Here is a 230,686-nt window from a genome sequence, read left to right on the forward strand (position 1 = left end):
CCAGCAAGCGCTGGTGCAGTACAAGGTGATCTTCTTTCGCGAGCAAACGCACCTCGATGACCAGAGCCAGGAAGCCTTCGCCCATCTGCTCGGCGAGCCGATTGCGCACCCGACTGTGCCGGTACGCGACGGCACGCGCTTTTTGATGGAGCTGGACGGCACCCGCGGCCAGCGCGCCAATTCCTGGCACACCGACGTGACCTTCGTCGACGCCTACCCGAAAGCCTCGATCCTGCGTTCAGTGCTGGCGCCAGCCTCCGGCGGTGACACCGTCTGGGCCAACACGGCGGCCGCCTACAACGACCTCAGCGTCGAACTGCGGGCCCTGGCCGATAACCTGTGGGCCATTCACAGCAACGAATACGACTACGCCGCGCGCAAGCCGGATGTGGCGGTGGAGAAGCTTGAGGAATACCGCAAGGTGTTCACCTCGACGGTGTATGAAACCGAGCACCCGGTGGTGCGCGTGCATCCGGTCAGCGGTGAGAAAACCCTGCTGCTGGGGCATTTCGTCAAACGCCTGAAAGGCTACTCCCAGGCCGACTCGACGCAACTGTTCAACCTGCTGCAAAGCCACGTCACCCGCCTGGAGAACACCGTGCGCTGGCGCTGGAACAGCGGCGACGTGGCCATCTGGGACAACCGCGCCACCCAGCATTACGCGGTGGATGACTACGGCACCCAGGAACGTATCGTGCGCCGGGTGACACTCAAGGGCGATGTGCCGGTGGGTGTGCAGGGCCAACGCAGCCAGACCACCAAAGGCCTTTAAATTCACAGAGATTCAAATGTGGGAGGGGGCTTGCTCCCGATTGCGTAGTGTCAGCCACTGCACCTGTGACTGACCCACCGCTATCGGGAGCAAGCCCCCTCCCACATTTAGACCTGTGTCGTTCTACCAGACGCCAATCTGCACGACCTTCTCCGCCTCCGGCTCCCCGTAGCGAAACCATTGGCCACGCACTTCAATCTCCGTGTGGCTGATGGTCGTGCGCCGCTTCAACCCACGCAGCCACTCGAACAGATAACCCACGTGTGTCTCGCGCACATCCGCATAGGCCGGATCGGCGCCCAGGTCGTGCACTTCCTGCGGGTCGTTTTCCAGGTCGAACAGCTGCGCGCGAAAGCCGTCGTACGCCAGGTATTTCCAGCGCTCGCTGCGCACCATGGTCATGCGGCAACGGTCGATCGGCTGGCCCAGGCGCTCGCGGGCCGGAGCCTGGAAGGCGTAGTCGTATTCGGCAATCGCATACTGGCGCCAAGGAGTCGGCTGACCATGCAGCAGCGGGATCAGCGAGCGGCCTTCCAGGCGGTGATCGGCGGCGGGCAGGCCCAGGGCGTCGAGGAAGGTCGGCAGCGCATCGATGGTCTCTACCAGGCGCGCGTCCACCGAGCCGCGGCTGCTATCGGCACTCGCGCGCGGGTCGCGCACAATCAAGGGAATGCCCACCGCAGGCTCCAGTAGAAATTCCTTTTCACCGAGGAAGTGATCGCCGAGGAAGTCGCCGTGGTCGCTGGTGAACACGATCAGCGTGTCATCCCAGCGCCCATTGCTTTGCAGGAAATCGAACAGCCGCCCGAGCTGGTCGTCGATCTGTTTGATCAACCCCATGTAGGTCGGAACCACCGTGAGCCGCACCTCGTCGCGAGAGAAATTCACGCTCTCCTGGTGCTGGCGGAACGCCTGGTACACCGGGTGATCGCTGGTCTGCTCCGGTTGAATCGGCGCCTGCACATGCTCGGCAGCGTACAACGCGTGGTACGGCGCCGGTGCGATATAGGGCCAGTGCGGCTTGATGTAGGACAGGTGCAGGCACCAGGGTTGCTCGGCCTGCTCCTGGATGAAGTCGATGGCGCGGTCGGTGGTGTAGACGGTTTCCGAATGCTGCTCGGCGACCCGTGCCGGCAAACCGGCGTTGCGCATATGCCAGCCGCTGAGCACTTCGCCGTTTTCACCTTGTGCGGCATTGGCCCATTCATGCCACGGGTTGCTGCCGCTGTAGCCCTGTTCGCGCAGGTAATGCGTGTAGGGCGCGGACTCGCGTTTATCCTCGAACAACGGGCTGTCGGGGTAGATGCCGTCGTGACGAAAGTAGGTGTCGAAGCCCACTTCATTCAGCGGCTCGGCCTGGGCGCTTTCAGGGTCAATGTTCACGCGTTGCAGCGCATCCAGATTCGGCGTGGCGTGGGTCTTGCCCACCAGCGCAGTACGAATGCCGTGGGGGCGCAGATAGTCGCCAATGGTCAACTCGTCCAGCGGCAGCGGCACGGCATTCCACGCCACCTGGTGGCTGCTGACATAACGCCCGGTGTACGCCGACATCCGCGACGGCCCACAAATGGTGCCTTGGGTATAGGCACGGCTGAAACGCACGCCGGCAGCGGCGAGGCGGTCGATATTGGGGGTGTGCAAATGCGCGTGGCCATAGCACGACAGGTAATCGCGGCGCAGTTGATCGCACATGATGTACAGCACATTGCGCACGGGTTGGGGCTGGGACATGAAGGCTCACCGAATGGAGGACAGGTGAGGTTTTTTCGCTGTTTGGGTAGGGCGCTGGCAAGTGCATTTGGGGTCTGGTTTTGATGCAGGCAATGCATGGGTGTTGCTACCGGCGCCATCGGGGGCAAGTCGAATCGTCGCACCGCCCCTCCCACACTTGATCTGTGAATACATTCAAAATGTGGGAGGGGGCTTGCCCCCGATGGCGTCGGTTCACACAGCGACATTTTCCAGCGTACAAATATCTTCATCCAACTCATCTATTTGCTTGATCTGTTCAATCATCGCCTCCGCCAGCGGCGACAACCGATACCCCGCGCGGCTGACGATGCCGTAGCGGGTGTAACGCTCCTCCAGGTTTTCATCCAGGCCGTCGATCGTCAGGCACACCAATTCGCCGCGAGCCATCTGCAGCACGTCGCTGTTGGCGCTGACGATGCCGATGGCGTCCGAGCGCAGCACCACGCCCAGCAGGCTGTAGCCGTTTTCGCATTCGACATTGGGCAGGTAATCCGGTCGGCCGCTCAGGTCGACGATGACTTTGCGCAGGTTCGGTGGGCGGATGGTCACGGCCAGCGGATAGCTCATCAGTTCGGCGGCGCTGACGCTGTCGCGGGCGGCGAGGGGGTGGCCGACGCGGCAGCAGAAATACCAGCGGCGCGCGCGCAGGCGATGGGTGTGATAGTCGGGGTTGGCCTCGAAATGACGGGTGTCGGCGACGAAGAATTCGAACTCTTCGCTGAGCAGGCGTTTGCTCAAGCTTTCCCAGTCGTCCACCTGGAACTGCACGCGGGCCTTGGGATAGCGCCCGATAAAACTGCCGATGGCGCGGGGGATCAAGCCGCCCGCCGGCGCCGGGCCGCAACCGAAGCGCAGTTCGCCCGCCTCGAGGCCGTTGAATTGGCTGATTTCGTTAGCCAGTTGCTGCGCGCCGCTGACCAGGCGCCGGGCGTGTTCGAGCAGCACCTGGCCTTGTTTGGTCGGCGCCAGGTCTTTGCGCCCGCGGTCCACCAACTGGCAGCCGGCGCTGTGTTCCAGGGCCTGGATGCTGCGGCTGAAGGCCGATTGCGACAGGTTCACCGTCAACGCCGCCGCGACAAAACTGCGTTGTTCGGCGAGGGCGATGAAGTGGCGAAGCTGGCGCAGGTCGATATGCATTTTTCACATCAAAAATATCCGGGAAATGCATTGGCTATGCATTAGGTCGACTCCTTATAAAGGCTATCTCTTATGCAGTAAATGTTCGCAAAAACATAAATAAATAACCTAAAGGAATATCAGAGATTGAATATTCCTGGGTTCCGGAGCCGCTCATGAGTCTGTTCACGCCCGCTTTACCTTGCTCTCCCTGGCCGCTCAAGCGCCTGCCCCTGGCCCTGTTGCTCGCGGGCAGTGCCGGTTGGACGCCCAGCCACGCGGCTGAGCCTGCGCCTGCGGGCGAAAGCGCCAGTGGTCAGCTGGAGACCGTCACGGTCACGGCCCGGCGGCGCACCGAAAGCGCCCAGGCGGTACCGACGCCCATGAGCGTGGTCGGCGGCCAGGCGCTGGAGAGCCAGCGGGTGTACCGGATTCAGGATTTGCAGCAACTGGTGCCCAGCGTCAACGTCGCCTACATGCATGCGCGCCAGTCCAGCGTGTCGATTCGCGGCCTGGGCAACAACCCGGCCAGTGACGGCCTGGAAGGCAGCGTGGGGTTGTATATCGATAACGTGTATCTCGGGCGCCCCGGTATGGCGGTGTTCGACCTGATGGACATCGAGCAGCTCGAGGTGCTGCGCGGCCCGCAAGGCACGTTGTTCGGCAAGAACACCACGGCGGGGGTGATCAATATCAGCACCCGCGCGCCGAGTTTCACCCCGGAGCGCAGCATTGAAACCTCGTTGGGCGAGGACGGCTATTTCCAGACCAAGGGCACTATTTCCGGGCCGCTGACCGATGACTTGGCCGGGCGTTTTTCGGCCTATCGCACGCGCAGCGACGGCGACATCAAGAACGAACATGACGGGCACGACCTCAATGGCGGCTCGCGCCAGGGCTTTCGCGGGCAATTGCTGTACAAGCCCAATGAGGCGTTCAACCTGCGCTGGATCGGTGACTACAACGAGGAGGATTCCAGCGCCGGTACGCGCGTGCTTTACAGCACCGGGCCGACCATCAACGGTACCAACCTCTACCAGTCCAGGGCCAACGCAGCGGGCGCGACGCTGGTCGACGGCACCCACCGCAAGGTCAATCTGGACAATGACCAGCACGTCACGGTGTTCCAGGGCGGAACGTCGCTGGAGGCCAACTGGACCTTGCCGAGCGATTTCACCCTGACGTCGGTCAGTGCCTATCGCTGGTGGAATTTCACCCCGCGCAACGATGACGGGCTTAACGTGCCGGCCTCGTATAACGCCGGCGTATCGGTGGAAGACAAACAGTGGTCCCAGGAATTTCGCCTGGCTTCACCCCAGGGCGGGTTCTTCGACTACGTGCTCGGCGCCTATTACTTCGGCTCAGACCTGGATAACCAAGCCTTCGCCTACTACGGTCCCAAGGCGGACATCTGGAACGGCACGCCGACCGGCGCGTTGAATAATGTGAGCAGCGTCGGCAACGGGCACATCCGCACCGACAGCTTTGCGCTGTTCGCCCAAGGCACCTGGCACCTGACTGAACGCCTGGATTTCACCGCCGGCCTGCGCGGCACCTACGAAGAAAAAAGTGCCTGGGTGACGCGCAATGCCCCGCTCGGCGGCGCAGCGGTCAGCGGCGCGGCTGCCACGGCGCGGCGCGGGCGTGCCGGGGCGTATGACTCGGGTGACCTGACGCAATACAGCGCCACGCCGTCGGGGCTGCTTAACCTCAGTTATCACTTCAACGACAACCTGCTGGGCTACGCGACGCTGTCCCACGGCGAGAAGTCCGGTGGCGTCAACCTGGCGGTGGGCTCGGCGCCGACGGCCGGGGCCGACTCGCTGCTGATCGGCACCGAGCGCGCCAACAATGCCGAGTTGGGTTTCAAGAGCACGTTGTGGGATCGACGCCTGCAGCTCAATGCCAACCTGTTCTGGACCCAGGTCAACGGCTACCAGACCAACGCCTACGACCAGGACAACCGTGTGCAATACCTCACCAACGCCGGCTCCGTGCGCTCGCGGGGGGTTGAAGTGGAAAGCACCCTGGTGCCGATCAAGGGCCTGACGCTGAACATCAACGGGTCGTTCAACGACGTGAGTTACCTGTCTTACAAGGACGCGCCATGCCCGCCGGAAGTCAGCCTGCGCCCCGGTGCGCCGGCGTCCTGCGACTTGACCGGGCACCAGGTGGTGGGCGCGTCGAAATGGATTGCCAATGCCAACGGCGAGTACAAGTGGAACCTGGATAACGGCTTTGAACCCTACGTCACCGCCAGCTACGCATTTCGCTCCAAGGCGGTGGGCACGGTGGAAGACTCCGACTACGGGCAGATCCCCGCCTATGCGCTGGTCAACCTCTCCACTGGCCTGCGCGGCAACTACGAGCAAGGCCAGTGGGATGTGTCTTTGTGGCTGAAAAACGCCTTCGACAAAACCTACTACACCACCCTGTGGACCGGCGGCAACGGCGGTTACGAAGGTCTGCTGGGCACGCCGCGTACCCTAGGCGTGACCGGGCGCTACGACTTCTAGCCCGGTGCGGTAGGTGGCCGGGCTGAACACCCGCGTCACCAGCAGCATCGCCACCGCCGTTACCGTGAGCACGACCCAGGCACTGACGAAGTGGCCGGTGAGTTCGCGCAGCCAGCCGGTCAACCACGGCGAAATAGCGTTGATCAAAAAGCCCACGCCTTGTACGAAGGCCGCCAGTTGCCCGGCCTGGCGTGGGTCGCGGTGATGGTCGAGGGCCAGCAGCAGGCTCAGGGCGAAGCACGCACCCAGCCCAAACCCGCACAAGGCCACCCACAGGTGGGGGAATGCGGTGGGCGCGATGATCAGGCCGAGGTAGCCGAGGGTTTGCGCCAACAGGCTGATGCCGAGCAGCGGGCGACGGTCGATCCCGCGTTGCGCCAGTACTGGCATCAACAGCGCGGCGATGACTTGAAAAATGGTCATGAACGCCAGCAACGAGCCGCTGGGCAGCACGCCCCAACCCAGTTGCTGATAGTAGGCGGGCAGCCAGGCCACCATGCTCATGTAGCCGCAATTGACCAGGCCGAAATACAGCGCCAGCAGCCAGGCGCGGCGGTTGCGCAGGCCTTTGAAGGCCGGGGCGACCTGTGTATTTCGGGCGGCGCCCAGCGGCAACCCTGCCCATAGCAACAACGCCCCCAACGCTGGCAACAGCCACACGCCCAGGCCCGCCTGCCATTGCTGGAAATACGTGGCTACCAGCGGGCTGAGCAGCGCCGCCAGCCCTCCACCGGCCATCAGCGACGCCGAATACACACCCATCGCCACCGGCACGCGGTGCTGAAATTCGCGCTTGATCATCGCCGGCACCAACGCCTGGATCAGCGCCACACCCGCGCCGCCGAGCAATGCCGTGACCAACAGCGCCGAGGCCTGGCCCATCAGCCAGCGCGCCAGGCACGCCAGCAAAATCATCACTAGTCCCAGCGCAATACCGCGCCGTTCACCCAGCCGTGCTTCTACCCTCACGCCCACCAGCGCCACCAACCCCATGCACACCACCGGCAAGCTGGTGAGCAAGGCACTGCTCTGAAAGCTCAGGCCGGTGGCTTGGCGAATTTCACCGAGCAGCGGGCTGATGGAACTGAGGATGGGCCGCAGGTTCAGTCCCAGGACCACCAGGAGGCCCCAGCTTGCGAGCTTGCTGGCGATCGAATGGTTAAACGTCATGCAGGACCTGCCGGAGTGCAAAAAGAGGCAGGGAGTATGCCAGTCGTTGTGCTGGGTCGACAGCCTGAGCATGCCCGTGGTGAGTTGCTTGCCTGGTGCGATGCAAATCCCGTTTGAACCATGCCTTCGCTGAATATTTTGTATGCCGTAAATGCATGCAAAAACAAGCGCTTCGCGCAAAGCCACGGAAGACGCGGGCTTGACGCAGCGGGTCTATTTTTATATTCGCTTTAGATATATCCATAACTTTAAAGATTACTTTAAGAGATAAGCGCTCAACCCCGATGATTCAGCCCTCGACGGCCTTTCAAGCAGGCCTGTCGGTTTTTTGGTCTTAAAGCCGTAGGGAGTGAATCAATGGGCAATGTCCAGACCGCCGCCAGTGCACAAGAGGCGCAATGGCGCCTGGCACCGGGTGGTGAGTTGGTCGACCTTGGCCGGCCGCACCGTGCGCCGTTGGGGCAGTTACGCCTGCAACAGACCCCCAAGCGGTTTTCCAGCCGACGCGAAGGCATTCTGTTGGGCTTGTTGGTGTTGGCCTTGCACGGCGCCGTGATCTATTGGGTGAGCCAGAAGCCCACTCCGGTGCTGCCATTGGTGCCACCGGAAATTCCGCCGATGACCATCGAATTTTCCCGGCCGGCGCCACCCGTGGTCGAGCCGCCACCGCCCGTGCCGCCACCACCTGCGGTGGTCGAGCCGCCACCGCCGGTGGTGGATGAGTTGGCCGCCAAGCCGGCGCCGCCCAAACCGATTCCTAAACCCAAACCCAAGCCCGTGCCCAAACCTGAGCCCAAGCCGGTACCCAAGGCTATCGAACAGCCGCCAGCGCCGCCTGTACCCGCGCCGCCGGCACCTGTTGCACCGCCCGCGCCGGCCCCGGTAACGCCCGCTTCGGCCAACGCCGCGTACTTGAAGAACCCGGCGCCGGAATACCCGTCGCTGGCCCAGCGTCGCGGATGGGAGGGCAGCGTGTTGTTGCGGGTGCACGTACTGGCCAGCGGCAAACCGGGTGAGATCCAGCTGCAAAAAAGCAGCGGTCGCCAGCAACTCGATGACGCCGCATTGGCCGCCGTGAAGCGTTGGAGTTTCGTGCCGGCCAAGCAGGGTGACGTGGCCCAGGACGGCTGGGTCAGCGTGCCGATCGATTTCAAGATCCATTAATTATTCAGCTGCACAGAGGGAACACATCATGGCTTTGGCATCTCCACTTGAATCCATTGAAAGCGCGGTGATCTGGCTGTTGGTGGTCTTTTCGGTCGCCACCTGGGGCTTGGCGTTATTGAAGGGCGTGCAATTCGGGCGCCTCAAGGCCCAGGATCGCCGGTTTCATAAAAAATTCTGGGCTGCCTCAAGCCTGGACGCCGCCGCCGAATTGACCGAAACCCAACCGGGCGCGGCGGCCCGAGTAGCCCATGCCGGTTACGCCGCGATCCAGGTCGGCGATACCCAGCACGCGGCTGACCTGAGCCAGGCCATCAATCATCAAGATCGCCTCGAACGTGCCTTGCGCCAGCAGATCGTGCGTGAACGCCGCTCCCTGGAAACCGGTCTGGCCGTGGTCGCCAGCATCGGCAGCACCTCGCCGTTTATCGGCCTGTTCGGCACGGTGTGGGGCATCATGGAAGCGCTCAAGGGGATCAGCGCCGCCGGCTCGGCCAGCCTGGAAACCGTGGCGGGGCCCATCGGTGCGGCGCTGGTCGCCACGGGCGTGGGGATTGCCGTCGCGGTGCCGGCGGTGCTGGTCTACAACTATTTCCTGCGTCGCCTGAAGCTGACGGCTGCCGACCTGGACGACTTTGCCCACGACTTCTACAGCCTTGCGCAGAAAAACGCCTTCCGCGTGCTGTTGCACCCCGCGCTGACCAAAGCCAGCGCCGGCACCCCGCAAAAAGTGAAGGAGGCCTCCTGACATGGCCTTCTCCACCCAGGACAGCGATGAGGTGCTGAGCGAGATCAACGTCACGCCGCTGGTGGACGTGATGCTGGTGCTGCTGGTGGTGTTTATCGTCACCGCGCCGCTGCTCACCAATGCGATTCCGATCAATTTGCCCAAGACCGAGGCCGTGGCCCCGGTCGAGCAGAAAGACCCGCTGGTGGTGAGCATCGACGGTGCCGGCAAACTGTTTATCAACAAGGACGAAATCCAGCCGGACCTGCTGGAGTTCAAGCTGCAGGCGGCCAAGGCCAAGGACCCCGATGTACGGGTGCAACTGCAGGCTGACGATGGTGTGAACTACGGCGAAGTGGCGCGAGCCATGGCGTCTATCGAGCGCGCGGGGATAACCAAACTGTCGGTGATTACCGCACGTTGAGTCGCAACAAAGCCTCGACGATTTTTGGGCCGTTTCCTTGGCAGGGTGCGGCCTTTTTTTTGGATGTGGGAGGGGGCTTGCCCTAATGCCAGTCAGTTAAGAAGTAGCAGGAGCGAGAACTAACTTGTGGCGAGGGAGCTTGCTCCCGCTGGGGCGCGAAGCGGCCCCAAACAATGGGACTGCTGCGCAGTCCAGCGGGAGCAAGCTCCCTCGCCACAGGTTCGGTGCCGCCTTAACTGACTGGCATTAGGGCTTGCCCCCGATGGCGGTGTGTCAGTGCCAGATGTGCTGGCTGACACACTGCTATCGGGGCATAGGTATCTACACAATTTTGTAGCAGCCTACTGTAACCACGATGCGAAGCGAGCCGCTCTTGATCTTGCTTTTGATCTAGGCGCCCCGTTAAACCACGCTGGCCGGAATTCGATAGTGATTTGGGGGGTAAACCGGCAGGGATGCCGGTTTAGCCGCCCCGCGCCATGGATGGCGCGTGGCGGCGGCCCCCCAAATCACTGTCGGATTACGGGCACACCGAGCCTGGGCGAGGTGCCGAGTGGTGGGGCAAGAGCGTTTTGCTTACTTTTGCGCTTTTCAAAAGTGAGACGCCGTAAGGGCGGAACCCTAAGCCGCCGTTACCGCAGCAACGGATATGTACTCGCCTTGATCCAACATCCTGGTCGGCTGTCAGACCGCCATCGGGGGCAAGTCGAATCGTCGCACCGCCCCTCCCACATTTGGATCGCGCGGCATCAGTCAGAAAGCTATAGGCCGCCAGGTCGCCACGGGAGCAAGCTCCCTCGCCACAGGTTCAGGGCTACGCCAAGTTGTGTAGATACCTATGGCCATCGGGAGCAAGCCCCCTCCCACATTTGATCATCATTGGTTATGGAATTTGGTTATTAATAAATAGCTTCTTATTCCTTAAAGAATATAAACCGCGTCCCTATACTGGTCTGCAACGTTAAACGCTGCAGGAGGGCACACCCATGCACAGCGAATCGATTCGTTACCTGATCGTGCCGGGCTGGCAAGGATCGCCAGAAGATCATTGGCAAAGTCACTGGCAGAACAGCCTGCCCAACAGTGCGCGCGTGGAGCAGGATGACTGGCTGACCCCGCGCCGCGAAGACTGGGTGGCGGCGTTGGCCGAGGCCATCGCCGCCGACAGCACGCCGGTGATCCTGATCGCCCATAGCCTGGGTTGCATCACCGTGGCGCATTGGGCGGCCACCGCGCCGGTGAATTTCCTGCGCCAGGTGCGCGGTGCCTTGCTGGTGGCCCCGGCGGACGTCGAACGTCCGGCCTGCGCCCCCGCCCTGCGCAACTTTGCGCCGATTCCTACCGACCTGTTGCCGTTTCCCAGCCAAGTGGTCAGTTCCGACAACGACAGTGCCGTCAGCGCGCCACGGGCGTTGGAGCTGGCGCGTCACTGGGGCGCCGAAGCCGGCATCCTGTCGGGGGCCGGGCATATCAATGTGAAGTCCGGCCACCAACGTTGGGAGCAGGGTTTCGCGTACCTCTATCGCCTGCAAAATCGCCTCGAGCATCACGCTCGGCGCCGTGCATAACCTATTTCAACGCCCTGTCCCTGAGTGGATGGGGGCGGGAGCCTGCCATGAGTCTGCATGAAACCTACGGCCAGCCATTGCTGACCTTCCCCGATGCCGAAAAAAGCCCGCTGAGCATCCGCGCCAAGGCGCTGGTGTTCGTCGACCCACGTTCGCGGCAGCTGCGCGAAGAGCTGGAAAGTCTCGCACCGCGTGCATTGCCCGTGTTGATTCGCGGCGAGACCGGTAGCGGCAAAGAGCTGCTGGCGCGGCATATTCACCGTGGCAGTGATCGCTCGGGCTTGTTTGTGTCGGTCAATTGCGGCGCGATCAGCCCGACTTATGCCGACGCGGAGCTGTTCGGCTATGCCGCCGGCAGTCACAGCGGCGCGGCGAGCAGCCGGGCCGGGTGGTTCGGTTCGGCCAATGGCGGCACGCTGTACCTGGACGAAATCGGCGACTTGCCTTTACCGATCCAGGTCAAATTGCTCGCCGCTCTGGAAAACCACGAAGTCACCCGCGTCGGCGCCCACCAACCCAGCCCGGTGGACGTGCGCCTGGTGGCCGCCACCAGCATCGACCTGGCCCAGGCGGTGGCAGCGGGCAAGTTCCATGAGCGCCTGTTCCATTATCTGAGCGAAGGTCAATTGGACCTGCCGGCATTGCGCGAGCGGGTCGGCGACATCCTGTCCCTGGCCGAATACTTCCTGGGCATCTACAGCCAACGCCTGGAACTGCCGGTGCCGCTGATCAGCGACGCCGCCCAGCGCGTGCTGGAACGTCATAGCTGGCCGGGCAATACCCGCGAGTTGGAAAACGTTATCCACTTTGCCCTGTTGGTGAGCAGCGGCGATGAGATTCTGCCTGAGCATCTGAACCTTCCCGCCGCCGGGTCGCCGTTGGAGCAGGTGCAGCGGATTTTCGCGAGCGCCAGTCCCACCGAACGGGAGACGCTGCGTACCTTCCTGTATGAGCAAAATGGAATATCAACGTGAATAAAAGATATTGTTCGGGAATAAAAAACTTAGGTATTGTCCACTCCACGCCGCGATAGCACTTCGCTGGCACTCCACATAAAAACGGTCGTTAGAAGGACATTGCATGAAAAAGGTTCTGTTGTTTACCGCACTGGCGGCTGCCCTGACTGCCAGCTTCGCCCAGGCCAACGAGAAACTGGTGGTGGCCGCCACCCCGATCCCGCACGCCGAAATCCTTGAGCTGGTCAAGCCAGCCCTGGCCAAGGAAGGCGTAGACCTGCAGATCAAAGTCTTTACCGACTACGTACAACCGAACGTGCAAGTGGCCGAGAAGCGTCTGGACGCCAACTACTTCCAGACCCTGCCGTACCTGGAAAACTTCAACAAGGGCAAGGGCACCAACCTGGTGACCGTAGTCGGTGTGCACGTTGAACCGTTCGGCGGTTACTCGAAAAAGATCAAAAATATTTCCGAGCTCAAGGATGGCGCCACCGTGGCTATCCCGAACGAAGGCTCCAACAGCGGCCGCGCCCTGTTGCTGCTGCAGAAAGCGGGTGTAATCACCCTCAGAGACCCGACCAATGCCCTGGCCACGCCGAAAGATATCGCCAGCAACCCGAAAAACCTGAAATTCAAGGAGCTGGAATCAGCCCTGCTGCCACGCGTGCTGGACCAGGTTGACCTGGATCTGATCAACACCAACTACGCGCTGGAAGCCGGCCTGAACCCAGCCAAAGACGCGCTGATCATCGAAGACGCCAAGTCGCCCTACGTGAACTTCCTGGTCGCTCGCCCGGACAACAAGGACAGTGACGCGATCCAGAAACTGGCCAAGGCCCTGACCAGCCCCGAAGTCAAAGCCTTCATCGAGAAGAAGTACAACGGCGCGGTCGTGCCAGCGTTCTGATGTAAGTCAAAACCCCCTTCAAGGTTTCAACGCCGGTGGCTAATAAAGCGCCGGCGTTTTTTTTTGTGACAGATACAGGGCGCCGAAGTGAGGCGTTAAGTTGTGGAACGCAACTTTATACCCGTTACATTAAGGGAGTTTATTGGTTTTGTTTGTGGATTAGTTCCATTGGATGTTTTCTTGAATTGCCGGCTTATGTTTCTTAAATAATCTTACATTTGTATCTTTGTTTTTTTGTTTTTTTACCCGCAGGCTTGGAGTCGATGAAGGAATTAACGCATGGAGGCGCCGGCAAGTGTTGTCAGCTTTTTGGAGCCAATAGTTATGACTCAGCATGTCTCTTCGCATCAACTGCTCACCACCTCCCCAAGCATGAGTCCGGTAGCGGCCCAGCCCCAGAGCCCTAAGAGCTTTGAATCCACCTACCCTCTAAGCGAATTCAAGCCCGTCCCGAACAATATCCATATGGTGTGGGTGGGCTCGGAACCAAGCGTCAAGCAGGATGAATACTTGCGTCAGTGGGCAGCCAAGAACCCTAACCATGAAGTCACGCTTTGGGTGGATTCCACTCAATTTGATGCTTACGCCACGAATAAGTCCGCGCAGGCAAAGGCGGAAGCTATTTATCCAGGCTATCAATCAGAGCGTCCCATTCGCGGTTTATTCAGTCAGCTCAAAGTGACTACGGAATCTCCCAGGCAGCGTAAACCTGCAGAACAGTCACAAGTCATCAGCGAGTTGAACAAAGAGCTGTCTGCCTCAAGTAACAAACAGTTGAAAGCGCTACTGCTGCCCGAAGGTGGAAACGTGACCGCTGCTAACGCTCGGCAGGTACTTGACGGATTTGAGCGTTACGCGCAGCGCACCGACGATAAGTTTTATCAAGCAGAAGCCGTGATTCTGGACCAGACGACAAAATCCTGGGACCGTTACGCGAGTAACCCTCCCCGTGATATCAGTACGCTGACGAGTTTAAAAGAGCGGTTTGCCGATCAAAAGAACATTCAGATTCGTGACCTGAGCAATCCCTCGGACATTCGATTACAGAACAAAGACGTGTATCAACACGAAATTATCGGACGCAACGGTGGCTATGCTGCAGCCTCGGACGTGGCCCGTTATGAAATCGTCAATCGTTATGCGGGCACTTATACGGATATTGATCTGGAGAGCGTACGACCCCTCGATGGCGCACTGCATGCCCATCCCGATTTAATGCTGGTCGGCATGGCTGAAGGCAAAAATGACGCAAAGGGCAGCGCCACCCCTTATTTCGCCAACGCCTTATTTTCCAGCCATGCCCAGAGTGCGATGCTGTCCAGCCTGATTGATGACATCGGCAACAACTACCGTTCCATGAAGGGCAATGAGTACGGCGGTGACCGTTACTTCAGTCGCCCGAATAAAAGCACTATTGAAACCACCGGCCCCAATGCATTACGCGGGCACGTCGACAAAGTGATACAGCAAGCGAAGGGGCAGCCGGATCTGGTGCGCAGCGACGCCCGCTCTCTGGCTGATCGAATATGGGACAAAGCAAAGCCGCAAAACGAAGAGTACTGGAAACTCGTGGATTCCCATTTCAAATTCCCCGACAACTACGTCAATTTTGAGACCGAAGAGCAGCAAAACAGCGCTACCAAAGCAATGGCCGGTGGCGGCCAGCCCGACACGCTGAAGAGGGGCTAAATAGTGTTGAGAGCCTCGCCTGTCGGCGGGGCTTTTTTATCGACGCGTTCACGTCTTGCGCTCGGTTAGGCACTCCCCCAATAGGTTAGCTATTTGGGTGATATCAATATGCTATTTCGGTATTTAAACTTTGCTTTTTATACCTTTAAAGTTCGCGCTACCCGACGTTATCCACGCCGGAACGGACTGCGCTCGCGGCATTACCCATGCGGCGATTTGGACTGCACATGACCTTCGATTTCGCATTTATCCTCAGCACCCTGCCGGCATTTCTGAAAGCGGTCGGGGTGACGCTGCAAGTGGGTCTGATCGCCATTGCCACCTCCTTGCTGGTGGCGCTGATCAACGCAGCGCTGCTGGTGTTTCGCACGCCCTATCTGTCGCGGCTGGTGGCGCTGTATGTAGAGCTGGCGCGTAACACGCCGCTGCTGATTCAACTGTTCTTCGTGTATTTCGCGCTGCCGGCCCTGGGCTTGAATATTTCCGGATTCTGGGCGGCGATCATCACCATGACCTTCCTCGGCGGCGCCTACCTCACCGAAGTGCTGCGCGCCGGTGTGGAAGCGGTGCCAACGGCGCAGATCGAGTCAGGCAAGTCCATCGGCCTGTCCGACTGGCAGCTGCTGCGCCATGTGATTCTGCCCCAGGCCGGCATCCTCAGCCTGCCGGCGCTGTTCGCCAATTTCATCTTTCTGCTCAAGGAGACCACGGTGGTTTCCGCTGTGGCGGTGCCGGAGATTCTCTACACCACCAAGAGCTACATCGCGCTCTACTACAAGACCTACGAAATGCTCGCCGTATTGACGCTGATCTGCGTGCTGCTGTTCTTGCCGTTGTCGCTGTTGCTCAGCCGCTTGGAAAGGAGGCTCCAGCATGGCCAGTTCGGGTCTTGAATTGTTATGGGTGTCGTTGCCGCAACTGGGCAAAGGCGCTGCGCAAACCCTGTCGATTTCGTTCTTGAGCATTGCCTTCAGCACGGTCGGCGGCGTGTTGTATGGCGTATTGCGCACCTTGGACAACCGCGTGATCAATGCGCTGCTGCGGGTTTACCTGGAGCTGTTTCGCGCCATTCCGGTGCTGGTCTGGCTGTACCTGTTGTTTTTCGGCCTGCCGATCTTCTTCGGCCTGAGCATCCCCAGTTTCTGGTGTGCGGTGCTGGTGTTGTCGTTGTGGGGCGCCAGTGAAGTTGGCGAAGTGGTGCGCGGCGCCTTGCATTCGCTGCCCCGTGGCCAGCGCGAAGCCGGCTTGTCGATCGGGCTGTCCGACCCGCAGCTGTACGGCTACGTGCTGCTGCCCCAGGCCCTGAAACGCATGACGCCGCCGACCATCAATGTCTACACGCGGATCATCAAGACCAGCTCCCTGGCGGTGCTGATCGGCGTGGTGGATGTGATCAAGGTCGGCCAGCAAATCATCGAGCGCACCTATGAGTCGGTGTTGATCTACGGCGCGCTGTTCCTGTTTTTCTTCTTTATCTGCTACCCGTTGTCGGCCGCCTCCAAGGTGCTGGAACGGCGCTGGGCCCAAGCATGAGCGCATTGATCGAGTTTCAGGGTTTCAACAAATTCTTCGGCGAACAGCAGGTGCTCAAGGGCATCGACCTGAGCGTGCACAGCGGCGAAGTGGTGGTGATCCTCGGCCCCAGCGGTTGCGGCAAAAGCACCTTGCTGCGCTGCCTCAATGGCTTGGAAGTGGCTCACAGCGGGCACTTGCGGTTCGCCGGTAACGAGCTGTTGGCAAAACATTCCGACTGGCGCCAGGTGCGCCAGGACATCGGCATGGTGTTCCAGAGCTACCACCTGTTCCCGCACATGAGCGTGCTCGACAACATTCTGCTCGGCCCCTTGAAGGTGCAAAAGCGCGACCCGCGTGAAGCGCGCGAGCAAGCGGAAAAACTGCTGGCGCGCGTGGGTCTGGCCGACAAGCGCGACGCCTATCCACGCCAGCTTTCCGGCGGCCAGCAGCAACGCATCGCCATCGTCCGTTCGCTGTGCATGAACCCCCAGGTCATGCTGTTCGACGAAGTCACCGCTGCGCTCGACCCGGAAATGGTCAAGGAAGTGCTGGAAGTCATCCAGGGCCTGGCCCGCGATGGCATGACCCTACTGATCGTCACCCACGAAATGGCCTTCGCCCGCGCCGTCGCCGACCGCGTGGTGTTTATGGAGGCCGGTCGCATCCTCGAACACAACACCCCCGAGGCATTCTTTACGAACCCGCAAACCGCACGCGCGCAGCAGTTCCTGGAGAAGTTCTCCTTTGTTTCAACACTGCCCAGAAAGATCAAGGAACCGGAGCTGCTATGAAAAAGTTACTGCTGCCACTGTTTGCCGTCGCGTTACTGGCCGGCTGCGACAAGAAGGCCGAAGAACCTGCCAAACCTGCCGCCAGCGCGGTGAGTGCGATCGACAAGATCAAGGCCCGCGACAAGCTGATCGTCGGCGTCTTCACCGACAAACCGCCGTTCGGCTTCGTTAACGAAGCCGGCCGCTACGTCGGCTTCGATACCGACATCGGCCGCCAATTCGCCAAGGACCTGTTGGGCGATGAAAACAAAGTCGAGTTCGTCGCCGTGGAGCCCGCCAGCCGTATCCCGTTCCTGCAAAGCGATAAGGTCGACCTGATCCTCGCCAATATGACCGTGACCCCTGAGCGCAAGGAAGCGGTGGACTTCACCAACCCCAACCTGAAAGTGGCGGTACAGGCCCTGGTACCGAACAACAGCCCGGTCAAGAACCTGGATGACCTGGCCACCCGCACCACCATCGTCACCACCGGCACCACCGCCGACATCTGGCTGACCAAGCACCACCCGGACTGGAAACTGCTCAAGTTCGAGAAAAACTCCGAGTCGCTGCAAGCGCTGTCGGCCGGCCGTGGCGATGCCTACGCCCAGGACAACCTGGTGCTGTTCAGCTGGGCCAAGCAGAACCCCGGCTACCGCGTGCTGGAGCAGAAGCTCGGTGACGAAGCACCGATTGCCCCGGCGGTGAAGAAGGGCAATATCGAACTGCGCGACTGGGTGAATGCGGAGTTGGCGAAGTTGGGCGAAGAGAAGTTCTTGCTCAAGCTCTATGACCAATATGTGCGTAAAGAGCTGAGCGATGACACCAAGCCTGAGAGTGTGATTGTTGAAGGCGGGAAGTGGCAGGGCTGAGGCCTGGCTTTTGTGTTGGCTGTTCTGCCGCCATCGGGGGCAAGCCCCCTCCCACACTGGATTGGGTTCACAGGTTCTGATTTGTGCATATATCCAAATGTGGGAGGGGGCTTGCCCCCGATGAGGCCGGTACCCTCACCCTTCACTCCGGCCATTGCCACGCCGGCGCATCCAGCATCCCTTGCCCCACAATCCGCGTCTCCCCCAGCACCTTCTCCAGCACAATCGAATTGCATTCCTCATCCTGCTGCAACGCCGCAATCAAGCGGCTGGCATGGGACACCACCCACACCTGGCACTGCGCCGACGCCTGGATGATCAAGCGCGCCAACGCCGGCAACAGGTCCGGATGCAAGCTGGTTTCAGGCTCGTTCAGCACCATCATGGTCGGCGGCCGTGGCGTCAGCAGCGCGGCGATCAGCAGCAGGTAGCGCAAGGTGCCGTCCGACAACTCCGCCGCCGACAACGGGCGCAGCAGGCCTTCCTGGTAAAACTCGATGGCAAAGCGCCCGCCCTGTAACGGTTGGATATTTAAGCGCGCGCCTGGAAACGCATCGCTGACTGCGCGCTGTAACGCCTCGGGGTCGCCAATTTCACGAATGGTTTGCAACGCTGCGGCCAAATCGCGCCCGTCGTGATGCAGCACCGGCGTGCGGGTGCCTAACTGCGGTTGGCGCACTGGCGCGTCCACGTCGCTGCGAAAGTGATCATAAAAGCGCCAGCCACGGATGCTTTCGCGCAGCAGCAATACTTCCGGCGAGCCACGCAAACTGCCGACTTGGTCGAACAGGCTGTGATAGTTCGGCGTGTGCTGGGCCAGTACATCCCAGGCACGGCCTTCGCGAGCGCGCACCAACGGCCCGGAACGCTGTACCAACAGGCTGGCCGGGCGGTAGACGTGCCCGGCCCAGATGCACTCCCTCTTCACTTCCGGGTCGAGGCTGAAAAACGACTGGGTGAGTTCCGGCAAGCCCAGGGAGATCGCGTAGCTGAAATCTTCGGCGGCGAACCCCAGGCGCAGACGCTTGACGCCCTTGCGCACGACAGCCTCCACCGGCACTTCACCGCTGTGCATGCGCCGGCTGATGGTTTCCGGCCCTGCCCAGAACGTCGAGTCCAGCCCGCCTTCCCGGGCCAGTGCATTGATCACTCCGCCCTGAGCGGTTTCAGCCAGCAGGCGCAGGGCGCGATATAGATTGGACTTGCCGCTGCCGTTGGGGCCTGTGACCAGGTTCAAGCGGCCCAGGGGCACCACCAATTTATTGATCGAGCGGTAATTGGCCACCGCGAGGGTCTTGAGCATGGCAATTGAGTCGGTAGGGGAACCATTGAAGTATGGGATCCTCCATGCAGATAAGGAACCCTGATCTAAGCTCACAGTCGCATACACACTGGCACGTCGGCATCACGCAAAAGGAGCCTGCATGGGCGGTCGCATTTCCACATTTTTATTCGGGCTTGGCTTACTGACGCTGCTGAGCGGTTGTGGCCAGGAAAAGACCGAGCCCAAGGCCCATTCGCGGGTGTTCGTGCAAACCGTGCAGCCGGCGGATTTTGCCGCAGCGGTCACGCTGACCGGAGATGTCCAGGCGCGGGTGCAAACCGATCTGTCCTTTCGGGTGGGTGGCAAGATCATCCAGCGTCTGGTCGACGTCGGTGATCGGGTGACGGCCAAGCAAGTGCTGGCCAGGCTCGACCCCAAGGACCTGCAGACCAACGTCGATTCCGCCCAGGCCCAGGTCGTGGCCGAGCAGGCGCGGGTCAAGCAAACCGCCGCCGCCTTCGTGCGTCAGGAAAAACTCTTGCCCAAGGGCTACACCAGCCGCAGCGAATACGACGCCGCCCAGGCCGCGTTGCGCAGCAGCCAAAGCGCCCTGGCCGCCGCCCAGGCGCAGTTGGCCAACGCCCGTGAACAACTGGGCTACACCGCGCTGATCGCCGATGCGCCGGGCATTATCACGGCGCGCCAGGCTGAAGTCGGCCAGGTCGTACAAGCCACCGTGCCGATCTTTAGCCTGGCCCGCGATGGCGAACGCGACGCGGTGTTCAACGTTTACGAATCGCTGCTGGTGGAGCCGCCGCCGGACGCGCCGATCACCGTCAGCCTGCTGGATAACCCGAGCATCAAGACAGTGGGCAGAGTCCGCGAAGTTACCCCTGCCGTGGCTGCCAATACCGGCACCGTGCAAGTGAAGATCGCCCTGCAAAGCCTGCCCAAAGGCATGGAACTGGGCTCGGTGGTGAGCGCCACCGCCAATGGCCCGGCCAAGGCCAGCATCGAGTTGCCGTGGTCGGCCTTGACCAAGGACCTCAGCGAACCCGCCGTGTGGCTGGTAGACGGCGACGGCAAGGCGCAACTGCACAAGGTTACGGTGGCGCGTTACCTCACCGGCAAGGTGATCATCGGTGACGGCCTTAAAGGCGGCGAAAAAGTCGTGGTGGCCGGTGGGCAATTGCTGCACCCCGGCATGCTCGTCGAAATCGCCCAGCAAGGAGCCCAGCCATGAAGCACCTGACGGTGATCCTCGCCGCCAGCCTGTTGCTGGTGGCCTGCTCCAAGGAAGACGCGCCGCCCGAACCGGTGCGCCCGGTGTTGTCCATGGAGGTGAAGGCCGAAGACCAGGCACACCTCGGTCGTTTTGCCGGCACCATTCAGGCCCGCTACGAAAGTAACCTGGGCTTCCGTGTGCCGGGCCGTATCGCCCGCCGCGCGGTGGACGTGGGCGCCGAGGTGGAGAAGGGCGCCTTGCTCGCCGTCCTCGACCCCACCGACCAGCAGAACCAACTGCGCGCCGCCCAGGGTGACCTGGCTCGGGTGCAGGCACAGTTCATCAATGCCCAGGCCAATGCCCGCCGCCAGCAAGAGCTGTTCGACCGTGGCGTCGGCGCCCGGGCGCAGTTGGACGTGGCCCAGACTGACCTGAAAACCACCCAGGCCACCCTCGACCAGGCCCGCGCCTCGGTCAATCAAGCCAAGGACCAGCTCAACTACGCCGAGCTGCGCACCGACCACGCCGGCATCGTCACCGCCTGGAACGCCGAGGCCGGCCAGGTGGTCAGCGCCGGCCAGCAAGTGGTGACCCTGGCACGCCCAGACATCAAGGAAGCGGTGATCGACCTGCCCGCCGGCCTGGCCGAGCGCCTGCCGGCGGATGTGGTGTTTCTGGTGGCCGGGCAACTGGACCCCAGTGTGCACACCACCGCCATCGTGCGCGAGATCGAGCCCCAGGCCCAGAGCGCCACGCGCACCCGTCGCGCGCGCTTGAGCCTGACCGAAACGCCTGCCGCGTTTCGCCTGGGCACCGCCATCAGCGTGACCTTGAGCAGCGCCATCGCGCCGCGTATCGAGCTGCCGTTGAGCGCCTTGCAGGAAGTCGATGGCAAGACCCGCATCTGGTTGCTCGACACCCAGAGCCAGACGGTGCAACCGCGTGATGTCACGGTTGTCAGCCGTGACGCCGACAGCGCAGTGCTCAATGGTGGCATCAAGCCCGGCGAGCGCGTCGTCACCGCCGGTGTGAACAGCCTGAAACCCGGGCAGAAAGTCAAAATCGACGAGGACAGCCCGCGATGAAAGGCAGCTTCAACTTATCCGACTGGGCCATCAAGCATCAGTCCTTCGTCTGGTACCTGATGTTCGTCGCGCTGTTGATGGGCGTGTTTTCGTACATGAACCTGGGCCGCGAGGAAGACCCCTCGTTCACCATCAAGACCATGGTCATCCAGACCCGCTGGCCGGGCGCGACCCAGGAAGAAACCCTCAAGCAGGTCACCGACCGCATCGAGAAAAAACTCGAGGAACTCGACTCCCTCGATTATGTGAAGAGCTACACCCGGCCGGGCGAATCCACGGTGTTCGTGTTCCTCAAGGACACCACCAGCGCCAAGGCCATTCCGGAGATCTGGTACCAGGTTCGCAAGAAGATCGACGATATTCGCGGCACCTTCCCCCAAGGCTTGCAGGGGCCGTCGTTCAACGACGAATTCGGTGATGTGTTCGGCTCGGTGTATGCCTTTACCGGCGATGGCCTGTCGATGCGCCAGTTGCGCGACTACGTGGAGCAGGTGCGCGCTGAAATCCGCTCGGTGCCGGGGCTGGGCAAGGTCGAAATGATCGGCCAGCAGGACGAAGTGATTTACCTGAATTTTTCCACACGCAAACTGGCGGCCCTGGGCATCGATCAGCGCCAGGTCGTGCAAAGCCTGCAATCGCAAAATGCCGTGACCCCCGCTGGGGTGATCGAGGCCGGGCCGGAGCGGATCTCGGTGCGCACCTCGGGGCAGTTCGCCTCGGAGAAGGATCTGGCCAACGTCAACCTGCGCTTGAATGACCGCTTCTATCGCCTGGCCGACATTGCCGACATCAGCCGAGGTTACGTCGACCCGGCGCGGCCGATGTTCCGTTTCAACGGCAAGCCGGCGATCGGCCTGGCGATTGCGATGCAAAAGGGCGGCAATATCCAGTCGTTCGGCAAGGCGCTGCACGGGCGCATGGATGAGCTGACCGCCGACCTGCCGGTGGGCGTCGGGGTGCACAAGGTTTCGGACCAGGCTGAAGTGGTGGAAGAAGCGGTCGGTGGCTTTACCAGCGCGTTGTTCGAAGCGGTGATCATCGTGCTGGTGGTGAGCTTTATCAGCCTGGGCATGCGTGCCGGGCTGGTGGTGGCGTGCTCGATTCCGCTGGTGCTGGCCCTGGTGTTTGTGTTCATGGAATACAGCGGCATCACCATGCAGCGGGTGTCATTGGGCGCCTTGATCATCGCCCTCGGCCTGTTGGTGGACGATGCGATGATCACCGTGGAGATGATGATCACACGCCTGGAAAAAGGCGAAACCAAGGAGCAGGCCGCGACCTACGCTTACACCTCCACAGCGTTCCCGATGCTCACCGGCACGCTGGTGACCGTCGCCGGTTTCGTGCCGATTGGCCTCAACGCCAGTTCGGCAGGTGAGTACACCTTCACCTTGTTCGCGGTCATCGCCGTGGCGATGCTGGTGTCGTGGGTGGTGGCGGTGCTGTTCGCGCCGGTGATCGGCGTGCATATCCTCAGCGCCAACGTGAAGCCCCATAGCGCCGAGCCGGGGCGCATCGGCCGCGCGTTCAATGGCGGCATGCTGTGGGCCATGCGCAACCGCTGGTGGGCCATCGGCATCACCGTGGGCCTGTTTGTGGCGTCGGTGTTCTCCATGCAATTTGTGCAGAACCAGTTCTTCCCGTCGTCGGATCGCCCGGAAATCCTGGTGGACCTGAACCTGCCGCAGAACGCCTCGATCAATGAAACGCGCAAAGCCGTCGACCGTCTCGAAGCCATCATCAAGGACGACCCGGACATCACACGCTGGAGTACCTACATCGGCCAGGGCGCGATCCGTTTCTACCTGCCGCTGGACCAGCAACTGGAGAACCCCTACTACGCGCAGTTGGTGATCGTCAGCAAGGGCCTGGAAGAGCGTGGCGCTTTGATTGCGCGCCTGCAGAAGCGCCTGCGCGATGATTTCGTCGGCATCGGCAGTTTCGTGCAGCCGCTGGAAATGGGCCCGCCGGTGGGACGACCGATCCAGTATCGCGTGTCCGGCAAAGACACCGACCAGGTGCGCAAGCACGCCATCGAACTGGCGACCTTGCTCGACCAGAACACCCACCTGGGCGAGATCATCTACGACTGGAACGAGCCGGGCAAAGTTCTGCGCGTCGACATCGCCCAGGACAAGGCACGGCAACTGGGGCTGTCGTCGGAAGACGTGGCGCAGTTGATGAACAGCGTGGTCAGCGGCGCCTCGGTGACCCAGGTGCATGACGATATTTACCTGATCAATGTGGTCGGCCGCGCCGAAGACGCCGAACGCGGTACGCCGGAAACCTTGCAGAACCTGCAGATCGTCACGCCCAACGGCACCTCGATCCCGCTGCTGGCCTTCGCCACCGTGCGTTACGAGCTGGAGCAGCCGCTGGTGTGGCGTCGCGACCGCAAGCCGACCATCACCATCAAGGCCGCAGTGCGCGACGAGATGCAGCCGACCGACCTGGTCAAGCAGCTGGCGCCGACTATCCAGAAGTTCAGCGACGGCCTGCCGGTGGGTTACAAAGTCGCCACCGGCGGCACCGTGGAAGAAAGCGGCAAGGCCCAGGGCCCGATTGCCAGCGTGGTGCCGCTGATGCTGTTCCTCATGGCGACGTTCCTGATGATCCAACTGCACAGCGTGCAGAAGATGTTCCTGGTGGCGAGTGTCGCGCCGCTGGGCCTGATTGGCGTGGTGCTGGCGCTGATTCCCACGGGCACGCCCATGGGCTTCGTGGCGATCCTCGGTATCCTCGCGTTGATCGGCATCATCATCCGCAACTCGGTGATCCTGGTGACGCAGATCCACGAATATGAAGTAGCCGGCTACACGCCGTGGGACGCCGTGGTGGAAGCCACCGAGCATCGGCGCCGGCCGATCCTGCTCACCGCGGCGGCGGCGAGCCTGGGCATGATCCCGATTGCGCGGGAAGTGTTCTGGGGGCCGATGGCCTACGCGATGATTGGCGGTATCATCATCGCCACCTTGCTGACGCTGTTGTTCCTGCCGGCGCTGTATGTGGCCTGGTACAAGATCCGCGAGCCAAAGCGGGAACAACAGGAAAACCGCGGTTAAAAATGTGGGAGGGGGCTTGCTCCCGATGAGGGAGTGTCAGTGGATGTATCTTTGGCTGACCCACTGCCATCGGGGGCAAGCCCCCTCCCACATTTTGATCTCCATTGGGATATTTGAGACGTGGGAAACTTCCGGAAGCGACGGGTGTTGCCCTGGTCACCCGTTGAGTGTTTTACCCTCCGGCCTCCACCTCTCAACGGTCGCCTGCACATGAACCGTCTGCGTCATACCTTGCTGATCTGCTGCTTCCTGTCGCCCCTGGCCTTTGCCAGCACCGTATTGGAAAACCCGTTGTGGCGAGTCGAACTCGACCCGGCCACCCTCGCCATCCGTGTGACACCCAGCGGCCAACCCGAGGTTCAAGCCTCCAAAGGGGTATCGGCCCGCGCCGTCAGTCAACTCGCACAAAACGATCAACAGGTCAGTTGGCAATGGGACGACGGTGCCTATCGCGTGACTGCCAGCCTCGAGCAGCGCGACCTGCTGCTGTCGATCAGGGCGCGGGAAGACGGTGAACTGCCGATCCTTGTGCAGCCGGCGAGCGCCCTGGGCAAGGGGTTGATGTGGCCTTTGGCCGAAGGGCATTACGTGCCGGCCGGCAATGCCCTGTGGAGCGATTTCCTGGTAGAGCAGGGCGATATCAACACCACCCAGGACCTCAGCCTGCCGTTGTGGGGTGTCGATCACGGCGCCTTCACCCTGAACTGGCTGCTGACCAATCCCTACAACAACCGCCTGCGCTGGCAAGGCCAGGCGTTGTCGTTGGCCCATGAGTTCACGTCGCTCGCACCTGCCGCGCCCATGACCCTGTTGTTGCACCTGGGCGAAAGCGACCCGCTGGCCGGCGCCAAGCGCTATCGCCAATGGCTGGTCGAACAGGACCGTTACGAACCCTTGGAGGCCAAGCTGCGGCAAACGCCGGGCGCGCAAAAACTGCTGGGCGCCAGCCATGCCTACCTGTGGGGCAATGACCTGCTGGCGCTGGAGGATGTGCGTGATTGGCCGCTGTTGCTCAAGCGCTTGCGCGATCATGCGCTCAAGGGCCTGTTGGACAAGGACTCCGCAGCGCTGCTGGCGCAGCCGGGCAGGTTGAATCGCTACGAGCAAACCGTGCTGTTGCGCGGCCTCAACGCGGCGATCAACCAGAAGGCCCGGCAGAGCTGGCAGGTGGACGAGCCCGATATGACCCGTCTTGCCGCCCGCTACGGTGAGTTGCGTCGCGAACTGGCGGTGGATTTTGCCGGTGCCCTCGATGGTAGCCCCGACACCTGGGGCAGCAAGGTAGTACAGACACTGCGCGACGCCGGGCTGCCACGCTTGATGCTGACCCTGGGCGAAGGCTGGGAAGGCGGCCTGTGGCACCCCGAAACCATCCGCGCCGGTGTCGACGCGGGCTACCTGATGGCGCCCTACGACTCCTATCAAACCGCATTGTCCGCCACCGAAAATCCCGACTGGACCACCGCCCACCTGGGCAGCAAGGCCTACCGCGACTGCGCCATTGTATTGAAGGACGGCCAGCTCAAGACTGGCTTCCAGCGGTCCGGCCACTACACCGATCCGCGCTGTGTGCGGCCGTTATTGGAAGCGCGGGTGAAAGCCGTACAGGCCAGGGCCGGCTTCAACGCCTGGTTTCTCGATGCGTACGCTACCAGCATGCTGCTCGACAGCTACCGCGACAGCGCACCGATGACCCAGGCGCAAAACGCTGAAGGCAATATCGATGCGTCCCGTTGGCTGAACACCACGCTGCAATTGCCGACAGGCTCCGAAGACGGCAACGCCGTCACCGCCCAGGGGATCCTGTTCGCCCATGGCATGCAAACCCCGGTGCTGGGCTGGGGGGATCGCGACATGACTCAGGACAAACAGTCGCCCTACTACGTGGGCAACTGGTATCCGCCGGAGCAACCGGCGGTGTTCTTCAAGTCGGTGCCGCTGAACGAGCCATTTCGCACCCTCTACTTCGATCCGACGCTGCGCTTGCCGCTGTACCAGGCGGTGTTCCATGGCTCGGTGATCACCACCCATCACTGGCTGTTCGATAGCCTCAAACTGAGCAATGTGCGGGCTGAAAATGAGCTGACGCAGTTGCTCTACAACGTACCGCCGCTGTATCACCTGAGTGCTGCGACGCTCAAGGAACGGCTGCCGTTGATCCAGCGCCAGGACCGATTTTTCCGTCCCCTGCATGAGCGCCTGGCGACTCAGGCGATGACTGATTTTCGCTGGCTGACCGCAGATAAACAGGTGCAGCAAACCACGTTTGCCGATGGCACGCGGCTGGTGGCGAATTTTTCGACGGGAGAAAAACAAGGCTATGCCGGGCGCAGTGTGACGGCGCTGGTGGAGGGTGAAAGCCCGGTGGTGTATCAGGTGGATCAGCGGGGTCATTGAGACCATCGGGGGCAAGCCCCCTCCCACAGGGGAATGCATCCAAATGTGGGAGTGGGCTTGCCCGCGATGGCATCAGCCCGGGCAACCCCAGACTTAAGCCTTGCGCCAAACGCTGGCCAACCAAGGCTGCTGTTCCCGAGGCAATCCCGCCGGCCGGTAATAGTGCTCCAACTCCACAAACCCCGCCGTTGTCAGCAATGCCCGCCAGGCCGCCAGATCGTGATAAGACCCATACCGTGGCCCATTCCAGCCTTCCTGGTTGTCACCGCGAGGGTTGGAGCTGAACAGCACGCCCCCAGGCTTCAACGTGCCATGCAGTTGCTTGAGGACCCGGGGCAATTCCTGCTTGGGAATATGAAACAGCACCGCATTGGCAAACACCCCATCGAAGCGCCCGTCGGGCAGGTCCAGTTTGAGGAAGTCCTGCTGCAACACCTCGCAGCCACTGTCGTCCCGCGCCATCTGCGCAAACCGCTCGGAACCATCGAGCCCCACGGCGATATGCCCCAGGCGTGTAAAGGTCTGCAGATCCCGCCCCGGCCCGCAGCCAAAATCCAGCACGGTAAACGGCGGCGTGCCCTGGATATGCCGCAGCAACGCGTCGATGTTCTGGCTCACATCGTGATCGCGGGTGCCCTCGCGGAAGTCTTCGGCCACTTTGTTGTAATGGCCGAGGGTGATGGCGGTGATCTGGTTAAGGTCGTCGGGCTTGAGGGTCATGACAGGCAATACCGGGCGCTGGGATGCGCCGACTATACCTCACCTCTTGTTGAGCACCCGCGCCAGTCGATCGCCGCCGAGTTGGATCACCGCCACCAACACCACCAACAGCACAATCACCGTGAGCATGATCTGCGTATCGAAGCGCTGGTAGCCATAGCGGTACGCAATGTCGCCCAGCCCGCCCGCGCCAATCGCGCCGGCCATGGCCGACGAGTTGATCATGGTCACCAGGGTAATGGTGAACCCGCCGACGATTCCCGGCAGCGCTTCGGGCAACAGCACATGCCAGATGATGTGCCAGCGGCGGCACCCCATGGCCTGTGCGGCTTCGATCAAGCCATGGTCGACCTCGCGCAGGCTGACTTCGGCGATGCGCGCAAAGAACGGCGTGGCCGCGATGGTCAGCGGCACGACTGCCGCCCACACACCGTAGGTGGTGCCGACGATCAGGCGGGTGAAAGGGATCAGCGCCACCATCAGGATCAGAAACGGAATGGAGCGGAACAGATTGACGAAGGCCCCGAGCACCCGGTTCAGCGCCGGTGCCTGGTAAATGCCGCCCTTGTCGCTGGTGACCAGAAACACCGCCAGTGGAATCCCTACCAGCAAGGCGATCAGTGATGACACGCCGACCATCAACAAGGTGTCGATGGCGCCCTGTACTAAACGATCAAACCACATAGCCCAGCACCTCCACCTGTTGTGCCCAGTTTGCGGCGCGGTTGCGCAGTTCTTCGGTGCTATGGGGCGAGCCATTCACCGCCAGCAGCAGTTGCCCCAAGGCATGCCCCTGAATCCGTTCGACGCCGCCCTGCAGCAGACGCACGCGGCCGCCGAGGGCACTGAACAGCGCGGCCAGGTCGGGTTCATCGCTGGCACTGCCGGTGAACTGCAAGCGCAGCACCACTGCGGCTTCCGGCGATTCAGGCTGGGTATGCAAACGGTTTTGCAGTTCTTCCGGCAGCCCATGTTGCAGCGGCGCCAGCAGGGTCTTGCTGACCTCGTGTTGCGGGTTGCCGAACACTTGCCACACCGGGCCTTGCTCGACGATGCGCCCATGCTCCAGCACCACCACGCGGTCGCAGATGTCGCGGATCACCGCCATTTCATGGGTAATCAACACAATGGTCAGGCCCAGGCGCCGGTTGATCTCGCGCAGCAGGCCGAGAATCGATTGGGTGGTTTCCGGGTCGAGGGCCGAGGTGGCTTCGTCGCACAGCAGGATCTCGGGGTCGTGCACCAGCGAACGGGCGATGCCCACGCGCTGTTTCTGCCCGCCCGAGAGCTGCGCCGGATAGGCCTGGTGCTTGTCTTGCAAACCCACCAGTTCCAGCAGCTCACGCACCTTTTGCTCACGCTGCGGCTTGGGCACCCCGGCGACCTTGAGCGGCAGTTCGACGTTCTGCCAGACGGTCTTGGCCGACATCAGGTTGAAGTGCTGGAAGATCATGCCGATGCGCCGGCGCAGCGCGACCAGGCGGTCTTCATCGAAGCAGCCGATATCCACCTGATCGATCAGCACGCGCCCGCTGCTGGGTTGTTCCAGGCGATTGATGGTGCGGATCAGCGACGACTTGCCGGCGCCGCTGCGGCCGATGATGCCGAACACTTCGCCGCGCGCAATCGCCAGGTCAATGCCTTTCAGGGCATGCACCGTGCCGTCATAGGTTTTGCCCAGGTTGATGAAACGCACATGGGCGCTGTTGAAGTCCGGATGCAGTTCGGTCTGCTCGGCGTCCCTGGGCAATGTGCCCAGGTCGCGCAGTTGGGCATTGGCAGCGGTCATTTTTTATCGTCCCAGCCGACCTGGTAGAGCTTGCCGAGGGATTTATCCAGGGCGGCGCGCACCGTCGGCGAGTGCTGGTAGATGTCGACGAACTTGATCACCCTCGGGTCGGTTTTGCTCTTGGGCTGGATCACGAACTGGATCACGTATTCCGGGTGGTCGAGGCCATCGAACAGCAGCGCCGATTCGGCATCGAAGGTCTTGGACAGGCGGATGTACGCCGGGTAGCCCTGCACCAGATCGGCGTCGTCATAGGCGCGCACCAGTTGCACGGCTTCCACCTGCAGGATCTTGATCTTTTTCGGGTTGCTGACGATGTCGTCTTCGGTGGCCTTGTAGCCCACCCCCGGCTTGAGCGTGATCAGCCCGGCCTTGGCCAGCAGTTGCAGGCCGCGCCCGCTGTTGATCGGGTCGTTGGCGATGGCCACGCTGGCGCCTTCGGGCAGGTCATTGAAGCTTTTGTACTTCTTCGAATACAAACCGACGTTGTTGATGATGCCCGGCGCATAGGGCACCAGGTCAAAGCCGGCGGCGGCCTTGGCATTTTCCAGGAAGGGGATGTGCTGGAAGTAGTTCACGTCGATATCGCCGGCGGCGAGGCTGACGTTCGGCGCGATCCAGTCGGTGAATTCCACCAGTTCGACCTTCAGGCCCTGTTTGCCGGCTTCTTCTACAGCGGCTTCCAGGGGAATCGCGAAGGCGGCGGTGGTGCCGACTTTCAACGGCGCATCGGCGGCGAATACGGCCGAGCTGAACAAGCCGAAGGCCAGGGAGAGCACTATTTTTTTCATATGAATTTCCAATTGTAGGAGCGAGCTTGCTCGCGAAAAACTTGAGGGCGCCTCGGTAAACCAGATGCACCGCGTTATCGTTAACGATCTTCGCGAGCAAGCTCGCTCCTACAGGGGTTAGTGTCGATAGGTAGATCCGGTGTGTTGTTCGGGTAGGCGAGCGGCGCCGTGGAAGACTTTTTCGCGCAACGTTCCCTGCTCATATTCAGTCTTGTACGAGCCACGCTTTTGCAGCTCCGGCACCACCAGATCAATGAAATCCACATAGCTCTCCGGCGTCACAATGCGCGTGAGGTTGAAGCCATCCAGGCCGGTTTCGCTGATCCACGATTCCAGTTCGTCGGCGACCTGCTCGGGCGACCCCACCAGCGTGATATAGCGCCCACCGAGGGCGTGCTGCTCGAGCAATTTGCGCCGGGTCCAGTCGTTGTTCTGCAGGTTCTTGGTCGCCGACTGGATGGCGTTGCTCTTCACGTACTGGATCGGTTCATCCAGTTCGTACTCGGAAAAGTCGATCGCCGTGGAAGCGGAAAAGTGCGCCACGCCGGCCTCCGCGCTGGCATAGCTGAGATACTCGGCGTGCTTGGCCCAGGCCAGTTCCTCGGTCGCGCCGACGATCACGTTCAGGCCCATGAACACCTTGATGTCATCCGGATTGCGCCCGGCCTCCACCGCGCTGGCGCGCACTTTGTCCACCTGGATTCGGGTTGCGGCCTTGTTCTGCCCGCTGATGAACACGCACTCGGCATGGCGCCCGGCGAACTGCAGGCCACGGTCCGAACTGCCGGCCTGGAACAGCACCGGCGTACGCTGCGGCGATGGCTCGCACAGGTGATAGCCCTCCACCTGGTAGAACTCGCCGTGGTGTTCGACCTTGTGCACCTTGCCCGGCTGCGCATACACCCGCGCCTGGGGATCGTTGACCACCGCGTCATCCTCCCAGCTGCCTTCCCAGAGTTTGTACAGCACCTCCAGGTATTCATCGGCCTGGTCATAGCGACGGTCATGCTCGACCTGCTCGGTCAGCCCCATGGCCTTGGCGGCGCTGTCGAGGTAGCCGGTGACGATGTTCCAGCCCACCCGGCCCCGGCTCAGGTGGTCGAGGGTGGACATGCGCCGGGCGAACAGATACGGCGGCTCGTAGGTCAGGTTGGCAGTGAGGCCGAAGCCGAGGTTCCGGGTGACGGCCGCCATGGCCGAGACCAGCAGGAGCGGGTCGTTGACCGGCAACTGGATCGATTCCTTGAGCGGCACGTCGATGGACTTTTGGTACACGTCATACACGCCGACGATATCGGCGATAAACAAACCGTCGAACAGCCCGCGCTCGAGGATTTTTGCCAGGTCAGTCCAGTACTCGAGGGTCTTGTACTGGGTGGACGTGTCCCGTGGATGGGTCCACAAACCGTGGTTGATATGCCCGATGCAGTTCATGTTGAAGGCATTGAGCAGGATTTTTTTCTTGCTCATCAGATGGTCCCCCGCAGCGGCGGGTTTTCATCGTTGAGGTAGTAATTGCCCACCGCGTGGTATTTCCAGCGCACCGGGTCATGCAGGGTGTGCACGCGGGCGTTACGCCAGTGGCGATCCAGGCCATGCTCGGCCAGGGTCGCCTGGCTGCCGGCCAGTTCGAACAGCGTGCTGCCGGCGGCCAGGGAGATTTCGCTGCTCAAGGCGCGTACTTCGGCGACGGCGATGGAGGCGGCCGCGACGGTCTGGGCATTGCTGTCGGCCTGGGCGCGGTCGAGAAATTCGCCCGAGCGCTCGAGCAGCGCTTCGGCGGCGTGCAGGCGAATGCTCAAGTGGCCGAAGCTCTTCAAGGTCAGCGGGTCATCAGTGGCCCTGTCGCTGCCCGAGTCGATCCAGGGACGGGTCTTGGTGCGCACAAAATGCAACGCGTCTTCGAAGGCGGCGCGGGCGATACCGGTGTCGATGGCGGCATGAAGAATCTGCGCCAAGGGGCCGACGGTGGTCGGGCGTTCGAAAGCGCTCTGGAACGGGATCACGTCCTGCGCCGCCACCCACACGTTGTCGAACACCACTGAGCCGCTGCCGGTGGTGCGCTGGCCGAAGCCGCTCCAGTCGTCAATCACGCTCAGGCCCGCGCTGTCGCGGGGCACGAAGGCCAGTTGCTGAACCCCATGTTCATCCACCACCGAGGTGGGGATGCGCTGGGCGTAGATCGCGCCGGTGGAATAGAACTTGCGGCCGCTGATACGGAAGCCATCACCGTCGCGGGTAATTTTGGTGACGCGGTCATGAGCGGTTTTCGTGCCCAATTCCGCCAAGGCGTTGCCGAAACGCTGGCCGGCCAATACTTCTGCATACAGGCTGCGTTGCTGGGCCGGGCTGCCATTCACGCGCAGCACTTCCAAGGCATAGAAATGGTTTTGCGGAATCTGTCCCAGGGACGCATCCGCCTGGGCGATCAAGGCGATGACCTTGGCCAGGGTGACGTTGGACACACCAGCGCCGCCGTAGGCCTTGGGCACGCTGATGCCCCACAGGCCGGAGCGCGAAAAGGCGTCCAGCTCGGCCAGCGGCAGGCGGCGCTCGCGGTCGCGCTGGGCGCTGTCGCGGCGCAAGTCTTCAGCCAGGTCGCTGGCGACAACAAGGGCTTGTTCGTCGCTGGTGATGACCGCGACGGGGTGAGAGAAAGTCATGATGTTCTCCAGATGTCTGGTCGGTCAGATCCAGGAATGGCGAGCCGGCAGAGTGCCGTTCAGGCGATAGGCGCCGATGGCGTGATACTTCCAGCGCACCGGGTCATGCAGCGTGTGGACCCGCGCATTGCGCCAGTGCCGGTCAAGGTTGAATTCGGCGAGGGTGGCGCGGCTGCCGGCCAGCTCGAAGAGTTTTTCACTGACCAGCAACGCCACCTCAGTGGTGAGTACCTTGGCTTCGGCGACGGCGATCGACGCGCGTGCAGCGGACTGCGCGGTGATCGGCGCAGCGCTGACCTGGTCCAGCACCTGGCCAGCCTTGCGCAACAGCGCCTCGGCGGCGTGCAGTTCGATTTTCAGCTTGCCGATGTCCGCGATCACATACAGGTCGTCGCTGGCCCGTTCGACCTTGGCGTCGATCCACGGGCGCGAGCGTTCACGTACAAAGGCGATGGTGTCGTCCAGGGCGCCACGGGCAATACCGGCGTCGATGGCCGCCTGGATCAATTGCGAGACGGCACCCTGGATATTCGGGCTTTCGCCCAGGCGCCAGTTGTCCACCACCAGCTCTGCGTCCACCGGCACCCGGTCAAGCAGCACGGTGCCGCTGGCGGTGGTGCGTTGGCCAAAGCCCGACCAGTCATCCACGATGCGCAGCCCTTCGCTGCCACGGCGCACGAACGCCATGACTTGCTTGCCGTCGTCGTTGAGCGCTTTGATGGCCACCCAGTGGGCAAACAGAGCGCCGGTGGAGTAGAACTTCTGGCCGCTGACCACGTAGCCGTCACCCTCGGCAGTGATACGCGCCTTGAGCTCCAGGGTATCTTTGGTGCCGCGTTCCGGACCGCCATTGCCGATGCGCCAACCGTCGATCACGCTCTGGAACAGCTGCTTTTTCTGGCGCTCGCTGGCGGTGTTTTGCAACAGGTGCAGGATGCCGAAATGGTTCTGCGGGATCTGCCCCAGGGCCGGGTCGGCCGCGCTGATGATCGCGAAAACCTCGGCCAGGGTGACGAATGAAACCTGCGGACCGCCGTATTCACGGGGAATGGAAATGCTGCCCAAGCCGCTGCGGGTGAACTGTTCGACCTGCGCCCAGGGCAATTGGCGTTGCTGGTCGCGCTTGGCGGCTTGCAGGCGCGCGGCGTCGGCCAGCTCATGGGCGGCGCTCAGCGCCTGGGCGTCGTTGCGCAGCACCGTGGCCGGCAACAACAGTGGGGCTACGTCCAGATCACTCTGGAGGGGTGTTAGAGCCAAGTTAGACATCAGCGCCGCTCCTTGGCTGCACGTAATGCCCTGGCGTTATGCACCGGGGTAATTCTGACCATACCGACCTCGCATTCAATGAAATAAAAACAAAACAATCAGGAATGTCCGGTGGTCCGGTGCATATACCCTAAGCGTGTTTATTTTTTAAATAAACTAACTTTTAGGAATATGCATAGAAGGCGCGTCACCCCGGTTCGCAGGGAGAGCCGAAAGGCCGGGGTTGATACACGTCCTTGGCTGCACCAGGGGGCGTGGGAACCCAGGCGGCGATGCGCAAGGTGCGGGCTGGCGCCCAGCGCGAATTGTTGCCGACGCGGTCCAGGATGCAGTACGTCACCTCCAGGCGGCAGTCGTCACCGCCTTCGATAATGACTGTCGAAGGCACCCAGACCTGCACCGCCAGGCCGACGTCGCTGGCCTGGATGTTCGGCAGGTCCATGCGCACGTCACCCCAGCGCAGCGTGATGGCATCGCCACTGGCCATGTTCGCGTAAGGCTCGATGCTCAGCGGAATTCCGCGTTGCACCTGGCGACTGTTGACGCCCTGGCGGCGGATGGTCTCGGGCAGGCTGACCGGCGCGAGATTCTGGTTTTCGTCGCTGTACAGGGCCGACGGCGCGCCGCCCGGGTAGTTGGTTTTGACCCGGACCTGGGTGGTGGCCGAGCGCGCCGGGCCGTGGCCAATCTGCATGATCTGGTAATGCACCCGCGCCGGGCCATCCTGTACAAAACTTTCCGGCACTCGCAGGTGGGTAGGCGTGCCGATTTTGCCGGCGGTCACCCGGCGTGAGGCGGCAAAGCAGTTGTTCCAGAACAGCTCGATCAGGTCGCCTTCTTCCATGCCGGGGTAAGGTGCGATGTCGACCTGCAATTGGGCGGCCGCGTGGGCACTGATGCCGTTTCGAACGGCTTGGGGCAGGGTGGGTGCGGTCAGCATGGCCGGGGTTGTAGTGTGCGTCATAAGTGATCTCCTTGATGCAGCCAGCAGCAATCGTTCCGGGCCTGGGCGCGGGTGCGCAAAGGGGCCGAAAGAACGATTCAGTGAGTAGCCGGGATAGGATCCAATCCTCTGGACGCTAGATAAGAGGGTTGGGCCGGGGGCGTCAATGGCGGCAAAAGGCTAAACGGCGGGTTGGAGGATATTCAGAAGGGTCTGACTGGAAGGGGTATTTCAAGAGGGGCGCAGCGTGGTGTTTTACCGGCAGCAATGGCGATTCAGTGTAGGAGCGGCTTTTTGTGGCGAGCAAGCCCGCTCGCCGCAAAAAGCTGGGTCAATGGGCGAGAAACTTGCTCAGGAACTGCTGGGTGCGTTCTTCCCTGGGGTTGGCGAACAGCGCCTTGGCTTCACCCTGTTCGACGATCACGCCCTTGTCGAAAAAGATCACACGGTTGGCCACATCCCGGGCAAAGCTCATCTCGTGGGTGACGATCACCATGGTGCGGTTTTCTTCGGCCAGGCTGCGGATGGTCGCCAGCACTTCACCCACCAGTTCGGGGTCGAGGGCCGAGGTGGGTTCGTCGAACAGGATGACCTCCGGCTCCATGGCCAGCGCCCGAGCGATCGCCACACGCTGTTGCTGCCCACCGGACAAGCGCCGAGGATAAGCCGCCTCCTTGCCCGCCAGGCCCACTTTGGCCAGTAGCTTGCGGCCCAGTTCGGTCGCCGCCTCGCGTGGCATTTTCTTGACCACGATCGGGCCTTCGATGACGTTTTCCAGCGCGGTGCGGTGGGGGAACAGGTTGAAGTTCTGGAAGACAAAACCGACGTGCTGGCGCAGGCGTCGCACCAGGCCCTGTTGCTGGTTGAGTGGCTTGCTGCTGTCGATCTCGATGTCGCCCACCTTGATGCGGCCGCTGGTGGGTTCTTCGAGAAAATTCAGGCAGCGCAGGAAGGTGGTCTTGCCGGAACCGCTGGGGCCGATGATGGCCACGACTTCGCCGGCCTTGACCTCCAGGTCGATACCGTTGAGCACCACCTGGCCGTTGAATTGTTTGGTCAGCTTTTCAACCACGATCATGCTTCAAGACTCCAGGTCGTGCCGGTTGACCCGGTCTTCCAGACGATTTTGCAGATGCGCCAGGATGCTCGCCAGGATCCAATAGATCAGGGCTGCGGACAGATACATGGTGAAAATTTCGAAGGTGCGCGCCGAGACCAGTTGCGCCTGGCGGAACAGCTCGGGCACCTGGATAGTGGCGGCCAGCGCCGTGTCCTTGACCAGCGAAATGAAACTGTTGCCCAGCGGCGGCAAGGCCGTGCGCATGGCCTGCGGCAGGATGGCCCGGCGCAATGTCTGCGCACGGGTCATGCCGATACTCGCGGCGGCTTCCCACTGGCCACGCTCGATGGACGCGATGGCGGCCCGCAGGATTTCACAGGCGTAGGCGGCCATGTTCAGCGAAAAGCCGATCATGGCGGCCGGGATCGGGTCCAGCTCGATGCCCACTTGCGGCAAGCCGTAGTAGATCAGGAACAGTTGCACCAGCAACGGCGTGCCGCGAAAGAACGACACGTAGACCCGCGCCGTCCAACTCAGCAGCTTGAAGCGCGACAGGCGCATCAACGCCAGGCCGAAGCCCAGCAGCAGGCCGAAAAACATCCCGCCCAGGCTAAGGATCACCGTGTAATACGCGCCCTTGAGCAGAAAGGGCGCGGAGTCCAGCGCGAGTTGGAAACCTGCTTCCATTATTGAGTGACGTCAGCGTTGAAGTACTTCTCGGACAACTTCTTCAAGGTGCCGTCGGCGCGCAGCTTGTCGAGGGCCTTGTTTACCGCGTCGAGCAGTTCAGGCTCGCCCTTGCGCAGGGCAATACCGGCTTCCTGGCGGGAGAAGGCGTCGCCGGCAGCGGCGGTGTCCTTGGCTTTCTTGGCGTATTCCAGAGCGGCCAGGCGGTCGATCAGGATCGCGTCGATGCGGCCGATGCGCAGGTCCTGGAATTTGGTCGGGTCGTCGTTGTAGGTCCTGATTTCCGCTTTGGGTTGGTTGGCCTTGAGCCATTGTTCGTAGTTGGTGCCCAGGCCTACCCCGACTTTCTTGCCGGCCAGGTCGGCGGCGGTCTTGATGCTGTCGACATTCTTCGCCAGGGTCAGCGCCTGGATACCGGAAATGGTGTAGGGCTTGGAGAAGTCATACTTCTTCTTGCGCTCTTCGGAAATCGTCACCTGGTTGACCACGGCGTCCAGGCGTTTGGATTCCAGGGCGGCGAGGATGCCGTCCCATGGCGTGGCTTGCAGCTTGACCTTGACGCCCAGCTCCTTGGCCAGCGCCTCGGACAGCTCCACCTCGAAGCCACTGAGCTTGCCGCTTTCATCGACAAAGCTGAACGGTGGGTAGGTGCCTTCCAGGCCGATCTTGATCTCGCCGGCTTTCTTGATGGTGTTCAGTTGCTCGCCGGCGACCGCCTGGCCAAGCATGCCTGCGCCGAGCGCCAAGCCCAATGTGCCGACCAGCAATGTGCGACGCAGTACAGAAATAGTCATGAAGAGCCCCTGTGGTTTTTTATGGTGAGCGAAGCCGGTGACGCAGTAGCCGTATCCTGCCTTAAAGCGCGGTGCGCGTCTTCGCCTTCGGCGCGATGATAAAGCCGGTTTTTAAGACTTGAAAATAATATAAATCAAACTTCATATTCATATTTCGAATATCAATGAGGTCAAGTGTGGGAGGGGGCTTGCTCCCGATGGCGGTGTAACAGTCCCTTTATCTGTATCTGACCCACCGCTATCGGGAGCAAGCCCCCTCCCACATTTCGGTCCGTGTTCAGTCAGTTGAACACCGAATCGTACGCAAACAACGCCGGCGCTCCGCCGGTATGCAGGAAAATGATCGGCCCGTCTGCGAACCGCTGGCGCCCGATACCGTCCAGCAGGCCGGCCATGGCCTTGCCCGTGTAGACCGGATCAAGCAACAGACCTTCCTGGCTGGCCAGAAGTTTGATCGCCGACAACGTACCCGCATTCGGCTCGCCATAACGCGGGCCGAAGTATTCGTCCCACAGGATCACCTTGAAGGCTTCCGGCACCTCCATGCCGAGCAGTTCGGCCGTACGCTCGGCCAGGCCTTGCACTTTTGGACGTTGGGCTTCGTCGGTGCGCGACACGGTGACGCCGATCACCGGCAGGTTCGGCAGTGCTTCGCTCAACGCCAGTGCCAGGCCGCTGTGGGTGCCTGCGCTGCCGGAGGCCAGTACCACCGCCGCAAAGTCGAGGCCGCTGTCTTCGATCTGCGCCGCCAGCTCCAGGCCCGCGCGCACATACCCCAACGCGCCGAGGGCGTTCGAGCCGCCGATAGGCACCAGGTAGGGCTTCTTGCCGTTGCTGCGCAGGCGGTCGGCGAGGGCGTTGAGTTGGTCGTCGGCATTGTCGAGGTTTTCTACCCGCTCCACCTTGGCGTCGAACAGCTCCAGCAACAGGCGGTTGCCGTTGCCCAGGTAGTTGGGGTCTTCGGTGCCGGTGGGGTTTTCCAGCAAGGCGACGCAGCCCAGGCCGAGCCTGGCGGCCAGCGCGGCGGTCTGGCGCACATGGTTGGACTGGATAGCGCCGGCGGTGACCAGGGTATCGGCGCCTTGGGCGATGGCGTCAGCGGCGAGGTATTCAAGTTTGCGCAATTTATTGCCACCCATGGCCAGTGGGGTGGTGTCGTCGCGCTTGACGTAGATATCCCTGCCCAGCCAGGCCGACAGCCGCTCGAGTTTTTCCAGGGCGGTGGCGCCGCCCAACAGTTCCAGACGGTTAAAGCGGTCGAGCTGTTGTTTGATCATGGCTATGCACGGTGGCTGAGTGATGGGGCGACTATAGGCAGGCACTTTTCATCGGGCAACCGCCAATCGCTTATGTCAGATGGTTCTTAGCCTCGCACCATTGGTTCTTAAGCGCTGCCAGGGCCATACCGTAAAGTGAGGGCCATTTCGTCAGGAGTGAATACCGTGAGTGAGCGTTCCAGCCATTGGCAACTACAGACCATCGTCAGCCAACTGCGCAGCGCCCGGGACCAGTGGCGAACGCGCAATGGCCGCTTGAGTGGCGAACATGGAGGCCGCGAATTACCGTCTCGCCAAGCGGTGGCGCAGATTCTCGAAGCCTTGTGCGGCGCACTGTTCCCGATGCGCCTGGGCCCGGTGGACCTGCGCGAAGAAAGTGAAGACTTCTACGTCGGGCATACCCTCGACGTCGCCCTTAACGCCTTGCTCGCCCAGGCCCGCCTGGAGTTGCGCTACGCCGCGCGCCAGGGCGGCCAGGATGACCGTGAGGTCGACGCCCAGGCCATTCGCCTGATCCAGGATTTCGCCCTGGCCTTGCCGGCGTTGCGCAGCCTGCTGGACACCGACGTACTGGCCGCCTACCACGGAGACCCGGCCGCGCGGAGCGTGGATGAGGTGCTGCTGTGCTACCCCGGCATCCTGGCGGTGATCCACCATCGCCTGGCCCATCATCTGTACCGCGCCGGTTTGCCCCTGCTGGCGCGGATCAGCGCGGAAATCGCTCATTCGGCCACCGGTATCGATATCCATCCCGGCGCGCAGATCGGCCCGAGTTTCTTCATCGACCACGGGACCGGCGTGGTGATTGGCGAGACGGCGATCATCGGCGAGCGGGTGCGCATCTACCAGGCGGTGACATTGGGCGCCAAGCGCTTCCCCGCGGATGAAGATGGGCAATTGCAGAAAGGCCATCCGCGCCACCCTATTGTGGAGGACGATGTGGTGATCTACGCCGGCGCTACGATTCTGGGGCGGATTACCATCGGCCAGGGTTCGACCATCGGCGGTAATGTGTGGCTGACCCGCAGCGTGCCGGCCGGGGCGAATATTACCCAGGCGAATTTGCAGCATGATGATGGCGCGCAAAAGTAACGAACCTGCGCAAATCCCCTGTGGGAGGGGGCTTGCTCCCGATAGCGGTGGACCAGCCATACATGTGCTGGCTGACCCACTGCTATCGGGAGCAAGCCCCCTCCCACATGTTTGACTGCATTCCAAAATCATCCCGTCATTGCTGAACGAATTCCGCACCTCACGCGTCATACCAATCCCTAAGCTAGTGTAGGAATCACCTACCACTCGGCCCCGAAATTAGTCCCAAACCGCCTATCCATGTTTAACTTGAACGTTCGTTCAAGTTAAACCGGTGGTTCGCTGCCCGCTCACAACAGGAGGCTTACCTTTGCTGAGTCCGTTATTGACAGCCACATTTCACACCTCGGGGGTGCATGGTTCATGAGTGCATCATCTACCCCGTCCAGCGGTCAGGTGCGCATGAATGCGCCCGTCTTCTACTTTGCCGCCACGGCTATTCTGCTGTTCGGCATCACTGTCATCGCTATCCCGCAACAGGCCGGTGCCTGGCTGCTGGCGGCGCAAAACTGGGCGGCCAATACGGTCGGCTGGTACTACATGCTGGCGATGACCCTGTATCTGGTCTTCGTGGTGGTCACCGCGTTATCGGGCTACGGCAAGATAAAACTCGGTGCCGACCACGACGAGCCCGAATTCAGTTACCTGTCCTGGGCCGGCATGCTGTTCGCCGCCGGGATCAGCATCACGCTGTTCTTCTTTTGCGTGTCCGAGCCGTTGACCCACCTGGTGCAACCGCCCCAGGGCGAGGCGCTGAATGCCGACGCGGCGCGCCAGGCCATGCAGATCCTGTTCCTGCACTGGGGCCTGCACGGCTGGGGCGTGTTCGCGTTTGTCGGTATGGCTCTGGCGTACTTCGCCTACCGGCATAACCTGCCGCTTGCGCTGCGTTCGGCGCTGTACCCGTTGATTGGCAAGCGCATCAATGGCCCGATCGGTTATGCGGTGGATGGCTTCGGCATCATCGCCACGGTGTTCGGCCTGGGTGCCGACATGGGCTTTGGCGTGCTGCACCTCAATTCCGGCCTGGATTACCTGTTCGGTATTGCCCATACGCAGTGGATCCAGGTGGGCTTGATCACCTTGATGATGGGCGCGGCGATCATCGTCGCCGTGGCCGGCGTCGACAAGGGTGTGCGGGTGATGTCCGATATCAACATGCTGCTGGCCTGCGCGCTGCTGCTGTTTGTGTTGTTTGCCGGGCCCACCCAGCATTTGCTCAACACCTTGATCCAGAACATCGGGGACTACCTGGGGGCCTTGCCGACCAAGAGTTTCGATGTGTACGCGTACGACAAACCCAGCGACTGGCTGGGTGGCTGGACGGTGTTCTACTGGGCGTGGTGGATCGCATGGTCGCCGTTCGTGGGCCTGTTCATCGCACGCATATCCCGTGGCCGCACCATCCGTGAATTCGTGTTCGGCGTGCTGCTGATCCCGCTGGGTTTCACCCTGGCGTGGATGTCGATCTTCGGCAACAGCGCCATCGACCAGGTGCTCAACCATGGCATGACCGCGTTGGGCCAGTCCGCCATCGATGAACCGTCGATGAGCCTGTACCTGCTGCTGGAAACCTACCCGTGGAGTAAAACCGTGATTGCGGTCACGGTGTTCATCAGCTTTGTGTTCTTCGTGACCTCGGCGGATTCCGGCACCGTGGTGCTGTCGACCCTGTCGTCCAAGGGCGGCAACGCCGATGAAGACGGACCGAAATGGCTGCGCGTGTTCTGGGGCGCGATGACCGCCCTGGTCACCAGCGCCTTGCTGTTTGCCGGCAGTATCGATTCGTTGAAGTCAGCGGTGGTGCTGACTTCGCTGCCGTTCTCGCTGATCCTGTTGCTGATGATGTGGGGGCTGCACAAGGCGTTCTACCTCGAATCGCAAAAGCAGATCGCGCAGTTGCATTCGCTGGCGCCGGTGTCGGGCTCACGCAAGGGCACGGGCGGTTGGCGCCAGCGTTTGAGCCAGGCCGTGCATTTCCCGTCGCGGGATGAGGTGTACCGCTTCCTTGAGACCACGGTACGTCCGGCGATTGAAGAAGTGACGGCGGTGTTTGTCGAAAAAGGCCTCAACGTCGTCACCCAGCCTGACCCGTCCAACGACAGCGTCAGCCTGGAAATCGGCCACGGCGAAGAGCATCCGTTTGTTTACCAGGTGCAGATGCGCGGCTATTTCACGCCCTCGTTTGCGCGCGGCGGCATGGGGTCCAAACAGCTCAACAATCGCCGCTATTATCGGGCGGAAGTGCACTTGCGTGAGGGCAGCCAGGACTACGACCTGGTGGGCTACACCAAGGAGCAGATCATCAACGACATCCTCGACCAGTACGAGCGGCACCTGCAGTTCCTGCACCTGGTGCGCTAGCAGAAGCGAACTGGCTGGCGAGGGACGTTAACGGTAATGCGGGCATGCTGGATGCCCGCGTTGTCCTGGCGTTTTTCTCGCGAACCAGCTCGCTCCTGCAGAGATCGACCCGCCAGCCATTTTTCAATGTGCAGCCGGTTTCAGCAGGTCCTGCAGGCCGATACGACGAAACATCTCTGCGCGCACTCGGTCTGCCACGCCGTTGACCACTTCACAGCCGTCTTCGGAAGGGTCGATATGCCGACGAAACGGGCGCGTGCCAAAGGGCAGGCCGACAACCTCGACAATCGCCCGTGCCACCTCGCGCACATCGGCATCCGCCGGTTCCAGCGCCGCCAGGCCTTGCAGGGCGGTATCCGCCACGCCGGCGTAGGGGCCGTCTTCGTACTCGCTCGCACGGGCTTGGTCAGCGGGTTTGCCGGAGTGCACAAAGTGGTTGGTGCCCTTGGTGAAAGCACCCGGCACGATGATCGACGTTTCAACCCCCCACCGACTCAGTTCACTGGCATAGGAAACCGCCAGGGAATCCATCGCCGCCTTGGCCGCGAAGTACGGCGCAAGAAACGGCGGGGTGCCGCCACGTGCGCTGCTGGACGACACCCACAGCACCAGGCCTTTGCCTTGTTTGCGCAGGTACGGCAGTGCGGCGCGGTTGACCCGCTGGGTGCTCAACACGTTAATGTCGTACAGCTGGGCGAACTGTTCAGGACTGAAAGCTTCTGCCGGGCCGAATGACATATGCCCGGCGTTGTGGATGATCACATCCAGGCGGCCACAGTCCGCGACGATCCTGGCGACGCCTGCCTCTACGGAGTCACTGGATGCCACGTCCAGCTCGACACTGCGCAAGTCCACGCTGTGTTCGGCGGCGTAACGCTCTACCTCAGCCACCTGCGGCGCGTTGCGCCCCAGGGTTTCACGCATGCTGGCGTAAACGGTGTGGCCGGCATCGGCCAGGGCGCGAGCGGTAAGGGCGCCGAAACCGCTGGACGCACCGGTAATCAGGATGATGGATTTCATGGCATTGACCTTTAAAAATGGAGATTCAGGCGTGGCGTGCAAGGCGTTGCTGCACGGCGTGTGAGAGCCAGCCGGCGAAGGCACCGAGGCTGCTGGCGCCGCCCAACTCAGCGACGCTTTCCAGCGATGGCTCCAGATGCGAGGCGAAGTACGCGATCAGGCCGAGGAAATAGCTCAGGATGTTGTTCATCACCGGCACGGCGCGCAGCGATACCACGACCATTGCCACGATAAACACCACCGTCGGCAGTGCCCACGCACCGAGTGCGGGGTTCAAGGCCCCGATGCCCAGGGCCGCCAACAGACCGAAGGCAATGCCCATCCATACACATCCGAGGTTGGCCAAGCCGTGGCGCAGGGTCAGCCCGCGGCTGAAAAATGCCACCCATCCGACGAACATCGCCCAGACCGGCAAGGTCAACATTCCGCTGGTACCCGCAGCCACGGCCGCCATGACGGCCGCGATAGCAGTGGCCAGGGTAAACGCCCATTTCGATTGACTGCGAGGTTGGGCAGCGCTGTTTGCGTGGTTCATGAATGCAACTCCTCCGATAGGATCAGCGAATTAAACAAGGCCGCCATTGGCGCGCAGGATTTGCCCGTTGACCCAGCTGGCGGCCGGGCTAACCAGGAAAGCCACCGTGCGGGCGATATCTTCCGGTTGGCCGAGGCGCTCCAACGGCGCCATCTTGGCCAGGCCCTGGATCTGTTCTTCGCTCTTGCCGTGCAGGAACAACTCGGTGGCGACCGGGCCAGGGGCGACGGCGTTGACGGTGATGCCACGCCCGCGCATTTCCTTGGCAAATACCTGGGTCAAGGATTCCACCGCCGCCTTGCTGGCGATGTACACCGCGTAACCGGGGAAGTTAAGGCCGACGGTGCTGCTGGAAAAATTGACGATTCGCCCGCCGTCATTCAGGCGTGTGGCGGCTTCACGCAGGGCGTTGAAGGTGCCCCGGGTGTGGATATCGAAATTCTGGTTGTAGAGCTCATCGCTGTGCTGGGCCAGGGGCATTGCCTTGAGAATGCCGGCGTTGTTGACCAATACATCCACCTTGCCCAGTTGCGCCTCGGTTTCATCGAACAGCCGCTTGATGTCGGCAGGCTTGGCCACGTCGCCTTGAATCGCTATGGCTTGGTACCCTGCCTGGCGCAGTTCCACGACCAGCCTGGATGCCTCGGTCGCGCTGCTGGCGTAGTTGATGGCCACGGCGTAACCCTCGGCGGCCAGTTGCCTGGCGACTACCGCGCCGATACCGCGGGAAGCGCCGGTGATGATTGCGACTTGAGTTTTCATGATTCGGTTTCCTTGAAGTTGGGGGTGTGGAAGCAGATTCACATGTTTACCCAAGCGGATAAATGCGCCAAAGTTGCCTTGACTGTTCAATTATCGCCAACAATGGAGACGCAAAATGGATCAGGTCAAAGCGATGAAGGTGTTCGTACGCATCTACGAACGCTCAAGCTTCACGCTGGCGGCCGACGACCTGAATCTGCCGCGTGCGACGTTGACCCACACCCTCAATCAATTCGAAGCCTGGCTGGGCACGCGCCTGCTGGAGCGCAGCACTCGACGCGTGCGTCCGACCCTGGATGGCGAGGCCTATTACCAGCGGTGCGTGCACCTGCTCGCCGAACTCGAAGAGGCTGAACTGGCTTTTCGCAGCGTGGCGCCCAAGGGCCGTTTGCGAGTGGATCTGCACGGCACCCTGGCCAAGTACTTTGTGATACCGGCGTTGCCGCAATTCATGGCGCGTTACCCGCAGATCGAGCTGTCCATCAGCGAGGCGGATCGCTTTGTCGACCTGATCAGCGAAGGGGTGGATTGCGTGCTGCGCGCAGGCAGCTTGGGCGACTCCGCGCTGATCGGCCGGCGGGTGGCGACCTTGCGCCAAGTCACCTGCGCCAGCCCCGCCTACCTGCGCACCTACGGCGAGCCTGAGAGCCTGGCTGACCTGAGTCGGCATCGCGCGGTGAACTACGTTTCGCGCACCACGGCCAAGTTGTTTCCGTTCGAATTCATGGTCGAAGGCGCGCTGCGGGAAGTCGCTATCGAGAGTGCGCTGTCGGTGTTTGGCGCGGAAATTTACTCTGCCAGTGCGGTGGCTGGGTTGGGCATTATCCAGTGCCCGCATTACCGCATGGCCGAGCTGATCGAGCAGGGGGTAATGCGTGAAATTCTAAAAGAAACGCCGCCGCCGTCGATGCCGGTTTCCGTGCTTTACCCGCACAATCGACATCTCTCGCCGAGGGTGCGCGTATTCGTCGACTGGCTCGCTGAAATTTTCGAAAATGCCCGCTGACTTCATCCGCTCAAGGCGATGACATGCGTACCGCGCAGGGCATGACCGGCGAGTGGAGCGTGACAGTGTCGTGGAGTATCCAATTCCACCCTGGCGGAAAATTGCTGTAAAAGACAGAGGCAGACTTAAGCGATTCAGCAGGCAGATAAGGCCTGGGAATAACCTTATTCCCAGGCCTTATCTGCCCCAAGCCCAGAGAGGATTCGATGACGTACATTGCTGCCGAAAACCGCTATGAATCTATCCCTTATCGCCGCGTAGGCCGCAGTGGGTTGGTGCTGCCGGCACTGTCCCTGGGGTTGTGGCACAACTTTGGCGACAGCACCCCGATCGCCACCCAGCGCGCCCTGCTGCGCACCGCGTTCGACTTAGGCATCAACCACTTCGACCTGGCCAATAACTACGGCCCGCCCTACGGCAGCGCCGAGATCAACTTCGGCCGGTTGCTGCGCGAAGACTTCAAGCACTACCGCGACGAGCTGATCATCTCCAGCAAGGCCGGTTGGGACATGTGGCCCGGCCCCTATGGCCAGGGCGGCGGTTCGCGTAAATACGTGCTGGCGAGCCTGGACCAGAGCCTGCAACGCCTGGGCGTCGACTATGTGGATATTTTCTATTCGCACCGTTTCGACGCCGACACGCCGCTGGAAGAAACCGCTAGTGCGCTGGCCACCGCCGTGCAGCAGGGCAAGGCGTTGTACATCGGTATCTCGTCCTACTCCGGCGTAAAAACCCGTGAGATGGCAGCGCTGCTCAACGAGTGGAAAGTGCCGCTGTTGATTCACCAGCCGGCCTACAACCTGCTCAACCGCTGGGTGGAAAAAGACCTGCTCGACACCACCGAAGAGCTCGGCGCCGGGGTGATTGCGTTCACACCGTTGGCCCAGGGTTTGCTCACCGATAAATACCTCAATGGCGTGCCGGCCGATGCCCGGGTGAATCGACCGGGGGGTGGCTCGCTGCAGGCCAAGCACCTGTCCGACGCCAATATCGCCCATGTCCGCGCCCTCAACGAAATCGCCCAGCGTCGCGGCCAGAGCCTGGCGCAAATGGCGCTGGCCTGGACCCTGCGTGATCCACGGGTGACCAGCGCGCTGATCGGTGCCAGCCGGCCGGAGCAGATCATCGAGAACGTTGGGGCGTTGAAGAACCTGAGCTTCAGTGCGGAGGAACTGGCGGAGATTGATCGGTTTGCCCTGGAAGGCGGGATCAACTTGTGGGAAAAACCATCGACAGCTGAATAACCTGACACAGCTGGGTTAAAAATGTGGGAGGGGGCTTGCTCCCGATGGCAGTGGACCAGTCAATAGATACAGTGACTGACCCACCGCTATCGGGAGCAAGCCCCCTCCCACATTTAGAACGGCACATCGCCCAGGATGGTTGCCCGATGCATCACCCGCCGCTGCGGCCGGTAGTCATCCACCGCGTAATGCTGGGTCACGCGGTTGTCCCAGAACGCCACGTCATTTTCCTGCCAGCGCCAGCGGATGGTGAATTCCGGGCGTGTGGCATGGGCGAACAATAGTTTGAGAACCGCCGCGCTTTCGGCCGATTCCAGTTCATTGATCCGGGTGGTGAAGCCTTCGCTGACGAACAGCGATTTACGCCCGCTCACCGGGTGCGTGCGGATCACCGGGTGCGACAGGGGCGGGTTTTTTCGGCGGGCTTCTTCCCAACGGGCTCGGTCGTCGGCGGTGTTGCCAAAGCGCTCCAGTGGGAAAGACTGGGTGAAGTCGTGGGTGGCAGTCAGCCCATCGAGCAATGCTTTGAATGGCTCGGACAGCGCTTCATAAGCCGCAATCCCACTGGCCCACAAGGTATCGCCACCGAACGCCGGCAGCAGTTTGGCGCTGAGCACCGCGCCCAGGGCTGGCGTGGGCAGGAAGGTCACGTCGGTGTGCCATACGGCGTTGTCGCGCACATCGGTGACGGCCGTGTCGAGGATCAACACTTCGGGCTGTTCCGGCACGTTGGGGTAGATCGGGTGGATGTGCAGGTCGCCGAAATTCGCCGCGAACCGTGCCTGTTGCTGTGGGGTGATCGGCTGGTCCCGGAAGAACAGCACCGAATGCTTAAGCAGGGCGTGCTCGATGGCGTCGCGCTGTTCGGTGCTCAGTGTCTGGGTGATATCGACGCCACTGATCTGGGCGCCGAGCGCGATGCTTAGTGGGGTAACGGTCAGGCTGCTCATTTATTCATCATCACTCGTGTGCCTGGCCATGCCACGGCACCAATTTACGCTGCAGGGCGCGCAGGCCCATTTCCATGGCGAAGGCGATCAGCGCGATCACCAGGATGCCCAGGACCACGACGTCAGTGACCAGAAACTGTGCCGCCGACTGCACCATGAAGCCCAGGCCGCTGGTGGCGGCGATCAGCTCGGCGGCGACCAGGGTCGACCACCCCACACCCAGGCCGATGCGCACGCCGGTGAGGATGTCGGGCAGGGCGCTGGGCAGGATCACATGCCGAATCAACTGGGCCCGGGTCGCGCCCAGCGACTGTGCGGCGCGCAACTTGGCCGGGTCGACCGTGCGTACGCCGGTCGCGGTGGCGATGGCAATCGGCGCAAAGATCGCCAGGTAAATCAGCAGCACCTTGGACAGCTCGCCGATGCCGCACCAGATCACGATCAACGGCAGATAGGCCAGCGGCGGGATCGGCCGGTAAAACTCGATCAGCGGATCGAGAATGCCGCGGGCAATACGGTTGGCGCCGATGGCAATGCCCACCGGCACGGCCGTCAGCACCGCAAAGCCCAAACCCAGGCCGATACGGCTGAGGCTCGCGCCCAGGTGCTGCCACAAGGTGGAATCCATATACCCCGTGGTCGCCAGAAGCCAGCCTTTTTGCAACACCGCAGACGGCGGCGGCAGGAACAGCGGCTCGATCAAACCGGTGGCGGTCACGGCCCACCAGATAGCCAGCAAGGCCAACAGGGTCAACAGGCTGATCCAGCGCGTGCTCAGGCGGCGGCGTACGGGAATGACGGCGTGTGTCACCGGCTTGGCCGCCGTGGCAGCGAGTTCGTAGCTGCTCATGCGCACACCTGCCGTTGCGAGAACACTTTGCCCAGCACGTGTTCGCGGGTTTCGATAAAGCGCGGGTCGGACTTGATCGCCCGTGCCGATTCGCCCGCCGCGTAGCGTTGGCCGAAGTCCAGGTGCAGGCGCTCGACGATCTGGCCGGGGTTGGGGGCCAGCAGAATCAAGTCGGTGGCGAGGAACACCGCTTCTTCGATGTCATGGGTGATCAGGAATACCGGCTTGGCCGTGCGTCGCCAGACTTGCAGCAGCAGTTCCTGCATCTGTTCGCGGGTAAAGGCATCGAGGGCGCCGAAGGGCTCGTCCATCAGCAATACACGAGGGTCGGCCGCCAAGGCGCGGGCAAGGCCGACGCGTTGCTTCTGGCCGCCAGAGAGTTGCCAGATGCGGCGGCTGTCGAAACCGCCCAGGTCAACCAGCGCGAGCATTTCCCGGGCGCGCACTTCACGTTGCGCCTTGGGCACGCCGGCCAGTTCCAGGCCGAAGGCGACGTTGGCCAGTACGTCCTGCCAGGGCAGCAGGGCATCGTCCTGGAACACCACGCCGCGCTCGGCGCTGGGCCCCTTGACCGGCACGCCATCGAGGGTGATGCGCCCGGCCGAGGGCTCGACAAAGCCGGCAATCAGGTTCAACAGCGAAGTCTTGCCACTGCCGGACGGGCCGAGGGCAACCAGCAATTGCTGGGGCCCAAGCTCGAGTGAAATATCCGCCAGTACCGGTTCCGGGGCGCCTGGGTACTGTGCGCTGATGCGCTCCAGCTGTAGCAAGGCCATCGCGATGAACTCCTCAGTTAGTGATGAATTTGGCGCTGATGTAAGGGGCGTAGTCTGGGAGCACGGCATCGACCTTGCCCTGTTCCTTGAGGAACGCCGCAGTGTCGGTGACGGCCTTGGTGGTCGGCGCGCCCAGCAGGGTGACCTGGTCAGCGGCCAGCGGGTAGACGTTGCCTTGCAGCAGCAACGGAATGTCGCTGGCCTTGGCACCGGAGAGCTTCACCAGTTTGTCGACGTTGCCTTTGTCGGCGAGCCAGGCTTGTGGGTCTTTGCGGTACGCCGCGTAGGCATCCAGGGTGACTTTGGCGAAGGCGGTGACGATTTCCGGATGCTTCTCGGCAAAATCCTTACGCACGATCCAGGCATCGAAGGTCGGTGCACCGAACTTGGCCAGCTCGCCGGAGGTGATCAACACCTTGCCGTTTTCCTTGGCTACGCCCAGGGCCGGGTCCCACACATAGGTGGCGTCGATATCACCGCGCTTCCAGGCGGCGATGATGGCCGGTGGTGCGAGATTGAGGATGGTTACTTTCGAGGGGTCGATGTTCCAGTGCTTCAGCGCGGCCAACAGGCTGTAGTGACCGGTGGACACGAACGGCACGGCGATCTTTTTACCGATCAGGTCCTGCGGGCTGTTGATCCCCGAACCATCGCGCGCCACCAGGGCTTCGGCGCCGCCGATCTGGGTGGCGACGAGAAAGGTCTGCACCGGTACGTTGCGCGTGATTGCGGCGGTCAACGGGCTGGAACCGAGGTAACCGATCTGCACGTCGCCCGAGGCGATGGCGGCGATGATATCGGCGCCATTGTCGAATTTGCGCCAGTCGATTTTGGCATTGGTGGCTTTTTCATAGGCGCCATCGGCCTGGGCAACTTTCGCCGGGTCGACGGTGGTCTGGTACGCGACGGTCACATCCGCCGCCTGGGCAAACAGACTGGCACCGGCCAGGGACAACGCCGCCAGCAAGCGCAGGGGGGTCAACAGTTTCAAAGGGAAGCTCCTCGATCAGGCGGCCGGGGGTCGGCGTGTGAGGAGACTAAATGATCTAAGAATCCGAAAATAAATAACATTTTCGAATTAGCTTAGTCGGAGAAGAATTGAAGCAAATCTTTGAGCATATGAGAGACAAATGTGGGAGGGGGCTTGCTCCCGATAGCGGTGGATCAGTCACTGATGGAGCGACTGACACGCTGCTATCGGGAGCAAGCCCCCTCCCACAATGGACCGAGCTGGACCTTAGTTACTGATCGCCAGAATACTCGCCTGGTACGACCCGACAAACACATCGAAATCGCCCACCTCGTTCTGCTCGAGCTCCGCCTGCTGGGCCAGCGACGTCCGCGCCAGTTCCTCAAAGCGCGCCTGTTCCTCAGCCGGAAGCGGCTCCTTGCGGAAATACTCAGCATGCACCTCGCTCTGATGCAGGGAGAACTGCGCAAAGCTTTCCTTGCGCTCGGCCATCGCTGCCAGCACCTGAGCCGACGGCGTCAGTGACGGGTCATTGACCTTCGCCAACTGCGCGTCCAGTGCCTGGCTGTGCTCAGTGATGCCGTGGCTTTCATCGAGCAGGGCGGCCAGGGGGGCGATGTGCTCCAGCAGCTCGGTGGCCCACTCTTTCATATCCACCGCTTGGCCCTCACGCTGCAATTGCAGGCCCGGACGGCGACCTTCCTTGACCACGCTGAGGAAGTTGGAGGTGGCGTTCCCGCATTCATTATTGGCGAACAGTGGGCTGTCATTCAGCGCGCAATACAGCAGGAACGCGTCGAGAAAGCGCGACTCTGGAAGATCGATGCCCATCGGCAGGAAGGGGTTGATGTCCAGGCAGCGCACTTCGATGTACTGAATGCCTCGCGCCATCAGCGCCTGGATCGGCCGCTCGCCGGTATAGGTCACGCGCTTGGGGCGGATGTTGGAGTAGTACTCGTTTTCGATCTGCAGGATGTTGGTGTTGAGCTGCACCCACTCACCGTCCTTGTGCGTGCCGACTTCGACATAGGGCGCGTAGGGCGTTGCCACCGCTTCGCGCAGGCTGTCGGTGTAGCTGACCAGGTCGTTGTAGCACGGCGTCAGACCGGCCTGGGCGTTGCTCTGGTAACCCAGGTCGCTCATGCGCAGGCTGGTGGCGTACGGCAGGTACAGGGTGTCGGCGTCGAGCACTTCAAGCTGGTGCGAGCGACCGCGCAGGAAGCCGGCGTCCAGGGCCGGCGACGCACCGAACAGGTACATCAACAGCCAGCTGTAGCGCCGGAAGTTACGGATCAGCGCGATATAGGCGGTGGACTGATAGTCGCGGTCAGTGCCGACAAACCCTTCGGCTTCCTTGAGCAGCGGCCACAGCTGTTCCGGCAGCGAGAAGTTGTAGTGGATACCGGCAATGCACTGCATGGTCTTGCCGTAGCGCAGGGCCAGGCCCTTGCGATAAACGTACTTGAGCTGCCCGATATTGGAGGTGCCGTAGTAGGCAATCGGAATATCTTCCTCGGCCGGCAACGGGCACGGCATCGAGGGGCTCCACAGGTACTCGCTGCCCAGCTTGGTGTAGGCAAAGCGGTGGATCTTGTCCAGGCTGCTCAGGGTATCGGCCGGGTTGGGCAGCGCGGGGGTGATGAACTCCAGCAGCGATTCCGAGTAGTCGGTCGTGATCTGTTCGTGAGTCAACGCGGCGCCCAGGGCTTCCGGATGCGGCGTCTGGGCCAGGCGGCCCTCGCTGGTGACGCGCAGGCATTCACGCTCGATGCCATGCAGGCAGTGCTCTAGCAGGGAGAGGTGTTCGCGCTTGCCGAGCAGAGCCAGGCGGCGGTTGAGAAGTTCGCTCAAGTTGGATTCCTTCACGCGTCAGTCGCCCCAATATGGGGGTGGGCAAGACGGTCTACAAGGGTGAAGTTGAAACTGGCGTGATCGCCTGGTTCTGAGTCGATTTGACCCGCTCTGAATATGCCGACTTCACTCCATGAATTGGGCTACAGCGCAGCGAGAAAATTCCGACGCTGTTGTCACAGCGCCGAAATTAACTCAAATCATGGGCGGGGAGCTATAGGACAGCGAACGTGCCCTGTGCTTTTGCGACAAGTCTGTCGCCCTGGTACACGTCGGCTTCGACTACTAATGTGCGCCTGCCGGCGTGGATCACCCGGCTGGTGCACAGTACGTCACCGTCTTCCACGGCGCGGATATAGTTGATTTTGCACTCGATGGTCGCGCTCTGCTGGTCGAACCCATGGGCGCTGGAGCAAGCCAGGCCCATGGTGATGTCCACCAGGCTGAAAATCGCGCCACCATGCAGCTTGCCGCCGCGATTGCGCAAATGCGGCGCCAGGCTCAGGGCCACCTCGGCAACGCCCTCATCCAGGCGCTGCAGGCGGCAGCCGATCAGTTCGCTGAACGCGCTCTGGGTCAAACCGGCCGGGATATTCATCAGCGCTTCTTCAACTGCTTGGCGTTGGCGAACAGCGAGGCCATGGCGTTGTTGCTCGGTGCGGCTGTCGCGGGTTCCTTGCGCGGCGCGGTGTTCTGCGACGAGCGCGGGGCCGAGCCAGGACGAGCACCACGGGCGCCGTCGATTTTCTCGCCGGGGGTGTCGCTCATGCGCATCGACAGACCAACGCGTTTACGTGGGATGTCGACTTCCATCACCTTGACCTTGACCACATCACCGGCTTTCACCGCTTCGCGGGGATCCTTGATGAACTTCTCTGAAAGCGCGGAGATATGCACCAAACCGTCCTGATGCACGCCGATATCCACGAACGCGCCAAAGTTGGTCACGTTGGTCACCACACCTTCGAGGATCATGCCCAGTTGCAGGTCCTTGAGGTCTTCGACACCGTCCTGGAACTCGGCGGTCTTGAATTCGGGGCGGGGGTCGCGGCCGGGTTTTTCCAGCTCTTGCAGGATGTCGGTGATGGTCGGCACGCCGAAGGTTTCGTCGGTGTACTTCTTCGGGTCCAGACGCTTGAGGAACGCGGCGTCGCCGATCAGCGAGCGGATGTCACGGTCGGTTTCGGCGGCGATTCGCTGCACCAGCGGATAGGCTTCCGGGTGGACCGCAGAGGCATCCAGCGGGTTATCGCCGTTCATTACGCGTAGGAAACCGGCGGCTTGCTCGAAGGTTTTCTCACCCAGGCGCGCGACTTTTTTCAGCGCGGCGCGGGTTTTGAAGGCGCCATTCTCGTCGCGGTGGGTGACGATATTCTGCGCCAGGGTAGCGTTGAGGCCAGAAATACGGGCGAGCAGCGCCACGGAAGCGGTGTTCACGTCCACACCCACGGCGTTTACGCAGTCTTCCACTACCGCATCCAGGCCACGCGCCAGCTTGAGCTGCGACACGTCATGTTGGTATTGGCCGACACCGATGGATTTAGGGTCGATCTTCACCAGCTCGGCCAACGGGTCCTGCAGGCGACGGGCAATCGACACGGCGCCGCGGATCGACACATCGAGGTCCGGGAATTCCTTGGACGCCAGTTCCGAGGCCGAGTACACCGAAGCGCCTGCCTCGGAGACCATGACCTTGGTCATCTTCATGGCCGGGTATTTTTTGATCAGTTCGGCGGCCAACTTATCGGTTTCGCGGCTGGCGGTGCCGTTGCCGATGGCGATCAGGTCCACGGCGTGCTTGGCGCACAGGGCGGCCAGGATGGCGAGGGTCTGGTCCCACTTGTTGTGCGGTACGTGCGGGTAGACGGTGGCGTGGTCGAGCAGCTTGCCGGTGGCGTCGACCACCGCGACCTTGCAGCCGGTGCGCAGGCCCGGGTCCAGGCCCAGGGTGGCGCGTGGGCCCGCCGGAGCGGCCAGCAGCAGGTCATGCAGGTTGTGGGCGAATACGTTGATCGCCTCGGTTTCGGCGCCGTCGCGCAGCTCGCCGAGCAGGTCGGTTTCCAGGTGGGTATAGAGCTTGACCTTCCAGGTCCAGCGCACGACCTCACTGAGCCACTTGTCCGCAGGACGATTCTGATTCTGAATGCCGAATTGTTGACCGATCATGCCCTCGCACGGGTGCATGGTGCCCGGCAGCTCGTCGCCGACTTTCAGCGCGGAGCTGAGAATGCCCTCGTTACGTCCACGGAAAATCGCCAGGGCGCGGTGGGACGGCATGCTCTTGAGGGGCTCGTCGTGTTCGAAGTAATCGCGGAACTTGGCGCCTTCTTCCTCTTTGCCGGCGATGACGCGGGCGCTGAGGATGGCTTCCTGTTTCAGGTAGGTACGCAGTTTTTCCAGCAGGCTGGCGTTTTCCGCGAAGCGCTCCATCAGGATGTACTTGGCGCCTTCCAGGGCAGCCTTGATATCGGCGACGCCTTTCTGCGCGTCGACAAAGCGCGCGGCTTCGGTTTCCGGGGTCAGCGACGGGTCGTTGAACAGGCCGTCGGCCAGGTCGCCCAGGCCCGCTTCCAAGGCGATCTGGCCCTTTGTGCGACGTTTCTGTTTATACGGCAGGTAAAGGTCTTCGAGGCGGGTCTTGGTGTCGGCGAGCTTGATGTCGCGTTCCAATTGCGGGGTCAACTTGCCCTGTTCCTCGATGCTGGCAAGGATGCTGATACGCCGCTCGTCGAGTTCTCGCAGGTAACGCAGGCGTTCTTCCAGGTGCCGCAGCTGGATGTCGTCAAGGCTGCCGGTCACTTCTTTTCGGTAACGGGCGATGAAAGGCACCGTGGAGCCTTCATCCAGTAGCGCGACGGCCGCTTCGACCTGTTGTGGGCGTACACCGAGTTCCTCGGCGATGCGGCTGTTGATGCTGTCCATAAAACCACCTGAAATTCTGAAAAGCAGCTCGCAGGCCCGGAAAACAAGGCTTTGCGAGGCTGGTTGAGCGGCCCGACTGGCGCCGCTGCCTGGGTCAAGAGGCAGTCTGTTGACCCTCGAAATCGAAAAAACACGACAAGCGGGTAAAAAAAGCCTGGCAGTAAACGGTAACGATCTGACGTTGCCCTGCACGAAGGCGCCGCATTATAACCAGCGTTCTGCCCTTGGGGGCTACTGCGCCAGTGGTCGTAGAGCGCGGCTTGGCTGGCAGTAGAGGAAAAATCTGCTAACAATGCACACGGTGCGTATAACGGCAGCTAGGCCATAATGCGCGCCGAGATAAGAGGAGCATCTAATGAGCAGCACTGCACAAACTGCTGAAGGCGAAAAAATTCTCATCGTTGACGACGATCCGGGGCTGAGCAGCCTGCTGGAGCGTTTTTTCAACTCCAAAGGCTACCGGGCGCGCGCGGTGCCGAACACCGAGCAGATGGACCGCCTGTTGGGGCGCGAAGTGTTCAATTTGGTCGTGCTCGACCTGATGCTGCCCGGCGAAGACGGCCTGACCGCCTGCAAGCGTCTGCGCGGTGCGAACAACCAGATCCCGATCATCATGCTCACTGCCAAGGGTGATGAGCTGAGCCGCATCAAGGGTCTTGAACTGGGCGCTGATGACTACCTGGCCAAGCCGTTCAACCCGGACGAGCTGATGGCGCGGGTCAAGGCCGTATTGCGCCGCCAGGCCCCGTCGGTACCGGGTGCGCCGGGCAGCGAAGACGAAAGCGTGACCTTTGGCGACTACGAGTTGTCCCTGGCGACCCGCGAGCTTAAGCGTGGCGACGAAGTGCACATGCTCACTACCGGCGAATTCGCGGTGCTCAAGGCCCTGGTGATGAACGCTCGCCAGCCGCTGACCCGCGACAAGCTGATGAACCTGGCCCGTGGCCGAGAATGGGACGCCCTGGAGCGGTCCATCGACGTGCAGATCTCCCGACTGCGCCGGATGATCGAGCCGGACCCTTCCAAGCCGCGGTATATCCAGACGGTGTGGGGTGTGGGTTATGTGTTTGTGCCGGATGGCACCGCAACCAAGTGACCGATGATTTGCAGGGGCGGGCATCCGGCGTTTGATTCCATGAGGATCGACGGGGTGTCCGGCGTCTGCAATTCTGCGAGCGCCGCTCGTTCCTGCAAGGTGTCTAGCTGTCTCCTATGAAAACCCCGCTGTGGTTCCCGCAAAGTTTCTTCTCCCGCACCCTTTGGCTGGTGCTGATCGTCGTTCTGTTTTCGAAGGCACTCACACTGGTTTATCTCTTGATGAACGAGGACGTGCTGGTGGATCGACAGTACAGCCACGGCGTCGCCTTGACGTTGCGCGCCTACTGGGCTGTAGATCCCGAGAACCGTGAAAAGGTAGCCAAGGCCTCAACCCTGATCCGGGTTGATGGGGCCGGCGTGCCTGAGGGCGAACAGCATTGGCCCTACAGTGAGATCTACCAGCGCCAGATGCAGGCGGAGCTGGGCGACGACACCGAGGTGCGGCTGCGCATGCATGTGTCGCCTGCGCTGTGGGTGAGGGCGCCCAGCCTGGGAGATGCCTGGATCAAGGTACCGCTGTATCCGCACCCGTTGCGCGGGCAGAAAATCTGGAACGTATTGGGCTGGTTCCTCGCCATTGGCTTGCTTTCAACCGCGTCCGCGTGGATTTTCGTGCGCCAGCTCAATCAACCGCTCAAACGCCTGGTGTTCGCGGCCCGCCAATTGGGCCAGGGGCGCAGCGTGCGGCTGCCAGTCAGCGATACGCCCAGTGAGATGACCGAGGTGTACGGCGCGTTCAACCAGATGGCGGAGGATGTCGAGCAGGCCGGGCGCGAGCGCGAGCTGATGCTGGCGGGCGTGTCCCATGACCTGCGCACGCCGTTGACGCGACTGCGCTTGTCTCTGGAGTTGATGGGCAACCATACCGACCTCACCGATGACATGGTGCGCGACATCGAGGACATGGATGCGATTCTGGACCAGTTCCTGGCATTCATCCGTGATGGGCGCGACGAGGTAGTGGAGGAGGTTGACCTGACCGATCTGGTACGTGAAGTGGTCGCACCCTACAACCAGAGCGGTGAGCAGGTGCGCCTGCGCCTGGAACCGATTCAGCCGTTTGCGTTGCGCAGGGTGTCGATGAAGCGCCTGCTGAACAACCTGATCGGCAATGCCTTGCATCACGCCGGTTCGGATGTGGAAGTGGCGGCGTACGTGTCTGGCGACAGCGCTGCGCCCTATGTGGTGCTGAGCGTGATGGACCGCGGCACCGGTATCGACCCGGCGGAACTGGAGGCTATCTTCAACCCGTTCACCCGTGGCGACCGCGCTCGTGGCGGTAAAGGTACCGGCTTGGGCTTGGCGATTGTGCGGCGGATTGCGTCGATGCATGGCGGCAATGTCGAATTGCGCAACCGCGAAGAAGGCGGGCTGGAGGCACGGGTGCGCCTGCCGCTTGGGTTGATGTTGCCCCGGGATGCGGTCTAACAGACAACATGAATCAAATGTGGGAGGGGACTTGCTCCCGATAGCAGAATGTCAGTCAATGCAGATGTAACTGACCCACCGCTATCGGGAGCAAGCCCCCTCCCACATTTGAGCTGATGTTGTGTCAGGAGCAGAGCTTTTCAGCCCTTTCCCTTGGTCCGGGTCATGTTCGGCCCGCCATTTTTTTCCAGATGCTCAATGATGATCCCCGCCACATTTTTGCCCGTGGTGGTCTCGATCCCTTCCAGGCCCGGCGATGAGTTCACCTCCATGACCAACGGGCCATGATTGGAGCGCAGGATATCCACGCCCGCCACGGCCAACCCCATGACCTTGGCCGCACGCAGCGCAGTCATGCGCTCCTCCGGGGTGATCTTGATCAGGCTCGCGCTGCCGCCACGGTGCAGGTTGGAGCGGAACTCACCCGGCTTGGCCTGGCGCTTCATGGCGGCAATCACCTTGTCGCCCACCACGAAGCAGCGGATGTCCGCACCGCCCGCTTCCTTGATGTACTCCTGCACCATGATGTTCTGCTTGAGGCCCATGAACGCCTCGATCACCGATTCCGCCGCCGTTGCGGTTTCGCACAGCACCACGCCGATGCCCTGGGTGCCTTCCAGCACCTTGATCACGAGCGGCGCGCCATTGACCATTTCGATCAGGTCGGGGATGTCATCCGGGGAGTGGGCAAAGCCGGTGACCGGCAGACCGATCCCCCGGCGCGACAGCAGCTGCAGCGAGCGCAACTTGTCCCGCGAGCGCGCGATGGCCACGGATTCATTCAGCGGGAAGACCCCCATCATTTCAAACTGGCGCAGCACCGCGCAGCCATAGAACGTCACCGAGGCGCCGATGCGCGGGATCACCGCGTCAAAGCCTTCCAGCGGCTTGCCACGGTAATGGATCTGCGGCTTGTGGCTGGCAATGTTCATATAGGCGCGCAACGTGTCGATCACCACCATTTCATGGCCGCGTTCAGTGCCGGCCTCGACCAAGCGGCGGGTGGAATACAGACGCGGATTTCGCGACAGCACAGCAATCTTCATGCAGCACCTGGGGCTGAAATAGTAGAGACCGGGAACACCGGCTTGTCTTGAACGTACTTGACGCCCGGGCTGACCACCAACTGGCCGTCAATCAGCGCCTTGGAGCCCAGCAACAGGCGATAACGCATGGCTTTGCGGCAAGCCAGGGTGAATTCCACCCGCCACACCCGATCGCCCAACGCCAGGGTGGTGCTGATCACGTAGCGCACCTGCGCATGGCCGTTGGAGCTCTTGATGGTTTTCATCGTTACCAGGGGCGCTTCGCAGCGGCGGTGACGCAGTTGCACCACGCTGCCCAGGTGGGCGGTAAAACGCACCCATTTCTCGCCATCACGCTCGAACGGCTCGATTTCAGTGGCGTGCAGGCTCGAGGTACTGGCGCCGGTGTCGATCTTGGCGCGCAGGCCAGCCACTCCCAGGTCGGGAAGCGCCACCCACTCTCGCAGACCCACAACGGTCAAATGGTCAAATGTCTTCAATATGGGTACCGGTCAATGTGCCCAGGCGTCAGGCGAAACCTTGGCCAGGGCATTGAATGCGGGCTTGGCGAACCAGTAGCCCTGCATTAGAAATATTCCACAGTCGGAGAGGAAGTCCCGCTCGCCGGCACTTTCGATGCCTTCGGCGATGACAGTAACCCCCAACTGCTCACAGATTGTGACAATCCCCCGGACGATCACCTGACGGACACGGTCTTGGTCGACATCGCGAATCAGCGCCATGTCGAGTTTGATCAGGTCCGGCTGGAAATCGGCCAGCAGATTCAGCCCCGAATAGCCCGCGCCGAAATCATCGATGGCGGTCTTGAAGCCGAATTCGCGGTATTCACGCAGAATATTCGTCAAATGGCGATTGTTATCTACATGCTCGCTTTCCAGTGTCTCGAAAATCAGGCGGTCCAGCGGAAAATTGTGCGCGCGGGCGGCCTCCAGGGTGCTGCGGATACACAGTTCCGGACGGTATACGGCATTGGGCATGAAATTGATGGAAAGGTGAGTCTGCATGCCCAGGGCGGCAGCGCCGGCAATTGCCTGGGTGCGGCAGCGCTGGTCAAAGCGGTAGCGATTGGTTTCGTTGATATGCGCCAGCACCGATAACGCGCCCTCACCCTGGATGCCGCGCACCAAGGCTTCATTGGCAAATATCGAATGGTCGCGCAGGTCTACGATAGGCTGGTAGGCGAAAGCAAAATCGAACCCCAGAGGCTCGCTTTGCTGGCAACCCACGCACCGCTGGTTGGGCGAGGTGAGTGAAACGGGAAAATCGGTCACAGCGTGTCCTCGCGAAAACAGAGTGCTACCTGGCGTATCTTAGGTGAGCCTCAGGGTTAATGCGTCGAAGCGTTTCAACGGTAAGGTTGCGACATTTTTCAGAGCGAGGAATTCAAGTGGCTCAAAAACAGGAAGAGGAAGAAAAGGTCCGCCTGGACAAGTGGCTGTGGGCCGCGCGTTTCTACAAAACCCGTGCCCTGGCCAAGGCCGCTATCGAGAGCGGCAAGGTGCACCATCGCGGCGAGCGCTGCAAGCCGGGGAAGGAGCCGCGTATCGGTGACGAGTTTCAGATTCGTACAGGGTTCGATGAAAAGACTGTCGTGGTTCAGGCGCTTTCCGCCGTGCGCCGGGGTGCGCCAGAAGCGCAGACGCTGTATGTGGAGACCGAAGCCAGCATTGCCAAGCGCGAGAACGCTGCGGCCATGCGCAAGGCGGGAGCTTCGGGTTTGACCACCGATGGCAAGCCGAGCAAAAAGCAACGCCGTGACTTGTTCAAGTTTCGCGGCAGTGGCAATGATGATTGATTACACCAATCTCCAACCCAAAGGAGATCAAAATGTGGGAGGGGGCTTGCTCCCGATTGCGGTAAGTCAGCTACCTATAAGCTGACTGATCCACTGCTATCGGGAGCAAGCCCCCTCCCACATTTGGCCGGCGGTGTTAACGGGCTGCGCGTATCACACTCAATCGCCCGATCACCGGCAATTTGCCAAGCAACCCGAAAACCGGCGCTGTCATCCGCAACAGGAACCCCGACACCTTCGCTGCAAACGGCGTGTAGTAACCCCAACCCAATGCCAACAGCGCCAGCAAAACCCCGCCGATGTAATCGTCCTGGCCCCAGTGCGCGCCTGCTACCAGCCGCGGCATCATGAACAGCAGCGCCAGGCCCCAGATCGCCAGCACCTGGCCGCTGCGTTTTGCGAACACGGTCATGAACATCGCCCAGATCAACAACACCGAAGCATGATCGCCGGGAAAGCTCTGGCTCGATCGGTCTTTCAGTTCCCAGGTTTTCTCCAGCCCAGGGAAAAAATCACTCATCTGCACTGCGCCGCCGATCACCATCGACGGGCTGCTGTGCTGCCATCCCATCTGCGCCGCGAGTTTGGAAAACAGCATGCGGATAAACAGCAACAACAAAAGAATGCTGAGGAAGCCAAAGAACGCTTGGCGCACCTGCACGGCCTTGAACACCCAATCGCCGCGTATCAGCAGCGCCAACAGAATTACCCCGACGACCGCATCAAATGGCCGCAGGCTCGCCACGGCCCACACATGCAACCAAGTGGAGTTGCTCGCCAGCGGACCATTGAGCAGATGAAACAGCCACTCGTCGAAAACCACACACAGCATCTGCCCCGTGGGCCACAGCCAAAAACACAGCAGCGCGATAGCGAGTAGATTGCAAAGAGCCCATCGCCGGAGGTTCCAGTTCGCTTGGAACAAACCCGGATTGTTCATAAACTGTCCCTCATCGTCCTATTAAGCTCCTTGTTTTCAGGAGAATCCGCACCAATATGGTGCTAAAGCGTTTAATTTTATAAACGTTGTAATCATTTTGTCATCACTTCAGATACCCAGACCTATGACTGATCTACCGGATACCGACTTCACCCAACGCTTTATCTTTGACGAGAACGACGCCCGCGGCGAATTGGTTTCGTTGGAGCTCAGCTATGCCGAAGTCCTTGCCAAACACGCGTATCCGGAGCCGGTCGCGCAGTTGCTCGGTGAGTTGATGGCAGCGGCTTCGCTGCTGGTGGGCACGATGAAATTCGATGGCTTGCTGATCCTGCAGGCGCGTTCCGAAGGTCCGATCCCGATGCTGATGATCGAGTGTTCCAGCGAGCGCGAGATTCGTGGCCTGGCCCGTTATGACGTCGACCGGATTACACCGGATGCCACCTTTTCCGAGCTGATGGCCGATGGCGTGCTGGCGATCACCGTTGACCCCACCGAGGGCCAGCGCTACCAGGGCATCGTGGACCTCGACGGCGAGACCTTGGCGGACTGCTTTACCAACTATTTCGTAATGTCTCAGCAAGTCGGCACCAAGTTCTGGCTCAACGCCGACGGCAAGCGCGCTCGCGGCCTGTTGTTGCAGCAATTGCCGGCTGACCGGATCAAGGATGAGGATGATCGCGCTGAAAGCTGGCGGCATATCATCGCCCTAGCCGACACGTTGAAGGCCGAAGAGCTGCTGGGCCTGGACAACGAAACCATCCTGCACCGCCTTTACCACGAAGAGGCCGTGCGCCTGTTCGACGAACAGTCCCTGCGCTTCAATTGCAGCTGCTCCCGCGAGCGCTCGGCCAATGCCTTGGTCAGCCTGGGCCTGGAAGATGCGCAGAATCTGGTGGTGGAGCACGGTGGCCATATCGAGATCGACTGCCAGTTCTGCAACGAGCGTTATCTGTTCGATGCTGCCGATGTCGCCCAATTATTCGCCGGCGCAGGCATCGACACCCCTTCCGACACCCGCCACTAAAACGTTTAAGCACAGGTAAATCACCTGTCAAATGCCGGATTAGAGGCGTTCTGACGGGAGGGCCCTACTCTTTTTGGGCTTTTCTGGCATAATCCGGCCCACTTTTTTCGCGGTAGTAGTGCGCAACTTTCTACTACAAAACGTTTGGAGCACTCGGCCATAGGCCGACGGGGAACCTCATGACGCAAGCCAATAACGCCGTATACACCGATCTGAGTGTTGACGATCTGGTCAAAGAAGCCCTGAAGCGCGGTGAAGGCGTGCTTGCCGATACTGGCGCGCTGGTCGTAGAAACCGGTCACCGCACCGGTCGTTCGCCGGTCGATCGTTTCATCGTTGAAGAACCGACCACCCAGGCCGCAATCGCCTGGGGCCCGATCAACCGCAAGTTCCCGGCCGACAAGTTCGATGCCCTATGGGCTCGCGTCGAGGCCTTCAACAATGCGCAAGAGCATTTCGTTTCCCACGTTCACGTAGGGGCTGCCGAAGACCACTACCTGGCCGTGAAAATGACCACCCAGACAGCCTGGCAGAACCTGTTCGGTCGCTGCCTGTTCATCAACCCGGCGCAGTACAACCCGGCCGGTCGTGAAGAGTGGCAAGTGCTCAACGTCGCCAACTTCGAGTGCGTGCCAGAGCGTGACGGCACCAACTCCGACGGTTGCGTGATCCTCAACTTCGCCCAGAAAAAAGTGCTGATCGCCGGCATGCGTTACGCCGGTGAAATGAAAAAAGCCATGTTCTCGGTGCAAAACTTCCTGCTGCCGGCCGCCGACGTGCTGCCGATGCACTGCGCCGCCAACATCGGTGAAGCAGGCGATGTGACCCTGTTCTTCGGCCTGTCCGGCACCGGCAAGACTACCCTGTCCGCCGACGAAAGCCGTTACCTGATCGGTGACGACGAACACGGTTGGGGCGAAGGCGTGGTGTTCAACATCGAAGGCGGTTGCTATGCCAAGTGCATCGACCTGTCCGAGCAGAACGAGCCGGTTATCTGGAAGGCCATCAAGCACGGCGCCGTGCTGGAAAACGTCGTCATCGACGAAGCCGGACATGCCGACTACGCCGATGTCAGCCTGACCCAGAACAGCCGCGCCGCCTACCCGCTGGAACACGTTGCCAAGCGTTCCGAGAAGAACCTGGGCGGCGAGCCCAACGCGGTGATTTTCCTGACCTGCGACCTCACCGGCGTGCTGCCGCCCGTGTCGATCCTCAGCGAAGAACAAGCGGCCTACCACTTCCTGTCCGGCTACACCGCACTGGTGGGCTCGACCGAAATGGGTTCGGGCAGCGGCATCAAGTCGACTTTCTCCACTTGCTTCGGCGCACCGTTCTTCCCGCGCCCGGCCGGTGAATACGCTGAGCTGCTGATCAAGCGCATCCGCGGCTTCGGCTCCAAGGTCTACCTGGTCAACACCGGCTGGACCGGCGGCGGCTACGGCGTCGGCAAACGCTTCAACATCCCGACCACGCGCGGCGTGATCGCAGCAATCCAGAGCGGCGCGTTGATCGGTGCCGAAACCGAACACCTCGACACCATCAACCTCGACGTGCCATTGGCCGTACCGGGCGTCGAGACCGGCCTGCTGAACCCACGTAACACCTGGGCTGACAAGGCTGCCTACGATGAAGCGGCGAAGGCGTTGGCCGGGTTGTTCATCGAGAACTTCAAGAAGTTTGAAGTGAGCGATGCGATTAAGGCTGCTGGGCCTAAGTTGTAAGTAATTAATCGTAAATTACTAAACCGCCTCCAGGGGCGGTTTTTTATGTAGATAGAAGATTGGTTTTAGGCAGAATAGTTTTTTTGCTTTGGTCTTTAGCCGGTGGCGGAGTAACTAAATCATTTTTAGGGCTGGACTTTTCAATGTCAGATTTTGAGATACCAACTCCAATTGAAAATACCAGAAAAAATGACACAATGGTCAACACCCATAGCACTGTGTATTTTCTGATTCTTTCTCCTGTGTGAATATCTACACTAAAGATTACAGGATCAATGCTTGAATTTAATTCTTCCTCACTTAAAATGTTTTTGTAATTCGACAGAATTGAATTTTTCGTCTGTTTCGTTATATAAACGATCCTGTCTTGTGTATCTTTTCTGGAAAAATATAACCAGAAAGTAGACGCCACACAGATAAAAATAGAAATTAAAAAGTACTCTTTGGAAAATATTTTCTCAGAACCCGCATCTTTTAGTCCGTTAATTACTACGACTGAGACTATAAATGAGATAAAGGCAACTGTGCTATTTTGAAACGAGCTTATAAAGCCGTCGGTCGAGTCTAAGGCCCGCTTATTGAACTCAGATATAAATTCTAAAAGTTTTCCTTTTAATTCAAGATATTGAGTTACATTTTCCTTTAAGTATATTTCATAATTTGATTGGATTGTATGCCAGGTATTAATTGTTAAGTTGAGTTTTCCGTCTTGACTGTTAAGGGTGAAGATATTTCGCACCAACCCTAGTTTGTCAGTGGAGGGACCGTCTGAGAAGACCCACGAGTAAATCTTAAATACAATTTTATTGTTTTCTTTAAGGCCCTCCGGTTGCTGAGCTACTGTACTAAAAGAGCGGTAGCCATTGAATTTAAATTGAATTTCTCCGCGCGTATTAACTTCTGTACTGTTAGATAAATATGCAAGAGCATAAATAAGTTTTGAATTTTGGAAAAATTTTATTAGTTTAGATGATGTATTTTCTTGCATTGAGAAGTCGAAATCGGCCGCCGTAAAATTGTAGGGCAATCCTATTAATGTGGTTCCTTCTTTGAAGGATGCTATTTTTTTATTACGTTTTTGCTGCATTTGTGCTTCAATTTTGCTTATGTTTTCGCCATGCCTTATGAATTTTATTGTCTTGCTTCCAAAGTTATTTATTTCTTCAAAAACTTCGAATATAAGTTGCTCTCTCATATTCCTGCTGAGGAGCTCTATAGATTTTAGTATGCTTTGGGACGAAAGGAAGTCTGCAAAAAGTTTTAAGTTGTAAATCGAATAGGTTTGTTCGATGAAATTTTTATTGATTTTTAGTTCTAATGTTAAGGTTGTGTTGTCTCCGTTGTACTCGTTGTAGTGAATCTCTAGTTTATTTAGTTCACTTGGTGTGCAAGAAGTTATTGTTTTATCCGATCCATCCAATTCAATTGTAAATTCAAAATTATCCCTAACTGATATTTTCTCTAGCTGAGATACTAGGTTTTTAATGTCTAGCCAAGAATGTAGCTCAAAGCTGGCGTCAAGCGTGTATCTAGAAAGTACATCTTGGGCTTCGAATGTTTTGGATTTATTCTTGAGATCGGAGAAATTCAACATCTACAGTTCTCGTTCTTTTCTTTTGAATTGTTTGGCAAGTTTTGATTCAATGACCACGAGCTCTCGTCCATCGGACGTGATCTCGGACCAGACTTTTTCGGATAAATTACTGATTCCTTCTCGGATTGAAAGAGAAATCTCGGTGGTGAGTTTGTAATTTGTATTTCGGAAAGGTACGGCTGAGGGCACTAATTCAAAAACAGTATCGAAGCCTTTGTTTTTTGGTAGGTCTTTAAGCTTTATAATAAGTTTTTGTTTTGCTTCTTCGAATTCGTTGTTGTCTGACTTATAATTAGATATTGTTGCGTCAACAAATTTAAAGTAGTCCATTGAGCCTTCCTGCTTGAAGGCTGCAACCGTCGCGTTTCTAAGTATTGTGTAGTCTTGAGGGAACTCTTTCTTTAGCGTGGCGAGCTTAGTTATCGTTTCCGTGCATGCCGTAGTTGTGTTGAAAGTATCTGTATTTCTTTCCCTCAACTCAAGAAACTCTGCCCACCAATATTTAGTCAGGCCGGATTTTGAGTCATAGATGTTGATGCATGTAGGGGACTTTTTATCATCGAAGTCAACCTTGAATGCTTTGTATACTTTCTCCGTTAGGCTGAGCCCCTTTCTTTTCTTGAAGTCTATATCATCTAAAATTACTAAATGGTCGACTTTTACGCCAAGATAACGCAAATTACCATTTTCTTTGTAGATAAATTGTAGAAAGCTGCCAGTTTTCACGTGCGCGCCGTCATTTTTTCCGAGATGCTTATATTGCTCATTGGTTTTTATTTCTTGGTCTAGCAACTTCTGAGCTAAATGCTCACCAGCAAAGTTGACACTTAAGTCTGCGCTTTCCGATACTGTTCTTATTGAGAGTTTGAAGGCACTTTCCGGCTCGCTAAAATCAAAAATTCGTTTTTGCTCTTTATTGTTGATTTCTACTAAGAGCGTTTCGAGATAAACTTCGAGATCTTGGTTTTTAAGATCTCCAGCGATTTGCTCTTTTGTTTTGTTCAGAATGTCTACATGGAAAAAGCAAGTACTAATAACGCTGTTTCTATCAAGAATTGCCATAGGAACCTCTTTTGAATGATTTCTAGCTGAGTAATTTTTATTTTTTGAAAATTTTGTCGGCGCGTGTTTATCAACCGCTTATGGGCCTTGAGTACGGATACCCTCATATTTGTTTGAATTCAATATCGAACTTCCATTTTCTCAGACCCCATCCTTGAGTTTTACCGTTTTATTCGCTGCGCTGGCGATCGGATCTATTTCAGAGACTAAACTGGAATGGCATCATTTTGCTAGCATTAAGTGATGCGAGTGACGTCGCTTTGGATACTCTATAAACGCTATTGGCTTAGTGAAAATTGATTGTGTAGGCGCTCAACATCCCGACCACGCGTGGCGTGATCGCAGCGATCCAAAGCGGCGCGTTGATCGGTGCCGAAACCACCATCAACCCCGACGTGCCATTGGCCGTACCGGGCGTCGAGACCGGCCTGTTGAACCCACGTAACACCTGGACCGACAAGGCTGCCTACGATGAAGCGGCGAAGGCGTTGGCTGGGTTGTTCATCGAGAACTTCAAGAAGTTTGAAGTTCTCGATGCGATCAAGGCTGCAGGGCCTAAGTTGTAAGACTCGTTTGTTGTGAAAAAGCCGCCTCTTGTGGGCGGCTTTTTTGTGCGCGAAAGATCAGTCGGCGATGTGCAAAACCACTGCTCCGAGCAGTACCAGCACAACCCCCAGCACCTGCACCGCCGTCAGCCGCTCCTTGAAAAACACAAACCCCAGGATCGCTGCAATCCCACCTGACAGCGTACTGATCACCGTCACCACCGAAACCGACCCTGCCATCGCCCCCCACGAAAACGCCGAGAAGCCACCGAGGTTCATCACGCTCGCTCCGGTCAATGTCGCGCAGTTTTTCAGCGGCGGGATTTTCAAGCCGTCCTTGATCTTCAGCACCATCATCACCATTACGCACCCCCCAACCAGGTAACCCAGCCACAGCATGGTGATGGGTCCCAGCGCTGGCAGCGTATAGCGGCCTTGCAGCCAGAAACTGGTGCCGTACAGCAGCGCGGCGAGCATGGCGTAGGCGATGGACAGGCGCGGTTTGTTGTGAGGTACGCCGTTGTCCTTATGGAGGCTGGAAAGGATCACGCCGATGACGCACAGGCCGATACAGCCGAGTTGGATCAGGCTGATCTGCTCGCCGCTGGCCCAGGACAGCAAGGTGGTGACTACGCCGTATGAGGTCACGAGTGGCGCAACGATGGCGGCTTTGCCCAGGGCGAAGGCCTTGGACAGTGCGAGGGCGCCGGACACGGTGAGCAGCGCGGCCGCGATACCCAGGAGCCAGACGCTCAAGGGCGCATTGAGGGATTTGAAAAAGAAGGCAGGAAAACTGACCAGCAGCAGGGTCATGATCAAAAAACCGAGGGCTTGGCCGAAATACACCGCGCGTTTAACACCAACGGCCCGGGCGTTGAGGCCCACCAGAAAGTCCGTGCCGCCCCAGAGCAGGGCGGCCAGCAGGCCCATCGTTACGTCCATGTAAGGTCCTTGTTATGTATCGCTCGGCAGATTTGCGCAAAGCTAATGTGGGAGGGGGCTTGCCCTAATGCCAGTCAGTTAAGGACGAACACTGTACCTGTGGCGAGGGAGCTTGCTCCCGCTGGGCCGCGAAGCGGCCCCAAAGATGGGACTGCTGCGCAGTCCAGCGGGAGCAAGCTCCCTCGCCGCAGGTTACTTTTTACCCTTTCTACTTCTTAACTGACTGGCATTAGGGCTTGCCCCCGATTGCGGTTTAACAGTCAAAAATTTGCTGGCTGACACACTGCTATCGGGGGCAAGCCCCTCCCACATTTGAACCTCAGCGCTCTCAGTTCAGCTCAGGTTTTCCAGCGTTTGCGTGTCCCAGCTGTGGGTCTTGATCGCCAGGTAGAGCATACCAATGGTCAGCGGGACTTTGTCGCTATGCCCCTTGGCCCGGCGCTTGAGAAACACGTCAAACACCGGTGGGTTGAAGTAACGATAAGTGTCGTAGTCGCCCAAGTCGAGGGCGAACTCCTGCTCCAGTGCTTCCATCAGTTGCTTGGCCTCGCTGCCGTCACAGCCCAGGTCGAAATTGAGTGAGGTTTGCAGATGGATGGTCTTGTGTTTCGGCAGGCCGATTTCTTCGTGCAGCAGTTGCAGGAGTTGCTGCATGACGGGGTCTTTGGGGAAGTTGGGGGCGAGGTTCATGGTAGGGACACGCAGGAGTGGGTGAGGGGGACGGTTGCGTTGGTGGCGATACTTGTTTTGGCTTTTTAACAAAATGACGCCTGTTACAAAAGCGATGACCGGCAGGCTCTCTATTTGTGTCTCCCTTATCCAAGAGGTGACGCAGAATAAGATTGTCGGACCGCTCACCACGAGTATGAGCCCAAAACCCTTTCTGAATACGGGCCGCTTGATTGTTTTGTCGGCTAAAGCGGCAAGTGCCAAGAGTAGGATCAGATTTATCCATTGGATGTACATGGTTATCGTATTAGCCACCCTGAAACTGTCGGACCATTGACGAGAGGGATCGCTGAGGGCCGATGCCTCCGTTGACCTGAGCGTCGATCCCTATAACGACGTCACCGGCGTAATAGCTACGAATGAGGCCTTTGATAGTCAAACCTACGGCCGCTCCTGCGGCGAGTCCTACTGCTGGCGATGCCAGGCTTATTGGCGCTGATACCGCGCCGCTGATTAATCCTGCGACGATTTCCCCGCGAATGTTGAGCAAGTCGGCATGTTGCCGGGTAATTGGCTTCGAGATGGCAATGGTGATTTTGCAAGGCAAATCACGGGCGAGCATTTTGTCGTATAAATATACGAGCCGCTGGCGCAGCTCATTTGCGGATGTGCCTGCTTCCAGTAGGCAGAGGTTTGCTAGTGCGTGCCGGTTGGCTGGTAAGGCTATAAGGCGAAGCACCGTGAAGGTGACGCCATAATGGCCGATGTATTGAGTCCTTTCGATGTTCACGGGTGTCCGCCGAGAAAGTTGAGACCGGGCTATTTTCATTCAGCTACGGGTAACTTCTGTAGAGGTTAGGCGGGTGTTTGGAGCAGTTTGGGAAGGGGATGTCACGGTGTTTGGAGGTTTCTTACAGCGGTTTCCGGCATTTGTAGCTTGGCAGCGACGCCATAGGTGAAACTGGTCAAATGTGGGAGTCGGACTTGCCCGCGTTGACGTTGGGTCAGGTGTGGAAATGTCGCCTGATGCTCCGCTATCGCAGGCAAGCCAGCTCCCACAGGGTTAGCTGTGTGGCTGGCCAGTTTGTGTTGGACTGTCGGCCGCCGGCTGTAGCTGCACGTGTTGCGCCGCTTCCAGCAAATCACATCCGTCCTGGACGAGCAGGTACAAGGCGTTGGTGATGTGGGAGATGTCTTTGAGGTCGGCGTGTTCGAAGGTCAGGCAGGAGAAGGTTTCCAGTAAGTCGGTGGCAGCGCGGATGCGTTGGTGGGCGGCGGACTGGATGTCTTCGGCTTTGGCTTGGGTGTCGATGAGAAGCGGATGGGTATCAGTGAAATTGGTGCGTAACTGACGATAGCGGATCATCGTTTCAGGTATTTGCATTTGAAGTTACTCAGTTTGCTGTTAGGTAACCGACATCACCGTGACCAAGCGGTGGGAGGCGGACTGTGCGCAGGTTGGTCAACCGGAAACAGCAATCCGGCACACCCGAAGGCGTCCTACACACAGCCGCCATAGCATTGCGTTACGAGACGATAGACGTCTGTAGAGCAAGTAATGGCACTTATGTGTGCTGTTTTTCGGGTGACCAAACCCGGCCGCTGATTTAGCAGCGACGGAACGAACCTTAGAAGTGAGTGTGTTCTTGGGCAATAAACGGATGGTTTAATCGTTCGTAGTTTTATCAGGTGCTGGCAGGTTTACTGATACACCGCTCAAAAATCGCCTCCAACCCCCGATAGTCACACGCCACCGCGTCAATATTTGCCGGTATCCACGCCGCATGTTTGACCAGCCACCAGTTCACCGAAAATCCCGCGTTCACGATGATCTGTTCAAACAAAATTCGCTGCGCCCGGCCATTGCCTTCGCGGAAAGGGTGGATAACGTTGAGATCGCCATAAGCCTCGGCGACTTTACTCGCCAACTCGGGTTGGTTCGCGCCGACAAACCAGTTTGCCTGCTCCATCTGCCGGATGATTTTCGCGGCTTCTGGCGGGATACGTTCCGGAGTGCAGAACAGCGTGTCGCCTTTCTGGAGGTTGACGCTGCGTAGCTCACCGGCCCAGTCGTAGATGTCGCCGAACAGGATGCGGTGGATATGTTGCAGGCGTTCGAGGTCGTAGGGCGGCGGAAAGAGTGGGAGGTTGCCTACGGCGATTTCGGATAGTTCACGCTCGGCTTGGTGCAAGCGGAGCTCGTCGAGCAAGTCGAGTCGGTTGCGCAGGACACTGCTACCGGGGTAGCAGTACGGGTCCTGGCCCACCCCGTACTTGTCGAGCATTAGCGTGGGGTGTTGCGGTACTTGGCAAGGACGGCTTCGCGTGTCGGCAGCGGCTTGTCGACGTCGGTCGGTTGGGTGTCGAACCCTTCCAGGCGCAGGCTGGCCAGGTAATTGGAACGGCGGATCTTATGATAGTGATCCTGTTTTTGCTCAAACGTCAGTTCGCTCATTGCAGCGTACTCCTAGTTAGCAAGGCTTTGATTGTAGCGCAATGCATCAGGGGGCAGGCAGGATAAAAACCACGTCACACTCTATACAAAAAACCCGCCAAAAATCTGAATTCAGCGTATGTTTCACCGCAAAATCTTGTAGGGCAATTCCGCCCACTACTTAAAGGGAATTAGCATGGGTTTGCTTCGTGTCGCTTCGGCGATGTCATTGTTTGCGGTGGCTTTCTCGATCCAGGCCGAGCAGTTGCCGATCGAGGTGCTGAGTGCGGTGGTCAAGGACCAGAAAATCGCCGACGCCGAGGTGCTGCTGCAACGCAACGGTGCGCAGAACGTGGTGGGCCGCACCAACGCTCAAGGGCAGGTGACGCTGACCAGCGAGGCGGCTGACGACGCCAGCAACCTATTGATCATCAAAAAACCGGGCTATTCCAACCTGGTGGTGAAATGCCCGTGCAAGGGCATGACCTACGCTATCAGCCCTGTGATGGAAAACCTCGATGGCTTGCGCGTGGTGCTGAGCTGGGGCCAGACGCCGGACGATCTCGACTCCCATATGATCTTCCCCGGCAACAATATCTACTTCGAGAACAAGACCGGCACCGACGCCGAGCTGGACGTGGATGACACCGACAGCTACGGCCCGGAGACCATCACCCTGCAGAAAAAACACTACGGTGAAAGCTACGTTTACGCTGTGCATGACTACAGCAACGGCGGCAATCCAGGCTCGCGTCAGTTGTCCAACAGTGAAGCCAAAGTATTCGTGTACATGGGCCAATCGCTGGTGCGCACCTACTACGTGCCGAAAAACCGCAGCGGTAACCTGTGGACCGTGTTCCGCATGACCGGCAGTGGCGATTTCCAGGACATCAACACCTTCAGCGGCGTGACCGTGAATGCCGCCAATGTACTCAACGAAGTCAAACCATTGCTGGACGACAGCGTTGCCGTTACCGCAGTAGCCGTCAGCTCTTCCGCACAGACTGATGCGAAGCGTCTGAATGTGCAGGGTGAAGCAGCCTACCAGGCGGGTAATCTGGACCAGGCGATTGACCTGTTCCGCCAGGCCATTGATCTGGATAACGGCTTCGGTAAAGCCTATGGCAACCTCGGTCTGGCGTATCAGAAGGCTGGCAACACCGCCGAGTCGATCTGGGCCAACCGCAAGGCTATCGCCCTGGCGACGGGGGCCAATGCGGCAACCGTACGCGCGGGTGCCTACTACAACATTGCGCGAATCTACGAAGCGGCGGGCCAGTTTCCGGATGCGCTGCGTCACTACCAGTTGGCCAAGGAGCAGAAGGCCAATCCGGTGTACGACACGGCGATTGAGCGGGTGCGGAACCGCTGATTAAGCCTGCGCGCGGTTCTGAAAAATGTGGGAGGGGGCTTGCTCCCGATTGCGGTGGGTCAGTCAGTACATCTGTCACTGATACATCGCATCGGGGGCAAGCCCCCTCCCACATTTGTTTTTGGTGTTCCTACCGTCGTATTTGGCCCAAGGCCATTGCTGCACCCTGTGTATCATCCTGTCTCTTTTTTCCATGCGACCTTTCTCGATCCGCTGAACTTAATGGGCTACGTTTTTAAGCCACGTTCAACGGTCAATGGAGTGACAGCCTATGCACGACACCCTCCAGCAGGTCTTTGGTTATCCACAGTTTCGTTTGGGCCAGCAAGAGACGGTCAGCGCCGTGCTGGCCGGTCGTTCGGCGGCCGCTATTTTCCCCACCGGGTCGGGCAAGTCCCTGTGTTATCAACTGTCAGCCGTATTGCTGCCACACCTGACGCTGGTGGTGTCGCCGTTGTTGGCATTGATGCAGGACCAGTTGGGTTTCCTGCGGCGTCACGGCATTTCAGCGGGCAGCATCGACTCGGCGCAAAGCCGCGAGGACGCCAATGACGTGATGGCTCGCGCACGTTCAGGCGAATTGAAGATCCTGATGATTTCCGTGGAACGCTTGAAAAATGAGCGTTTCCGCAACTTCCTGCAAAGTGTGCAGCTCTCGCTGCTGGTGGTGGATGAGGCGCATTGCATTTCCGAATGGGGCCACAACTTCCGTCCGGACTATCTGAAGCTTCCCGACTACCAGCGCCAGTTCAAGATCCCACAAGCGCTGCTGCTGACGGCTACGGCCACGCCCAAGGTGATTGCCGATATGCAGGCCAAGTTCGCCATTGCGCCGCAGGATGTGATTACCACGGGCTTTTACCGGCCCAACCTCAACTTGTTGGTAGAACCGGTGAGCGGCGCGGACAAACGCCGGCGTCTCGTGCAATGGATGAGCGAGCGGGCCAATCAGCCGAGCATCGTCTACGTCACCCTGCAAAAAACCGCCGAGCAGATCGCCGAGCACCTGAACCGTAACGGCATCCAGGCCGAGGCGTATCACGCCGGTTTGCCCCACGACAAACGCGAGGGCATCCAGCAGCGTTTCATGGGCGGGCGCTCCAATTGCATCGTCGCCACCATCGCGTTTGGCATGGGCATCGACAAGAGTGATATCCGCAATGTGGTGCACTTCGACCTGCCCAAATCCATCGAAAACTACAGCCAGGAAATCGGCCGCGCCGGGCGCGATGGCCAGCCTTCGGACTGCCTGGTGCTGGCCAATCGCGACAGCCTCAATGTGCTGGAAAACTTCGTGTACGGTGATACGCCGGAGCAGGAAGGTATCCGCCGGGTGCTGGAAGAGGTGCAGGCCGCGCGAGACGAGGGCCAATGGGAGTTTTTACTCAGGTCTTTATCGGACCACAGTAACATTCGCGAGCTGCCGTTGAAGACGCTGCTGGTGCAGTTGGAGCTCAAGGGCGTGATCGCACCGCGCTACGCGTTTTATGCCGAGTACCGTTTCAAGTACCTGATCGAACCCGATGCCTTGCTGGCGCGATTTTCCGGGGAGCGGCAACAGTTTGTCGCGGCGATCATCCAGGTGTGCAAGCGCGCGAAAACCTGGGCGACCGTGGATTTCGACGCGCTCTACCAGCAGCACAACGCCGAGCGCAGTCGTGTGGTGAAAGCGTTGGATTACTTCCAGGAACAGGGCCTGATCGAATTGGAAAGCAAGCAGATGACCGAGGTCTACAGCTTGCTGAACACCGATTTCGACCCACAGGTCCTGAGCGCCGAGTTATACACAGGCTTCAAGCAGCACGAGGTGACAGAAGTGGCGCGGATTCACGCCATGCTTGATCTGTTCGCCACCGAGCAGTGCCTGGGGCAACGCCTGGCGCGCTATTTTGGCGACGAAAATGTACCTGAGCGTTGCGGGCATTGCTCGGTGTGCCACGGGCACGTCGCCCATCTACCGCCGCCGCCGCGCCTGCCGCCGCTTGTGGATAAAAACTTTATGGGGCTGTGCGGTGATTTTATCCACAGGCATCATGAGCACACCGGCCAATTGCCGGGTGCGGAACGGTTGACGCGCTTTCTGGGTGGGATCAGCGTGCCGTTGTTCACCAAGTTGAAGGCGCGGGGTATTCCCGGGTTCGCTGCGCTGGAGGACTACCCCTACGCCGAGGTTCGTGAGTGGGCCGAAGCCCATTTGAATGACCTGTAAACTCCTTCTAACCAGAGGTGCCCATGCCTGACTCAGTGCCCCAACGTGCCGATTACGCACACTTCCAGCCGATCATTACGCGCTGGCACGATAATGACGTGTATGGCCATGTGAATAACGTCACCTACTACAGCTTTTTCGACACTGCGGTGAATACCTACCTGATCGAACAGGGCGAGTTGGATATTCATGACGGGGAAGTGGTCGGGTTTGTAGTCAGTTCGGCGTGCGATTACTTTGCGTCGATCGCTTTCCCAGAGCGCATTGATATCGGCCTGCGAGTGGGCAAGTTGGGCAATAGCTCAGTGCAATACGAGTTGGCGGTATTCAAGGCAGGCGAGCAGGAAGCCTGTGCGGCGGGGCGTTTTGTGCATGTGTTTGTCGATCGGGGCACGAACCAGCCGGTGACGATTCCGGGGAGGTTGCGCGAGGCGTTACAGCGGTTGGTAGCCTGACTCGGTCCCGCAAACACCGCTGAACCAAATGTGGGAGGGGCTTGCCCCCTCCCACATTGATTTGCAGTGTTCTTTAAAGCCTAGCGGTGACGGTAGTGATGTTTGTTCTTGCGATGCCCATAGGCATGTCCGCGGCCAGGGTGGCCATCGCGGTAGTAGCGACGGTCGTCGCGGCCACGGTAACGACGGTCATCGTCATCGCTCTTGTTGCCCATGTAGTTGCCCAGCGCGCCACCTGCGCCACCACCGGCGGCTGAACCGATCAGTGCGCCGGTGCTGCCGCCGACACTGCGGCCTACCACGTTGCCGCCGGCGGCGCCCAGTGCGCCGCCAATGGCTGCTTCGCCACGGCTGCGCTTGTCGGCGCCGACTGCGCTACCGCCCGCGCCACCCAGCGCTGCGCCGATGGTCGAACCGGTGTTGCCGCCCAACTGCTGGCCGACAACCGAGCCTAAAACCCCGCCCAATGCGCCGCCCACACCGGCTTCGGTGGTGCCACCGGCCATGGCTGCGCCACTGACCAGGCCAAGGGACAACAAGAGAATCGAGGAGAACTTCATTCAGGGAAACCTCAAGGGGATGACGGCGCGATCCTGAGGTTGTATCGAGTCGCTGACAATCGAAATCCGACCGGCGGCAGCAGTTGTATACAATTTGCTAAGTTACTGTTTTGTATAGGGAACTTAAGTTGTTTTTACGAGTCTTTAGCTACTTGGGAAAGGCCGCTTTTATATAAAAAGCGGCCTTTTTTTGTGCCTGCAGAATGTGTGGTGATCGTGCGGGCCTCTTCGCGGGCAAGCCCGCTCCCACATTTGAAATGCATCTCAAATATGGGAGCCAACAAAGACATAAATCAGGCCGAGCGCGCCATGATCAACCCATTATCGCTCGCCGCCTCCAAACGAATCGCCACAAACTTCGACGTCGGCGTATGGCTACCGTCGCCCGTGCTTTCCAATGGCACCAGAGGGTTAACTTCCGGATAGTAAGCAGCGGCCTGCCCGGCCGGAATATCGAACGCCAGTAGGGTGAAGCCCTTGACGCGCCGCTCTCGGCCGTCTTCCCACAGCGAAATGATGTCCGCCTTCTGCCCCGGCTTGAAGCCCAGGCGGATGATGTCGGCTTCATTGACGAACAGCACATCCCGTTGCCCTTTGACCCCGCGATAACGGTCGTCCAGGCCATAGATAGTGGTGTTGTACTGATCGTGGGAACGCATCGACTGCATGATCAGGTCCGGCACACGCCCTGTGGCGTGGGTGCGTTCGTGAATCAGGTCTTTGGGCAGGACGTTCGGTCGGAAGTTGGCGCGGCCCGATGGGGTGTTCCAGCGGCGTGCGCCGGCGGAGTTGCCCAAGTAGAAACCGCCCGGGTTTTTGAGCTTCTCGTTGAAGTCCTTGAAGCCTGGAATGGTGTCGGCGATCAGGTCGCGAATGCGTCCGTAGTCAGCCACCAGCCAATTCCAATCTACCGGTTTGCTGCCCAGGGTCGCGGCGGCAATGCCCGCCACAATCGCGGGCTCCGATTTCATCAGCTTCGACAGCGGCTGCAACTGGCCGTTGGAGTCGTGGACCATGCTGAACGAGTCTTCCACAGTCACCGCTTGCGGGCCCTCGGCCTGGATATCGATGTCGGTACGGCCCAGGCATGGCAGGATCAGCGCGTCTTTGCCGTGCATCAGATGGCTGCGGTTGAGCTTGGTGCTGATCTGTACAGTCAGGTCGCAGTTACGCAACGCTTCGAACGTGCGGGTGCTGTCCGGCGTGGCCTGGGCGAAGTTGCCGCCAAGGCCGATAAACACCTTGGCGCGGCCTTCAAGCATCGCGTGGATGGCTTCGACCACGTTGTGGCCATTGGTGCGCGGCACCTGGAACTGGAAGCGGCGCTCCAGTGAGTCGAGGAATGCCACCGGTGGGCGTTCGTTGATGCCCATGGTGCGGTCGCCCTGCACGTTGCTGTGACCGCGCACCGGGCACAGGCCGGCACCTGGGCGGCCGATATTGCCGCGCAGTAACATCAGGTTGGCGATTTCCTGGATGGTCGGTACCGAGTGACGGTGTTGGGTGATGCCCATCGCCCAGCACATGATCACGTTCTTGCCTTTGGCATACATGCGCGCGGCTTGCTCGATCTCCACCAGCGTCAGGCCGGACTGCTCGACGATTTCCTCCCACGAGGTGTCGTCGATCTGGCCCAGATAGTCCAGCACGTTGATGGTGTGTTCGTTGAGGAAGTCGTGATCGAACACTGCTTCCTTGCCTTCGGCCAAGGCTTGACGCTCCCACAGCAGCAGGAACTTGGCCATGCCGCGCAAGATGGCCATGTCGCCGCCCAGCGCCGGGCGGAAGTAGGCGGTGTTGGTTGGCTTGTCGCCGTTGGTGAGCATTTCCAGCGGATGTTGCGGGTGCTGGAAGCGTTCCAGGCCACGTTCTTTCAGGGGGTTGATACACACCACCTGAGCGCCGCGTTTCACCGCTTCGCGCAGCGGTTCGAGCATGCGCGGATGGTTGGTGCCGGGATTCTGGCCCCAGACGAAAATTGCGTCGGCATGTTCGAAGTCATCAAAGGTCACCGTGCCTTTGCCCACGCCCACACTCTGGGCCAGGGCGACGCCGCTGGCTTCGTGGCACATGTTCGAGCAATCCGGGAAATTGTTGGTGCCGTATGCGCGCACAAACAGCTGGTACAGGTAGGCGGCTTCGTTGCTGGCGCGGCCCGAGGTGTAGAACTCGGCCATGTCCGGGCAGGGCAGGGCATTGAGGTGCTTGCCGACCAGGTCGAACGCGGCGTCCCAGCTGATGGGCTGGTAGCGATCGGTCGCGGCGTCGTAGCGCATAGGCTCGGTGAGACGGCCTTGGTACTCCAGCCAGTAATCGCTTTGTTCCAGCAGCGCGGTCACGCTGTGTTTGGCGAAGAACGCGGCATCCACGCGGCGCTTGGTGGCTTCCCAATTGACTGCCTTGGCGCCGTTTTCGCAGAACTTGACCATGCCACTTTCCGGCGAGTCGCCCCAGGCACAGCCCGGGCAGTCGAAACCGCCGTTCTGGTTGGTCTTGAGCATCATGCGCAGGTTTTTCAGTGCGTTGTCGCTGGTCAGCCAGGCGTGCGCCACGCTGATCAATGCACCCCAGCCGCCTGCCGGGCCTTTGTAGGGCTTGTAGCGTGGGGTTGGGGTTTGGTCGGCTTGGTGGTGAAGGCTCATGGCTGTTACTCCATCGCTGGGCTGTAGACCCGCGGCGCGCTTTTCTGCGGCAGGTGGATGAGATTGAGGTTATGCCGACGCGCCCATTGCAGGGCAAGGCCGGTGGGCGACGACAGGCTGACCAGGGTCTGGATGCCCGCGCGCAGGACTTTCTGGATCAATTCGAGGCTGCAGCGGCTGGTGACAATTGCCAGGCCACCGTCGGTCGGAATCTGTTGGCGGATCAGTGCGCCAATCAATTTATCCAGGGCGTTATGCCGGCCGATGTCTTCGCGGCCCATCAGCAATTCGCCCTGGTTGTTCATAAATATGGCTGCGTGCACCGCGCCGCTGTGTTGGCCCAAGGGCTGGAAGGCACTGATGCGCTGGCGCAGGCCATCGAGCCAGGCGGCGGGTGGCAAGGGTGCACCGGGCAGCACCTGCAGGTCGGGCAAAGCCTGCTCCACGGCTTCGACGCCGCACAGCCCGCAGCCGCTGGTGCCCGCTAATTGGCGGCGCTGCTGCTTGAGGTTCCAGAACGCCCGGCTGGAAATCTGTACCTGAGCATACTGTGCAGAGCCCGAGCCGCTGAGCTTCAGGTCATAGATGTCGCTGACGTCGGTGATAATGCCGCTGCCAAGGCTGAAGCCGACAATGAAGTCTTCCAGGTCGGTCGGCGTCACCAGCATGACGGCCTGGCTGATGTCGTTATAGGCAATCGCCAACGCCACCTCTTCGGCCAGTGCAGTACTGCCGACGTCTGTGAGTTCGAGATTGCTGTACTCATAGCTCTGGCTGGCGGCGGGCGCGGGCGTTTCAAGGGCGGGCGCCGCGCAGGTTGGGCGCTTGGCGTTCATGAGGCAATTACCACCGACGGATTGGTCAGTGTTCAGACTAGGCGCGACAAAGGGTCGCGTCTAATTGCCAGTATTGATGTAGTGATAGACGGCGTCGATCAAGGCTCGGTTTTGCGCGGTCGTCTGCTCGCCGTCGAAGGCTCTGGAACCCAAAACCCTGGGACTGGTCTAGTCTTGGACATCAGGAACTTAAACCCAAGGAGAGCGCACTATGAGTATTTTCAGCTTTATCAAAGAAGCCGGCGAAAAGATCGTCGACCTGTTGACGCCGGGTAATGCTAATGCGAGTGAGCAGTTGAAGGAGCATGTGAGCAAGGTGGGCCTGGGTAATCCAAACGTGCAAACCACCGTGGATGGCGACAAGGTCACCGTGACCGGTGAAGTGGCTACCCAGGAAGAGAAAGAGAAAATCCTGCTGGCACTGGGCAACATCGCCGGCGTGGCGAGCGTGGATGATCAGATCACCGTCACGGGCCCTGCGGTTACCGCTGCGCGTTTCGTCGTGGTGAAAAAGGGCGATACCCTCAGCGCGATTTCGCTGGCTGTGTACGGTAATGCCAACCAGTACAACAAGATTTTCGAGGCCAACAAGCCGCTGTTGTCGCACCCGGACAAAATCTACCCAGGCCAGACCCTGCGTATTCCTGAGTAATACGCACAACAACCCTGTGGGAGGGGGCTTGCCCCCGATGGCAGTGTGTCAGTCACTGGATGTGTTTCTGATATACCGCTATCGGGAGCAAGCCCCCTCCCACATGGGTTCAGAGTCCGGCTATTAGGTCGCGGTAGTCCTCGACAGCCGCAAACTCTGCGGTGTCCTTCGGGCCCTTCTTGCTGTCGGGCTCTTTGACTGCCAGCAAATACCCCACACCGAACTCCCTGGCGCTGCGCAGGATCGGCAGGGTGTCGTCGATAAACAGGCTACGGGCCGGGTCGAACTGGATATCAGCGTGCAGCGCTTCCCAGAACTGCTGGTTTTCCTTGGGAAAACCGTAATCGTGGGAGCTGATCAGTTGCTCGAAGTACGGCGCCAGCTCAATGCGCTCCAACTTCAATGACAACGAATCGCGGTGAGCATTGGTGATCAGAATCACGCGTTTGCCGGCCTGTTTGATCGCCGCCAGAAATGTATCGGCGTCCGGGCGCAGGGCGATCAGGTGGGCGGTTTCAAGCTTGAGTTCGCGCACTGGGATCTTCAGTTCGGCGCTCCAGAAATCCAGGCAATACCATTGCAACTGTCCGGCGTTACGCTCGAACAGGGGCTGCAGTTCCATTTCGGCCATGGCCCGGCTTACACCGTGCAGTTCGGCATAACGCTGGGGCAGGTGCTCCATCCAGAAATGGTTGTCGTAGTGCAAGTCGAGCAAGGTGCCGTCCATGTCCAGCAGGACGGTGTCGATGGCGTGCCAGGGCAAAGAGGGCATGGGGCGTTCTCATGTAAGTAAAGATATCCGACACAGACAATCGGAAAAGCCACGGTATAGTAACCCGATCACGCCAAGGAGCCGTTCATGCGCCAGAAACCCACTGTCCTCGCCCGCGAAATAGTCGCCAGTAGCCGTTTGTTCCGCGTGGAGGAAGTGCAATTGCGCTTTTCCAATGGCGTTGAACGGACCTACGAACGCCTGGTGGGCCGTGGTGCCGGTTACGGCGCAGTGATGATCGTCGCGATGATCGACGAAGACCATGCCTTGCTGGTGGAAGAGTACTGCGGTGGCACCGACGAGTATGAGTTGTCCTTGCCTAAAGGCTTGATCGAGCCCGGCGAGGATGTGCTGGCGGCGGCTGACCGCGAACTCAAGGAAGAAGCCGGCTATGGCGCACGCCAGTTGGAACACATCACTGAGCTTTCGCTGTCACCTGGCTACATGAGCCAGAAAATCCAGGTGGTGCTGGCCACCGAGCTTTATGAAGAGCGCTTGGAAGGCGATGAGCCCGAGCCCATGCGCGTGGAGCGGGTCAACCTGCGTGAGCTGTCGGCACTGGCGCAAAACGAGCAGTTCAGTGAGGGCCGGGCACTTGCCGCGCTGTACCTGGTGCGAGACCTGCTGACCCAGCGTGGAGTGTTTACCTTATGAGCGAACTGTTTCTGGGCCACCCCTTTATCGCCCCCGTCATCGAACTGGCTCGCCAGGCAGGTGAAGCCATCCTGCCGTACTGGCGTGCCGACGTCGCGGTTACCTCCAAAGCGGATGATTCGCCGGTGACGGCCGCCGACCTGGCTGCGCACCATCTGATTCTCGCTGGCCTGACTGCGCTGGACCCAAGCATTCCGGTGCTGTCCGAAGAAGACGCCGATATCGACCAGAGCGTGCGCGCCGGTTGGCAGCGTTGGTGGCTGGTGGACCCGTTGGATGGGACCAAGGAATTCATTGGTGGCAGTGAAGAATTCACCGTCAATATCGCCTTGATCGAACAAGGCCGCGTGGTGTTCGGCGTGGTGTCTATGCCCACCAGTGGTCGTTGCTACTTCGGCGGCGCGGGCCTGGGGGCTTGGCGTTCGGATGTGAATGCCGCGCCCAGGCAGATCCAGGTGCGCCAGGCTCCGGCCGCGGGTGAAGCCTTTACCGTGGTTGCCAGCCGCCGTCATACCAGCCCGGAGCAGGAGCGTTTGCTGGAGGGGCTGAGCCAAGGCTTGGGGGAGCTGAAACTGGCGAATATCGGCAGTTCCTTGAAGTTCTGCCTGTTGGCCGAGGGCAGTGCCGACTGTTATCCGCGCCTGGCGCCGACCTCGCAGTGGGACACTGCGGCGGCGCAAGGCGTGCTGGAAGGGGCGGGGGGCGAGGTGCTGGAGCTGAATGGCAAACCGTTCAGCTACCCGGCGCGGGAATCGTTGTTGAACCCGTTCTTCCTGGCGTTGCCGGCCAAGGCGGCGTGGCGTGAGCGCCTGTTGACCCTGGCCAGATCCTGAAGCCGCAACAGATCAAACTGTGGGAGGGGGCTTGCTCCGGTACAAACCGGGGACATCGTTTACATTTCTAACCGGGGACATGGTTTACAGGTTAATACGCATGATCAGGAGGTAACTGATCATGCCCTGGAACCAAGAGTCTCCGATGAATCAACGAATCAGACTGGTCGCTGACTGGCTTTCTGGTAACTACACCAAAAGCCAGCTGGCGCGCCGCTTTAACGTAAGTCGGCCTACCGTCGACAAATGGATCGGCCGGCACAATGGCGATTTAAAGTCTTTAGCCGAACTGTCCCGACGCCCTCACAACAGCCCCAATAAAACCGACGATGAAATCCTGGCCCGTGTGGTGGCGATGAAGGAGGCGCACGATAAATGGGGTCCGAAGAAGCTTCTCGAGCTATTGCGACTTGAAGATCCCTCCATCGCCTGGCCTTCCCCAAGTACAGCAGGCCAATGGCTTGATCGACTTGGGCTCGTCCAAAAGCGGCGCTTCAAGCGCAGACACGGTACTTCCCCTGTAGCAATGCGCGAGGCCAACGAACCTAACCAGACATGGTGCGCCGACTACAAAGGGCAATTCAAAATGCATAACGCGCAGATGTGCTTCCCTTTGACCATCACAGACCACGCGTCCCGGATGATTTTGGCGTGCAGGGCTCATTCAAAGATCAAGACTGAACCTGTTAAACACGCCTTTGAGAGACTGTTTGAAGAGTACGGCATGCCCGAAGTTATTCGGTCGGACAACGGTGTTCCGTTTGCCTCTCCTGGCCTGGCAAGAATGTCCACGCTGGCAGTTTGGTGGATACGTCTGGGCATCTATCCGGAGCGCACCATGCCAGGAAGACCGGCCCAAAATGGTCGCCATGAGCGGATGCACCGTAGCTTGAAACTGGAGCTGCCCTTAGGAGAAAACTTAATCGAGCAGCAGCTTTTGCTGGAGCATTTCAGGCATGAGTTCAATTACGTGCGCCCTCATGAAGCGCTCGGCATGAAGCGTCCAGGGGACGTGTATGTGCCGTCTACCCGGATTTACCCAGGATGCTTGCCGGATGTGGAGTATCCGTCCGAAATGAAGGTTCGAAGCGTCAGACAGGACGGGTCGATCAAGTGGAACGGCAAGTTGGTATTTATCAGCGAGGCATTGTCTGGGGAACGGATAGGACTCAGAGAAGCTGAAGATGATGTTTGGGATCTGTACCTATGTGATTATCCCTTGGGGAGATTTGGACGCGGTATGACCCGCGTCCAGGCCTCAAATGTGTAAACGATGTCCCCGGTTTCAGTTGTAAACGATGTCTACGGTTCTACATCCCGATAATGGAGTGTCAGTCACTGAATGTGCTGCTGATACACCGCTATCGGGAGCAAGCCCCCTCCCACATTTTTAACGGTGCAGGACGTACTGGCCAGTAAACGACACGGCCTGCTCTGCGCTGCCCTCATTCACAATCCAAGTCTCCAGCGTCAACCGCGCTCGCCCATAGCGCTTGTACGTTGCGACAAAGCGCTTCCACACTTTCTCCTCCGGCGCTGCGCAAATCACCGTCGCATCCTGCGTCACCGGCAGCGGATAGCTGATCTGCCCTTCCTGAATCACGATGTGCCCGTCTTCGATGCCCTCTTCGCGCAGTCTCAGGTGCAACCAACCCCACCCCGCCAGCACGGCGCCGCAGTAGAGGCTGCCGCCAAACATGGTGCTCTTGTGGTTGATATTGGCCTGCAAGGGTAAATGCAGTTGCAGTTGGCCGTGTTGCCAGTCGAGCACCTTGAGGCCCATTTCCCGGGTGAGGGGGATGTCGTGATGGAGGATGGATTCCAGGTAACGGCTGTCGCGGCTCATGGCGGTCTCTTGGCGGGTGGGCAGGGTCATTCGTCGTCTGCGCTGTGGCTGGCGCTGTCGGCGAAGTTCAGGCCATGCTTGCGCAGTTTGTCGTGCAGGGTTTTACGGGGCACGCCGAGGGCTTCGGCGAGGCTGCGCATGGAGCTGTGGGGGCGGGTCAGTTCGGCGGCGATCAGGCTTTTTTCGAATTGTTCGACTTGCTCGCTCAAGCCGCCGGGCGTGGAGGTCAGTGTGCTGGCGGAGGGATTGTCCTGCGTACTGTCCAAGGCCAGTTCAAGGCCCAGGGCAAAGCGTTCGGCGGCGTTTTGCAGCTCGCGTACGTTACCTGGCCAACTGTGGCGCAACAGCAGCGCGCGCTGGCCCGGTTGCAGCTCATGCAAGGGCAGGCCGTGGCGGCTGCTGGCTTCGTCGGCGAAGTGCTGGAACAGCATCAGCGCATCTTCACCACGCTCGCGCAGTGGCGGAATGCGCAGCGGCGCGACATTCAGGCGGTAATACAAGTCGGCCCGGAAGCGGCCCTGGTCGGCCGCCTGGCGTAGGTCTTCCTTGGTGGCGGCGATGATGCGGATATCCAGTGCAATCAACTGGTTGCCGCCCAGCCGCTCCACGACGCGCTCCTGCAGCAGGCGCAACAGCTTGACCTGTACATCCAGGCTCATGCTTTCGATTTCATCGAGGAACAGCGTGCCGCCATTGGCGAATTCGAACTTGCCGATGCGGCGCTTCTGCGCGCCGGTAAACGCGCCCGGTTCATGGCCGAACAGCTCGCTTTCCACCACCGATTCGGCCAGGGCCCCGGCGTTGATCGCCACGAACGGACCGCTGCGGCGGCTCGACAGATCGTGCAAGGCGCGGGCGACTACTTCTTTGCCGGCGCCGGTTTCGCCAAGGATCAGCACATCGGCCTTGGTCGCCGCCAGTGCGCCGATTTGCTCGCGCAGGCGCAGCATCTGCGGCGAATGCCCCACCAGGCGCGTGCTCAGTTGCTGCCGATCGCTGAGGGCCAGGCGCAGACTGCGGTTGTCCAGCACCAGTCGGCGCAGGGCCAGTGCGCGGCGCACGCTGTCGAGCAAGGCGTCGCTGGCGAAGGGCTTTTCGAGGAAGTCATAGGCGCCGGCACGCATGGCCTGCACCGCCAGCGGCACGTCACCGTGGCCGGTGATCAGCAGCACGGGCAGGTCCGGGTCCTGGCCGTGCAGTTCGGCGAGCAGTTCCAGGCCGTCCATGCCGGGCATGCGGATATCGCTGACCACGACGCCCGACCAGTCCCGCGACAAGCGCGCGGTGAGGCCGCTGGCTTCGCCCAGGGGCAGCACTTTCAGCCCGGCCAGGTCCAGGGTCTGGCACAGCGCCTGACGCAAATGGGGATCGTCATCGATCAGCACCACCTGAATCTGGTTATCGATACTCATACACTGCGGTCCTCGGACGGTTGCAGACTGACGCCCGGCGAGCCGGCGCGCAATTTCAAGGTTAACAGCGCGCCGCCTTCCTTGTGGTTGGCGAACAGCAGCTCGCCGCCGAAGGCACGCATCAGGGTGTCACAGATGGCGAGGCCCAGGCCCAAGCCCTGGGTGCGCGTCTTGGTGGTGTAGAACGGCTCGCTGGCGCGGCCCAACGCCTCCATGCAAAAGCCCGGGCCGTTGTCGCGAATGTACAGGTTGACGCCCTGGTCAGTGGTTTGGGCGCTCAGCCACAGTTTGCGTGGCGGGCCTTTTTCGGTAAGGGCGTCCAGGGCATTGGCCAGCAGGTTGCCCAGCACCTGGCGCAGACGGGTTTCACCGGCTTGTACCCATAAGGTCGCTTCGGGTAAGTCGCGGATCAATTCCACTTCCATCGATCGCCGCCGTTTGGCCAGCAAGGCCAGGGCATCGTCCAGCGCGGGTTGCAATGCCACGCTTTCCGGCGCGTGACGGTCACGGCGGGCGAACGCGCGCAAGTGGGCGATGATCGAGGCCATGCGCCCGGTCAGTTCGCTGATCAACTTGAGGTTGCCGCGCGCATCGGCGGTGCGTTCATGGTCGAGCAGGATTTCCGCGTTTTCCGCGTAGCTGCGAATCGCTGCCAGGGGTTGATTCAGTTCATGGCTGATACTGGCCGACATGGTGCCCAGCGCCGAGAGTTTACCGGCCTGCACCAGGTCATCCTGGGCACGTACCAGTTCCTGCTGGGCGTGTTCGCGCTCCAGCACTTCCTGTTTCAGGCGCCGGTTCAGGCCTTCCAGGTCGCTGGTGCGCTCGGCCACGCGCATTTCCAGCTCGCGGCGCGCCTTGGCTTCGAAGGCGATACGCTCCAGGTAATGCCGGCGGCGCTGCATCATCAAGCCGAGCAGTAGCATCAGCACCAGCAAGGTCGCGCCGCCTACGGCCACCACGGTACGCACCGGGCGGTTGATCAAGGATTGGGGGGCGAGGATTTCCACGTTCCAGCCGGTCTCGGCGATGGCGGTGGATTGGCGCAGCCAGGCGCTGCTGCTGAGGTTCAGCGGCTGAGGATCACGGGTGGGATAAGGCTGAATGGCAATAATGGCCTGGCGCTCTGCGGCGGTCAGCGGCCGGGTGGCGCGGAACCGCCATTGCGGGCGCGAGGTGAGGATTACCACGCCGTTGTGGTCGGTCACCAGCAGTTGTTCCGGGGTGTTGCCCCACAAGCTTTCGGTGTGGTCCAGATCCACCTTGACCACCAGCACGCCGATGATCTTCTCATCATCGCGTACGGCGGCGGCGAAGAAGTAGCCGCGCTTGGCCGAGGTGGTGCCTAGCCCGAAAAAGCGCCCCAGGCGCCCGGCCATGGCTTCGCTGAAATAGGGGCGAAAGGAAAAGTTGCGCCCGACAAAGCTGTCTTGTTTGTCCCAGTTGGACGCGGCGAGAGTCTTGCCGGTGGTGTCCATCAGGTACATCACCTCCACCCCAGCCTGGGCGGCGACGTCCTTGAGCAGCGAGTTGGCGTTGACCAGGTTGGTGCTGACGTGGGGCGCATCCAGCGCGGTGCGCAGGGCCGGCAGATCACCGAGGATCTGCGGCAGCACTTCATAGCGGTGCAGGGTGCCCAACAGGTTGGCGACGTACAGGTCGAGGGTCTGACGGTTTTGCCCGGCCAGCTCGCTGCGGTAGTAGCGCTCGGCCAAGTGCTCCAGCGGCCAGAGCAGCGGCGCCAGGCACAACGCCAACAGGGCGAGGCTGCGCCAGCGGGGTCTTCGCGGAAGGGGTGGGGTCATGGGAATCGTGCGCCTGTGGGTACAGGCGCATTATGCCTAGTGCTGCTCGGCAAGACACTCGTGCAATGCGTCTTGCCACTGCGGCTGGCTGACCTGCCACTGCTGTTGCAGGCGGCTGCAATCCAGGCGCGAGTTCAGCGGGCGTTTAGCGGGTGTTGGATAGGCGCTGGACGGGATCGCTTCCAGTTCGGCGCAGGCTTTGCCCGCAGCGCGGAGGGCTTGGCCAATGGCCTCGGCAAAGCCGAACCACGACGTTTCGCCCTGGGCCGTGAGGTGGTAAACCCCCCAATCCCCGGCGTTACCGGCTTGCCAGCGCTCAATCAACGCACGCGTACTGTTGGCGATGGTCCCGGCCCAGGTTGGCGCGCCGATCTGGTCGGCGACGATGCGCATCTGCGGCTTCTCCTGCAGCAGACGCTGCATGGTCAGCAGGAAATTCTTGCCGTGGCTCGAATACACCCAACTGGTGCGCAGAATCAGGTACTTCCCGCCCACGGCCGCAATCGCCTGCTCGCCCGCCAGCTTGCTCTGACCGTAGACGCCCAGTGGGCTGGGTGAGTCGCTTTCGGTGTACGGGGCCGGTTTGCTGCCGTCGAACACGTAGTCGGTCGAGTAGTGAATCAGCGGGATGCCAAGGGCCTTGGCTTCTTCGGCAAGGATGCCGGGGGCGATGGCGTTGATGGCGAAGGCTGCTTCCGGCTCGCTTTCGGCCAGATCGACCGCCGTGTGGGCGGCGGCGTTGATGATCAGGTCGGGGCGGTGGGCGCGCACCTGCTCACGGATGAGCGGTGCGTTGGCCAAGTCCAGTTGGTCACGACCCAGCACGATGAGTTCGCCCAGGCCTTGGAGCCGCTGTTGCAGCTCCTGGGAGACTTGGCCGTGTTGGCCGGTGATCAGTATTTTCAGGGGGGCTATCATGGGAACAGGTCCGCATCTTTCAGGCTTTTACCGGTTTGATCCTTGGCGGACAGGGTCGGTGGGCCATTGAGTTGCCAATTGATATTGAGGTCCGGGTCGTCCCAGCGAATGCACCGCTCGGCAGACGGCGTGTAGTAATCTGTCGTCTTGTAGAGGAATTCGGCGTAATCGCTCAGCACAACGAACCCATGGGCGAAACCGGGTGGAATCCACAGTTGACGATTGTTCTCGGCAGACAGGCGCACGCTGGTCCATTGACCGAAATGAGGAGAGCTGCGGCGGATGTCCACCGCCACATCCAATACTTCCCCGGCCGTCACCCGCACCAGTTTCCCCTGGGCGTGTTCGACCTGGTAGTGCAAGCCGCGCAGCACGCCTTTCAACGAGCGTGAGTGGTTGTCCTGCACGAATTGAAGTTTCAATCCGCTGGCGTTTTCAAATTCGCGAGCGTTGAAACTCTCATAAAAAAAGCCGCGGTCATCGCCAAAAACCTTTGGTTCGATGACCAATACACCAGGCAGCTCAGTGGCGCTCACATTCATTTAGGGTTCCCGGCCAGAGTGTACAGATACTGACCATAGCCGGTTTTGCCGAAATATTTCGCACGTTCCAGCAGATAGTCACGATCAATCCAGCCGTTCTCGTAGGCAATCTCTTCCAGGCAGGCTACTTTCAGGCCCTGGCGGTGCTCGATGGTCTGCACATAGGTCGACGCTTCCAGCAAGCTGTCGTGGGTGCCGGTATCAAGCCAGGCGAAACCACGACCGAAACGCTCAACGTGCAGGTCGCCGCGCTTGAGGTAGGCGTTGTTGACGTCGGTGATCTCCAGCTCGCCGCGTGGCGAAGGCTGGACGGCCTTGGCGATCTTGATCACGTCGTTGTCATAGAAATACAGGCCGGTCACCGCATAGCTGGATTTAGGCTTCGCCGGTTTTTCCTCGATCGACAGGGCACGGCCTTCTTGGTCGAAATCGATCACGCCGAAACGCTCCGGGTCTTTCACCCAGTAGCCGAACACCGTGGCGCCCGACGGGCGTTGGGCAGCGTGGCGCAATTGGTCACCGAAATGCTGGCCATGGAAGATGTTGTCGCCCAGGATCAGGCACACCGGGTCATCCCCGATGAATTCCTCGCCAATGATGAACGCTTGTGCCAAGCCGTCGGGCGAAGGCTGCTCTGCATAGCTGAAACGCACGCCGAACTGGCTGCCATCGCCCAACAGGTTGCGGTATTGCGGCAGGTCCACGGGCGTGGAGATCACCAGGATGTCCTTGATACCCGCCAGCATCAGCACCGAGATCGGGTAATAGATCATCGGCTTGTCATACACCGGCAACAGCTGCTTTGACACGCCCAGGGTAATGGGGTGCAAACGGGTGCCGGAACCGCCGGCCAATACAATTCCCTTCATCATACGATCAGATCCTTTACGTCAGTATTGCCGAGTCGTTCACCTTGATAACTGCCATCCTGGACCCTGCGGCACCATTCCAGATTATCGAGGTACCACTGCACGGTCTTGCGCAGGCCGGTTTCAAAGGTTTCTTCCGGGACCCAGCCCAGTTCGCGCTCGATCTTGCTGGCATCGATCGCGTACCGCTGGTCGTGGCCCGGACGATCCTTGACGAAAGTGATCAGGTCGGTGAACTTTTCCACCCCGGCTGGACGCTGTGGCGCCAGCTCTTCCAACAGGGCGCAGATGCCACGAACTACGTCGATGTTCTTCTGTTCGTTGTGGCCACCGATGTTGTAGGTCTCGCCCACCACCCCAGTAGTCACCACCTTGAGCAGCGCACGGGCGTGGTCTTCGACGAACAGCCAGTCGCGCACTTGCAAGCCATCGCCATAGACCGGCAGCGGCTTGCCGGCCAGGGCGTTGAGGATAACCAGAGGGATCAACTTTTCGGGGAAGTGGAACGGCCCATAGTTGTTCGAGCAGTTGGTCAGCAGCACCGGCAGGCCGTAGGTACGCTGCCAGGCGCGGACCAGATGGTCGGAGGCTGCCTTGCTCGCAGAGTACGGCGAGCTGGGGGCGTAGGGCGTGGTTTCGGTGAAGAGATCGTCCACACCGTGCAGGTCGCCATACACCTCGTCAGTGGAGATGTGGTGGAAGCGGAATGCGCTTTTAGCCGGTTCTGCCAGCGTCTGCCAGTACGCCCGGGTGGCTTCCAGCAGGCTGTAGGTACCGACAATGTTGGTCTGGATAAAATCCGACGGGCCGTCGATGGACCGGTCCACATGGGACTCGGCCGCCAAATGCATGATCGCTTCGGGCTTGAAGCGTGCCAGCACGGCACTGACGGTGGCCTGGTCGATGATATCGGCCTGGACGAACTCATAGCGGCTGTTGGACGCAATGCTGGCCAGCGACTCAAGGTTGCCGGCGTAAGTGAGTTTGTCCAGGTTGAGCACTTCATGCTCGGTGTGCTGGATCAGATGCCGGATCAGGGCCGAGCCAATAAATCCGGCACCGCCGGTGATGAGAATACGCATGTCGAGGGCCTTTTCCTTAGACGGACATTAAGCGAAAGAAGCATAGCTTGAGTTGTGAATCGGGCGGGCGCAAGTGCGGCGAGCACGAGGGGTTGATTAACGCCCCGGAACAATGGCGATATAGACGCCTGATAAAACCGAGGTCGTCACAATGTTGCTCGCCGAATTGATTCATCGTGCCAGTTTGCCTTGCCCCCAATTGAGCTTCCAGCAGGCGGCCCAGTTGCTTGAGCAGCATTACGGCCTCAGGGGCACATTGCAGTCGTTGGGCAGCCAACAAGACCTTAACTACAGGATCGACAGCGCCTTGGGCCGCTTCGTTCTGAAAATCTGCCGGGGTGACTACGCCGCAATCGAGCTACTGGCCCAGCATGCAGCCCTCAACGAGCTGCAGGCACACGTACAAGTGCGCGTGCCCAAGGTCATCAAAGCCCTCAATGGCGACGAACTGCTGAGCGTCACCGTCGATGGGCAAACCCTGCACCTGCGGCTACTGGACTACATCGACGGCCAGCCGCTGACCCATTTGCCTCACCTCGGTCGCGATGTAATCGCAGGGTTCGGCGACCTGTGCGGGCGAATGAGCCTGGCACTGTCAACGTTCACCCATCCCGGCCTGGATCGCACCCTGCAATGGGACCCACGCCACGCGCAGGAGCTGATTACCCATCTGCTGGCGACCTTGCCCGAGCTTCCCCATCGCACTGCACTGGAGCAGCTCACCGGGCAGATCGAAGCGCATATCCGGCCTCTGGCTGCACACCTGCCCTGGCAGGCCGTGCACATGGACATCACCGATGACAACGTGGTCTGGCAGCGCGATGCGCAGCGGTATTGGCAGGTCCAGGGGGTGATCGATTTCGGCGACCTGGTGCACACCTGGCGCATCGCTGACCTGTCGGTGACGTGCGCTGCGCTGCTGCATCACGCTGAGGGCGACCCGTTTGCCATCCTGCCGGCGATCCAAGCCTGTCATGCGATCACGCCGTTGCAGCATGAAGAGTTGCGCGCGCTGTGGCCGTTGATCGTCGCCCGCGCGGCGGTGTTGGTGTTGAGCAGTGAGCAGCAGCGACGTCTGGACCCTGATAACGCCTACCTGTTGAAGAACGCCGAGCACGAGTGGGAAATTTTCCATGTCGCCACGTCGGTGCCGTTCGAACTGATGGAAGCGGCGATCCTGAACAGCGTCGGCGAGGCGTTGCCTGCCTTGGCCAGCCAGGACTTTGCCCCCTTGCTGCCGGGGCTGGTCGGGCGGGAGTTCGCGCTGATCGACCTGGGCGTGCTCAGCCCGCATTTCGAGGCGGGCAATTGGGAGACGCCGGGCATGGATCGGCGGCTGCTGAATGAAGCCGCTGCGGTGCATGGGCTGGCAGCCAGCCGTTATGGGCAATATCGCTTGTCGCGCACCCGCCCGGACAGTGCTGGGGAACCGGACACCTTCGCTCTTCATGTCGAATTAAGCCTGCCCCATGGCACAGTGCTTGAGGCACCTTTCGCCGGGACACTGCGCGAGGGCGCCGACGGCTTGCTGTGTGTGTACGAAGAGCGCCTGAATCTGCGCGTATGGGGCGTGACAACGCGGCTCAAAGCCGGTGCGCAGGTGGTGAAGGGGCAAATACTCGGTGAAGTCCACGGGCCGTTGATCGTGCAGCTGTGTCGTGCCGATCTTGCGCCCCCGCTGTTCTGTGCGCCTTCCCGGGCGTCGGCGTGGCAGACGTTGTGCCCGTCACCGGCGGCGTTGCTCGGGCTGGCCTGTGATGCCGAACCGGAGCTGGACGCCGAAGCCCTGCTGGCCCGGCGCGACGCCAGCTTCGCCCGTTCGCAGAAGCATTATTACGTCGACCCGCCCCGTATCGAGCGGGGCTGGCGCAATCACTTGATCGACATGCAGGGCCGCTCCTACCTGGACATGCTCAACAACGTGGCGGTGCTGGGCCACGGCCACCCGCGCATGGCAGCAGTGGCGGCGCGGCAATGGTCATTGCTCAACACTAATTCACGTTTTCACTACGCGGCGATCGCCGAGTTTTCCGAACGCCTGCTGGCGCTGGCGCCGGCGGGCATGGACCGGGTGTTCCTGGTCAACAGCGGCACCGAGGCCAATGACCTGGCGATCCGCCTGGCCTGGGCCTACAGCGGCGGGCGCGACATGCTCAGCGTGCTGGAGGCCTATCACGGCTGGTCGGTGGCGGCGGACGCGGTGTCTACCTCGATTGCCGATAATCCCCAGGCGTTGAGCAGCCGCCCGGACTGGGTGCACCCGGTGACGGCGCCGAATACCTACCGGGGTGAGTTTCGCGGGCCAGACAGCGCGCCTGACTATGTACGAAGCGTGGAACATAACCTGTCGAAAATCGCCGCTGGCCAACGCCAACTGGCGGGTTTCATCTGCGAACCGGTGTATGGCAACGCCGGTGGCATTTCGTTGCCGCCCGGCTATTTGCAGCAGGTTTATGGGCTGGTCCGCGCCCAGGGCGGTGTCTGCATTGCCGATGAGGTGCAGGTAGGTTATGGGCGCATGGGGCATTTTTTCTGGGGCTTTGAAGAGCAGGGCGTCGTGCCGGACATCATTACCATGGCCAAGGGGATGGGCAACGGGCAGCCGCTGGGCGCGGTGATCACCCGTCGAGAGATTGCCGAAGCCCTGGAAGCGGAGGGCTATTTCTTCTCGTCATCGGGCGGCAGCCCGGTGAGCTGCCGTATCGGCATGACGGTGCTGGATGTGATGGAAGAGGAAAAGCTGTGGGAAAACGCCCAAGTAGTGGGCGGGTATTTCAAGACACGCCTGCAAGCGTTGATCGAGCATCATCCGCTGGTCGGTGCGGTACACGGTTCCGGCTTCTATCTGGGCCTCGAGCTGGTACGTGACCGACAAACCCTGGAACCCGCGACGCAAGAGACTGCGCTGTTATGCGACCGTCTGCGCGAACTGGGAATCTTCATGCAGCCGACCGGCGACTACCTGAACATCCTCAAGATCAAGCCGCCGATGGTCACGACCCGGCGCAGTGTGGATTTCTTCGTCGACATGCTGTCGAAGGTGCTGGATGAGCTGTAGTCATTCGATTGTTATCGACTAAATTACGTGATCTAGCCTAATTATTATTTTTGTTCACTATTAAAGCCGATATTTATCCGTTATAAAGTCGGCTTTCACCCCATTCGGAGTCCTCATCGCCATGACCACCCTGCACAGCACACCACGCGCCGATGGCTTCCATATGCCCGCCGAATGGGCGCCACAGACTCAAACCTGGATGATCTGGCCCGAGCGCCCGGACAACTGGCGCCTGGGCGGTAAGCCGGCGCAAGCGGCCCACGTGGCCGTGGCCAAGGCCATCGCACGGTTCGAGCCGGTGACCGTTGCGGTTTCCGCCAGCCAATATGAAAACGCTCGTAGCCGCCTGGATGTGCCGAATATCCGAGTGGTGGAAATGTCCAGTGACGACGCCTGGGTAAGGGACACGGGGCCGACGTTCGTGATCAACGACAGCGGTGAAGTACGCGGGGTGAACTGGGATTTCAACGCCTGGGGCGGTTTCGATGGTGGCCTGTATGCGCCGTGGAACCGTGACGCACAGGTGGGCGGCAAGATTCTCGAGATCGAGCGCGCTTCGCGTTATCGCACCGAAGGCTTCGTGCTGGAGGGCGGTTCGATCCACGTCGACGGCGAAGGCACCCTGATCACCACCGAAGAATGCCTGTTGAACCGCAACCGCAACCCGCACTTGGATCGCGCAGCCATTGAAGCGGTGCTCAGCGCCAACCTGGCTGCGGATAAGATCATCTGGTTGCCGGATGGCCTGTTCAACGACGAAACCGACGGCCATGTGGATAACTTCTGCTGCTACGTGCGCCCAGGTGAGGTGCTGCTGGCCTGGACCGACGACCCGCAAGACCCGAACTACCCGCGCTGCCATGCCGCCATGGAGGTACTGCAAAGCAGCACCGACGCCCGCGGCCGCTCGTTCACGGTGCATAAGATGCCGATTCCGGGGCCGCTGTATGCCACCGAAGAAGAATGTGCCGGTGTCGATCCGGTAGACGGCAGCCAGGAACGTAATCCGAGCGTGCGGTTGGCCGGTTCCTACGTCAACTTCCTGATCGTCAACGGCGGCATCATCGTGCCGAGTTTCGATGACCCGCTGGACCATCAGGCCAAGCAGATCCTGCAGAACCTGTTTCCACAACACGAAGTGGTGATGGTGCCGGGCCGTGAACTGTTACTGGGGGGTGGCAATATTCACTGCCTGACCCAGCAGCAGCCAGCACCGCAGAGAAATTGAGTGCAGTTGTAACAGCGCCTTGAGGGCGAGCGAGCACCGCGCGAGCGCAGTGTTCCAGGCAAGCCCGCGACCCAGCACGGTCGCGGGCTTTTTTGTGCCTGAATACCTGTGAATGCGGGAGATTGGCATACCTCTTGTGTCGGCAAACACACCACAGAGCGCCAAGGTGATGACCGCATGGTTCTGTCACAAACCTTGAGTAAGTTAGCCGCTCACGCAGCAGGAGAGAGCGCTGAAATGAATGCCGAAATCAACCCGATGTACACGCGCACGTTCCACCCGGTGCGGGTCGACGGCGATGCGATCCACGCGCTGGCGCTCTGGCTGAAGGAAAACGGCGCGCGCCAGAACAGGCAACCGCCTGACTGGCGCAGCGTGATGAGTGAACGCTACCCGGCGGGCTTGTTAACGGAGGATGAGGTGCAGGTGTTGTGCGAGCTGGAGCGCAACTGAAAGCGCCGACGAATCAATATGGGAGGGGCCAAGGGCTTTTTTGTAGGAGCGCTATAGGTCTGTGCTTAGAATTATTTAGCCTAAATACAGGCGGTTCACGAAATTGACACATAGTTCAACGCGCGCATAGGATTGCGTCCAACGCCTGTGGCTAACAGCCATGACTCATCCAATAAGAAAAGGCCCGCGGCAGTTCAGTCGTCCGCGGGCCTTGTTTTTTTCGGAGAAAGTCGACATCAGAAAGCGATACGGGGCCTGGTGTCATAGCGCGTACTCAACCAGTAATAAGGAATATAAGAAAATGTTGAAGCAACGGATGAGTCTGATCGCTCTGGGGATTTTGAGCGCATCGACAGCCATGGCGAACGACCAGGAGCAATCCAAGGGTTTCGTTGAAGACAGCCACCTGAACATCGCAGCACGCAACGCCTACATCAGCCGGGACTACAAAAACGGCAAGCAGGACAAGGCCGAGTGGGGCCAGGGTTTTATCGGCAAGTTCGAGTCCGGCTTCACCCAGGGCACTGTGGGCGTGGGTGTGGACGTGATTGGCCAATACGCTATCCGTCTGGACGGCGGCAAAGGTCGCAGCGGTGCGGGCGGTATCGACTTCTTCAAACAAGGCGATAGCGGTGAAGCGGCCAACGATCTGGCCAAAGGTGGCGCTGCCGTCAAGGCGCGCATTTCCAACACCGTGATTAAATACGGTCAGCAGATGCCAGCCGTGCCTGTGTTGCAGTACGACAATTCGCGTTTGTTGTCGGAAACCTACGAGGGCACCTCGATCGTTTCCAAGGAAATCGCCGGTCTGCAACTGGACGCCGGCCACTTCACCAAGGAAGCACGCAAGAGCGCCGAAGGCAGCGACAGCGGTGGCCTGAAAAGCATCAACTACATCGGTGGCAGCTACAAATTCACCGAAAGCCTGTCGGCTGCCCTGTACGCGTCCGACATGCAGGACGTGCTGAAGAAGCAATACGTCAACGTTAACTATGTGCTGGCGCTGCCAGAGAAACAGTCGCTGACCTTTGACTTCAACGGCTACAAAACCAAGCTGGACCGCAGCTTCGCCCTGGAAAACCAGAAAGACGCCGACGCTCGCGACAACAAAATCTGGAGCCTGGGCGCTACCTGGGCCGTTGGCGCGCACAGCTTCACCATCGCGCACCAGCGCAGCACCGGTGACACCGGCTACCTCTACGGCGGCTACCGCAACGCTGGCGGCATCGGCGACGGCGGCAATACCATCCTGCTGGCCAACTCCTACTGGTCCGACTTCAACGGCAAGGACGAGCGCTCTTGGCAAGCAGGCTACGGCATCGACTTCACCACCTTCGGTGTACCGGGCCTGACCTACAACATTGCCTATGTACGCGGCACCAACATCGACGACGGCACTGGCCGTGGCGATGGCACCGAGCGTGAAATCTGGAACCAGTTCAAGTACGTGGTCCAGAGCGGCCCGGCCAAAGACCTGAGCCTGCGCGCTCGCGCCTCGTGGTTGCGCGTTTCCAACAACGCCAGCGAATACAACGTGGGCGGTAACGAAATCCGCCTGTTCGCCGACTACCCGATCAATGTTTTCTGATTGATTGCAGGTCGCGCCTGATGCCAGGCGAGAAAAACCCCGACTGGTTCGGGGTTTTTTTATTTCTGACGACGAGCATTTCCCGCTAGGCGGTGAGCGTCGAACGTCAGGCCTTGATCGGCGCGAGCTTCTTGCAGTTTTCCTTGCGTGTCGGGTATCGCTCACACTTGCGCAGCACGGTTTGCACCTGCTGCACATTCTGCAGTTGCTGGTTGGCCAACAGTTTTTCCGTGATGAACAGTTCTTCCGAGCCCAGATTGCGTTCGGCCTTGTCGATCATCTCCAGTGCCGATTGCCCGTCGCCCCGCTTGAGGTGGTAGCTGATCATCAAGTCATAGGTGGAAGGGCCGGCCAGGGACCAGTCCTTGATCGCTTGCAACTCTTTCACCGCCTCGCTGTTTTTACCCTGGGCCAGGCGCAAGGTATAGGCGGTGCGCCGAATGCTCGGCTGGTCCTTGACGGGCGAGGCCAGGGCCTTGCGAACAAACCTTTCGGCATCCGGTACCTTGTTTTTCTCCAGGGCGTCGATTGCGAAGTATGCGTCTTTGTAGCCCTGCAAGGCCTCCGCCACTTTGGGCGTAGCCTTCATCTTCGACCAGCTTTGCGGGTTGACCCGGGCGCGGCGTTCCTGGCGATATTCGCGCTGCAAGTATTGGCGCAGCTCGGTGTCGCGGTCCGTGGTCGACATATGCGAGCGGTTGAAGTACTGCGTGGTTGCGGTGATGCCGGTGGTCAAGCCGTCCTTGACCAACACGTCCAACTCCTTGGTGAACTGGTTGAGATTGAACTGTTGCAGCGAATCCTGCATGGCATTCTTGCGCGCCGTGAGGAACCCCGTGAGCAAGGGCTTCTGTTTGCCCTGGAAGTCGTTGAGACGCTCCAGACTATGGGTAGCGGCGCGCGGCGCGTAACCGGCGCGGATCATCAAGTCGGTGCCAAGCAGGTCGGCCTGGTCTTCCTGGCTACGGCCCCAGGCGGTGCTCCACACTTGGTCGGAAAACGTATTGGCCAGCGCGGTGTACAGCACCGTGTTGCCGATGGTCTTCTGGGTACCGGCCGGGTCTTTGCTGAACAGCTTCATCGTACCGGCGCTACGGTCGACGCCGGTATCGGCAGCCATGGTAGCCAAGGCGACCGTGGAGGCGACGGTGGTAAACATGTCTTTCTGCTGCTGGAAGGCTGCCATGCGGTCATGGTGATGCAGCAGCACATGGCTCATTTCGTGACCAAGCATCGCCGCGATTTCGTCTTCGCTGGCAACGTTGTCCAGCATGCCCAGCGGTACGAACAGGTTGCCGTAAGGGTCTGCCGACGGTCCGAACCCATAACTGTCGGTGATCTTTACCTGTAGCGGCGGCACTTCGCCCGGCCAGCCCTTGGACAAGCGCGTGACAATGCCCTGCAAGTAGCCTTGCAGCATCGGGATATCCACCAGGTTCTGCTGGCGTGCTTCGGCAGCCGGCACCGCCCGCCCGTCGTAGCTCAGGCGCTGTTGGCTCTGGCGTTGGGGGTCCAGCTTGTAGTACTGGCGCACGTCGATGTTGTCCACGTAGTGGCCTTGGACCCGCGACTGGGTCGACGGCCCTACCAGGTTCAGGAACGCCTGGTCCGCGCCCTTCAAGGTGGCGCAACCACTGAGCACCGAACTGGCCAATAGGCTGGCTGCTACTAGATATTCCCTCACCGCAACGCTCCCTTTATTGATTGCAACCGGCACCAAAGCCTATGGTGGAATTATTGCGGGCGTCCCTGGCCTGGCTTTTCGTCAGGCCAAGGCAGGGCAGGTCGACCACGTTCAGCGGCGGTTCGATGCGCAGGTCCATGGTGTCCAGCCAGACTTTCTGGCCTGCCAGTTCTACCTGCACCAGGTCCAGCGCCTGGTTGTACTGCAGCACCGGCATGGGTTGGGTAGGCGCATCTTTTTTCGCCAACTCGCGCTGTGGCTTGCCCTGCTCGTCGAGCACCGTCACCGGATCGGCGAGGAACGCCTGGATACTGTGGGTTTCCGCCCAGGCGCCCTGGGTAAAGACGGCTGCGAGCAAGACGATGAGGCTTCTGTTCATCCTTGAGTTCCTTAAGTCAAATGGCAAAGCGGTACGCTCAACGATCGCGGTCGAAGAAGGCTTCGATCCGCTCGCTGAACAACACCAACGACAGCAATACGATGCCCAGCACGTTGACCGGGGTGATGTCATTGAGGCTCAGCAGCACACTGACCAATCCCAACATTGACATCACCAACAGCCACGACGGGCACGGCGAGGTGAAAAACCAGATTTCCTGGCGCCGCCATCGGCCCCAGGTGCAATGGCCCGCCAAGCGTCGGGCGTGCAGCGCCTTGAGCACCGCGATCAACGCCAGCAGCCCGAGTTCCAGCAGGTCCAGCCAATTGAAAGGCAGGTGGGGGAAGTCGGCGGGTTCATGGTCATAATTCATACCTGCATTGATCAGGTTATCCAGGGCCATGGCGTGCAGGTAAACGCCGGGGAGCTGGCCGTGTACCGGCGACTCCACCAGGTCCCCCGTGGACGCGATATTGGCGCCGATCAGCACCAGGCGGTCGTTGAGTAACTCGGCGATCAAGGCTTGGTCGTCCGGGTCACTGACTTCCAGGTCACTGGCCGACAACGTCAGCGTATAAGGGCACCGCGCCTGGGCGGAGTCATCCAGCTTCCAGAACACGGCCTGGAAGAACTGAGCCACCCCGTCCAGCAAGAAATGTCGTGCCGCTGCGCAGTGGCGGATATCGGCAACACGCGCCTGGTCCGCTGCCAGCTTCAGCCCCCATTGCACCGCGATGGGCTGGCGCTGCGCAGCGGTTTGTACATCCACAGGCGGCGACGTGCAGTCTTGGGTGGCACAGAAGGCCCGGTATAGTGCCAAGGCGGGAGTTTCCATCAGCCCGGCCTGCGTATGCTTAGCCAGTGGGTACTTGTCGTCTACCCCTTCCCACGCCACCAGTGCTGGCCGGCTGACCTGCATAAAAGGCGCCAGCGTATTGGCCTGGCCCGCCTCTGCTCGCGTCAGCCCAGTATTGGCCAACCACAGCGGGATGCCCTGGCGTTGATAACGCTCAAATACATTTGCCAGCAACTGACTGCCCCGCGCCGGGTCGCCGAGCGAGTGGTCGTGGCTGTAAAGCAAATCCACAAACACAGCCCGTGGCTTGTATGCCAGCAAACGCTTGAACAATTTGCTCTGGTCGCTGTACGGCATTGGCCATGGGCTGTCATTGCGCATCAGGTAGGCATCATCAATCAACACCACTGCCACCTGCTGCTGTCCGAGGCTTGGGTAGTGGCTGGCGAACATACGATTGAGCCACTGCGCCGACGCCTTGTCGCTGGAACTGGCCAGGCCGAAAGGATCAAGAATCGCCAGCAACACGATGATGGCCGCCAGCCAATAGCGGCGGTATTTGAACAGCGGGGGGTTGGACGACATCCATGTCTCGATTAAATGCATAGCAAGGCGGGGTTTTTAACGGAGTAGAGAAGGGGTGTCAATCAAAGAGGTGGCTAAGTGCCATATTGCACTTGCGCGTGGACCACCTTTTTCGCAAAAAACCTATCGGAGCGTAATGGTGACCTTGCCTTTTGCTCTGCCCTGCTCGACGTACCGCAACGCCTCTGCGGTCGATGTAAACGGGAAGGAGCGATCAATGACCGGTCTGATGACGCCAGCCTCGATCAGCGAGCTGATTTTTTGCAGCTGTACCCCATCGGCATGCATGAACAAAAACCCATAGCTCACCCTCTGTTTGCGGGCCTTTCTGCGAATGCCGCTGCTGAGCAGGCGCATGACCTGCCCCAGCACCCAGGGCAGGCCTTGGGCTTGGGCAAATTGCGCAGTCGGCGGCCCTGACAGGGAAATTAGCTGGCCGCCAGGCTTGAGAACCTTGACCGATTTCTCCAGTACATCGGTGCCGAGGCTGTTCAACACCACGTCGAAATCGCGCAACTCGTTGGAAAAATCCTGGCGTTTGTAATCGATGACCACGTCCGCCCCAAGTGCTTTCACCCATTCGACATTCGCCGTGCTGGTGGTGGTGGCAACGAAGGCACCGAGGTGTTTGGCGAGCTGGATGGCAAGCGTGCCAACACCGCCGGAGCCGGCATGGATCAACACCTTCTGGCCTTTTTTCACCTGGGCGGTTTCAACCAGCGCTTGCCAGGCCGTCAAGGCGGCCAAGGGGATGGACGCCGCCTGGGCCATGTCGAGGTTCGAAGGTTTCAGCGCCAGCGCGTCTTCGTTCACAGCGATCAGTTCAGCGAAGGTCCCGATCTGCGCGTCGGGAGGCCGAGCGTACACTTCGTCTCCCGGCTTGAATCGCGTCACCGCCGCACCCGTGCGAACCACCACCCCGGCCAGGTCATTGCCCAATATCAATGGAAGTTTATAGGGCAGGATCAGCTTGAACGCCCCCGCCCTGATCTTCGAATCCAACGGGTTCACGCTCGTTGCATGCACTTGGACCAGCACGTCATGCACACCGACCGCAGGGTCGGGCACTTCGCCAATCATTCCGTTCTGCTTGCCGTAGCGGTCGATAAAAAATGCTTTCATGGTGCAACTGCTCTTGTCGTGGAATGAGCGAGGCGCGGCCCCGGCAACGTCAGAACGTTCAGGCTTGAGTCAAATAGCGTTGCGCCACCGTTGATTGCTTGATCTGCGCCAAAAGTCCTCCACGCGCGGCTTGCAGTGCATCCCAACGCTCGCCTTCCTGCAGCGCAGGAATAGTCACCAATTCGCGTCGGTCGAAACCAAGCAGTGCCGCATCGACCAACTCACCCACTTCCATGATTTCGCTCAGGGTGTTGATGTCGATACCGGCGCGGTCCCAAATCTCCGTGCGGGTGGCGGCGGGCAGTACGGCTTGTACGTAAACACCCTGGGGCGACAGTTCCAGGCTCAGGCCTTGGGAAAGGAACAGCACAAACGCCTTGGTCGCCCCATAGACCGACATGCCGAACTCAGGCGCCAGCCCCACCACCGAACCGATGTTGATGATAGCCCCGTCACCTGTTTTGGCCAGGCGTGGCGCGATGGCGCTTGCGAGCCGCACCAGCGCGGTGGTGTTGAGGGCCACCAGTTGCGCAACGCTCTCGGTGCTTTGCTCGATGAACGTGCCGGATTGTGCGGCGCCGGCATTGTTGACGAGGATGCCGATGCGCGCGTCATCGCGCAGGCGCGCTTCAACGCTGTGCAGGTCGCTGAGTTGGGTCAGGTCGGCCTGAAGTACGTCAATGGCGACGTTGTGTTCGTCCTGCAACTTCGCGGCGAGCGTTTCCAGGCGCGCGTGGTCGCGGGCGACCAGCACCAGATCATGCCCGCGTTGGGCGAAACGCTCGGCGTACACCGCGCCGATGCCGGTGGAAGCGCCAGTGATGAGAACAGTAGGGCGAGTCGTCATGATGTCAGCTCTTTATCAGGGATTGGGATTGAGGTGCGCGTAGAACCAGGCTCGATCAGCCGACGCCTAGTTCGCGACAGCGCTTGATTCGGCAAGCGTCGGGTAGTCGATGTAACCCGCCGCACCGCCGCCATAGAGCGTGGCGGGGTCGAAGGCGGACAGTGGCGCGCCGGTCTTGAGCCGCTCCACCAGATCGGGGTTGCCGATAAATGGGCGACCAAAGGCGACCAGGTCGGCCTTGTCGTGCGCCACGCGTGCCTCGGCCAAGTCCAGGTCGTAGCCGTTGTTGGCGATGTAGGTGTTCTTGAAGCGCTGGCGCAAGGCCTCGAAATCAAAGGGCGCGACGTCCCGTGGGCCGCCGGTCGCGCCTTCGACGACGTGCAGATACACGATGCTCAGCGCATTGAGTTGGTCGACGACGTAATCGAACTGAGCCTGTGGATCGCTGCTCGATACACCATTGGCTGGCGACACAGGCGAAAGGCGAATGCCGGTGCGATCAGCACCAATCTCGTCGACCACGGCCGCCGTCACTTCCAGCAGCAGACGCGCCCGGTTCGCGATCGAACCACCGTAGGCATCCGTACGCTGGTTGGCGCCGTCCTTGATGAACTGATCCAGCAGATAGCCGTTTGCACCGTGGATTTCCACGCCGTCGAAGCCCGCCGCAATCGCGTTCGCCGCTGCCTGGCGGAAGTCGTTAACGATGCCCGGCAGCTCGTCGGCCTCCAGCGCTCGCGGCTCGGAAGCATCCTCGAAGCGGTTATTGACGAACACCTTGGTCGCGGCACGAAGCGCGGAAGGGGCAACCGGCGCTGCGCCTTGCTGCTGCAGATCCACATGAGACACACGCCCCACATGCCACAGCTGCAGGAAAATTTTCCCACCCTTGGCGTGCACGGCATCGGTCACCGTGCGCCATCCTTCTATCTGCGGCTGCGTGTAAATGCCCGGGGTGTCTTGATAACCCTGGCCCTGCTGCGAAATCTGCGAGGCTTCGGAAATCAACAAGCCTGCGCTGGCCCGTTGGCTGTAATAGGCAGCAGCAAACTCACTCGGCACAAAACCTTTGCCCGCGCGATTGCGTGTCAGTGGCGCGAGAACCACACGGTTCGCCAGCGTCAGGTTGCCAAGTGTGTAGGGAGTAAACAGATTCAGATCGCTCATGGATGTTGGTTCCGTGCCCGTGGGTAGAGGTCATGTCGCTTGCGATTAGGATGATGATCGAAATCTAAACTGTCAATAGTTTTGATTATGAACGACATCTATGTATCATCAGCCCATGAATTCAGCGGTAGAGAGTAGCGAACATGCGCGTGTCCAAGGCCCAGGCCCAAGCAAACCGAGAGCACATCGTCGAAACGGCTTCAGTGGTATTTCGCGAGCGCGGTTTTGACGGCGTCGGCGTGGCCGACCTGATGGCCGCCGCCGGCTTCACCCACGGCGGCTTCTACAAACATTTCGGTTCCAAGGCAGACCTGATGGCCGAAGCCTCGGCTTGCAGCCTTGCGCAGTCCCTGGCCAGCGCCGCAACATTGAGCGTGCAGGAGTTCATCGACCTGTACGTGTCCAGAGCCCATCGCGACAGCCGCGCCACGGGCTGCACCATGGCGGCGTTGTGCGGCGACGCGGCGCGCCAGTCGGGCGATTTGAAATCGACCTTCGCCGAAGGCATCGAGCACATGTTGCAAACCCTCGGCGAAAAATACCCAACCGGACCGGATGCGGCGCCGGATGAGGCGCGGGTAAAAATGATTGATCTGCTGGCAAGGGCGGTGGGTGCGATTGTGTTGTCGCGCGCTTGTCCTGATGACTCGGCGTTGGCGGATGAGATTTTGGGGGTGTGTCGGGGGGAGATGGTTGAGGCGTTGTTGGTACAGGTGTAGAGGGGATAGAGGGTGGTGGTGATCGGGTTGCAGTACGTCTGAAACAAAAACGCTGAAGGGCGGGGTTTTTGCCGATCCAAGGCGCGGGGACAGGCTGCTCATGCAATTATCCCTTTTTATGGATAAGCCATAATTATTACCAGTCCATAATTGAGCATAAAGAATAAAAATTGGATTTTTGGCGCGAAAAGAGGTGATTCAAAAGGAAGCGAGGTGAGACGGGAAGGGGGGCGACTGAGGATGAATATCTCAAAAACAACAAAGCCCCTGCATTTCTGCAGGGGCTTCGTCTTATATGGTGCCGGCACCAGACGAACGGTAGCAGTCAGCGAGGCTAGGTTCTCTGCGGGTTTAGAGTTCGATGGAAAATTTGGCGTACCCAACTAGTTACTATAAATAAAATCAGCTGGTTATGGCGTTTAGTGGAATCGAATCGGGATTTATGCTGCATCATAGAATTGCTGATTTTGAGCTCCCGTAGCCTTCTCTGTGTCTACTCGGCATTGGCGAAATTCGCCATTTACGCATGCTTCTTGAGACGGTGGACTTCCGACTTGGCTGGGAGTCAATTGAAGTCTAAAGTGTGTGTGCTGGCGACTTGCCAGTCTCAATAGGTGAGAAACATGGAGCGTTACAAAAATCTCAGTGGTCAGTCAAATGTGGTGGCATATGAACTGGCCCACGGGTCGATATCTGTAGAGTTCGCCTCAGGAGCCTACAGAACCTATGTGTACGATTCCAATCGCCCCGGGCCAGTAATGGTCGCGGAGTTGCAGCGACTTGCGGTGGCAGGCCGCGGACTCAATGGCTATATCTCAAGAGTGGTTAAATCAAATTTTTCTCGTAAATATTGACTTGTATCACTTATGAGGCGGTAGCGGCTAACCGCTACCATCTCGAGTAGATTTTGGGCGGACCCATGCTGAAACCCAACGAAATGCAGGAAAAAAACGGGGTCAGACCCTGAGAAATCCCCACAAATCTACTCCAGCCTCTGAGCTTGCCGGTGCACTTCATCGCGCAGCAATAGCTCCATATCCGCCAATTTCGAGCAGGACAATCCGGTGGTGGAGCATCTCAAGTATTCGAGGCCAAGACGCCAGAGTGAGAGCACCGGTTTATGCCTGATGCTGTTGCTCTGGAAGTGACGTGACCGCCCTGTCGTTCGAGCCTGAAGACCGGCCAGATACAGTGCATAACAGGCCAACGCGGCGATCAGCAGCAGGATCTCGATACGCCGTGGGCAGCGCGTTCGATGCAGGTCAAAGGCAAAGCCGAAACGCAGACTCTTCATGTCCCGAAAACCTTCCTCAATCTGCATCCGCTTGCGGTAAATACCGACAGTTTTCCGAGCCATCCATTGCGGTTGCGGCAAATTGCTGGCGAGCAGCCAGGGTTCTTGTTCACGGCGAGCGTTCTGTCGGCTGAGTTTGCTGCGCGTGATGCTACCCGTCACTCGCCGATGTTTTCTCCCCTTGGGCGGTTGGTGAATGCCGTACAGCGCAACCCGGTACGGTGCGCTACGCGTCATCTCAATTTGGCCAAGCGAACGTGCGGTCGATGTTGTCTGCCGGTAGAGCTGCTTTATCGGTTGCCATTGACCTTGCTCGTTACGATAGAGATCACGATTGCGCACACGTCCCACGTAATACCAGCCTTTGGCTTCGACGGCCTGGAACCAGGGACGACGAAACCCGGCATCCGTCACCAGGATCGGTACGCACTGCTCGGGAAGCATAAGTTCAAGCGCATCGAGCAACCGCCGCTGCTGCCTGGGGCAACCTTCACGATCATGCACGCTCTCGTAAATAGGGAACGCTCGGCCAGCCAGCGGAATTGACGCCCGCAGCAGGTAAAGATCAGAAGCGGCATTGATCGGCGACCAATCCACCAAAATCAAGGGATGGCGCAAGGAGCCAATCAGTGCCGTGAGCATTTTCCAGTAGAACAGCGGACGTTCATGTTGCAACTGAACGTTGCCGAGCAGGCGATCCACACGTTTGATCGAATGCTTGAAGTAAGCTCTGCTGGGCATAGCTCTGCCCAGATCGGTCAGCGTCAGACGGCGCCCGTACAGCAAAGCGCTGACGCAGCTCATCAGGGCGCTCAGGCGCTTGCGGTGCAGAGTGGGGAGTGCTTGGGAAAATGCCTTGTGTAAGAATCGTACGGCCTGCATGAGTCTCGGGTGATTGGTTTGTTTGGCGGCTACCAAACTGCCCGACTCATGCAGGCCAGTTCAAGCTATCTGACTGACCTGCAAGGAAGTTTTGTGGGGATTTCTCAGGGTCAGACCACAATTTCCGTTATTGAATTGAAAACATAATCTGACCCAAAATCCGTCCCCTTTTTAGGGTTTGGAGATGTGGAGAAGATTGATCGGGTGTACACCAAAAATGAAATTTAGCCGATTAATCAACTGTTTCTGCAGGTTAATTATCACTTGCGCAGTGAGCGGCGGATTGAATGGCGAAAATTAAATGCTGAACGCTAGAAGGTTTCGGGCGAATAAAAACTATCGAGCTTATGCGAAATAAGTATTTGTACCTGTCAATTTTGACAGTTATGGAGAGGTTTGATTTACTTTATATTCTAATATCATACACATCAGAGAGTAACTGATCATGGCTTCTAAAGCACTTTTAAAGATTTATTTTGGCATTGCACGATATGAGCTTTTGTCTCCATACAATAGAGCAAATGAGAATCTCAAAAGCCTAGGTGTGATTGGTGAAATTATCGATGTGACGAGCGGCGCGGCGAGTGATTTGCAAGTTCTAGGGGATCCTGTTGATGAGTTTTTTCAGGTGTTGAACGATGACGGCGTCATATTTGATTGGCAGTCCTTTTCTAGTAGCAACGCTTCAGCAACCAACAGTAAATTTGTGGAGAAGGCTGAGTCACTAAAAGACGCAAAAATAAGTTCTCAAAAGTTAATGAGGACTGAATCTCAAAAAAATTCTATGCGATTATTATAACTTGTCCAGATAGCATCTCTAATAAAGCATACTTTGTAGATGGTACTTTTTATGAAGATCGCGATTCATTTGCAAAGTGGGCAAATGATTTTGTAGGGGTTTCGTAATTGTAGAAAACAATCATTTCTTGAACGTCCAATATAAAAGCTAATGCTGAATTGGTGGCTGGCCTTCGAGCAGGTGTTTGATAAATGTAGCAAACACCTGTTTCGCTTCCAAGTTTATCCCTCGATAACTTGCCTGCGGATGAGTCTTGCGCTGTCGGGGAGTATGCGGGAAAAGCGGCGTGGTCGACGTATAGAATGGAAGAAGTCGAAAAATCGTTTGCCTCTCCAGCGGCGCCGTTTTAGATGCCGCCCTTGGACGTTTCCGAGGTAAGGGCGTCGTACCGTCCACAAGGCGTACTGGCCGTCCCATCCAGCGCCACGACGAGGGTGCTTTTTCACTTATCGAAGCACCGGTGTGCCTGACCAGCGTGGAAACCATCTCAACAGGCAGCTGCTCTCTGGCTTTACAGTAGGCGCCCGTGCGAGTGCTATTGGGCTTCATGCCGCCACAAGACCGTTTGATGGACAAGTCATTGACGGCGTTCTGGCAGGAACGGTCGGCACTCATCGCTTGAGCCAGGAACATAGACAGCGTTGCAGTCGGCGAAAACAGATGCTCCCGATATTTTGGTAATACAGACTCGACGCGCTGTAACAGTTCGGGAGCGGTGAGAAGATTGAAAAACGCATAGGCATCACAGTTCGAAGCGTGTCGATGGAAACGTTGCTGTTGATGCTGGAGAATTTGACGTCTACGATTCATTGGGGCTGTGTCCTTGGTTCGTCGGTGTGTGTTCGCAACTATCACCGTAGACCAAGACCAGCCCTCTTCATTTTTGCTTTTAGCTCAAGTGGTTAGCTGCTAAGTAAGTGCCATTCTAATCTGACCCCTATTCCTCAAATAGATTTTACTCTGTGATGCTTACGAGTGAGTTGCGCAAGCCCGCGCCTTCTGTAAGCGCTCCATAAACCCCAGAAAAAGGGGAAGGACTTATTTTCTTGCAATTGCCACTATTCATTCAAACGCCAGATACCACAAAGCCCCGAGTTAAGGGGCTTTGTATTGTGGTGACGAGTCGGACCTACCGACTTGTAATCAGTTGGTCAGTTACCTGGGCGCTTCTGCGTATCAACGATCACCAATCCTCCCGACGCTCTGAATGCTGGTGAAGAATCCGGAAGACCATCAGGCGGTCACCCTGCAAGCTATAGGTCGCTCGATACGGGTATGTGGTGATAATCAGCTCTCGGCAATCGGGCACTGGAGACGCTTTCCCTGCATTAGGAAAACGCTCCAGCATTTCCAGGCAGTTGAGGATGTGGAAGACGGCTGCCTCCCCCAACTCCGCGCCGACTAAACCTTCGTAATGCTCGTAAATTCCATTCAGGTCACTTTCCGCTTTGCTGCTTAACGCGATCTTCGGCACGTTTTACCCACTTAGCCTTTACGGCATCCAAATCGGTGACGTTGCCGGCATCAGCATCTGCGATGCCTTCCTGCACGGCTTTGAAATGCCAGGATTCATCGGCCACATAGCGGCTCAAAGCCCGTTGCAGGTGGTATTGGCGGTCTCGGTCGGTCGCCTGCGCCAGTTGATCCAGCTCGCTGGCAAGTTCGGGCTTTACTCGGAAAGACAGAACGGGAGAGGCTGCCATAACGTTGCTCCATACATTTTTTGTATACGCTGTGTACACGGTATACAAACGTTAGGCTTCGGCAGGTTGGCGGTCAATAGCGGTTTGTCGGTTTGGGGAAGGGTTTGCAGGCGAGCGACTGGGTTGTATTAAACCCAGAAACAACAAAGCCCTCACATTTCTGCGAGGGCTTCGTTTTGTATGGTGCCGGCACCAGGAGTCGAACCCGGGACCTACTGATTACAAGTCAGTTGCTCTACCAACTGAGCTATACCGGCGTGTTAGGGCGACGATTATAGCGATTGAAAAGGTTCTGTAAACCCCTGAATTCTGACTATTTTTGCAAACGCTGCGGTTTTTTGCAGTCGCCGTGTTTTTTGCCCAATGTCACTGCATGAAAACCTGCGCAAGCAGCACTCAGAAAAAAGCCATTAAATTGACTTTTCACCGTTCATCCAGAAAGCACAAAACAAAAACATCAAAATAATGACACGCCCTACCCGTTGCCACAGAATGCCCAAACAAGGACGCCTATAATAAGACCTGCGGTAAGTATCCGCGCTTGCCGAGCTTCACGTCTTAACGCTGCGTCGTGAGGAGCAGGTTATGAGCCTTAGCAGAGAAATCCTGGCGTTGTTCGGCAAGGATGTCGCCCATGACGCCGATGGCATCAATGCGCGAATGCACTTTTTCGGCAGTGTCCCTGAACAATCCCTTCAATATCTCCAACCGCTGGTTACCCCTGTGTTGCGTCCAAAAATAGTGGCGCTTGTGTCGATCAATGGCGGTGTCGGGCGCAGCACGCTGGTTACGGCGTTGAGCAGCGGTTTGCAACGCCATGGGGAGTCGGTGGTGGCGCTGGATCTGGACCCGCAGAATGCCTTGCACCACCACTTTGGTGTCAGTTCCACCTTGCCGGGAATCGGGCGCACCAGCCTGGAGCATGGGCAGTGGGGTCCGCTGCAGCAGTTGGGGTTTGCCGGTTGTCAGGTGATCACCTTCGGCGATATCGATATCCAGCAGCAGGAGAATCTGGAGCGTTGGCTCAAGCATGAGCCCGATTGGCTGGCGCAGCGTCTCGCATCATTGGGTTTGAGCGAGCGGCAGACGGTAATTATCGATACCCCTGCCGGCAATAACGTCTATTTCCATCAGGCGCTGAACGTGGCCGATGTGGTGCTGCTTATTGTGCAGCCGGACGCTGCGTGCCTTGGTACGCTGGATCATCTGGACACGCTGCTCGCCCCGTACCTTGAGGGCCAGTGCCCACCGGCTGTGCACGTAGTGGTCAACCAGGTGGATGAAAGCAATGCGTTCAGCCTGGACATGGTTGAGGCATTCAAACGTCGGCTTGGCACAGACCTGCTGGAGGTGCATCGCGACATGGCGATCAACGAGGCCTTGGCCTTCGCGGCCGACCCGTTGGATAACGTGACCAAGCGGCTCGCCAGTGACGATATCAATGCGTTGTGCCTGCTGCTGAAGGCGCCGAGGAAAACCGCGTGAAAGCGCGGTTTATACGGTTTACGCCAGATGCTTATGCACAATCGGTTGGTAACGGTGGTTACTGAACGGCCATTTTGTGGAGCCGTTCTCAATACGCTGCAACTGCCTGTTTTGCGTGCGTTTTATTGTGTGAACAAAAAATGACCAGCGCTGCTTTTGGTCTGTAGCGCTGATGGCTACAGCTTTGGCAAAGAATTCATCAACAGAGTTATCCACAGGGCGCGGTAGGAAGTTGTGCTCCTTAATCGCGCTCGGCGAGCACCATCAGGTTGCGTGGGGTGAGGGTATGTTCACAGAAGCTGCCGAGCTCGACGTTGTAGCCGTGCTCCACCAGAAATAACGCGCGATCCAGTACCAGCCACATTTCCAGCGGGCGGCGAAACAGGCCTCGGACCAGTTCCAGGTTTCGCACCTCGGCCAGGCGGCGCCAACCGTGTGCTTCCAGCGCCCCCCAATCCTGTTCACCGGTGGATAAACCCTTGAGGTTCGCCAGCTCCCGGCAATAGTCAGCGAAGGATTTACCCAGCCACTTCGTGGGCAGGGACGGTGTGGGCAGGTAGTCGTCGCAACCGCGTAGCTGCCGTTGCAGTCGGTCGAAGCCCAGGCGCCGGGCCATGGAGGTATCGCGTTGCTGGCGGACGCGGTTGCCGGCAGTGACGGTTTCGCTCAGCGGTAGGCCCAGATCATCAATCGACAGCTGCAGGGCCGACGCGCGCCCGGTCGCGGACAGCGCTCGATAGCGATCGGCGCCGATGCGGTTATAGCAGCACGGCGCCAGCGCCAGTTGTTTGCAGCCGGCAGCGCTGGCCAGTTGCAGCATGCGCACGTGCAGGTCGCCGCAGGCATGCAGGGCGATGGGGGTGTGCTCGGGGCTGATCGCCACATCCGCCATCACGTCTTGCAGGCGATGGGTAGCGCGCAAGCCGTGGTGATCACTCAAAGCTGTGCCGGAGGCAATCAGGGCCGGGTCATATTCCAGGCAGGTCAGCTGTTGGCCAGGTTGCAGCAGGCGGCGGCCGAGATGGCCTTTACCGGCGCACCAGTCCAGCCAGTGGTGGGGCTCTGCGGCAAAATTCAGGGCGGCGCCGAAGGCTTCGATCTGCTGCCACTTGCGCCCCGGAACGTCGACATCCAGGCGATGGCGAGCGGGTGCAAGCGCGTGTGTCGGCAACTTATCCACAGCGCTGAGGCGCAGCGCCTGTGCGGCCAACTGTGGAAAAGGCGCGGGCGCCGGCAGGTCGTGGGGGTGATTGTGGCTGGCTTCGGCGTCGTCCAGCGAGCGTTGGCGTAGCCACTGTGCTAGCGCGGGATGTGCGGTTTCCCAGGACAATCGAAGCTGGGTAAAGGGCCGCGGTCGCCACAGCCCTTGGTGCTCGATCAGAAACGCATCCAGTGCCTGGAAGCGTGCCTCAACGTCCTTGGCACGCATCGACGCGCAGCCATTTTTCCAGCAGTTTGAAACCGCGCACCAGCACGTAGGCCATCACCAGGTAGAACAGCCCCGCCGCGAAGAAGATCTCCACCGGCAGGTAGGTACGGGCGATGATGGTCCGGGCCATGCCGGTCAGTTCCAGCAAGGTCACGGTACTGGCCAAGGCGCTGGCCTTGAGCATCAGGATCACTTCGTTGCTGTAGGCCGGCAGGCCGATGCGCGAGGCGCGGGGCAGGATGATGTAGAACAGTGTCTTGGGCCTGGACATGCCCAGGGCGCGTGCCGCCTCGATCTCGCCCGGGGGAATGGCCTGGATCGCGCCGCGCAGGATTTCAGCGATATAGGCGGCAGTGTGCAGGGTCATGGTGGCGGTGGCGCACCAGAACGGATCGCGCAGGTAGGGCCACATGAAGCTGCCACGCACGCTGTCGAATTGCGCCAGGCCGTAGTAGACCAGGAACAACTGCACCAGCAACGGCGTGCCACGGAAGAAGAAAATGTAGGCATAGGGCAGGGCGCTCACGTACCAGCGGCGTGATGAGCGAGCAATGCCCAATGGGATCGCCAGCAACAGGCCGGCAATCACAGCGATTGCCACCAGCTCCAGGGTGAGTGTCGCGCCCTGGGCCAATTTAGGCAGCCACTTGATGATCACGGCCCAGTTCAGGCCCAGGTCGAAATGCGACAGCCAGCTGTAATCAGCGCTCATTGGGCGCTCCTTGCAAAGCCGCGGGCGGCGCGTTTTTCCAGGAAGTGCATGCTGGTCATGGCGAGCACGGTCAGGCCCAGGTACATGAAGGCGGCGACCATGAAGAAGGTGAACGGCTGCTTGGTCACGGTCACGCCGATCTGTGCGTGACGCATGATTTCTTCCAGGCCGATCACCGATACCAGAGCGGTGTCTTTCATCAGGATCATGAACAGATTGCCCAGGCCCGGCAGGGCGATGCGCCACATCTGCGGCATGATCAGCCGAGTGAAAATCCGAAATTTCGACAGCCCCAACGCCACACCGGCTTCACGGTGGCCCTTGGGAATGGCGAGGATCGCGCCGCGAAACACTTCCGTGGCGTAGGCGCCAAAGCACAGGCCCAGAGCGATGACACCGGCGGCAAAGGCACTCAGGGACAGGTCGGGGTTACCGAAAAATTCCCCCAAGGCACGCATCAGGTTGACCGTGCCGAAATAAATCAGGAGCACCCACAGCAACTCGGGAATACCGCGAACGATGGTCGAATAAGCACCGCCCAGCCATTGCAACGGCTTGTACGGTGAAGTCTTGGCCAAGGCGCCGGCCAGGCCGAGCACCAGCCCCAGGCACAGGGCCGTGAGCGCCAGTTTGACGGTCATCAGCGCGCCGGCGCCAAGGGCCGGGCCGAATCCGTAGAGGTCGAAATTCATGGTGTTTTCATATCGCGGCAGGCATTGCTGGAAGCCGGCGCGCTCGGCTGAGCGCGTCGGTCAGGCCGTTCAGATCATTCGATGCTGAACGGGAAGTACTTGTCGTTGATCTTCTTGTAAGTGCCGTCTGCCTTGATCTCTGCCAGGGCTTTGTTCAGGCGCTCGCGCAGCGGGTCGCCCTTGCGCACGGCGATACCGATCTTATCGCTCTCTACAACTGGGTCGCCCTTGAATTCATAGGCCGAACCGTCTTTGCTCTTGAGCCATTCGTACTGCACGTACTTGTCGGCCAGGATGCCGTCCAGGCGGCCGGAAGTCAGGTCGAGGTAGGCGTTTTCCTGGGTGTCATACAGCTTGGCCTCGGTGTCCGGCAGCTTGTCTTCCAGGTAGGTGCCAGCCAGGGTCGCACGTTGTGCACCGATCACCTTGCCCTTGAGGTAGGCGGCGTCGGGCTTGAAGTCGGCGGTGGCTTTTGGCGCGATGAACTGCAGCTTGTTGGAGTAGTACGGGTCGGTGAAGTCGACCGCCTGCTTGCGCTCATCGGTGATCGACAGCGAGGACACCAGGAAGTCGAATTTCTTGGCGTTCAGGGCCGGGATGATGCCGTCCCAGTCGGACACATACACTTCGCACTTTTCGACTTTCATCTTGGCGCACAGGGCGTCGCCGATGTCTTTGTCGAAACCGACGACATTGCCGCTGGCGTCTTTATTGTTGAAGGGCGGGTAGGCCGCTTCGATCCCCATTTTCAAGGTTTCTGCCATGGCCGTGGCGCTGAACGCCATCGAGACGGCCGCGGCCAGAAGGAATTTTTTATAGGTCTGCATGCATGTTGCTCCGTTAGCGGTTGCTGGACATGAATTGTTTGCAGCGCGCCGAAAGCGGGTTGTCGAACACCTGCTGTGGCGATCCTTGCTCTTCGACCAGGCCCTGGTGCAGGAACACCACTTCGCTGGACACTTGGCGGGCGAAGCCCATTTCGTGAGTGACCAGCAGCATGGTGCGGCCTTCTTCGGCCAGCGCGCGGATCACATTAAGTACTTCCTGGACCATTTCCGGGTCAAGCGCCGACGTCGGCTCATCGAACAGAATGACCTTGGGCTGCATCGCCAACGTACGCGCAATCGCTGCGCGCTGTTGCTGGCCGCCGGACAGTTGCGCCGGGTAGGCGTGGCGCTTGTCGGCGATGCCGACCTTGGCCAGCAGGGCCTCGGCCACTTCTATCGCCTCGGCCTTGCTCTGGCCGAGCACGCGGCGAGGGGCCTCGATGATGTTGTCGAGGATGCTCATGTGCGGCCACAGGTTAAAGTTTTGAAACACAAAACCGATTTCGCTGCGCAGGCGGTTGATCTGCTTGCCGTCGGCGGCCATCAACTCGCCGTTTTTTGCGGCCTTGAGCTTGAGTTCTTCGCCGGCCACCAGGATCTGGCCCTGGTGCGGGTTTTCCAGCAGGTTGATGCAGCGCAGGAAGGTGGACTTGCCGGAGCCGGAGGAACCCAGGATCGAGATCACATCGCCGTCGCGAGCGGTCAGCGAGATACCTTTGAGTACCTCCAGCTCACCGTAGCGTTTGTGCAAGTTGCGGATTTCAAGCGCGGGCGCGGCCTCGGCCATGTGCGGTCCTCATTGTGTGCATTGCATTCCTGCTGTTGGGCCGCCTTCCTGGCGAGGCGCCAAGCTAGCATAGCGTTTGGATGACAGCCAACAGCGCTGCGGACGGTTAACAGGTGGTCTGCGGCAGGGTGTCGCATCGGCGCAGCAGCGTGTCGCGCCATCAACAACTAACAGACGTTTGGACCTGGCCAATCCACAGGCTTCGCGTAAAAAAGGGCGCGATGGTGCCAGCTTTGGCCGGGTGTTGGAAGGGTTAACCAGGTAAACGGTGCATATCGGCCCCTTTATAGAGCGCCGCCTACTTTTTGTGTGTGTTTTTGGTGCGCTCATGCGCGGTAAAAGTGGGTCGCTCGGTAACGCTATAGCGGAATGCCATTGTTCTCAATGACTTGCGACGACTGAGGAATTGTCCTACAGCCCGCGTCAATCCAGGCTTTGTAATATTTTGGCGCAAAACTTGCGTAAAAAATAAAGAACGCCCTGTTGGTTTCTTTTCACGAGAAAGACTGCGGGCCGGGCGAACCGTTTTCGCAATTCCTCCCAAAGGTGTGTCAATGAGTAGTACGCAAAGCTGCAATGACCTCGAACAGGGGCTTAAACCGCGTCATGTGACCATGCTCTCGATTGCCGGGGTGATTGGTGCCGGTTTATTTGTGGGCTCCGGCCATGCGATTGCTGCCGCCGGCCCTGCCGTACTGCTGGCATATGCCGCTGCGGGTACGCTGGTGGTACTGGTGATGCGCATGTTGGCCGAAATGGCCGTTGCCTCGCCGGACACCGGTTCGTTTTCTACTTACGCCGACCGCGCGATCGGCCATTGGGCCGGGTTTACCATCGGCTGGCTGTACTGGTGGTTCTGGGTGCTAGTGATTCCGTTGGAAGCCAACGCGGCCGCGACCATCCTGCATGCCTGGTTCCCGGGTGTAGCCATTTGGGCCTTCACCCTGATCATCACCTTGCTGCTGACGGCGACCAACCTGTTCAGCGTGAAGAACTACGGTGAGTTCGAGTTCTGGTTCGCGCTGATCAAGGTCGTGGCGATCGTGGGCTTTGTCATCCTTGGCCTGGCGGCGATTTTCGGCTTTTTGCCCACCAGCCAGGTCAGCGGTGTGTCGCACCTGTTCGATACCCAAGGCTTTATGCCGAACGGCATGGGCGCAGTGCTGGCGGCGATCCTGACCACCATGTTCTCGTTCATGGGCACTGAGATCGTGACCATCGCCGCCGCAGAATCGAAGAACCCCGGCCAGCAAATCACCAAGGCCACCAACTCGGTGATCTGGCGAATTGGTTTGTTCTATCTCTTGTCGATTTTCATCGTCGTGTCCTTGGTGCCTTGGAATGATCCGACGCTGGCCGCGGTGGGTTCCTACCAGACCGTGCTCGAGCGCATGGGCATCCCGAATGCCAAGCTGATCGTCGACCTGGTGGTGTTGGTCGCCGTGACCAGCTGCCTCAACTCTGCGCTGTACACCGCCTCGCGCATGCTGTTCTCCCTGGGCCGTCGTGGCGACGCCCCGGCTGTGGCCAAACGCACCAATAAAAGCGGCACGCCTTACTGGGCCGTGTTGCTGTCCACGGGCGCTGCGTTCCTGGCGGTGTTTGCCAACTATGTGGCGCCGGCGGCGGTGTTCGAATTCCTGCTGGCCAGTTCGGGCGCCATTGCCTTGCTGGTGTATCTGGTGATTGCCGTGTCGCAACTGCGCATGCGTCAGAAGCGTACGGCAGCAGGCGAGAAGATTGTGTTCAAGATGTGGCTGTTCCCGGGCCTGACCTACGCGGTGATGGTCTTTATCGTGGGCACGCTGACCATCATGCTGTTCCAGGAAGCGCACCGCGTTGAGATCATCGCGACAGGGATTCTGAGCTTGCTGGTGGTGTTGGCGGGGCTGTTTGTTGCGAGTCGTCGCAAGGCCCAGAGAGTGGGCGCTGCTGTACTGAACTGAAAAATGTAGATCAAAATGTGGGAGGGGGCTTGCTCCCGATGGCAGTGTGTCAGTCACTTATTTGTTAACTGACCCACCGCCATCGGGAGCAAGCCCCCTCCCACATTTCGTATGTGTCAGTCTGCTGAATTTGTCAGCGTTTGGGATGCGGCTAAGTAGTCCGCTTGGAACTGCGGCGATTCGATCCACGCCAATGCGGCGGCCTCGTCATCGCTGTCAGTGGCCCATTGCCGATATTCAATCAGCGCGGCCAGGATAAAGTCGGTCGCTTCCTCTTCGCCTTCCTGCTCCAGCACCAGCGCCAGCAGCGGGTGCGCCAGGAATACCGCACACAGCGCCTGCTGGCTGATTTCGCCCGCCGTACGCATTTCCACGAACAGCTCGGTCAAGTCCACCGACTCAAGGTCGATACGGCTGTCGTCGCCTGCGAACGCGTCCGGCTTGGTTGCGACGGCACGCTGGGTGCGGTTTTGCTTGGCCTTGGTTTTTGCCCGCTGGGCGCGTTTTTGCTGCTTGTTTGGCGAGGCCATGGGCGTAACGTCCTTGGGTTTGGGGCAGGTATTGAAGCGCAGGTTGGGAGAAATCCCAAGAAGGTTTGGTCGCTCATCCAACTCGACCGCCAGGCAATAGATGAATAGGCTTGGCCTTCGCAACCTGCCAGAGCGTCTTCATGACCCGCGATACCCTCGAGCACAACCAGATTCCCGTCTACTTTGGCGCCATCCTGCTGGCCGCTCTGTGTGGCGTATACGCGCCTTCATTCGCTCAGGGCCTCAGCGTGCTGATCACGCCGGCTATCGCGGTATTGATGTACGCGATGTTCCTGCAGATTCCTTTCCTCGAGCTGCGCCGCGGCTGGAGCAGCAAGCGCTTCATGGCGGCGTTGCTGCTGGCCAATTTCATCCTGGTGCCTTTGCTGGTATGGGCGCTGACCCGTGGCCTGTTGGGGCACCCTGCGCTGTTGGTGGGCGCGTTGCTGGTGTTGCTGACGCCGTGTATCGATTACGTGGTGGTGTTTACTCACCTCGGTAAAGGCGACTCGCGGTTGGTACTGGCGGCCACGCCGTTACTGCTGCTGATGCAGTTGGCCCTGCTGCCGGTGTACCTGGGTTTGATGCTAGGCACGCAATCCGGGGTGGTGATCGCGGTCGGGCCGTTTATCGAAGCGTTCCTGGGGTTGATCGTGGCGCCGATGTTGCTGGCCACATTGACCCTGTTCTTCGCCCGGCGATCAATGCTGATCGGCCGGTGGAACAGCGCCTGGGCCTGGCTGCCGGTGCCGGCGATGGCGCTTGTGCTATTTGTGGTGATTGGCTCGCAAATCACATCGGTGATTCGCGACATCGGCGTACTGCTGCCAGTGCTGCCGATCTACGCAGGCTTCGTGCTGCTGGCGCCGCTGATGGGAATGTTGGCCGCGCGGCTGTTTGCGCTGCCGGCGGCCTCGGCGCGGGCGGTGACGTTCAGCGCATCCACCCGCAATTCGCTGGTGGTGCTGCCCCTGGCGCTGGCGTTGCCTGAAGGCGTGCGCGGGCTGGCGGCGACAGCGGTCATCCTGCAGACCCTGGTCGAGCTGGTCGCGCAGTTGATTTATATCCGCCTGATCCCGGCCCTGGTGTGGCCCGCCAGCCGCTGACGCGTGAATATCAGGTTTGTTCAGGCGCTATTCAGGCAGGCGGTCGGCACCATAAGCCCGCGCTTCCCACCTGACAGGTCACCCGATGGATCATCGCAACCGCTTTCGCCTGGAGTCACTGGGCATCTTTCTGATCGCCTTATTGCTGTTCACCTGGGGTATCTGGGACCAGCAGCCCCAGGGCTTTGACGGACGTTGGGCGCTGTTCCTGCAGGAAATGTTTCGCCACGGCGCGAGTCTTTTCCCCACCACCTACGGCCAGCCCTACGCGGATTACCCCGGCACCGCGACCTTCTTCAGCTACGTCTTCGCCCGGTTGTTCGACGCGCCCAACCATTTAGCGAATGTGCTGCCCACCGCGCTGGCTTCGGCCGGGGTGATTGCGTTGATCTATCGCCTGCTCGCGCCGTCCAGCCGGCCCTGGGCATTCCTGACGGTGCTGCTGACATTGCTCACCACCCAGTTGCTCGAAAAGTCGCGCTCGGTGTGCCTGGACCAGATGATCGCGCTGTTGTGCATCGGCACTTTCTACCTGCTGCACAGTGGTGAGCGCCTGGGCTCGCGGTGCAGGCAACTTGCGGTGTTCCCCCTGTTTATCCTGGCCTTTGCGATTCGCGGGCCGCTGGGGTTGATCGAGGTGTGTGGCGTCGCCTGCGTGTACTCGGCGCTGGGTCGGCCGGGGGAGCGGGTCGGGCAGGCGCTGATGCATGGCGTTGTCGGGTTGGTGTTGCTGGCGGCGTGCTGGTGGCTATTGATGAAGCTCGCGCGCATCAGTGGTGGCGATGCCTTTGCCAATGAGGTGTTCAAGATGCAGGTCGGCGGGCGCCTCGATGAGTCTGGCGAGCCGTTCTACTTTTACTTCCAGCTGAGTCTGTACCGCTACTTCCCGGTGGTGCCATTGGCGCTGGCTACCTTGATTGCGCTGCGTCATCGCTGGGCGGAGCGCTGGGCCAATGATGATGTGCAGATGCTGATACGGCTCGGCGCGTGCGGCCTGATGATTCTGCTCGGCCTGTCCGTGCCGCATTTCAAGCGTGCTTATTACATTCTGCCCATGGTGCCGATGTTTGCCGCCGTCGCGGCTTATGGGCTGCTCCAGGCGCAAGGCTGGCTCGTTGGCGTGCGTCGCGGTTACGAAGGGCTCGTTGTAGCGCTGCCGGCGCTGTGCGTGGTGGTGCTGTTTGTGTGTCGGCATGCCTGGCACAAGCAGGGTTACTGGCCCGACGTGTCCATGCCGCTATTGATCGGCGTGCTGGTGCTTCTGCAGGTGGCGGCGATGCTTGCGTGGCATCGGGCTACGCGATTGGTGTGGCTCAGCGCAATCGCCCTGGCGGCCCAGTGGTTGCTGCTGGTGAGCGTCATCGAGCCGGCCAAGGACCTTCAGTTCGATACCCGGCAGTTTGTCCGCCAGGTAGAGGCGTTGCGGGATGCGCAGCCGGGGCCTCTGGTATTTGTCGACCTGGCCCGGGACACTTGGGCGGTGCGCTACATGATGAACCTGGATCACGATGAGCAGCCGCTGTTCGTCGGGCGTAACGAGCTGGAGAGGCTCGCCACACTGCCCCGGCCATCCTGGGTGATTGTGCCGCGCAAGGACACGGCGCTGTTGAAGGGCTCGCCAGTGGAGCCATTGGCGCCGAGCTTTCAGGGGCGCTTGAATGACAATCCGTTGATGGTGTTTTTGCTCGATTGAGAGGCCCCTTTTAGAAGGCATCCGAGACGACGCTCAGCGCATTACCGTTGCTCGTTCAGTTAGACCATCGCTACCGTCTATCGGAATCGCAACGCCGGATGCGCGGGATTTATAATTTTTTATTTAAAAATCAATTGGTTAGTAGTTATTAAGGCGTCTGCCAATTAGACAGACGGGATATTGGCTGACGCATGCTTCGATGTTAATTTGCCACCCTTTGTAAATCGACGGATCGAACATGTACTTTCTCCTGCCATGGACTCGGCTGCTGGGCGCCTGCGTGCTGACTTGCTTCGCGCTGAACACTGCATTCGCCGCCCCCACCCCCGGCGACCAGGACCTGATCCGCGACCGTCAAAACCGCCTGCTCGAAGAGCAGCAGCGGCGCCTGCAGGAACTCCAGGACCTGCCCGGCAAAGCAGCCAAGCCCGAAGCCCCGGCCACCCCCGCCGACACGCGCTGCTTCCCGATCCAGGACATCGAACTCAAGGGCGCCGACAGCCTGCCGGCCGCCGACCGCGAGCGCCTGCTCAAGCCGTATATCGGCCAGTGCCTGGGCGTGTCCCAGCTCAACGAACTGCTCAAGGCCATCACCGACTACTACCTCGGCAAAGGCCGCGTCACCAGCCGTGCCTACCTGCCACAGCAGGACCTTTCCAGCGGTCACCTGCAAGTGTTGGTGGTGGAAGGCAAGCTCGAAGCCCTGAAAAGCGCCGAGGGCAGCACGGTGACCGAGCGCGAGTTGGCCATGGCCTTTCCCGGCAAGGTCGGCGAGGCGCTGAACCTGCGCGAGATCGAGCAATTGGTGGACCAGCTCAACCGCCTGCCGTCGAAACAGGCGCAGATGGAGCTGACCCCCGGCAGCCAGGTCGGCGGCAGCGACGTGGTGGTCAAGAACACCGCGCAAAAGCCCTGGCGCGCCAGTCTGTCACGCAATAACGACGGCCAGAAAAGCACCGGCGAACAGCAATGGGGCGCCGGCCTTGAGTGGGATAGCCCGCTGGGCCTGGGCGACCAGTTGATGCTGCGCGGCGGCCACGACGCCATCAGCGACCATCAGAAAACCTCGAAAAACACCCTGCTTTACTACAACGTACCGTGGGGCTGGTGGAACTTCAGCTACAGCTACAACGAGAGCGACTACCGCACCTACATCGTGGCCGATAACGCCAAGTACAAGCAGGACGGCGACAACCAGAACCACCAGCTGCGCGCCGAGCGGGTGATCCATCGCGATGACGTGAGCAAGACCTCGGTCAACGTCGGCCTGGCGCACCTGCGCACCAACAACTACCTCCTCGACGTGCGCACCGCGCCCAGCAGCAACCGCCTCAGCGAACTGCAACTGGGCATCAACCACGGGCGGCGTATCGGCAGTGCCTTCGTCAACCTCGACCTGGGCATGCAAAACGGCATCGGCCTGCTCGACGCCCAGTCGCAGGAAGAGCGCGACGAATTCGGCCGCCGCCAGCCGAATTCGCGCTACCGCAAATACACCGCCACCGTCAGCTACCTGCAACCGTTCAGCCTGTGGGGCGAGTCGTTCAGCTTCAGCAGTTTGGCCACCGGCCAACGCAGCGAAGACATCCTGTTCAGCCCGCAACGCATGAGCCTCGGCGGTTCGGCCTCGGTGCGCGGCTTCAAGGACCAGTTATTGACCGGCGACAGCGGCGGCTACTGGCGCAACGAAGTGCGCTGGGCGCGCCCGGTGACCCTCGACTGGATGCGCCCGGCCTTCTTCGAATACGGCGCCAGCGTCGGCTACGACCAGGGTGTGATCAGCAACGACCGCTACAACGACAACCAGCATGGGCGGGTCTCCAGCAACTCCCTGGAACTGTTCGCCCGCGGCAAAAACGTCAGCACCAGCGTGACCTTTGCCCATTCGTTAGAAAGACCTGGGGTCGTGACCGAGCGCGAAGCGCCGATCTACTTCCGCATGGATTTCTTCCTGTAATTCAACGCCCCGCTGCAATGAGAACCTGACAATGGACGTCCGCCAATTCGCCTTCCTGGCCCGCCAACCTTCTGCCGCCCTGAAGCCGCGCAACGCGTTCTTCGGCCTGCCCAAGCGCGGGCTGGCGTTGATCCTCGCCAACGCGCTGTTCTGGCAGCCGCTGTTGGCCCAGGCTGAGGGCATCGTGGTCAGCGCGCCGGGCACCACGGTGGGTGCGGCGGGCAATGGCGTGCCGGTGGTGAATATCGCCACGCCCAACGGCGCGGGTTTGTCCCATAACCAGTTCCAGCAGTACAACGTCGGCCCCAACGGCGTGATCCTCAACAACGCCACCGGCACCCTGGTCAACACCCAGCTGGGCGGCTACATCGTCGGCAACCCCAACCTCAAGGGCGGCGCGGCCAGCGTCATCCTCAACGAAGTCAACGGCGGCAGCGCCAGTCAGTTGCGCGGTTATACCGAAGTGGCGGGGCAGTCCGCGAAGGTCATCGTCGCCAACCCCTACGGGATTACCTGCAGCGGCTGCGGCTTTATCAACACGCCGAACGTGACCCTGACCACCGGCAAACCGGTGCTCGACCCGACCGGCCAGCTCAAAAGCTACCAGGTCGACGGCGGCGCCGTGACCATCGACGGCGAAGGCCTGAACGCCAGCAACGTCGACCGCTTCGACATCATCACCCGCTCGGCCAAGATCAACGCGAAAATCAATGCCCGCGAACTCAACGTGATCGCCGGGCGTAACGACGTCGATGCGCAAAGCCTGAAAACCAACGTCCGCGCCGATGACGGCAGCGCCAAACCCGAGCTGGCGATTGACTCCTCGGCCCTGGGCGGCATGTATGCCGGCGCGATCAAACTGGTGGGCACCGAGGCCGGTGTGGGGGTGAAGCTCGACGGTACGCTGGCGGCCAGTGGCGGCGATATTCAGCTCGATGCCAATGGGCGCTTGAGCATGGTCAATGCCAAGGCCAGCGAAGCGGTGGTAATCAAGGCCGACCAGTTGGATGCAACGGGCGCGGTATATGCCGGTACCCGAATCGATGCGCAAACCACCACAGGGATGAGCAACCAGAAAAGCCTCGCCGCGCGCGACAGCATCAGCCTGACCAGCGGCGGGCAGGTGATCAACAACGGCATCATCGAAGCGGGCGTGAATGGCGATGAAAGCCGCAATACCAGCGGCGACGTCCACCTGACGGCGGCGAGCCTGAAAAACACCCAAAGCGTGGTTGCCAGTCGCACCCTGATGGTGACCGCTGCGCAGACCCTGGATAACCAGGGCGGCACATTGAGCGGTGTGAACACCGTGGTCAGCGCAGGCCAGCTCGATAACCGGGGCGGCCGGGTTCTGGGGGCCGATGCGCTCAAAGTCAACGCCACCGGCCTGGATAACCGCGCGGCTGGCTTGGTGCACAGTGATAACGGCACCGACGTCACGGTGACGGCTGCCCTGGATAACCAGAACGGCCGAGTGATCGGCCTCAAGAGCCTGGCGCTCAACGCCGGGCAATTGACCAACGATAACGGCTTGGTCGCCAGCCAAGAGCAGGCCCAGGTAACCGCCGGAGCGTTGAGCAACCGAGCCGGCGAAATCTCCGCCCAGCAAACCACCCTTAGCGCCACGTCGCTGGATAACCGTTCCGGCAAACTGCTGGGCAGCCAACTCAACGTGACCGCCAGCGGCGCCATTGATAACCGCCTGGGGATTTTCTCCGCCACCAGCCTGCTGACGGTGCAAGCCGCAAGCCTGGATAACAGCGACCAAGGCTCCGTCGCCAGCCAGGGCAGCTTGACCGCGACCATCGCCGGGCTGCTCGACAATCACAATCAAGGCAACCTGGTCAGCCAAGGGGCCCAGCAGGTTCGGGTCGGGCAGTTGAACAACGCCCAGGCTGGACTGGTATCGAGTAAAACCACCCTGGCGCTGCACGGCGATACCCTGGCCAACCAGGGCGGCCAGGTGATCGCCGATGGGGCATTGACCCTGACCGGCGGTAGCGTCGACAACAGCAATGGCGGCCAACTGAGCAGTCATAGCTGGTTGACGCTCAATGCCAACCAACTCGACAACAGCGCCGGTCGGATCAGTGCCAAGGGTGATCTGCAGGCCACCGTCGGCGTGCTCAACCAGCAAGCGGGTGAGCTGGTCAGCGAAGGCGCGCTGAGCCTTATTGGCACCTCGGTGGACAACCGCAACGGCGGCTTCATCGCCGCCACCAACGGCGTCGACCTGCGCAGCCAGAGCGTGCTCAACCAGCAAGGCGAGATTTCCAGCCAGGCCAAGGTGCTGCTGGTGGCCGATCAACTGAACAACAACGCCGGCAAAGTGATTGGTGACAGCGGCTTGAGCCTGACCGTGCAACGCCTGCTCAACCAGAGCAAAGGCCTGCTGGCGGGGCGCGACGGCCTCGTGCTGAACGGCGGTCAACTGGATAACAGTCTGGGCGGCCGCATCACCAGCCAGAAAGACCTGAACATCAACCTGAGCGGCGACCTGCTCAACCATGACCAGGGCACCTTGCTCAGTGAAGGCACGTTAACGGTCAAGGCTGGCACCCTGGACAACCGCCAGGGCGGCATTCTGTCTGCCGCCAACGCGCTGTCGATCACAACGGACGGCCAACTGAACAATCAGGCGGGCAAGCTGCTGGCCGATGGCACGGCCACCCTGGTCAGTGCTGCGCTGAACAACAGCCAGGGCGGTGTGATCAGCGCCAAGCAACAGGTTGATGTGCGCAGTGCGGGGCTGGACAACAGCCAGCGCGGCAGCATCAGCAGTGACGCCGGCATCACCCTGAATGCCGGGCAACTGGACAACAGCCAGCAAGGTTCGATCTTTGCCAAGTCCACGGTCAAGGCCACCCTGACCGGACTGGACCAACATGATCGTGGCGAGTTGGTCAGCGATAGCCACATCGATCTGGATTTGAGCCACGGGCAACTGCTCAACCGCGACCACGGCCTGATTGCGACCCCCGGCCAATTGCTGCTGAGCAACCTGGGCAGCGTCGACAACAGCCAGGGCGGCGAGATTTCCAGCACCCAATCCTTCCTGCTGACAGCCGACGCGCTGAACAACCGCGGCGGCAAAGTCATCAGTGGCGACAGCCTACAGGTGCGCATCGCCAAGGCGCTGGATAACAGCGTTGAAGGTGTGTTGTCTGCCAAGAACCTCCTGCAGGTGGATGCGGATAGCCTGGACAACCAGGCCGGTGGCGCCCTCGCCAGCCGTGGCGCGCTGGACCTGAAAGTCACCGGCCTTCTGGACAACCATAACCAGGGGCTGATTTCTGCCGCCACTGCCCTGAATGCCACGTCGGGCGCATTGAACAACAGTGACAAGGGCCGGCTTTCTGCCGGCACGTTCCACACCCTTAATACCGGCGCACTGAATAACTCCCAGGGCGGGCAACTGGTCAGCGATGGCAGCCTGACAATCACCGCCGCCAATGTGGATAACCGCAGTGGCGTGATCGGCAGCCAGCACGCCTTGAACCTGGCCGTCGCCAACCTCGACAACGCTGCGGGCCTGATCAACAGTCAAAGCGACCTCACCCTGGCGGGCCAGCGTGTGGACTCAAGCCAGGGCGGGGAAATCTCGTCCAAGGGCGACTTGAAACTCACGATCCAGAAGCTGATCCAGCGCCAGGGCCGCTTGATCGGCGAGCGCGCCGTGAGCCTCGATCTGCAAGGCGGTGATCTGGACAACAGCGCGGGCTTGATCAGCGCCAAAGGGCCGTTGACCTTCGCGCGCCTGGCCAACCTGACCAACCGTGAACAAGGCGAAATCTCCAGCCAGACGGCGTTCAGCGTGGCGGCCAAGCGCATCGATAACGGCGATCGCGGGGTCATCCTCAGTGCCGATCAATTGCGTCTTGAAGCCGATGCCGTGGTCAACGCTGACAAGGGTTTGATCTCTGGCTGGAATGGCCTGACCGTCGTCGGCGGCAGCCTGGACAACAGCGCCGAAGGCACGTTGTCGAGCAAGAGCGGCATCTTGCAAACCACGCTCACCGGCACGCTGGATAACCACGCGGCAGGTGCTCTGGTCAGCCAGGGCAAGCAAACCATCAGCGCGGCCAGCCTGAACAATGATCAAGGGATCATCTCAGGCCAGGCGGATGTCAGCCTCACCGTCGTCGGGCGCCTGGACAACAGCAACGGCGGCTTGATTTCTGCCGGTCAGCACCTGGACTTCAATCATGCCCAGAGTGAAATCCTCAACCGTGGCGGCCAGATCAGTGCTGCCAGCATCACCCTGGTTGGCCAAAGCCTGGACAACAGCGCCGGTCAACTGATCAGCCAGGGCACCCTGGAAGGCACCCTCAGCGGTGCGCTGATCAACGCCAACAACGCCCGCCTGGCCAGTGGCGCAGCCTTGCTGCTGAACGCATCGAGCCTGGATAACCGTGGCGGCCAACTGGTCAGCCAGGACCGACTCGACCTGACCCTCGCCGACGATCTGGATAACCGCGACAAAGGCACCCTCGCCAGCCAGAAAGACCTGGTGATCAAGCTGTTGGCCGGTGACATCAACAACCAGCAGGACGGCCTGATTTTCAGCCAGAAGGGCAAGCTTGATCTGGCTGCGCGTACCCTGAATAACCAGAAAGGCACGCTGCAAAGCCAAGTCGATAACCGGCTACGTCTGAGTGGCGCCCTGAACAACCAGGGCGGTCGGGTCGACAGCCTCAGTGGCAACCTGGACCTGCAAACCGCCAGTGTGGTCAACACCGCCGGCGGCATACTCAACAGCAGCAAGGGCTGGATCAAACTGGTCAGCGGCCTGTTCGACAACGGCAGCGGGATCACCCAGGCGCAATCGCTGGACATCACCGCCAACGGCGGCTTGCTCAACCAACTGGGGCACCTCTCGGCCCTGGCCGGTGAAAACCGCATCGTCACCAGCACCTTCAATAACCAGGGTGGCGGTGTGTATGCCGACACCTTGCTCAAAGTCACGGCCCAGGATTTCGATAACCAGGGCACGGCTGCCGGCAACGGCGGCAAAGTCGGCGCGCGCACCATCGACTTCGGCCTGACAGGCGCCCTGAGCAACCGCTTTGGCCTGATCGAAAGCGACGACACCCTAAGCCTCACCGCGCAAACCATCAGCAACGTGGGCGGTACCCTGCGGGCCATGGGCCGCACCGGTTCCACCCGCATCAGCACACTGGGGCTGTTCGATAACCACCTGGGTGCGCTGGAAAGCGCCAACGAAGAACTCAACTTGCAAGCGGCCAGCCTGGACAACAACGGCGGGCGCATCGTGCACACCGGCAGCGGCACATTCGACCTGACTTCCGACCAAGTCACCCGAGCCGGCGGCAGCTTCATCACCAGCGGCCAACTGGACATCACGGCGGCCAAGTGGACCAACAGCAGCGTGATTCAGGCCGCACGCCTGAACCTCGACATCGGCGAGTTCACCCAGACCGCCAGCGGCCAGTTGCTGGGCGCACAAAGCCTGACCGGCATCGGCGGCACCTGGACCAACGAAGGCCTGCTGGCGAGCGATGGCACCCTCAACCTGACACTGACCGGTGGCTACAGCGGCAACGGTCGGATCAGCAGCCTGGGCGCCATGAGCCTCACCAGCGCCGGCATGGACCTCGGCGATAACGCACGCATTGCCGGTGGTGCACTTACCCAGATCAATAGCACCACCCTGAACAATCGCGGACGCCTGACCGCCATCGGCGACCTGACCGTCAACGCCACCACCTTGAACAATTACGGCACCCTGGGCGGCGCTGGAAAGGTCCGCCTGAACGCCACTCACCTGCTCAACGACAAGGGCCTGATCTTCAGCGGCAACGACATGACGTTGCGTGTCAGTGATTTCAGCAACCGCTATGGCGACGTCTACAGCCTGGGCGGCCTGGACATCGCTCGCGACGACGCCAATGGGCGCAGCGCCCTCATCGAAAACGTCTCCGGCACCCTGGAAAGCGCCGGCAACATGCGTTTGCTGGCCGACACCCTGAGCAACCGTCGCGACCAGTTCAGCACCGAAATGAAACTGGTGTCGGGCAGCTTCGACACCTACTACGACGACTTCTGTGACGGCAAGGGCTGTGAAGTGCACTTCCGCTCGGTTGAGCGCTACGAGGATGTCGTCATCGGCAGTTCCCCCACGGCGTACATCTCGTCGGGCGCAGGCCTGACCGTAGGCGCGCAAACCGTCGACAACCTCTACAGCTCCATCTCGGCTGCGGGCAATATCCAGATCGATACCGGTGTACTGAACAACACAGGCGCAGCCGGTGGCGAGGATCGTCACTTCGACTCGGAGTTCTATACCCGCAACGACAGCGTCTACAACACGTTTATCACTCGCAGGAACCAGTTCAACCTCTACAACAACCCCAACTCGGCCGACTACCGTCCCGGCGAAATGACCATCGCCAAGCTGAGAGACGGGATCGGTAACTTCTACAACGATTCCAGCTATGTCGTCGCCACCGCCGGACGTGTGATTGCCCCTGCTGTTATTCAGGCCGCTGGATCAGTCACCGTTAACGCCACGCAGCAAATCAACAACAGCGTGATCCGCGCCAACGCTACGGACATCAATACGCCGACGCAAAACCGCAACACCAACTCTGACGTGTTTGCCTCCACGGTCAAACCGGCGATCACCGCGCAACTGCCACCGGACCTGGCCCAGCGCCAGGTCAACCCGGTTACCTTGCCCGGTTTCAGTTTGCCGACCAGTCAGAACGGCTTGTTCCGCCTCAGCGGCCAGGCCGCGAAGGCCGGCGCAGCGGGTAAAACCGCCACCGGCAGCGGTGACTTCAGCGTGAACGGGCGAGTGGTCAGCGCCGCCGAGCGCGAGAAAACCCTCGACTACAGCGCCGTGCAAGAGCGCGGCTTCAGCCTCGATGGCCAGCCGGTCAGCGACGCGGTCAACGGCCAGGGCCCGCTGGTGCTGGACGGCCGCGCGCCTTCGGTCACCCGCGTGCAGGGTGTGCCAGACATCGCCCCGGTGGACAACAGCCACAAATACCTGATCGAAACCAACCCGGCGCTCACCGACCTCAAGCAGTTCATGAGCTCCGACTACCTGCTCGGCAAACTCGGCTACAACCCCGACGCCAGCTGGAAGCGCCTGGGCGACGGCCTCTACGAGCAACGCCTGATCCGCGAAGCCGTGGTGGCGCGTACCGGCCAGCGCTACATCAACGGCATCGCCAGCGACGACGCGCTGTTCCGCTACCTGATGGACAACGCCATCTCCTACAAGGACTCGCTGAACCTGCAGCTCGGCGTGTCGCTCACCGCAGAACAAGTGGCGGCGCTGACCCACGACATCGTCTGGATGGAAGAGGCCGAGGTCAACGGGGAGAAAGTCCTGACCCCGGTGTTATACCTGGCCCAGGCCAACAACCGCCTGGCGCCCAACGGTGCGTTGATCCAGGGCCAGGACGTCAGCCTGATCAGCGGCGGCGACCTGCACAACAGCGGCACCCTGCGCGCCACCAACAACCTGAGCATGGTCGCGGGCAACATCGACAACAGCGGCCTGATGCAAGCCGGCAACCGCCTGGAAATGCTCGCTACCGACTCGATCCGCAACAGCCGCGGCGGCATCATCACCGGCCGCGACATCAGCGCCACGGCCGTGACCGGCGACATCATCAACGAGCGCACCGTCACCACCTTCAAGCGCGACGGCGAGAAATTCCAACTGCGCGACGACGTGGTCAGCGATGCGTCGCGCTTCGAAGCAACCGATACCCTGCGGCTTAACGCCGGCCGGGATGTGCTCAACGTAGGCAGCACTCTGAAAGCGGGCGGCAACGCCAGCGTGACCGCCGGCCGCGACGTAGTGATCGCCAGCCAGACCGAAGAAGACAGCGCCGCCTACCAGCGCCGCCGGGTCAAGAGCACCGAGCAAACCCTGCTGCAACACGGCTCCAGCGTGGAGGTGGGCGGCAACCTCGCCATCGACGCCCGACGCGACATCGCCGTGGTCGCCAGCACCGTCAGCGCGGCCAAAGACCTGAGCGTCAAAGCCGGCGAAAACCTCACCCTGGCCGCCGCCGCCAACGAACAGCACGATTACTCCAAAGGCAAAAAAGGCGACACCAAAACCACCACTCAACTGGACAACGTCACCCAACAAAGCGCCGAACTCAAAGCCGGCGGCGACCTGATCGCCGTAGCCGGCACCGACCTGACCCTGGTCGCCAGCAAAATCAGCGCGGGCAACGAAGCCTACGTGCATGCCGACAACGAACTGCAACTGCTGGCTGCGCAAGACAGTAACTACTCGCTGTATGACATGAGCAAGAAAGGCGGGTGGGGCAGCAAGAAGACCCAGCGGGATGAAGTGACCGATGTGAAGAACATCGGCAGCGAGATCAAGACGGGGGGAGACCTGACGCTGGAGAGTGGTGGGGATCAGAAGTATCAAGCGGCGAAGCTCGACAGTGGCGGGGATATAGCGATTGTCAGTGGCGGGGCGGTGACGTTTGAGGCGGTGAAGGATTTGCGTGACGAGAGCCACACCAAGAGCAAAGGTGACTTGGCGTGGACGAGTTCCAAAGGCAAAGGCAACACCGACGAGACGTTACGCCAGACGCAGATGATTGCAGAAGGTAGCGTCGTGATTAAAGCCGTCGATGGCTTGAAGATTGATATCAAGCAGATCGATCAGAATACGGTTAGCCAAACGATTGATGTGATGGTTAAGGCCGATCCGCAACTGGCTTGGCTGAAGGAGGCTGAGAAGCGCGGAGACGTAGATTGGCGCAAGGTCCAAGAAGTCCACGATAGCTTCAAATACAACAATTCAAGTTTGGGTGGTGGTGCGGCGCTGGTCATCGCCATCATTGTCACTTATTTCACCTGGGGAGCGGGTGCGGGGCTTGTGGGAGCTGCCTCCACAACTACGACAGGGCTCGCCGCAAACTCGGTGTATACCGCTGTAGCTATAAAAGGCGCGACAAGCACGATTAACAACAAAGGAAACTTAGGCGCTATCGCCAAAGATGTGACGTCTGGTGAAAGCCTGAAAGGCTATGCAATCGCAGGGGCCAGCGGTGCTATCGCGAAGTTCGTCGGAGTCACTGGTGAATTCACCGCAGCAGATCTGGGGAGGCAATTGGCGGTCAATTCGGCGTTGAGAACCGTCGCCAATGGCGGCAGTTTTACTAAGAATATCGGTCAAGCAGCTATTGATCTGACCGCCAGTCTTCTTTCTGGAATGATTTACGAGCGTGTGGGCACTGAGCTCAGTGGTTCTGGTCTCTCCACAAAAGTGGCGGTGCATGCGATTGTCGGGGGGCTGATCGCAGAAGCGGCAGGGGGGATTTTGCTTCTGGTGCTATTGCAGCTGGTGCGAATAAAGCGTTGATACAGACTTTTGGGGCGGAGATATTTCCTGGGGAGGCTCATGAGCGCGTATTGGCGTTGACCTCACAGTTGATCGGGATGACGGTCGCAGCGGGAGTTGGGGGCAGCAGTAAGGACCAAGAGGTTGCTGGATGGGTTGCGCAGCAAGGTACCGTTTACAACTATCTGGAGCAGTCGGACATTAAGGCGTTTGCTTCCGGGATGAAGAGCTGCGGTACCGATGAAACATGTCAGAAGAACAAATGGGACAACGAGCGGTTTAACGAGGAAAGCCTATACAAAACTGAGTACGCGATGGGCATCACCAGTTCTCTCCTCGCTAAAGACAAACTGCCTGGAATTATTGTCGCGTTGGATGACCTGATGGCAATGCAATGCCAGACACAGGTTTGTGAGAGTTACAAAACTGAGTTGGTGGATCGATCTGTAGCGGCTGCAGAACATTTGGCCAAGCAGATTGCAGACTGGGGTCCTTCGATGGACCGGCTAGCCTTGATAAGCGGCGGTGGGGCCGGTGGTGGTAGAGTCGAGTCTAGGCCTCGGTTGCCAGGGGATACCGATCCCGTAGGGCTGGCGCAGCTGGAAAAGGCGATAAAGTACTTACAAGGTGCCAAAACGACTGCAACGCCACGTACGCCACTATCAGGTCCTACTGAAAACTGGAAAACCTTTGTTAATGCTGAAAAGCAGATTCAACTAGAAGCAAGGGCTGGGCAGCGTGTAGATCAAGTTATCAATGAAACTCTCTCTGGTAAGAAAAACTTCACGAGCTCTATGACGCTCACAACCGATGAAGCCCTATCAGCAGGGCAGAAATATCTCGGTCCCGAGTACAGGGAAATCGGTAAGCCTGGCTCTGGGGTATTCCATAGCGCTGATGGCACCAGGGAATTTCGTATAGACTCAGGATCTATATCAGGAGCACACGCTCCAGGAGTTCCGCATGTGCATTTTGGAGTTAAAGACCCTTTAACTGGAAAATATGTTTCTAATAATCACGTTCCCTATGCGGACTAGGATATAAATATGTCTATTAGACGGGAGGGTATAGTCGTTGCAGGCGAATATTCCGGCTGGAAAGTTCTTATTGAGGACGACCGTTGTGGCGACACTGGCGGGTATTATCTTTTCTTGAAGAAAAGTGAAGCTGAGGGGTTTGACTACTGGTTCGAGCATGAGGCTGGACTTCACGCTCAGCTAGTCGATTTTGAAGTGGAATGGATAGATTAGTATGCTTAATCAGCATCATTGTTAGTTCGCCTTTGAGAATGTCTAGACCTGGAACAGGTGTAAACCTGTTTCAGGTCTAGATACTGTTATTTGGGAAAAATGGGACGAATTTATTTGATCAATTTTTTTGGGGCAGATATAGGCTGAAATTTTGACGGCTCTTTATAGTGTTGAAGCGTTCTTTAATAATTTGGATTTATTTTTGTGCTTGCATAACTCTATGCTTAGCCAATCTGGGTGTCTATAAAAAGCCCCATTTATTTATGAGGGGGCAAGTATTTAAGATGTAAATAATGGATGGGGTAGGTCACAATTTTAGTATAAAAGCGTGGTGGTCTACCCTCATCTCCTTTCCTCTATTAATAATCAGACGGCTGCTGGGGTATTTTTCTCAGAGCATCGTTTACTAGAAGTAGCGCGTTTTCAATTAGCTGGGCCAAACCGAAGGTTTGAAGCCGCTGTGATCCGCTTGAAGCGAATGCTTGTTCATTAGCCATAGCTGACGCCGAAGCTAAAAGCTCACTTGCATTTACTAATGCTTCTTCGGAGCTCAAGCCTAGCTTTACGTTGAAAACACTGGCAGGGCAGTCTTCATCATTTACTTGTGTTTTCATGAGCGACACTCCAATGCATCACACATTGAGCGAGCCTTAACGGCAGAGCGCGAATACCTCATCACGACTTTTACTTCAATAACTCGACAGTTTCGATTTGTAGAAAACATACACTCGATCCTCAGACAGTTAAGGGACCACCACCGTCGTTGCGACACGAGTGGGTGGTGGACCGTGCGAGGGTCGCAAACCGGTGTCCGAGGGTACCGGCCGGGCAAAAGCCCGCCTCACACGGTCCACCATAGATGCGGTAAGCAGGCACAAAAAAGCGCCAGCTACAGAGCTATGGCGCTACCGCGCCTCAGACTACTTCAGGTTGCGACACCCGGCCACAGGATTTACTGCGACGGCGAATCCTAGTCAAGTTACTTCCTATGGCTCAACCTCGTCAGGTCGTGGGAAAAGTCCGAAGCTCGTGATCACGGCAATACGTCTTCAAAAAAGATTCAGTTTTCCGACCGTCCGGCCAGCGCTATATCAACAGCATCGCCAGCGATGACCAGCTGTTCCGCTACCTGATGGACAACGCCATCTCCTACAAGGACTCGCTGAACCTGCAGCTCGGCGTGTCCCTCAGCGCCGAACAAGTCCACGACATCGTCTGGATGGAAGAGGCCGAGGTCAACGGCCAGAAAGTCCTGACCCCGGTGTTATACCTGGCCCAGGCCAACGGTGCGTTGATCCAGGGCCAGGACGTGAGCCTGATCAGCGGCGGCAACCTGCACAACAGCGGCACCCTGCACAACAGCGGCACCCTGCGCGCCACCAATAACCTGAGCATGGTCGCGGGCAACATCGACAACAGCGGCCTGATGCAAGCCGGCAACCGCCTGGAAATGCTCGCCACCGACTCGATTCGCAACAGCCGTGGCGGCATCATCACCGGTCGCGACATCAGCGCCACGGCGGTGACCGGCGACATCATCAACGAGCGCACCGTCACCACCTTCAAGCGCGACGGCGAGAAATTCCAGCTGCGCGACGACGTGGTCAGCGATGCGTCACGCTTCGAAGCAACCGATACCTTGCGGCTTAACGCCGGCCGGGATGTGCTCAACGTACGCAGTAATCTCAAGGCTGGCGGCAACGCCAGCGTGACCGCAGGCCGCGACGTAGTGATCGCCAGCCAGACCGAAGAAGACAGCGCCGCCTACCAGCGCCGCCGGGTCAAGAGCACCGAGCAAACCCTGCTGCAACACGGCTCCAGCGTGGAGGTGGGCGGCAACCTCGCCATCGACGCCCGACGCGACATCGCCGTGGTCGCCAGCACCGTCAGCGCGGCCAAAGACCTGAGCGTCAAAGCCGGCGAAAACCTCACCCTGGCCGCCGCCGCCAACGAACAGCACGATTACTCCAAAGGCAAAAAAGGCGACACCAAAACCACCACCCAACTGGACAACGTCACCCAACAAAGCGCCGAACTCAAAGCCGGCGGCGACCTGATCGCCGTAGCCGGCACCGACCTGACCCTGGTCGCCAGCAAAATCAGCGCGGGCAACGAAGCCTACGTGCATGCCGACAACGAACTGCAACTGCTGGCTGCGCAAGACAGTAACTACTCGCTGTATGACATGAGCAAGAAAGGCGGGTGGGGCAGCAAGAAGACCCAGCGGGATGAAGTGACCGATGTGAAGAATGTCGGGAGCGAGATCAAGACGGGAGGTGACCTGACGCTGGAGAGCGGTGGGGACCAGAAGTATCAAGCGGCGAAGCTCGACAGTGGCGGGGATATTGCGATTGTCAGTGGTGGGGCGGTGACGTTTGAGGCGGTGAAGGATTTGCATGACGAGAGCCACACCAAGAGCAAAGGTGACTTGGCGTGGACGAGCTCCAAAGGCAAAGGCAACACCGACGAGACGTTACGCCAGACGCAGATGATTGCAGAAGGCAGCGTCGTGATCAAAGCCGTCGATGGTTTGAAGATTGATATCAAACACATCGATCAGAACACGGTTAGCCAGACGATTGATGTGATGGTTAAAGCCGACCCGCAACTGGCTTGGCTGAAAGAAGCTGAGAAACGTGGAGATGTGGATTGGCGCCAGGTTAAAGAGCTGCACGACAGTTTCAAATATAGCAATTCAGGCTTAGGCGCCGGCGCACAAATCATCATTGCGATCATTGTTACGTACTTCACGATGGGGGCCGCCAGCGGCGTAATTGCCTCTGCGGGGGTGGGGACGTCGATGGCGGGTGCCACGGCTGCTTCTACCGCCGTGTCTGCTGCAGGCTGGGCCAATGCTGCGGGCAGCGTCATAGCGGGTGGCATGGCGAGTAACGCTACGATCAGCGCCATCAATAACCGTGGCAACCTGAGCACCGTCTTGAAGGATGTTACTTCCAGCGACGCGATGAGGGGCTATGTAGTATCCGGCGTCACGGCTGGCTTGACTGCTGGTGTATATGACAAATGGACCGGCACTCAGACCGGTACTTCCACTGCACTACCCAACTCAGGTGCGGTTGCGACCGTGAGTCCATTGAGCACTTGGCAAGGCGTGGGGCAGTTCACGACTAACCAGGTACTGCAAAACGGTACGTCCGTATTGCTGGATCGAGCACTGGGAGGGGAGGGCCGCCTGGGTGATGCGTTGCAAAATAGCTTGGCCAATGCATTCGCAGCCTACGGTTTCAACCTGATTGGTGATACCACCAAAGGTCACTTGGCCGATGGGGCATCGCCAAGATCGGGCTACATGCAGTGATGGGCGGGTTGGCGGCTGAGGCCTCGGGAGGGGATTTCCGCACGGGCGCCCTGGCAGCTGGCGTGAATGAGGCATTGGTGGATAGCCTCGCCAAGAACTACGCCGACATGCCCGATGACCAGAAGAAACGTTTGCTGGTCATGAATTCGCAGGTGGTCGGCGTGCTAGCGGCGTCGGTACAGAGCGGTGCTGACGCTGAAAGTCTGCAAACTGGGGCGTGGGTGGCGGGTACTGCAACGCAGTACAACTACCTGGGCGACCATCAAAAGGCTCAAAGAGAGAAAGAACTGGCAGAAAGCGAAAATCCCCTAGAAAGACTCAGGATCAACACGAAGTGGGAATTGATCGACGCCGGGCAGGACGCCAGCTTTGCGGGTGGTGCAGTGGTTGGGGTGCCGGAAGGGGTACTTGATACGATCAAGGGCATCATGGAAGCTGCCGGCAGCCCGATAGAGACGTTTCGGGCATTGAAATCCGTGTTTGAAAGCGGCGATGTGCTAGCTAATGTCTCGGACGTCATGAGGCAGTCCTACGTCGCACGAATTGACAATCTGGAAGCGGAGTATGAGAGAGCCGGGGCGAGTGGATCATTTAACGCAGGGCGTGAAACCGGAAAGCTGATAAGCGAGGTGGTGGCGCTTGGGACGGGAGTTGGGGGAGCGCTAAAAAGCGGAGCCTTGCTCGTCGAAAAGGTCACTGCTAAGGTTGTTAAAGTTGAGTTGGCGGCTGCAAAAGGGGCGGGCGCAGCTGAAGTTCCGGCTACTTCTGCAATTGCGCGTGTTGGGCTTAGAGACGATCTGGCCGCCCAAGCAGGGATTCCTCGAAATATTGCTGAATCGCCGTCGAGCATGTGGGGTAAATCGATTGATGACATCAAAAACAGTCGCTAACGCTTGATGGTGCGAGCGTTACGCCGAAAGCACCATTGGCTGGTACTTCAGGTAAAGCACAGGTCTTTAACGTTGAAGGACACCCGACAATAAAAGAGGTAGAGTTCCACCCGGGCGGTGGAACCCACGGTGATAGTCCGTACTATAAGCTTGTTAGTACTGAGAAAGTTGGAAATAAAAATATAGAAATACGGGTAATTGATCCGTCGCCTGATTTTAGTCCAGGTACTATTACGCGTTACCAACAATATTATGATACCCAAGGAAATCGTCTGAAATATGAGGGCGGTGAGTGGAAGGGCTGGAAGTGATCTATGAGAAATTTATTCCCTGATTTGTACTCTGACCTTGTTCCAGGTATATCAGCAGCAGGATTCTCTTTAGGTGAATCGTTTTCCAGTGTTAGCGAAAAAGTTGGGGAGGTTGAGTGGTACGGTCCGGAAGTGGCTGTTCGTGACATTCTCCTTCAAAATAACGCTTGGGTCGGCATTAAGAGACGGATCGGCTTCGGTAATGAGTTTTTATCTTCATATCGATTTATGAATGAGGCCGTCTCGCTGTACTTCGAAAGTAGCGGAAGGCTTTATAGAATTGCGGTAGGTGAGGGGTATCGTGGAAAATTTAATAGTGTCAGCGTGGGGGATGATCTTCGGGCCTTAGAGATGGAGTTCGATGTTTTGTTTAATGATGCGGACGATGACTTCCTTATAAAGAAAAGTGGGAGCATATTGATGGGGATTAGTTTTGTTACAGACTACAGAGCATCCTTGGAAGATGCGCCAGAACAAGTTATCAAATTTATATCAATACATGACTGGTCTTTTCGATAAGAATAGTGGGCAGATCACGTTCTTCAAATGTCCATCAAATAAATTTGCCAGCCAGAGAAGAACTAAAGAGTTAGGGCAGCGATGAGCATGGAAGACGTGGTGGCTGACAGGCTTGGAAGCATCGCTGCGGATGGGTTTGATATTTTCAAAATGTCAAAAGAGGCGCTTGATATTTATCAAGATCCAAGCTTTTCACTCACAAAAAAATTAGATCTTGCGTTGTTGTCACTAATGGTAATGATCGAGGGGCCAGAGTATGAGATGACAGAAAAAGAGTTTCATGAACTTTTATCTGATATTCGCCAAATGTAGTCTCTTCAATATACCTATGTCAGGCGTTATCGACACCGGCCTTGCGCTGGCGTTTTTGCACGTGCGCCGGGCATGACGCGCTGCGCGCGAGAGGAAAAATGGGGTCAGACTACTATTCTTCTGGCGGAGCACTAAACGTGGTCTGACCCCTTTTTTTACTTGCGGACACAACTCTTGCGGTATGGTTTTGGATACGTTGGGCAAGGAGGTTGATATCGGATCTCTTATCCAAAGGATTGCGCCTTCTGAGGGTGGGATTTACGCTCGAGATGTTGCAAGCCTTATGACTTCTGAAGGTGTTCCTGCAAGTGCCTTTGGGAGCAGAAATGTTGCTGATTTGGCTAGGTACACCGGTGATGGAACTCCGGTGGTTGTCCGCATTGTTGATAACACGAAAGGTACTGACTTTTCCCATTTTGTTGTGGTGGATGGGGTTACAACTAGAAATGGAATCTCCGTTGTAGCTATTCGCGATCCGCATGGGACCCAATATTTTAGTCCCGTCAGTACCTTTCAAAGAAATTTTTCAGGTGAGGTTGTTGTTCCTCGGAGTGCACTTAAGTGAAATTAAACATTGACTTCCCTGAAAACATGATCACGGATGAATTACTCAGGCAGGAACGAATACCCTGCTTTTGCAAGGTTTCAAAAGAATTTGAGATTTCGTTTTCGGATACTGTTCCTGAGTCATCGGGGGTGGTATCAGAATGGGATCGTAGAGAGTTGGAGTTAAGAGCCGTTGCAGGGGCGGGCGGTCGATATACGCATTTTGCTAATGGTTTGATTACATTGCAGAGAATTAATGAAGGCATTTACAAGATCCTTGAACTTGAGATGTTTTATAGAAGTTACGGCTGGTGCGCTGTCTTACGTGGTGGGGAGTATGCGCCTCCCGGAAATTTTTGGGATGAAGAGTAAAGACTTTCTGATGAATGCTAGGCTAGGGATTCAATTGCATGAACGGACTCTCCTAGTCGAATTTCGAATCCAATCATTGATATGGTTTAACTGAAGCTCCCTAACTTTGTACCACGCTAACACCGGCATTGTGCCGGTGTTTTTGTAGCCGGTCTGCACCCCCTTTTGCCGCCTTCCTGCACCCATCCTGGGGAAAAATGGGAGAAATGGGGTCAGACTACTATTCTGCTGGCGGAGCACTAAACGTGGCCTGGCCCCTATTTTTTCTCTTCTGGCAGAACACTAAACGTGATCTGCCCCTATTTTTTTACCGATTGAAATGGAGAAAAAGCGTGAGGAAAAGTAGTCATCTATTCTTAGTTTTTATTTTTCTAGCCGGGTGTGCACCGTCTCACTCTGCATGGACGACTAGTAGAGATACTTGGCCCGGATCAAGTTTTAATTCTCATGTACATGGAATTTGTTCTCGAACTCCAGGTGCATGTAGAGACTCATTTTGGTCTCCTGTAAATAACAACAGGACATTTGATCGTGTTCTCGAGGAGGCCGGTGGAAAGCGTTATTACATTACCTGGATTAGGGATTGTCGATACTCCGTTCTTGTATCTCCGAAGGGGGCGATTGTTTCTTGGCGATATGAAACTGATAATACTAACAGCTGTTATATCTTCTAATTTTTTGTAGCGGTGGAAGTAACTAGGAATAGGGGCAAGTCCGAAGACTAGAACGAGTGCAGATTTTTCTCAGAAAAATAAATCTGTCCTCTTTTTTACACGAGCAGATGACGACAGATAAAGGAGTTCCATTTATGCAAAAGCGCCTGCGCGATAGGCGTGGGGTACGATTGATTTAGGGAAGTAATTATGACTGTTATGAAAGTTGAAAAGAAAGATTTGAGTTTTTTGCTTGATAGTCTTTCATCTGTCATTGATTTTAATAAAGATTTGCCGATGAATGTCTTTGTCGGCGGTGGATTTTTATTTTGGTTTTTTGAGAGGCCATTGCTCTGTTACTTTGAGACTTTTGCTAGTTTGATATCGAATAGTGTTTCCAGCTTTAAGTCAGATGTGTTTGTAAAGTTTTCAGGAGGTGAAGCATTGGCAAACTCTTGTTTTTCTGTCGATGGAACCAACTTAGAGAAAGACATTAATTGGTTGAGCAAAAGTTCTGAAAATTTTTTTGATGGTTCGGTTGGTTATCCAGTTATTCTATGCGATAGCTCATGCAATTGGGTTGCTTTTGAAAGCGCATATGAGGAGTTTGGTGTTGTTGCTGTAAAAAAGTCAGGGCTGAAAGGAGGTTTTTATGAGTATTTAAACTCCAATTTTATCTCGATGGATGAGTTGGCGGAGCTGGCATCCGGCCCCTCTGCGGAGGGTAAAGTCGCAAAGGCTCTAATTTCTTCCTATCGTAGCTAGTCGGTGCGAAAGCAACGGTCAGTTCTCCGTCAAAATTTGGCGAAACCAAAGCAGTATTATTGTGAAAAAAGAGGTCAGACTACTATTCTTCTGGCGGAACACTAAACGTGGTTTGAACCCTATTTTTTATATTTTTATCTTTAAATTAAGAGAGTGCTATAGCATTGAGAATTTATGATGCTGTTTCAGAGTTGAAAAATGTTCGTCTGCGCCTTCCGGTGAAACAGGCGCTTCCTGACGATGCGGTGATTAGCGACTATGAAGCAGAATTGGGGGTATCGTTTTCAGAAGATTATAAATTTTTCGTGAGAGAGGCGAGTGATAGCGTCTATAACGGTAAAGATGCTCTTCAGTTGACCGTGAATAGAGACAGTCCGAGGGAGCTTGCGAATGCGGCTTTTGACGCCCGCGAACAAGGCATGCCAAAGTCATGGGTTCCCATTTGCGAAGATAACGGAAATTATTATTGTCTGCTTGAGGATGGCTCGATTCGATACTGGTCGCACGATGGGCTCTCTGCTGAGACTTGGCCTGATCTTGCTAACTGGGTAAAAAATGTATGGATTGATGGTGAGTGATTATCTACTGCGGAAGATAAATAAAAGCATACACAGCGTAATCGCGTACGTAACCGCGCATACCGCGACTCCAGAGTCTATGGAAAAATGGGGTCAGACCACCATTCTTCTGGCGCAGCACTAAACGTGGTCTGCCCCCTATTTTTGGCCGATCTTTTATAGCAAAGGGCCTATTTATGACGCTAATAAAAGGTATTTGAATCCTCAGGAGCAAAAAAGTGATATTCAACTCCTCTACTAACAAGTGGGTGCCAGAATGACTCCGTCTAACTATTTTTCAGTGTCTTGGACGGCACCAATTGTGCCATCTATATCTCTTGCCGGTATACCGCTGGGCGCCAGTGCCGAGGTGCTGAATTCTGTGTTGCTTAGGTATTTGTTTGATCCAATCAGGCAGCTTTATAAATTTGAAAATGCACCAAATCTTCCACTAAGAACCCACAGCTTGGACGAATTTGGAAATGGTGGATACTCTTTTTCTTTGTTTAAGTATGCCGTTATTAATGACCTGCTAAAAGGAACTCCCGCTCTATCGATAATGATCAGGAAGGGAAAGGTTTTTGCTATTAATATTTACGATTTCAGTTTTTCCGGGGAGTTTTTGAAAGAGCTTGTCTATAAGGGTGTTTTGCCAGCGGGTATTGGTTTAGGTAGTTTAGTCTCAGATTCGTTGATATTTACAATTTTAGATTTTGATAGCGCTGAAGAGTGGTTTTATACCGATCAGGATTATGGTGGGCTAGAAGTTACCGGTTGGGGAACCCCTCTGGAAGACCATCCAAATCAAGTTATTACTGCTTTATGTGTGATACCAGTATCGAATACGCCAGTCTAAGTAAACCGTGCTCGGCTAACACAAATCTTGCGCAGGGTTTTTTTGGACCCTATCTGCACCTTTTTTGTCACCTGAATGCAATCCCAGTAGCGATTGTTTTGTATTTTTTCTGCGCTCAGCCTCACGGCCTTAGGTCTATTTGCCCAGTACGCACTTTTTCAGCCTGATTCCTTAAAAGGAGTAAAGTCTCCAGATTCGCACCTTGCTCGTACCCTTTTCGTTATGAAATTGTCAGTGGCGGTGTATCTAATATGGGAGCTAATAAGTGAAGCCAAAAATGGTAGGGTGGTATCTATTGGGTACACTAGTGGTGTATTTTTTTCTGGTTTTTTTTGTAGCGGGTATTGTCGGTAATTTGCTTGTGGCGACAATTGCATATTTCAAGCTGGGTCATTGGGGGCTTGAGGCTGGCTTTATCAATGCCTCACTGAAAATAGCTCTTTACTGCGGGGTCCCAGTAGGTGCGGGTATTTGGATGTTGTCATGGTTGAAAAGTCGTAAAGACAACAGAAGGCACTAGTATTGGTTGGAGGTGATCCAGTCGGCGTTGGTAAACTGGCTAGCATGGATCACGCTCGAATTACCGCAGCCAGAGAGGCGGGGATCGACGTTCGTGAATTTGAACAACGGGACAGATTTAATTTCGCGATTCGAAGCTTACTTACAACGAAACCCCTCCGGCATCGTAACCGTGTAATTACGCTGCACCCGATCCTGAAAATTCAGATTGCGCAGCCCCTGCTCCACCAAAAAGGCTTCCACCTTCGCGGGCTGGCAGTCGTCGTTGTAGGACGATGCCCGCAGCAGGTACACCGCGCGCTTGCTCGTTTCATCCCGGGCGGTGGCCCTGAACGTGGTGAGGGTGGTGTAACCGGTGCGCTCAGAGGTGCCTACGGGGCCGTAGGTGGTGTTTGGGGTGCTGGTGCAGGTCAGCTGGTCGGTTTTCTTTTTGTTCTTCTTGCACTGGGTGGTGGTGCTGTTTGCCACCTGGCCGTATTCGGTGGCGGTATAGCGGTAGGTGACTTGCTTGCTGTCGACGTCCAGGGTGACGGTCATTTTGATCGGTGCGTGGTTTTTGGGCAGGGTGTTGTCGGTGAAGACGTTTCGAAAGCCCTGGTCCTTCATGGCGCTGACCATGTCGCGCAGGTAGTAGCGGGCGTTGAGTGCGTTTTCGTCGCTGCCGCCGGTGGATGTCACCATTACCGTGGCCTGGCGGTCGAAGTGGTAGTCGGGGTCAGGCGTTGCGTTGATCGCTACGTCCATTTGCGTGGCGCATCCACTGAGCATTGCGGTCAGTAGCAGTAGCGTGCAGAGCAAGAAGCGGGTCATGAAGGAAACCTTACAGCGACGAAATTGGTAAAGGCTGAACGATTGGGCCCAGCGAAAAATAACCCTCAATCGTCCTGCTGCGACACCGTGACGCCGTTAGGCCGGTCGCCATCAAATCGCAGGCAATAAAAAACCCCAAGGAACATTGTTCTTTGGGGTTTTTCGGTATTTTGGTGCCCAGAGACGGAATCGAACCGCCGACACGGGGATTTTCAATCCCCTGCTCTACCGACTGAGCTATCTGGGCAACGGGGCGCATTAAACGGGTTTTTCAGGGGGTCGTCAAGCAAGTTTTCAAAAAATATTTAATTATTACCGTCGCTTACGTGCCGACCCCGGTTTTTGATCAATTATTGAGCAGGCGGAACGTAGCCTTCGGCTTGGGCGTATTCCTCGCCGGAAAAGAACTTGTCCATTTCGCCCTGCAGGTATTTGCGGTCTTCGGCGTTCATCATGTTCAAACGTTTTTCGTTGATGAGCAGGGTCTGGTGTTTCTGCCAGTCGCCCCAGGCTTTGGCGGAGACGTGATCGTAGATGTCCTGGCCCTTGGCACCCGGAAAAGGGGCGCGGTCGAGTGCGGGCAGTTCTTCTTTGTACTTGCGGCACATGATGGTGCGGGTCATGACGACTCTCCTGCGTTCAATACTTCAGCCGCGCGCTTCAGCAATTTTTTTACCGGGGCGGCAAGGCCCAGGCGCGGCGGGGTGGCGAGGTTATACCAGAGCCAGTCGGCCTCGGCCACGTGATGGGCGCTTTCCTCGACCTGGACCAGCCAGGGTTCGATGGCCAGCTGGAAATGGCTGAAGGTGTGGATCAGCCCCGGCAGTTCCTGGTGCTTGCCCAGTGCCAGTGCGTGCTGGTTGGCCAGATGATCGAGATCTTCCAGGTCGTCCAGCTCCGGCAGGCTCCACAAACCGCCCCACAGGCCCGTGGAGGGGCGACGATAAAGCAGGATCGCGCCTTCGGCATTGGCCAGCATCGGCATCAGCGTGCGTTTCTGCGGGATGGTCTTGCGTGGCTTGGGGATCGGGTAGCGCGTCTCCAGGCCGAGCATGTGCGCTTCGCAGGCTTTTTCCAGCGGGCACAGCAGGCAGCTGGGTTTGCTGCGGGTACAAAGGGTCGCGCCCATGTCCATCATCGCCTGGGTGTAGGCGTTGACGCGGTCATGGGGCGTGAAGCGCTCTGCGGTGGCCCACAGCTGCTTGGCGACCTTGGGCTCGCCTGGGTAGCCCTCTTGCGCGGTAAAGCGTGCCAGCACGCGTTTTACGTTGCCGTCGAGGATCGGCGCGCGCAGGCCCATGCTTAGGCTGGCGATCGCTCCGGCGGTGGACAGGCCGATGCCTGGCAACTCGGTAAGCTTTTCGACATCCCTGGGAAATTCGCCACCGTAGTCGGCTACCACGATCTTTGCGGTTTTTTGCAGGTTACGTGCCCGGGTGTAGTAGCCCAGGCCGGTCCACAGGTGCAGCACTTCGTCTTCCGGCGCGGCGGCCAGGGCTTCGACCGTCGGCAGGGACGCCATGAACCGGTCGAAGTAATTGAGCACGGTGCTGACCTGGGTCTGTTGCAGCATGATTTCCGACACCCACACCCGATAAGGCGTAATGCCTTGTTGCCAGGGCAGGTCGTGGCGACCGTGGCGGTCGTACCAGTCGAGTACCGCCTCTGAAAACTGCTCGTTTCTCATCGGTTGAACAAGCCTTTCAGTGCGTCTTTGAGCTTTGGATTCACTTTGTCGAGCTTCTCTTCGAGCTTCTCGTTGAGGCGATTGCCCGCCGCCTTGATGGCGACCTGGCCAAGCCCGTCCTTGTCCAGGCGGCAGGCCTTGGCGCCCAGTTCCAGCGGGCCACGGCAACGCAGCGGCACTTCGATGCCCTGGAAGTTGGCGCCGACCTGGCAGGCCGGATCCGGCACGTCGCGCTGGTCGCCTTCGACGATGATGCCCACGCGGTAGTCCATGCCCAGCACGCGCAGGTCGACATCGCCATCGCCGTTGAGCGTCAGCCCCGGAATGCGCACCTTCAGGTCAGGGTTACTGGCCACGCCATTGCGGAACGTCAGGTTGCCGCGCAGTTCCTGGAAGGGCGTGTCCTTGCCTTGTGGCGTGGTGCTCAGGGTCTTGCGGTTGAGCAGGGCGATACCGGTACACAGTTGTTGTTCGATGTTGGCATTGAGCAACACACCGTTGTTGATCACGACGTTGGCGGTGCCGTTGAGGCTGTCGATCAGGGCCTTCTGGCTGTTGCCTCGGCCACTCAGGTTGCTGTCGAGGGTAATCAGGCCCTTGACCGGCGGGTTTTTCCCCTGGGCCTGCAGGATGCGTTCGACGGGCACTTGCTTGATATGACTTTGCAGCGCCAGCAGCGGGATGTCCTGGCGCACGTCGAGGCTGCCGTTGGCCTGGAATGTACCGTTGTAGAGGCCGCCGCTGAGGCTGTCGAGCTTGAGCTGACCGTCGATGCCGGAGGCTTTCAATACTGCATTCTGGATCGGCAACTGGCTCAAGGTCAGCTGACCAAAGGCGAGGTCAGCGTTCACATCCAGGCTGCGCAGGCGGGTCAGCGGCAGCAGTTTGTCGCTGCTCCAGGCGCCCTTGGTCGGCGCTTCCGGCAGCGGTGTGGTGCCGCCGGCGGCCATCGCCCCCGCTTCGCTGCTCTGCACTTCGGCCTGGCGTGCGGCGGTGGCGCCTTTGGCGGCTTCGGATTTGGCCGGCAGGTAATTGTCGGCGTTGAAGGTATCGCCCTTGAGCTGCACGCGCAGGGACTGCTTGGCGAAATCATCCACAGCGACGCGACCGGTGAAGGTGCTGCCGTCGAGTTTCAGGTTCAGGTCTTCCAGCGCAACGCTGGTCGGCGTGCCCTGGAGGCGGCTGACCAGTTCGACTTTGCTCAGGCTGCCCGGTGCCATCGCTGGCAACGGGTGGCCGACGCTCTCGAGAAACTTCGCCAGGTCGAACTGGGCGACCGACAACGCGCCGCTGACCTGCGGGGTTTTGTCCAGGTCATTGACCCGCAGTTCGCCCAGGGCGCGCAATTGGTTGGCCGAAAGTTTCAGGTTGGTCCATTCGGCAAAGTTGGCCGCCAGGTCCACCAGCACTTGGCCCTGGGTGGAGAAGGTCAGGGTCTTGCCTTGCAGGGGCTCGCCGGTGGCTTCCCCGCTCAGGCGCATGTCTTCGAACTGGTAGCGTTTGAGCGCCCGTTGGATGCGTAGATTGCCGTTCAGCTCGGTCTTGAGCCGCATGACCGGTTGGTTGCTGCCCAGGAACGCGGTGAGTTTCAGCGGAATGTTGGCGCCTTCGTGGATCGCGCCGGCGCTGAGCTGGATGCTCTCGGCGCTGAATTGCTTGCCGGTCTGTTCATCGTTGTATTCAACGCGGGCGTTGTTGATGGTCAGGCTGTCGATGTCCAGGCGGATCGGCTGCGGCGGTTTTTCCGGCTTGGTTTCGGCCACCGGCTCGACTGGCGCGGGAGCGGGGGTGCCCGTGGGTTCATCGGGCAGGTTCTTGCCGATGTCTTCCCAGTTGCCGTGGCCGTTCTTGTCGCGGTTGAGGCGCAGGTTCAGGCCTTCGACGCGCACATCGCTCATCTGCACTTCACGGCGCAGCAGCGGCAGCACGCGTACCGACAGGCCGAGCATCTGCAGGTCGGCGAACGGTTGGGTCGGGTTGGTCAGGGTCGCCACCCCGGCTTCGTGCAGCTCCAGGCCCAGCCAGGGGAACAGGCTCCAGCCGATGTCGCCATTGAGCGTCAGCTCGATGTGGGCCTTGTCGCGGGCAATCTGGCGAATTTCTTCTTTGTAGTCGTTGGGATCGAAGAGATGGGTCAGGGCAAAGCCGAGAGCCACAATGATCAGCAACAGCCCGAGAAATACCAGACCCAGGATTTTGCCGAACGCTTTCATGGGCGAGTCCTTGTATGTCGATTTCAAAATTTAGCCGCAGAGTATAACGCCCGACGGCCTGCATCAGTTCGTGGATCGTTACATTGTATCTACGACCGCCGAAACAAGATTCTGGCGTCAAAAAAACCGATTTGCTGAAAAAAGTGATGTCACTTTGGTTTTTCTCACGTCCGCAAGTGCTAATCTCTGCGCGTTCGTCCGCCTTCTGCGACGTATCGTCGCGCCAAAATGGAGTTTCACCCAAAAAAACGGTCACGCTTTGCGTGCAAGGCCGAGGGGGAGAGCGCCTGACGGACGCATACCAATAACTGGGGGAAACACCAATGAGCACTAGCACTGCGGCCGATATCAACGCCGCACCGCCTGCGTTCCTGTCCAAGGAACGCATTATCGCCAAGCCCGGCTTCAACCGCTGGCTGGTTCCGCCGGCCGCCCTGGCCATTCACCTGTGCATCGGCATGGCCTACGGTTTCTCGGTGTTCTGGTTGCCGCTGTCCAAGGCGCTGGGTATCACCGCACCGGTCGCCTGCGCGCCGGACATGGGCTTCATCGCCCAGGTCTTTTCGTCCCAATGCGACTGGCCCATCTCCATGCTGGGCTGGATCTACACCCTGTTCTTCATCTTCCTGGGCTGCTCGGCAGCGATCTGGGGCGGCTGGCTGGAACACGCCGGGCCACGCAAGGCCGGTGTCGTGTCGGCACTGTGCTGGTGTGGTGGCCTGCTGATCTCGGCCTTGGGTATCTATACCCACCAGATCTGGCTGATGTGGATCGGCTCCGGGGTCATTGGCGGTATCGGTCTGGGCCTGGGCTATATCTCGCCGGTATCGACCCTGATCAAATGGTTCCCGGACAAGCGCGGCATGGCCACCGGCATGGCGATCATGGGCTTCGGTGGCGGCGCGATGGTCGGTGCACCGCTGGCCGCAGCATTGATGGGCCACTTCGCTTCGCCGACCAGCGTGGGCGTATGGCAAAGCTTTTTGGTGATGGCTGCGATTTACTTCGTGTTCATGATCGGCGGCGCACTCTCGTATCGCGTGCCGCCGACCGGCTGGAAGCCTGAGGGCTGGACCGCGCCGGCGAAAAAAGCCAGCAACGCGATGATCACCCACCGTCATGTGCATGTGAACGTGGCGTGGAAAACCCCGCAATTCCGTCTGGTATGGCTGGTGCTGTGCCTGAACGTGTCGGCCGGTATCGGCATCCTCGGCATGGCGTCGCCACTGTTGCAGGAAGTGTTCGGCGGCAAGCTGCTGGGTGTGGATGTGCCGTTTGGTCAACTGGATGCCGGGCAACTGGCGTCAATTGCAGCCATCGCGGCAGGCTTCACCGGGTTGTTGAGCCTGTTCAACATCGGTGGCCGGTTCTTCTGGGCGTCGTTCTCCGACTACCTGGGCCGTAAAAATACCTACTTCGTGTTCTTCGCCCTGGGCTTTGCCCTGTACGCGCTGATCCCGAACCTGGGGCACCTGGGCAACGTGGCACTGTTCGTGGCGGCGTTCTGCATCATTCTGTCGATGTACGGCGGTGGTTTTGCGACGGTGCCGGCTTACCTGGCGGACCTGTTCGGTACGCAAATGGTCGGCGCGATCCATGGTCGCCTGTTGACCGCCTGGGCTGCGGCCGGCGTGCTGGGCCCGGTGTTGGTGAACTACCTGCGTGAATATCAGCTGAGCATCGGCGTCGAGCGCGCCGCAGCCTATGACATCACCTTGTACATCCTCGCCGGCCTCCTGGTGCTGGGCTTTATCTGCAACCTGCTGGTGCGTCCGGTCGCCGACAAGTACTTCATGACCGACGCGGAACTTGCCGCCGAACAGGCGCTGGGCCATGACAAAGGTGCTGATGCCAGCACTTCGCTGGAGTGGAAAGCGGCTCCTGGCACCGTGCCCATGGCGATCGCCGCCTGGCTGGTGGTGGGCATTCCGCTGGCGTGGGGTGTGTGGGTGACGCTGCAGAAGACGGCTGTACTGTTCCACTAACACTGCAAAACCTTTGTGCCTGATCGTTCCCGCGCTCCGCGTGGGAATGCATCCCGTGACGCTCCGCGTTACCAGCGCGCAGGCTCTGAGTCTTACACCTGTTGGCGGGACGCGGAGCGTCCCAGGCGGCATTCCCACGCAGAGCGTGGGAATGATCTTCGCGCACCATGCTGGGGCGCTTTGATCAACTCGTCAGTCTTATCCCCTCCGATGTTTCTGTTTAGCGCCCGCGCCCCTATAATGGCTGCCTTTTTCGCCCAATGATTTGCGGAGCTGGTGATGGTCGAACGTATGGCGTCCGTCGAGCGCGACACTCTGGAAACCCAGATCAAAGCCTCGATCAACCTGGATGGCACCGGAAAGGCCCGATTTGATATCGGTGTCCCTTTTCTTGAGCACATGCTGGACCAGATCGCCCGTCACGGGCTGATCGACCTGGATATCGTCAGCAAGGGCGACCTGCATATCGACGACCACCACACGGTGGAAGACGTAGGCATCACCCTCGGCCAGGCATTTGCCAAGGCCATCGGCGACAAAAAAGGCATTCGTCGCTACGGCCACGCCTATGTCCCGCTGGATGAAGCGCTGTCGCGCGTAGTCATCGACTTCTCCGGCCGCCCAGGCCTGCAGATGCACGTGCCCTACACCCGCGCCACCGTGGGCGGCTTCGATGTCGACCTGTTCCAGGAATTCTTCCAGGGTTTCGTCAACCACGCACTCGTCAGCCTGCACATCGACAACCTGCGCGGCACCAACACCCACCACCAGATCGAAACCGTGTTCAAGGCCTTCGGCCGCGCGTTGCGCATGGCCGTCGAGCTCGATGACCGCATGGCCGGGCAAATGCCGTCGACCAAGGGCGTTTTGTAATGCAGACGGTCGCGGTTATCGATTACGGCATGGGTAACCTGCACTCGGTGGCCAAGGCCCTCGAGCACGTCGGGGCCGGCAAGGTGCTGATCACCAGCGATGCCAGCGTGATTCGCGAAGCCGACCGCGTGGTGTTCCCAGGCGTGGGCGCGATTCGCGACTGCATGGCCGAGATCCGCCGTTTGGGCTTTGACAGCCTGGTGCGTGAAGTCAGCCAGGACCGCCCGTTCCTCGGCATCTGCGTGGGTATGCAAGCCTTGCTCGACAGCAGTGAAGAGAACGACGGCGTTGACTGCATCGGCCTGTTCCCAGGCCAGGTGAAGTTCTTTGGCAAGGACCTGCATGAAGACGGCGCCCACCTGAAAGTCCCGCACATGGGCTGGAACGAAGTGCGCCAGAGCATGGATCACCCGCTGTGGCACGAAGTGCCGGACATGGCGCGCTTCTACTTCGTGCACAGCTACTACATCGCCGCCGGTAAACCGGAGCAGGTGGTGGGTGGCGGGCACTACGGCGTCGACTTCGCCGCCGCGCTGGCCGACGGTTCGCGCTTTGCCGTGCAGTTCCACCCGGAGAAGAGCCATACCCATGGCCTGCAATTGCTGCAGAACTTTGCCGCGTGGGACGGTCGCTGGTAAATGGCCAAGAAGCCCAAGCCGCCGATCTTGAACCTTACGCCTGAGCAGGAACGTGAGGCTACTGACAAGATCAAGCGTTTCATGGAGGACCGCTTCGAGCTCAAGCTGGGCTCGTTCGAGGTCGCCGAGATTCTTGAGCTGTTCACCACCGAAGTGGCGCCGCACTATTACAACAGGGCGATTTTCGATACGCAGACGCTCCTTAAAGAAAGGTTCGAAAGCATCGAAAGCGACTTGTGGTCGCTTGAGAAACCCTGATTTCCCAAGCATTGCTGAATATCGAATAAGGTTTGCCAGATGCTGATTATCCCCGCTATCGATCTCAAGGACGGCGCCTGCGTACGTCTGCGCCAAGGCCGCATGGAAGATTCCACCGTGTTCTCCGATGACCCGGTGAGCATGGCTGCCAAATGGGTGGAAGGGGGCTGCCGTCGTCTGCATCTGGTGGACTTGAACGGCGCCTTCGAAGGCCAGCCGGTCAATGGCGAGGTGGTCACCGCCATCGCCAGGCGCTACCCGAACCTGCCGATCCAGATCGGCGGCGGCATCCGTTCCCTGGAAACCATCGAGCACTACGTCAAGGCCGGCGTGAGCTACGTGATCATCGGCACCAAGGCCGTGAAAGATCCGGCCTTCGTTGCCGAAGCCTGCCGCGCCTTCCCAGGCAAAGTGATCGTGGGCCTGGACGCCAAAGACGGCTTCGTCGCCACCGACGGCTGGGCTGAGATCAGCACTGTGCAAGTGATCGACCTGGCCAGGCAGTTCGAAGCCGACGGCGTGTCCGCTATCGTTTATACCGACATCGCCAAAGACGGCATGATGCAGGGCTGCAACGTGCCGTTCACCGCAGCGCTGGCGGCGGCGACGAAGATTCCGGTGATTGCGTCCGGTGGTATCCACAACCTGGGCGATATCAAGTCGCTGCTGGACGCCAAGGCGCCTGGCATCATCGGCGCCATCACCGGCCGCGCGATCTACGAAGGTACCCTGGACGTCGCCGAAGCCCAGGCTTACTGCGATGCCTACAACGGCTGAGGACTGACCATGGCGCTGGCCAAACGCATCATCCCTTGCCTGGACGTCGACAACGGTCGCGTGGTCAAGGGCGTCAAGTTCGAGAACATCCGGGATGCCGGCGACCCGGTGGAAATCGCCCGTCGCTACGATGAGCAAGGTGCCGACGAAATTACCTTTCTCGACATCACCGCCAGCGTCGACGGCCGCGACACCACCTTGCACACCGTCGAGCGCATGGCCAGCCAGGTGTTTATCCCGCTGACCGTGGGCGGCGGCGTGCGCACCGTGCAGGACATCCGCAATCTGCTCAATGCCGGCGCGGACAAGGTCTCGATCAACACGGCGGCGGTGTTCAACCCGGAGTTCGTCGGCGAGGCCGCGCAGCACTTCGGCTCGCAGTGCATCGTGATTGCTATCGACGCCAAGAAAGTCTCCGGCCCTGGCGAAACCCCGCGCTGGGAGATCTTCACCCATGGCGGGCGCAAGCCCACCGGTTTGGACGCGGTGGAATGGGCGATGAAGATGGAAGGCCTGGGCGCCGGTGAAATCCTGCTGACCAGCATGGACCAGGACGGCATGAAAAACGGCTTCGACCTGGGCGTGACGCGCGCCATCAGCGACGCGCTGGGCATCCCGGTAATCGCCTCCGGTGGGGTCGGCAACCTGCAGCACTTGGCCGATGGCGTCATCGAAGGCCACGCCAGCGCGGTGCTGGCGGCGAGTATTTTCCACTTCGGCGAATACACGGTCCCCGAGGCCAAGGCCTACATGGCCGCGCGCGGTATCGTCGTTCGCTAAACGCTGGACACCATGGCAGGCTCGCGGCACTCTCTGCGCTTGCCATGGATTCCGGTAGCCTTCATGTTCAAACACCTGCTGCTCGCCCTCGCCAGTTCCTCCATGCTCATGGTGGCTACGGCACACGCCGAAGAATCGTCCGACGCCTCCCTGGTGTTACTGACGGAAAATTTCCCGCCCTACAACATGGCGAAAAACGGCAAGAATTTCGCCAAGGACGAGAACATCGAAGGCATCGCCGTGGACATCGTGCGGGAAACTTTCAAGCGCGCCAGCATTTCCTACAATCTCACGTTACGGTTTCCTTGGGAGCGAATCTACAAACTCGCCCTGGAAAAGCCTGGCTATGGCGTGTTCGTCATGGCGCGTTTGCCGGACCGTGAAGCCTTGTTCAAATGGGTCGGCCCCATCGGCCCGGACGATTGGGTGCTGCTGGCCAAGGCTGACAGCAAGATCCAGCTCGACGGCCTTGAGCAGGCGCGCCGCTACAGGATTGGCGCCTACAAGGGCGATGCCATTGCCCAGAGCCTGGACAAGCAGGGGCTCAAGCCGATTGTCGCCTTGCGTGACCAGGATAATGCGCAAAAGCTCATGGAGGGCCAGATAGACCTGTGGGCCACCGGCGATCCCGCTGGCCGTTACCTGGCGCGGCAGGTGGGGGTGAACGGGCTCAAGACCGTACTGCGCTTCAACAGTGCGCAGCTTTACTTGGCGTTGAACAAGGAGGTGCCGGATGAATTGGTGGCCAGGCTTCAGGCCGCGCTGGATGAATTACGCAAGAGCGGTCGAGTAGACGAAATCATGGCGCGTTACCTCTAAAGGTTGCAGTTCCCATGCGGCGCAGGGGAATCAGCAGAATAAACGCGGTCAAAAATGTGGGAGGGGGCTTGCTCCCGATGGCGGAGTGTCAGTCAATACATTAGGGGCTGGCCCACCGCATCGGGAGCAAGCCCCCTCCCACATTGGATCTTCGCAGCCTTCATTTAGCGGTAAATGCCGTCTTTGCCGTGCCCGGCCATCGCCCGGTTACTGCGCACGCTGATCATCAACTTGATATCGATCCACTCCACACCCTGGGCCTTGAGCTTGGGCAGCTCGCGCTCGAGCACCGCCAGCGTTTGCGGATAAGGATGCCCGATCATCACCGCCGAACCCTGCTTGTGCGCCAGCTTGATTGCGGTTTGCAACTGCGTGGTAATCGCCGCCTCGGTGCGTTCGTCATCGAGGAATACATCCCGCGAAACATGCGCCAAACCAATCTTTTGCGCCTCAGCCGCAGCCACCGTTTGTGCGCTGGTACGGCTGTCCACAAAGAACTTGTGGCGCCGCTGCAGCTCGCCCATTAACCACGCCATCGCTGCCGGCTGCGCGGTCATGCGGCTGCCCATATGGTTATTGATGCCAGCGGTGTAGGGCACGGCCTCGAACGCCGCGTCCAGGCGCTTGCCCAGCTCTTCGAGGGATAGCTCAGGGTGCCAGGCGAACGGCCCGGTGGCCGGGTCCATGGGCATGTGCAGGATGACAATCTTGCCGGCCTTGTGGGCTTCGCGGGCGAATTCGGCGGCGTGGGGGGTGTCGGGCATGATCGCGGTGGTGACCGGCCCAGGCAGGGCCAGCACGCGACGATCCCTGGGCAGGTTTTGCCCCAGGTCGTCGATGATCAGGGTCAGGTAGGCTTTGTGCGGCTCGCCGGCCGGCGTCGCTTGGGCGAATCCGGCCAGGCTGCACAGCACCGCGATAATCAGTGCAACACGCATATCAACGGCTGCGCGTGATGCTCAGGCCCTTGAGCAGGCTCAGCGCCTGGGCCAACTGGTAGTCGTCGTCCTGCGGCATCGGCTTGGCTTTGGCGCCGCTGCCGGTCGGCTGGTCGGCCCCGCCGTTGCCATTGCCCAGGTGGCCTTGCAGATCGGCTTCCTTGTAGTACTCGCTGTCGATCTCGTTGGTGATCTTGGCCCTGCGCACTTCGATGTCCGGCACGATGCCCTGGGCCTGGATCGAGCGACCATTGGGCGTGTAGTACAGCGCCGTGGTGATCTTCAGCGCACGCTCGTTATTGAGCGGCAGCACCGTTTGTACCGAACCTTTACCGAAGCTGGTAGTGCCCATCAGCACGCCGCGCTTCTGGTCTTGCAGGGCGCCGGCGACGATCTCCGATGCCGAGGCGCTGCCGCCGTTGATCAGCACGGCCAGCGGCACGTTCTCGCTGAGGTCGTTGCCGGTGGCCGAGAAGCGCAGCTCGGAATTGGCGATACGGCCCTTGGTGTAAACGATCAGGCCCTTGGTGATGAAGTGATCGACCACTTCCACCGCCGACTGCAACACGCCGCCTGGGTTGTTGCGCAGGTCGAGCACGATGCCGTTGAGCTTCTTGCCATTGTCCTTGCGCAACTTGGCCAGGGCCTTGGCCACTTCGTCGCCGGTCTTGACCTGGAACTGGGTGATGCGGATGTAACCGTAGCCCGACTCCAGCAACTGGCTCTTCACGCTCTTGACCGTGATGGTCGCGCGGGCCAGGGTCACGTCGAACGGGTTGCCGCCGTCGCGCACCAGGGTCAGGGTGATTTTCTGGCCGAGCTTGCCGCGCATCTTGTCGACGGCTTCGGTCATGGATTGGCCGCGGGTCGGCTGGCCGTTGATCTTGACGATCAGGTCGCCGGCCTGGATGCCGGCCTTGGACGCAGGGGTATCGTCGATGGGCGAGACCACTTTGATCTGGCCGTCTTCGGAGCCCACTTCGATGCCCAGGCCGCCGAACTCACCGCTGGTGCTTTCCTGCAGTTCGGCGAAATCTTCCGGGCCCAGGTAGGCGGAATGCGGGTCGAGGTTGCTGAGCATGCCCTTGATGGCATTTTCCAGCAGGGTCTTGTCGTCTACGGGTTCGACATAGGCTGCCTTGATCCGGTCCATGACCTCGGCAAAGGTGCGCAGCTCGTCCAGCGGCAACGGCGCCTTGGTGGTCGCGGCCATAGCGGCGGGCGCAGCCGGTGCGGCCTGGTCGGCGAAAGCCAGAGGCGCGCCGATCACCAGGGCGATCGTCAGGGCCAGCGAAGTGAGGCGGGACAAATGCAGCATGTCGAACGAGCTCCTAATGTAGATGCGACCCTATCCTTGGGATCGGCACCATTGTGCGGGATCGCTCGGGCGACCCTGCTGACGAATAGCGAAGTACAGCGCCGGCGTGTCCTGGCCACCACTGTTACCGACAGTGGAGATGGATTCACCGGCTTTTACCACATCACCTGCCGACTTGAGTAACGTCTGATTGTGGCCATAAAGGCTCAAATAGCCATTACCGTGGTCAAGAATCACCAGCAAACCGGCCCCGCGCAGCCAATCGGCGAACACCACGCGCCCGCCGTGGACGGCGTGGACCTGGCTGCCGGCAGAGGCGCTGATCATCACCCCATCCCACTTGGCGCGGGTGTCGTCGCCACGGGTTTCCCCAAAGCGTGCCAATAGTCGACCATCAACGGGCCATGGAAGTTTTCCGCGAGCTGAAGCAAAAGGCCCGCCGAACGACTCGCCACTGCTGGAAACCAGCGGGCCAGGCGCTGCATGTGCCGGTTTGCGTGGAGCCGGCGCATCGGTAGTGGCTGCCAGTTCGGCCTCACGCTGGCGCTTTTTTTCGGCTTCCTGCTGCGCGATCAACGCCTTTTGCCGCGCTTCTTCGGCCTCGCGCGCCTGGCGGGCCAGGGTTTCTTCGATAGTCTTGAGCACTTTGGCCAAATCGGCCTGGTCTTGCTCGCGCGCTTGCAGCTTGGCGTCGCGGGCTTTTACATCGTCGTTGAGCTTGGCCAGGGCTTGCTGGCGTTCCTTGCGGACTTTATCGAGTTCGTTGCGCTGGGTGTCGAGTGCGGTTTTCTGGTCGAGCAGCTGTGCCTGCTGGTCATTGATCTCCTGCTCGACATTGGCCAACTGGCGCAGGGTTTCGTTGAAGCTCTTCAATTGCGCCAGGCGTGCCTGGCTCACGTAATCGTAATAGGTGAGGGTGCGGGCGAATTTTTCCGGGTTCTGCTGGTTGAGCAGCAGCTTGAGGTATTCCTGGCGGCCGCTCTGGTAGGCGGCGCGGGCCTGGATCGCGATCAGGCGTTGCTGCTCAACGCGTGCGCTCTGGAGTTTTTTTTTCTCAGCGTCGAGTCGCTCCAGTTCCGACTCGCTCTTCTTTAATTCTTTTTGCAGCTCCTGGACCTGCTTCTCCAGCTTGCCCATTTCGGTTTCCGTGCCGCGCAGGTCTTTCTGCACGCCGGATTTCTCTTCCTGGAGCTTGCCGAGCAGTTTTTTCAGCTCGGTAATATCCTGACGCGTAGCGTCCAACTGTTGTTGGGTTTGGGCGCGCTCATCGGCAAACGCCGGTTGGAGCAGGCAGACAAGAGCAAGGGTAATCAAGGCGCGAAGCATAGAGGCGGGCGACACCAGGGGAAAGGGACGGCCTAGTATGCCCGCCAAGCGCTGCAAAAAAAACGCCCAATTGGGGCTGGCGGGCAAGATAGGTGCCGAGTGGCGGTGGTATGGCAAAAAGATATCTAGCAAACGCTGCAAAGCTAATGTGGGAGGGGGCTTGCTCCCGATTGCGGTAGCTCAGTCACATAAGCGTCGACTGGCACACCGCTATCGGGAGCAAGCCCCCTCCCACATTGTTATGCGTTGCTGTTTAGATCAGACCAAGATCGAGGTCCCGGTCATCTCTTTTGGCTTCTCCAGCCCCATCAACATCAGCATGGTCGGTGCCACATCCGCCAGTACGCCACCGTTGCGCACTTTGAAGTCGCGCTTGCCGACGTAGATGAACGGCACCGGTTCGGTGGTGTGGGCCGTATGCGCCTGGCCGGTGGATTCATCGGACATCTGCTCGCAGTTGCCGTGGTCCGCCGTGATCAGCGCTTCGCCACCGACCTTGTCCAGGGCGTCGACAATGCGGCCGACGCACAGGTCCAGGCATTCCACGGCCTTGACCGCCGCTTCCAGGTTGCCGCTGTGACCGACCATGTCGCCGTTGGCGTAGTTGACCACGATCACGTCGTAACGCTGATGCTCAATGGCGTCGACGATCTTGTCGGTGACTTCCGGTGCGCTCATTTCCGGCTGCAGGTCGTAGGTGGCGACTTTGGGCGAGGGGATCAGGATGCGCTCTTCGCCGGGGAACGGTTCTTCACGCCCGCCGGAGAAGAAGAAGGTCACGTGGGCATATTTTTCGGTTTCGGCGATGCGCAGTTGCGTCTTGCCGTTTTTTGCCAGGTAGTCGCCCAGCACGTTTTCCAGGCTGCCCGGAGCGAATGCCGAGGGGGCCGGGATATTGGCAGCGTATTGGGTCAGCATGACGAACTCGACGTTCGGCTGGCGTGCGCGTTCGAAGTCTTTGAAGCCGTCGTCGACAAACACATGGCTCAGCTCCCGGGCACGGTCGGCGCGGAAGTTCATGAACACCATGGCGTCGCCGTCTTCGACCTTCACCGGCTCGCCGATGGTGGTGGCCTTGACGAATTCATCGCTCTCGCCACGCGCGTAGGCGGCTTCCAGGCCTTGTTGGGCGGTAGGGGCGTTGAATTCGGCCTGGCCGTCGACGATCAGGTTGTAGGCTTGGGCTACGCGATCCCAGCGGTTGTCGCGGTCCATGGCGAAGTAGCGGCCCACGATGCTGGCGATACGGCCCTTGCCCAGGGCGGCGAAGGTGGTGTCGAGCAGTTCGATGGACGACTGCGCGCTTTTGGGCGGGGTGTCGCGGCCATCGAGGAAGGCGTGCAGGTAGATTTTGTCGGCGCCGCGCTTGAAGGCCAGTTCGGCCATGGCCACCAGGTGGTCCTGATGGCTGTGCACGCCGCCATCGGACAGCAGGCCCATGAAGTGCACGGCCTTGCCGGCGGCGACGGCTTTATCCACCGCCGCGCAGATGGTCGGGTTCTCGAAGAACTCGCCATCGCGGATCGCTTTGGTCACACGGGTGAAGTCCTGATAGACCACTCGTCCGGCGCCGAGATTCATGTGGCCGACTTCCGAGTTGCCCATTTGACCGTCCGGCAGGCCCACGTCCATGCCGGAACCGGAGATCAGACCGTTGGGTACGGTGGCGGTGAGGCGGTCCAGCACGGGCTTGTTCGCTGCGTACACAGCGTTGTCGTGGTGGCTTTCACTGTGTCCGAAGCCATCGAGAATAATCAGGACCAAAGGTTTAGGCGTGGTAGTCATAGATCCTCTCGCGGCGGTAATAAAGGAAGACAATGGAAAAGGGAGTGGCAGTTTAAAGCGAAGTTCCAACCGCGTCACCGCTTTACGGGGGTTGGCCGCCCCTGGCGGCTGTGTATACTTACCGCCATTTTAACGCCCTGGAACCTCCTTGATGGTTGATCACCTGATTGCATTTGCCACTGCCCACTATCTGCTCGTGGGCGCCTTCGTCATCCTGCTGGCGCTGCTGATCGCTCACGAATTGAGCCGTGGTGGCCGCAGCCTGAGCACGTCGGAGCTGACCGCGCTGGTCAACAAGGATGAAGCGGTTGTCGTGGATATCCGCCCGGCCAAGGATTTCGCCGCCGGCCATATCGTCGGTGCCCTGAACATTCCCCAGGACAAGCTGATGGCGCGCCTGGGCGAGCTGGAAAAGCACAAGGCCAAGACCATCATCCTGGTCGACGCCCAGGGCCAGCATTCCGGCACTCACGCGCGTGAAATGCTCAAGGCCGGCTTCACCGCCGCCAAACTGTCCGGCGGTATCGGCAGCTGGAAGGCCGATAACCTGCCGCTGGTGAAGTGATATGAGCCAGGTTGTCGTGTATTCCAGCGATTATTGCCCTTATTGCGTGCGAGCCAAGGCTTTGCTGGGTAAGAAGGGCGTTGCCTTCGAAGAGATAAAAGTCGATGGCAAGCCCCAGGTGCGCGCCGAAATGGCCCAGAAGGCAGGGCGCACGTCGGTCCCGCAGATCTGGATCGGCACCCGGCACATCGGTGGCTGCGACGACCTGTTTGCCCTTGAGCGCGCCGGTAAACTTGATGCGCTGCTGTCCGCCTAACCCCTAAAAGCCCCAAGATAGAGAAGGATCTGCGATGACTGATCAACAGAACACCGAAGCAGCAGAAGCCCAAGGCCCACAGTTTTCGCTGCAGCGCATCTATGTGCGTGACCTGTCGTTCGAAGCACCGAAAAGCCCGGCCATCTTCCGCCAGGAGTGGACCCCAAGCGTTGCGCTGGACCTGAACACCCGTCAAAAAGCCTTGGAAGGTGACTTCCACGAAGTCGTGCTGACCCTGTCGGTCACCGTCAAGAACGGCGAAGAAGTGGCCTTCATCGCTGAAGTGCAACAGGCCGGTATTTTCCTGATCCAGGGCCTGGACGAAGCGTCCATGAGCCACACTCTGGGCGCGTTCTGCCCGAATATCCTGTTCCCGTATGCGCGTGAGACCCTGGACAACCTGGTCACCCGTGGCTCGTTCCCGGCGCTGATGCTGGCACCGGTGAACTTCGATGCCCTGTACGCTCAAGAGCTGCAGCGCATGCAACAGGAAGGTTCGTCGACGGTTCAATAAGTCGATGCGGTAAAAAAATGTGGGAGGGGGACTTGCCCCCGATGGCGGTGGGTCAGCTACAGATATGCTGGCTGAAATACCGCTATCGGGGGCAAGCCCCCTCCCACATTTGCTATGCGGTGTTACTTGAAGCCGAGTTGGCGCCAGCCTTCATAGACCGCCACGGCGACGGTGTTCGACAGGTTCAGGCTGCGGCAGCCTTCACGCATCGGCAAGCGCAGGCGATGGCCGTCGGGCAGGGCGTCGAGTACTTCGGCCGGCAGGCCCCGGCTCTCCGGGCCGAACAGAAACGCGTCGCCCTCGGCGAAGCTGGCATCATGAAACGGCCGCGAGCCCTTGGTGGTGAACGCGAACAAGCGCGGGTGGCCCAGGCTTTCCAGGCAGCTTGCCAGGTCGGCGTGGCGCTTGAGGGTGGCGTACTCGTGGTAATCCAGCCCGGCGCGGCGCAGGCGTTTGTCGTCCATGTCGAAGCCCAACGGCTCGATCAAATGCAGGTGGCAGCCAGTGTTGGCGCACAGCCTGATAACGTTGCCGGTATTCGGCGGAATTTCTGGTTGAAAAAGGATGACGTGAAACATGCACGGCTCCGAAGGTAAAGATGCGCTGCATTCTACCCCCGAAGACGACCCGAGGCCGAAGCTATTGCCGCGGGTGCTCGGCTCACTGGCGATTGTCGGCTTGATGATTGGCTTGATGATCGGTCGCTTGACCACTGCGGACCCGGTCGAGCTGCAGCAGGTGGAACCTGCGGCGGACGGTTTGGTGGTGTGGTTCAACAGCGAACCCAAGCTGCACGGCGAGCATATCGACGGCACCGTGGCGCTGCTGTTCGACGCACAGGGCAAGGCCGCCAGTGGGCAACTCAAGGTCAATGACAAGGACGTGAACTGGCGCGTACGCAAGACCGACGGCGGTTTGCTGCTGAACCTGGTGGCGGCTCGGCCATTGCGTGGGGAGTGGAAGGGCGAAGAGGTCGATGACCGCTGGCGGCTGGAGATCCATCTCCACGAGCAATAAAAGAGGGAGTTCCCGGCCTGCCTGTACCAGGGCTCCCAAAACGTGGTGAAGCCTAGGGCTTCGGTGTTAAAGAGGGGATTCTCGGCCTGCCTGTACCAAGGTCCCCGAAACTGGGTAGTACAAGAGGTATTGCAGGGGGCGTGCCAGAGTTTGCAATTGGCGCCCTAAAAACTTGCAAGAAAGCGCAAAGCCCCGGAATTCGGGGCTTTGGTGGTATGAGCTGTCGAGAATTCTTCAGCGATAACGATCTTTCAGGTATCAGGCCCGTGCCCAACGCCGGTTCATGGTGCATTGAAGCGGTGCACGATCCCGAAACCTTGTGAAGATCCAAATGTGGGAGGGGGCTTGCTCCCGATAGCGGTGTATCAGTCAGGTAGATGTTGACTGACACTCTGCCATCGGGAGCAAGCCCCCTCCCACATTGGATCTTCGGTGGATCAGAGAGCGGTGATCAGCTTTCGTCACCTTCGTCGTCGTCACCGCCGTCGACCTTCATCCCCAGCTCCTTGATCTTGCGCGTCAGGGTGTTACGCCCCCAACCCAGCAGCACGGCGGCATCGCGACGGCGGCCAGCGGTGTGCTTGAGCGCGGTCTCGATCATGATCCGCTCGAACGCCGGCACGGCGCTGTCCAGCAGGTTCGACTGGCCGCGTGCCAGGGCCTGGTCCGCCCATTGGCGCAGTGCCTGTTCCCAGTTGGTGACCGGTGCCGAATCCTGCGGCAGGCTCAGCAGTTCCGGCGGCAGGTCGCTGATATGCACTTCGCGCCCGGAGGCCATCACCGTGATCCAGCGGCAAGTGTTCTCCAGCTGGCGTACGTTGCCGGGCCATGGCAGGTTCTTCAGGTATTCCTCGGTCTCGCTTTTCAGCAGCTTCGGCTCGACGGCCAGCTCCTGGGCGGCGCGGCTGAGGAAGTGACGGGCGAGGGTGGGGATGTCTTCGCGGCGGTCCGACATGCGCGGGATGTGGATGCGGATCACGTTGAGGCGATGGAACAAGTCCTCGCGGAATTTGCCGGCGTGGACCAGGGTTTCCAGGTTCTGGTGGGTCGCCGCGATGATCCGTACATCGACCTTGACCGGCGTATGCCCGCCGACGCGATAGAACTCACCATCGGCCAGCACCCGCAGCAGGCGGGTCTGGGTATCGGCGGGCATGTCGCCGATTTCATCGAGGAACAGGGTGCCGCCGTCCGCTTGCTCAAAGCGCCCGCGCCGCAGGTTGGCCGCACCGGTGAACGCACCTTTTTCATGGCCGAACAGCTCGGACTCCATCAAATCCTTCGGGATAGCCGCCATGTTCAACGCGATAAACGGCGACGCCGCCCGAGGGCTGTGACGGTGCAGCGCGTGCGCGACCAGCTCTTTACCGGTACCCGACTCGCCGTTGATCAGCACGGTGATGTTGGAGTGGCTCAAGCGCCCGATGGCGCGAAACACTTCCTGCATCGCCGGCGCTTCACCGATGATTTCCGGCGTGCGCGTCAGGGCCGGCGGGGCTTCCTGGTTCTGCTGTTCCTGGGCGTGCTGGTTGGCGCGCTTGACCAGCGCCACCGCCTCATCCACATCGAACGGCTTGGGCAGGTATTCGAAGGCGCCGCCCTGATACGACGCGACAGCGCTGTCCAGGTCCGAGTGCGCCGTCATGATGATCACCGGCAGGCGCGGGTGCTGTTCGCGAATCCGCGCCAGCAGGTCCAGGCCGCTGGCGCCGGGCATGCGAATATCGGAGATGATCACATCCGGCTGCTGGCGAGCCAGGCGGCTCATCACACCGTCGGCGCTGTCGAAGCTCTGGGTGGTCATGCCTTCCTGTTGCAAGGCTTTCTCCAGGACCCAGCGGATAGAACGGTCGTCATCGACGATCCAGACAGTTTCACTACGGCTCATGTCGTGGGGGCTCCTTGTTCCAATGGCAGGAAGATCGAGAACGTGGTGTGGCCGGGATGGCTCTCACATTCGATCAGGCCCTGATGCTGGCTGATGATGTTCTGGGTAATGGCCAGGCCCAGCCCGGTACCGTCCGGGCGGCCGCTGACCATGGGGAAGAAGATGGTTTCCTGCAATTCCGCAGGAATGCCCGGGCCGTTGTCGATGATTTCGACCTTGGTCACCAGGCGGTGGCGCACATGGCCGATGGTGAACTGGCGCAGGGCACGGGTGCGCAGGCTGATGCGGCCCAGGCGCAGCTCGTTCTGGCTGCTGATGGCCTGCATGGCGTTGCGCACGATGTTGAGCACCGCCTGGATCATCTGCTCGCGGTCGATCAAGACATCGGGGATGCTGGGGTCATAGTCGCGCACCAGGGTGATGCAGCCCTGGCTTTCGGCCTCGACCAGTTGGCAGACGCGCTCCAGCACTTCGTGCACGTTGGTCATCGCCAGCGACGGCAGCTTGTTGGAGCCGAGCATGCGGTCCACCAGGTTGCGCAGGCGGTCGGCCTCTTCGATGATGACGTTGGTGTAGTCCTTGAGATGCTCCTCCGGCAGCTCGCGGGCCAGCAACTGCGCCGCGCCACGAATGCCGCCCAGCGGGTTCTTGATCTCGTGGGCCAGGCCGCGCACCAGCATCTTGCTGGTTTCCTGCTTGGACAGCTGCGCCTCCTCCTTGGTGATGCGCAGCAGGCGGTCGCGGGGGTGCACTTCGAGCAGCAGCAGCGTCGCGCCATTGCTCAGGATCGGCGTCACCGCGTAGTCGACGGTCAAGGTCTGGCCGGTGAGTGCGGTGAGCATCGCTTCGCGCTTGGTGAACGGGTGTGCCTGCTCCACGGCCTGGCGCAACGAGCTCAAGGCCTCGGCCGACTCGGTGAACAATTCGCTGATGAACTGCCCATGGCTGCGCTGGCCGCTGATGGCCAGGAGCATCTCCGCCGCCGGGTTCATGTACTCAAGACGCAGGTCGGCGTTGAGCAGGATGGTCGCGGTGGTCAGGTTGTCGAGTAACAAACGGTGCAGTGCATCACTGATGGTCATCAGGACCTCTTTTGGAGCAAGGCGCAGGCTTGAGGCACACGCTGATACAAGGAAAATGCAAAAACCAAACCAAGGCTCCGAAAAGAAGCGTTAAAGCCCTGAAATAAGGGGTTCAGGCGCGAAACTGTGGCGTTCTGCCAGCTTATTCGGGAAGAATCGAACCAAAATGGGCTGGATCGCTGGGATGGGTGCAACCTATCGCACCAATATAGTGCGGTTTTGTAAAGGTTGTTCAGGAAGCTGCCAGAGACGGTCCTGAATACATGCAATCAAATGTGGGAGGGGGCTTGCCCCCGATGACGGAGTGTCAGTCGACATTCACATGCCTGAACCACCGCTATCGGGGGCAAGCCCCCTCCCACAGTTTTGATTGGGTTTGCAGGCTTTAACCTTTGTAGATGCACAACTCGGCTGTAGCGCGGATCATCGCCAGTTGGCGCAGCGGGTCATTCAATGGCTCATGCACGGCCTCGGCCAGCCATTGAGGGCATTTGGGGTCGGTGCGCTGAGGAGCGAAGTCGGCCAACTGTTGCAGCAGGCGTTTTTGCAGCTCATCCAATCGCGGGCGAATCTGCTTGACCAGGTCCGGACGCGGATCGTCGGGGGCCTTGCCCTGGAATTGCCAGTCGGACAAATGGGTGTACTGCACCAGTTTGTTGGCCTCGATCTGCGCCGCGAAGAATTGCTCGGCAGCGGCGGGGTCCAGTTTGTAGCTCGGTGCTTGGGCGACGACGCTGGCGATCACTTCCTGCTCGCGCTTTTTATCTTCCACGGGCTTATGGCTGTCCCATTTGCTCAAGGCTACCTGGTCGGCGATCTCCAGGCGCTCGGCGATGCTGTTGAGCAGTGGCTCAAGGGTAGGCGGGGCGGCGCAAGCACCGGCACTGACGAACAGCAGGGCGAACACAAATCTATGTTTCAACGCAGATCTCCTGTGGGAGGGGGCTTGCTCCCGATGGCGGTGTGTCAGTCATACCTATACTGCCTGACACTCTGCCATCGGGAGCAAGCCCCCTCCCACATTTTTTATTGGGTTTGAAGAGGTGAAACAGGTAATCGCGCAGGCAAAAAAAGACCTCCCGAAGGAGGCCCTTTTTTCAATCACGCTACGTCAAGCAGCGCTACCGGATCAGCAGCTGTAGTACAGCTCGTATTCCAGTGGGTGTACGAAGGTACGAACCTTGATTTCTTCTTCGCTTTTCAGCTCGATGTAGGCATCGATGAAGTCGTCGCTGAACACGCCGCCTTTGGTCAGGAACGCACGGCCCTTGTCCAGCTCTTCCAGGGCTTCTTTCAGGCTGCCGCACACTTGTGGAATCTCTTTGGCCTCTTCAGGCGGCAGGTCGTACAAGTTTTTGTCGGCGGCGTCGCCAGGGTGGATCTTGTTCTGGATGCCGTCCAGGCCAGCCATGACCAGGGCTGCGAAAGCCAGGTATGGGTTGGCTGCCGGGTCCGGGAAGCGGGCTTCGATACGACGAGCGCGCGGGCTGGACACGTAAGGGATACGGATAGAAGCGGAACGGTTACGGGCCGAGTAGGCCAGCATCACCGGCGCTTCGAAGCCTGGGACCAGACGCTTGTAGGAGTTGGTCGACGGGTTGGTGAAGCCGTTCAGGGCCTTACCGTGCTTGATGATACCGCCGATGAAGTACAGGGCGGTGTCGGACAGGCCGGCATAACCTTCGCCGGCGAAGGTGTTCTTGCCTTCTTTGGCGATGGACAAGTGAACGTGCATACCCGAACCGTTATCGCCGTACAGCGGCTTAGGCATGAAGGTAGCGGTACGGCCGTAGGCATCAGCCACGTTGTGTACGCAGTACTTCAGGGTCTGGACTTCGTCAGCCTTGGCGACCAGGGTGTTGAACTTCACACCGATTTCGTTCTGGCCGGCAGTCGCCACTTCGTGGTGGTGAACTTCGATGACCAGGCCCATTTCTTCCATGGCATTGCACATGGAGGTACGGATTTCGTGGTCGTGGTCGAACGGCGGAACTGGGAAGTAGCCGCCTTTGATGCCTGGACGGTGGCCTTTGTTGCCGCCTTCCACGTCCTGGTCGGACATCCACGAACCTTGTTCGGAGTAGATCTTGAACATGGAGCCGGAGATGTCGGACTTGAACTTGACCGAATCGAAGATGAAGAATTCTGGCTCCGGGCCTACGAATACGGTGTCGCCGATACCGGTCGACTTCAGGTATTCCTCGGCACGCTTGGCGATCGCACGTGGGTCGCGGTCGTAGCCTTGCATGGTCGAAGGCTCGATCACGTCGCAGACGATGATCAGGGTTGGGTCTTCGGTGAACGGGTCGAGGACGGCAGTGCTGTCGTCCGGCATCAGGATCATGTCGGAGGCTTCGATGCCTTTCCAGCCGGCGATGGAGGAACCGTCGAACATCTTGCCTTCTTCGAAGAAAGCATCATCCAGCGCGTCGCGAGCCGGCATGGTCACGTGGTGCTGAGTACCTTTAGTGTCCGTGAAGCGCAGATCAATCCATTTAACGTCATGATCTTTGATGAGTTGAACCGACTTCGACATGGTGTCCTCCGGGTGGCTTCGGGCTAGGGTAGTGGAGTTAGCCCTTAGAATTTGGGTGATGCCGGCGCGGATACTCCGCCAAGGCAACCTGCCTCACAAGAGAGCAAATTGCATGCCAGTGCGCCAACATGGTCTTTTTGCGTCAAAATGGCCCCTATAACGGTGCAATCGGCCAAAGCGTGGCAAATAGCGCACTGCAATGTAGCGCTAACGGGCGAAAATGACCCGTTTTGGTGCGCAGCGAATGCGCTGCATATTAACTGGTTAAACCTTGAGCGATTTCCGCTATAATCCGCGCCCCCCTTTTTCAGCAGGCCCGGCGCGCGCTGTTTCCATGAAATTAATCGTTAAAGTCTTCCCCGAGATCACCATCAAGAGCCGACCGGTACGGACGCGTTTCATCCGTCAATTGGCCAAGAACATCCGTGCCGTGCTCCGTGACCTGGACCCGGCTGTGGTGGTGAATGGCGTGTGGGACAACCTCGAGCTGGAAACCCGCCTGACCGACGCCAAAGCCTTGAAGGACATGACCGAGCGCCTGAGCTGCATGCCGGGTATCGCGCATTTCCTGCAGGTGGATGAGTACCCGCTGGGCGACTTCGACGACATCACCGAGAAGTGCAAACAGCACTTCGGTGACGCGCTGGCCGGCAAGATCTTTTCGGTGCGCTGCAAGCGTGCCGGCAAGCATCCGTTCAGCTCCATGGACGTAGAGAAGTACGTCGGCAGCAAGCTGCGTCGCGAGTGCGGCGCCGCCGGAATTTCCCTGAAAGCACCGCAAATTGAAGTGCGCATGGAAATTCGCGACAAACGGTTGTTCGTGATCCACAGCCAGCACAACAGCATCGGCGGCTACCCGCTGGGTGCCCTGGAACAGACCCTGGTATTGATGTCCGGCGGTTTCGATTCGACGGTGGCGGCCTACCAGATCATGCGTCGCGGCCTGATGAGCCACTTCTGCTTCTTCAATCTGGGCGGGCGTGCACACGAATTGGGCGTGATGGAAGTCGCGCACTTTATCTGGAAGAAGTACGGCAGCTCCCAACGCGTGCTATTTGTGAGCGTACCGTTCGAGGAAGTGCTGGGCGAAATTCTCGGCAAAGTCGATAACGGTCATATGGGCGTCGTATTGAAGCGTATGATGTTGCGCGCGGCGTCGCGGATTGCCGATCGGTTGCAGATCGACGCGCTGGTGACCGGTGAAGCGATCTCTCAGGTATCCAGCCAGACGCTGCCAAACCTGTCGATCATCGACTGCGTCACCGAGAAACTGGTGTTGCGCCCGCTGATCGCCAGCCACAAGCAGGACATCATCGATCAGGCAGAGCAGATCGGCACCGCCGACTTTGCCAAGCATATGCCTGAGTATTGCGGGGTCATCTCGGTGAACCCCAAGACCCACGCCAAGCGCAACCGCGTGGAGTATGAAGAACAACAGTTCGACATGGCGATTCTGGAGCGAGCGCTCGAGAACGCCAAACTGGTCCCGATCGATCGCGTCATCGACGAGCTGGGCCAGGATGTGCAGATCGAAGAAGTCAGCGAAGCCCTGGCCGGCCAGATCATCGTCGACATCCGTCACCCGGATGCCGCCGAAGATGAGCCGCTGGAAATTCCTGGCATCGACGTACAAACGCTGCCGTTTTATGCATTGAACGCGCGTTTCAAGGAACTGGATGACAGCCGTCAGTACCTGCTGTATTGCGACAAAGGCGTGATGAGTCGCCTGCATGCCCACCATTTGCTCAGTGAGGGGCATGCCAATGTGCGCGTTTATCGACCGAGCTAAGAGCCCGGGGCTGTTTGCCTGTGGCCTGCGTCACCGGCCCCCCGACTCTGCCGTCAAGCTGTAACGGCAAGGCCTGACTCTACTGTAAATCGCTGCCACGACCTGTCAGCACACCGAATCCTCTGATCGAGATACACAAGTGATCGAAAATCTACGTAACATCGCCATCATTGCTCACGTTGACCATGGTAAAACCACCCTGGTAGACAAACTCTTGCGTCAATCCGGCACCCTGGAGCGCAACGAGCTCAACGACGAGCGCGTGATGGACTCCAACGACCAGGAAAAAGAGCGCGGTATTACCATCCTGGCAAAAAACACCGCAATCAACTGGAACGGCTACCACATCAACATCGTGGACACCCCGGGCCACGCCGACTTCGGCGGCGAAGTAGAACGCGTAATGTCGATGGTTGACTCCGTTCTGCTGCTGGTTGACGCTCAAGACGGCCCTATGCCGCAAACCCGTTTCGTGACCAAGAAGGCCTTCGAAGCCGGCCTGCGTCCGATCGTGTGCATCAACAAGGTTGACCGTCCAGGCGCGCGTCCGGACTGGGTTCTGGACCAGATCTTCGACCTGTTCGACAACCTGGGTGCCACCGAAGAGCAGCTTGATTTCCAAGTGATCTACGCCTCGGCCCTGAACGGTATTGCCGGTCTGGAACACACCGACATGGCGGAAGATATGACCCCGCTGTACCAGGCCATCGTTGACCACGTTCCACCACCGAAGGTTGACCGTGAAGGCCCGTTCCAGATGCAAATCTCGGCACTGGACTACAACAGCTTCCTGGGTGTTATCGGCGTTGGCCGTATCGCCCGTGGCAGCGTCAAGCCGAACACCCCGGTTGTGGCGATCGGCGCCGACGGCAAGAAGCGTAACGGCCGTATCCTGAAGCTGATGGGCCACCACGGCCTGCACCGTATCGACGTTGAAGAAGCCTTCGCTGGCGACATCGTGTGCGTCAGCGGCATGGACTCGCTGTTCATCTCCGACACCCTGTGCCAGCCGGACACCGTCGAGGCGATGAAGCCTCTGACCGTTGACGAGCCGACCGTTTCCATGACCTTCCAGGTCAACGACTCGCCGTTCTGCGGTAAAGAAGGCAAGTTCGTGACCTCCCGTAACATCAAGGAGCGTCTGGACAAAGAGCTGCTGTACAACGTTGCCCTGCGCGTTGAAGAAGGCGACTCGGCCGACAAGTTCAAGGTCTCCGGCCGTGGTGAGCTGCACCTCTCGGTACTGATCGAAACCATGCGTCGCGAAGGCTTCGAAATGGGTGTTGGTCGTCCGGAAGTGATCATCCGTACCGTTGACGGCGTGAAGCAGGAACCGTTCGAAAACGTCACCATCGACACCCCGGAAGAATCCCAGGGCAAGGTGATGGAAGAGATGGGCCTGCGTAAGGGCGACCTGACCAACATGGTGCCGGATGGCAAAGGCCGTGTACGTCTGGAATACAACATCCCTGCTCGCGGTCTGATCGGTTTCCGTAACCAGTTCCTGACCCTGACCAACGGTGCTGGCATCTTGACCTCGATCTTCGATCGCTACGACACCATGAAGTCCGGCGACATGTCCGGCCGTCAGAACGGTGTTCTGGTATCGGTAGAAACCGGCAAGGCGCTGACCTACTCCCTGGAAACCCTCCAGGCGCGTGGCAAGCTGTTCGTTGAACACGGTCAAGAGATCTACAACGGTCAGATCGTTGGTCTGAACAGCCGTGACAACGACATGGGCGTCAACCCAACCAAAGGCAAGAAGCTCGACAACATGCGTGCTTCGGGCAAAGACGAAACCATCGCTCTGGTTCCACCGGTGAAGTTCACCCTGGAACAGGCTCTGGAATTCATCCAGGACGACGAGCTGTGCGAAGTCACGCCTAAGTCGATCCGCCTGCGTAAGAAGATCCTGGACGAAGGCGAGCGCACCCGCGCTGCCAAGAAAGCCAAGAACTGAGTTAACTCAGGCTGAATGAAAAACGCCCCCGGTCGAAAGGTCGGGGGCGTTTTTTTATGTCTGATCGTTCCCACGCTCTGCGTGGGAATGCCTCTGGGGACGCTCTGCGTCCCGCCCTCAAGAGCGGACGCGGAGCGTCCAGGGCTGCGTTCCCACGCGGAGCGTGGGAACGATCATCAAAACTTGTCGAGTGTCTTGAAATTAGTCTCGCGCACCACTTCCTTGGGCTTGTACGCGCAATACCCCGGCCGCGGCCCGATTTTCGGGTGGTTGCGGCAGGTATCCGGGCGTTTGTCATAAATAGTGCAAAAGCGCGTCTTACGATCCAGGTACAAGCAGTCGTTGTTGCTCATGCGCTGCAAGGTAAAAATCTCGGATTTGGAATTGAAGCGCTCGACGATGCCTTCCTTCTGCAACCGCTTGGCGATGTTCTTCGGCGGGTCGCCGCGCTCGAACTCATCGACGATGCCGATGCGGATCAGGTCCTTGATCTTCACTTCGACCGGCAGCGTGCAGCAGCTGGACACGCAGCCACCGCACATGTGGGCGGAATATTTCTGCCAGGTCTCGAGACGGTCGAGTTCCGCGGCGGCGATCAGTTGAGGCTTCATCAGGGTTCCAAAAGGTGGGGCTGTATCCGGGCGCGCGATCATACCGGGATTGGTGGTTTTTTGAACAACCTTTTCAGAGTTTCTGCGCGAATGGCGATCAGGCACGACCTCTGCATCAAATTCATGCAACGCGCAATGAGTTAAAAAACTGACGAACCAGAGCGTCCACCGTCTGTCAGACCGTCTAGGCTCTAGCAACTCCTTCTATCTCGCCCGAGGTCGCAATTGATGTCTCAGGAACCACTTGCACGAGAAGCAGAGGTAGCCGCATTTCGCGATGCTGTCTTGACCAAACTCACCTACGCGGTGGGCAAGGACCCGGATCACGCCTTCGACCACGACTGGTTCGAAGCCATTGCCCTGGCCGCTCGCGACCAGATGGTCGACCACTGGATGGACCATACGCGGCGCATCTACCGCAAAGGCCAGAAACGGGTTTATTACCTCTCGCTGGAATTTCTCATCGGTCGCTTGCTCTACGACAGCCTGAGCAACCTCGGCGTGCTGGAAATCGCGCGCGAAGCCCTGTCCGAGCTGGGCGTGGACCTTGAGCGCATCCGCCTGCTCGAACCCGACGCGGCGCTTGGCAACGGTGGCCTGGGGCGCTTGGCCGCCTGCTTTATGGAAAGCATGTCGACCCTGGGCATTGCCGGCCACGGTTATGGCATTCGTTACGAACATGGCTTGTTCCGCCAGGCGATTGTCGATGGCTGGCAGCAGGAGCAGACCGAACGCTGGCTGGATTTCGGCAACCCGTGGGAGTTCGAGCGCGCCGAGGTGATTTACCCGATCGGCTTTGGCGGCAGCGTCGAAACCCTGCCGGACGCCTCCGGTAAGCTGATCCAGGTGTGGACGCCCAGCGAAACAGTACGTGCCGTTGCCTACGACACCCCGGTGGTCGGTTGGCGGGGTGCCAGCGTCAATACCCTGCGCCTGTGGCGAGCCCGTGCGGTGGAAGACCTGCACCTGGAACGCTTCAACGCCGGTGACCACTTGGGCGCCGTGGCCGAGGTGGCCCGCGCCGAAAGCATTTCCCGGGTGCTCTACCCGGCCGACAGCACCGAAGCGGGGCAGGAACTGCGCCTGCGCCAGGAATACTTCTTCGTTTCCGCCTCGTTGCAAGACTTGCTGCGCCGCCACAAAAACATGCATGGCTCGGTGCTGAGCCTGGGCGAACACGCCGCCATTCAACTCAACGATACCCACCCGTCCATCGCCGTGGCCGAGTTGATGCGCCAGTTGGTCGACCTGCACGACATTCCGTGGGAAGCGGCGTGGGACGTCACTGTCGAAACGCTTTCCTACACCAACCACACCTTGCTGCCCGAGGCATTGGAAACCTGGCCGGTCGGTTTGATGGAGCGCATGCTGCCCCGGCATATGCAGATCATCTACCTGATCAACGCCCAGCATATCGACTCGCTGCGCGCCAAGGGCATTCACGACTTTGACGTGCTGCGCGCCGTGTCGTTGATTGAAGAAGACAACGGCCGCCGTGTACGCATGGGCAACCTGGCGTTCCTCGGTTCCCACAGTGTCAATGGCGTGTCCGGCCTGCACACCCAACTGATGCGCAGCACGGTGTTTTCCGAACTGCATAAGCTCTACCCTGAGCGCATCAACAACAAAACCAACGGCATCACCTTCCGCCGCTGGCTGTACCAGGCCAACCCCCAGCTCACCGATATGCTGGTGAAAGCGCTGGGTGCTGACATTCTCGACAACATGGAAACACGCCTGGGCGAGCTGGAAACCTTCGCTGAGAAACAGACCTTCCGCAAAGCCTTCGCCGACCAGCGCCTGCACAGCAAGCGGGCGCTGGCCGAGATCATCCATGAGCGCCTGGGCATTTCGGTGAACCCGGCGGCGATGTTCGACGTGCAGGTCAAGCGGATCCACGAGTACAAGCGCCAGTTGCTCAACCTGCTGCACACCGTGGCGCTGTATCAGGCGATCCGGGCCGAGCCGGAGGTCGATTGGGTGCCTCGGGTGAAAATCTTCGCCGGCAAGGCCGCGGCGAGTTATCACCAGGCCAAGCTGATCATCAAGCTGACCAACGATATCGCGCGCACCGTCAACAACGACCCGACCGTACGCGGCTTGCTCAAAGTGGTGTTCCTGCCCAACTACAACGTCAGCCTGGCGGAGAGCATCATCCCGGCGGCGGATTTGTCCGAGCAGATCTCCACCGCCGGTTTCGAGGCGTCGGGCACCAGTAACATGAAGTTCGGCCTCAACGGTGCGCTGACCATCGGCACCATGGACGGCGCCAACGTGGAGATGCACGAGCGGGTGGGCGCCGAGCACATGTTCATCTTCGGCCTCAGTGCCCAGCAGGTCGAAGGCCGCAAGCACACCGGTGAGTTCAACGCCGGGCCGGAAATCGCCGCCTCCCATCGCTTGAGCGATGTGCTGCAGGCGATCCGTGGCGGGGTGTTCTCGCCGGATGATCCGGGCCGGTACGTGGGCTTGGTCGATGGGCTGATCGAGTACGACCGCTTCCTGGTGTGTGCCGACTTCGACTCCTACTGGGACGCCCAGGCGCGGGTCGAGGCGCACTGGCATGACTCCAAGGCCTGGTGGCGCTCGGCGGTGCTGAATACGGCGCGGATGGGTTGGTTCAGCTCGGACCGGACGATCCGCGAATACGCCACCGAAATCTGGAAAGCCCTCGACTAAACGCCACAGTAAAAAAATGTGGGAGGGGGCTTGCTCCCGATAGCGGTCTATCAGTTAACAGCGATGTCGACTGGCACACCGCTATCGGGAGCAAGCCCCCTCCCACATGGGGTCCGCGTCGATATACCAGGCGCCATGGTGCGCAAACCGCAGGGCCTGCCGTGAACTCTATTGGCGTTAAATCCTCTGATTAGAGGAAATCAGCCCCGACTCGCGTTAAACTGCGCGGGTTTTTAAGCCCCCCATTCTCCGGAGCCGTCCATGTCCCGCGTTACCTTGAGTCGCTATTTGATCGAGCAGACCCGCAGCAATAACACGCCTGCCGATCTGCGCTTCCTTATCGAAGTGGTGGCGCGTGCTTGCAAGGAGATCAGCCACGCCGTGTCCAAAGGCGCACTCGGTGGTGTCCTGGGCAGCATGGGCACTGAAAACGTGCAGGGCGAAGTGCAGAAAAAGCTCGACGTTATCTCCAACGAAATCCTGCTCGAAGCCAACGAATGGGGCGGTCACCTGGCCGGCATGGCCTCCGAGGAAATGGACAATGCCTACCAGATTCCGGGCAAATACCCCAAAGGCGCGTACCTGTTGGTATTCGACCCACTGGACGGTTCGTCCAACATCGACATCAACGCGCCGGTCGGTACCATCTTCTCGGTACTGCGTTGCCCGAACGAATACCTGAGCCAGAACGAAGCCCTGAACGAAAAGGCCTTCCTGCAGCCGGGCACCGAGCAGGTCGCCGCCGGTTACGCGATCTACGGCCCACAGACCATGCTGGTGCTGACCCTGGGCGATGGCGTCAAGGGCTTCACCCTGGACCGCGAAATGGGCAGCTTCGTACTCACCCACGAAGACATCTCCATTCCGGCTTCCACCCAGGAATTTGCGATCAACATGTCCAACCAGCGTCACTGGGAAGAACCGGTGAAGCGCTACGTCAACGAGTTGATGGAAGGCGAAGAAGGCCCGCTGAAGAAAAATTTCAACATGCGCTGGGTCGCGGCCATGGTTGCCGACGTGCACCGCATCCTGACCCGAGGTGGCTTGTTCATGTACCCACGTGACGGCCGCGAGCCGTCCAAGCCGGGCAAGCTGCGCCTGATGTACGAAGCCAACCCGATGTCGTTCCTGGTGGAGCAGGCGGGCGGGGCGTCCACTGACGGCCACCAGCGCATCCTCGACATCCAGCCCGAAGGCCTGCACCAGCGTGTGGCGGTGTTCCTGGGTTCCAAGGAAGAAGTTGAGCGTGTGACGGCGTATCACAAGAAGTAAGCTGCTGCGATAGGTTATCCGCCGTGTTGTGAGGCGGATCACCGTTAAAGAAGCCCCGAAACGTTTCAGCGTTTTCGGGGCTTTTTTGTTTTCGCTCGTCGGGAACCAGACACCTCTTTTCCCTTCTAAGCTTCTGGCAGATACCCCAGCTGCCTTGTCTCTCCAGGAGCTTTTCCATGTCTTTACGCCGTCTCGCCCTGCTGGCTTTTTGCGTGCTGTTAGCCGCCTGCAGCAAGGTCAACCAAGAAAATTACCAGAAGCTGTCGGCCGGCATGGCCAAGGCCGAGGTGGAGTCGTTGCTGGGCAAGCCGACCGATTGTTCCGGCGCACTGGGCATGTCCAGCTGCACCTGGGGCGATAAAAACAGCTTTATCAGCGTGCAGTACGCCGGTGACAAAGTTCTGATGTTTTCCGGGCAAGGCCTGAAGTAAACCGGGGCGCGAGCCTGCGGGAGAAGAAGAATGATGCGTTTTGTTGTGTTCCTTTGCGCCAGCCTGTTTTTGGCGGGCTGCGCCAGCCATTCTGGCGATGATCTGCAACCCAAGACCGCGAGCAACGTCAACCTCAAGCGTTACCAGGGCACCTGGTATGAGTTGGCTCGCTTGCCGATGTACTTCCAGCGCAACTGCGCGCAATCCGAAGCCCGCTACACCTTGTTGCCGGATGGCGACATGTCGGTGTTCAATCGCTGCCTGACGCCTGAGTGGAAATGGCAGGAAGCCAAAGGCACGGCCACGCCGCAAGTGCCGGGCAAGACCGACAAGCTCTGGGTAGAATTCGATAACTGGTTTACGTCGTTGTTGCCGGGCGTTGCCAAGGGCGACTACTGGGTGCTGTATGTCAGCGATGACTACAAGACCGCCATCGTCGGTAGCCCGAGCCGGCGTTACATGTGGATTTTGTCGCGTACGCCAACGGTAAGTGCCGAAACACGTGAAGATCTCTTGAGCAGGGCACGACAGCAGGGGTATGACACCACGCGTTTGATCTGGCGCACGTCGGACAAGCAGATGGCGAAGACTTCGCAGTAACTGGATCACCATAAATCCAAATGTGGGAGGGGGCTTGCCCCCGATAGCAGTGTGTCAATCAGCGCATCTGATACTGATACATCGCCATCGGGAGCAAGCCCCCTCCCACATTTTTTAACCGAGTAAGTCTCTCAAGACCTGGGTAAACGCCCGGCTGCTTTCTTCCTCGCCGGCATGATGCCCATCCCGCACCACCCACTGGCCGTTGACCAGCACATCCCGCACTTGTCGATCACCGCCAGCGAACAGCCAGCGATTCAGAATGCCGTCCCCTGTCGCTGTCGCCAGGTAAGGGTCGTTGCCGTCCAGCACGATCCAGTCCGCGCGCTTGCCCACCTCCAATCGACCAATCGGCTGGCCCAATGCCTGGGCGCCGCCGTCCAATGCGGCATCGAACAGCGTACGGCCGACCATCGGCTGGTCATTGCGATACAAGCGATTGCGCCGTTGATCGCGCAGGCGCTGGCCGTATTCCAACCAGCGCAATTCTTCCACCACGCTCAGTGACACATGGCTGTCGGACCCGATGCCCATGCGCCCGCCCTGGGCCAGAAAATCCACCGCCGGGAAAATCCCGTCGCCCAGGTTGGCTTCGGTGGTCAGGCACAAACCGGCAATCGCCCGGCTCCTGGCCATGCGCGTCACTTCGTCGGCATCGGCGTGAGTGGCGTGCACCAGGCACCAGCGCTCGTCGACATCCACGTTGTCGTACAGCCACTGCAACGGGCGTTTGCCGCTCCAGGCCAGGCAGTCGTCGACTTCTTTTTGCTGTTCGGCAATGTGGATGTGCACCGGGCACACCTGATCACTGGCGGCCAGCACGTCCTTGATCTGCTCGGGCGTGACCGCACGCAGGGAGTGGAAACACAGGCCCAGCCGCTGCGCAGGTTGCGCGGCGAGCATCGGCTGCAAGCGCGCCTGCAGATCCAGGTAGTTGTCGGTGCTGTTGATAAACCGGCGCTGGCCGTCGTTGGGCGCCTGGCCACCGAACCCCGAATGCGTATAAAGCACCGGCACCAACGTCAAGCCGATGCCACTGCTGGCGGCGGCCTGGCTGATCTGACGCGACAGCTCAGTGCGGTCGGCATAGGGCTGGCCACTGACGTCGTGATGCACATAATGAAACTCGGCCACCGAGGTGTAGCCGGCCTTGAGCATCTCGATGTACAGCTGGCGGGCGATGACCTGCAACTGCTCCGGGTTGATCTTGCCGACCATGCGGTACATCAGGTCACGCCAGGTCCAGAAGCTGTCATTGGGGTTACCCGCCACTTCCGCCAACCCCGCCATGGCGCGCTGGAAAGCGTGGGAATGCAGGTTGGGCATGCCGGCCAATACCGGACCTCTTAGCCGTTCGGCGCCCACCGCGCTGGCATTGGCCTCAACCTGTGTCAGCACTCCATCGGCACTGACTTCAAGACGTACATCATTGGCCCAGCCATCAGGCAGCAGCGCGCGTTCGGCAAAGAAAGCGGACATGATCAAGGCACCCCGGTCGTGTGTTTATTTGTATATACATATACAGACGTTTGCCTGCTCGGTAAACTCCGGCAATCTATGCATCTTTTCCCCCTGCAAGGATTCCCTGTGCCGACTCCGCCTGCCAAGTCTCCGCTGGCTGCCCACATGGACGAAAGTCCGGCGCCCTTGTATGCCCGCGTCAAACAGATGATCAGCCAGCAGATCCTCAACGGCAACTGGCCGCCCCATTACCGCGTGCCGTCGGAGAGCGAGCTGGTCAGCCAACTGGGCTTCAGCCGCATGACCATCAACCGCGCGCTGCGCGAGCTCACGGCCGAAGGTTTGCTGGTGCGCATGCAGGGCGTCGGTACGTTCGTCGCCGAGCCCAAGAGTCAGTCGGCGCTGTTTGAAGTGCACAACATTGCCGATGAGATCGCCTCCCGCGGCCATCGGCACACATGCCAGGTCATCACCCTGGGCGAAGAAGCGGCCGGCTCGGAACGTGCCGTCGCGCTGGAAATGCGCGAAGGCGGGCGGGTGTTTCACTCGTTGATCGTGCATTTCGAAAACGACATTCCGGTGCAGATCGAAGACCGTTTCGTCAACGCCCTGGTTGCGCCGGAATACCTGCAACAGGATTTCACCCAGCAAACGCCCTACGCCTACCTCAACCAGGTCGCACCGCTGACTGAGGGCGAGCACGTGGTCGAAGCCATCCTCGCCGACGCCGCCGAGTGCAAGCTGTTGCAGATCGAGCCGAGCGAGCCCTGCCTGTTGATCCGCCGACGCACCTGGTCTGGCCGCCAGCCGGTGACGGCCGCGCGCTTGATTCACCCCGGTTCCCGACACAGCCTCGAAGGACGCTTCAGTAAATGAGTTCAGTCAACGTCTGGCGCGCTGCCGACTACGTGCGCATGCCGTGGAAGAACGGCGGCGGCAGTACCGAAGAAATCGCCCGTGACGCGGGCACCGGCCTCGATGGTTTCGGCTGGCGCCTGTCGATTGCCGACATCGCCGAGTCGGGTGGATTTTCCACCTTCGCTGGCTACCAGCGCGTGATCACCGTGATCAAGGGCGCGGGCATGGTGTTGACCGTGGACGGTGAGGAGCAGCGCGGTTTGTTACCGCTGCAACCGTTCGCGTTCAAGGGTGACAGTCAGGTGGCGTGCCGCTTGATCACCGGGCCGATCCGCGATTTCAACCTGATCTACTCGCCCCAGCGTTATCATGCGCGGTTGCAGTGGGTGGATGGCGTACAGCGGTTTTTCAGTTCGGCGCACACTGTGCTGGTGTTCAGCGTGGTGGATGAAGTGAAGGTGCTGGACCATGTGCTGGGTCATCACGATTGCCTGCAAGTGGACGGTAACACCGGCTTGCTGGATATTTCGGTCAGTGGCCGCTGCTGCCTGATCGAACTGACCCAGCGCGGTTAAAAATGTGGGAGGCCCCACTACCTCTTCGACGTAGCGCTGTCGCGCAGCAAACTGGGGGCGCCTACAAATATTCTTGGCGCTGAGGTGATCGTTCCCGCGCTCTGCGTGGGAATGCCTCCTGGGACGCTCCGCGTCCCGCCAAGCGCTGCAAGTTTCGGCGATTGCGCACAGGTGACGCGGAGCGTCACGGGCTGCAATCCCACGCAGGAGCGTGGGAACGATCTTTGAATGTGAAATTTCAGTTTTTAACTGAAAAATTAATCCTTTAAAATCAGCGAGTTATTTTAAGTTTGATAAGAGGGGGCTTGCTCCCGATAGCGGTGGATCAGTCAATATATCTTTGACTGACACACCGCTATCGGGAGCAAGCCCCCTCCCACATTTGTTTTGTGTTGCTCTTAGGATCTGTTTCCACAGCCCCGCACCAAATTGTTACCTAACGCCCCAGCGCGGCGCAAAGCCACGTTGTCGTGACAAACCTCCATCGCTGCAAAACTCCTTCGTAGGAAATTTCATCACGCCTCGAAGCCTTAATTTCCAAGGCTTCCACGCGCTTTCGAAAAAATCCAAACCCTCGCTCTGAAAGTTGGCCGCTTGATTGCATATGCTTGTACATACAAGTAAAGATGTGTGCGTAAGAGTCTGCTTCGCACCATCCATGTTCGCGCATCATGCCGAGGAGTCCAGCTGTGACCGATTTTTCGAAAGCAAGGCTTACAAAATACCGTGACGTGGAAATCCGTGCCGCCCGCGGTAACAAGCTCACCGCCAAAAGCTGGCTGACTGAAGCGCCGCTGCGCATGCTGATGAACAACCTCGACCCGCAAGTGGCCGAGAACCCCAAGGAGCTGGTGGTGTACGGCGGTATCGGGCGTGCCGCGCGCAACTGGGAGTGCTACGACCAGATCGTCGAGAGCCTCACGAACCTGAACGACGACGAAACCCTGCTGGTGCAATCCGGCAAGCCGGTCGGCGTGTTCAAGACCCACAGCAATGCCCCGCGCGTGCTGATCGCCAACTCCAACCTGGTGCCGCACTGGGCCAGTTGGGAACACTTCAATGAACTGGATGCCAAGGGCCTGGCCATGTACGGCCAGATGACTGCCGGCAGCTGGATCTACATCGGCAGCCAGGGCATCGTCCAGGGCACTTACGAAACCTTCGTCGAAGCCGGTCGCCAGCATTACGACAGCAACTTGAAAGGCCGTTGGGTCCTCACCGCCGGCCTCGGCGGCATGGGCGGCGCCCAGCCTTTGGCCGCGACCCTGGCCGGCGCGTGCTCGCTGAACATCGAATGCCAGCAGGTCAGCATCGATTTCCGTTTGAATAGCCGCTATGTCGACGAGCAGGCCACCGACCTTGACGACGCCCTGGCGCGCATCGCCAAGTACACCCAGGAAGGCAAGGCGATCTCCATTGCCCTGCTGGGTAACGCGGCTGAAATTCTGCCGGAACTGGTCAAGCGTGGCGTGCGCCCGGACATGGTCACCGACCAGACCAGCGCCCACGACCCGCTCAACGGCTACCTCCCGGCCGGCTGGACCTGGGACGAATACCGCGCCCGCGCCAAGACCGAGCCTGCCGCTGTGATCAAGGCCGCCAAACAGTCGATGGCGGTGCACGTCAAAGCCATGCTCGAGTTCCAGAAACAGGGCATTCCGACCTTCGACTACGGTAATAACATCCGCCAAATGGCCCAGGAAGAAGGCGTGGAAAACGCTTTCGATTTCCCAGGCTTCGTACCGGCCTACATCCGCCCGCTGTTCTGCCGGGGTATCGGCCCGTTCCGCTGGGCCGCGCTGTCGGGCGACCCGCAAGACATCTACAAGACCGACGCCAAAGTCAAAGAACTGATCCCCGACGACGCTCACCTGCACAACTGGTTGGACATGGCCCGCGAGCGCATCAGCTTCCAGGGCTTGCCGGCGCGTATCTGCTGGGTCGGCCTGGGGCAGCGCGCCAAGCTCGGCTTGGCGTTCAATGAAATGGTGCGCAGCGGTGAGCTGTCGGCTCCTGTTGTGATCGGTCGCGATCACCTCGACTCCGGCTCAGTGGCCAGCCCCAACCGTGAAACCGAATCTATGCAGGACGGCTCTGACGCTGTATCCGACTGGCCGCTGCTCAACGCCTTGCTCAACACCGCGAGCGGCGCGACCTGGGTGTCGTTGCACCACGGCGGCGGCGTCGGCATGGGCTTCTCCCAGCACTCGGGCATGGTGATCGTGTGTGACGGCACCGACGAAGCGGCCGAGCGCATTGCGCGGGTGCTGCATAACGACCCGGCTACCGGGGTGATGCGGCATGCGGATGCGGGTTATCAGATTGCGATCGATTGCGCCAAGGAACAGGGCCTCAACCTGCCAATGATCAAGTAACCAGTGTGGGAGGGGGCTTGCTCCCGATGGCGGTGTATCAGCCAGAAAATCAGTGACTGACACACTGCTATCGGGGGCAAGCCCCCTCCCACATTGGATTGGCGTAGCACATAAAAACAATCCATCAGAGGTTGAACACACATGGCTGCAAACGACACCACCCCGTTGATCGAAAGGCGTTCGATCGACTACATCCCGGAAGCGGAAAGACACGGTCGTCTATTGAGCCAGTTCACCCTGTGGCTGGGTGCCAACCTGCAGATCACTGCCATCGTCACCGGGGCTCTGGCCGTGGTGCTGGGCGGGGATGTGTTCTGGTCGTTGATCGGTCTGTTGATCGGCCAACTGCTGGGCGGCGGGGTGATGGCGTTGCATGCGGCACAAGGGCCCAAGCTCGGCCTGCCGCAGATGATTTCCAGCCGGGTGCAGTTCGGCGTATATGGTGCGGCCATCCCGATCGTGCTGGTGTGCCTGATGTACCTGGGCTTCACGGCAACCGGCACGGTATTGTCCGGGCAGGCGCTGGGCCAGTTGTTTGGGGTCAGCGGCAGCGTCGGCATTCTGATCTTCGCCAGTGTCATCGTGCTGGTCACGGTGCTGGGGTATCGGGTGATCCACTTCATCGGTCGCGTCGCCAGCGTCATTGGCGTGATCGCCTTCGTCTACCTGTTCAGCCGCTTGATGGGCCAGGCCGACATTGGCGCATTGCTGCAGATCCGCCATTTCAGCTGGAGCAGTTTCTTGCTCGCGGTCTCGCTGGCAGCGTCCTGGCAAATCGCGTTCGGGCCCTATGTGGCGGACTACTCACGTTACCTGCCGAGCAGCACCTCCTCGGTGAAAACCTTTCTGGCGGCTGGCGCAGGCTCGGTGATCGGCGCGCAGGTGGCGATGGTTCTCGGTGTGTTTGCCGCCGCCATGGCCAACGGGAAATTCGCCGGGCACGAAGTGGCTTACATCGTTGGCTTGAGCGGCAGCGGTGCAGCGGCGGCGTTGCTGTACTTCAGCATCGCGTTCGGCAAGGTCACGATTTCCACGCTGAACTCCTACGGCAGTTTCATGTGCATCGCGACCATCATCAGCGGCTTTCAGGGCCATTTGCGGGTATCGCGCCTGCAGCGCCTGTTGTTCGTGCTGGCGATTGTCGGCACGGCCACCCTGATCGCGCTGCTCGGCCAGCATTCGTTCCTGGACGCGTTCAAGTCGTTCATCCTGTTCCTGCTGGCGTTCTTCACGCCTTGGAGCGCGATCAACCTGGTGGATTACTACTGCATCACCCGCGAGCGTTATGACGTGCCGGCGCTGGCCGACCCCAAAGGTCGCTACGGGCGTTGGAACCCCCTGGGCATCAGCGTTTATGTATTCGGTGTGCTGGTGCAGCTGCCGTTCATCTCCACCAAGTTCTATACCGGCCCGCTGGTGGAAACCCTGGGTGGGGTGGATATCTCCTGGATCATCGGCCTGGTGTTGCCGGCGGCCCTGTATTACCTGTGCGCGAAAAAATGGCACGGCACAATGCCCGATCAACTGATCCTGCCGGTCGAGCAGGACAGCGTTGCACCCACGCAAACAAGCGGTATCGGTCGCGCTGCGGCGCAGGCCTGACGGAACGTGGACAAGGCAGGATGCCTTTTGACTGCCGTAATCCATTTCATGATTGGGAGCGTCACACAATGAAAATGCATAAGACCCTGCTGACCACGTTGCTTTCTGCGGGCTTGCTGGCAAGCGCCGGCGCCCAGGCGGCCGGCTGGTGTGAATCCGGCAAGCCGGTGAAGTTCGCCGGGCTGAACTGGGAAAGCGGCATGTTGCTCACCGACATCCTGCAAACCGTGCTGGAGAAAGGCTACGACTGCAAAACCGACAGCCTGCCGGGCAATTCCATCACCATGGAAAACGCCCTGAGCAGTAACGATATCCAGGTGTTTGCCGAAGAGTGGGTCGGCCGCAGCGAAGTCTGGAACAAGGCCGAGAAGGCCGGCAAAGTCGTTGGCGTCGGTGCGCCCGTGGTTGGCGCCATCGAAGGCTGGTACGTGCCGCGCTACGTGATCGAAGGCGACGCCAAGCGCAAGCTGGAAGCCAAGGCCCCGGACCTCAAGACCATTGCCGACCTGGCCAAGTACGCTGCGGTGTTCAAGGACCAGGAAGAACCCTCCAAGGGACGCTTCTACAACTGCCCGGCCGGCTGGACCTGCGAACTGGACAACAGTGAAATGCTCAAAAGCTACGGCCTGGAAAGCACCTACACCAACTTCCGCCCCGGCACCGGCCCGGCGCTGGATGCGGCGGTGCTGTCGAGCTACAAGCGCGGCGAGCCGATCCTGTTCTACTACTGGTCGCCGACGCCGCTGATGGGCCAGGTGGATCTGGTCAAGCTGGAAGAAAAACCGGGCGTGGATAAAAGCGTGAGCATCAAGGTCGGCCTGTCCAAGGCCTTCCACGAGCAAGCGCCGGAACTGGTGGCCGTGCTGGAAAAGGTCAACCTGCCCATCGACCTGCTGAACCAGAACCTGGGCCGCATGGCCAAGGAGCGGATCGAATCGCCGAAACTGGCGAAAATTTTCCTCAAGGAACATCCTGAAGTCTGGCACGCCTGGGTGAGCGAAGACGCCGCCAAGAAAATCGACGCGGCCTTGTAGGTCAAGCGTGTCCGGCTACCCTCAGGGGCAGCCGGACGCCTGGCCTCAACCCACTGGATCGAGAGCACGCTATGTTTCCTGAGAGTTTTACGTTTTCCATTGCCGACTGGGTCAACGGTTGGGTGGATTCGCTGGTCACCAACTACGGCGACGTGTTCCGGCACATTTCCGACACCCTGCTATGGGCCATCGTCAATCTGGAAAGCCTGCTGCGCGCAGCGCCCTGGTGGCTGATGCTGGCCATCGTCGGCGTCATCGCCTGGCATGCCACGCGCAAGGTGGTGACCACGGCCGTGATCGTCGGTCTGCTGTTCCTCGTCGGCGCGGTCGGCCTGTGGGACAAACTGATGCAGACCCTGGCGCTGATGATGGTCGCCACGGTGATCTCGGTGCTGATCGGCATTCCCTTGGGCATTCTTTCCGCGCGCAGCAACCGCTTGCGTTCGGTACTGATGCCGTTGCTCGACATCATGCAAACCATGCCCAGCTTCGTGTACCTGATCCCGGTGCTGATGCTGTTTGGCCTGGGCAAGGTGCCGGCGATTTTCGCCACGGTCATATACGCCGCGCCGCCGCTGATCCGCCTCACAGACCTGGGTATCCGCCAAGTCGACGGCGAAGTCATGGAAGCCATCAACGCCTTCGGCGCCAACCGTTGGCAGCAGCTGTTCGGCGTGCAACTGCCGTTGGCGCTGCCGAGCATCATGGCGGGCATCAACCAGACCACCATGATGGCGTTGTCGATGGTGGTGATCGCCTCGATGATCGGCGCCCGTGGCTTGGGTGAAGACGTGCTCGTCGGCATCCAGACCCTCAACGTCGGCCGAGGCCTCGAAGCCGGGCTGGCGATCGTGATTCTCGCCGTGGTCATCGACCGCATTACCCAGGCCTATGGTCGTCCACGGCATGAGGCGAGCAAATGACTACTGTCAGCAAAATCGAAGTCAAGAACGTCTTCAAGATCTTCGGCAACCGCTCGAGGGAAGCGCTGGCGCTGATTGGCCAGGGCAAGACCAAGGATCAGGTGCTGGCCGAGACCGGTTGCGTGGTGGGGGTGAACGACCTGTCCCTGAGCATCGGTACCGGTGAGATCTTTGTGATCATGGGCCTGTCGGGCTCCGGCAAATCAACCCTGGTGCGTCACTTCAACCGCCTGATCGACCCCACCAGCGGCGCGATTTTGGTCGACGGTGAAGACATTCTGCAACTGGACATGGAAGCCCTGCGCCAATTCCGTCGCCACAAGATCAGCATGGTGTTCCAGAGCTTCGGCCTGTTGCCCCACAAGAGCGTGCTCGACAATGTTGCCTATGGCCTCAAGGTGCGCGGCGAAACCAAGCAGGTGTGTGCTGAGCGCGCCCTGCACTGGATCGAAACCGTGGGCCTCAAGGGCTATGAAAATAAATACCCGCACCAGCTCTCTGGCGGCATGCGTCAACGTGTCGGCCTGGCCCGCGCCCTGGCGGCTGACACCGACATCATTCTGATGGACGAGGCCTTCAGCGCCCTCGACCCACTGATCCGCGCCGAGATGCAGGACCAGTTGCTCGAGCTGCAAAAGACCCTGCACAAGACCATCGTATTTATCACCCACGACCTCGACGAAGCGGTGCGCATCGGCAACCGCATTGCGATCCTCAAGGACGGCAAGCTGATTCAGGTCGGCACGCCCAGGGAAATCCTGCACTCGCCGGCGGATGAATATGTGGACCGGTTCGTTCAGCGGCGGGCGGCGGTGGTCTGACTGATCGTTCCCACGCTCCGCGTGGGAATGCATCCCGTGACGCTCTGCGTCACTCCCTGACAGCGGGACGCGGAGCGTCCCAGGCGGCATTCCCACGCAGAGCGTGGGAACGATCAACTTAAGAGGCTGAAAATGTCCCAGGCAACAAAAATCACCCTCGCCGACGCCCCAATGCGCTGGCAGGACGTCGTCGCCGTCGCCCGCCACGGCGCCGTGCTCGAACTCTCGGGCCACGCCTGGGCGCGTATCGACAATGCCCAGGCCATCGTGCAGCGCATCGTCGCCAGCGGCGAACGCGCCTATGGGGTGAACACCGGCCTGGGCGCGCTGTGCAATGTTTCGCTTGAGGGCGAGCAACTGAGCCAGTTGTCGCGCAACACCTTGCTCAGCCACGCCTGCGGCGTCGGTCCGGTACTGAGCGATGAGCAGACCCGCGCGATCATCTGCGCCGCCATCATCAACTACTCTCACGGCAACTCCGGCCTGCACCCGCAAGTGGTGCATGCGCTGCTGGCGCTGCTCAACCACGGCATCACGCCACAGGTGCCGTCCCAGGGTTCGGTCGGTTACCTCACCCACATGGCCCATGTCGGCGTAGCGCTGCTCGGGGTCGGCAACGTCAGCTATCGCGGCCAGGTGGTGACCGCGCAAGCAGCACTGGCAGCCGAAGGTTTGCAGCCGGTGGTGCTCGGCGCCAAGGATGGGCTGTGCCTGGTCAACGGTACGCCGTGCATGACCGGCCTGAGCTGCCTGGCCCTGGCCGATGCGCATCACTTGCTGGAATGGGCCGACGTGATCGGCGCCATGAGCTTTGAAGCCCAGCGCGGCCAGATCGACGCGTTCGACGAAGCAATCATCGCCCTCAAGCCGCACCCGGGGATGCAGCACGTCGGCCGCCATCTGCGCGCCTTGCTCGACGGCAGTGAAGTGATCGCCAGCAGCCGGGGCATTCGTACCCAGGACGCCTTGAGCCTGCGCTCGATCCCGCAAATCCACGGCGCGGCGCGCGATCAGGTGGAGCACGCGACCCGCCAGATCGAGACCGAACTCAACAGCGCCACGGATAACCCGCTGCTGCTCGGCACGCCGGGCAACTACCGCGTGGTGTCCCAGGCCAACCCCCACGGGCAGTCCGTGGCAATGGCCGCCGACATGCTCGCCATCGCCATGGCCGAGATCGGCTCGGTGGCCGAACGCCGCCTGGACCGCCTGATCAACCCGCACGTCAGCGGTCTGCCGGCATTCCTGGTGAGCAACCCGGGGGTCAACTCCGGAATGATGATCGTGCAGTACGTCGCCGCTTCCTTGTGCGGGCAAAACCGCCAGTTGGCGCAACCTGCGGTGCTCGACAACTTTGTCACCTCGGGTCTGCAGGAAGACCACTTGAGCATGGGCACCAACGCCGCGCTCAAGCTGCATCAGCTACTGGCCAACGTTACCCAGATTCTGGCCATCGAATACCTGCTGGCGGCCCAGGCGTTCGAGTTCCTCAAGGACCAGCGTTTCGGCGCCGGCACCGACCGCGCCTGGCGCTTGCTGCGCGAAGTCGTACCGGCCTACGAAGAGGACCGCTGGCTGGCGCCGGACATCGCGGCGGCCGCCCACCTGCTCAAACACACCGCATTACCGAATGTGCACTGAACACCTATTCAAGAAGAACAATTCACAAGGAGAACGAATGTGACTGCGCTAAACCTGATTCCAGGCCAACTGAGCCTTGCCCAACTGCGGGCCATCTACCAGCAGCCGGTAACCCTCAGCCTGGATGACAGCGCCACTGCCCAAATCGACGCCAGTGTGGCCTGTGTGGAGCAGATTCTCGCCGAGAACCGCACCGCCTATGGCATCAACACCGGTTTCGGCCTGCTGGCCTCGACCCGCATCGCAAGTGAAGACCTGGAAAACCTCCAGCGTTCCCTGGTGCTGTCCCACGCTGCCGGCGTAGGTGAGCCGATCAGCGATGCGCTGGTGCGGCTGGTCATGGTGCTCAAGGTCAACAGCCTGAGCCGTGGGTTCTCCGGGATTCGTCGACAGGTGATCGACGCGCTGATCGCGCTGATCAACGCCGAGGTTTACCCGCATATTCCGCTCAAGGGCTCGGTCGGTGCGTCCGGTGACCTGGCGCCGCTGGCCCATATGTCCCTGGTGCTGCTCGGCGAAGGCAAGGCGCGTTACCAGGGCGAGTGGCTTTCGGCCACCGACGCATTGAAAATCGCCGGCCTCACGCCGCTGACCCTGGCCGCCAAAGAAGGCCTGGCCCTGCTCAATGGTACCCAGGTGTCCACCGCCTATGCCTTGCGCGGCCTGTTCGAGGGCGAAGACCTGTTCGCCGGTGCGCTGGTCTGCGGCGGCCTGACCGTGGAAGCGGTGCTCGGCTCGCGCTCGCCGTTCGACGCGCGTATTCATGCCGCGCGCGGCCAACGTGGGCAGATCGATTCGGCGGCGGCCTATCGTGACCTGCTTGGCGAAAGCAGCCAGGTGTCCCAGTCGCACCAGAACTGCGACAAGGTACAAGACCCGTATTCCCTGCGTTGCCAGCCACAAGTGATGGGCGCCTGCCTGACCCAGTTCCGCCAGGCTGCCGACGTGTTGGTCGTTGAAGCCAACGCCGTGTCGGATAACCCGCTGGTGTTTGCCGCAGAAGGCGATGTGATTTCCGGCGGTAACTTTCACGCCGAGCCGGTGGCCATGGCCGCTGACAATATGGCCCTGGCCATCGCCGAAATCGGCTCCCTCAGTGAGCGCCGTACCTCGTTGATGATGGACAAGCACATGTCGCAATTGCCGCCGTTCCTGGTGGGCAATGGCGGGGTCAACTCCGGCTTCATGATCGCCCAGGTCACGGCTGCGGCCCTTGCCAGCGAAAACAAGGCGTTGGCCCATCCCCATAGCGTCGACAGCCTGCCGACGTCGGCCAACCAGGAAGACCACGTGTCCATGGCCCCGGCTGCGGGCAAGCGCCTGTGGGAAATGGCCGAGAACACCCGTGGCATTCTGGCTGTCGAGTGGCTGGCCGCCTGCCAGGGCCTGGATCTGCGCGACGGCTTGAAAACCTCACCAACACTGGAAAAAGCCCGTGGCCTGTTGCGTGACAAAGTGGCGTTCTATGACAAGGACCGCTTCTTCGCCCCGGACATCATCGCCGCCAGCGAACTGCTTGCCAGCCGCTGCCTGAATGAACTGATGCCGGCCAAGTTGCTGCCGAGCCTGTAACCCACCGATCGTTCCCGCGCTCTGCGTGGGAATGCCGCCCTGGACGCTCTGCGTCCGCTTTTAGAGTGGTGACGCGGAGCGTCGCAGGATGCATTCCCACGCAGAGCGTGGGAACGATCTTCTCCTCATAAGAATGTCTCATCGATAACTGAGGGAGGCGTTGATGAAAACCCTTTGGCAACACTGCCACATCGCGACCATGGCTCATGGCAAATACTCGATCATCGAGGACGCCGCCATGGTCACCGCACACTCGCTCATCGAGTGGATCGGCCCACGCAGCCAAGTGCCGACGGCGGATTACGCCCAGGTCCACGACCTGCAAGGCGCGTGGGTCACCCCAGGGCTGATCGACTGCCACACCCACACGGTGTTTGGCGGTAACCGCAGCGGCGAATTCGAGCAACGCCTTCAGGGCGTGAGTTACGCCGAGATCGCGGCCAAGGGCGGCGGTATCGCCAGCACCGTGCGCGCTACTCGTGCGGCGACGGAAGATGAGTTGTTCGTCAGCGCGGAAAAACGCTTGCGCAGTCTGTTGCGCGACGGCGTGACCACGGTGGAGATCAAGTCCGGCTACGGCCTGGACCTGGCCAACGAACGCAAGATGCTGCGCGTGGCGCGACGCCTTGGGCAAGCGCTGCCGGTGAGCGTGCGCGCCACCTGCCTGGCGGCCCACGCGTTGCCGCCGGAGTACAAAGACCGCGCCGATGACTACATCGAGCACATCTGCAACGACATGCTGCCGACCCTGGCGGCCGAAGGGCTGGTGGACGCGGTGGATGCGTTCTGTGAATACCTGGCGTTTTCCACCGAGCAGGTGGAACGTGTGTTCAAAGTGGCCCAGCAACTCGGCCTGCCGGTGAAATTGCACGCCGAGCAATTGTCTTCTCTGCACGGCTCCAGCCTGGCGGCGCGCTATCAGGCGTTGTCGGCGGATCACCTGGAATTCATGACCGAAGAGGATGCCATCGCCATGGCTGCTGCCGGCACGGTCGCCGTGTTGTTGCCGGGCGCGTTCTACTTCCTGCGTGAAACCCAGTTGCCGCCCATGGAGGCCTTGCGCAAACACGGCGTGAAGATTGCCATTGCCAGCGACCTCAACCCCGGCACCTCACCGGCACTGTCGGTGCGCCTGATGCTGAACATGGCCTGCACCCTGTTCCGCATGATCCCGGAAGAAGCCCTGGCCGGCGCCACGCAGCATGCGGCCACCGCCCTGGGCATGGGCGATACCCATGGTTCCCTGGAAGTGGGCAAGGTCGCGGATTTTGTCGCCTGGCAGATCGATCGCCCCGCCGACCTGGCCTATTGGCTGGGTGGCGAACTGGATAAACGCGTCGTACGCCATGGCGTCGACGTCACTGTGTAAGGAGTCGCGTTGTGGATAAAGTTCTGACATTCAAACAAGGCAACACGCCGCTGCTGATCAGCATGCCTCACGCGGGCCTACGCCTGACGCCTGCGGTGGAAGCCGGGCTGATCCCCGAAGCGCAAAGCCTGCCGGACACCGATTGGCACATCCCCACGCTGTATGACTTTGCCGATGAACTGGGCGCCAGCACCTTGTCGGCCGAGTATTCGCGATTCGTCATCGACTTGAATCGGCCATCCGATAACAAGCCGCTCTACGCCGGCGCTACCACCGGCCTGTTCCCGGAGACGCTGTTCGATGGCGTGCCGTTGTTCCGCGACGGACAGACACCCTCCGAGACCGAGCGCGCTACCTATCTGCAAAAAATCTGGGGGCCGTATCACCGCACGCTGCAAGAGGAGCTCGCCCGCCTAAAGGCCGAGTTCGGCTACGCGCTGCTGTTCGACGCGCATTCGATCCGCTCGGTGATCCCGCACCTGTTCGACGGCAAATTGCCGGACTTCAACCTCGGCACCTTCAACGGCGCCGCGTGCGATGCGCAACTGGCCAGCCAGCTCGAAGCCATCTGCGCCAATCACCCGCAATACACCCATGTGCTGAACGGGCGCTTCAAGGGCGGCCATATCACCCGGCACTACGGCGACCCGGCGCAGGATATTCATGCGGTGCAGTTGGAGTTGTGCCAGAGCACCTATATGGAAGAGGTCGAGCCGTTCCGCTATCGCCCCGACCTGGCCGAGCCGACCCAGGTGGTGCTGAAACAATTGCTGCAAGCATTGCTGGCATGGGGGCAAACCCGCTATCGATAATGGCTGACACCGGTACAAGCGCTCAAGGGCATGCTCATTGCACAATTCGGGTTTATGATGCCAGACGGCAAAAATAATAGACGTCCCCCCAGGGATGAACCCGACACCCTACGGAGCGCGCAATGCAGACTTGGTACCCGCAGATCAAACCCTATGCCCGGCACGATCTGGCAGTCGATGATGTTCACACCCTGTACGTCGATGAAAGCGGCTCCCCCGAAGGGCTGCCCGTGGTTTTCATCCATGGCGGCCCAGGCTCCGGTTGCGATGCCCAGAGTCGCTGCTATTTCGATCCGAACCTGTACCGCATTGTCACCTTCGACCAGCGTGGCTGCGGCCGCTCCACGCCCCGCGCCAGTCTGGAAAACAACACCACCTGGGACCTGGTCGCCGACCTTGAGCGCATCCGCGAGCACCTGGGCATCGACAAATGGGTGCTGTTCGGTGGTTCCTGGGGTTCGACGCTGTCCCTGGCTTACGCGCAAACCCATCCCGAGCGCGTGCATGGCCTGATCGTGCGCGGCATTTTCCTCGCGCGCCCACAGGACATCGAATGGTTCTACCAGGCCGGTGCGAGCCGCCTGTTCCCGGACTACTGGCAGGACTACCTCGCGCCGATTCCTGTCGATGAGCGTCACGACATGATCGCGGCCTACCACAAGCGCCTGACCGGCAACGACCAGATCGCCCAGATGCACGCGGCCAAGGCCTGGTCGGGTTGGGAAGGGCGCATGCTGGGCCTGTGCCCGAGCCCGCAGCATGTCGAGCGCTTCTCCGAGCCGCAGCGTGCCTTGTCCATTGCCCGCATCGAATGCCATTACTTCACCAACAACTCGTTCCTGGAGCCCAACCAGCTGATTCGCGACATGCACAAGATCGCCCATCTGCCTGGCGTCATCATCCATGGCCGCTACGATATGATCTGTACGCTGGATAACGCCTGGGAGCTGCATCAGGCCTGGCCGAACAGCGAACTGCAGGTGATCCGCGAAGCGGGCCATGCGGCGTCCGAGCCTGGGATTACCGATGCGCTGGTACGCGCAACCGGCGAAATGGCACGACGCCTGCTTGATTTACCGCCTGAAGAAGCATGAAGGGCCTGTTGCAACGGGTGCGAGGCGCCCGGGTCGAGGTTGCCGGCGAAGTCGTCGGGGCGATTGAACAGGGTTTGCTGGTGCTGGTGGCCGTCGAACCTTCAGATGCCCCCGAGAGCGCCGATAAACTGCTGCATAAGCTGCTTAACTATCGGGTGTTCAGCGACGACGAGGGCAAGATGAACCTGTCGTTGAAGGACATCGGCGGCGGTTTGCTGCTGGTGTCGCAGTTCACGCTGGCGGCGGACACCAAAAGCGGGCTGCGGCCAAGCTTCTCCACAGCGGCCCCACCGGCCCTGGGAGCGGCGCTGTTTGATCACTTGTTGTTACAAGCGCAACAATTGCATGGCAAGGTGGCGTCAGGGCGTTTTGGCGCGGATATGCAGGTGCATCTGGTCAATGATGGCCCTGTGACCTTCCTCTTACAGACCTGAATGTATGAAAAGCGACGTTAATGCCTAAAAACGCAGGGTTTCGCTACAAATACTTCGTTGTCCCTGATGCGTTGTCTCGCGGGCTACTAGATAATCGCGCGCTACGGGGATCAGCGTTGTTTGGTCCATTTTTGACTTAGGTAGAGACTTGTCCGACAAACCAGTGGGGAATCATTTTGCCCCTGAGGAGTCGGAACAATGCTCGCCAACCTGGCATATAGATAGCTGGCCGTTGGTTTTTTGATCTGTTTTCGGCGAGGGTTGCTCGTGATTGTTAGTCCCTGTAATGCACCAAAATTGTCTGCCAAACGGTTACGAAACGCACTGGTGACGGGCTCTGCCCTGTTTTGCCTGTTCGGCGCGGGTCAACTGTGGGCATTCAGTCTGGACGATGTGTCGGCCAAGGCAAAAGAACTGGCTGGGCAGAAATACGAAGCTCCGCGCAGCAATCTGCCGAACGAATTCCGCGAAATGAAATTCGCTGACTACCAGAAGATTCGTTTCCGCAACGAAAAAGCCGAGTGGGCCGATCAGAACACCCCGTTCAAGCTGTCCTTCTATCACCAGGGTATGCACTTCGATACACCGGTGAAAATCAATGAAGTCACCGCTGACAGCGTCCAGGAAATCAAATACGACCCCAATCGTTTCGATTTCGGCGACGTAAAGTTTGATCCAAAAGCCACCGAACAGTTGGGTTATGCCGGCTTCCGTGTGCTGTTCCCGATCAACAAGGCTGACAAGCAAGACGAAATCATGACCATGCTTGGCGCCAGCTATTTCCGCGTCGTCGGCAAGGATCAGGTGTATGGCCTGTCGGCCCGTGGCATGGCGATCGACACCGCGCTGCCGTCCGGCGAAGAATTCCCGCGTTTCACCGAATTCTGGATCGAGCGTCCGAAGCCGGGCGACAAGCACCTGGTGATCTTCGCGTTGCTGGATTCCCCGCGTGCGACGGGCGCCTACCGCCTGATTCTGCGTCCGGGCACCGACACCGTGGTCGACGTCAAATCCCAGATGTACCTGCGCGACAAGGTCAGCAAGCTGGGCGTGGCCCCGTTGACCTCGATGTTCCTGTTCGGCGCCAACCAGCCATCCAAGGTCCTCAACTACCGTCGCGAGCTGCATGATTCCAGCGGTCTGTCGATCCATGCCGGCAATGGCGAGTGGATCTGGCGCCCGTTGAACAACCCTAAACACCTGTCGGTCAGCAACTTCAGCGTCGAAAACCCGCGTGGGTTTGGCCTGCTGCAACGTGGCCGCAACTTCAGTCATTACGAAGACCTGGACGACAACTACGACAAGCGCCCGAGCGCCTGGATCGAGCCGGAAGGCGACTGGGGCAAGGGCAGTGTCGACCTGGTAGAAATTCCGACCGCCGACGAAACCAACGACAATATCGTTGCCTTCTGGAGCCCGGCCGAACTGCCGGAAGTCGGCAAGCCGCTGGACGTGTCCTACCGCCTGCACTGGACGCTGGACGATGCTGCCTTCCATTCGCCTGACAGTGCCTGGGTCAAGCAGACCCTGCGTTCCACCGGTGACGTGAAGCAATCGAACCTGATCCGTCAGCCGGACGGCAGCGTGGCTTACCTGGTGGACTTCGAAGGCCCGGCCCTGAAAAAACTGCTGCCGGACGCCCCGGTGCGCAGCCAGGTGAGTGTTGGCGACAACGCCGAGCTGGTTGAAAACAGCGTGCGCTACAACGAGCACACCAAAGGCTGGCGCCTGACCCTGCGCATGAAGATCAAAGACGCGGGCAAGCCGACTGAAATGCGCGCCGCGCTGGTGCAGGAGATCGCACAGGCCGAGCCAGAACAGGTGTCGACCCACGTGCTCAAGGCTGACAAGGTCTTGGCCAAGCAACACGAGAAACAGGCCAAGAAAGACGCCAAAGAGGCGAAGGACAAGGACGCCAAGCAGCCAGAAGCTGCCCCAGCCCCTGTCACGCCGGAGCCGGCCAAGACCGAACAAGTCCTGACCGAAACCTGGAGCTACCAGTTGCCCGCCGATGAGTAATTCACAAGTCAAGCCAGAGACTCTGACCGAGTACCTGGCGCATCTGCCCATGACCGCTGAGCAGCGTGCCGAACTGGCGGGCTGCAGCTCCTTCAGCGAATTGCACGAACGCCTGTCGTCCGCAACCTTCGACGCACCTACCGACGCCGCCCAAGCGTCGGTGGGCCGCAGGCTCACCCTCAGCACGGCCGAAGAGCTGCAGGACGCCGAGATGCTGGCGCTCGACGCCAGCGGCCGCGTCTGCCTGAAGGCCACGCCGCCGATCCGTCGGACCAAAGTCGTGCCCGAGCCTTGGCGCACCAACATCCTGGTACGCGGCTGGCGCCGGATGACGGGTCGTACCAACCCGCCCAAGCCGCCGAAAGACGAGCGGGTCCTGCCGGCTGCGCGCTGGCGTACCGTGGGTTCGATCCGTCGCTATATCCTGCTGGTGCTGATGCTTGGCCAGACCATCGTGGCCGGCTGGTACATGAAAGGCATCATGCCGTACCAGGGCTGGTCGCTAGTGGACTTCGACGAAATCCGCAACCAGACCCTGCTGCAAACCGCTACCCAGGTTCTGCCTTATGCACTGCAGACCAGCATCCTGATAATGTTCGGGATTCTGTTCTGCTGGGTGTCGGCCGGTTTCTGGACCGCGCTGATGGGCTTCCTCGAACTGCTGACCGGCCACGATAAGTACCGTATCTCCGGTAAAAGTGCTGGTAATGAGCCGATTCCGAAGGATGCCCGCACCGCGTTGGTCATGCCGATCTGTAACGAAGACGTGCCTCGGGTATTCGCCGGTTTGCGTGCGACGTTCGAATCGGTGGCGGCTACCGGTGATCTGGACCGCTTCGACTTCTTCGTGCTCAGCGACAGTAACGACGCCGATATCTGCATTGCCGAACAGCAAGCCTGGCTCGACGTGTGCCGCGAAGCCGGTGGTTTCGGCAAGATTTTCTATCGCCGCCGTCGCCGTCGCGTCAAGCGCAAGAGCGGTAACCTCGACGACTTCTGCCGTCGCTGGGGCGGGGACTACAAGTACATGGTGGTGCTCGACGCCGATAGCGTGATGAGCGGCGAATGCCTGACCAGCCTGGTACGCCTGATGGAAGCCACGCCGGATGCCGGGATTATCCAGACCGCGCCGCGTGCGTCGGGCATGGACACCCTGTATGCGCGCATGCAGCAGTTCGCCACCCGCGTCTACGGCCCGCTGTTCACTGCCGGCCTGCACTTCTGGCAGCTGGGTGAATCCCATTACTGGGGCCACAACGCAATCATCCGCATGAAGCCGTTCATCGAGCACTGCGCCCTGGCGCCGTTGCCGGGCAAAGGCGCGTTCGCCGGTGCGATTCTCTCCCACGACTTCGTCGAAGCCGCGCTGATGCGCCGTGCCGGCTGGGGCGTGTGGATTGCCTACGACCTGCCGGGCAGCTACGAAGAACTGCCGCCGAACCTGCTCGACGAACTCAAGCGTGACCGTCGCTGGTGCCACGGTAACCTGATGAACTTCCGCCTGTTCCTGGTCAAAGGCATGCACCCGGTGCACCGTGCGGTGTTCCTGACTGGCGTGATGTCCTACCTGTCGGCGCCGTTGTGGTTCTTCTTCCTGGTGCTGTCCACCGCGTTGCTGGCGGTGAACACCCTGATGGAGCCGCAGTACTTCATGGCGCCACGCCAGTTGTACCCGCTGTGGCCACAATGGCACCCGGACAAGGCGGTGGCGCTGTTCTCCACCACTATCGTGCTGCTGTTCCTGCCTAAATTGCTCAGCATCATCCTGATCTGGGCCAAGGGCGCGAAAGAGTTCGGCGGCAAGTTCAAGGTGACCCTGTCGATGCTGCTGGAAATGCTGTTCTCCATGCTGCTGGCGCCGGTGCGCATGATCTTCCACACCCGTTTCGTACTGGCCGCGTTCCTCGGCTGGGCTGCGACCTGGAACTCGCCGCAACGCGACGACGACTCCACGCCTTGGAGCGAAGCGGTCAAGCGCCACGGTCCGCAGACTGTGCTGGGCTTCTTGTGGGCACTGCTGGTGGTGTGGCTGAACCCAAGCTTCTTGTGGTGGCTGATCCCCATCGTCGGTTCGCTGATGCTGTCGATCCCGGTGTCGGTGATTTCCAGTCGGGTCAAGCTGGGCCTCAAGTCTCGCGATGAGAGCCTGTTCCTGATCCCCGAGGAATACAATCCACCGCAGGCGTTGCTGTCGACCGAGAAGTACACCCACGAAAACCGTTGGCACGCGCTTAACGACGGGTTCGTGCGTTCGGTGGTCGACCCACAGCAGAACGCCCTGGCCTGCGCCCTGGCGACTTCACGTCACCGCGAGGCGGAGCCGATCGAGTACCTGCGTGGGGAGCGTGTTCGCCACGCGTTGAAAGTCGGCCCGGCCGGCCTCAACAACGGCGAACGCCTGGCCTTGCTCAGCGATCCGGTGGCCCTGGCTCGCTTGCATGAACAGGTGTGGAGCGAAGGCCATGCCGAGTGGCTGGACGCTTGGCGTGCTTCGATCAAGGCTGACCCGCACGCGCCATTGCTACCCCTGCAACCGCAGTCGTCCCAGGCTCTACCGGCCTGATTCAGACGCCCCCGAGGGCTCACCTCGGGGGTGTTCCAAGCGCTTGTCCTACAGCGTTTACCGCCCCTTCCTTTGTTTGCTAACCCCTTGTTATTTCGAAACAAAACACCTTCGTTCGAAGCGTGTTGCCGTGCCTGTGGCTGGGGTAGCATCGCCCCCAATTTGACTCGCCACGGGGGCACACATGTTCAAAAGGTATGGTTCGGCACTGCTGATGGGTGTTGTCGCATTGATTCACACAGGCTTGCTCAACGCCGGGGCAATTGACGACGCCGTTCGCCGTGGAGTGCTGAAAGTCGGCACCACGCCGACTTACGTACCGTTCGAAATGACGGACAGGCAGGGGCGCGTCGTCGGCTTCGAGATCGATTTGCTCCACGCCATGAGTCGCGCGCTGGGGGTTGAACTCGAACTGGTCACGGTGCCCTATACGGAGTTGCTGTCGGGGCTGATCACGAAGAAGTTCGACTTGATCGGCAGCGGTATGACGGTCACCCAGGAGCGCAACCTAAAGCTCAATTTCAGTGATTCTTTTATCGTGGTGGGCCAGACCGTCCTGCTGCATCCGCGCCTGGCCGGCACGGTGTCGAGCATCGAAGACCTGGACGAGGCGAGCTATCGGATCGCGGTCACCGAAGGCACCACCGGCGAGGCGGCGGCGCAGCGCTTCCTGGGGGCGGCCCGGCTGATGAGTTTCGTAACGCCGGAGGAGGGTGTGCGCGAGGTGGTGGAGGGCAGGGCCGACGCTTTTATTTATGATGCGCCCTACAACCTGATCGCAATGGCCCGGCCCGAGAACAGCGCATTACTGACGCTGGAGCAGCCGTTTACCTTTGAGCCTCTGGCGTTCGGCCTGAAAAAGGGTGATTACGACAGCCTCAACTGGATCAATCATTTTCTCAACCAAGTGGCCCAGGACGGGACCTACGATCAACTGCATGACAAGTGGTTCAAGGACACTGCCTGGATCGCGGAAATTGACTTGTCGTCATAACTGCTTACACATCAACCCATTAGTGAACCCAGGCGCTGACCGGCCCAGGCCTGCGGTCATGCGCGGCGCCGTAGGGTTCCTCTTGCACACGCCGATAACATTTAGCCGTGAAACCTTTGTGACGGGCAACGAGTGGGTTAGGATCGCACCCCGAAATGGCGCGGCCCTTTTGTGCGCCCACTTTATAAGAACCGTTCAGGGGACTTGATGATGAAAAAGTATCTTTCGATGCTGATGCTCGGCGTCACCGCGCTGGTGGCGGCCACTGCGGCCCAGGCCGGCGCCATCGATGATGCGGTCAAGCGCGGCACGCTGAAAGTCGGCATGGACCCGACCTACATGCCGTTCGAAATGACCGACAAACGCGGTGACATCATCGGTTTCGAAGTGGACATCCTCAAGGCCCTCGCCAAGTCCATGGGCGTCAAGCTGGAACTGGTGTCTACCGGTTACGACGGTATCATCCCGGCCTTCCTGACCGGCAAGTTCGACATGATCGGCAGCGGCATGACCCTGACCCAGGAACGCAATCTGCGCCTGAACTTCAGCGAACCGTTCATCGTGGTCGGCCAGACCCTGCTGATTCGCAAGGACCTGGAAGGCACCATCAAGTCCTACAAAGACCTGAATGACGAAAAGTACCGCCTGACCTCCAAGCTTGGCACCACCGGTGAAATGGTTGCCAAAAAGCTGATCGCCAAAGCCAAGTACCACGGCTACGACAACGAGCAGGAAGGCGTGCTCGACGTGGTCAATGGCAAGGCTGACGCGTTTGTCTACGACGCACCGTACAACGTGGTGGCCGAGAAGAAAGTCGGCAACGGCAAGCTGGTGTTCCTTGACGAACCCTTCACCTTCGAACCCCTGGCGTTCGGCCTGAAGAAAGGCGATTACGACAGCGTCAACTTCATCAACAACTTCCTGCACCAGATCAAGCACGACGGCACCTACGATCGCATCCATGACAAGTGGTTCAAGAGCTCCGAGTGGCTCAAGGACATGGAATAAGGCTTAAGACCGAGTTGCCTGTATCGCGGGCAAGCCCCCTCCCACATTTGGAACGCGTTTCCCTGTGGGAGGGGGCTTGCCCCCGATGGCGGCCTACCAGGCAACACCTATGCGGACAGTGAAATGAAACAGAAAAAAGCCCAATGGCCCTGGCACCTGCTGACGGTGCTCGTACTGGTCGGCCTGGCTGGCGCCTTGTACTACGCCACCTCGCTGATGTCCTACGAATGGCGCTGGAACCGCGTGCCGCAGTACTTCGCCTATCAGGCTGAGGAAGCGCAGCGTGCGGCGGATATTTCGACGGTCATTGAACTGGTACGCAAAGGCGACGTGGCCGAGGTTACCCTGCGCAATGACGCCGGCACCGAACAAACGCTGACGGTTGCCGACAACAGCCTGCAGGTGGCGCGCGGCGATGATGTGGCTGAAGGTGACGTCATCGGTGTCACCCGTCATTGGGCGTTGGGGCCGCTGATGTGGGGCCTGTGGACCACGCTGTGGTTGTCGGTGGTGTCCGGCGTCCTGGGCCTGGCGATTGGCCTGGCCACCGGCTTGTGCCGCCTCTCCAGCAACCCGACCTTGCGCGATCTGTCGACGCTCTACGTCGAACTGGTGCGCGGTACACCGCTGCTGGTGCAGATCTTCATTTTCTATTTCTTTATCGGCACGGTGCTCAACCTGTCACGGGAGTTTGCCGGGATCGCCGCACTGTCGCTGTTCACCGGCGCCTATGTAGCGGAAATCGTGCGTGCCGGTGTGCAGTCGATCACCCGTGGCCAGAACGAGGCCGCGCGCTCCCTGGGCTTGAGCGCCAGCCAGTCGATGCGCCATGTAGTGTTGCCTCAGGCGTTCAAACGCGTGCTGCCGCCGCTGGCCGGGCAATTCATCAGCCTGGTGAAAGACACCTCGCTGGTCTCGGTGATCGCGATCACCGAGTTGCTCAAGAGTGGACGCGAAGTGATCACTACCTCGTTTTCGCCGTTTGAAATTCTGTTCTGTGTGGCAGGCCTGTACCTGCTGATCAACCTGCCGCTGTCGAAAATGGCCAGCCGGCTTGAGCGGAGGCTCGCGCAAAGTGATTGAAGTCCGCGATCTGGTAAAAGTCTTCGACACCCGTGGTCATGTGGTGCGTGCGGTGGACCATGTCACCACCCAGGTGGCCAAGGGCGAAGTGCTGGTGGTGATCGGTCCGTCCGGCTCCGGCAAATCCACCTTCCTGCGCTGCCTCAATGGGCTGGAGGAATTCGACTCAGGTTCGGTCAGCATTGACGGTTTGCAGCTGGCCGACCCGAAGACCGATGTGAATGCCTATCGCCGTGAAGTCGGCATGGTGTTCCAGCATTTCAATCTGTTCCCCCACATGACCGTGCTGGAAAACCTGTGCCTGGCGCAAAAGGTCGTGCGCAAACGCGGCAAGCAAGAGCGTGAGGCCAAGGCCTTGGCACTCCTGGAAAAGGTGGGTATTGCGCAGAAAGCCAATGAGTTCCCGTCACGCCTTTCCGGCGGTCAGCAGCAACGCGTTGCGATTGCCCGTGCCCTGGCGATGGAACCCAAGGTGATGCTGTTCGACGAACCCACCTCGGCCCTCGACCCGGAAATGGTCGGTGAAGTGCTCGACGTCATGAAGACCCTGGCACTGGAAGGCATGACCATGGTGTGCGTTACCCACGAGATGGGCTTTGCCCGCGAGGTGGCAGACCGGGTGTTGTTCTTCGATCACGGCAAATTGCTGGAAGACGCGGCGCCGGCCGAATTCTTCGCGGCGCCGAAGGACCCGCGGGCCCAGGCTTTCCTGCGCCAGGTCCTATAGGTTCGGGCGCCTATGTGGGAACAAGCCCCCTCCCACATAGGATGGCGGCGTTTTCAGAGCCTGAATTTGCCGATCAGCGTCTGCAGATCCAGGCTCAACCTCGTCAACTGAACACTCGCGGCCGCCGTTTCCTCGCTGGCGGCGGCGGTCTGTTCCGACACATCCCGCACCTTCAAGACACTGCGATTGATTTCCTCGGCCACCGCGCTTTGCTGTTCGGCGGCGGCGGCAATCTGCGGGTTCATTTCCTGGATGACCGATACCGTGCGGGCAATCGCTGCCAAGGCCTCGCCGGCGTCGCGAGTCAGGGCAACGCTGTTGTCGGTCAGGTTGCGACTGCTGTCCATGATGTCCGCGACCTGCTGGGTGCCGTTATGCAACCCCAGGATCAGCCCTTCAATCTCTTCAGCCGATTCCTGTGTGCGCTGGGCCAGGCTGCGCACTTCATCGGCGACCACGGCAAACCCTCGCCCGGCAGTGCCTGCGCGCGCCGCTTCGATGGCGGCGTTCAGGGCGAGCAGGTTGGTCTGCTGGGACACGGACTTGATAACGTCCAGCACGCTGGCGATCTTTTCGCTCTCTTTTTGCAGAGCCATCATCGCGCGGCCGGATAAGGCCATTTCACTGGCCAGGTTGCCGATTTGCTCAACCGCATGGATGACGACCTGCTCGCCGGCACCGGCCTGCTGGTCTGCTTCGTTCGCTGCAACGGACGCGCGTTCGGCATGGCGCGCCACTTCCTGGGCGGTGGCGAGCATTTCATTCATCGCCGTGGCCACTTGGTCGGTTTCATCTTTCTGATTGTTCAGCCCGTTGCGGGTCTGTTCGGTCACGGTGGATAACTGCGTCGCCGCACCGGCAATCTGCCGAGCGCTGTCACCGATGCTGCTGATCAGGCTGCGCAGGCTGCGGGTCATTTGCCCGATGCTTTGTTGCAGCTGGCCCAGTTCGTCGCGGCGCTCCACGTGGGTGTCGTGGCTCAGGTCGCCTTGAGCGACACGGTTGGCGGCAACGAGGATGTCACGCAACGGCGAGGCGATCTGGCTGGCAATCCACCACGCGGCCAGGGCGCCCAGCACTAGTGCAGCCGCCGTGACGCCAATCAGCAGCGTGCGCGTGTGGTCGGCCTCGTCATTGCGCTTGGTGTTCTGGCTCTGGCTCAGCAAGCTACTGTTCTCGCGCAACTCATTGAGCTGCTGTTCGAAGCGGTTTTGCACGGTTTCGACGTTGAGCTGGGCTTGCTTGAGCTTGAGCAGTTGTGCACGGTAGTCGTTCAGGTCGGTTTTGAGCAGTGCTGAGTCCACGGGCAGCATGAACACTGCCTTCTGTGCGATGTCCAGCGCATCCAGCGCCTGGCTTGCTGCCTCGGCATAGGCTTGCAACGACTCGGCGGCCCAGGCGGGATTCTGGGCGCGATCCTCGGCCTGCTCCATGGCTTGGCGCAGTTGCTCAATGGCGTCGAGCGCCTTTTCGTCATTCTGGTCGGGCAAGTCGCTGGCGAATTGGGCAAGGGTGTCACTGGCTTGCAGGGCGGATTTTTTGAGCGCTGGCCGGACACTCTCTCGCTGCTCGATCAACGCGGGCAGCTCCGCCAGCGCGGCCTTCAAGCCAGCCACCAGGCGTGTCGCCTCCTCATTGCGTTGCACATCGATCGGGTCTACCAATCGATGCGAAAGGTCTGCCAGGAGCTGGTCGATTTTCTCGGTCTTCTGCGTCATCTGAGCCAGGCTGGCTTCGTCCGCAAGGGTGCGGTAGACGGTGCGGTCGGCGCGCATGGCCTCCGCGTACACGGCCAGTTCGCCCAGACTCGTCAGGCTATTGGACCGATAAAGCACGGCGTTCAGGGCTTGCCAGCCCGCTGCGGCGATCATGAAACTGAGGATCAGCACTTGGCCAAAACCCAGAGCCAGCTTGAGGCGAACACTGGCGTTAACCAGTATGCGGGTCAGCCGAGAAAACATGGCACACCTCCCAATCAGAAAAAGCGTTTCGCGACAGATGAACGCTAATCCGATTCGAGGTGAGGGCTGGCTGATAACTGTGTAGGAAATTTCACAAGATGCGGCGGCCTCAATCGGCCGCCGCTCAAGTCAGTCAGATGCGGAAGCGCCCGACCAGGGTTTGCAGGTAGATGCCCAGGCGTGCCAGCTCTGCGCTGGACGCCGCCGTTTCTTCGCTGGCTGAAGAGGTTTGTTCGGAGACATCGCGCACATTCAACACGCTGCGGTTGATCTCTTCGGCCACCGCGCTTTGCTGCTCGGCGGCCGTGGCGATCTGCGAGTTCATCGCCTGGATGGTCGAAACGGTACGTGTGATGTTCTCCAATGCGCTGCCGGCGCGGCGGGTCAGTTCGACACTGCTGTCGGTCAGGCCGCGGCTATTGTCCATGATGGTCGCCACCTGCTGGGTACCGTTTTGCAGGCCGACGATCAGTTCCTCGATCTCCTCGGTGGACTTCTGTGTGCGCTGGGCCAGGCTGCGCACTTCGTCGGCTACCACGGCGAAGCCACGCCCGGCTTCACCGGCACGCGCCGCTTCAATGGCCGCGTTCAGCGCCAGCAGGTTGGTTTGCTGGGCCACGGACTTGATCACGTCGAGCACGCTGCCGATTTTGTCGCTTTCGCGCTTCAGGTCTGCCATGGCGATCGTCGAATTGCCGACTTCGGTGGCCAGGCGCTCGATCTGGGCGATGGCTTCGCCAACCACCTTGTCGCCTTCACGGGCCTGCAGGTCGGCGGCCACGGCGGCTTCCGAGGCTTCTTCGGCATTGCGCGCAACTTCCTGCACGGTAGCGGCCATCTCGTTCATGGCCGTGGCTACCTGGTCGGTCTCGATCTTCTGACTGTTGACCCCGGCGCTGGTCTGTTCGGTTACTGCCGACAACTGCTCGGCGGCGCTGGCGATTTGCGTGACGCCATCGCTGATGCCGCCAATCAACTCGCGCAGGCCCACGGTCATGCTTTGCATGGCGCGTTGCAGTTGGCCGAGTTCATCCTGGCGGGCAGATTCCAGGTTGTGGCTCAGGTCGCCCGAGGCTACGCGTTCGGCGACCTTGAGGGTTTGATTGAGCGGAATGATGATCTGGCGAGTGATGGCCCAGGCGGCGAAGAGACCAAAACTCAGTGCCAGCAGGGCAGCCAGCAGCAACAGCCGTTTGGCTTGCGCGGCATCACTGTCGCGGACCACGGTTTGCGAGGCGGTGAGTGTGCTGCTGCGGTCCAGCAGAATGTCGCCTTGGACGTTCATGAGTTTCAGCGCAGCGGCGCTGGCCACCTGCGAGTCGCGGTACTGGCTGACCGCGGCGCGGTAGGCTTGCAGCGAGGCGCTGGCCTGTTGCAGGTTGGTCGAGAATTGGTCAGGTAGCTGGCCGTCAAGGGCGGCGATTTTCTTCAGCGTATTGTCGATGGCATCCAGCGCAGGCTGCTCGGCCTCGACTTTGCCACCGTAGGTGTAACCGCGAACCTGGAACCGCGCCTGCTGGATCAGCTTGCTCAGGTCGACGATGCTGTTGAACTGGCTGACGCTGTCGCCCTGTAACAGGGCCTTTTCCACTTCGCCGACTTTGAGCACCGCGTTGTCGGCGGTATCGCCGAGTTTGCTGCGCGCGTTTTCGCGATTGGCACCTGCCTGGACCATGGCGTCGAATGCACGCTTGTACTGGTCAACCGCCGCAAGTTGGTCATCGACCAACGCGATATCGGCGGGCTGTTCAATCAGCGCCCGCGCAGTTTTCAGGCCGCTTTCCAGTTGGCCGAGAAGGCCATTGACGGTTGCCGGGCCCTGTTCGCCACGACGCATTTCAAAGTCCAGTCGCGCGATGCGCAGGTCCTTGCTCAAGTCGTTGAGGCTGGCGATGTAGCCCAGTTTGTCGCCACGGCTTATCACGCTGGAAAGCCCGGTCCAGCCGGTGAGTGTGATGATTAACGTAAGCAGCAACACCAGGCCGAAGCCTACGCCCAGTTTGGTTTTGACGCTCACATTTCCGAGCTTTTCGGCCGACCAACGATACATGCTGCGAACTCCCCTGGAACAAGGCTTGGACTTATTCACAGGCTATCGGCATGTGCACGGGATTCTGTAGCGCCACCGATTCACTGGGGGAGGAGGCTTGCCCCGATCATCATAGAGCGTCCGTGACAGGCGCCTGAGGCAGCGCCGCACCCTTGGGCCACAACATCCAGATCTGCCCCTGTTGCTTCATGTTGCCCGCCAACTCGCCCGCTGCCTCGCCTGTGCCCCAGAACAAGTCTGCCCGCACTTCGCCGGTGATTGCGCCCCCGGTGTCCTGGGCTGCGACGGGTCTGGTGATGGCTGAACCGTCAGGTTTGGTGGTCGACAGCCACAACAGGCTGCCCAGCGGAATCACCTTGCGGTCCACCGCCACGCTGTACCCCGCCGTCAATGGCACATTCAGCGACCCGCGCGGCCCTTCGTTGCTGTCGGGGCGGGCGCTGAAGAATACATAGCTGGGGTTGCTCGCCAACAACTCTGGAATACGCTGCGGATGCGCCTTGGCCCAGGCGCTGATGGCACCCATGCTCACCTCTTCTTTTTTCAGTTCGCCTTGCTCGACCAGCCAGCGGCCGATAGGGCGGTAGGGATAGCCGTTCTGGTCGCCATACCCCACGCGCAGTTGACGTCCACCGGCCAGTTGAATACGGCCAGAGCCCTGGATCTGCAGGAATTGCAGGTCCATCGGATCGGTCAGCCAGGCTATCGGCTTGGCGGTCGAGCCTTGGCCGGTGATGGTGCTGGCATCGTCATACGGCTTGAGCACGCGGCCTTCCAGGCGGCCGCGCAGGCGTTTGCCCTTGAGTTCCGGGTAGATTGCTTCCAGGTTGACGATAATAAGGTCGTCCGGCACGCCGTACACCGGCACATGCGCGGTGGCGGTTTCGGTCAGGCTGCCGGGGTAGACCGGCTCGTAGTAGCCGGTGATCAGGCCGTTCGGGGTGTTGTCGGCTGAACGCAGGCCGAATACATCCAGGCGCTCTTTAAGAAACCCGCGAACCGCCATGGCATTGCCCGGTACGCTGGCTGCCGCTGCGCAGGTCGCGCTCCAGATCGGGTCGGCCTTGAGGCGCTGACAGGCACTGCGCCAGGATTCGAAGCCCGCCAGCAAGTCGCTGTCGGAAACCGCCGGCAGCGCTTCCCACGGAGCGCTCACGTAAGTGGCGACGGCATGGGGTTTGGGCGCCTCTTCTTTGGCTGTCTCTTTGCCAGCGTCTTTGCCCACGTCGCAGCCGGCCAGCAGCGCGATCATCGGTAGAGCCCACGCCAGGCGGCTCCAGGGTTTCCAATTGACATTCATGCACGTAATTCCTGAAGCGATTGCCCGTGCTTTATCGCGCTTGGGCAACCTTGTTATTAATAGGGCTATTGGCCTTTGCGGAGGGGGCGGGGATACTGACCGCCGTTTCCGTGACCCTGAGCCACCATGACTTTAAAAAATATGACCGTTGTAGTGTTGGCCTGCCTGGCCTTGTCCGCCTGCGGCGGGGTTGACCCCAATTCCCCCCTGGGCCAGCGCAAGGCGATCTTCAAACAGATGCTCAAGACCGCCGAAGGCCTGGGCGGCATGTTGCGCGGGCGCATCCCTTTCGACGGCGCCCAGTTCGCCGACGGCGCGGTCAAGCTGGACGCGTTGTCCCATCAACCCTGGCAGCACTTCCCGAACGTGCGTGAAGCGGACCACACCAGTGCCAGGGACGAGGTGTGGCAAAAGCAGGCGCAATTCCAGCAAATGGCCCGCGACCTTGAAGCGGCCACCGGTGAATTGGTGATCGCAAGCCGGGTCCAGCCCTATAAGGCCAGCAATCTGCAACCTGCAGTGCAGAAGGTTGAAGATGCCTGCAGCGCCTGCCATAAGCAGTTTCGGGACCACTGAGCGGTTTACTGGTCGAGTTCTTCCACCGCATCCTGCAGTTCTTTGCGCGATTCGGCGAGCTTGTCCTTGCGCTTGTTGATCTTGTCCGGATCGCCTTTTTTCATGGCCTTGTCGAGGTCGGCCTGACGGCGGCTGACTTCGTGCTTGGCATCCAGCACCTTGTTTTCGCGTTCTTTCTTCAGCGATGCGTCAGTGCAGTTGGCGGTGACCTCGCTCAGGGCTTTTTCCAGGCCGGCCTGTTGGGCGCTGTTGCCATGGGCCTTGGCCTGTTCGATCTGGGTGCTGATGGCCTGGCGCTTGGCGGCGCAGCCGGTCAGTTCGGGCGCTTCGTCGGCGGCCAGCAGCGGCGTGGCCATGAAGCTTGCGACAGTCAGTAAGGCAAGAGGGGCAAGAAATTTCATATAAGGACTCCAAGTAGCATTCAGAGGGTCGGGCCGGACTCAGAAACCGTCTATACCGGCTTCACGTAATGTTTCAGCCAATGCCTGGACCTGCGGGTCGCGGAAAAAGGCGCTCAGTTGCGCTGCGCGGCCCGGGCCGATGCCGTCTGAGGCCAGCCAGGCTTGGGTGTCTTTGGCGACCAGGGTATGCCAGTCGCCCTCCAGGTTGTTGCGCGCCGCAGGCGGTACGCCCAGGGCTTTGAGCCACTGTGCAAACGGGCGTTGCCGGGCGCTGTGAATACTGTCGAGCACCCGCGCGCGGGTGCGTTCGCCGAAGCCATCAATGTTAGCAAGCTCTGCCGCATCCAGGGTCAACCAATCGAGAAAGCCTGCGATTAGACCGGCCTGGATCAATACGTTCCAGGTTTCCCGCCCCATATGTGGCAAGGCCAGGCCCTGGTTGCTGCTCAGCCAGGTGAGGCGCGAGAGCAGTTGCTCCTCGCAGCCAGGGTCCAGCTGCCAGCAGCTCAAGGCGTGAAAGTCTCGAGTATCGGGTACTGGCACTTCCACTCGGGTGTTGTTGCGCAGGATCACCTCGTCGAGCCGGGGAATGACCTGGCCGGCAAGGCTGATGGATACCTGATCGCCGGGCCGGATGTCGAGGGCCTGCCAGTTTCTCAACGAACCCGCGCTGACTCGGCTGATTTGCCGGTCATCCAGTCGCACCGGTTCCAGTTCGAGAATCGGTGTGATACGCCCGGTACGCCCGATCCTGAACTGCACTTTGCGTACCAGTGCCAGCGCTTTGGTCGCAGGGTACTTCCAGGCCACCGCCCAGTAAGGTGCGCTGGCTTGCCAACGTTTGGCGGGTGCGCGCGCAGCCTGGTGCAACACCACCCCGTCGCTGGCGAACGGCAACGGATGGTTGTACCAATGTGTACGCCAGCGCGTGGCATCGCTGATGCTGTCGATGGACTGGCTATACCGCTGGCTGTCGGTGAACCCCCAACGTGCCAGCGTGGCCAGGCGCTCGGTGAAGCTCGCCGGGCCTTCGGGCCAGGCCCAGACGAACAACCCGATCCCGCCCGCCTCGGTGTCGCTCAATTGGCGTCGGTTCATCAAGCCGGCCACTTTGCTACGCGCGTTGAGCCCGCCGTTTGCCGACTGTACGTGACCGTCGAGGCGCCAGTAGAGCTCGCCTTGCAGCACGGCGTCGACGGGCTCCGGCAGTTGCTGGACGATACCCGGCATCTTGCGCGCGGAAGCTGTCCAATCGTGACCGAGCAGGCCATCGCCGCGGCTGATGAGTTGGTGCAGCTGGCCCTTGCGATACACCAGGGTCACGGCTACCCCGTCGACCTTGGGTTGAATCCAGACGTCCTGGCGGGTGCTGAGCCACTCACCCACATCGGACGCGTCCAGCAGCTTCTCCAGGCCGGTATGCGCGACCGGGTGGCGTAGTGTGCCGCGTGAGCTTGCCAGCGGGTTGTCAGCCCTGGGTGTGGGTTGAAGGTCACATTTGCGCCAATGAGTCAGGCGTTGGCGGGCCTGGTCGTACAGTTCATCGCTGATGGGGGATTGACCCTGTCGATGGTAGACGTCATCCCACTGGCTGACCTGCCTGGACAACGTGTCGATTTGGGATCGGGCGTCCTCGGGACAGTCATCGGCCCAGGCCCAGCACGGTAGAAAGCCGATCAGGAGAACCATTAACGCGCGCATCGGGAGCATCCTTGCTCGAAAAGGGCGTTCAGCCTAAGTGATCCGCACGGCCACAAAAAAGCCCTGACCGAGCGGGGCTTTTTACCGGGTGTTTCTGCGTGCTTGAACCAGCCGTCCAACGTGTCCGGCGCGTCGTGGTTATCAGCCTCGGCCGCCCGATTTGCTGGCCCGCGTCGACTTCGGCCTCGGTTTCAACGATTTTGTTGCAACCTTTGAAAATCAAAAAGCCCCGCCGGGCGAACCTGGCGGGGCTTTGGCAGCCGCGAACGATTACAGACCGGCAGCGGTACGCAGGTCGTTGGCGCGGTCGGTTTTTTCCCAGGTGAAGGTAGTGAAGGTGTCGTCGCCGACCGTCTTCTGCGCAGGGGTACGACCGAAGTGGCCGTAGGCTGCGGTTTCCTGGTACATCGGGTGCAGCAGGTCGAGCATGGTGGTGATCGCGTAAGGGCGCAGGTCGAAGATCTCGCGCACCAGCTTGACGATCTTGTCATCGCTGATCTTGCCGGTACCAAAGGTATTCAGCGAGATCGAAGTAGGCTGGGCCACGCCGATGGCGTAGGACACCTGAATCTCGCAACGTTCAGCCAGGCCGGCGGCGACGATGTTCTTGGCCACGTAACGACCGGCGTAGGCTGCGGAACGGTCGACCTTGGATGGATCCTTGCCGGAGAACGCGCCACCACCGTGACGGGCCATGCCGCCGTAGCTGTCGACGATGATCTTGCGACCGGTCAGGCCGCAGTCGCCCACCGGGCCGCCGATGATGAACTGGCCGGTCGGGTTGATGTGGAACTGGGTGTCCTTGCTCAGCAGCTCGGCAGGCAGTACGTGCTTGACGATCAGCTCCATTACGCCTTCGCGCAGGTCTTTGTAGGAGACATCCTGGTTGTGCTGGGTGGACAGTACGACGGCGTCGATACCCACCACTTTGCCGCCTTCGTAGCGGCAGGTGACCTGGGACTTGGCGTCCGGGCGCAGCCACGGCAGCAGGCCGGATTTACGTGCTTCGGCTTGGCGCTGTACCAACTGGTGAGAGAAGGTGATCGGTGCGGGCATCAGCACCTCGGTTTCGTTGCTGGCGTAGCCGAACATCAGGCCCTGGTCGCCAGCGCCTTGATCTTCAGGCTTGGCGCGGTCGACGCCCTGGTTGATGTCGGGGGACTGCTTGCCGATGATGTTCATCACGCCGCAGGTCGCGCCGTCAAAGCCGACGTCGGAGCTGTTGTAGCCGATGTCGGTGATCACGTCGCGCACGATCTGTTCCAGGTCGACCCAGGCCGTGGTGGTGACTTCGCCGGCGATGATCGCCACGCCCGTTTTCACCAGAGTCTCGCACGCCACACGGGCGAACTTGTCTTCAGCAATGATGGCGTCCAGCACCGCGTCAGAAATCTGGTCGGCGATTTTGTCCGGATGCCCTTCAGACACGGACTCGGAGGTGAAAAGGGAGTATTCGCTCATCTCGATGTTTTCCTGATATTTACCGATGGTGAGTGTCGCCAGCCGGTCGCTGAAAATGGCGGACCTGAATCTGGAAACCATTACGTAAACCTACATAGAGGCTTTCCCCGGGAACGAGTCCCGCAGCGGTGGCCCAACGGGCCAGATCGTCCTGTTCAAAACCCAACCAGAGATCACCGCAGGCCTCCCTGGCCCAATTCTGGTTGTGGCTGCATAAATCCGTTACCAGCAGGCTGCCGCCGGGGTGCAGCAACCCGGCCATTTGCTTGAGCGCGTCGGCGGGGACGGCAAAGTGGTGCAAGACCATGTTCAGCACCACGCAATCGGCCCGCAGGCGGGTGTCGCTCAAGGCGTCGGCCAGTTGCAGGCGGACATTGCCCAACGCCTCGCGTTCACACAGCTGGCGCGCCAGTTCAAGCATCGCCGGGCTGTTGTCCAGCGCCGTCACCTGGCCAAAGCGCCGCGCCAGGTCCGGCAGGAAACCGCCGTCGCCAGGGCCGACTTCCAGGGCCGTGGCCTCATTGCTGAAGCTCAGCTTGTCCAGCAGCGCCAGTACGCTTTCGCGGTACTGGGGCAAGCCGGCGATCAGGTCTTGCTGAGCACGAAATTTCTCGGCAACCCGTGCGAAAAAATCCTGGCTGGCAGCGGCGCGTTGTCCGTGAACCTGACTGACGCGTGACTGTACGTCGCTCGGCAGGTCCAGGCTGTCCACTTCGTCGAGCAGGGCGGCGTGCAGTTTGCCGCCGAGCAGTTCGGTGTGGGGCAGGGCGCGACGGTAAAAAATTGCATTGCCTTCGCGGCGGGTCGCCACCAGGTCGGCCTGGGCCAGTACCTTCAGATGATGGCTCATGCCGGACTGGCCGATGGCGAAGATCTGCGCCAGTTCCAATACGCCGAAGGAATCGTTGGCCAGTGCGCGCAAGACGTTCAAGCGCAGCGGATCACCTGCAGCCTTGCAAAGGGCAGCCAGTTCATCGCCGTCGTCAGGACGCAGGGAGGGCACGGGTAGGTTCATAAGGCCAGCAGTCTAGTGACGGGTGGTAATCGCCGCAAGGCCAATATCAAAAAGTTTTGATATTGATCGATAAGTGGCAGTTATAAGCGGGCGCTATAACCTTTGGACGAACCGGCATCCGAGTTCTGCAAGGGATTGGCGGGCAAACCACAGGAAAAACCGCTTCAAGTGACTATCTGTCATTGCCCGCAGGCGGTGGCTGAGGGAAAATGCCGGTCCTTTTTTCCGTTTCTTTGTTCAAGCCCCCAGGAGATCAGCGATGCCCAGCCGTCGTGAGCGTGCCAACGCCATTCGTGCCCTCAGCATGGATGCCGTGCAAAAAGCCAACAGCGGCCATCCCGGTGCCCCGATGGGCATGGCGGATATCGCCGAAGTACTTTGGCGTGACTACCTGAAGCACAACCCGAGCAACCCGTCGTTCGCCGACCGTGACCGTTTCGTACTGTCCAACGGCCACGGCTCGATGCTGATCTACTCGCTGCTGCACCTGAGCGGCTACGACGTCACCATCGATGACCTCAAGAGCTTCCGCCAGTTGCACAGCCGCACCCCGGGCCACCCGGAATTCGGCTACACCCCAGGCGTCGAGACCACCACCGGTCCCCTGGGCCAGGGCCTCGCTAACGCGGTTGGCTTCGCGCTGGCTGAAAAAGTCTTGGGCGCGCAGTTCAACCGCCCCGGCCACGATATCGTCGATCACCACACCTACGTATTTTTGGGTGATGGCTGCATGATGGAAGGCATTTCCCACGAAGTCGCTTCCCTGGCCGGCACCCTGGGCCTGGGCAAGCTGATTGCCTTCTACGATGACAACGGCATTTCCATCGACGGCGAAGTCGAAGGCTGGTTCACCGATGACACCCCCAAGCGTTTCGAAGCCTACAACTGGCAGGTGATCCGCAACGTCGACGGCCACGATCCGGAAGAAATCAAGATCGCCATCGACACCGCTCGCAAGAGCGCGCAGCCGACCCTGATCTGCTGCAAGACCACCATCGGCTTCGGTTCGCCGAACAAGCAAGGCAAGGAAGACTGCCACGGCGCCCCGCTGGGTGACGCGGAAATCGCCCTGACTCGCGAAGCGCTGAAGTGGAACCACGGCCCGTTCGAGATCCCGGCCGACATCTACGCCGAGTGGGACGCCAAGGAAAAAGGCCTGGCCACCGAAGCCGAGTGGGACCAGCGCTTCGCTGCCTACTCCGCCGAGTTCCCTGAGCTTGCCAATGAGCTGGTACGCCGCCTGGCCGGTGACCTGCCGGCCGATTTCTCGGAAAAAGCCTCGGCCTACATCGCCGAAGTCGCGGCCAAGGGCGAGACCATCGCCAGCCGTAAAGCCAGCCAGAACACCCTGAACGCCTTTGGCCCTCTGCTGCCTGAGTTCCTCGGCGGTTCGGCCGACCTGGCCGGTTCCAACCTGACGTTGTGGAAAGGCTGCAAAGGCGTGTCGGCCGAAGACGCCAGCGGCAACTACATGTACTACGGCGTGCGCGAGTTCGGCATGAGCGCCATCATGAACGGCGTGTCCCTGCACGGCGGCCTGGTGCCTTACGGCGCGACCTTTCTGATGTTCATGGAGTACGCACGTAACGCGGTACGCATGGCCGCGCTGATGAAGAAGCGCGTGATCCATGTGTACACCCACGACTCCATCGGCCTGGGCGAAGACGGCCCGACGCACCAGCCGGTCGAGCAATTGACCAGCCTGCGCACCACGCCGAACCTGGATTGCTGGCGCCCTGCCGACGCGGTGGAATCCGCCGTGGCCTGGAAGCACGCGATCGAGCGCAAGGACGGCCCTTCGGCGCTGATCTTCTCGCGCCAGAACTTGCAACACCAGGTGCGTACCGACGCACAGATCGCCGACATCAGCCGTGGTGGCTACGTGCTCAAGGACTGCATCGGCGAGCCGGAGCTGATCCTGATCTCTACCGGTTCCGAAGTGGGCCTGACCGTTCAGGCGTACGACAAGCTGACCGCGCAGGGCCGCAACGTTCGCGTGGTGTCCATGCCGTGCACCAGCGTGTTCGAAGCCCAGGACGCCGGCTACAAGCAATCGGTATTGCCGTTGCAGGTCAGCGCGCGTATCGCCATTGAGGCGGCTCACGCCGACTACTGGTACAAGTACGTAGGCCTGGAAGGCCGCGTGATCGGCATGACCACCTACGGTGAGTCGGCGCCGGCGCCCGCCTTGTTCGAAGAGTTCGGTTTCACCCTGGAAAACATCCTGGGCCAGGCTGAAGAGTTGTTGGAAGACTAAGCCAGTCTGCGTTGTCTGCACTGACGCCATCGCGGGCAAGCCCACTCCCACATTTGGATTGCGGTCCAATGTGGGAGGGGGCTTGCCCGCGATGGCGTCAGAACATTCAACACCGAACTAACCTTGATCGAGAACCCCATGCCCCAACCGCGTCCCTACAAAGTTGCACTCAACGGCTACGGCCGCATTGGTCGTTGCGTCTTGCGTGCTCTGTTCGAGCGAGGGGCGACGGCAGGGTTTGAAATTGTCGCGATCAACGACTTGGCCGACATGGCCAGCATCGAATACCTGACACGCTTCGACTCCACCCATGGCCGCTTCCCTGGCGAAGTGCGGGTCGAGGGCGATTGTCTGCATATCAATGGCGACTGCGTAAAAGTACTGCGCAGTGCCACCCCCGAGGGCATCGACTGGGCGGCGCTGGGCGTCGACCTGGTGTTGGAATGCTCCGGTGCCTACCATACTCGTGCCGACGGCCAGCGTTTTCTCGATGCCGGCGCTCCGCGCGTGCTGTTTTCCCAGCCGATGGCCAGCGAAGCGGATGTGGACGCCACCGTCGTCTACGGCATCAACCAGGATTGCCTGACCGGCGCCGAGCTGCTGGTGTCCAACGCCTCGTGTACCACCAACTGCAGCGTGCCGTTGTTGCGCCTGCTGGACCAGGCGATCGGCCTGGACTACGTGTCGATCACCACGATCCACTCGGCCATGAACGACCAACCGGTGATCGACGCCTATCACCACGAGGACCTGCGCCGCACGCGCTCGGCGTTCCAGTCAGTGATTCCGGTGTCCACCGGCCTGGCGCGTGGTATCGAGCGATTGCTGCCGGAACTTGCCGGGCGAATCCAGGCCAAAGCGGTACGGGTGCCGACGGTGAACGTGTCCTGTCTGGACATCACCATGCAAACCGTGAGCGACACCGATGCGGCCGAGGTCAACCGGATATTGCGCGACGCCGCCACCAGCGGCCCGCTCAAAGGCTTGCTGGCCTACACCGAGTTGCCCCACGCCAGCTGCGATTTCAACCATGACCCGCATTCGGCGATTGTCGATGCCAGCCAGACCCGCGTTTCCGGCCCGAGGCTGGTGAACATCCTGGCCTGGTTCGACAACGAATGGGGCTTTGCCAACCGAATGCTCGATGTTGCAGAACACTATCTGCAAGTGGCTTCCAAACAACCTCAACAGTAATTCAGGAACTGCGACCCATGACCGTGTTGAAGATGACCGACCTCGATCTGCAAGGTAAGCGCGTACTGATTCGCGAAGACCTCAACGTCCCAGTCAAGGACGGTGTTGTCACCAGCGATGCGCGAATCCTGGCCTCGCTGCCGACCATCAAGCTGGCCCTGGAAAAAGGCGCGGCCGTGATGGTCTGCTCCCACCTGGGTCGCCCGACCGAAGGTGAGTTCTCCGCCGAAAACAGCCTCAAGCCGGTGGCCGAATACCTGAGCAAGGCCCTGGGCCGCGACGTACCGTTGGTGGCTGACTACCTGGGCGGCGTTGACGTCAAGCCTGGCGAGATCGTGCTGTTCGAAAACGTGCGCTTCAACAAGGGCGAGAAAAAGAACAGCGACGAGCTGGCCCAGCAATACGCGGCGCTGTGCGACGTATTCGTGATGGACGCCTTCGGCACCGCCCACCGCGCCGAAGGCTCGACCCACGGCGTGGCCAAGTTCGCCAAGGTCGCCGCTGCCGGCCCGCTGCTGGCCGCTGAGCTGGATGCGCTGGGCAAGGCCCTGGGCGCTCCGGCACAACCGATGGCCGCCATCGTCGCCGGTTCCAAGGTCTCCACCAAGCTGGACGTACTCAACAGCCTTAGCCAGATCTGCAATCAGCTGATCGTCGGCGGCGGCATTGCCAACACCTTCCTGGCCGCAGCCGGCCACCCGGTGGGCAAGTCCCTGTACGAGCCGGACCTGCTCGACACTGCCCGCGCCATCGCCGCCAAAGTCAGCGTGCCGCTGCCGGTGGACGTGGTGGTCGCCAAGGAATTCGCCGAAAGCGCCGAAGCCACCGTCAAGCTCATCGCTGACGTGGCCGCCGACGACATGATCCTGGATATCGGCCCGCAAACCGCAGCCAACTTCGCTGAGCTGTTGAAAGCCTCCCAGACCATCCTGTGGAACGGCCCGGTCGGCGTATTCGAGTTCGACCAATTCGGCAATGGCACCAAGGTGTTGGCCAAAGCCATCGCTGAAAGCTCGGCATTCTCCATCGCGGGGGGTGGCGACACTCTGGCGGCTATCGATAAATATGGCGTTGCTGATCAGATCTCCTACATTTCTACCGGTGGCGGTGCGTTCCTCGAGTTCGTCGAGGGCAAAGTACTGCCGGCCGTTGAAGTGCTGGAAACCCGAGCCAAAGGTTAAGGCGCGCGTGATCAGGAAAAAGGAGCGTCCCATGATCAAGTCGTTGGCACTGGTGATAGCAGTGGGCCTGTTGGCTGGCTGCAGCAGCACGCCAAGCGCGGCGCCCGAGGCGGATAAAGCCACGGCACCGCTGAAAAAAAACTGCTACCAGGCCGACTGGCAAGCCGAGACCATGCCGGTGATCAACAAGCGCATGGGCAATGACCGGCTGGAGAAATACGACTCCGCGCCCAACGGTCAGGAACAGGGTTGCCCTTGACGGGTCTGATCCACTAACCCACAGCAATGGCGGCCTTGTGTCGCCCTGCGAGGATTGGCAATGAAAGGCGCTATCGCCCTGGCAACCCTGGCCTTGTTGGCCGGTTGCAGCAGCATGAACATGTTCGACAAGGCTGGGCCGGAAGGTAAATGGACGACGTGGACCTGCGACAGCAAGGCCGAGGTCAATTGGCGCTTCGCCAACCCAGCCCGCACTGAGGTGGATGTACGCCTCGGAGGTTCCGACCAGGTTTATCGCCTCAAGCAGGACGTGGCGGCTTCGGGCGTGCTGTACAGCAATGATCAGCTGGCGTTTCACACCAAGGGTGAGGAAGGCCTGATTTACTGGACGGCCACGGATGATTTGATTGGGCGCGGCTGTAAGGCCCAATAAGGTCTCGAATGTGACGAGATCCAAATGTGGGAGGGGGCTTGCCCCCGATTACGGTAGGTCAGCCAGCACACAGGTGTCTGGCAAACCGCTATCGGGAGCAAGCCCCCTCCCACATTAAATCCGGTTCCAAAGTGACATAGGTTGTGAGCCGGACACTGCAATAACGATTCAGCAGCACAAGGCTCAACCCCTTGATCTGCAATAACTTGAATAGCAGCCGCCGCTACGGCAGGCTTGCACGATTAACGACCCTCGACCGGGAGAGACAACACAATGGCACTTATCAGCATGCGTCAAATGCTGGACCACGCAGCCGAGTTCGGCTACGGCGTTCCAGCCTTTAACGTCAACAACCTTGAGCAGATGCGCGCCATCATGGAAGCCGCTGACAAGACCGACTCCCCCGTGATCGTCCAGGCTTCGGCTGGTGCCCGCAAATACGCCGGTGCGCCGTTCCTGCGCCACCTGATCCTCGCGGCCATCGAAGAATTCCCGCACATCCCGGTGTGCATGCACCAGGACCACGGCACCAGCCCTGACGTGTGCCAGCGCTCGATCCAGCTGGGCTTCAGCTCGGTGATGATGGACGGCTCTCTCGGCGAGGACGGCAAGACCCCAACCGACTACGAGTACAACGTACGCGTTACCCAACAAACCGTGGCCATGGCTCACGCCTGCGGCGTATCGGTTGAAGGCGAGCTGGGCTGCCTGGGTTCCCTGGAAACCGGCATGGCCGGCGAAGAAGACGGCATCGGCGCCGAAGGCGTGCTGGATCACAGCCAGATGCTGACCGACCCGGAAGAAGCCGCCGACTTCGTCAAGAAGACCCAGGTAGATGCCCTGGCCATCGCCATCGGCACCAGCCACGGCGCCTACAAGTTCACCAAGCCACCGACCGGCGACGTGCTGGCCATCGACCGCATCAAGGAAATCCACAAACGCATCCCCAACACCCACCTGGTGATGCACGGTTCTTCCTCGGTACCGCAAGAGTGGCTGGCAATCATCAACCAGTACGGCGGCGACATCAAAGAAACCTACGGCGTACCGGTTGAAGAAATCGTCGAAGGCATCAAGTACGGCGTGCGCAAGGTCAACATCGACACTGACCTGCGTCTGGCCTCCACGGGCGCGATGCGTCGCCTGATGGCCACCAACCCGAGTGAGTTCGACCCGCGTAAATTCTTCGGCGCTACCGTGACTGCAATGCGTGATGTGTGTATTGCACGTTATGAAGCGTTTGGTACTGCGGGTAATGCTTCGAAGATCAAGCCGATCTCGTTGGAAGCGATGTACCAGCGGTATTTGAAAGGTGAGTTGAACGCTAAGGTCAATTAAGCCTCCGCGTTTAAAAGGAAGCCCGCAGTGATGCGGGCTTTTTTGTGTTTGGAATTTGATCAGGCAACGCTGGCAGCATCGAAGCCACGGTGTTCGATAACGCGGAACACGTCACTTACGTCCTGTACCAAAATACGCGCAGTGTTAGCCACGTTGTTCAGGTCGCGCTCGGCGAAGTCCGGCAGGCTGGAGCAGGCGATCAGGTTGAGGTGTTCCAATGCGACGTTGAGGCGTTCGCGCAGACAGGCGTGGAGGTCGAGCAGTGGGGCTTCGCTGTCGATAAGAAGCACAGGGTAGTCGGTGGCGGTTTCCGTGCAGGGGCTAAAACGGCGGGGTGGAAGTTGTTGGGTCATGGCTAATATTCCTCGTATCTGAAAGGACTACCGCCATTCGCTGCGAAACGAATTGGGTGGTAGCTGTGTGCGGGTTCGCAGACCGAGGATACGAGGAACCCGGCAGACCCGAAGGTCTCCCACACACAGCCACCATAAAACAGACGACGGGCGCCGAAGCGCTCATCATTGTATTCATGATGCTTGGTTACACACGTATCGTTAGGGCTGCGAAACCCTATCGCCGTTCAATGCCAGCGACGGGGCGAACTATAAGCGGCGAGTTGCCTTGCCGCAACGGTGCTGTAGGACCGGCACCGCATCCTCAGGCCAAGCAGGGCAAATGTGGGACCCGATGGCGGTGCGTCAGTCACTCCATGTGCAAGCTGATACACCGCCATCGGGAGCAAGCCCCCTCCCACAGGGGATTCAAGTGTCTGCACTTACTGGGGAATGACCCTCGCGCTCATCGGACATGGCCTACGCGCATTGAGGCCAGTCCACCTATTCATGATCAATATCCAACTTCGCAAACGTCACCTTTGCCCCTTCCTTGCTATCCCCACTGTTGTCCTGCACATACACCCCCGCCTTGAAATACAGCGGCTTGTCGGCCCAGGCTGCGCCGATGCGTTCATTCCACTCACTGTCGGCCGCGTACACGCTGAGCAGCCCGGCTTTGTTGAGGTTGATCACATAGGTGAAGGTCTTTTCCAGTGGCACATTGGAGGCAACGATGATTACCCGGCTTTCAGATTCGTCCGGGCGCATGCGCACTTTGGCGACGATGTTGCCGGTCTGGGTTTTTTCCTTGAATTGGTACTCCAGTTTGATCAGCGGTTTCTGACTGTCGTAGGCGTGGATCTGGCCGATCACAACCTTGCCGGTGGACGGTACCTGGTTGACGGTGAGCGTGGCGCGCAGGAAGTTATCGGCTTCGGGGTAGGTCCAGTTGCGCAAGCGCCCGTCGGCGTAGGTTTCGCGCAGTTCGCTGCGCGGGTAGATGGCGTTTTCCGTGCGGGTGCCGGTGACAGGGGTCCAGAACTGCACATCGCTGCCTTCGGCCTGGAAATACTGGTCATTGAAGCCGGTGAGCAGCTTCGGGGTTTCGATGGTCGTGGGCGGGGAGCCGACCGGAATGCTCAGGTTCCAGGTGGAAAGGTCGATCATGGTGTTGGCCTTTTACGAGGGGTGAAAGCTTTAGCCCGAGGGCTGCACAGGTTCTTTATAGGTGGTGTTAACCAAGTTGTTAACACTGACTGGCAATTTATTGGCGTCAGAGGAATGCCAAAAAGCCATGTTGCCCATGGTACGCGGGCTACAGAGCCTGACCGTTAGTCGGCTGCCTCGGCTTTGGCGCAATGATGGCATCGACGTTACTTCTGCTTTTTTATAACCGGGGCTAGAGTGAGGCCTCATTATTTGTCCGGTTTAAAGTACCCGAAGTGACCGGTGCAGTTCCTTAAGGAAGAGACGTAGCATGGATTGCGCTCCAAACCTCGGCGACGGCAGTTCAGTTCTCTTGGTGGTCGATGACTACCCGGAAAATCTCGTCAGCATGCGTGCAGTGTTGCAGCGCGAAGACTGGCGAATCATTACCGCCGCTTCCGGTATGGAGGCCCTGGAATTGCTACTGGTCCACGACGTCGATCTGGTATTGCTGGATGTGCGCATGCCCGGTATGGATGGCTTCGAGGTGGCACGCCTGATGCGGGGCAGCCAGCGTACGAGCATGACGCCGATCATCTTTCTCACCGCCGATGCACAGTCGCCCGACGCGGTGCTCAAAGGCTATGCCAGCGGTGCGATCGACTATCTGTTCAAGCCCTTCGACCCGCATATCCTCAAGCCCAAGGTGCAGGCGCTGTTGGAGCATCAGCATAATCGCCGCGCCCTGCAGCGGTTGAGCCATGACCTGGAGGCCGCTCGCGCCTTCAATGCCTCGGTGTTGGACAACGCCGCCGAAGGCATTCTGGTGGTGGGCGAGGGCAGCGTGATTGAGTATGCCAACCCTGCGATCTCCAGGCTGCTCAACGCCACGATGGCGGAGTTGCAAGGCGAGAGTTTCTTGAGCTTCCTGCAAAAACCCCATGTGCCGGCCTGGTTGGGGTTCCCGATGTACGAGGCCTATCGCAAAGGCGAAACGTGGCGCTTGCACGATGCCATCTTGCGCACCAGCCGTGGTCAACAGGTGCCGGTGGCGTTGTCCTGCGCGCCCTTGCCCGCAGAGCAGAAGGCGATGGTGGTGACGGTGCTGGACATGTCCGAGGTGCGTCACTTGCACCAGCAACTGGAGTTCCAGGCGGTGACCGACCCGTTGACCGGGCTGCTGAATCGTCGCGGCTTCTACCAGACAGTGGGCAACATGTTGTCGCGCAGCGAGCGCAATGAGCAGTCGCTGGTATTGCTGTACCTGGATCTGGATGGCTTCAAACGAGTCAACGACACCTTGGGCCACGACGCCGGTGATCGCGTGCTGCGCTGGGTTTCCGAGCAGATGCAGGCGTGCCTGCGCTCCTACGACATTCTGGGACGCATGGGCGGGGATGAATTCACTGCCTTGCTGGAGCTGGAGTTCCCGGAGCAGGCGGCGAAGATTGCGGAAAAACTGATCGAACGGGTGTCGGTGTGCCAGCAGGTCGACGGTCTGGAGGTGATGCTTGGGGTCAGCATCGGTATTGCGACGTTTCCCGACTGTGGCTCGGACCTGAGCGGTTTGTTGCGCGCGGCGGACATCGCCATGTACGAAGCCAAGCGCGCCGGCCGTCAGCAGTATCGCTATTACGACCAGGAAATGAACGGCCGAGCCCGTTCACGCCTGATGCTGGAAGACAGTGTGCGCACCGCGATTCAAAACAAGGAATTCACCTTGGTGTACCAGCCGCAGGTGTCGCTGGAGGACGGGCGCTTGCGCGGTGTCGAGGCGTTGCTGCGCTGGCAGCACCCGAGCGTCGGCGATGTGTCGCCGGGTCTGTTTTTGCCGTTGCTGGAAGAGGCGCGCTTGATCAGCCAGTTGAGCACTTGGATTTACCAGCAAGTCGCCGCCCAACGCCAGGCCTGGCAAGCGGCGTTCGATGAAGAGCTGGTGCTGAGCGTGAGCCTGAGCAGCAGCCAGTTCAATATGCCCAACCTGGCCAGTCAACTGCGCCAGGTCCTCGAAAGGCACGGGTTACAGGGGCGGCAGTTGGAAGTGGAAATCAGTGAAGACTGCCTGATGAGTAACCTTGAGGAATCGACCAAGCAGCTCAAGCTGTTGCGTGGGCTTGGGGTGCGTATCGCCCTGGATGACTTTGGCTCAGGACGTTGTTCCCTGGCGCATTTGCGCGACCTGGCGTTCGACACCCTCAAGCTGGACCCGCAATTGGTGGCCCGCCTGCCAGGCTCGGCACGGGATGCAGCGATGGCGCGCAGCATCATCGAGCTGTGCGGGCATTTCGATGTTTTGGTGATCGCCGAGGGCGTGGAAACCCTTGAGCAGTCGCAGTGGCTCAAGGCCCATGGCTGCTCGTTCATCCAGGGCACCTGGGCGGCGGCGCCGCTGATGGCCGAGGACGTTGTCGGTTGGTCGCACCCTCACGCGCTTTGAATTCGCTACACTGGCGCCCGTCCGAACCACGTTGCAGACCCCATGACCGCGTTGAAATACCTCCAGGCCTATCCCGCTGCCCTTCAGGAGCAAGTTCGCCAGCTGATCGCCAAGGACCGGTTGGGTGCCTACCTGGAGCAGCGTTATCCCGAGCGGCACGCCGTGCAGAGCGACAAGGCCCTGTACAGCTACGCCCTGGCCTTGAAGCAGGAACACCTGCGCAATGCGCCGTCGATCGACAAGGTGCTGTTCGATAACCGCCTGGACCTGACCCACCGCGCCCTGGGCCTGCACACCACGATTTCCCGGTTGCAGGGTGGCAATCTCAAGTCCAAGAAGGAGATCCGCATCGCCTCGCTGTTCAAGGAAGCGGCTCCCGAGTTCCTGCGCATGATCGTGGTGCACGAGCTGGCGCACTTCAAGGAATCGGACCACAACAAGGCGTTCTACAAACTCTGTGAATACATGATGCCCGGCTACCACCAGGTGGAATTCGACCTGCGGGTGTACCTCACCTGGCGCGATCTGCAGGGCAAGCCCTAATCACAAGGCGATTGACCATGGATGTGAGCAAGACCAAGAGCAGCTTCTACCGCCGCCTGTATGTGGCGTACCTGATCGACAGCGGCCTGGCCAGCAGCGTCCCCGCCCTGACCGATGCCACTGGCATGCCCCGGCGCACGGCGCAGGACACGATTGCGGCGTTGGCCGATCTGGATATTGTGTGCGAATTCGAGCAGGAGGATGGCGCCCGTAACCATGCCGGGCGTTATCGGATTCGTGATTGGGGGGCGATTGATCGACGGTGGATCGAGGGGAATCTAGTGTCGATCAAGCGGGTATTGGGTTATCCCTGAAGGCTTGCAGTGCCTGGCCTGACGCTATCGGGGGCAAGCCCCCTCCCACACTTGATTTGTGAATACATTCAAATGTGGGAGGGGGCTTGCCCCCGATGAGGCCCTCAAACCCGTCGCATCCCGATATGTGGAATATCGTCTTCCAGGTATTCCTCTCCCGCCACCACAAACCCGTACCGTCCGTAATACCCCTGCAAGTGCGCCTGGGCTGACAGAAAAATCGGTGTCTCGGGCCAGATATCCTCGATCTGCTTGAGGGCTTTTTCCATCATCAAATGCCCCAGCCCGGTGCCGCGTGCCGATGGTGCGACGATCACTCGACCGATCACCACATCGCCGCCCTGGGTCTCTGGGTCCAGCAGCCGCAGGTAGGCCACCAGCTCATTGTCGTTCCAGGCCATCAAGTGGTGGGTATCGCCTGACAGGTCCTGCCCGTCAATGTCCTGGTAAACGCATTTCTGTTCAACGACGAACACCTCGCCGCGCAGGCGCAGGATGGCGTAAAGCTGTTCCTTGCCCAGATCGTCGTGATGTTTGCAGACCCAATCAACCGTCATGATGTGCGCTCTTGTCAAAGGCTTGGCAGGGATAGTAAGCGCGACCGGCGCTGCTGTCTAAAACCGACTATTTTGTGAATGGCGTCAATTTGCCATCATTCAGTGCATGCACGGCCGACTTCTTTGTGTAATAAGCAATGCACGCTCATTGATGAGCTACTGTTATCAGGCCATCGCCTGCCCGCCAAGGATTTTAAGCATGCCGCGATTGTCTCGTGCCGTTGCTTTGATTGCAGTGTTGCTGCTGGCTCAACCGGTGGTGGCGCAGCGTCTGCGCCTGGTGGCGGATGGTTGGCCACCGTTCACCGATGTCACCCTGGTCAACGGCGGGCTGGCCACGGATATCGTCAGCACCGCGCTGGCTCGGGCGGGGTACGCCAGTGATTTTGAGCAGGTGCCTTGGGCGCGCGCGCTGAAGGGTGTAGGCGATGGGCGCTACGACGTGCTGATCAACGCGTGGTACGACGATGCCCGCACGCAGCTGGGGCAGTTTTCCGAGCAATACTTGGTCAACCGTGTGCGTTTTATCAAGCGTCGCGACGACGCTATCGATTATCAGAACCTGGAACAGTTGCACGACGAAAGCATCGCCGTGGTGCGCGGTTATGCCTATTCGGCGGCGTTCGACCAGGATGCGCTGTTACAGAAAGTCCCGGTGCATAACTTTGCCATGGCCGTGCGCATGCTGGCGGCGGGCCGTGTGCGGCTGACCCTGGAAGACGAGTACGTGGCGCGTTACTACCTGGCGCGGGAGTCGCCGAGGGTGCGCAATGCCGTGGAGTTCCTGGGCAAGCCGCTGAGCGAGAACAGCCTGCATATTCTGGTCAGCCTGAAGAACCCCGAGCATGCGCAGATCGTGGCCGGCTTTGATCGGGAAATTGCCAGGATGAAGGCGGATGGCAGTTATGCCAGGTTGATGAAGGCGCATGGGATGTAGTGCCTGTGAGGGCCTCATCGGGGGCAAGCCCCCTCCCACACTTTTGATTTGTGAACACAGTCAAAATGTGGGAGGGGGCTTGCCCCCGATGGCGTTCTAAGCCGCGCGGGTATCCTTGATCAGATGCGCCGCCAACGTCCGCAACGGCCCCAGCTGCCGACAGATCAACGCCAACTGCGTTTGCACCAGCCGCTGGCCTTCGTCGATCTCATCCGGCATCTGCTCAAGCTGCGCCGCCAGTGCTTCCTCCTCATCACTCTGAATCGCAATCGGCTGTTTATTCGCCAGCCCACTGGCGATCTCGTCGATGCTCAACGCCAGGGCGTGCCCGGCACCGTCGATCAACTGCTCCCGCACCTCGGCCGGCAGCTGGGTGTCGCGGTGTGCGCCAAGGCCCGACAAGTAGCTGAGCAGGGTGTGCGACAGCACCAGGAACCTGAAGCCCACATCCGCTTCCTTACGGAAATGCCCCGGCTCCATCAGCATGTTCGCCAGGGTGGTGGACAGCGCCGCATCGGCGTTGTGCGCGTTGCGACGGGCCAGGCGGTAGGCCAGGTCGTCGCTCTTGCCAGCGGCATACTGCTGCATGATCTGGCGCAGGTAGATGCTGTTGCAGGTCAGGGTATTGGCCAGCACTTTGTTCAGGCGCCGGCCTTGCCAGTCCGGCAGGAACAGGAACACCGCCAGGCCCGCGATCAGGCTGCCGAGCAGGGTATCGAACAGGCGTGGCAGGAACAGTCCGTAGCCATCGCCCACTTGGTTGAAGCAGAACAGCACCATCAGGGTGATCGCTGCCGTGGCCAGGGTGTAGCGCGTGGTGCGGTTGATAAAGAACACCAGGCCGGCAGCGATGGCGAACATCGACTGCACCACCGGGCTGGGGAACAGGTCGAACAGCGCCCAGGCCACCGTGAGGCCGATGGCGGTGCCGATGATCCGCTGGCCGAGCTTGCGTCGCGTCGCGCCGTAGTTCGGTTGGCAAACAAATAGCGTGGTGAGGATGATCCAGTAGCCTTGGGACGCGTGGATGGCATGCAGCGTGGCGTAGCCGACGGTCAGTGCCAGGGACAGGCGCAGGGCGTGGCGAAACAGCAGCGAGGTCGGCGTGAGCTGGGTGCGCAGGCGCGTCCACATTTCCTTGAGGTTGCGCGGGGCGCGGTCCAACAGGTTGCTGTCGGTGGCGTCGGCCAGGGCATCGGGGTTGCTCGCGTCGCCGAGCAGGCGGTCGAGGGTGGACAAGTTGGCGGCCAGGGCGCGCAACGAGCGCAGCAAGCCGCGCCAGGCCGGGTTGCTCTGGATGCGCAGGTGTTCCAGGGAGGCGTTCAAATCGCCCAGGGCTTCGGCGAAGCTGTCGTCATAAATGAACGGCTGGCGCAGCTGGATCGACTCGGCCAGGGCCTGGCACGCCTTGCCTTGCTGGCGCAGCAGGCGTTGGCAGCGGAACAGCACGTCGCTGTGGAAGAAGGCTTCGGCCAGGGCGTTATACGGATAGTGGGACGAACTGGCGCGCTCGTGGATGTCTTGCGCCAGGAAGTACAGCTTCAGGTACCGGCTGACCTTCGAGCCCGGGCGGCCATTGCCGACGCGGTGCAGGATAATTTCCTTGGCGGCGTTCAAGGCGGCGACGACCCGGCCATTCTGCTGGGCCAATTCCAGGCGTCGCGCCTCTACGTCAAGCTGGCGAATCGGTTCGAACAGCGACGACTTGAGCTTGAGGTAACGCCCCAGCTCGCGGAACAACCGCGCCAGGCTCTGCTGCACCGGCTGGTTGGAAAACAGCGCCTGCCACAGCACCGACAGCACGCCGTACCAGGCCGCGCCCGCCACCAGCAGCAGCGGCTCGTGCCAGAAATCACTGACGGCACCGCCACGCTGGTCCACGCCGATCATGGTGTAGACCGACAGAATCAACGTGGCCGAGGCAATCGCGCCATAGCGTTCGCCGAGCGCGCCGAGCATGGTCAGGCCGAACGTGGCCAGGGCCAGGGAGGCCGCGAAAATCCAGGGGTAAGGGAACAGCAGTTCCACCGACAGCGCCGCGATGCTGAAGCACACCAACGTCACCGCCAGGGCGTTGAGGCGGCCTTGCCAACTGTCATCGGTCTCGGCCAGGGCGCTGGCGATAATCCCCAGGAACAGCGGGATCAACAGCGTCATTTCATCCTGATACCAGCACAGCGCCATGCTGCCGGTGAGGGCGATGAATACCCGAATGCTGTAGCTGAATTTATCCAGTGCCCACAGGCGCCGCAGGGACTGCTTGAACGAGGTCGATGACATGAAGTCGGGAGTCTTCCGGGACGATGCCGCTAAATTGAGCTATCAAGGACGCCACGGCAAGGGTGGTGATCACATCCACCCGCAAAATATTTCCCTGGCTCACCACAGACCAAATGTGGGAGGGGGCTTGCCCCCGATAGCAGTGGACCAGTCAACTCATCAGGTGACTGACACATTGCTATCGGGAGCAAGCCCCCTCCCACATTTTTTACCGTGTTGAGTCAGACGTACTGCGCAGCCGCATAGCCTGATGCCCAGGCCCACTGGAAGTTGAACCCGCCCAAGTGCCCGGTTACATCCAGCACTTCACCGATAAAGTACAACCCTGGGCTTTTCAGCGACTCCATGGTCTTGGAGGACACTTCCCGCGTGTCCACCCCGCCCAATGTTACCTCGGCGGTGCGATAGCCCTCCGTGCCCGCCGGTACCAACTGCCAGCTGCCGAGCATCGAAGCGATGTCGGCGATTTCGGCATGGGTGTACTGCTTCATCGGCTTGGACGCGAACCAGGTCTCCGCCAGCAGATTAGCCATCTTCTTGGTGAAAATCTCGCCCAGCAGGGTTTTCAGCTCGCTGTTGGGGCGCTCGGCCTGTTGCTGTTGCAGCCAGGTGTGGGCGTCGTGGTCGGGCAGCAGGTTGATTTCCACGGTGTCGCCGGATTCCCAGTAGGAGGAAATCTGCAGGATCGCCGGCCCGCTCAGACCGCGATGGGTAAACAGAATATTTTCGCGAAAGCTCTGGCCGTTGCAGCTGACCAGGCAGTCCACCGAGGTGCCCGACAGCTCGCCGCACAAGTCCTTGAGCTGATCGGTGATGGTGAACGGCACCAGTCCCGCGCGGGTCGGCAGCAGCTCATGGCCAAATTGCCTGGCCACTTGATAACCGAAGCCGGTGGCGCCGAGGGTCGGGATCGACAGGCCGCCCGTGGCGATCACCAAGGACTCGCAGCGCAGTTCGCCCAGGGTGGTCTGCAACTGGTAGCCGTTGTCGACCTTGGCGATGGCTTCAATCGAGGTGTCCAGGTGCAGGTTCACGCCGGCCTGGATGCATTCGTCGAGCAGCATGCCGAGGATGTCGCTGGACTTGTTGTCGCAGAACAGCTGGCCGAGTTTCTTTTCGTGATACGGCACGCCGTGCTTGGCTACCAGCCCGATGAAATCCCACTGGGTATAGCGCGCCAGTGCCGATTTGCAGAAGTGCGCGTTGTGCGAGAGGAAGTTGGCCGGCTCGGTGTACAGGTTGGTGAAATTGCAGCGGCCACCGCCGGACATCAGGATCTTTTTGCCGGCCTTGTTCGCATGGTCGATCAGCATCACCTCGCGTCCCCGCCCGGCGGCGGTCAGCGCGCACATCAAGCCTGCGGCGCCGGCGCCAATGATCACAACTTCGGTCGAGCGCACAGCAATGTCCTCATACAAATTCTGAATTGGAATACAGTCAAATGTGGGAGGGGGCTTGCTCCCGATGGCGGTGTGTCAGTAACAGATGTACTGACTGACACACCGTAATCGGGAGCAAGCCCCCTCCCACATTGGATCTTCATTGGATCAACGGTTGTGTTACAGAATCCGCACGCGCAACGAACGGCCCTTGATCTTGCCGTCGTTCAAACGCTGCAGCGCCTGCTTGGCGATTCCGCGCTCCACGGCGACGAAGGCCTGGAAGTCAAAGATCGCGATCTTGCCGACCTGGGCCCCCGGAATGCCGGCATCGCCGGTCAGTGCGCCAAGGATGTCGCCTGGGCGAACCTTGTCTTTACGCCCAGCGGCGATGCACAGGGTGCTCATCTGCGGCAGCAGCGGGCCGCCGCTCTGCGGCTTGAGGTTGTCCAGCTGGTCCCAGTTCAAGGGCGACTTTTGCAACTGCTCGATGGCTTGGGCACGGTGCGCTTCGGACGGCGCCACCAGGCTGATGGCGATGCCGGTCTCACCCGCGCGACCGGTACGGCCGACACGGTGGATATGGATTTCCGAGTCGCGGGCCAGTTCGACGTTGATCACCATGTCCAGTGCGTCGATGTCCAGGCCACGGGCGGCCACGTCGGTGGCTACCAGGACCGAGGTGCTGCGGTTGGCGAACATGGCCAGCACCTGGTCGCGGTCACGCTGCTCCAGGTCGCCATGCAGGCCAACGGCGGAGATGCCCTTGGCGGTCAGGTGGTCGACGGTTTCCTGCACTTGCTGCTTGGTAAAGCAGAACGCCACGCACGAAGCCGGGCGGAAATGCGCCAGCACCTTGGTCACGGCGTCCATGCGCTCTTCCGGCGAGATCTCGTAGAAACGCTGCTCGATCTGGTCGTCGGAGTGGAAGGCTTCGGCTTTCACCTGTTGTGGCGCGCGCATGAACTTGGAGGCCAGCTGCTTGATGCTCACCGGGTAGGTGGCCGAGAACAGCAGGGTCTGGCGGCGCGGCGGGGTCTTGCTGATGATGTCTTCGATGGCGTCGTAGAAACCCATGTCGAGCATGCGGTCGGCTTCATCGAGGATCAGCGTGTTCAACCCGTCCAGTACCAGCGAACCTTTGCGCAAGTGCTGCTGGATACGCCCCGGGGTGCCGACGATCACGTGGGCACCGTGCTCAAGGGAGGCGATCTGTGGGCCGAGGGACACGCCACCGCACAGGGTCAGCACCTTGATGTTGTCTTCGGCGCGGGCCAGGCGACGGATTTCCTTGGCAACCTGGTCGGCCAGCTCGCGCGTCGGGCACATCACCAGGGCCTGGCAACCGAAGTAGCGCGGGTTGATCGGGTTCAGCAGGCCAATACCGAAGGCGGCGGTCTTGCCGCTGCCGGTCTTGGCCTGGGCGATCAGGTCCAGCCCCTTGAGGATCACCGGCAAGCTCTGCGCCTGGATCTGCGTCATCTCGACATAACCCAGCGAGTCGAGGTTAGCCAGCATGGCGGCGGACAGGGGCAAAGTATTAAAAGCGGTGGCGATGGTGGTCACGGGACTGGCTCTGCAAAACAAAATGTCGCGCAGTGTACCAGTCTCGTGGGAATTTCCCCGCAAGTTCTAGACGAGCCGCCGTTCAATGCTCCAGGTCGTGCTCGCGGCTGACCACGCGTTTGCCATCTTTTGGCGACAATTGCAGGAAGATCGCCGCCGCCAGCATGGCCATGATGCCCACCGTGAGGAACGTCAGCTGGAACGCGCCCAGTACCGTGTTCACCCCATCGTTGCCGGTCTCCAAGGTAAACCCGCCGAGCAGCGCACCGGCGCAGGCCACGCCCAGGCTCAGGGACAGTTGCGCCACCACCGACAGCAAACTGTTGCCGCTGCTGGCCTGGGCGTCGTCGAGGTCGATCAGCGTCACGGTGTTCATCGCGGTGAATTGCAGGGAGTTGATCGCGCCCAGCACCGCGAGCATGCCCAGCAGCACGGGATAGGGCGTCTGCTCGCTGACCAGGCCCATGCTCGCCAGCATCGCGCCCAGGGCCAGGGTATTGCCGGTGAGCACCACGCGATAACCCAGGCGCTCGATCAGCGGCCGGGCGATGGACTTGGCAAACATCGCCGCCGCCGCGAGCGGCAGCATGCTCATGCCGGCTTCCGACGGCGAATAACCCAGCGCCACCTGCAGCAGCAAGGGCACCAGAAACGGCAGGGCGCCGCTGCCCAGGCGTGCGAACAGGTTGCCGAGGATGCCCACGGCAAAGGTGCGGGTCTTGAACAGCACCGGGGAGAACAGCGGATTATCGACATGCCCGGCGCGCAGCCAATATGCCGCCAGGCACGCCAGGCCACCGAACAGCAGCAACATCACCCGCAGGTGCGGCAAGTGCAGTTCGCCCAGGCCTTCCATGGCGATGGTGATCAGCACCATCGCCGCGCCGAACAGCACAAAACCCAGGCCATCGAAGCGCGTGCGCTCGCTGCCGCGCAGGTCGGGAATGAATTTCCACACGGCATAGCAGCCGATCATGCCCACCGGCAGGTTGAGCAGGAAGATCCAGTGC

Annotated in this window: 196 protein-coding genes, 2 tRNA genes and 7 pseudogenes (2 of these 205 running past the window's edge); 106 read left to right on the forward strand and 99 right to left on the reverse strand. The window is 59.9% G+C overall.

From position 1 onward, the window contains the following. Positions 1–772: the 3' portion of a TauD/TfdA family dioxygenase gene (locus C4J84_RS01150; protein WP_124365392.1), read on the forward strand. 134 nt of this gene lie to the left of the window's left edge; only the last 772 of its 906 coding nucleotides appear in the window; the start codon falls outside the window, past its left edge; it ends in the stop codon at positions 770–772. A 123-nt stretch (positions 773–895) separates the two neighbouring features. Here C4J84_RS01150 and C4J84_RS01155 read toward each other — a convergent pair whose 3' ends face one another. Together C4J84_RS01155 and C4J84_RS01160 are read right to left on the reverse strand one after the other, a co-directional pair. Continuing rightward, a complete protein-coding gene (locus C4J84_RS01155) occupies positions 896–2,503 on the reverse strand; it encodes an alkaline phosphatase family protein (protein ID WP_124369181.1) in 1,608 nt (535 codons plus the stop codon). 213 nt (positions 2,504–2,716) lie between these two features. Further along, the gene (locus C4J84_RS01160) at positions 2,717–3,661 is read right to left on the reverse strand and encodes a LysR family transcriptional regulator (protein WP_124360757.1); all 945 of its coding nucleotides are present in this window, start codon (positions 3,659–3,661) and stop codon (positions 2,717–2,719) included. A gap of 155 nt (positions 3,662–3,816) precedes the next feature. Between C4J84_RS01160 and C4J84_RS01165 the strand changes: the two genes are divergently transcribed. Next, positions 3,817–6,156: a TonB-dependent receptor gene (locus C4J84_RS01165; protein WP_124369182.1), complete on the forward strand. Its 2,340-nt coding sequence runs from the start codon at positions 3,817–3,819 to the stop codon at positions 6,154–6,156. On the opposite strand, the gene C4J84_RS01170 is transcribed toward C4J84_RS01165, so the two are convergent. Continuing rightward, positions 6,127–7,326, reverse strand: coding sequence for a CynX/NimT family MFS transporter (locus tag C4J84_RS01170; protein ID WP_124369183.1), 1,200 nt, complete (start codon positions 7,324–7,326; stop codon positions 6,127–6,129). The two genes, C4J84_RS01165 and C4J84_RS01170, sit on opposite strands and share 30 nt — an antisense overlap. A gap of 357 nt (positions 7,327–7,683) precedes the next feature. Here C4J84_RS01170 and C4J84_RS01175 point away from each other — a divergent pair, with 357 nt between their 5' ends. The 12 genes and pseudogenes from C4J84_RS01175 to C4J84_RS01225 all read left to right on the forward strand — a co-directional run bounded on the left by C4J84_RS01175 (position 7,684) and on the right by C4J84_RS01225 (position 17,918). Further along, positions 7,684–8,490 carry an energy transducer TonB gene (locus C4J84_RS01175; protein WP_124369184.1) on the forward strand — a complete coding sequence of 269 codons (807 nt, stop codon included), beginning with the start codon at positions 7,684–7,686 and terminating at the stop codon, positions 8,488–8,490. A 25-nt stretch (positions 8,491–8,515) separates the two neighbouring features. Further along, positions 8,516–9,238, forward strand: a complete 723-nt coding sequence (locus tag C4J84_RS01180) for a MotA/TolQ/ExbB proton channel family protein (RefSeq protein ID WP_124372371.1) — start codon at positions 8,516–8,518, stop codon at positions 9,236–9,238. A gap of 1 nt (position 9,239) precedes the next feature. Beyond that, entirely contained in the window at positions 9,240–9,641 is a 402-nt protein-coding gene (locus tag C4J84_RS01185) for a biopolymer transporter ExbD (protein WP_124360761.1), read from the forward strand. A 124-nt stretch (positions 9,642–9,765) separates the two neighbouring features. Continuing rightward, positions 9,766–9,861, forward strand: a pseudogene (locus C4J84_RS26635) (N-acetyltransferase); the annotation flags it as partial. 766 nt (positions 9,862–10,627) lie between these two features. Continuing rightward, positions 10,628–11,209, forward strand: a complete 582-nt coding sequence (locus C4J84_RS01190) for an alpha/beta hydrolase (protein ID WP_124360762.1) — start codon at positions 10,628–10,630, stop codon at positions 11,207–11,209. Between the two features lie 47 nt (positions 11,210–11,256). After that, complete coding sequence (locus tag C4J84_RS01195; protein ID WP_124369185.1) at positions 11,257–12,183, forward strand: sigma 54-interacting transcriptional regulator; 927 nt, start codon at positions 11,257–11,259, stop codon at positions 12,181–12,183. A gap of 106 nt (positions 12,184–12,289) precedes the next feature. Beyond that, the gene (locus C4J84_RS01200; RefSeq protein ID WP_124369186.1) at positions 12,290–13,072 is read left to right on the forward strand and encodes a MetQ/NlpA family ABC transporter substrate-binding protein; all 783 of its coding nucleotides are present in this window, start codon (positions 12,290–12,292) and stop codon (positions 13,070–13,072) included. Between the two features lie 324 nt (positions 13,073–13,396). Then, positions 13,397–14,761, forward strand: a complete 1,365-nt coding sequence (locus tag C4J84_RS01205; protein ID WP_164487809.1) for a TcdA/TcdB catalytic glycosyltransferase domain-containing protein — start codon at positions 13,397–13,399, stop codon at positions 14,759–14,761. A 227-nt stretch (positions 14,762–14,988) separates the two neighbouring features. Further along, positions 14,989–15,654: an amino acid ABC transporter permease gene (locus C4J84_RS01210; RefSeq protein ID WP_124365402.1), complete on the forward strand. Its 666-nt coding sequence runs from the start codon at positions 14,989–14,991 to the stop codon at positions 15,652–15,654. Beyond that, positions 15,635–16,294 (forward strand): amino acid ABC transporter permease, encoded by a 660-nt coding sequence (locus C4J84_RS01215; protein WP_124365403.1) that lies wholly within the window; start codon positions 15,635–15,637, stop codon positions 16,292–16,294. The genes C4J84_RS01210 and C4J84_RS01215 overlap by 20 nt, the downstream gene beginning before the upstream one ends. Then, the gene (locus tag C4J84_RS01220) at positions 16,291–17,067 is read left to right on the forward strand and encodes an amino acid ABC transporter ATP-binding protein (protein ID WP_124369188.1); all 777 of its coding nucleotides are present in this window, start codon (positions 16,291–16,293) and stop codon (positions 17,065–17,067) included. The genes C4J84_RS01215 and C4J84_RS01220 overlap by 4 nt, the downstream gene beginning before the upstream one ends. Further along, positions 17,064–17,918 carry a transporter substrate-binding domain-containing protein gene (locus C4J84_RS01225; RefSeq protein ID WP_124369189.1) on the forward strand — a complete coding sequence of 285 codons (855 nt, stop codon included), beginning with the start codon at positions 17,064–17,066 and terminating at the stop codon, positions 17,916–17,918. The genes C4J84_RS01220 and C4J84_RS01225 overlap by 4 nt, the downstream gene beginning before the upstream one ends. Before the next feature lie 142 nt (positions 17,919–18,060). Here the strand turns inward: C4J84_RS01225 and C4J84_RS01230 are convergent, their stop codons facing one another. Further along, on the reverse strand, positions 18,061–19,221 hold the full coding sequence (locus C4J84_RS01230) for an AAA family ATPase (RefSeq protein ID WP_124369190.1): 1,161 nt from the start codon (positions 19,219–19,221) through the stop codon (positions 18,061–18,063). 121 nt (positions 19,222–19,342) lie between these two features. Between C4J84_RS01230 and C4J84_RS01235 the strand changes: the two genes are divergently transcribed. The 4 genes from C4J84_RS01235 to C4J84_RS01250 all read left to right on the forward strand — a co-directional run bounded on the left by C4J84_RS01235 (position 19,343) and on the right by C4J84_RS01250 (position 26,951). Continuing rightward, the gene (locus C4J84_RS01235) at positions 19,343–20,425 is read left to right on the forward strand and encodes an efflux RND transporter periplasmic adaptor subunit (RefSeq protein ID WP_124369191.1); all 1,083 of its coding nucleotides are present in this window, start codon (positions 19,343–19,345) and stop codon (positions 20,423–20,425) included. Beyond that, positions 20,422–21,492 carry an efflux RND transporter periplasmic adaptor subunit gene (locus C4J84_RS01240; RefSeq protein ID WP_124369192.1) on the forward strand — a complete coding sequence of 357 codons (1,071 nt, stop codon included), beginning with the start codon at positions 20,422–20,424 and terminating at the stop codon, positions 21,490–21,492. Before C4J84_RS01235 ends, C4J84_RS01240 begins: the two co-directional genes overlap by 4 nt. Beyond that, on the forward strand, positions 21,489–24,554 hold the full coding sequence (locus C4J84_RS01245; RefSeq protein WP_124434795.1) for an efflux RND transporter permease subunit: 3,066 nt from the start codon (positions 21,489–21,491) through the stop codon (positions 24,552–24,554). The genes C4J84_RS01240 and C4J84_RS01245 overlap by 4 nt, the downstream gene beginning before the upstream one ends. Positions 24,555–24,764: 210 nt before the next feature. Then, positions 24,765–26,951 carry a glycoside hydrolase gene (locus tag C4J84_RS01250; protein ID WP_124434796.1) on the forward strand — a complete coding sequence of 729 codons (2,187 nt, stop codon included), beginning with the start codon at positions 24,765–24,767 and terminating at the stop codon, positions 26,949–26,951. 93 nt (positions 26,952–27,044) lie between these two features. Here the strand turns inward: C4J84_RS01250 and C4J84_RS01255 are convergent, their stop codons facing one another. From C4J84_RS01255 to C4J84_RS01315, 13 genes and pseudogenes are all read right to left on the reverse strand, one after another. Continuing rightward, complete coding sequence (locus tag C4J84_RS01255) at positions 27,045–27,671, reverse strand: bifunctional 2-polyprenyl-6-hydroxyphenol methylase/3-demethylubiquinol 3-O-methyltransferase UbiG (protein WP_124369194.1); 627 nt, start codon at positions 27,669–27,671, stop codon at positions 27,045–27,047. Between the two features lie 39 nt (positions 27,672–27,710). Then, a complete protein-coding gene (locus tag C4J84_RS01260; protein WP_034117212.1) occupies positions 27,711–28,355 on the reverse strand; it encodes a methionine ABC transporter permease in 645 nt (214 codons plus the stop codon). Next, positions 28,345–29,460, reverse strand: a complete 1,116-nt coding sequence (locus C4J84_RS01265; protein ID WP_124369195.1) for a methionine ABC transporter ATP-binding protein — start codon at positions 29,458–29,460, stop codon at positions 28,345–28,347. The genes C4J84_RS01260 and C4J84_RS01265 overlap by 11 nt, the downstream gene beginning before the upstream one ends. After that, on the reverse strand, positions 29,457–30,251 hold the full coding sequence (locus C4J84_RS01270; protein WP_124365412.1) for a MetQ/NlpA family ABC transporter substrate-binding protein: 795 nt from the start codon (positions 30,249–30,251) through the stop codon (positions 29,457–29,459). Before C4J84_RS01270 ends, C4J84_RS01265 begins: the two co-directional genes overlap by 4 nt. A 10-nt stretch (positions 30,252–30,261) precedes the next feature. After that, positions 30,262–30,387, reverse strand: a pseudogene (locus C4J84_RS26360) (outer membrane lipoprotein carrier protein LolA); the annotation flags it as partial. Beyond that, the gene (locus C4J84_RS01280) at positions 30,369–31,721 is read right to left on the reverse strand and encodes an LLM class flavin-dependent oxidoreductase (protein WP_124369196.1); all 1,353 of its coding nucleotides are present in this window, start codon (positions 31,719–31,721) and stop codon (positions 30,369–30,371) included. The gene C4J84_RS01280 and the pseudogene C4J84_RS26360, both read right to left, overlap by 19 nt. Continuing rightward, positions 31,721–32,914 carry an SfnB family sulfur acquisition oxidoreductase gene (locus tag C4J84_RS01285; RefSeq protein WP_124369197.1) on the reverse strand — a complete coding sequence of 398 codons (1,194 nt, stop codon included), beginning with the start codon at positions 32,912–32,914 and terminating at the stop codon, positions 31,721–31,723. Before C4J84_RS01285 ends, C4J84_RS01280 begins: the two co-directional genes overlap by 1 nt. A gap of 24 nt (positions 32,915–32,938) precedes the next feature. Then, positions 32,939–34,180 (reverse strand): SfnB family sulfur acquisition oxidoreductase, encoded by a 1,242-nt coding sequence (locus C4J84_RS01290; protein ID WP_124369198.1) that lies wholly within the window; start codon positions 34,178–34,180, stop codon positions 32,939–32,941. 187 nt (positions 34,181–34,367) lie between these two features. After that, complete coding sequence (locus C4J84_RS01295) at positions 34,368–35,144, reverse strand: hypothetical protein (RefSeq protein WP_124434797.1); 777 nt, start codon at positions 35,142–35,144, stop codon at positions 34,368–34,370. A 310-nt stretch (positions 35,145–35,454) separates the two neighbouring features. Further along, on the reverse strand, positions 35,455–36,201 hold the full coding sequence (tcyN, locus tag C4J84_RS01300; protein WP_124360781.1) for an L-cystine ABC transporter ATP-binding protein TcyN: 747 nt from the start codon (positions 36,199–36,201) through the stop codon (positions 35,455–35,457). Between the two features lie 3 nt (positions 36,202–36,204). Then, positions 36,205–36,870, reverse strand: a complete 666-nt coding sequence (tcyL, locus tag C4J84_RS01305) for a cystine ABC transporter permease (protein ID WP_003187646.1) — start codon at positions 36,868–36,870, stop codon at positions 36,205–36,207. Next, a complete protein-coding gene (gene tcyJ, locus C4J84_RS01310; protein ID WP_124428382.1) occupies positions 36,870–37,664 on the reverse strand; it encodes a cystine ABC transporter substrate-binding protein in 795 nt (264 codons plus the stop codon). Before tcyJ ends, tcyL begins: the two co-directional genes overlap by 1 nt. Before the next feature lie 281 nt (positions 37,665–37,945). Next, positions 37,946–38,941 (reverse strand): D-cysteine desulfhydrase, encoded by a 996-nt coding sequence (locus C4J84_RS01315; protein ID WP_124434798.1) that lies wholly within the window; start codon positions 38,939–38,941, stop codon positions 37,946–37,948. Positions 38,942–39,106: 165 nt separating this feature from the next. On the opposite strand from C4J84_RS01315, the gene epsC reads away from it, so the two are divergent. Together epsC and betT are read left to right on the forward strand one after the other, a co-directional pair. Next, positions 39,107–40,033, forward strand: a complete 927-nt coding sequence (epsC, locus tag C4J84_RS01320) for a serine O-acetyltransferase EpsC (protein ID WP_124360785.1) — start codon at positions 39,107–39,109, stop codon at positions 40,031–40,033. Positions 40,034–40,435: 402 nt separating this feature from the next. Continuing rightward, entirely contained in the window at positions 40,436–42,397 is a 1,962-nt protein-coding gene (gene betT / locus C4J84_RS01325) for a choline transporter BetT (RefSeq protein ID WP_164487677.1), read from the forward strand. A 123-nt stretch (positions 42,398–42,520) separates the two neighbouring features. Here betT and C4J84_RS01330 read toward each other — a convergent pair whose 3' ends face one another. From C4J84_RS01330 to C4J84_RS01340, 3 genes are read right to left on the reverse strand one after another with little or no spacing between them, the layout of a single operon-like run. Next, positions 42,521–43,417 carry an SDR family oxidoreductase gene (locus C4J84_RS01330; RefSeq protein ID WP_124369202.1) on the reverse strand — a complete coding sequence of 299 codons (897 nt, stop codon included), beginning with the start codon at positions 43,415–43,417 and terminating at the stop codon, positions 42,521–42,523. 25 nt (positions 43,418–43,442) lie between these two features. After that, on the reverse strand, positions 43,443–43,952 hold the full coding sequence (locus tag C4J84_RS01335) for a DUF1097 domain-containing protein (RefSeq protein WP_218567536.1): 510 nt from the start codon (positions 43,950–43,952) through the stop codon (positions 43,443–43,445). Between the two features lie 30 nt (positions 43,953–43,982). Beyond that, a complete protein-coding gene (locus tag C4J84_RS01340; protein WP_124369203.1) occupies positions 43,983–44,714 on the reverse strand; it encodes an SDR family oxidoreductase in 732 nt (243 codons plus the stop codon). A 115-nt stretch (positions 44,715–44,829) separates the two neighbouring features. Here C4J84_RS01340 and C4J84_RS01345 point away from each other — a divergent pair, with 115 nt between their 5' ends. Together C4J84_RS01345 and mgrA are read left to right on the forward strand one after the other, a co-directional pair. Further along, positions 44,830–45,720 (forward strand): LysR family transcriptional regulator, encoded by an 891-nt coding sequence (locus tag C4J84_RS01345; RefSeq protein ID WP_124434799.1) that lies wholly within the window; start codon positions 44,830–44,832, stop codon positions 45,718–45,720. Between the two features lie 206 nt (positions 45,721–45,926). Beyond that, positions 45,927–46,964, forward strand: coding sequence for an L-glyceraldehyde 3-phosphate reductase (gene mgrA / locus C4J84_RS01350; RefSeq protein WP_124413537.1), 1,038 nt, complete (start codon positions 45,927–45,929; stop codon positions 46,962–46,964). Between the two features lie 113 nt (positions 46,965–47,077). On the opposite strand, the gene tauD is transcribed toward mgrA, so the two are convergent. From tauD to C4J84_RS01385, 7 genes are all read right to left on the reverse strand, one after another. Next, positions 47,078–47,914: a taurine dioxygenase gene (tauD, locus tag C4J84_RS01355; protein ID WP_124434800.1), complete on the reverse strand. Its 837-nt coding sequence runs from the start codon at positions 47,912–47,914 to the stop codon at positions 47,078–47,080. 10 nt (positions 47,915–47,924) lie between these two features. Then, complete coding sequence (gene tauC / locus C4J84_RS01360) at positions 47,925–48,764, reverse strand: taurine ABC transporter permease TauC (protein WP_124434801.1); 840 nt, start codon at positions 48,762–48,764, stop codon at positions 47,925–47,927. Then, the gene (tauB, locus tag C4J84_RS01365; protein WP_124360790.1) at positions 48,761–49,540 is read right to left on the reverse strand and encodes a taurine ABC transporter ATP-binding subunit; all 780 of its coding nucleotides are present in this window, start codon (positions 49,538–49,540) and stop codon (positions 48,761–48,763) included. Before tauB ends, tauC begins: the two co-directional genes overlap by 4 nt. 13 nt (positions 49,541–49,553) lie before the next feature. Continuing rightward, positions 49,554–50,531, reverse strand: a complete 978-nt coding sequence (tauA, locus tag C4J84_RS01370; RefSeq protein ID WP_124408813.1) for a taurine ABC transporter substrate-binding protein — start codon at positions 50,529–50,531, stop codon at positions 49,554–49,556. Positions 50,532–50,777: 246 nt separating this feature from the next. Then, positions 50,778–52,361 (reverse strand): glutamate--cysteine ligase, encoded by a 1,584-nt coding sequence (gene gshA / locus C4J84_RS01375; RefSeq protein WP_124428388.1) that lies wholly within the window; start codon positions 52,359–52,361, stop codon positions 50,778–50,780. Between the two features lie 214 nt (positions 52,362–52,575). Further along, on the reverse strand, positions 52,576–52,959 hold the full coding sequence (locus tag C4J84_RS01380) for a PaaI family thioesterase (protein ID WP_124434802.1): 384 nt from the start codon (positions 52,957–52,959) through the stop codon (positions 52,576–52,578). Further along, positions 52,959–55,283: a Tex family protein gene (locus C4J84_RS01385; RefSeq protein WP_124434803.1), complete on the reverse strand. Its 2,325-nt coding sequence runs from the start codon at positions 55,281–55,283 to the stop codon at positions 52,959–52,961. The genes C4J84_RS01380 and C4J84_RS01385 overlap by 1 nt, the downstream gene beginning before the upstream one ends. A 355-nt stretch (positions 55,284–55,638) precedes the next feature. On the opposite strand from C4J84_RS01385, the gene ompR reads away from it, so the two are divergent. Beyond that, positions 55,639–56,379, forward strand: a complete 741-nt coding sequence (gene ompR / locus C4J84_RS01390; protein WP_003236035.1) for a two-component system response regulator OmpR — start codon at positions 55,639–55,641, stop codon at positions 56,377–56,379. Between the two features lie 116 nt (positions 56,380–56,495). Then, the gene (locus C4J84_RS01395; protein WP_124360795.1) at positions 56,496–57,809 is read left to right on the forward strand and encodes an ATP-binding protein; all 1,314 of its coding nucleotides are present in this window, start codon (positions 56,496–56,498) and stop codon (positions 57,807–57,809) included. A gap of 140 nt (positions 57,810–57,949) precedes the next feature. On the opposite strand, the gene rimK is transcribed toward C4J84_RS01395, so the two are convergent. Genes rimK through C4J84_RS01410 form a run of 3 tightly spaced genes read right to left on the reverse strand, consistent with a single transcriptional unit; the run spans position 57,950 to position 60,126 of the window. Then, entirely contained in the window at positions 57,950–58,855 is a 906-nt protein-coding gene (rimK, locus tag C4J84_RS01400; RefSeq protein ID WP_057725432.1) for a 30S ribosomal protein S6--L-glutamate ligase, read from the reverse strand. Beyond that, positions 58,852–59,301 (reverse strand): ATP-dependent zinc protease, encoded by a 450-nt coding sequence (locus tag C4J84_RS01405; protein ID WP_372238202.1) that lies wholly within the window; start codon positions 59,299–59,301, stop codon positions 58,852–58,854. The genes rimK and C4J84_RS01405 overlap by 4 nt, the downstream gene beginning before the upstream one ends. 45 nt (positions 59,302–59,346) lie before the next feature. Beyond that, entirely contained in the window at positions 59,347–60,126 is a 780-nt protein-coding gene (locus C4J84_RS01410) for an EAL domain-containing protein (protein WP_124434804.1), read from the reverse strand. Between the two features lie 116 nt (positions 60,127–60,242). Between C4J84_RS01410 and C4J84_RS01415 the strand changes: the two genes are divergently transcribed. Continuing rightward, positions 60,243–60,650 carry an RNA-binding S4 domain-containing protein gene (locus C4J84_RS01415; protein ID WP_124434805.1) on the forward strand — a complete coding sequence of 136 codons (408 nt, stop codon included), beginning with the start codon at positions 60,243–60,245 and terminating at the stop codon, positions 60,648–60,650. Between the two features lie 136 nt (positions 60,651–60,786). Here C4J84_RS01415 and C4J84_RS01420 read toward each other — a convergent pair whose 3' ends face one another. Next, complete coding sequence (locus tag C4J84_RS01420) at positions 60,787–61,590, reverse strand: phosphatase PAP2 family protein (protein WP_124434806.1); 804 nt, start codon at positions 61,588–61,590, stop codon at positions 60,787–60,789. Between the two features lie 124 nt (positions 61,591–61,714). On the opposite strand from C4J84_RS01420, the gene hslO reads away from it, so the two are divergent. Beyond that, positions 61,715–62,617, forward strand: a complete 903-nt coding sequence (hslO, locus tag C4J84_RS01425; RefSeq protein ID WP_124434807.1) for an Hsp33 family molecular chaperone HslO — start codon at positions 61,715–61,717, stop codon at positions 62,615–62,617. 179 nt (positions 62,618–62,796) lie between these two features. Beyond that, a complete protein-coding gene (locus C4J84_RS01430; protein ID WP_124434808.1) occupies positions 62,797–64,338 on the forward strand; it encodes a phosphoenolpyruvate carboxykinase in 1,542 nt (513 codons plus the stop codon). A 43-nt stretch (positions 64,339–64,381) separates the two neighbouring features. Here C4J84_RS01430 and C4J84_RS01435 read toward each other — a convergent pair whose 3' ends face one another. Together C4J84_RS01435 and C4J84_RS01440 are read right to left on the reverse strand one after the other, a co-directional pair. Next, positions 64,382–65,932 (reverse strand): hypothetical protein, encoded by a 1,551-nt coding sequence (locus C4J84_RS01435; protein WP_124365433.1) that lies wholly within the window; start codon positions 65,930–65,932, stop codon positions 64,382–64,384. Further along, on the reverse strand, positions 65,933–66,994 hold the full coding sequence (locus tag C4J84_RS01440) for a hypothetical protein (RefSeq protein WP_124434809.1): 1,062 nt from the start codon (positions 66,992–66,994) through the stop codon (positions 65,933–65,935). It lies immediately after the preceding gene. Positions 66,995–67,308: 314 nt separating this feature from the next. Between C4J84_RS01440 and C4J84_RS01445 the strand changes: the two are divergent. Then, a pseudogene (locus C4J84_RS01445) lies at positions 67,309–67,560 on the forward strand (phosphoenolpyruvate carboxykinase (ATP)); the annotation flags it as partial. A gap of 57 nt (positions 67,561–67,617) precedes the next feature. On the opposite strand, the gene C4J84_RS01450 reads toward C4J84_RS01445, so the two are convergent. The 6 genes from C4J84_RS01450 to C4J84_RS01475 all read right to left on the reverse strand — a co-directional run bounded on the left by C4J84_RS01450 (position 67,618) and on the right by C4J84_RS01475 (position 71,605). After that, entirely contained in the window at positions 67,618–68,481 is an 864-nt protein-coding gene (locus C4J84_RS01450) for a DMT family transporter (protein ID WP_256681375.1), read from the reverse strand. Between the two features lie 333 nt (positions 68,482–68,814). Then, a complete protein-coding gene (locus C4J84_RS01455) occupies positions 68,815–69,135 on the reverse strand; it encodes a DUF1493 family protein (protein ID WP_256681376.1) in 321 nt (106 codons plus the stop codon). 322 nt (positions 69,136–69,457) lie between these two features. Next, complete coding sequence (locus tag C4J84_RS01460) at positions 69,458–69,940, reverse strand: hypothetical protein (protein ID WP_124428395.1); 483 nt, start codon at positions 69,938–69,940, stop codon at positions 69,458–69,460. Between the two features lie 273 nt (positions 69,941–70,213). Beyond that, the gene (locus C4J84_RS01465; protein ID WP_164485224.1) at positions 70,214–70,534 is read right to left on the reverse strand and encodes a hypothetical protein; all 321 of its coding nucleotides are present in this window, start codon (positions 70,532–70,534) and stop codon (positions 70,214–70,216) included. A 301-nt stretch (positions 70,535–70,835) separates the two neighbouring features. Continuing rightward, positions 70,836–71,435, reverse strand: coding sequence for a putative adenosine monophosphate-protein transferase Fic (locus C4J84_RS01470; RefSeq protein WP_124402735.1), 600 nt, complete (start codon positions 71,433–71,435; stop codon positions 70,836–70,838). Further along, entirely contained in the window at positions 71,435–71,605 is a 171-nt protein-coding gene (locus tag C4J84_RS01475) for a YhfG family protein (RefSeq protein WP_124402736.1), read from the reverse strand. Before C4J84_RS01475 ends, C4J84_RS01470 begins: the two co-directional genes overlap by 1 nt. Positions 71,606–71,780: 175 nt before the next feature. Here C4J84_RS01475 and C4J84_RS01480 point away from each other — a divergent pair, with 175 nt between their 5' ends. The 3 genes from C4J84_RS01480 (at position 71,781) to C4J84_RS01490 (ending at position 75,620) form a co-directional block, all read left to right on the forward strand. After that, entirely contained in the window at positions 71,781–72,956 is a 1,176-nt protein-coding gene (locus tag C4J84_RS01480; protein WP_124434810.1) for a tetratricopeptide repeat protein, read from the forward strand. A 271-nt stretch (positions 72,957–73,227) separates the two neighbouring features. Next, positions 73,228–75,165: an ATP-dependent DNA helicase RecQ gene (locus C4J84_RS01485; RefSeq protein WP_124434811.1), complete on the forward strand. Its 1,938-nt coding sequence runs from the start codon at positions 73,228–73,230 to the stop codon at positions 75,163–75,165. Positions 75,166–75,188: 23 nt separating this feature from the next. Then, a complete protein-coding gene (locus tag C4J84_RS01490; protein ID WP_124428398.1) occupies positions 75,189–75,620 on the forward strand; it encodes a thioesterase family protein in 432 nt (143 codons plus the stop codon). Positions 75,621–75,700: 80 nt separating this feature from the next. Here C4J84_RS01490 and C4J84_RS01495 read toward each other — a convergent pair whose 3' ends face one another. From C4J84_RS01495 to fdhD, 3 genes are all read right to left on the reverse strand, one after another. Next, positions 75,701–76,180 carry a glycine zipper domain-containing protein gene (locus C4J84_RS01495; protein WP_124369222.1) on the reverse strand — a complete coding sequence of 160 codons (480 nt, stop codon included), beginning with the start codon at positions 76,178–76,180 and terminating at the stop codon, positions 75,701–75,703. Positions 76,181–76,473: 293 nt separating this feature from the next. Next, positions 76,474–78,822, reverse strand: a complete 2,349-nt coding sequence (locus C4J84_RS01500; RefSeq protein WP_124434812.1) for an FdhF/YdeP family oxidoreductase — start codon at positions 78,820–78,822, stop codon at positions 76,474–76,476. Between the two features lie 5 nt (positions 78,823–78,827). Next, positions 78,828–79,658, reverse strand: a complete 831-nt coding sequence (gene fdhD, locus C4J84_RS01505; protein ID WP_124434813.1) for a formate dehydrogenase accessory sulfurtransferase FdhD — start codon at positions 79,656–79,658, stop codon at positions 78,828–78,830. Positions 79,659–79,869: 211 nt separating this feature from the next. On the opposite strand from fdhD, the gene lysM reads away from it, so the two are divergent. After that, on the forward strand, positions 79,870–80,310 hold the full coding sequence (gene lysM / locus C4J84_RS01510) for a peptidoglycan-binding protein LysM (RefSeq protein WP_003187704.1): 441 nt from the start codon (positions 79,870–79,872) through the stop codon (positions 80,308–80,310). A gap of 109 nt (positions 80,311–80,419) precedes the next feature. On the opposite strand, the gene yrfG is transcribed toward lysM, so the two are convergent. Next, on the reverse strand, positions 80,420–81,082 hold the full coding sequence (yrfG, locus tag C4J84_RS01515) for a GMP/IMP nucleotidase (RefSeq protein ID WP_124434814.1): 663 nt from the start codon (positions 81,080–81,082) through the stop codon (positions 80,420–80,422). Between the two features lie 87 nt (positions 81,083–81,169). On the opposite strand from yrfG, the gene nudE reads away from it, so the two are divergent. The 3 genes from nudE (at position 81,170) to C4J84_RS01530 (ending at position 83,839) form a co-directional block, all read left to right on the forward strand. After that, positions 81,170–81,736, forward strand: coding sequence for an ADP compounds hydrolase NudE (nudE, locus tag C4J84_RS01520; RefSeq protein ID WP_124360813.1), 567 nt, complete (start codon positions 81,170–81,172; stop codon positions 81,734–81,736). Continuing rightward, positions 81,733–82,569 carry a 3'(2'),5'-bisphosphate nucleotidase CysQ gene (gene cysQ, locus C4J84_RS01525; protein ID WP_124369226.1) on the forward strand — a complete coding sequence of 279 codons (837 nt, stop codon included), beginning with the start codon at positions 81,733–81,735 and terminating at the stop codon, positions 82,567–82,569. Before nudE ends, cysQ begins: the two co-directional genes overlap by 4 nt. A gap of 121 nt (positions 82,570–82,690) precedes the next feature. After that, positions 82,691–83,839, forward strand: coding sequence for a DDE-type integrase/transposase/recombinase (locus tag C4J84_RS01530; RefSeq protein ID WP_124429758.1), 1,149 nt, complete (start codon positions 82,691–82,693; stop codon positions 83,837–83,839). 120 nt (positions 83,840–83,959) lie between these two features. Here C4J84_RS01530 and C4J84_RS01535 read toward each other — a convergent pair whose 3' ends face one another. From C4J84_RS01535 to rfbB, 7 genes are read right to left on the reverse strand one after another with little or no spacing between them, the layout of a single operon-like run. Further along, a complete protein-coding gene (locus tag C4J84_RS01535; protein WP_124368926.1) occupies positions 83,960–84,415 on the reverse strand; it encodes a thioesterase domain-containing protein in 456 nt (151 codons plus the stop codon). 26 nt (positions 84,416–84,441) lie between these two features. Beyond that, entirely contained in the window at positions 84,442–85,827 is a 1,386-nt protein-coding gene (locus C4J84_RS01540) for a sigma-54 dependent transcriptional regulator (protein ID WP_124369227.1), read from the reverse strand. Continuing rightward, positions 85,824–87,632, reverse strand: a complete 1,809-nt coding sequence (locus tag C4J84_RS01545; protein ID WP_124434815.1) for an ATP-binding protein — start codon at positions 87,630–87,632, stop codon at positions 85,824–85,826. The genes C4J84_RS01540 and C4J84_RS01545 overlap by 4 nt, the downstream gene beginning before the upstream one ends. A 36-nt stretch (positions 87,633–87,668) precedes the next feature. Next, positions 87,669–88,550, reverse strand: coding sequence for a dTDP-4-dehydrorhamnose reductase (rfbD, locus tag C4J84_RS01550; protein ID WP_124434816.1), 882 nt, complete (start codon positions 88,548–88,550; stop codon positions 87,669–87,671). Continuing rightward, complete coding sequence (rfbC, locus tag C4J84_RS01555; RefSeq protein WP_124434817.1) at positions 88,547–89,092, reverse strand: dTDP-4-dehydrorhamnose 3,5-epimerase; 546 nt, start codon at positions 89,090–89,092, stop codon at positions 88,547–88,549. The genes rfbD and rfbC overlap by 4 nt, the downstream gene beginning before the upstream one ends. After that, on the reverse strand, positions 89,089–89,964 hold the full coding sequence (rfbA, locus tag C4J84_RS01560) for a glucose-1-phosphate thymidylyltransferase RfbA (protein WP_124369230.1): 876 nt from the start codon (positions 89,962–89,964) through the stop codon (positions 89,089–89,091). Before rfbA ends, rfbC begins: the two co-directional genes overlap by 4 nt. Further along, a complete protein-coding gene (gene rfbB, locus C4J84_RS01565) occupies positions 89,961–91,043 on the reverse strand; it encodes a dTDP-glucose 4,6-dehydratase (protein WP_124434818.1) in 1,083 nt (360 codons plus the stop codon). Before rfbB ends, rfbA begins: the two co-directional genes overlap by 4 nt. 151 nt (positions 91,044–91,194) lie before the next feature. On the opposite strand from rfbB, the gene C4J84_RS01570 reads away from it, so the two are divergent. The 4 genes from C4J84_RS01570 (at position 91,195) to C4J84_RS01585 (ending at position 97,370) form a co-directional block, all read left to right on the forward strand. Further along, positions 91,195–94,101: an aminotransferase gene (locus C4J84_RS01570; RefSeq protein WP_124434819.1), complete on the forward strand. Its 2,907-nt coding sequence runs from the start codon at positions 91,195–91,197 to the stop codon at positions 94,099–94,101. A 121-nt stretch (positions 94,102–94,222) separates the two neighbouring features. Further along, entirely contained in the window at positions 94,223–95,329 is a 1,107-nt protein-coding gene (gene aguA / locus C4J84_RS01575; protein ID WP_124434820.1) for an agmatine deiminase, read from the forward strand. A 237-nt stretch (positions 95,330–95,566) separates the two neighbouring features. Then, entirely contained in the window at positions 95,567–95,782 is a 216-nt protein-coding gene (locus C4J84_RS01580; RefSeq protein WP_124369234.1) for a hypothetical protein, read from the forward strand. A 301-nt stretch (positions 95,783–96,083) separates the two neighbouring features. Next, positions 96,084–97,370, forward strand: a complete 1,287-nt coding sequence (locus tag C4J84_RS01585; protein WP_124369236.1) for an OprD family porin — start codon at positions 96,084–96,086, stop codon at positions 97,368–97,370. 106 nt (positions 97,371–97,476) lie between these two features. Here C4J84_RS01585 and C4J84_RS01590 read toward each other — a convergent pair whose 3' ends face one another. The 6 genes from C4J84_RS01590 to C4J84_RS01615 all read right to left on the reverse strand — a co-directional run bounded on the left by C4J84_RS01590 (position 97,477) and on the right by C4J84_RS01615 (position 103,950). After that, the gene (locus C4J84_RS01590; RefSeq protein ID WP_124434821.1) at positions 97,477–99,054 is read right to left on the reverse strand and encodes a M48 family metallopeptidase; all 1,578 of its coding nucleotides are present in this window, start codon (positions 99,052–99,054) and stop codon (positions 97,477–97,479) included. Positions 99,055–99,067: 13 nt separating this feature from the next. Continuing rightward, complete coding sequence (locus tag C4J84_RS01595; RefSeq protein WP_124369238.1) at positions 99,068–99,433, reverse strand: hypothetical protein; 366 nt, start codon at positions 99,431–99,433, stop codon at positions 99,068–99,070. A 37-nt stretch (positions 99,434–99,470) separates the two neighbouring features. Then, positions 99,471–100,814 carry a CHASE2 domain-containing protein gene (locus C4J84_RS01600; RefSeq protein WP_124434822.1) on the reverse strand — a complete coding sequence of 448 codons (1,344 nt, stop codon included), beginning with the start codon at positions 100,812–100,814 and terminating at the stop codon, positions 99,471–99,473. Positions 100,815–100,937: 123 nt separating this feature from the next. After that, the gene (locus C4J84_RS01605; RefSeq protein WP_124434823.1) at positions 100,938–101,936 is read right to left on the reverse strand and encodes an NADP-dependent oxidoreductase; all 999 of its coding nucleotides are present in this window, start codon (positions 101,934–101,936) and stop codon (positions 100,938–100,940) included. A 58-nt stretch (positions 101,937–101,994) separates the two neighbouring features. After that, entirely contained in the window at positions 101,995–102,783 is a 789-nt protein-coding gene (locus C4J84_RS01610) for an SDR family oxidoreductase (protein ID WP_124434824.1), read from the reverse strand. Between the two features lie 66 nt (positions 102,784–102,849). Beyond that, on the reverse strand, positions 102,850–103,950 hold the full coding sequence (locus tag C4J84_RS01615; RefSeq protein WP_124406036.1) for an alkene reductase: 1,101 nt from the start codon (positions 103,948–103,950) through the stop codon (positions 102,850–102,852). Between the two features lie 143 nt (positions 103,951–104,093). Here C4J84_RS01615 and C4J84_RS01620 point away from each other — a divergent pair, with 143 nt between their 5' ends. Then, positions 104,094–104,669 carry a TetR/AcrR family transcriptional regulator gene (locus C4J84_RS01620; protein ID WP_124434825.1) on the forward strand — a complete coding sequence of 192 codons (576 nt, stop codon included), beginning with the start codon at positions 104,094–104,096 and terminating at the stop codon, positions 104,667–104,669. Positions 104,670–105,292: 623 nt separating this feature from the next. Next, on the forward strand, positions 105,293–105,523 hold the full coding sequence (locus C4J84_RS01625; RefSeq protein WP_124434826.1) for a hypothetical protein: 231 nt from the start codon (positions 105,293–105,295) through the stop codon (positions 105,521–105,523). Positions 105,524–105,651: 128 nt separating this feature from the next. Here the strand turns inward: C4J84_RS01625 and C4J84_RS01630 are convergent, their stop codons facing one another. Further along, positions 105,652–106,845 carry an IS4 family transposase gene (locus C4J84_RS01630; RefSeq protein ID WP_124434827.1) on the reverse strand — a complete coding sequence of 398 codons (1,194 nt, stop codon included), beginning with the start codon at positions 106,843–106,845 and terminating at the stop codon, positions 105,652–105,654. Positions 106,846–107,019: 174 nt separating this feature from the next. Here C4J84_RS01630 and C4J84_RS26365 point away from each other — a divergent pair. Together C4J84_RS26365 and C4J84_RS01640 are read left to right on the forward strand one after the other, a co-directional pair. Beyond that, positions 107,020–107,160, forward strand: a pseudogene (locus C4J84_RS26365) (phage portal protein); the annotation flags it as partial. A gap of 130 nt (positions 107,161–107,290) precedes the next feature. Further along, complete coding sequence (locus tag C4J84_RS01640) at positions 107,291–107,644, forward strand: hypothetical protein (RefSeq protein ID WP_124434828.1); 354 nt, start codon at positions 107,291–107,293, stop codon at positions 107,642–107,644. A gap of 381 nt (positions 107,645–108,025) precedes the next feature. Here the strand turns inward: C4J84_RS01640 and C4J84_RS01645 are convergent. From C4J84_RS01645 to C4J84_RS01660, 4 genes and pseudogenes are all read right to left on the reverse strand, one after another. Next, positions 108,026–108,454 (reverse strand): annotated as a pseudogene (locus C4J84_RS01645) (IS4 family transposase); the annotation flags it as partial. Positions 108,455–108,827: 373 nt separating this feature from the next. Next, positions 108,828–109,118, reverse strand: a complete 291-nt coding sequence (locus C4J84_RS01650; RefSeq protein ID WP_124434829.1) for a type II toxin-antitoxin system RelE/ParE family toxin — start codon at positions 109,116–109,118, stop codon at positions 108,828–108,830. Continuing rightward, on the reverse strand, positions 109,081–109,347 hold the full coding sequence (locus C4J84_RS01655; protein ID WP_078822908.1) for a CopG family ribbon-helix-helix protein: 267 nt from the start codon (positions 109,345–109,347) through the stop codon (positions 109,081–109,083). Before C4J84_RS01655 ends, C4J84_RS01650 begins: the two co-directional genes overlap by 38 nt. Before the next feature lie 181 nt (positions 109,348–109,528). Beyond that, positions 109,529–109,604 (reverse strand) — tRNA-Thr (locus C4J84_RS01660). A 328-nt stretch (positions 109,605–109,932) separates the two neighbouring features. Between C4J84_RS01660 and bcsQ the strand changes: the two genes are divergently transcribed. Further along, entirely contained in the window at positions 109,933–110,832 is a 900-nt protein-coding gene (bcsQ, locus tag C4J84_RS01665; protein WP_124434830.1) for a cellulose biosynthesis protein BcsQ, read from the forward strand. Between the two features lie 241 nt (positions 110,833–111,073). Here bcsQ and C4J84_RS01670 read toward each other — a convergent pair whose 3' ends face one another. The 5 genes from C4J84_RS01670 to C4J84_RS01690 all read right to left on the reverse strand — a co-directional run bounded on the left by C4J84_RS01670 (position 111,074) and on the right by C4J84_RS01690 (position 115,279). Then, complete coding sequence (locus C4J84_RS01670; protein WP_124434831.1) at positions 111,074–112,261, reverse strand: methyltransferase; 1,188 nt, start codon at positions 112,259–112,261, stop codon at positions 111,074–111,076. Beyond that, entirely contained in the window at positions 112,242–112,931 is a 690-nt protein-coding gene (locus C4J84_RS01675; protein ID WP_124365093.1) for an ABC transporter permease, read from the reverse strand. Before C4J84_RS01675 ends, C4J84_RS01670 begins: the two co-directional genes overlap by 20 nt. Positions 112,932–112,969: 38 nt before the next feature. Next, positions 112,970–113,665, reverse strand: coding sequence for an ABC transporter permease (locus tag C4J84_RS01680; RefSeq protein WP_124369246.1), 696 nt, complete (start codon positions 113,663–113,665; stop codon positions 112,970–112,972). Between the two features lie 74 nt (positions 113,666–113,739). Next, positions 113,740–114,492, reverse strand: coding sequence for an ABC transporter substrate-binding protein (locus C4J84_RS01685; protein ID WP_057725474.1), 753 nt, complete (start codon positions 114,490–114,492; stop codon positions 113,740–113,742). 13 nt (positions 114,493–114,505) lie between these two features. After that, positions 114,506–115,279 (reverse strand): ABC transporter ATP-binding protein, encoded by a 774-nt coding sequence (locus C4J84_RS01690; protein WP_124365477.1) that lies wholly within the window; start codon positions 115,277–115,279, stop codon positions 114,506–114,508. A 554-nt stretch (positions 115,280–115,833) separates the two neighbouring features. Between C4J84_RS01690 and gabP the strand changes: the two genes are divergently transcribed. After that, positions 115,834–117,225, forward strand: coding sequence for a GABA permease (gabP, locus tag C4J84_RS01695; RefSeq protein ID WP_124428424.1), 1,392 nt, complete (start codon positions 115,834–115,836; stop codon positions 117,223–117,225). A 116-nt stretch (positions 117,226–117,341) separates the two neighbouring features. Here the strand turns inward: gabP and C4J84_RS01700 are convergent, their stop codons facing one another. Next, positions 117,342–117,755: a hypothetical protein gene (locus tag C4J84_RS01700; protein ID WP_124360838.1), complete on the reverse strand. Its 414-nt coding sequence runs from the start codon at positions 117,753–117,755 to the stop codon at positions 117,342–117,344. 140 nt (positions 117,756–117,895) lie between these two features. Here C4J84_RS01700 and C4J84_RS01705 point away from each other — a divergent pair, with 140 nt between their 5' ends. The 5 genes from C4J84_RS01705 (at position 117,896) to C4J84_RS26320 (ending at position 132,891) form a co-directional block, all read left to right on the forward strand. Further along, on the forward strand, positions 117,896–118,861 hold the full coding sequence (locus tag C4J84_RS01705) for an arsenic resistance protein (protein ID WP_124434832.1): 966 nt from the start codon (positions 117,896–117,898) through the stop codon (positions 118,859–118,861). Between the two features lie 85 nt (positions 118,862–118,946). After that, the gene (locus C4J84_RS01710; protein WP_124434833.1) at positions 118,947–120,554 is read left to right on the forward strand and encodes a hypothetical protein; all 1,608 of its coding nucleotides are present in this window, start codon (positions 118,947–118,949) and stop codon (positions 120,552–120,554) included. Positions 120,555–120,792: 238 nt separating this feature from the next. After that, the gene (locus tag C4J84_RS01715; RefSeq protein ID WP_124434834.1) at positions 120,793–122,511 is read left to right on the forward strand and encodes a ShlB/FhaC/HecB family hemolysin secretion/activation protein; all 1,719 of its coding nucleotides are present in this window, start codon (positions 120,793–120,795) and stop codon (positions 122,509–122,511) included. A gap of 31 nt (positions 122,512–122,542) precedes the next feature. Further along, complete coding sequence (locus tag C4J84_RS01720) at positions 122,543–131,875, forward strand: filamentous hemagglutinin N-terminal domain-containing protein (RefSeq protein WP_124434835.1); 9,333 nt, start codon at positions 122,543–122,545, stop codon at positions 131,873–131,875. A gap of 50 nt (positions 131,876–131,925) precedes the next feature. Next, positions 131,926–132,891, forward strand: a complete 966-nt coding sequence (locus tag C4J84_RS26320) for a hypothetical protein (protein ID WP_177412737.1) — start codon at positions 131,926–131,928, stop codon at positions 132,889–132,891. Positions 132,892–133,463: 572 nt separating this feature from the next. Here C4J84_RS26320 and C4J84_RS01735 read toward each other — a convergent pair. Beyond that, positions 133,464–133,718, reverse strand: a complete 255-nt coding sequence (locus tag C4J84_RS01735) for a DUF6124 family protein (protein WP_124434837.1) — start codon at positions 133,716–133,718, stop codon at positions 133,464–133,466. 518 nt (positions 133,719–134,236) lie between these two features. Between C4J84_RS01735 and C4J84_RS01740 the strand changes: the two genes are divergently transcribed. The 9 genes from C4J84_RS01740 (at position 134,237) to C4J84_RS01780 (ending at position 142,204) form a co-directional block, all read left to right on the forward strand. Continuing rightward, a complete protein-coding gene (locus tag C4J84_RS01740; protein ID WP_305955458.1) occupies positions 134,237–136,423 on the forward strand; it encodes a DUF637 domain-containing protein in 2,187 nt (728 codons plus the stop codon). A gap of 77 nt (positions 136,424–136,500) precedes the next feature. Further along, positions 136,501–137,313 (forward strand): hypothetical protein, encoded by an 813-nt coding sequence (locus C4J84_RS26585; protein WP_305955459.1) that lies wholly within the window; start codon positions 136,501–136,503, stop codon positions 137,311–137,313. A 314-nt stretch (positions 137,314–137,627) separates the two neighbouring features. Beyond that, the gene (locus C4J84_RS01745) at positions 137,628–138,143 is read left to right on the forward strand and encodes a hypothetical protein (protein ID WP_124434838.1); all 516 of its coding nucleotides are present in this window, start codon (positions 137,628–137,630) and stop codon (positions 138,141–138,143) included. Positions 138,144–138,224: 81 nt separating this feature from the next. Beyond that, positions 138,225–138,455, forward strand: a complete 231-nt coding sequence (locus C4J84_RS01750) for a hypothetical protein (RefSeq protein WP_124434839.1) — start codon at positions 138,225–138,227, stop codon at positions 138,453–138,455. Positions 138,456–138,597: 142 nt separating this feature from the next. Then, positions 138,598–139,020 (forward strand): cysteine peptidase family C39 domain-containing protein, encoded by a 423-nt coding sequence (locus tag C4J84_RS26640; RefSeq protein WP_372238203.1) that lies wholly within the window; start codon positions 138,598–138,600, stop codon positions 139,018–139,020. Next, on the forward strand, positions 139,017–139,373 hold the full coding sequence (locus tag C4J84_RS01760; protein WP_164487810.1) for a hypothetical protein: 357 nt from the start codon (positions 139,017–139,019) through the stop codon (positions 139,371–139,373). The genes C4J84_RS26640 and C4J84_RS01760 overlap by 4 nt, the downstream gene beginning before the upstream one ends. 863 nt (positions 139,374–140,236) lie before the next feature. Continuing rightward, positions 140,237–140,791 (forward strand): hypothetical protein, encoded by a 555-nt coding sequence (locus C4J84_RS01770; RefSeq protein ID WP_124434841.1) that lies wholly within the window; start codon positions 140,237–140,239, stop codon positions 140,789–140,791. A gap of 164 nt (positions 140,792–140,955) precedes the next feature. Beyond that, positions 140,956–141,369 (forward strand): SMI1/KNR4 family protein, encoded by a 414-nt coding sequence (locus C4J84_RS01775; RefSeq protein ID WP_256681377.1) that lies wholly within the window; start codon positions 140,956–140,958, stop codon positions 141,367–141,369. A gap of 256 nt (positions 141,370–141,625) precedes the next feature. Then, positions 141,626–142,204 (forward strand): hypothetical protein, encoded by a 579-nt coding sequence (locus tag C4J84_RS01780; protein WP_256681378.1) that lies wholly within the window; start codon positions 141,626–141,628, stop codon positions 142,202–142,204. 657 nt (positions 142,205–142,861) lie between these two features. On the opposite strand, the gene C4J84_RS01785 is transcribed toward C4J84_RS01780, so the two are convergent. From C4J84_RS01785 to C4J84_RS01805, 5 genes are all read right to left on the reverse strand, one after another. Continuing rightward, positions 142,862–143,533, reverse strand: a complete 672-nt coding sequence (locus C4J84_RS01785) for a hypothetical protein (RefSeq protein ID WP_124434843.1) — start codon at positions 143,531–143,533, stop codon at positions 142,862–142,864. 171 nt (positions 143,534–143,704) lie between these two features. Then, positions 143,705–143,780: transfer RNA gene (locus tag C4J84_RS01790), tRNA-Phe, on the reverse strand. 103 nt (positions 143,781–143,883) lie between these two features. Further along, entirely contained in the window at positions 143,884–144,156 is a 273-nt protein-coding gene (locus C4J84_RS01795) for an oxidative damage protection protein (RefSeq protein ID WP_124369258.1), read from the reverse strand. Continuing rightward, entirely contained in the window at positions 144,153–145,220 is a 1,068-nt protein-coding gene (gene mutY, locus C4J84_RS01800) for an A/G-specific adenine glycosylase (protein ID WP_124434844.1), read from the reverse strand. The genes C4J84_RS01795 and mutY overlap by 4 nt, the downstream gene beginning before the upstream one ends. Further along, positions 145,217–147,433 (reverse strand): AsmA family protein, encoded by a 2,217-nt coding sequence (locus tag C4J84_RS01805; protein WP_124434845.1) that lies wholly within the window; start codon positions 147,431–147,433, stop codon positions 145,217–145,219. Before C4J84_RS01805 ends, mutY begins: the two co-directional genes overlap by 4 nt. A gap of 323 nt (positions 147,434–147,756) precedes the next feature. On the opposite strand from C4J84_RS01805, the gene C4J84_RS01810 reads away from it, so the two are divergent. The 7 genes from C4J84_RS01810 to C4J84_RS01840 all read left to right on the forward strand — a co-directional run bounded on the left by C4J84_RS01810 (position 147,757) and on the right by C4J84_RS01840 (position 153,563). After that, entirely contained in the window at positions 147,757–149,418 is a 1,662-nt protein-coding gene (locus tag C4J84_RS01810; protein ID WP_124365484.1) for an OFA family MFS transporter, read from the forward strand. Between the two features lie 279 nt (positions 149,419–149,697). Then, positions 149,698–150,291, forward strand: coding sequence for an imidazoleglycerol-phosphate dehydratase HisB (hisB, locus tag C4J84_RS01815; RefSeq protein ID WP_003237513.1), 594 nt, complete (start codon positions 149,698–149,700; stop codon positions 150,289–150,291). After that, entirely contained in the window at positions 150,291–150,929 is a 639-nt protein-coding gene (hisH, locus tag C4J84_RS01820) for an imidazole glycerol phosphate synthase subunit HisH (protein WP_124402789.1), read from the forward strand. The genes hisB and hisH overlap by 1 nt, the downstream gene beginning before the upstream one ends. Continuing rightward, complete coding sequence (locus C4J84_RS01825; protein ID WP_005783916.1) at positions 150,930–151,187, forward strand: DUF2164 domain-containing protein; 258 nt, start codon at positions 150,930–150,932, stop codon at positions 151,185–151,187. 39 nt (positions 151,188–151,226) lie between these two features. Next, positions 151,227–151,964: a 1-(5-phosphoribosyl)-5-[(5-phosphoribosylamino)methylideneamino]imidazole-4-carboxamide isomerase gene (hisA, locus tag C4J84_RS01830; RefSeq protein WP_027605077.1), complete on the forward strand. Its 738-nt coding sequence runs from the start codon at positions 151,227–151,229 to the stop codon at positions 151,962–151,964. Between the two features lie 9 nt (positions 151,965–151,973). After that, entirely contained in the window at positions 151,974–152,744 is a 771-nt protein-coding gene (gene hisF / locus C4J84_RS01835) for an imidazole glycerol phosphate synthase subunit HisF (protein ID WP_124434846.1), read from the forward strand. A 63-nt stretch (positions 152,745–152,807) separates the two neighbouring features. Next, on the forward strand, positions 152,808–153,563 hold the full coding sequence (locus C4J84_RS01840) for an ABC transporter substrate-binding protein (protein WP_124434847.1): 756 nt from the start codon (positions 152,808–152,810) through the stop codon (positions 153,561–153,563). 164 nt (positions 153,564–153,727) lie between these two features. Here the strand turns inward: C4J84_RS01840 and C4J84_RS01845 are convergent, their stop codons facing one another. The 4 genes from C4J84_RS01845 to gpmI all read right to left on the reverse strand — a co-directional run bounded on the left by C4J84_RS01845 (position 153,728) and on the right by gpmI (position 158,930). Continuing rightward, entirely contained in the window at positions 153,728–154,501 is a 774-nt protein-coding gene (locus C4J84_RS01845) for a divergent polysaccharide deacetylase family protein (protein ID WP_124434848.1), read from the reverse strand. A gap of 1 nt (position 154,502) precedes the next feature. Then, positions 154,503–155,819 carry a S41 family peptidase gene (locus C4J84_RS01850; RefSeq protein ID WP_124365488.1) on the reverse strand — a complete coding sequence of 439 codons (1,317 nt, stop codon included), beginning with the start codon at positions 155,817–155,819 and terminating at the stop codon, positions 154,503–154,505. Positions 155,820–155,849: 30 nt separating this feature from the next. Continuing rightward, positions 155,850–157,145, reverse strand: a complete 1,296-nt coding sequence (locus C4J84_RS01855; RefSeq protein WP_124365489.1) for a murein hydrolase activator EnvC — start codon at positions 157,143–157,145, stop codon at positions 155,850–155,852. A 258-nt stretch (positions 157,146–157,403) separates the two neighbouring features. After that, on the reverse strand, positions 157,404–158,930 hold the full coding sequence (gene gpmI / locus C4J84_RS01860; RefSeq protein ID WP_124369266.1) for a 2,3-bisphosphoglycerate-independent phosphoglycerate mutase: 1,527 nt from the start codon (positions 158,928–158,930) through the stop codon (positions 157,404–157,406). A 151-nt stretch (positions 158,931–159,081) separates the two neighbouring features. On the opposite strand from gpmI, the gene C4J84_RS01865 reads away from it, so the two are divergent. From C4J84_RS01865 to secB, 3 genes are read left to right on the forward strand one after another with little or no spacing between them, the layout of a single operon-like run. Further along, complete coding sequence (locus C4J84_RS01865) at positions 159,082–159,495, forward strand: rhodanese-like domain-containing protein (RefSeq protein WP_124360862.1); 414 nt, start codon at positions 159,082–159,084, stop codon at positions 159,493–159,495. A 1-nt stretch (position 159,496) separates the two neighbouring features. Further along, entirely contained in the window at positions 159,497–159,751 is a 255-nt protein-coding gene (gene grxC, locus C4J84_RS01870; RefSeq protein WP_124365491.1) for a glutaredoxin 3, read from the forward strand. 34 nt (positions 159,752–159,785) lie between these two features. After that, positions 159,786–160,265: a protein-export chaperone SecB gene (secB, locus tag C4J84_RS01875; protein WP_124434849.1), complete on the forward strand. Its 480-nt coding sequence runs from the start codon at positions 159,786–159,788 to the stop codon at positions 160,263–160,265. 122 nt (positions 160,266–160,387) lie between these two features. Here secB and C4J84_RS01880 read toward each other — a convergent pair whose 3' ends face one another. Beyond that, the gene (locus C4J84_RS01880; RefSeq protein ID WP_124434850.1) at positions 160,388–160,843 is read right to left on the reverse strand and encodes a tRNA (cytidine(34)-2'-O)-methyltransferase; all 456 of its coding nucleotides are present in this window, start codon (positions 160,841–160,843) and stop codon (positions 160,388–160,390) included. Here C4J84_RS01880 and C4J84_RS01885 point away from each other — a divergent pair. After that, positions 160,842–161,282, forward strand: a complete 441-nt coding sequence (locus tag C4J84_RS01885; RefSeq protein ID WP_124434851.1) for a hypothetical protein — start codon at positions 160,842–160,844, stop codon at positions 161,280–161,282. The genes C4J84_RS01880 and C4J84_RS01885 overlap by 2 nt on opposite strands. A 451-nt stretch (positions 161,283–161,733) precedes the next feature. On the opposite strand, the gene ntrC is transcribed toward C4J84_RS01885, so the two are convergent. The 4 genes from ntrC to glnA all read right to left on the reverse strand — a co-directional run bounded on the left by ntrC (position 161,734) and on the right by glnA (position 166,788). Next, entirely contained in the window at positions 161,734–163,170 is a 1,437-nt protein-coding gene (ntrC, locus tag C4J84_RS01895) for a nitrogen regulation protein NR(I) (protein ID WP_124434852.1), read from the reverse strand. After that, on the reverse strand, positions 163,167–164,252 hold the full coding sequence (gene glnL / locus C4J84_RS01900) for a nitrogen regulation protein NR(II) (protein ID WP_005783937.1): 1,086 nt from the start codon (positions 164,250–164,252) through the stop codon (positions 163,167–163,169). The genes ntrC and glnL overlap by 4 nt, the downstream gene beginning before the upstream one ends. Positions 164,253–164,637: 385 nt before the next feature. Next, positions 164,638–165,174 (reverse strand): chorismate mutase, encoded by a 537-nt coding sequence (locus tag C4J84_RS01905; RefSeq protein WP_124434853.1) that lies wholly within the window; start codon positions 165,172–165,174, stop codon positions 164,638–164,640. A 207-nt stretch (positions 165,175–165,381) separates the two neighbouring features. Beyond that, the gene (glnA, locus tag C4J84_RS01910; RefSeq protein ID WP_124360867.1) at positions 165,382–166,788 is read right to left on the reverse strand and encodes a glutamate--ammonia ligase; all 1,407 of its coding nucleotides are present in this window, start codon (positions 166,786–166,788) and stop codon (positions 165,382–165,384) included. A 334-nt stretch (positions 166,789–167,122) separates the two neighbouring features. On the opposite strand from glnA, the gene thiI reads away from it, so the two are divergent. Beyond that, positions 167,123–168,577 carry a tRNA uracil 4-sulfurtransferase ThiI gene (gene thiI / locus C4J84_RS01920; RefSeq protein WP_124360869.1) on the forward strand — a complete coding sequence of 485 codons (1,455 nt, stop codon included), beginning with the start codon at positions 167,123–167,125 and terminating at the stop codon, positions 168,575–168,577. A 139-nt stretch (positions 168,578–168,716) separates the two neighbouring features. After that, a complete protein-coding gene (typA, locus tag C4J84_RS01925) occupies positions 168,717–170,537 on the forward strand; it encodes a translational GTPase TypA (protein ID WP_124434855.1) in 1,821 nt (606 codons plus the stop codon). 176 nt (positions 170,538–170,713) lie between these two features. Here typA and C4J84_RS01930 read toward each other — a convergent pair whose 3' ends face one another. Next, on the reverse strand, positions 170,714–171,148 hold the full coding sequence (locus tag C4J84_RS01930; protein ID WP_003237464.1) for a YkgJ family cysteine cluster protein: 435 nt from the start codon (positions 171,146–171,148) through the stop codon (positions 170,714–170,716). A 228-nt stretch (positions 171,149–171,376) separates the two neighbouring features. On the opposite strand from C4J84_RS01930, the gene C4J84_RS01935 reads away from it, so the two are divergent. From C4J84_RS01935 to C4J84_RS01950, 4 genes are all read left to right on the forward strand, one after another. Next, complete coding sequence (locus tag C4J84_RS01935) at positions 171,377–173,827, forward strand: glycogen/starch/alpha-glucan phosphorylase (protein ID WP_124428442.1); 2,451 nt, start codon at positions 171,377–171,379, stop codon at positions 173,825–173,827. 261 nt (positions 173,828–174,088) lie between these two features. Beyond that, positions 174,089–175,099: a class 1 fructose-bisphosphatase gene (locus C4J84_RS01940; RefSeq protein ID WP_124360871.1), complete on the forward strand. Its 1,011-nt coding sequence runs from the start codon at positions 174,089–174,091 to the stop codon at positions 175,097–175,099. Positions 175,100–175,275: 176 nt separating this feature from the next. Next, the gene (locus tag C4J84_RS01945; RefSeq protein ID WP_033897714.1) at positions 175,276–175,530 is read left to right on the forward strand and encodes a lipoprotein; all 255 of its coding nucleotides are present in this window, start codon (positions 175,276–175,278) and stop codon (positions 175,528–175,530) included. Positions 175,531–175,560: 30 nt separating this feature from the next. Continuing rightward, positions 175,561–176,130, forward strand: a complete 570-nt coding sequence (locus tag C4J84_RS01950; RefSeq protein WP_124369271.1) for a lipocalin family protein — start codon at positions 175,561–175,563, stop codon at positions 176,128–176,130. Between the two features lie 114 nt (positions 176,131–176,244). Here the strand turns inward: C4J84_RS01950 and C4J84_RS01955 are convergent, their stop codons facing one another. Continuing rightward, positions 176,245–177,609, reverse strand: a complete 1,365-nt coding sequence (locus tag C4J84_RS01955; RefSeq protein WP_124434856.1) for a formimidoylglutamate deiminase — start codon at positions 177,607–177,609, stop codon at positions 176,245–176,247. Positions 177,610–177,687: 78 nt separating this feature from the next. Here C4J84_RS01955 and hutC point away from each other — a divergent pair, with 78 nt between their 5' ends. The 19 genes and pseudogenes from hutC (at position 177,688) to C4J84_RS02055 (ending at position 201,095) form a co-directional block, all read left to right on the forward strand. Continuing rightward, a complete protein-coding gene (gene hutC / locus C4J84_RS01960; protein WP_177412738.1) occupies positions 177,688–178,467 on the forward strand; it encodes a histidine utilization repressor in 780 nt (259 codons plus the stop codon). Beyond that, complete coding sequence (locus C4J84_RS01965; RefSeq protein WP_124369273.1) at positions 178,464–179,024, forward strand: HutD family protein; 561 nt, start codon at positions 178,464–178,466, stop codon at positions 179,022–179,024. Before hutC ends, C4J84_RS01965 begins: the two co-directional genes overlap by 4 nt. A gap of 671 nt (positions 179,025–179,695) precedes the next feature. After that, positions 179,696–181,399: a urocanate hydratase gene (gene hutU / locus C4J84_RS01970; RefSeq protein ID WP_124434857.1), complete on the forward strand. Its 1,704-nt coding sequence runs from the start codon at positions 179,696–179,698 to the stop codon at positions 181,397–181,399. A gap of 141 nt (positions 181,400–181,540) precedes the next feature. Next, positions 181,541–183,001: a cytosine permease gene (locus C4J84_RS01975; RefSeq protein WP_124434858.1), complete on the forward strand. Its 1,461-nt coding sequence runs from the start codon at positions 181,541–181,543 to the stop codon at positions 182,999–183,001. 68 nt (positions 183,002–183,069) lie between these two features. Beyond that, positions 183,070–184,035 (forward strand): ABC transporter substrate-binding protein, encoded by a 966-nt coding sequence (locus C4J84_RS01980; RefSeq protein WP_124402800.1) that lies wholly within the window; start codon positions 183,070–183,072, stop codon positions 184,033–184,035. Between the two features lie 71 nt (positions 184,036–184,106). Beyond that, positions 184,107–184,958: a proline/glycine betaine ABC transporter permease gene (locus C4J84_RS01985; RefSeq protein WP_124360879.1), complete on the forward strand. Its 852-nt coding sequence runs from the start codon at positions 184,107–184,109 to the stop codon at positions 184,956–184,958. Next, the gene (locus tag C4J84_RS01990) at positions 184,955–185,779 is read left to right on the forward strand and encodes a glycine betaine/L-proline ABC transporter ATP-binding protein (RefSeq protein ID WP_124369277.1); all 825 of its coding nucleotides are present in this window, start codon (positions 184,955–184,957) and stop codon (positions 185,777–185,779) included. Before C4J84_RS01985 ends, C4J84_RS01990 begins: the two co-directional genes overlap by 4 nt. A 132-nt stretch (positions 185,780–185,911) precedes the next feature. Beyond that, positions 185,912–187,420, forward strand: coding sequence for a histidine ammonia-lyase (gene hutH / locus C4J84_RS01995; protein WP_124434859.1), 1,509 nt, complete (start codon positions 185,912–185,914; stop codon positions 187,418–187,420). A 39-nt stretch (positions 187,421–187,459) separates the two neighbouring features. After that, complete coding sequence (gene hutH, locus C4J84_RS02000; RefSeq protein WP_124434860.1) at positions 187,460–188,992, forward strand: histidine ammonia-lyase; 1,533 nt, start codon at positions 187,460–187,462, stop codon at positions 188,990–188,992. 163 nt (positions 188,993–189,155) lie between these two features. Beyond that, positions 189,156–190,361 carry an imidazolonepropionase gene (gene hutI / locus C4J84_RS02010; protein ID WP_124434861.1) on the forward strand — a complete coding sequence of 402 codons (1,206 nt, stop codon included), beginning with the start codon at positions 189,156–189,158 and terminating at the stop codon, positions 190,359–190,361. 11 nt (positions 190,362–190,372) lie between these two features. Beyond that, on the forward strand, positions 190,373–191,173 hold the full coding sequence (gene hutG, locus C4J84_RS02015) for an N-formylglutamate deformylase (protein WP_124434862.1): 801 nt from the start codon (positions 190,373–190,375) through the stop codon (positions 191,171–191,173). Between the two features lie 122 nt (positions 191,174–191,295). Beyond that, positions 191,296–192,267 (forward strand): prolyl aminopeptidase, encoded by a 972-nt coding sequence (gene pip, locus C4J84_RS02020; protein WP_124360887.1) that lies wholly within the window; start codon positions 191,296–191,298, stop codon positions 192,265–192,267. Further along, the gene (dtd, locus tag C4J84_RS02025) at positions 192,264–192,701 is read left to right on the forward strand and encodes a D-aminoacyl-tRNA deacylase (RefSeq protein WP_124434863.1); all 438 of its coding nucleotides are present in this window, start codon (positions 192,264–192,266) and stop codon (positions 192,699–192,701) included. The genes pip and dtd overlap by 4 nt, the downstream gene beginning before the upstream one ends. A 267-nt stretch (positions 192,702–192,968) precedes the next feature. Then, positions 192,969–194,720 (forward strand): glucan biosynthesis protein G, encoded by a 1,752-nt coding sequence (locus C4J84_RS02030; protein ID WP_124360889.1) that lies wholly within the window; start codon positions 192,969–192,971, stop codon positions 194,718–194,720. Next, positions 194,713–197,285, forward strand: a pseudogene (gene mdoH, locus C4J84_RS02035) (glucans biosynthesis glucosyltransferase MdoH); the annotation flags it as partial. The gene C4J84_RS02030 and the pseudogene mdoH, both read left to right, overlap by 8 nt. A 182-nt stretch (positions 197,286–197,467) precedes the next feature. After that, entirely contained in the window at positions 197,468–198,277 is an 810-nt protein-coding gene (locus tag C4J84_RS02040; protein WP_124372381.1) for a transporter substrate-binding domain-containing protein, read from the forward strand. Positions 198,278–198,487: 210 nt separating this feature from the next. Beyond that, positions 198,488–199,285 carry a transporter substrate-binding domain-containing protein gene (locus C4J84_RS02045; protein WP_124360892.1) on the forward strand — a complete coding sequence of 266 codons (798 nt, stop codon included), beginning with the start codon at positions 198,488–198,490 and terminating at the stop codon, positions 199,283–199,285. A gap of 123 nt (positions 199,286–199,408) precedes the next feature. Beyond that, the gene (locus C4J84_RS02050; protein WP_124369286.1) at positions 199,409–200,368 is read left to right on the forward strand and encodes an amino acid ABC transporter permease; all 960 of its coding nucleotides are present in this window, start codon (positions 199,409–199,411) and stop codon (positions 200,366–200,368) included. Next, positions 200,361–201,095 (forward strand): amino acid ABC transporter ATP-binding protein, encoded by a 735-nt coding sequence (locus C4J84_RS02055; protein WP_124360894.1) that lies wholly within the window; start codon positions 200,361–200,363, stop codon positions 201,093–201,095. The genes C4J84_RS02050 and C4J84_RS02055 overlap by 8 nt, the downstream gene beginning before the upstream one ends. Before the next feature lie 53 nt (positions 201,096–201,148). On the opposite strand, the gene C4J84_RS02060 is transcribed toward C4J84_RS02055, so the two are convergent. The 4 genes and pseudogenes from C4J84_RS02060 to C4J84_RS02070 all read right to left on the reverse strand — a co-directional run bounded on the left by C4J84_RS02060 (position 201,149) and on the right by C4J84_RS02070 (position 206,406). Further along, entirely contained in the window at positions 201,149–203,056 is a 1,908-nt protein-coding gene (locus C4J84_RS02060) for a methyl-accepting chemotaxis protein (RefSeq protein WP_124369287.1), read from the reverse strand. Between the two features lie 133 nt (positions 203,057–203,189). Continuing rightward, positions 203,190–204,062, reverse strand: a complete 873-nt coding sequence (locus C4J84_RS26645; protein ID WP_372237489.1) for a methyl-accepting chemotaxis protein — start codon at positions 204,060–204,062, stop codon at positions 203,190–203,192. After that, positions 204,048–205,106: pseudogene (locus C4J84_RS26650) on the reverse strand (methyl-accepting chemotaxis protein); the annotation flags it as partial. The gene C4J84_RS26645 and the pseudogene C4J84_RS26650, both read right to left, overlap by 15 nt. Before the next feature lie 109 nt (positions 205,107–205,215). Continuing rightward, positions 205,216–206,406 carry a murein transglycosylase A gene (locus C4J84_RS02070; RefSeq protein ID WP_124369289.1) on the reverse strand — a complete coding sequence of 397 codons (1,191 nt, stop codon included), beginning with the start codon at positions 206,404–206,406 and terminating at the stop codon, positions 205,216–205,218. 126 nt (positions 206,407–206,532) lie between these two features. Between C4J84_RS02070 and C4J84_RS02075 the strand changes: the two genes are divergently transcribed. Beyond that, complete coding sequence (locus tag C4J84_RS02075) at positions 206,533–206,982, forward strand: cytochrome c (RefSeq protein ID WP_124369290.1); 450 nt, start codon at positions 206,533–206,535, stop codon at positions 206,980–206,982. 5 nt (positions 206,983–206,987) lie between these two features. Here C4J84_RS02075 and C4J84_RS02080 read toward each other — a convergent pair whose 3' ends face one another. From C4J84_RS02080 to C4J84_RS02095, 4 genes are all read right to left on the reverse strand, one after another. Next, on the reverse strand, positions 206,988–207,383 hold the full coding sequence (locus C4J84_RS02080) for a DUF1090 domain-containing protein (protein ID WP_124360899.1): 396 nt from the start codon (positions 207,381–207,383) through the stop codon (positions 206,988–206,990). Between the two features lie 39 nt (positions 207,384–207,422). After that, a complete protein-coding gene (gene ligB, locus C4J84_RS02085; protein ID WP_124369291.1) occupies positions 207,423–209,084 on the reverse strand; it encodes an NAD-dependent DNA ligase LigB in 1,662 nt (553 codons plus the stop codon). Between the two features lie 270 nt (positions 209,085–209,354). Next, complete coding sequence (metK, locus tag C4J84_RS02090) at positions 209,355–210,545, reverse strand: methionine adenosyltransferase (protein ID WP_124369292.1); 1,191 nt, start codon at positions 210,543–210,545, stop codon at positions 209,355–209,357. A gap of 19 nt (positions 210,546–210,564) precedes the next feature. Next, positions 210,565–211,560, reverse strand: coding sequence for a metalloregulator ArsR/SmtB family transcription factor (locus tag C4J84_RS02095; protein WP_124360903.1), 996 nt, complete (start codon positions 211,558–211,560; stop codon positions 210,565–210,567). Between the two features lie 259 nt (positions 211,561–211,819). Here C4J84_RS02095 and tkt point away from each other — a divergent pair, with 259 nt between their 5' ends. The 6 genes from tkt to fba all read left to right on the forward strand — a co-directional run bounded on the left by tkt (position 211,820) and on the right by fba (position 218,182). After that, complete coding sequence (gene tkt, locus C4J84_RS02100; protein WP_124360904.1) at positions 211,820–213,817, forward strand: transketolase; 1,998 nt, start codon at positions 211,820–211,822, stop codon at positions 213,815–213,817. Between the two features lie 138 nt (positions 213,818–213,955). Continuing rightward, positions 213,956–215,011 carry an erythrose-4-phosphate dehydrogenase gene (gene epd / locus C4J84_RS02105; protein ID WP_124369293.1) on the forward strand — a complete coding sequence of 352 codons (1,056 nt, stop codon included), beginning with the start codon at positions 213,956–213,958 and terminating at the stop codon, positions 215,009–215,011. A gap of 17 nt (positions 215,012–215,028) precedes the next feature. Beyond that, positions 215,029–216,192, forward strand: a complete 1,164-nt coding sequence (locus tag C4J84_RS02110; RefSeq protein ID WP_124369294.1) for a phosphoglycerate kinase — start codon at positions 215,029–215,031, stop codon at positions 216,190–216,192. Positions 216,193–216,223: 31 nt separating this feature from the next. Continuing rightward, complete coding sequence (locus C4J84_RS02115; RefSeq protein WP_124369295.1) at positions 216,224–216,451, forward strand: hypothetical protein; 228 nt, start codon at positions 216,224–216,226, stop codon at positions 216,449–216,451. Positions 216,452–216,511: 60 nt separating this feature from the next. Then, positions 216,512–216,844: an MliC family protein gene (locus C4J84_RS02120; RefSeq protein WP_124369296.1), complete on the forward strand. Its 333-nt coding sequence runs from the start codon at positions 216,512–216,514 to the stop codon at positions 216,842–216,844. 273 nt (positions 216,845–217,117) lie between these two features. Next, on the forward strand, positions 217,118–218,182 hold the full coding sequence (fba, locus tag C4J84_RS02125) for a class II fructose-bisphosphate aldolase (RefSeq protein WP_003177554.1): 1,065 nt from the start codon (positions 217,118–217,120) through the stop codon (positions 218,180–218,182). Between the two features lie 59 nt (positions 218,183–218,241). Here fba and C4J84_RS02130 read toward each other — a convergent pair whose 3' ends face one another. After that, complete coding sequence (locus C4J84_RS02130) at positions 218,242–218,535, reverse strand: fructose-bisphosphate aldolase (RefSeq protein WP_124369297.1); 294 nt, start codon at positions 218,533–218,535, stop codon at positions 218,242–218,244. Between the two features lie 483 nt (positions 218,536–219,018). Then, positions 219,019–219,684, reverse strand: coding sequence for a polysaccharide lyase family 7 protein (locus tag C4J84_RS02135; protein WP_124369298.1), 666 nt, complete (start codon positions 219,682–219,684; stop codon positions 219,019–219,021). A gap of 310 nt (positions 219,685–219,994) precedes the next feature. Between C4J84_RS02135 and C4J84_RS02140 the strand changes: the two genes are divergently transcribed. From C4J84_RS02140 to C4J84_RS02150, 3 genes are read left to right on the forward strand one after another with little or no spacing between them, the layout of a single operon-like run. Further along, positions 219,995–222,100: a bifunctional diguanylate cyclase/phosphodiesterase gene (locus C4J84_RS02140; protein ID WP_124369299.1), complete on the forward strand. Its 2,106-nt coding sequence runs from the start codon at positions 219,995–219,997 to the stop codon at positions 222,098–222,100. Between the two features lie 42 nt (positions 222,101–222,142). Beyond that, positions 222,143–222,643 (forward strand): M48 family metallopeptidase, encoded by a 501-nt coding sequence (locus C4J84_RS02145; RefSeq protein ID WP_124369300.1) that lies wholly within the window; start codon positions 222,143–222,145, stop codon positions 222,641–222,643. Between the two features lie 17 nt (positions 222,644–222,660). Then, a complete protein-coding gene (locus C4J84_RS02150; RefSeq protein ID WP_124369301.1) occupies positions 222,661–222,957 on the forward strand; it encodes a helix-turn-helix domain-containing protein in 297 nt (98 codons plus the stop codon). A gap of 104 nt (positions 222,958–223,061) precedes the next feature. Here the strand turns inward: C4J84_RS02150 and C4J84_RS02155 are convergent, their stop codons facing one another. Continuing rightward, positions 223,062–223,514, reverse strand: coding sequence for a GNAT family N-acetyltransferase (locus C4J84_RS02155; protein WP_124369302.1), 453 nt, complete (start codon positions 223,512–223,514; stop codon positions 223,062–223,064). Positions 223,515–223,713: 199 nt separating this feature from the next. Between C4J84_RS02155 and C4J84_RS02160 the strand changes: the two genes are divergently transcribed. Next, on the forward strand, positions 223,714–224,451 hold the full coding sequence (locus C4J84_RS02160; protein WP_124369303.1) for an ABC transporter substrate-binding protein: 738 nt from the start codon (positions 223,714–223,716) through the stop codon (positions 224,449–224,451). Between the two features lie 96 nt (positions 224,452–224,547). Here the strand turns inward: C4J84_RS02160 and yccS are convergent, their stop codons facing one another. The 4 genes from yccS to mdtD form a co-directional block, all read right to left on the reverse strand. Continuing rightward, a complete protein-coding gene (gene yccS / locus C4J84_RS02165) occupies positions 224,548–226,731 on the reverse strand; it encodes a YccS family putative transporter (protein ID WP_124369304.1) in 2,184 nt (727 codons plus the stop codon). Between the two features lie 221 nt (positions 226,732–226,952). After that, on the reverse strand, positions 226,953–228,131 hold the full coding sequence (locus C4J84_RS02170) for an NAD(P)/FAD-dependent oxidoreductase (RefSeq protein WP_124369305.1): 1,179 nt from the start codon (positions 228,129–228,131) through the stop codon (positions 226,953–226,955). A gap of 159 nt (positions 228,132–228,290) precedes the next feature. Then, on the reverse strand, positions 228,291–229,628 hold the full coding sequence (gene dbpA / locus C4J84_RS02175; RefSeq protein ID WP_256681411.1) for an ATP-dependent RNA helicase DbpA: 1,338 nt from the start codon (positions 229,626–229,628) through the stop codon (positions 228,291–228,293). 130 nt (positions 229,629–229,758) lie between these two features. Further along, positions 229,759–230,686, reverse strand: the 3' portion of a protein-coding gene (gene mdtD, locus C4J84_RS02180) for a multidrug transporter subunit MdtD (protein ID WP_124365531.1). It continues 500 nt past the right edge of the window; 928 of the gene's 1,428 nt are visible here — the last part of the coding sequence; its start codon lies off the right edge, out of view — the gene reads right to left on this strand; it ends in the stop codon at positions 229,759–229,761.

This window comes from Pseudomonas sp. R11-23-07 (genome assembly GCF_003852295.1).
Classification (GTDB): Bacteria; Pseudomonadota; Gammaproteobacteria; order Pseudomonadales; family Pseudomonadaceae; genus Aquipseudomonas.

Excerpts from the sequence above, each read along its gene's own strand:
- C4J84_RS01535 (WP_124368926.1), bottom strand. The coding sequence starts at position 84,415 with ATGAGCCGCGACAGCCGTTACCTGGAATCCATCCTCCATCACGACATC.
- tcyL (WP_003187646.1), bottom strand. The coding sequence starts at position 36,870 with ATGGAAGCAGGTTTCCAACTCGCGCTGGACTCCGCGCCCTTTCTGCTC.
- C4J84_RS01605 (WP_124434823.1), bottom strand. The coding sequence starts at position 101,936 with ATGAAAGCATTTTTTATCGACCGCTACGGCAAGCAGAACGGAATGATT.
- bcsQ (WP_124434830.1), top strand. The coding sequence starts at position 109,933 with ATGAGCCTTAGCAGAGAAATCCTGGCGTTGTTCGGCAAGGATGTCGCC.
- mgrA (WP_124413537.1), top strand. The coding sequence starts at position 45,927 with ATGACGTACATTGCTGCCGAAAACCGCTATGAATCTATCCCTTATCGC.
- C4J84_RS01245 (WP_124434795.1), top strand. The coding sequence starts at position 21,489 with ATGAAAGGCAGCTTCAACTTATCCGACTGGGCCATCAAGCATCAGTCC.
- C4J84_RS01595 (WP_124369238.1), bottom strand. The coding sequence starts at position 99,433 with ATGAACAGAAGCCTCATCGTCTTGCTCGCAGCCGTCTTTACCCAGGGC.
- C4J84_RS02040 (WP_124372381.1), top strand. The coding sequence starts at position 197,468 with ATGTTCAAAAGGTATGGTTCGGCACTGCTGATGGGTGTTGTCGCATTG.
- hisH (WP_124402789.1), top strand. The coding sequence starts at position 150,291 with ATGCAGACGGTCGCGGTTATCGATTACGGCATGGGTAACCTGCACTCG.
- C4J84_RS01985 (WP_124360879.1), top strand. The coding sequence starts at position 184,107 with ATGTTTCCTGAGAGTTTTACGTTTTCCATTGCCGACTGGGTCAACGGT.
- C4J84_RS01395 (WP_124360795.1), top strand. The coding sequence starts at position 56,496 with ATGAAAACCCCGCTGTGGTTCCCGCAAAGTTTCTTCTCCCGCACCCTT.
- gabP (WP_124428424.1), top strand. The coding sequence starts at position 115,834 with ATGAGTAGTACGCAAAGCTGCAATGACCTCGAACAGGGGCTTAAACCG.
- C4J84_RS01295 (WP_124434797.1), bottom strand. The coding sequence starts at position 35,144 with ATGACGCACACTACAACCCCGGCCATGCTGACCGCACCCACCCTGCCC.
- C4J84_RS01940 (WP_124360871.1), top strand. The coding sequence starts at position 174,089 with ATGTCCCGCGTTACCTTGAGTCGCTATTTGATCGAGCAGACCCGCAGC.
- C4J84_RS01470 (WP_124402735.1), bottom strand. The coding sequence starts at position 71,435 with ATGCTCGACAAGTACGGGGTGGGCCAGGACCCGTACTGCTACCCCGGT.
- C4J84_RS02080 (WP_124360899.1), bottom strand. The coding sequence starts at position 207,383 with ATGAAATTTCTTGCCCCTCTTGCCTTACTGACTGTCGCAAGCTTCATG.
- tkt (WP_124360904.1), top strand. The coding sequence starts at position 211,820 with ATGCCCAGCCGTCGTGAGCGTGCCAACGCCATTCGTGCCCTCAGCATG.
- C4J84_RS01685 (WP_057725474.1), bottom strand. The coding sequence starts at position 114,492 with ATGCAGACCTATAAAAAATTCCTTCTGGCCGCGGCCGTCTCGATGGCG.
- tcyN (WP_124360781.1), bottom strand. The coding sequence starts at position 36,201 with ATGATCGTGGTTGAAAAGCTGACCAAACAATTCAACGGCCAGGTGGTG.
- betT (WP_164487677.1), top strand. The coding sequence starts at position 40,436 with ATGAATGCGCCCGTCTTCTACTTTGCCGCCACGGCTATTCTGCTGTTC.
- thiI (WP_124360869.1), top strand. The coding sequence starts at position 167,123 with ATGAAATTAATCGTTAAAGTCTTCCCCGAGATCACCATCAAGAGCCGA.
- C4J84_RS01735 (WP_124434837.1), bottom strand. The coding sequence starts at position 133,718 with ATGAAAACACAAGTAAATGATGAAGACTGCCCTGCCAGTGTTTTCAAC.
- C4J84_RS01435 (WP_124365433.1), bottom strand. The coding sequence starts at position 65,932 with ATGTTGAATTTCTCCGATCTCAAGAATAAATCCAAAACATTCGAAGCC.
- C4J84_RS02160 (WP_124369303.1), top strand. The coding sequence starts at position 223,714 with ATGCCGCGATTGTCTCGTGCCGTTGCTTTGATTGCAGTGTTGCTGCTG.
- C4J84_RS01840 (WP_124434847.1), top strand. The coding sequence starts at position 152,808 with ATGTTCAAACACCTGCTGCTCGCCCTCGCCAGTTCCTCCATGCTCATG.
- hslO (WP_124434807.1), top strand. The coding sequence starts at position 61,715 with ATGACTGATCTACCGGATACCGACTTCACCCAACGCTTTATCTTTGAC.
- C4J84_RS01265 (WP_124369195.1), bottom strand. The coding sequence starts at position 29,460 with ATGACCGCTGCCAATGCCCAACTGCGCGACCTGGGCACATTGCCCAGG.
- C4J84_RS01200 (WP_124369186.1), top strand. The coding sequence starts at position 12,290 with ATGAAAAAGGTTCTGTTGTTTACCGCACTGGCGGCTGCCCTGACTGCC.
- C4J84_RS01335 (WP_218567536.1), bottom strand. The coding sequence starts at position 43,952 with ATGAACCACGCAAACAGCGCTGCCCAACCTCGCAGTCAATCGAAATGG.
- C4J84_RS01285 (WP_124369197.1), bottom strand. The coding sequence starts at position 32,914 with ATGACTTTCTCTCACCCCGTCGCGGTCATCACCAGCGACGAACAAGCC.
- C4J84_RS01745 (WP_124434838.1), top strand. The coding sequence starts at position 137,628 with ATGAGAAATTTATTCCCTGATTTGTACTCTGACCTTGTTCCAGGTATA.
- C4J84_RS01345 (WP_124434799.1), top strand. The coding sequence starts at position 44,830 with ATGGATCAGGTCAAAGCGATGAAGGTGTTCGTACGCATCTACGAACGC.
- C4J84_RS01585 (WP_124369236.1), top strand. The coding sequence starts at position 96,084 with ATGTTGAAGCAACGGATGAGTCTGATCGCTCTGGGGATTTTGAGCGCA.
- C4J84_RS02075 (WP_124369290.1), top strand. The coding sequence starts at position 206,533 with ATGACTTTAAAAAATATGACCGTTGTAGTGTTGGCCTGCCTGGCCTTG.
- C4J84_RS01475 (WP_124402736.1), bottom strand. The coding sequence starts at position 71,605 with ATGAGCGAACTGACGTTTGAGCAAAAACAGGATCACTATCATAAGATC.
- ompR (WP_003236035.1), top strand. The coding sequence starts at position 55,639 with ATGAGCAGCACTGCACAAACTGCTGAAGGCGAAAAAATTCTCATCGTT.
- C4J84_RS01340 (WP_124369203.1), bottom strand. The coding sequence starts at position 44,714 with ATGAAAACTCAAGTCGCAATCATCACCGGCGCTTCCCGCGGTATCGGC.
- C4J84_RS01230 (WP_124369190.1), bottom strand. The coding sequence starts at position 19,221 with ATGCTCAAGACCCTCGCGGTGGCCAATTACCGCTCGATCAATAAATTG.
- C4J84_RS01570 (WP_124434819.1), top strand. The coding sequence starts at position 91,195 with ATGTTGCTCGCCGAATTGATTCATCGTGCCAGTTTGCCTTGCCCCCAA.
- C4J84_RS01190 (WP_124360762.1), top strand. The coding sequence starts at position 10,628 with ATGCACAGCGAATCGATTCGTTACCTGATCGTGCCGGGCTGGCAAGGA.
- C4J84_RS01795 (WP_124369258.1), bottom strand. The coding sequence starts at position 144,156 with ATGACCCGCACCATCATGTGCCGCAAGTACAAAGAAGAACTGCCCGCA.
- dbpA (WP_256681411.1), bottom strand. The coding sequence starts at position 229,628 with ATGCTGGCTAACCTCGACTCGCTGGGTTATGTCGAGATGACGCAGATC.
- C4J84_RS01955 (WP_124434856.1), bottom strand. The coding sequence starts at position 177,609 with ATGTCCGCTTTCTTTGCCGAACGCGCGCTGCTGCCTGATGGCTGGGCC.
- C4J84_RS01610 (WP_124434824.1), bottom strand. The coding sequence starts at position 102,783 with ATGACGACTCGCCCTACTGTTCTCATCACTGGCGCTTCCACCGGCATC.
- C4J84_RS01885 (WP_124434851.1), top strand. The coding sequence starts at position 160,842 with ATGCACGGCTCCGAAGGTAAAGATGCGCTGCATTCTACCCCCGAAGAC.
- C4J84_RS01530 (WP_124429758.1), top strand. The coding sequence starts at position 82,691 with ATGCCCTGGAACCAAGAGTCTCCGATGAATCAACGAATCAGACTGGTC.
- C4J84_RS02115 (WP_124369295.1), top strand. The coding sequence starts at position 216,224 with ATGATCAAGTCGTTGGCACTGGTGATAGCAGTGGGCCTGTTGGCTGGC.
- hutU (WP_124434857.1), top strand. The coding sequence starts at position 179,696 with ATGCCGAGGAGTCCAGCTGTGACCGATTTTTCGAAAGCAAGGCTTACA.
- tauC (WP_124434801.1), bottom strand. The coding sequence starts at position 48,764 with ATGAGCAGCTACGAACTCGCTGCCACGGCGGCCAAGCCGGTGACACAC.
- C4J84_RS01465 (WP_164485224.1), bottom strand. The coding sequence starts at position 70,534 with ATGCAAATACCTGAAACGATGATCCGCTATCGTCAGTTACGCACCAAT.
- mutY (WP_124434844.1), bottom strand. The coding sequence starts at position 145,220 with ATGAGAAACGAGCAGTTTTCAGAGGCGGTACTCGACTGGTACGACCGC.
- fba (WP_003177554.1), top strand. The coding sequence starts at position 217,118 with ATGGCACTTATCAGCATGCGTCAAATGCTGGACCACGCAGCCGAGTTC.
- C4J84_RS01770 (WP_124434841.1), top strand. The coding sequence starts at position 140,237 with ATGACTGTTATGAAAGTTGAAAAGAAAGATTTGAGTTTTTTGCTTGAT.
- hutH (WP_124434859.1), top strand. The coding sequence starts at position 185,912 with ATGTCCCAGGCAACAAAAATCACCCTCGCCGACGCCCCAATGCGCTGG.
- C4J84_RS02140 (WP_124369299.1), top strand. The coding sequence starts at position 219,995 with ATGGATTGCGCTCCAAACCTCGGCGACGGCAGTTCAGTTCTCTTGGTG.
- C4J84_RS01705 (WP_124434832.1), top strand. The coding sequence starts at position 117,896 with ATGACCCGCGATACCCTCGAGCACAACCAGATTCCCGTCTACTTTGGC.
- C4J84_RS01155 (WP_124369181.1), bottom strand. The coding sequence starts at position 2,503 with ATGTCCCAGCCCCAACCCGTGCGCAATGTGCTGTACATCATGTGCGAT.
- C4J84_RS01715 (WP_124434834.1), top strand. The coding sequence starts at position 120,793 with ATGTACTTTCTCCTGCCATGGACTCGGCTGCTGGGCGCCTGCGTGCTG.
- C4J84_RS01850 (WP_124365488.1), bottom strand. The coding sequence starts at position 155,819 with ATGCTGCATTTGTCCCGCCTCACTTCGCTGGCCCTGACGATCGCCCTG.
- dtd (WP_124434863.1), top strand. The coding sequence starts at position 192,264 with ATGAAGGGCCTGTTGCAACGGGTGCGAGGCGCCCGGGTCGAGGTTGCC.
- C4J84_RS02135 (WP_124369298.1), bottom strand. The coding sequence starts at position 219,684 with ATGATCGACCTTTCCACCTGGAACCTGAGCATTCCGGTCGGCTCCCCG.
- C4J84_RS01450 (WP_256681375.1), bottom strand. The coding sequence starts at position 68,481 with ATGGACGTAACGATGGGCCTGCTGGCCGCCCTGCTCTGGGGCGGCACG.
- aguA (WP_124434820.1), top strand. The coding sequence starts at position 94,223 with ATGACCACCCTGCACAGCACACCACGCGCCGATGGCTTCCATATGCCC.
- C4J84_RS01170 (WP_124369183.1), bottom strand. The coding sequence starts at position 7,326 with ATGACGTTTAACCATTCGATCGCCAGCAAGCTCGCAAGCTGGGGCCTC.
- C4J84_RS01615 (WP_124406036.1), bottom strand. The coding sequence starts at position 103,950 with ATGAGCGATCTGAATCTGTTTACTCCCTACACACTTGGCAACCTGACG.
- rimK (WP_057725432.1), bottom strand. The coding sequence starts at position 58,855 with ATGAAGATTGCTGTGCTGTCGCGAAATCCGCGTCTGTATTCCACCCGC.
- C4J84_RS01545 (WP_124434815.1), bottom strand. The coding sequence starts at position 87,632 with ATGACCCCACCCCTTCCGCGAAGACCCCGCTGGCGCAGCCTCGCCCTG.
- C4J84_RS01700 (WP_124360838.1), bottom strand. The coding sequence starts at position 117,755 with ATGGCCTCGCCAAACAAGCAGCAAAAACGCGCCCAGCGGGCAAAAACC.
- C4J84_RS01720 (WP_124434835.1), top strand. The coding sequence starts at position 122,543 with ATGGACGTCCGCCAATTCGCCTTCCTGGCCCGCCAACCTTCTGCCGCC.
- hisF (WP_124434846.1), top strand. The coding sequence starts at position 151,974 with ATGGCGCTGGCCAAACGCATCATCCCTTGCCTGGACGTCGACAACGGT.
- C4J84_RS02050 (WP_124369286.1), top strand. The coding sequence starts at position 199,409 with ATGAAACAGAAAAAAGCCCAATGGCCCTGGCACCTGCTGACGGTGCTC.
- hisA (WP_027605077.1), top strand. The coding sequence starts at position 151,227 with ATGCTGATTATCCCCGCTATCGATCTCAAGGACGGCGCCTGCGTACGT.
- C4J84_RS01185 (WP_124360761.1), top strand. The coding sequence starts at position 9,240 with ATGGCCTTCTCCACCCAGGACAGCGATGAGGTGCTGAGCGAGATCAAC.
- hutC (WP_177412738.1), top strand. The coding sequence starts at position 177,688 with ATGCATCTTTTCCCCCTGCAAGGATTCCCTGTGCCGACTCCGCCTGCC.
- C4J84_RS01210 (WP_124365402.1), top strand. The coding sequence starts at position 14,989 with ATGACCTTCGATTTCGCATTTATCCTCAGCACCCTGCCGGCATTTCTG.
- C4J84_RS02150 (WP_124369301.1), top strand. The coding sequence starts at position 222,661 with ATGGATGTGAGCAAGACCAAGAGCAGCTTCTACCGCCGCCTGTATGTG.
- C4J84_RS01625 (WP_124434826.1), top strand. The coding sequence starts at position 105,293 with ATGGAGCGTTACAAAAATCTCAGTGGTCAGTCAAATGTGGTGGCATAT.
- C4J84_RS01280 (WP_124369196.1), bottom strand. The coding sequence starts at position 31,721 with ATGAGCAAGAAAAAAATCCTGCTCAATGCCTTCAACATGAACTGCATC.
- C4J84_RS01500 (WP_124434812.1), bottom strand. The coding sequence starts at position 78,822 with ATGAGCCTTCACCACCAAGCCGACCAAACCCCAACCCCACGCTACAAG.
- rfbA (WP_124369230.1), bottom strand. The coding sequence starts at position 89,964 with ATGATGAAGGGAATTGTATTGGCCGGCGGTTCCGGCACCCGTTTGCAC.
- ligB (WP_124369291.1), bottom strand. The coding sequence starts at position 209,084 with ATGCGCGCGTTAATGGTTCTCCTGATCGGCTTTCTACCGTGCTGGGCC.
- C4J84_RS01670 (WP_124434831.1), bottom strand. The coding sequence starts at position 112,261 with ATGCGTGCCAAGGACGTTGAGGCACGCTTCCAGGCACTGGATGCGTTT.
- C4J84_RS01750 (WP_124434839.1), top strand. The coding sequence starts at position 138,225 with ATGAGCATGGAAGACGTGGTGGCTGACAGGCTTGGAAGCATCGCTGCG.
- C4J84_RS01315 (WP_124434798.1), bottom strand. The coding sequence starts at position 38,941 with ATGATCAAACAACAGCTCGACCGCTTTAACCGTCTGGAACTGTTGGGC.
- C4J84_RS01825 (WP_005783916.1), top strand. The coding sequence starts at position 150,930 with ATGGCCAAGAAGCCCAAGCCGCCGATCTTGAACCTTACGCCTGAGCAG.
- C4J84_RS01485 (WP_124434811.1), top strand. The coding sequence starts at position 73,228 with ATGCACGACACCCTCCAGCAGGTCTTTGGTTATCCACAGTTTCGTTTG.
- ntrC (WP_124434852.1), bottom strand. The coding sequence starts at position 163,170 with ATGAGCCGTAGTGAAACTGTCTGGATCGTCGATGACGACCGTTCTATC.
- C4J84_RS02155 (WP_124369302.1), bottom strand. The coding sequence starts at position 223,514 with ATGACGGTTGATTGGGTCTGCAAACATCACGACGATCTGGGCAAGGAA.
- C4J84_RS01255 (WP_124369194.1), bottom strand. The coding sequence starts at position 27,671 with ATGACCCTCAAGCCCGACGACCTTAACCAGATCACCGCCATCACCCTC.
- tcyJ (WP_124428382.1), bottom strand. The coding sequence starts at position 37,664 with ATGACTATTTCTGTACTGCGTCGCACATTGCTGGTCGGCACATTGGGC.
- lysM (WP_003187704.1), top strand. The coding sequence starts at position 79,870 with ATGAGTATTTTCAGCTTTATCAAAGAAGCCGGCGAAAAGATCGTCGAC.
- nudE (WP_124360813.1), top strand. The coding sequence starts at position 81,170 with ATGCGCCAGAAACCCACTGTCCTCGCCCGCGAAATAGTCGCCAGTAGC.
- hutI (WP_124434861.1), top strand. The coding sequence starts at position 189,156 with ATGAAAACCCTTTGGCAACACTGCCACATCGCGACCATGGCTCATGGC.
- C4J84_RS01805 (WP_124434845.1), bottom strand. The coding sequence starts at position 147,433 with ATGAAAGCGTTCGGCAAAATCCTGGGTCTGGTATTTCTCGGGCTGTTG.
- C4J84_RS01655 (WP_078822908.1), bottom strand. The coding sequence starts at position 109,347 with ATGGCAGCCTCTCCCGTTCTGTCTTTCCGAGTAAAGCCCGAACTTGCC.
- pip (WP_124360887.1), top strand. The coding sequence starts at position 191,296 with ATGCAGACTTGGTACCCGCAGATCAAACCCTATGCCCGGCACGATCTG.
- C4J84_RS01165 (WP_124369182.1), top strand. The coding sequence starts at position 3,817 with ATGAGTCTGTTCACGCCCGCTTTACCTTGCTCTCCCTGGCCGCTCAAG.
- cysQ (WP_124369226.1), top strand. The coding sequence starts at position 81,733 with ATGAGCGAACTGTTTCTGGGCCACCCCTTTATCGCCCCCGTCATCGAA.
- glnL (WP_005783937.1), bottom strand. The coding sequence starts at position 164,252 with ATGACCATCAGTGATGCACTGCACCGTTTGTTACTCGACAACCTGACC.
- C4J84_RS01430 (WP_124434808.1), top strand. The coding sequence starts at position 62,797 with ATGACGCAAGCCAATAACGCCGTATACACCGATCTGAGTGTTGACGAT.
- yrfG (WP_124434814.1), bottom strand. The coding sequence starts at position 81,082 with ATGCCCTCTTTGCCCTGGCACGCCATCGACACCGTCCTGCTGGACATG.
- C4J84_RS01950 (WP_124369271.1), top strand. The coding sequence starts at position 175,561 with ATGATGCGTTTTGTTGTGTTCCTTTGCGCCAGCCTGTTTTTGGCGGGC.
- C4J84_RS02045 (WP_124360892.1), top strand. The coding sequence starts at position 198,488 with ATGAAAAAGTATCTTTCGATGCTGATGCTCGGCGTCACCGCGCTGGTG.
- rfbB (WP_124434818.1), bottom strand. The coding sequence starts at position 91,043 with ATGCGTATTCTCATCACCGGCGGTGCCGGATTTATTGGCTCGGCCCTG.
- C4J84_RS01380 (WP_124434802.1), bottom strand. The coding sequence starts at position 52,959 with ATGAATATCCCGGCCGGTTTGACCCAGAGCGCGTTCAGCGAACTGATC.
- C4J84_RS01620 (WP_124434825.1), top strand. The coding sequence starts at position 104,094 with ATGCGCGTGTCCAAGGCCCAGGCCCAAGCAAACCGAGAGCACATCGTC.
- C4J84_RS01385 (WP_124434803.1), bottom strand. The coding sequence starts at position 55,283 with ATGGACAGCATCAACAGCCGCATCGCCGAGGAACTCGGTGTACGCCCA.
- C4J84_RS01880 (WP_124434850.1), bottom strand. The coding sequence starts at position 160,843 with ATGTTTCACGTCATCCTTTTTCAACCAGAAATTCCGCCGAATACCGGC.
- C4J84_RS02130 (WP_124369297.1), bottom strand. The coding sequence starts at position 218,535 with ATGACCCAACAACTTCCACCCCGCCGTTTTAGCCCCTGCACGGAAACC.
- C4J84_RS01965 (WP_124369273.1), top strand. The coding sequence starts at position 178,464 with ATGAGTTCAGTCAACGTCTGGCGCGCTGCCGACTACGTGCGCATGCCG.
- C4J84_RS01205 (WP_164487809.1), top strand. The coding sequence starts at position 13,397 with ATGACTCAGCATGTCTCTTCGCATCAACTGCTCACCACCTCCCCAAGC.
- C4J84_RS01600 (WP_124434822.1), bottom strand. The coding sequence starts at position 100,814 with ATGTCGTCCAACCCCCCGCTGTTCAAATACCGCCGCTATTGGCTGGCG.
- gpmI (WP_124369266.1), bottom strand. The coding sequence starts at position 158,930 with ATGACTACCACGCCTAAACCTTTGGTCCTGATTATTCTCGATGGCTTC.
- hisB (WP_003237513.1), top strand. The coding sequence starts at position 149,698 with ATGGTCGAACGTATGGCGTCCGTCGAGCGCGACACTCTGGAAACCCAG.
- C4J84_RS01935 (WP_124428442.1), top strand. The coding sequence starts at position 171,377 with ATGTCTCAGGAACCACTTGCACGAGAAGCAGAGGTAGCCGCATTTCGC.
- C4J84_RS01975 (WP_124434858.1), top strand. The coding sequence starts at position 181,541 with ATGGCTGCAAACGACACCACCCCGTTGATCGAAAGGCGTTCGATCGAC.
- C4J84_RS02110 (WP_124369294.1), top strand. The coding sequence starts at position 215,029 with ATGACCGTGTTGAAGATGACCGACCTCGATCTGCAAGGTAAGCGCGTA.
- epd (WP_124369293.1), top strand. The coding sequence starts at position 213,956 with ATGCCCCAACCGCGTCCCTACAAAGTTGCACTCAACGGCTACGGCCGC.
- C4J84_RS01740 (WP_305955458.1), top strand. The coding sequence starts at position 134,237 with ATGGACAACGCCATCTCCTACAAGGACTCGCTGAACCTGCAGCTCGGC.
- C4J84_RS02120 (WP_124369296.1), top strand. The coding sequence starts at position 216,512 with ATGAAAGGCGCTATCGCCCTGGCAACCCTGGCCTTGTTGGCCGGTTGC.
- C4J84_RS01330 (WP_124369202.1), bottom strand. The coding sequence starts at position 43,417 with ATGAAATCCATCATCCTGATTACCGGTGCGTCCAGCGGTTTCGGCGCC.
- tauD (WP_124434800.1), bottom strand. The coding sequence starts at position 47,914 with ATGAGCAGCCTGACCGTTACCCCACTAAGCATCGCGCTCGGCGCCCAG.
- C4J84_RS01990 (WP_124369277.1), top strand. The coding sequence starts at position 184,955 with ATGACTACTGTCAGCAAAATCGAAGTCAAGAACGTCTTCAAGATCTTC.
- C4J84_RS01195 (WP_124369185.1), top strand. The coding sequence starts at position 11,257 with ATGAGTCTGCATGAAACCTACGGCCAGCCATTGCTGACCTTCCCCGAT.
- secB (WP_124434849.1), top strand. The coding sequence starts at position 159,786 with ATGACTGATCAACAGAACACCGAAGCAGCAGAAGCCCAAGGCCCACAG.
- C4J84_RS01855 (WP_124365489.1), bottom strand. The coding sequence starts at position 157,145 with ATGCTTCGCGCCTTGATTACCCTTGCTCTTGTCTGCCTGCTCCAACCG.
- C4J84_RS01490 (WP_124428398.1), top strand. The coding sequence starts at position 75,189 with ATGCCTGACTCAGTGCCCCAACGTGCCGATTACGCACACTTCCAGCCG.
- C4J84_RS01780 (WP_256681378.1), top strand. The coding sequence starts at position 141,626 with ATGACTCCGTCTAACTATTTTTCAGTGTCTTGGACGGCACCAATTGTG.
- C4J84_RS01455 (WP_256681376.1), bottom strand. The coding sequence starts at position 69,135 with ATGCAGCAACTCCTGCAACTGCTGCACGAAGAAATCGGCCTGCCGAAA.
- C4J84_RS01710 (WP_124434833.1), top strand. The coding sequence starts at position 118,947 with ATGGATCATCGCAACCGCTTTCGCCTGGAGTCACTGGGCATCTTTCTG.
- C4J84_RS01240 (WP_124369192.1), top strand. The coding sequence starts at position 20,422 with ATGAAGCACCTGACGGTGATCCTCGCCGCCAGCCTGTTGCTGGTGGCC.
- C4J84_RS01260 (WP_034117212.1), bottom strand. The coding sequence starts at position 28,355 with ATGTGGTTTGATCGTTTAGTACAGGGCGCCATCGACACCTTGTTGATG.
- C4J84_RS01980 (WP_124402800.1), top strand. The coding sequence starts at position 183,070 with ATGAAAATGCATAAGACCCTGCTGACCACGTTGCTTTCTGCGGGCTTG.
- C4J84_RS02070 (WP_124369289.1), bottom strand. The coding sequence starts at position 206,406 with ATGAATGTCAATTGGAAACCCTGGAGCCGCCTGGCGTGGGCTCTACCG.
- C4J84_RS01480 (WP_124434810.1), top strand. The coding sequence starts at position 71,781 with ATGGGTTTGCTTCGTGTCGCTTCGGCGATGTCATTGTTTGCGGTGGCT.
- C4J84_RS01865 (WP_124360862.1), top strand. The coding sequence starts at position 159,082 with ATGGTTGATCACCTGATTGCATTTGCCACTGCCCACTATCTGCTCGTG.
- C4J84_RS01160 (WP_124360757.1), bottom strand. The coding sequence starts at position 3,661 with ATGCATATCGACCTGCGCCAGCTTCGCCACTTCATCGCCCTCGCCGAA.
- C4J84_RS01845 (WP_124434848.1), bottom strand. The coding sequence starts at position 154,501 with ATGCGTGTTGCACTGATTATCGCGGTGCTGTGCAGCCTGGCCGGATTC.
- C4J84_RS01440 (WP_124434809.1), bottom strand. The coding sequence starts at position 66,994 with ATGGCAATTCTTGATAGAAACAGCGTTATTAGTACTTGCTTTTTCCAT.
- C4J84_RS01250 (WP_124434796.1), top strand. The coding sequence starts at position 24,765 with ATGAACCGTCTGCGTCATACCTTGCTGATCTGCTGCTTCCTGTCGCCC.
- C4J84_RS01930 (WP_003237464.1), bottom strand. The coding sequence starts at position 171,148 with ATGAAGCCTCAACTGATCGCCGCCGCGGAACTCGACCGTCTCGAGACC.
- C4J84_RS01495 (WP_124369222.1), bottom strand. The coding sequence starts at position 76,180 with ATGAAGTTCTCCTCGATTCTCTTGTTGTCCCTTGGCCTGGTCAGTGGC.
- C4J84_RS01580 (WP_124369234.1), top strand. The coding sequence starts at position 95,567 with ATGAATGCCGAAATCAACCCGATGTACACGCGCACGTTCCACCCGGTG.
- rfbD (WP_124434816.1), bottom strand. The coding sequence starts at position 88,550 with ATGATAGCCCCCCTGAAAATACTGATCACCGGCCAACACGGCCAAGTC.
- C4J84_RS01270 (WP_124365412.1), bottom strand. The coding sequence starts at position 30,251 with ATGAAAAAAATAGTGCTCTCCCTGGCCTTCGGCTTGTTCAGCTCGGCC.
- rfbC (WP_124434817.1), bottom strand. The coding sequence starts at position 89,092 with ATGAATGTGAGCGCCACTGAGCTGCCTGGTGTATTGGTCATCGAACCA.
- C4J84_RS01220 (WP_124369188.1), top strand. The coding sequence starts at position 16,291 with ATGAGCGCATTGATCGAGTTTCAGGGTTTCAACAAATTCTTCGGCGAA.
- C4J84_RS26645 (WP_372237489.1), bottom strand. The coding sequence starts at position 204,062 with ATGCAAAGCATGACCGTGGGCCTGCGCGAGTTGATTGGCGGCATCAGC.
- C4J84_RS02095 (WP_124360903.1), bottom strand. The coding sequence starts at position 211,560 with ATGAACCTACCCGTGCCCTCCCTGCGTCCTGACGACGGCGATGAACTG.
- C4J84_RS01810 (WP_124365484.1), top strand. The coding sequence starts at position 147,757 with ATGAGCACTAGCACTGCGGCCGATATCAACGCCGCACCGCCTGCGTTC.
- C4J84_RS01945 (WP_033897714.1), top strand. The coding sequence starts at position 175,276 with ATGTCTTTACGCCGTCTCGCCCTGCTGGCTTTTTGCGTGCTGTTAGCC.
- C4J84_RS01175 (WP_124369184.1), top strand. The coding sequence starts at position 7,684 with ATGGGCAATGTCCAGACCGCCGCCAGTGCACAAGAGGCGCAATGGCGC.
- C4J84_RS01680 (WP_124369246.1), bottom strand. The coding sequence starts at position 113,665 with ATGAATTTCGACCTCTACGGATTCGGCCCGGCCCTTGGCGCCGGCGCG.
- C4J84_RS01540 (WP_124369227.1), bottom strand. The coding sequence starts at position 85,827 with ATGAGTATCGATAACCAGATTCAGGTGGTGCTGATCGATGACGATCCC.
- C4J84_RS01640 (WP_124434828.1), top strand. The coding sequence starts at position 107,291 with ATGGCTTCTAAAGCACTTTTAAAGATTTATTTTGGCATTGCACGATAT.
- C4J84_RS01630 (WP_124434827.1), bottom strand. The coding sequence starts at position 106,845 with ATGCAGGCCGTACGATTCTTACACAAGGCATTTTCCCAAGCACTCCCC.
- C4J84_RS01785 (WP_124434843.1), bottom strand. The coding sequence starts at position 143,533 with ATGACCCGCTTCTTGCTCTGCACGCTACTGCTACTGACCGCAATGCTC.
- C4J84_RS01690 (WP_124365477.1), bottom strand. The coding sequence starts at position 115,279 with ATGGCCGAGGCCGCGCCCGCGCTTGAAATCCGCAACTTGCACAAACGC.
- C4J84_RS01420 (WP_124434806.1), bottom strand. The coding sequence starts at position 61,590 with ATGAACAATCCGGGTTTGTTCCAAGCGAACTGGAACCTCCGGCGATGG.
- C4J84_RS02145 (WP_124369300.1), top strand. The coding sequence starts at position 222,143 with ATGACCGCGTTGAAATACCTCCAGGCCTATCCCGCTGCCCTTCAGGAG.
- grxC (WP_124365491.1), top strand. The coding sequence starts at position 159,497 with ATGAGCCAGGTTGTCGTGTATTCCAGCGATTATTGCCCTTATTGCGTG.
- C4J84_RS01225 (WP_124369189.1), top strand. The coding sequence starts at position 17,064 with ATGAAAAAGTTACTGCTGCCACTGTTTGCCGTCGCGTTACTGGCCGGC.
- tauB (WP_124360790.1), bottom strand. The coding sequence starts at position 49,540 with ATGGCCTTGCTACAGCTGGAGCGCATCAGCGCACAGTACCCAGGCGCC.
- C4J84_RS01235 (WP_124369191.1), top strand. The coding sequence starts at position 19,343 with ATGGGCGGTCGCATTTCCACATTTTTATTCGGGCTTGGCTTACTGACG.
- fdhD (WP_124434813.1), bottom strand. The coding sequence starts at position 79,658 with ATGAACGCCAAGCGCCCAACCTGCGCGGCGCCCGCCCTTGAAACGCCC.
- yccS (WP_124369304.1), bottom strand. The coding sequence starts at position 226,731 with ATGTCATCGACCTCGTTCAAGCAGTCCCTGCGGCGCCTGTGGGCACTG.
- glnA (WP_124360867.1), bottom strand. The coding sequence starts at position 166,788 with ATGTCGAAGTCGGTTCAACTCATCAAAGATCATGACGTTAAATGGATT.
- C4J84_RS01215 (WP_124365403.1), top strand. The coding sequence starts at position 15,635 with ATGGCCAGTTCGGGTCTTGAATTGTTATGGGTGTCGTTGCCGCAACTG.
- C4J84_RS02060 (WP_124369287.1), bottom strand. The coding sequence starts at position 203,056 with ATGTTTTCTCGGCTGACCCGCATACTGGTTAACGCCAGTGTTCGCCTC.
- C4J84_RS01290 (WP_124369198.1), bottom strand. The coding sequence starts at position 34,180 with ATGTCTAACTTGGCTCTAACACCCCTCCAGAGTGATCTGGACGTAGCC.
- metK (WP_124369292.1), bottom strand. The coding sequence starts at position 210,545 with ATGAGCGAATACTCCCTTTTCACCTCCGAGTCCGTGTCTGAAGGGCAT.